Genomic DNA, 229,930 nt, shown 5'->3' with positions numbered 1-229,930 from the left:
AATTCCGGCATTCCCTATGTCTGGCGGTTCGACAGCGGCGCACCAGGGCCGAATGTGATGCTCAGCGCGATCGTTCATGGAAACGAACCCTGCGGTGCGATCGCACTAGACAGGTTGTTGAAAAATGACACCAGGCCAGAAAGTGGATCCCTGACGTTGGCGTTCATGAACATCGACGCTTACGATGCGTTTGATCCGCTTGACCCGAATGCGACGCGCTGGATCGATGAGGATTTCAACAGGGTATGGGACATCGCGACGCTTGAAGGGGAACGCGACAGCGTTGAACTGCGGCGCGCGCGAGAGGTTCGCCCAGCACTGGCCGAAATCGACTATCTCCTCGACATTCACAGCATGCAGCATCTGGCACCCCCGCTCATGATGTCGGGTCGACATGCTCGAGCCAAGGCGCTCGCGGCCGCCATTGGTGTGCCTGAACGCGTCGTCGGCGATGCCGGTCACGCCGCGGGACGGCGCATGCGGGACTATGGCCCATTTGATGATCCGCGTGAAAAGAACACCGCACTGCTGATCGAGTGCGGCCAACACTGGCAAGCTTCCGCCGGGGATCTGGCAGAAGAGGCAGCTATCCGGTTCCTGGTTGCGACCGGCGTGCTTTCAGCTGATGCACTGGATCGCTTCACCATCCCGCCGCCGCCTCAGTCCGCGTTTACCGTCGTCGAAGCCGTGACAATCCAAAATGAAGCATTCGTTTTTGCGCAAGACTTCTCCGGTGGTGAAATCATTGCCAAGAAAGGCACCCTGCTCGGCCACGACGGAGAAATTCCGGTTGTCACACCCGAGGATGATCTCATGCTGGTGATGCCGTCCAAACGCTTGTGGCGCGGACAAACAGCAGTGAGACTGGCTCGCCGAGACACCTGATCAGAACACAAACCAGAGGTATTCGACCATGACCACGCGCGAGGCCGCAATCGATGCGGTGTCCCGGTTTTTCAAAGACGGCGGATTTCAGGCCGAACTGGCGGACAGGATAGCTGTGAAAACGTCCAGCCGGGAAGACCAGCACAAGGATGAGCTGAGACGGTACCTGGACGAGTTGATGCGCCAGCGTTTCGAAACAATGGGCTTTTCGGTCGACATTCACCCCAACAAAATGCTTGAGCGCGCGCCATTCCTGGTGGCCAAGCGACAGGAGGATCCTGCCCTTCCGACCCTCTTTTGCTACGGGCATGGCGACACCGTGCCCGGCGAAGACGGACGATGGAGCGAGGGGCGCGACCCTTGGCAGCTGGTCGCAGCTCAAACGTCCTCAGGCGAGCGCTGGTACGGGCGCGGCACGGCGGACAACAAAGCACAGCACACAATTAACATGGAGGCTCTGCGCCATGTCATCGAAGCGCGCGGCAATCTTGGATACAATGTTACGTTCCTGATCGAAACGGCGGAGGAAATGGGCTCGCCCGGTCTTGCCGACTTCTGCCGGGACAATCGCGATATGCTGGCGGCCGATCTGCTGCTTGCGTCCGACGGTCCGCGCTTTTCAACGGATGGGCCCGACATCAAGCTCGGAACGCGCGGCGGGTTGAATATCCGTTTCAGGCTTGAGTATCGCGAAGGAGGCCATCATTCCGGCAACTGGGGCGGCCTTTTGGCCAATCCGGCAATCGTGCTGATGCATGCGCTTACGACCCTCGTGAGCCGCAATGGCGAGATCCTGCATCCCGGCCTGAAACCGGACAGCATCAAAAACTCGGTACGCGATGCGCTCGCCAAAGTGACCGTGACCTCAGGGCCCGGCGATCCGGACATTGATCCCTGGTGGGGTGAACAGGGTTTGAGCGGTGCTGAAAAAGTGTTCGGCTGGAACACTTTCGAAGTATTGTCATTCATAACAGGCGACCCCGACAAGCCGCAAAATGCAGTTCCACCCTTTGCCGAAGCCATCTGCCAGATCCGTTTCGTCGTGGACACGGATCCCGATACATTTCTGCCCCTGATACGCCAGCATCTCAAAGACGAAGGGTTTGAGGGCATCACCGTTGAACCTGCGCGCATGTCGATGCTGCGTGCGTCGCGGCTCGACCCGGATCATGCGGCCGTTGAATGGGCTGTCAGATCAATCGAAAGAACCACCGGCAAGAGCGTCACGGTCATCCCGAATGCAGGTGGTTCTCTGCCGAACGACGTGTTTCTAAGCATCATCGGCATGCCGACAATCTGGGTTCCGCACAGCTATACCGGGTGCTCCCAACACGCCCCGGACGAACATGTATTGCCTCACCTGATGAAAGAGGGTCTTGAGATGATGACCGGTCTCTTCTGGGACCTCGGAGAGGGTTTCCCGGGATGAGCAAATGATGCTTGTTGTCAATAAGTTACGAGGTTAGAAGGCGCTTTTGGGTTGAACATCAGTAAAGAATTGCGCCCGGATGCCGGCTTTACCCATGCGCGGCAAAACCATGAAGCATTCTCAAAAAACCTAAATCGATCTGGTCGCAAGACTCAAGCATTTGAGCATTCTGTCTCATACCAAACCGCGTTGAGGAAACCGACAAAACGCAGCGGAACTGGAATTGCAAAAACCTGCCTGAGAGACGAACAAATTGCGTGAGCCAAAATTGCCAGCGCGACACATTTGCAGCGACAAGTCGCGCCAGGACACAATCATACCGTTTTGACTTGGATAATGAAGCTCATCCAACGTCCCCCGGATAAACATTTCAAATACTGTTCTTGCTAACCGTCTCAACACAAAGTCCCAACACAACTGCCCCCTCACCAGCCTCACAAATGACCGAGCCACAAAATAGAGCCTGCCTAAAAAGCGGCCTGAAGTCCTGAGGGCCTGGTTTCGGAAAGCAGAATTCCGGGCAGCATCTTAAGAACGAGGAAAAAGAAGAAGTGAAACGGCGAAAAAGTGCGTCTTACCTGTTCTGGGCCTACCAGCTGTTCCTGTTCGCAGGTGTTGCGTTCATTTGGCTTATGACCTTCAACCTTCATATGGAAAGCGTGGTAACCCACCAGCAAAACCCGGGCGACTACACATTGCTGGACCGCCTCTTTCCCTGGTTCCTCGGCGTCATCGCAACTGCGCCCATTGGTTGGATGATTTATCGCGGGTTCCGGGAAAGAGCGGAGGAATTGGAACAGCTTCCCGACTTTGAAGAGCATCGGTTCGAACCGCCCAAAAGAGCCTCTGCGCAAGAATTGCGTAATATGCTGGACGAGTGGTTGCCACTTGCGCAAAGCGCGGAGCTTTTGCCGCACGATTTTGACATCAATAAATTTGAGGCATTTATCGCTGATGCCTTTCCGGCAGATTTTGACGTCCGATTTGTCGATTTCCTAAGTGCATTGAATGAATTCAGCTTGGACCGTATTGGCCTTACCACTTTCGAATTTGAAGCGCCCGGTCGCTTGCCACATCTTTTCTTCGACTATTGGAAGACCGAAGAGGAAGCAGCGCTGTACAGTTATCTTTTGAGGGAGGCAGACCGGATCAGCGATGGCGCGTTAGAACTCAAAGATGTGCGAGCCAGCGAGGAGATGGAAGAGAAATACGATCTAATTGATGTGAGGCTCGAGTTCGTATCGCGCGACCAGCGCTATGACTGGACAATTCATACCCTCGGAAAATGGATTGACCACTCTTTCATTGACCGTCTTTGCAGTCTCGTCAATCAGCATGCGGCCCAGAAAAGAATGTATTTGGCTGGTGATGAGGAACTGGTTCTAATTGTCCTCGATGACGAAATGGCCAGCCGGATCGCCCCTCATATGTCGCTTGAGTTGCCGTCAGTTTACGATCTCCATAGCCCCTTGGAGAACCGGCGCGGTTAATAGTGAGCTTTATAAACGCTTCAGGCAATTTCCGCTGACGACTGGGCGCGCCCAAACAGGTTTCGCGGATACTACCAGCTTAATGACACCAAATTGCCAGCTGCACAGCCTCTCTAAAGACCGTCCCAGTTCATTCGTCGTGAATATTGGCTCAAAATCCAGGCAGTCACTGGAACACCCGACCGCGACGGCATTCGAAGCATAGAAAATTCTCCAGACGGCGTCCCGTACCGCATAGACCCGGTTGACGGATCGAGCCACGACAAAAATCATTGATAAAAATGAGCAGGTTTTCGAAGCGAGATTTGATCAGGAGCAATACGCGCGCTCTGTCTTTCTGCTAATTTAAGCAACGAATTTGGGAGGGAGCAGATTCAGGCTGCTGAATCTGGACAAGATCAAGATGCCGAACGAACGCCGCAAGAAAATTGCGCAGAACTCGTTGTTGCTCAAGAGTTTTCCGCCAGATATCCAGGACATGGTTCTTAGCATGTCAAGCTGGCGCGAATATGATCGAGGTGAAACCTTGTTCCTGCAAGGCGAAACGGCGCATGCCATTCATATCGTGACCGAAGGCTGGGTGAAACTTTACAGGATCGCGCCGAACGGCGGCGAGGCTGTTGTGAACGTGTTTGCCAAGGGCGAGAGCTTTGGTGAGGCGGTCGCCTTCCGCGGTCACGCGTACCCTGTTTCTGCAGAAGCAGTAACGGCCTGCGAAGTCATGCGCATTCCAAGTTCCGCAATCTTAGAAGCCATGCGGAAGGATCCCGATATTGCGGTGTCCGTACTTGCCTCGACGTTTGCACACCTGCATTCTCTCGTCTCGCAGCTTGAGCAACTCAAAGCACAAACAGGACCACAACGTGTTGCAGAATTTTTGCTGGATCTGTGCGAAAAAGACGCTGGCGGGTGTGTCGTGACATTACCCTATGACAAATTCCTGATTGCGGGACGACTTGGAATGAAACCTGAGAGCCTGTCGCGCTCCTTTTCAAAGCTGAAAGGTGTCGGTGTCCAAATTAATCGCAATCATGCGGCAATTGACGACATAGAACATCTGCGTGAGTTCTCCGAAGTCGACCCCGTAGAAAGCTGGCATAAGTAAAAATGGTGCAACTCCAAAAAGCTCTTGATGCCATAGACGAAGCGAATACTGCCGATCCGACGCTCGAAAACGGGCAGCCCGCCGCTCTGCTCTATGGACAACGCATGAGTTCCGAATTGGGACGCCTTTACCCTGACGCTCCGGACGCCCTCAAAATAGCCGCACGTGGCCAGCATATCGAACGTTGGATCCTGCCGCGTGACACCTACCCGCAAGGTCGAACCGGCTACCACGCCTGGCGTCGCGACCTTGCCAAGCACCACGCCGAACGGGTTGGCACGATTATGGCCGAAGCGGGCTATGACAGCCCATCAATAGAAGCCGCCGAACGTATGCTGCGCAAGGAAGGTATCAAGCGCCATGAGGATGTCCAGGCGCTGGAAAACGTGATCTGCTTTGTGTTTCTCCGTTACTATTTCACGGCCTTCGCTGCCAAGCATCCCGAGGAGAAGGTGCTCGGTATCGTCCAGAAAACAGCGAAAAAGATGTCGGATGACGGTCGGTCCTGGGTCCTGAACGAGTTTGAACTTCCCGAACAACTCGCGGCGGCATTCAAGTCCTGATTTCCGGGATCAGAAACAGGCCCAACAAAAGTAGGCAGAACAGCCCGAGCGCCCAATTGAAGCCGGTTAGCCAGACCGGTGCCTGCCAGAGACCAAGGTAACGCGACAGCACAACGCGCGCCTTCATCCAGGCCAAGATCAGCACGAGTATCCCGGTCGCCGCTGCGTCGAGCGTTCCCGCTGCGCCTGAAGCGACAAGCACCGATGCACCGCTCAGAAGTAGCAAGTTGAACAAAGCTCGTGTCGTTGCGTTGAAGCTCATGTCGTTCTCACGCCAGCAGGTAGATCACCGGAAACAGCAGAACCCAGACAAGATCCACCATGTGCCAGAAGGTTGTTCCGACCTCGACATTGCGTATCGCCGTTTTCCAGATGACCAGAGCCAGGATGATCATGCCCGCCACCACGTGCAACGCGTGAAAGCCGGTCAAGAGGTAGTAGAAGGTGAAGAACGGGTGGGTTTCCGTCGAAATGCCCTGCCCTGCAACATCGGCGTATTCGTAGAATTTGATCGCCAGAAAGACTGACCCGAGCAGCATCGCGAAGAAAAGGTTCCACCGTGCCGGCGCTATTATGTTGTCCTTGACGAGATCAAGCGCACGGGCCGCGAAAAACCCGCTGGTGATCAGAACAATGGTGTTTACCCCGGCAAGGGTCGGATGAAGGTGAAGCCGAGCGGCTGCAAAGCCGGTCGGATCCGTGATCCTTACACCCAGAAACGCCGCCAGTCCGGCACCGAAAACCAGAAGTTCGCTGACGATCAGGACCCACATCATGAGATCGCCGGGAAGCTCATCGAGTGCGCTTGCGGGCGCGCTTTCTCCGGCAGACATTCGTTTATCCCCCGACAAGTTGACGGTAAATCTGCGGCAAGGCCTGGGTCAGTTTGTCGGGATGCGGGATCAGCGCGAAACCGCCCTGCCCGAACAGTCGCGGGAACCAGGATTTTGCCGACTTGTCGATGGTGACGCCAAATACGGCCTGCCCGGCGCGGCGCGCTTCCCGCACGGCCATTCGCGTGTCCTCAATTCCGTGCCTGCCTTCATAGTGATCCAGATCATTCGGCTTGCCGTCGGTGATCACGAGCAGGAGCTTGCGCTTGCGGGACTGGCTTTCCAACTCATGGGATGCATGGCGCATCGCCGCTCCAAGCCGCGTGTAGAAGCCTGGCTTCAATCCGCTGATGCGGTGCTCGACGACAAGAGACATCGGTTCGTCGAATTGCTTGCAGCTTTGCAGATAGACACGGTTTCTCTTGAGCGACGAAAACGCCGAGATGGCGAAGTCATCGCCGCAGGCATTCAAACCCCAAGCAAGAGCCGTGAGAGCCTCCCGCTCGATATCGATAACCGGGCGACCCGTGACTGCACTCTCCGTTGAGCGGGAGATGTCAAGCAGAATGGAAACCGCAAGGTCCCGTGCCTCCGGCCGAGTCTGCAGCCAGATCCGTTCGTTGCCGCTGCCACCGGCGATCCGATCGACTTCGGACCTAACGGCAGCATCCATATCCAGCGCATCGCCTTCAAGGTGTCCGCGCGTTGTGACCCGGCCCGGTCTCATTGCCTCGAACTGTCGCTTGACGGCCCGAATGCGCCGCGCGGCCTTGGGGTCCATTGCGATGATGTCCTGAGCGGGGTCAGCGTCTGCAACGCTGGTAAGCACGCACACATGATCAGGTAGATACTTGCCGGTGCGCGTGTCCCACTCCGGATAGAGGATCTTGCCGGAGAGGTTTTCCCTGTCGACATCCTCGGGCGCCAGGTCCAGATGCAATTTCAGTCGCGTCGCGGGCGCTTTGGAGATCTGCCCAAGACCGATTTCATCCTGGTCTTCTGCCGCTTTTTTGGCATTGTCGTTGTCGTCGTCATCAACCCTGCGGTTAAGATTAAGGAATTCGGTCCAGCTCAGGATCGCTTCGAACTTGTGCAGAATGAGGCTGTCCTTGCGTTCCGCCTGCTCGGCCTTACGCCGTCTTGCGCGAACCGTCTTCCCGGTCGCCTCTTCCGGTGTGCCATCCGTATCCCGGTTTTCGACCGCGTCTTCGCTCGAAAACACGACATCCCGCAGACGCGGCCAGACCGGAACAGGACGGAAGGGCTGATAGTTTCCAGGTGCGGCAAAAGACGACAAGTCATTGTTCCAAAGCGCTTCCTTGAGGTTTTCAACATCTGAAGAAAGATCTGCCGGGTCACCAAGCATGTGCCGGACCAGTTTTTCAACGCGGTCTTCAACTTTCGGCAAGGAAACCGTCTTTCGCTGCAGCAGTGCACCGCGGCGCAATTCGGAATAAAGGAGGCGAAGCCCCGGTGCTGCGTCCAAGGTGCGCTGAACGGTCCTGCCGACGTTCTGCAAGGCGCGCAGGTCTGCACGCAACTTGTCGTCTTCCCGGTGATGCTCAGGCGTGTGCGCTGCCATGGCCGTGAGCCAGACATAGAGTGCGGCATTGGCTTCCCGAAGCGGGAAAACGGCCAGTTTTTCCGGAAGCCGAAGCGTTTCTCCATCGAAACTCGCTTGCGGCACGTGTTCCGCTTCAGTGCCGAGCCGTCTCAAAAAACCGAGGCGGTGCCGGGAGACTTCTTCGGAGACCGGGCGAATGTCCACACTGTGGCATCCGCCCAGCCCCCGGAAAAGCACAGCAAGCCGCCCGCCGACCTCAGAAAGGCCGACCGCGGCTCCATGATGCACCTCGGGTGCATCCAGGCGGCTTGCAAATGCGTGCCACAGTTTCCCGACTGTTTCTTCGGGTTCCCATGGCTCGAAGTCGATCTTGCCCATCGGTCTGGCCTCACCCAAACACGACCGTGACAAGATCTTGGAGCCCGCGTTTGACGTCTTCGTCATCCGTCAGGGGTTCGATCATCGCGGCCAGAACGGCCCTTTCCACCGCCATGCCCTGCGCTACCAGCGTTGCGGCATAAACAACAAGGCGGGTCGAAACGCCTTCTTCCAAATCTTGTCCTTTGAGCGCTCTCAGTTTGCCTGCCAGGCGAACGAGTGCCAGCACGCGGTCACGATCGAGGCCACTCTCTTCAGCAACAATCTCAACCTCAAGATCAACAGAAGGAAAATCGAATTCAAGCGATACAAAGCGCTGGCGGGTAGATGGTTTCAGTGTCTTCAGGATGTTCTGGTATCCGGGATTATAGGAGGCAACCAGCATGAAGCCGGGGGCAGCTGCAAGCTCTTCCCCGGTTCGGTCAATGGGAAGCGTCCTGCGGTCGTCTGTCAGCGGGTGCAGGACCACCGTGACGTCCTTGCGCGCCTCAACAACCTCGTCGAGATAACAGATCGCTCCTTCCCGGACCGCCCGTGTGAGCGGACCGTCCACCCATACTGTTTCGCCGCCCTTCAGCAGATAGCGGCCGATCAGGTCCGCGGCGGACAGGTCGTCGTGGCAGGCAACGGTATAGAGCTTGCGCCCCAGGCTGGCAGACATATGGGCGACAAAGCGCGTCTTGCCGCAACCGGTCGGCCCTTTCAGAAGAACCGGCAATCCGTTCTTGTAGGCGGCATCGAACACCGTGCACTCATCACCCTGAGAGAGATAGAAAGGGGCGGCTGCCGCCCCTTTGTTCAAGGATATGGAACCTTCCATCATGTTCACTCCGCAGGAACGTTGGCGGCTTCACCGGGCTCGATGATTTCGCGTTTGGGCACCGCGACTGCGTAGATGAAGAGCAGCGCACCGATCACGAAGACCGCTCCAGCACCGAATCGCATCCAGTAGAACAGGGCGATCTGGTCCTGAACGTCCATGAAGTACTCGCCATTTACCCGTTGCAGGTGAGTTTGAATTGTTCCGGCAAAGGTCAGGACGAATGTCATGAAGGTCATTCCCCCCGCCATCAACCAGAACGATGCCATGTTGAGCACCTGATTGTAGGGATCACGTCCACGCAGGATCGGCAGGGCGTAGGTTATGATCGCAAGGTTCAGTGAAACATAGGCTCCGAAGAATGCCAGGTGGCCGTGCGCAGCGGTAATCTGGGTGCCGTGGGTGTAGTAGTTCACACCGTGCAGCGTGTGCAGGAAGCCCCAGACGCCTGCACCAAAGAAGGCGAGTGTCGCGCAGCCGAGTGACCACAGCAGGGCAGCCTTGTTCGGGTGATCCCGCCGGCCCTTCCAGACCATCACGAAGGCAAAGGCCATCATCGCGAAGAACGGAACAACCTCGAGCGCTGAGAATATCGAACCGATCCACTGCCAATAGCCGGGCGTGCCGATCCAGTAATAGTGGTGACCGGTTCCAAGGATGCCTGAAAACAGTGCGGCCGCCACGATGACATAAAGCCATTTCTCAACAACTTCTCGGTCGACGCCGGTGAGCTTCAGCATCAGGTAGGCCAGAATGGAGGCCATGATCAGTTCCCAGACGCCTTCAACCCATAGGTGAACGATGTACCACCAGTACTGTTTGTCGAGCGACAGGTTGCTCGGATTGTAGAAGCTGAAAAGAAACAGCAGTGCCAACCCCCACAGACCCAGCAAAAGAATGTTGGAGATTGCGGTTTTCTTGCCTTTCAGGACCGTCATTGTGACGTTGTAGAGGAACATCAATGCAGCCACGACAATGCCGGCCTTCACCCATTTGGGTTGCTCGATAAACTCCCTGCCTTCCTTGCCGAGCAGAAAATTGCCTTCAAAGAGGTTGAATACATAGGTGAGCACCGCGCCAAGCGTTCCCAAGACGAGAATCGCGAGTTGCAGGTAAGCCAGTTTCGGCGAATGAAGCTCACGTTCTGCTTCCTCGGGAATGAGGAAGAACGCGGCTCCGAAGAAGCCGAGCAGCAGCCACACGATCAGGCTGTTGGTGTGTAGCATGCGAATGATGTTGAAGGGCAAGAGCTCAGACAGGAAGTTCGGCTGGACATAGACATAGCCCGCAAGCAATCCGCCGAGTACCTGGATGGCAAAAAGAGCCAGGGCGACGGCGAAATACGCCATGGCGACCTTTTGAGATTCGTATTTCATTTTTCAATCCTCATGCTTTCGGATCAGCCGGCATCGTTCGGCGGCCAGTCCTGGGCGTCGATCTTGTCGGTCCAGATCAGGAAGTTCGCGAGGTCGCGGATTTCCTCGTCGGTCAAATTGAAGTTGGGCATCTGCCTGCGCCCTTCGATGCCGGTCGGCATGGATTCCATCCAGCCTTTCAGCGTTTCGAAAGCCGCGTCCGGATCGTCCAGCACGCCCCAGCGGGTCATCACATTGCCGACCTCAGGCGCAAAGTAAGCGCCCTCACCCAGGATCGTATGACAATTGATGCAGGCCTTGTCTTCCCAGACGCGTTTGCCCGCTGCCACGCTTTCGGTGATGCCCGCGTGATTTGTCGACGTCCCGGTAATGTAGAGGTGACTGTGGATCGACAGTCCCAGGAAGATGATGATGAAGAAGAGTGACCCGCCATAAAAAATGTTTCGGGCCATGCTTTTGGTCATGACTTCGCGCATTACGCGCTCCTTTCCCCGAGTTGATCGTCTTGTTGAAGGTGACAGCGCGCGGCCGTGTTTCCTTAACCAAAGTCAAGCTCGGGGCGGCGTGACAGGCGTTGTGCATTTCAAGGCGAAGTCTTCGGCTGTTCCCGCGTCTTCCTCTTAACGAAAGTCAAGGAACCTCAGTGGTCTTTGCGCAAACTCGCGAATGCCTCACCTGCATTTGGAGTTTGGAGAATGTCACATCCAAGGAAGAGAAAAGGGTCGGGTTACGCGTTAGCGACCTGTCTGACGCTGCTGTTGGGCAGCGTTACAGCGCCTGCCTTTGCTGAAGGTCCAACCTTGAGCGAGGAGGCCTTTGAAAGTTCCAAGCAGCTCTACTTCGAAAGATGCGCGGGGTGCCACGGTGTCCTGCGCAAAGGTGCGACCGGAAAGAATCTTGAGCCGGAATGGAAAAAGACAGCAGCTGACGGCACCGTCACTACTGGCGGCACGCTGCAACTTGGCCAGGAACGGCTTGAGAAGATCATCTCCTGGGGCACAGAAGGCGGTATGAACAACTTCTCGGACATCATGACCGAGCAAGAAATCAAGGACATGGCGACTTACATCATGATGGAAGCGCCGACACCCCCGGAGATGTCCCTGGCGCAGATGGAAGCGACCCGCAAGGTCTATGTCGAACGAGAAGACTATCCGACCGAGCCGCTGCACGGACGGAACTGGGAAAACTTCTTTGTCGTCATCGAACGTGACGTGGGCAAGGTTGCTGTTGTCGACGGTGACACCAAGGAAGTGCTGGCGCATATCCCAACCGGGTATGCTGTCCACGTGTTGAAGGCCTCCGAGCACCACTCGGTTACCGAACCCGAACACCCAGGCCGTTTCTGGTACACGATGGGCCGCGACGGCAAGATGACCAAGATTGACCTCTGGCAGAACCCGGAGAACATGCTGGTCGCTGAAGTGAAGATCGCCTACGACGCACGTGATGTTGCCGTTTCCGGTGACGGAAAATACGTCATTGGTGGCGGATACTGGCCGCCGCACTTCGCCATCGTTGATGCCGAAACGATGGAGCCGAAGAAGGTCGTTTCAACCCGCGGTGTAAATGTCGACGGTGAATACGTGGAAGAAAGCCGCGTGGCCGCCATCTATACGACGCCAAACGAGCCAACCTGGATCGTTGCGGTCAAGGAGCTCGGACAGCTCTGGCAGGTCGACTATACCGATCTCGAAAACCTTCGCATCGACAAGATCGACTCTGCAAAGTTCCTTCACGACGGTTTCTTTGATCCGACCGGCCGCTATTTCCAGATCGCCGCGAATGCATCGAACAAGATGGTTGTGGTCGATACGCAAACGCACAAACTGGAAGCGATGATCGATACGGCAGCACTGCCTCACCCCGGCCCGGGCGCAAACTGGGATGATCCCAATTGTGGTCCGGTCGGAGGTACGACACACCTTGGCGAAGGCACTGTGACGGTCTGGGGCAATGATCCGGAAGGACATCCCGATCAGGCGTGGAAAGTCTGCTACGAGGTTGAAACCGACGGTGCCGGCCTCTTCATCCGGACACACCCCAATTCGGACTATATCTGGGCCGACCAGACCAAGCATCCGGAACCGGAAGTCCAGCAATCCGTTCAGGTTATTTCGAAGGAAACAGGCGAGATCGTGGAAACGATCCAGATTACCGAAGAAGAAGGTAACGTCGCCGTCCATATCGAGTTCAACCAGGACGGATCTGAAGTCTGGGTGTCCAAGTGGAACCGGGCAACTTCGCTGGAACCGAATGGTGAAATCGTGATCTTTGATTCCAAAACGCTGGAAGAAAAGGCGCGGGTCAAAGGGCTCTACGCTCCGACCGGCAAATTCAACGTCTACAACCGTTCGAACCACGTCACCTGATGTGAAGACACAAGATGGAAGGGCGGGTAGAGCACCTGCCCTTCTCCTTTCCAGCGGCGTCGGGACTGCTTCGACGGGACGTTGCCCGGAACAGTGGAAACGCTCCCCTCATCCTGAATGCGATTGTCGGCGGATCAACCGGCAAGGGTCCGCAATATCATTAAATTTGGAGCCTGGACATGAGTGAGAGCAGCCAAGGTGACAAGAAAAAACCGATCTGGCGCAGATATTTTCTTTGGGGAATGCCCATTGGTGGCGCTGCAGCCGTGTTTGTTGCCGGCATCATCTTCTGGGGTGGTTTCAACACCGCAATGGAGGCCACCAACACCAAGCAATTCTGCATCTCCTGTCATGAGATGCGCGATTACGTCTATGAAGAATACAAAGGCACGATACACGACGTGAACCGCTCAGGTGTCGGTGCCACATGCTCCGACTGCCACGTGCCGAAAGACTGGACACACAAGATCATCCGCAAGGTCCAGGCAACCAAGGAACTTTACGGCAAGGTCGTCGGCACCATCAACACGCCGGAAAAATTCGAAGCAAAACGGCTTCAGCTCGCCATGAACGAATGGGAGCGCATGAAGGCCAACGATTCTCGCGAGTGCCGGAATTGTCACGATTTCGAATCCATGATGCCGGAGTTTCAGCAACCACGTGCGCGCCAACAGCATATGAACGCCATGTCCAGCGGTCAGACCTGTATCGACTGCCACAAGGGCATCGCGCACTCCGATCTGCGTGACCGGGCGGAAGAGGACTATCTGGAAGAGCTCGAAGCCCCGCATCCCGGTTTCATGCGTGAAATTCCTCAGGAATATCTTGCAAGCCTTGCCAGGGTGGAAGCCCTGGAAGCCGAACAATCTGCCGCTGCAAAGGCTGCCCAAAAATCGCAGCAAGAGGCTGTCCTGGCTCAGATTCAGGCAGCTGTGGAGAGTGCGCTTGCCGAAGAACGCGCAAAAGCCGACGGTTCTTCTGCCAGCGAACCGGCTGCCACCGGAGGTGCTGCTGGTGATGTTGCGTCCAACGTCGACTGGGCAGCGGTGCCTGTGACCGACCTCACGCTCTTTTATCCGGGACAGGCGTCCTTCGAATGGGTTCAGAACGGCAAAACCCACGGCGGTGCGCGTCCGCTCACCAAGGGAGGTGATGCCTGCACGACCTGTCACGCGAAGGAAGTGGAAACAATCGGCACCAAGATTGTGGCCGGTGGCGAGATCGAGCCGACACCGATACCCGGCAAACGCGGCACCATCGCCGCGAGCATCCAGGCGGCCCATGACGATGAAAATCTTCATGTGCGGATCCAGTGGCCTGATGCTGGTCACAATCCGGCACCGTTCGTCGACGGCGGCAAGATGGACCCGGACAACCAGATCAAGGTCGCCATGATGATAACCGGTACAGGCATCGAGATGGGTGAGACTACCGGATGCTGGTCCTCATGCCACGCAGACAATACCTACATGCCCTTCGACCCGGGAGCGGACGCTATTGCCGCAAACGCGGACGTTGCCAGCCAGCTCGAGGCCAAGGAAACGATCACAAAATATCTGACCGAAAGCCGGACCAAGGTTGAGGTCAAGGGCAGACGTGGCAAAGCTCAGGGTGGCTGGGACAAGTTGAAACCGGCTGAAGAGATAGACGAGCTTCTAGCAAACGGCACCTTCCTTGATCTGCTCAGGATCTATGCCGACGGGTCTGCCTCCAACGGATATCTGCTTGAGCGCAGGGTCGCAAATGGCGGTGATATCTCGGCTGAGGCCAACCTGTCGGGCGGTGTCTGGACGGTGGTTTTCTCAAGGCCGCTTGCTTCCGGCGCACCTGGAGATGTTCCGCTGGAGCCCGGCAAAACCTACACCGTGGGCTTTGCCATCCACGACGACTATGCCGCGGCACGGTTCCACCACGTGACGCTCGATACAAGTCTCGCGCTCGATGATGACGCGGCACAGATCAACGCAATCAAACAGTAGCAAGCAGGGCGGCCCGTAAAACGGCCGCCCTTTTCGATAACGAGGGAGAAATCGTATGTCTCTGAATTCGTTCTGTCTTTCTGCTGCCCTGCTTTCAATGGCAATCGCATGTTCCACAGTAGCAGCCGACGACGACACCGCTTTAATTTGCGCGGAAGCGGAGGAACGCTACGTCGACCTGTTTGGACAACCGTCGTCGGATGCGGAAGGCGTCACTGTCGTGACGATGTACAAGTACAAATTTTGTCCGGAAGACCTGAGCGTGCCGGTCGGCACGACTGTCCACTGGGTGAATGTGGACAAGCGAACCAGCCACAGCGTCGTGCTGAAAGACGAAGGCATTCCGGAATCGGACCGGCTCTTTCCTAAAGAACACTTCGAGTTCACGTTCCTCACTGCAGGTCCACCGCAGACCTATCTGTGCGGCCCTCATTGGGAAACGCAGGAAATGATCGGACGGGTGACCGTAACACCCTGACTTTCAATTGTTTTTTCGCACTCAAAAAGAAAAGTGACCCTTGACAATAGTCAAGCAGGGCGTGTGCGAAATAAGTGACCATAGGCCATCAAACTTCCGGGGAAACGAGGTCTTTCATGACGGGAAAAGTCTTTCTCATCGGAGCCGGGCCAGGCGATCCTGAACTGCTGACGCTCAAATCGGTACGCATGCTGCAGGCTGCAGATGTTGTGGTCTACGACCGTCTCGTATCTGCTGAAATTCTGGCTCTGGCGCCGGCCGGCGCGCAGTTGGTACCGGTAGGCAAGTCGCCGGAAAATCATCCGGTGCCGCAAGGCAAGATCAATGAAATCCTCCGCGCATTTGCTGAAGACGGCCTGACCGTCGCACGACTCAAAGGTGGCGATCCCCTCATTTTCGGCCGCGGATCGGAAGAGGCGGCTCATCTGACGGCGCACGGTATCGACGTAGAGTATGCGCCCGGCATCACGGCCGCACAGGGCGCTGCGTGCGTTAGTGGTGTTCCGCTGACACATCGCGGACTTGCAACCGGCGTGCGCTATGTCACCGGTCACCGTCAGGCCAATGGATCGCTCGACCTGGACTGGAAGAGCCTCGCCTGCGAACAGACAACGCTGGTCGTTTACATGGGCGTTGCGAGTATTGGCCAGATCGCCATGCGGCTGGTTGCCGAAGGCTTGAGTGACGACACGCCGGTCATGGCAATCGCCGAAGCAACCACTCCTCGGGAAACCAAACTGTTCTCAAAGCTGGGCCGCGTTGCGCTCGATATGCGCGATGCAGGTCTGAAGGCGCCCGTGCTCTTTGTCATAGGCAAGGTCGTAACGCTCAGTGCCGAGTGGTCTGTGTTCGGTTCGGACCAAATGGTTGTCACAGATCCATGCACAGCCAGGCAGCGAGCCCATGTTTAGGCTGCTTGCACTCTTACTGCTGTTTTGCTCGCCGGCGGTGGGCGAAGAATTGAGCCCTGTCGGGAAACTCATCAATCTCGTTCATCAGGACTGCGGGTCGTGTCATGGCCTCAACTTGAAAGGTGGCCTTGGTCCGGACATCACGCCGCACTCGCTCACCCAGTACGACATCGAAACTCTTTCCATTGTGGTTCTGGACGGCATTCCGGAGACGGCCATGCCGCCATGGCGTCCGATCATGAGTGAGAAAGACGCAAAACGAATAGCCGAATACCTGCTGAAAGGAGAATTGAAATGAACATTCTCAAGCATTTCTTTCTGGCTTTCGCCGTGACAAGTCTGGTGGTTGCCCCCACGCCTAAGGCAGAAACAATACACGCCACAGGTGACCTGGGTCTGGTGGTGGAGCGCGCAAGCGGGTCGCTTCTCCTCATCGACCAGTCCGAGCGTGCCGCACTCGCCAGGATCGAGGGTCTCGGTGACCTTTCCCACGCTAGTCTTGTTTACTCACCCGACCAGAGATTCGCCTACGTCTTCGGACGCGACGGCGGCCTCACGAAGGTCGACATCACAACACGGAAGATTGTCGGGCGTATTGTTCAGTCTGGCAATGCCATCGGCGGCGCCATCTCCGATGATGGACGTCTCGTTGCGGTTTCGAACTACGAACCGGGCGGCGTAAGGATCTTCGACGCCGACACGCTGGAGCTTGTCGCCGATATTCCGACGGGGTCAAAAACGATCGGTCTTGTGGACGCGCCTGGGCGAAAGTTCGTGTTCTCGCTTTGGGATGACGGCGCGACCTGGATCGCGGACCTTTCATCCAGAGATCCTATCGTCACCAGGATTGAAGACATCGGCACCAATCCTTACGACGCGCTGATCACCGATGACGGGCGTCTCTATATCACCGGCCTTTTCGGAGAGGATGGATTGACGGCGATTGATATGTGGGATCCGGAGCCGCGCCCGATCCGCGTCCTGCCTGAATATGGCCGCGGCCAGAAGGATTTGCCGGTCTACAAGATGCCCCATCTTGAGGGCTGGGCGCGCGCAGGCCGCGAATTCGTACTTCCTGCCGTTGGACACCACCAGGTCCTTTGGATCGACGCGCAGACCCTTTCCGAGACCGGACGAACCGATACTTACGGACAACCTGTTTTTGCGATGGCGCGCCCGGATGGTCGGCAGGTTTGGGTCAATTTTGCGCATCCGCTCAACGACACGATCCAGGTGATCGACACTGTGGGCAAGAACGTTGTTCACGAATTCAAACCGGGGAAGGCCGTCCTCCACATGGAGTTCACGCCGCGAGGTCACGAGGTCTGGGTGTCTGTACGCGATGCCGGAAAGGTTATCATTTACGACACGAGAACTTTTGAAAAACGGGGGGAGATCGACGCGGAAAGCCCATCCGGCATCTTTTTCACCTCACGTGCTCACAAGATGGGACTTTGAGCCATGGAATGGATCGGCAATCCCATCGATCTCAGACTGCTGGATAACTGGCAGCGTGATCTTCCCATCATACCGCGTCCCTTTGCCGAGATCGGCCGGGAGTTGTCTTGTGCAGAAGCCGAGATACTTGAGCGGCTCAGGAAACTGAGCGCGTCCGGCCGCATCACGCGCGTTGGTGCTACCTGTGCTCCCAACAGCGTATCGGCGAGCACTCTTGCTGCTCTTGCAGCACCCGCAGAGAGGCTAGAAAGCATTGCCGAACTTGTTGGTGCTCAGCCCGGTGTCAACCATTCCTATGAGCGGGAAAACCGCTGGAACCTGTGGTTCGTCGCAACGGGTCCCGACAGACAGCACGTCGACAAGGTTCTTGGAGACATCGAGAGACAGACCGGATTACGCGTACTCGATCTTCCCCTTGTCAGACCGTTCAATGTCGATCTGGGATTTCGACTGAACGGAGAGATGGACCGGCCACTCGCGCCCCGGCCGGTCCGGAAGGAGCTCCTGCAGGAGGGTGACAACGATCTCCTGCAGGCGCTCACTTCCGGCATGCCGTTGACCGAGCGACCCTACCTTGAGATCGCGGAAATGCTCAACTGGTCGGAAGAGCACGTTCTCGACCGCATTGCCGTGTTGCAAGACGCGGGTATCATTTCGCGGCTTGGGGTGATCGTGCGCCATCGCGCACTCGGCTGGCGCTCCAATGCAATGGTGGTCTGGGACATAACGTCCGAGCGGATAGACGAAGCCGGTCCGGCACTCGCTGCGCATCCGGGCGTGACCCTTTGTTACGAGCGCAGTCCCATCGAGCACGTCTGGCCCTACCGGCTCTATTGCATGATCCATGCGCAGACCCGGACAAAAGCCGTTGAGACGCTGACACAGGCATCACTCCTGCCTGAGCTGGCAGATGTTCCCTACAGGATTCTTTTTTCGAACCGCTGCTTCAAGCAGACCGGGGCGATGATTTCGAGACAGGGAGCAGCGGCATGAGCCAGGAACTTTCCGATCTGGACCGTAGATTGATAAACCGCCTGCAGGACGACCTGCCCCTCACCCAGCGGCCTTTCGCCAGTGTTGCCGAGGAGCTCGGTCTCACCGAACAGGAGGTCGTCGACAAGGTTCGACAGCTCAGGGACGACGGCCTGCTTACCCGGTTTGGCCCTTTCTTCGATGCCGAGGCGCTCGGCGGAGCTTTTTGTCTCTGCGCAATGTCGGTTCCTGAAGATCGTTTCGAAGACGTCTTAACCAAAGTCAATGCCCATGCGGAGGTCGCGCATAACTATCAACGGGATCACGCGCTCAACATGTGGTTCGTAATGGCAACAGAAACACGCGGCGACATCATCAGAACGGCCAGGGAAATCGAGCACGACACAGGCCTGGAAGTGCTGATGTTTCCAAAGAAGCGCGAGTTCTTCGTCGGCTTTCGGGTAAACGCATGACACTGGACCCAAAAGACAGGGCTATCATTGAAGCGACGCAGGCCGGTCTGCCGCTTGTGCTTCAGCCCTATACCGTTGTTGCCGAAACGCTCGGGATTGCTGAACCGGAGCTGCTGGAACGCCTGGAAAATTTCAAGAAAAACGGCGTCATCCGGCGCATCGGTGCGGCGCCCAATCACTACCGGCTTGGCATGACTGCCAACGGCATGACCGTTTGGGATGTCGACGACAGCCTGGTTGACGATCTTGGTGACAAAATCGGTGCCCTGCCCTTCGTGACGCACTGTTACCGGCGCCCTCGGGCTCTGCCGATGTGGCCCTACAATCTCTTCGCGATGGTCCACGGAGCCAGCCGTGACGAAGTTCACGCCAAAAGGGATCGTGTTGCCGAACTTCTCGGCGATGCTTGCCGGGCGAGCGACATCCTGTTCTCAACCCGCATCTTGAAGAAAACGGGCATGCGGCTGCGCGGTCAGAAAGGGTGAACCATGTTTCGGCTGACAGAATACATGAAACAGATCATCAACCCGACGGCTCCCAGAACACGCGGGCGCAGCAGCGCAGTGAAGCCCGTCGTGATCTGGAACCTGACTCGCCGATGCAACCTCAGATGCCGGCATTGCTATACGGTCTCCGCGGATGTGGATTTCCCGGGTGAACTCACCCACGCGCAGGCCATGGCAACACTTGAAGACCTTGGTGAGTTCGGGGTCCCGGCACTCATCCTGTCAGGCGGTGAACCGTTGGACCGGCGCGATCTCTTCGACATTGCCACACGCGCCCGCGATCTCGTGCGCATGCTCGCGCTCTCAACCAACGGCACGAAACTCTATGGTGAAATGGCTGACAAAGTCGCGGAAATCGGCTTCGACTATGTCGGCATCTCTATCGACGGCATTGGCGCGACCAACGACTGGTTCCGGGGCGTTGAAGGAGCTTACAAGCAAGCCCTGCGCGGTGTCAGAGAGTGCAAGGCACGGGGCATCAAGGTTGGGCTCCGTTTCACCCTGACCCAGGCAAACCACAAGCATCTGCCGGATCTTCTCAGACTGTGTGATGCCGAGGGCGTCGACAAGTTCTACCTCTCGCACCTCGTTTACGCAGGACGCGGCGACAAGAACCGCAGTGAGGACGCGGAACACAAACGCTCCCGTTGGGCTATGGATTTGCTTCTCGAACGCGCCTGGACCGGCGTAAGCGGCGGGCGCGAACTTGATATCGTAACCGGCAACAACGATGCAGATGCAGTCTATTTCCTGAACTGGTTGCGCCGGAGATTCGGCGATACCAAAGCGGAACACGTCCGCGAGCACCTTGTTGCCTGGGGCGGGAATTCATCGGGTCTTGGTGTTGCCAACATCGACACGCTCGGCAATGTGCACCCGGACACATATTGGTCGGATTACACGGTCGGCAGTGTGAAAACCGACGCTTTTTCCAAACTCTGGACAGGCGACGATCCGATCCTGGCGCAGCTCCGAACGCGTCCAAGACCTCTTAAGGGCCGTTGCGGCGCCTGTGCGCTGCAGGACGTTTGCGGCGGGAACACTCGTATTCGTGCGCTGCAACTGACCGGCGACCCCTGGGCGGAAGACCCGGCCTGTTATCTCGATGACAATGAAATCGGGCTCTCCGATGACGGCTATGAGCGTCTGACCGTGACCCCTTTCAGAGGAAAACGCCATGACCCGGCTCATCGTTTCGCTTAGCGCTCTCCTCGTGGCTGTCTCTGCACCGTTGGCGGACCCGGTGCGAGATTACGCGGATAACTGCCAGGAATGCCACGGCGTCAACCGACTGGGCGGGATCGGGCCGGCCCTTATCCCGCAAACGCTCGGCCGGATGCGTGGACCCAACCTGATGTCAGTTATCCGCGACGGCCGCGAGGCGACGCAAATGCCGGCTTTCGGCGAACAGATGAGCGAAGAGCAGATTGAAGCCCTTTCCGCTTTCCTGAAGGAGCCGCTTGCCGACGTCCCGCCCTGGGGTGCTGAAGAAATCATGGCAAGCCGGGAACTCAATGAGGACTACAAACCGGTGGAGGAGCCCGCTTGGTCATCCGATCCGCTGAACATCACACTCGTAGTCGAAACCGGTGACCACCACGTCAGCGTTCTGGACGGTGATACCTTCGAGACACTCGACCGTTTCCCGACGCCCTTTGCAGTCCATGGTGGACCGAAATTCAGTCCGAATGGACGATTTGTTTTCATCATGTCACGCGATGGCTGGGTGCAAAAATACGATCTCTATTCCTTGCAGGAAGTGGGTCGCATCCGTGCGGGCCTCAACAGCCGGAACATTGCGATGAGCCACGACGGCAACTGGATCGCTGTGGCTAACTATCTTCCGAACACGCTTACGATCCTTTCGACCGAAGACCTCAGCGTTTCGCAGGTCAAGCAAATCAAGGGCAAAGACGGAACCCCAAGCCGGATATCAGCGGTCTATCAGGCCCCACCGCGCGAAAGCTTCGTTCTGGCGCTCAAGGATGTTCCGGAGATCTGGGAAGTCTTCTACGGCGAAAACCCGCCGCACTACGGCTTCGCCCATGACTGGCGCATTGAAGGTCCCGCGCCCCACAGCGACCCGTTTCCCGTAAGAAAAATCACAACGCCGGACTATCTGGACGATTTTTTCTTTGATCAGAGTTACGAGTACATCATGGGCGCTTCGCGCAGCGGCGATGGTGGGCAGGTCATCGATCTGGTCATAGGTCAAAAGACGGCAGATCTTGATTTGCCCGGAATGCCGCATCTCGGCTCCGGGATCACCTGGAAACACGGCGACACGACGGTGATGGCGACCCCGCACCTTAAGGATGGCGCTGTATCCGTGATCGATATGAAGACTTGGAAAACAGTCAAACGGATCGAAACGCTTGGACCGGGTTTCTTCATGCGCAGTCACGAAAACTCGCCCTACGTCTGGGTCGATGTCTTTTTCGGACCGAACAAGGACGTCATGCATATCATCGACAAGGACAGCCTGGAGATCATCAAAACGCTCCGGGCCGAAGAAGGTGCGACCGTCGCCCATGTCGAGTTTACGCGTGACGGTCGGCACGCCCTCGTCTCCATCTGGGAGGAAGACGGTGCGGTGATCGTCTATGACGCGAAAACCTTGGAAGAAATACGGCGTCTGCCGATGCGAAAACCTTCAGGAAAATACAATGTCTGGAACAAGATCACCTTCTCTGAAGGTACCAGTCACTGAGGCCCTGATCGTCTCGCACGGTCAGCCCTCCAGCCCCGCGGCCGGAGAGTGGCAATTGCAGCAACTCGCTTCGAAAGTCGGCTCGCTTCTGCCAGGTTGGAAGATACGGTCTGCAACGCTTGCGGCCTCGGGAAACCTTGAACGGGAACTTGGTTCCTGCAATGCCGAGCCCTTTGTCTATCCTGTATTCATGGCCGACGGCTGGTTCACAAAACAAGCGCTGCCGGACCGGATTGGCGCGGTTAGGGTTCACCAACTCAAACCGCTTGGCCTTCACCCGGGACTTCCGCACCGAACACTGAAGATACTCAAGTGGGAAGCCGAACAGCGAGGCTGGTCGCTGAATTCCTGCAATATCATGATCGCGGCGCACGGCTCGGAGACGGGCTCAGCCGCATCAGACTGCGCCCTTTATTTCGCGAAGCGTTTGCGCGGCCTGATGCCTTTCAAGAAAAAGATCCACACGGGTTTCCTGGCTCAGGAGCCATCGCTGTCCCTCGTCGCGCGAGTGAGCACACCCAGAACGCTTTTATTGCCGTTTTTGGCAGGAACGGGATCCCATTTGACGGAAGACATTCCGAATGCCCTCGCCGAGGGCGGGTACAAAGGCGTTCTCCTGCCGGCTATCGGCGAAGCCGACTTCGTTGCGGAACTGATTGCCCATAGTCTGACAACCGCCCGCCTTGGGAGGGAAAATTTCGACCCGCTCAGTCTGCAGCATACCGCGTCAGATGGTTGTTCCGATGCGGTTGATGCTCCACAGGCATTCACGAAAATTCCTTGCGGTGAAACCTCAGGGCAATGCGAGTGCTCTCAACGACCCATATTTTCAGGTTTTAGCTTCGCCGCATCGCTTTTGGAAAAATTACAAACGCGCGTCTCGGGAAAAAAGAGACAAGCAGCATGACAGACATAGAGAACAACTGGTCCATACGAAAACTCGCTTTGCTGCTCTACCCATTCACGGCGGCGGCGGTGGCGATCAATCTGTTCCTGCTTGGTCTGATTGGCATTTCGCTTGGGTTGCCCGCGATTTTACCGGTTGCGGCTATCTGGTTCAGCATTCCTCTCGGAGTTCCTGCCGCTTGGTGGGCTGCCAGATGGGTGCGTGGATTGATGGATGAGGCTGACGGCAAATCGCATCCGGACTGACACTCGAAGTACCCAAAGGACTGAAGGCCATCCTGCAATAGCAAGGAGCTGATTATGGCTGCCAAAGAGGCGAAACGCTCGGTATCAGCACCCGTAGCCCTGTTCGCCATCGTCTTCGGCCTCTTGACGATCCTGTCAGGTGGACTTGTTCTTTTTGGCGGCCACGAGGTCAAGGAGGCGGCTGGAAACGTTGTTCATTTTGTACTCTGGTTTAATTTTCTGGCCGGTTTCTTTTACGTCGCTGCAGGATATGGGCTCCAGCGAAAACTCGCATGGGCGTATTGGTTATCGATCGCAATTTTTTCATGCACTGCGACTGTGATGGCCGGTCTCGTTTTGCACATCGTTATGGGTGGTGCCTACGAGTTCAGAACCGTCGTGGCGATGATGTTCAGAACGATTGTATGGGGCCTGATTGCGCAGGTCGCACGCAGTCGCGGAAAGCTTGAATAGACGTCGTCCAAACTGATGTTCATGAAGAGATAACCGACTGCAAAACGAGCCCCATGCCACTCGGCCCTATGCTGTCAGCCAGACCATGGACCTGTCTTCCCGCACGACGAAAGCGCGTGTCGTCTGAAAACCGTTCAACGCTCGCTGCAGTTGAGTTTCACCGCAAACCATTGCAGCCGTGGAGAGCCCGTCCGCCAATGCTGCGCTTGGGGCAACAACACTTGCTGCCACAAGGCCGGTGTCGACAGGACGTCCGGTTCTTGGATCCAGAATATGTGAACGCGATCCGCCTTGATCGAATGTCGTTCCCAGTCGCGCCGAACTTGCTACTGCAGCGTTGGAAAGATGCATTACGGCTTGCGCGTCAGTCAAAGACGGATCGGGACGAAGCGTTACCGGCCACCCCTTTTCATCCGAACTGGTTTCCTTGGAAGCACTCCCTCTGGCCGCCAATTCACCGATTTCCACGACCATGTCGACACAGTTCTCTCGTTCCAGAAGCGCCGTGATACGGTCAGTGATGAAACCCTGTGCGATGCCGTTAAACGTCATTGCCATCCCGGACTTCCTGAAGCGAATTTCGTCGGACTGGATCTGAACATGGTTGAATCCAACACGAGAAAAAACCGCCTCAAAGTCGCCAGTATTATTTCCTGTAGCTCGCCGCGCGTAGTAACTCCACAGCGGCTGAACTGTTGGATCGAAGGCACCTTCCGTCACGCGGTGCAGCCTCTGCGATAGGCTGAGAAGCTCCAGCATGTCGAAGGATGGGGTGACCAATTGCCCTTTGCTGTTCAGTCGGCTCAATTCGCTGTTCGCCTGATAAAGACTGAAAATGCCCTCCAAGCGCCTGATCTCTCCTTCGATCGCTGCAAAGAGCTCCTGCACTCTGCTGGCGTGGTTGTGCACCAGATTGATTTCCGCTTTCGCACCAAGCGCGATCCCGCGCCATGTGTGAAGCGCGGGTTCGGCACTCGCCTTATTTAGCGGAAGAACCGCACTGGCGGTTGCAACCGCGCTGATCGTGATGAAGCGGCGTCGGCTAAGCCGTAGAGGTCCAGAAACAGCCTGGTTCATTGCACCGCCTCGTCTGTATTGTCTTGCTTCAACTGCGAGGTTGACGAGAGCTCAACCGGTGCAAGAACATATTCAGCCGGGATATCATCGAGGCGAAGGACTCGCCCGCCTTGAGCTGCTGCGAATTTCTTTGCGCCTTCTTCAGTTCCGAACGGTATCGTCTCGGGCGCGCCCATCCCCCCGGCCTGTTTGCTGTCAACGACAAACCATGCTGCTTCCGCATCGATCCAGTTATCAAAACCCGGCTCCTTCCAATTGGCCGCAACGTCCATGTCGCTCACATAGATTGCAGCTATGTCTTTCGGCTCTTCCGGCGAATGCATGAAGGCGATCGCGTCCCTGACCTGGGTGAACCAGAAAGGAAACGGATTTCCGGAAAGATGGATCTGCGCCTTCGGACCTTCGTGTTCCAGGACGGTCATCTGGCAATAGTGTCCGGCAGCTTCTGCTGTCAGCGTGATGGCAGCCGGCTTGGCGACTTCCGGGGCCTCCTGGCAGCCGGCAAGAAGACCAAGGGCAAGAAGAAGAAAAAAACGTCGTTTCATGGCTTAATCCTTCGGATCAGAATGGCCGACGCGGTCAACACAAAGGCTGCGAACGCAAGCAGGGATATGAGCGCCAGAGCCGGATCGAATGGCAGTGTTTCCGAGACTCCCGACATGCCGCCCACGAGATCGCTCGCACCGAGCGCTGCAAGGTTGAACAGACGGAAGGCGTCGGCCGGGTTGAGCAAAATCGCGTAAGGGAACACCTGCGAGGCGAAAAAACCGCTCGGATTGGCGACAAGAGCGCCAAGAAGCGCAAGATCATAGAGCACGACAAAAAGTAGCCACGCGGCAATTGCCGCGGCCGCAGCCGTTCCCAATTGACGCGTGAGTGAGCTGAGCACGTAGCCGATTGCGAGGAAACAGACGCCAAGTAGAACCGATGTTGCGATCAGCCTTGCGAAATCAACAAGACCCGCCAGTGACCCGGTTCCCATTGTTAGTAACACCGCCGCCGTCAGGCCGTAGCCTGCCACCAGCGCAATCGTTAGCACGAGCATGTGACCAATGGTTTTGCCAAGCAAAAATTCGGTGCGTGAAATCGGGCAGGAGAAGGTCATGAGCAACGTGCCGCGCTCGATTTCACCGCACACAGCGTCAAACGCGAGCAACAGCGCGATCAATGGGACAAGATAAACGGAAAGGCTTGCAAGCGAAGCGACCGTTATCGTCAACCTGTCAACGCCCAGTGTTCCCGCAGGCGCCGAACCGAGCAGCGCCAAAGCGAGCGAGAAAAAAGCGAGGATCAGTGTCGCCAAAAGGATCCAGCGGTTCCGGATACCGATGCGCAACTCCTGTTGCACGATTGTCAGTATGCGCGAGACCATATCTCATGCCTCCTTCTGAACGGTGTTTGAGAAATGCCGGTAGACATCGTCCAGGCTCGGCGGGTGGACGTCGACATCTTCAATCAGGTTACCGAGTGCACTGATGGCCGAGAGCTTCCGAACCTTGTCGTCAGTCCCGCAGTCGAGTTCGACCGAGCGCCCGTTCATCCTGCCGGCACCGAGTTGCGCGGCCACTTCCGGTGCCGCGCCCGGCTTGGTCCAGACTTTCAAACGGATCGGCAATCCGGCCTGAGCCCGCAACTTGCCGAGTTCGTCATCGGCGACGAGTTGCCCTTTTGACAGGATCAGGATCCTGTCCGTTCTGGCCTCCAACTCGGTCAAGGCGTGAGAGGAGAGCAAAACGGTTGCCCCCTTTTGGGCAATCTCGCCGATCAGCTGATAGACGTTCTGGCGTGAAATCGGATCGAGGCCTGTGGTTGGTTCGTCCAGAAGAACCAACTTCGGATTGCCGATCAGTGCCTGCGCCAGCCCGAGGCGTTGGCGCATGCCCTTCGAATATGTTCCGACGCGCCGTTTGCTTGCCTCCGCAAGCCCGACCTGTTCCAGGAGTTCCAGGGAACGGGCTGAAGGCTCGCCCTTGAGGCGCGCATAGAAACGAATGACCTCCTCACCGGTAAGGGCATTCGAAAAGGCGACGGATTCTGGCAGATATGCGGTTCCCTGCCGGGCAGAATTGCTTCCGGCTGCACATCCCAGTACCGAAACGTCGCCACTGTCACGCCGCAGGAAGCCGAGGACCATTTTGAACAGGGTCGTCTTGCCGGCACCATTGTGCCCAAGCAGCGCGACACGCTCGCCGGGCTTCAGCTCAAACGACACCTGATCGACTGCCGTGTGACCCTTGAAACGCTTTGTGAGTGATTGAACGGAAAGCGTTGAATTTGTCATCCCTGTACTCCGGCATTTGGTTCACGGCGCATGGGCGGATGCATGAGTGGCGCGTTGTCGACGATCCCTCCGGGAAGGAGCGCCGGAAACTGGGACTGCGTCCAGCGCAGCAGCTGGACCGCCGGACTGCCGACCAGAAGCTTGGCGGAGGGCTGCGTCCACAGCACCTGATCCACCAAGTCGTTCGGGCGAAAGGCGGTATCGGCCAGACCGTCGCCATTCATGTCGAAGGCAGCGTGGTCACTCCAGTAGTTACCGCGCCCGTCCGTGCTCCAGTCGAGCATCCGGCTGCCGACATATTTCACCTGTGTCCTGTTACGGATGAATGCGTTGCCCTGGAAAGTGTTCCTGGCGGATCCGGCTGTGAAGTGAATGCCGATCGGGCAGCCTTCGAAACGGTTGTCTTTCACGATGTTTTTGTTGGCGTTGTACATGAACAGGCATTTTTCACCGCCGCCGGACACATGGTTGCCGCTAATCTTTGCGCGGTTCGCGTAGTTCAACATCAAACCGTGCTTCAGATCGCCGATCGACACGTTGTTGCGTATCGTGAGACGATCCGAAAACATCAGCGCGTAGCCGATGTCGTTGCCGATCGACACGTTGTTTTCCACCACACCGCTGTTGCCATGCATGTAATGAACTGCGAAGCGCAGACTTTCGAAGTGGTTGTTCCGGAACGTGTCCTTGTGGCTGGTGTTGACGAAGATCCCGTCACGGCCGTAACGGATCGTGTTGTATTCCGCCAAAAGGTCCGGCGCGTTCCAGACATAGATACCGTTGCCGCGCTCGTTTCTGCGCAGGTCACGCCGGCCTTCAATCAAGTTGTTCGAAACGGTGGCATTGCGCGCACCGTGGACATCGACGCCGGTCAGATTGTTGAGGATCTTGTTGTTCCGGACAATCGCCCGGTGGGCTTTTTTGGTTAGTTTCACGCCGGCATCAAGGGTTTCGTGGGAAAGGCCTGAGCCGGTCAGGATCAGGCCGTCCACCGTAACATCCGGCACGGTCACAGTAATCACACTGCCGTTTCCATTGCCTATGATCCGCGCTTTGCCACTGCCAACGAGTGTGATGGGTTTGTCCAGCGTTACCGGACCCTGATGATCCCCTGGCCCAAGCCGGAGAATGTCCCCGGCCTGGGCCTGTTCGATCACGACCTGCAACGCACCCTGCCCGGCCGGAACGGACCATTCCTCCCCACCAGCCGGTCCGCAAACCAACACGGTGGCGATGAGTAGGCCCAACTGTTCCGCCAGATTGCGCAGTGTGCGACGCATTGGTCAGGCTCCTCTTGGCTCAACAAACATCCGGCCACGCATTTCCATGTGGAGCGCGTGACAGAACCATTGGCAATAGAACCAGTGGACACCGGGACGTTCGGCAATGAACGTGACTGACGCGGTCGCCTGCGGCCCGACTTCCATCGCGACACCATAGTTTGCAAGACAGAAGCCGTGCGTCAGGTCATCGATGTCGTCGATATTGGTGACATAGACCGTCACCTCATCGCCCTGTTTCACCGTGAATTTCTCAAGGCTGAACGTCGGGGCGACGGAGTGCATGTAGACCCGAACCTTGTTGCCGTCGCGGATCACGTCGGCAGCATATTCAAGGTCGACACCATCAGCCTCGGCCTGCTTTATGGCATCTTCGAAGCTCGGATCGGAGCGATCCCAGACAATTGCCGGATTCACTTTCGAACGATGAACGATGATGCTGTCATGAGGCTCGGCAAATGTCGGTCCGTCATGAACCACCGTCATCTCATCGCCCGAAATATCGATAAGCTGCTCATTCTCCGGTTTCAGCGGACCGACATTCAGGAACCGGTCCTTGGAGAACTTGTTCATCGAAATCAGCCACTTGCCGTCCGCCTCCGCGGTTTCACCCATGGACGTGGAGTTGTGGCCTGGCTGATAATGCACATCGACTTTGGAAATGATCGGATCGACGTTTTCACCGGCATAAGCCTGGATCGCCTTGTCCATATTCCACTTCACGACCTGGCTGTCGAGGAACAGTGTCGTGAAACAATTGCCCTTGCCGTCGAATGCCGTGTGAAGTGGTCCAAGGCCAAGCTCCGGTTCGCCGACAATCGCCGAGCGTGGATCGGCGTTGTCGTCAAAGAGCGCATCAAGTTTCGTGACATCGATGATCGATACCGTCGGGGACAGTTTACCGTTGATGACGATATGTTTCTTGTCCGGTGCGGCATTGCAGCCGTGAGGGCTGTTCGGGATCGGGATGTACCGCGTGAACTGGGAGTTCGCCTCCTTGCGGCCATCGACAACCGGAACACCTTTCATTTCGGTGTAGTTGCCGGCAGCGACGGCCTCTTCAATCGCCTTGATGTTGAAGACAACGCAGTGGTCCAGCTCGTTTTCGGTCATCTCGGCAAGGTTCGTACCCATTTCCGAGTTGTAGCTTGTCGAAAACGCGTATTTTCCCTGGTAGTCGGCATCGGTGTTGTCGAGGTTGCCTGAGACAATCACCTGCCAGGCAACCTTCATCTCGTCGCCGTCAATGGCGGTGAAGATGCAGGCATACTGGTCCGGATCATCCAGGATCTTGCCGTCGTTGACGAGCGGGGCTTCATGCTCACCATTGGCGAAAATGTAACCGGTCCGGGGATACTTCTGCGGCCGCATGCCATGGATGTCGTGTGCGTTCGGGATCTCGATGATCTTGTCGCACTTCATCGTGGTGCAGTTGATGCGGGCAACACGCGTGTTCGCCTTGTCGTTTGCAAAGATATACCGGCCGTCATATGTGCCGTCAGTGAAAGACATATGCGGGTGGTGAAGGTCGCCGTTGTCGTAGGTCACCTTGCCTTGGGCCGCGAGATAAGCCTTGGTTTCCGGGAGCAGCCCTTCGGTCAGAACCTTCAGCGATTCATTCGTCTGCCCCCAACCGGTTGCCGAACACCGGTTGAATACCGGTATCCTCATGAGTTCACGCATGGAGGGAACGCCCAGAATGCGGACTTCACCCGTCTGTCCCGACGACCAGAAGCCGTAATATTCGTCGAGTTCACCTGGCGCCATCTCGAATTTCTGATGGCCGTCCTGTGCAAAAGCCGGGTTGGCTCCGCTTACAGCAACTGCGCCCATTCCGGCCACGACGGCCGTCTTTGCCGTCCCTCCCAAAAGGTCCCGGCGTGACACACCCATTTGGTTTTCTTTCTCCTTCATGGCTGATCTCCTTGTTTGCCCATTGAAGGTTAGGCAACCGGCTCAGGCGCCGCCGTCTTGGCTGTCGCCTCCGGTTTTCCAAGCCCGGTCTGCTTTTCAAAGCGGCGCCTTTTCGCGAGCTTCTTGATGCAAACGGGACATTTCTGATCGTGCTGGTAGAGAACCTGGCAGTGCAGGCAATTCAGGCACTCGTTGGGATTGATGTTGCCTTCCGGATGGATGGCCTGGACCATGCATTCCTTGGCGCAGCGGTGACACGGATTGCCGCACTCCCGGTAGCGTTTCAGCCAGTCGAACATTCTGAGCCTTGCCGGAATGGCCAACGCCGCCCCGAGGGGGCATAGATACCGGCAGTAGAACCGCTCGATGAAGAGGCCTGCGACCAAAAGAGCTACCGCGAACAGCACAAACGGCCACGCACGCTGGAACTTCAGGATGATCGCCGTCTTGAACGGTTCGACTTCCGCATAGTGTTCGGCAACATCCAGCGAATAGAGAGACAGGCCGAAAAGCCCCAGAAAGATCATGTATTTGAGCGGCCACAGGCGCTCATGCAGCCCCCAGGGCACTTCGAATTGCGGAATACGGACCAGTTTTGCCAAACGGTTCGTCAACTCCTGCAAGGCGCCGAAGGGGCAGAGCCAGCCGCAATAGGCCCCCCTTCCCCAGAAAAGCAGCGCGGCAGCAACCGAGAACCACAGAAGGAAGACCAGCGGATCCATCAGGAAGGCATCCCAGCTGAACTCGCTCGTGAGTGACGAGAAAAACGCCATAACATTGACGACAGAAAGCTGCGCGTTTTCGATCCACCCGAGCCAGACCAGCGTGAAGGTCAGAAATGCGATCCGGAACCAGAACGTGAAGCGTTCATTGCGGGTCACTTGCATCTGGAAAAAGAAAACAAGCGTCAGAAAAACGATGGCAGCGCCCAGCACGGCGATGTCGACCTGGCGATCCGTCCAGATCCGTTGCCAAAGGGCCCGTACCGCTTCCTCATCGGAGACAACTGAACCGGCACTGCCAGCCGCACTCGTTCCCGTTGCAGCCGCGGCGGAGGGTATCGTTTTCAGATAGTTGTCAGGCAACTCGTAGCCGAGGTCAAATGTCAGGAAGACTTTTTCAATCGGTCCAACGGCCCGTTGCACAAGGAGCTGCAATCGGAAGTCCTTCGCAGGGTCAAACCCGATATCTGCCGGAATGACGAAAAGATCCATTTCGACGAACGAGGGTGCGCCGTCGGCCTCGATCTCACCGACGCGTTTGTGCTGTTTGTCGAAAAACCGTGCGGAGACATCGTGCTGGATCATCTGGATCCGGTCGAAGATGCCACCGCGAACATATCCCGATCCCTTGAACGAATAGCGGCCGCGCCCCATCACAAGAAGGGCATGCTCACCTTCCTTCAAGCGTTTCTTGAGATTGGCGTACTCGTCTTCACCCAGCAAGGAGCGGCCAATCGTAGGCACGTCCGCGAGCGTCATGTAAAGGTCAATGAAAGTGTCGGTGTCCGGACCGGCTTCGGGACGCGCAATTGCGCGTGCATCACCCTGACGGGCAAAGGCATCGTTTACCTGCGCAATGTCCAGTGACATGCGGCGCACCGAGCCGTTGCCGAGCAAGGTCATCCAGTCGAGAACCTCCTGGCGGCCGAAGTCGATTTCCCTTTTCGGCCCCTGTTCGGAGATGTCGGGCGCTAATCCGCCCAGACCAAGCGCGCGGGCAACCTTGAGGCCGGAGCGCACGATGGAATCGTCGATGACCATGATCGTCACCGTCGCACCGGAAATGATATCTAGTTCGTGCGCGGAACCACCGCTTTCCGCTTCGGCTTTCAGGTCAAGACCGGCATATCCCTCCGTCACGGCTCGAACCTTGGACTCCGGTATGCCGATCAGCACGATCGGTTCTGAATGCTTGACCAGCCGGACACCGGTCACAACGGCGTCCTCATCGACACCGACCAGTGTGTGGATCGGTTTGCCGGAATATCCTGTGGTGGATACAAAGTCCGAGGTCAGGAAGACCCACCCAATGGTTTCGCCGCCATTAAGAGCGGGTATGACCGGAACATCTTCCCGAAGACTTCCGAAACCGTCTGCGCCGGGGACCAGCTCAGCCGGCTGAATCTTATCGAGAAATCGAGTGACTTCAGCACCGGCAGCGATGGCGACCGGGCTGACCGCGATGGAAAACATCAGACTGGCGGTCAGGCTGAGAAGACGGAAAATATGAAAGAAAGGACGCACCTTAAGCGCTCCGGCAAGTGTCATTCGCGACGTTGGAGCGATAATCCGTCTTCGTTTCGGGTAGTGTCTTGACGATAGTCAAGCAGAGAAAAATTTGACCACCAAACTCATGTTTCATTGAAGGACGGTGTCACTGCTGCAGCTGTTCCTGGTGCCGTAATGGCCTCGGGCGGGTCAGGATTGGAAAGTAGATCCAGACAAAGAGCATAAAGGCTCCTGTCCATACCATTCCGGATATCAGCATCACGGCAAAATAGTCGAAGGCAAGGTTTCCAAAGCTTCGGATCAGGGCCGCTGCGATCACCATTAGATAGGCAAGCACGATCGGCCGCTTCACGATCAATGGCTGTCCGCTATGGCCTAGCGACGCCCGGGTCATCATGGCCAGTGTCATGCTTCCGATGGCGCCCGTCGCAAGCAGATGCAGCGCCGCCGTTTCGCTCATATAGGCGAGGATCAGTGTGCTTCCGTAGACAAGATATCCTGCTGTCAGCAAAAGAAAGGCCAGATGCAGGATCCAGAGGATCGGACTGTTGCGGACGGCCCAACCATTCCACCCGGCCAGTCGCAAGAGGTTGGCTGCTCCAGCAGCAAATGCGATGCAGCCAAGAAAAAACACCGGCACAAACGGAAACGCCGCGAGTGTTGCCAGGAGGGCAGAAAGAACACCCAGTCTGTCCAGCCAGGCGTTTGATCGCGGCAGGGCTCCTTCGTACCCGTCCCTGTTGAGAGCATTCCGCGTAAATGCCGGCACGACCCGTCCGCCGACAATTGCGATCATCGCCGCGCTTGCGAACACGCCAACGCGGATGCCCGCCTCTGCTGTTCCGCTGCTCCAGCCGATCCAGTCCAGGTGCATCATCAGGTTACCAAGGAACAGAGCGCTGAGCAGAAACAGAAAGATCATGTTTCTGACCTGTGACTTCCGGGCCAGGCGCCCAAGAATTGCCGTCGACAGAACGGGAATGAAGGCCAGATCGACGATTGCGACCACTACCGGATCAAAGGCGCTCGAAAACCAGACACCTAGCCTTCCCAGCAGCCATATGAGGCCACTTGCCGCCACGAATTTGGCACCGGCCTCTTCCGTACCGGTCCAATTCGGCACTGCGGTAATGAAAAATCCCGCCATCACCGCGACCGCATAGCCGTAGACCATTTCATGTGCATGCCACAGATGCGGCGCCATGGACATGGGAACCGATACGAATGCGCCCCCGGCTGCGTGTACGCCCAGCCAGACTGTCCAGGCGAACATGGCAAAAACAGAAAACAGGCCGGCGGAAAGGAAATAGAACCGAAACCCCTTGGTCAGCACAACTGCGCAGAGGCGCAATTTGCTGCTGCTTTTAGAGTGAAGTATCGTGGCCATGACCATCTCTTCCGGGATACAAGCCTGTTGTAAAGTCACCGATACCGCGGCTGCGCAGCCACCGGCAGCTTTCTATCGTCACAGGGTTGGCAATGGCAGGTCTTGACTATCGTCAAGTCGACAGAAAACATGAACTTTAAATTCAGGAAAAATTCGCCACTCTCTGCTGCACATGCAACCCTGATGCTTGTGATGACCCGGAAATCAAATGATTGACGTTGCTTGGGGCAATTTTATTGCCGCGTTCGCTGCTTTCTTTGCATCTCATATGATCCTGATCAGACCGCCTGTGAAGCCGGTTATCGTGCGCGTCTTGACCCACCGGGGCTTTTCAGCGGCGTATTCGCTGTTGTCGATCCTGATCCTTTGGTGGCTTATCGACGCAGCCGGATCCGCGCCGTATGTCGAACTTTGGTCATGGGCGCCATGGCAGAACTGGATACCGCGGATCTCAATGTTGCCAGCGTGCCTGATCCTCACGCTCGGCGTCGCAACTCCGAACCCGTTTTCGTTTGGCGGCATGCATAACAGTTCGTTTGATCCGAAACATCCGGGGATCGTGAGATATGTCCGCCATCCGATTCTGCTTTCAGCAGCACTTTGGTCCGTCGCCCACATACCGCCGAACGGAAACCTGGCACATGTGGTGCTCTTCGGCACATTTGCGCTCTTTTCTCTCCTTGGCATGAAGCTGGTTGATAGGAGGAGGCGGCATGAAATGAATGAAGAGTGGCTCCGATTGCAACGTCTAGTGAAAGCAGCTCCTCACGGCATCGTCATGCGGTCGAATGCTTTTCAAATCAGAGTTCTTTGGGGATTCTTGCTCTACGGAGTTTTGGTGGGCCTGCATCCGGTTTTAACGGATATCGACCCGTTTGCCTAATCGCATTCATCGCATGAATTTCTTTCCAACCGCGTCGGGTCACACTTGATTTCGACGGGATCGAGCCGGAATAAACTGAGAAAATTCCCGCGGCTCAGTCTTCTCTTTGCCACGCCCAAACAGATCGTTGAATTGCTGATGATGTAAAGCCTTTTTGGCTCGGCCGGATTGCTAGGAGCGCAATAACTTGGATGGCAACCACATCCAATTCGCGCCTGATATCCGACAGGATGCCGTCGTGACGCGCGCTCTGGTCAACAGTCATGTCGGTTTTCAAAACAAAACATCAAGCAGATCCCTGACGGCATGATCTGCCTCGGTCTTGCGACGAGGACCAAGAGCGCGTTCAGTTCTACCAAACTTGGAAAAATGGTCGGGGCAGCAAGATTCGAACTTGCGACCCTCTGGTCCCAAACCAGATGCGCTACCAGGCTGCGCTATACCCCGATCCGTTGATTTGTGGGGATGTAACTGTGTTCGTGGTCGGCGTCAAGAGTGGAAAAACCTGAAGCCGGGAAGTTTGTGAACAGTCCCTTATGGGCTGCGTTTACCAGTCAATCCGCAGCCATCGAGGGACTGGAAACCTTGTCGCCGACATCAATCCCGAGTTTTGCCGCCGTTCCAGCATTCAGTTCCAGGACATATTGCGCAGGTGCACCAGAGGGTATGGTTTTTTCGGAAAACGGTGTGGTGTCCGCCGCAATGCTGACGATAGCGCCGTTTGCGGCGATATAGATGATGTCGAGCGGCAAAGGCGTGTTTTTCATCCAGAAGTATCGATCGCCTTCGCTCTCAAAGATGAAAAGCATGCCATGATCCGCGGCCATTTCTTCGCGAAACATCAGGCCGCGCGAACGCTGGCGGTCGGTGGCGGCGATTTCGACCTGGAAACGATGAGCCGTCTCGCCGGACTGCACATTCAGTTCTTCTTGCGGCAACTGGGGCTGTGCGTCCTGCGCGAATGCAGGAAAGGCGAAACCTGCGACGACGAAAACCAGAACGATGAGAGGCGCAGCAGCGCGGGAGACTTTAGACAGCATTTCGAACCCTGTGAAAAAACCTTAAGGCCAGTCAGACATCCGGACCTTAAGCGCACAAAGCGCCTGCCGGAAAGCTGTGAGGCGATTGTCGGGGATATATGCGGGCACCAGCTTCGGCAAACAAAAAGGCCGGATCAAGTCCGGCCGGCAGTCGAAACTCATCCAAGCAAAATTTGTCAGTGTGATGCAGGAATGTGGGTCCCTGCCCCAATCGGCCGGATTTCAGCGGCCATGCGCCCCTTTGGCCCCTGACCGAAACGCACAAGCACGTCCTGACCCGGCCGCAGTTCGGTAATGCCGAAGCGGCGCAACGTTTCCATGTGGATGAAGATGTCTTCGGTCCCCTCGCCCTGGGTCAGGAAGCCGAAGCCCTTAACCCGATTGAACCATTTGACGGTCGCCTTTTCGAACCCGCCTTCGGGAACGACCTGCACATGCGTTCTGGAGGGCGGCAGCTGCGAAGGATGTGTTGCCGTTGTCTCGTCCATCGACAGGATACGAAAGGCCTGCAGCCCGCGTGGCCTGTCGAGCACTTCGCAGACGACCCGCGCACCCTCATACGCCGTCTGGTAGCCGTCCCGCCTGAGACAGGTCACATGCAGAAGAATGTCACCGTCACCGCTGTCCGGTACGATAAAGCCATAGCCCTTGCCCACATCGAACCATTTTATTGTTCCGGCGATCTCGAATACATCGACGGCAACATCGTCTGCCACCGTATCGAGCGCGCGGGGTTCCCGTGCGGTTTTAACCCCCATAGCGATTTTGTCCCGTCTTTAGGTCCGCATCATTAGGCCGGAGGCAAATTACGACTCACCCAACGGCCGATTCCTAATAAAAGGATAACATTGCGACTTATAGCGAGAAGCGAAATTGTGGAACTAACCACAGACCATTTACGTGTTTTGATCAATTTCTTCGGAAAAATTTGCAAAAGTTTGCGCCAATGGTGTCCGAATGACAGTAGAAGCGAGTGAATCCAGTGGCGTTTCTTGTGAATTGAGAATCACCAGTTCGGCACGATACCGGACAGCCGCCACAGGCAATTGTGCAGCGGGATGGACCACAAGCGAAGATCCGAGAACCAGAAAAAGATCACAGTTCTGTGCCGCTTCAAATGCACGCTTCATTTCCATCTCCGGCATTTGCTGACCAAAATTGATGACAGCGGCCTTCAGCATGCCACCGCAAGACTCGCACCGGGGGCTGCTGCCCGAAGCAACCGCCGCGCGCTGTTCGTCAAGTTCGGCGCGCTGTCCGCAATCAAGACATGTCGCATATGTGGAATTGCCGTGGATCTCAATCAGCCTGTCTTCAGGAAATCCGGCTGCCTGGTGCAGTCCGTCGACATTCTGGGTGATCAGACACTCCAGTTGTCTCTTTTCGGCAAGCCGGGTCAGCGCCATATGCGCCGCGTTAGGCTTTGCCTTTGAAAAAACATCCGCCATTTCAAACCGATGGTCCCAATCCTTGAGACGGCTTTTTTCGGAAGAGACAAAATCCTGGTATTGAACCGGCTGGCGTCTGGACCATATCCCGCCCGGGGACCGGAAATCGGGAATGCCTGATTCCGTGGAAATGCCTGCACCGGTCAACGCCACAATCCTGAGGCTGTCATCTCCCTGAATTTGTGCAACAAAGTTTTGAGCATCGCTCAGGCTGGTGATAGATGTCATGAGCCGGTGGGTACCTTTCGCCAAACTCCCCCATATGAGGAAAAGGACAAGTTATGCGTTATCTGCACACGATGGTTCGCGTCACAAACATTGAAGAGTCTCTCGACTTTTATTGCAACAAAATGGGCATGACGGAAATTCGCCGCATCGAAAGCGAGAAAGGCCGCTTCACCTTGATCTTTCTCGCCGGGGCGGAAGACATCGACGCAGCAAAAGCCAGCAAGGCACCTTTGCTGGAGCTGACCTACAACTGGGATCCGGAAGAATATTCCGGTGGCCGCAACTTCGGCCATCTCGCCTTCGAGGTCGATGACATTTATGCATTCTGCGATAATCTTCAGAAGGTCGGCGTCACGATCAACCGCCCTCCGCGCGACGGGCACATGGCGTTCGTTCGTTCGCCGGACAACATTTCTTTTGAGCTGCTTCAAAAGGGCGAAGCCCTTGAAATCAAAGAGCCCTGGGCGTCGATGCCGAATACCGGCGAGTGGTGATTTTAAGAGCTTTTCAACATATGCAGGTCCGGAATACCGGGCCTGCAAAAAATTGTCGCAAAGGCTCTTGCGGGCAAGTCCATTCCCGCCTATAAGCCTCCCCACGACGCAGCCGCGTCGACCGCGCGCCCATCGTCTAGCGGTCTAGGACGCCGCCCTTTCACGGCGGAAACACGGGTTCGAGTCCCGTTGGGCGTGCCATTTCTTCTCTGAAAACCGCACATCAACTTTGTCAGGCATTGCGTCCCGCGCTAGCCGGATGCCGGCGATACGAACCGGCCTTCGATGTCCTGACCGGGATCATCCTTTCCGAAAAACGTTCTGCCGGGAAATTCGCGCTGGTAGAAAGCGTCAATATCCTGCGCTGACGGTCCGGCATAATCCACCCGTCCGTCCGGAAAAAAGACGTCAAGGTCATCATCTTCATGATCTGTCGCGTAGGTTTCCTGAGAGCCGTGCAGGATCATGTTCACACCGATCCTGTTGTTGACGAAATTCTGTACATCCATGAACTTGGGCGATCGGGCGTGTGTCTGCCCGAGACGTCTCTCCTTCACCCTCACGATCGTGTCGGGGGCGTCCATGTCGACAATGCCGTAAAGATCAAAGTCGCCGTGAATGCACTTGCCGGCGGTGATTAGCGAACTTGAGGTGAACTTGACGCAACCGAAATACGGGTCTTGCGGATTGCGCTCGACGAAATAGACACCGCCGGTTGGAATATAAGTGTTTGTCTTCTGCTGTTCGAAGCTGGCCATCTCAGGTTTCAGCTGACCTGCAAAGGATCGCCAGGCAGCCACAGCCTTGGCGTATTTTCCGTCCGTATAGGCTTTCTCGCCCACAAGCTCCGGATCAACCACCAGACCTGCAATCGACGGCCTCTGGACGTCCGGTACGGTGCATCCCCGTGGCGTAACGTCGAAGTCCGCTGTTTTTGCCTTGCAATCCAGTCTTTTGGGAACAGCGTAGCTTTCGCCAATATGCTGCAGCGATGCCGTGTTGGTTCGCCTTACCAGAATAGCCACGTTGTAGAGTTTTGCGGCAGAGCGAAAGATACCGATATGAGCCGCTTTCATATGATTGAGTATGTCAGAACGACCGGCCATTCGAACCGTCTCCCTGGAAAATGAGGATGACCAATCAGGGTTGGGCAGTTTCCCGTACATCTAGCAGACTTAACCCTGCGCGCGCGTGATGCAGGTCACTCATTTATGCCCCCGGACATTGCCACACAGATCCCTTTGTCATCAGGCGCAAATTTGCAGGACGCAAATGCGGTAACCTGCGTTTACGAAAAACACAAAATTGATACAAAAAACCCTGCGTTATTGCCGAGAATCGTGGAATTGGCGAAAAAGATTGGATATGATCGGTTCGTGAGAAAAATTTAAATGGAGTTTATAAAGCACGATTGATTGGCTTGTTTTTAAAATGAATTTCACCAAAACAATTAGTTGTGACACGTATTACAGAACATTTAATGCCGCAGGGGTAGGTCTGAAGACAAGAGGACACGAACCTCGGATCAAGATCGGATCAACCGACAGGCAAAATTGATCTACGAGAGGACAGGACATGTTCACACGATTGATCGCCGTGCTGGCAATACTTATTGCAGGGACCGCCCCAGCACTGGCAAAGCGCGTCGCCCTCGTTATCGGCAACGGCGCTTACGAGCATACAATTCCCCTTCCGAATCCGTCCAACGATGCCGAGCAAATGGCAGCCAAGCTGCGCAGCCTCGGGTTTGAAGTTGTTGCGGGCCAGGATCAGACCTACAACGACATGCGTCGTTCGGTGATGGATTTCGCGAAAAAGGCTTATGGTGCCGAAATCGCGCTTCTGTTCTATGCCGGGCATGGCATGCAGGTGGGAGGCAAGAACCTGCTGGTTCCCATCGACGCCCGGATCGAAGACGAAACATCACTCGATTTCGAGACGATCTCCGTTGATTTCATCATGCGTCAGATGTCCAAGGACGTGAAGGTCCAGATGGTTTTCCTGGATGCGTGCCGCGACAATCCGCTGGCCCGCACTCTTGCGCGCCGCATGGGACCGAGCCGTTCGGGCAGCCTCGGAGCCGGTCTTGCCGAAATCAAGGTTCAGGAAACAGGTGGTGAGGGTTCTGTGATCGCCTTCGCGACCAGCCCAGGCGACGTTGCCCTCGACGGTGAAGGCCAGAATTCTCCGTTCACTTCGGCTCTTATTCGTCACATCGACACGCCGAATGCTTCCATCCAGACGGTCATGACACGGGTCACCGGTGACGTTTACGATGCAACGGAAAAGCGCCAGCGTCCGTGGGTGAACGCATCCCTGATCGGCGAAGTGTTTCTGAACAAACAGGCCGCGAAGGAACCGGGCACTGAAGTTGCCGCGCTTGGCAACACTTCCACCTCTGTTCCGCAGACCGCCGTGAACAACGCAGCAACAGCTGCCGCAGCCACGGCCTCCCAGACAAACCTCGACTGGGAACGTGAGAAGCTGATCTGGGAAGCAGCGAAGTCAAGCGACACGGTAGCGGACTATGAATCCTATCTGTCTGCCTATCCGAACGGGACTTTCGCGGATTTCGCACGTAACTCGATCAAACGCCTGCAGGGCGGCGCGCAGGTTGCTGCCGTCAATCCGGCAGCCGGTTCGGCGACCAACGCGCAAGGCGCTGCGGGCGGTGCCGCTGTCACCTCCCTGCCCAACCCCCAGGCCGCCGTGCCCGGTACCGCGGAGACTGAAGCGGCACTTGGCTGGAACCGCAGCGCCAGACGGGAAATCCAGACCCGCCTGAACCTGACCGGAAACAATGTCGGCCGTCCTGATGGTGCCTTCGGTCCGAAGACGCGTGCCGGTATCATTGCCTGGCAGACCGCAAACGGCCTCGTTCCGTCCGGTTATTTCACAGCGTCGCAGCAGTTGCTGCTGACCAACCAGACGGCTGCGCAATACTCGGCCTACATCGCTGAAATCAAGCGCAAGCAGCAGGCCGCGTCGGCGTCGCGCAGCACGACAACCCGCCGGTCGAACACCACGACACAGCAACGGACGACAACAACACGTCGCACGAACAATGGCGGTGGCGTGAACCCGGCAGGTGCCGCATTCATCGGCGGCGTGGTCGGTGGAATTATCGGCGGAGCGATCGGCCGCTAGTTCTAGCTGAAACGAAAATCACGAAGCCCGGCGAAATCGCCGGGCTTTTTTCTGCCCCTGCACATCTCGAGATCCTTTTCCGGTGTCGTCGAAGATCAATCCAGTTTGAGGCTCACGCGCCCGATTTGGGAAGTTTTCGCTTCGTCGAGTACGCGAACAACCTGCTGGAAATCAGAATTCGCATCCGGGATCAAGACAGCGCTTGTTGCGCCTGCACCTGCGAGACGATCAAGCTCCTGCGCAAGGCTTTTGACGGGGATGCGCAAACCGTTGACGATCAGAACCGGGTTGGCCGGATCCGGCCCAGGCTTCAGCGTCACGAGAACCGCCAAGTTTGTCGAAGGCTCGGCGTTGTCTTCACCACCCGCAATCTCTTCGCCGCCCAAGGAGACATCAAGAGGACGCCAAATGCCGAAAGTCGAAGACAAAAGAAAGAACATCACCAGAATGAAAATCACGTCGATCAATGGCGTGAGCGGTATCCGCCGTTTTTTACCAACTGGAGTGTGAATGGAAATCATCCGTGTTTCTTTGTGTGCGACATAAGCTTTTTGAATGTCTCAATACACTCCCGCAGTTCTTGTTAAATCACAATGGCAAAAGGCAAATTGACCCCGGCGCGCCACTTGCTTAGCGTTGGGAAAGAACAGATTGTCGAGTCACGCGCATGATTGATGCCACCGGGATTTTATTTCCGAAGCGACACGAAGCTCGTTTTCTAGGGAAAACAGGCCTTTTGTGGCTGCCGCTCTTCCTGGGTATGACATTGCCACACACAGCAAATGCCGGACTTCGCGTCTGCAATGGCTCAGTGGACCTCGTAAATGTCGCGATCGGATACGACACCGAAGATGGTCTCAGGACAGAAGGCTGGTGGACGATTACCGCAAATGCGTGCAGTCAGGTCCTCCAGGATCCATTGAAAGCAAAAAACTACTATCTCCATGTCTCGGACGGATTTGGAGAAAGCCGTCTGGGCGGCGACGTGACGCTTTGCATCCGCCAGGAGAAGTTTGTTCTGTTCGACGGTGATCAGTGCTGGCAGCGTGGCCTGATTGAAGCCGATTTTTTCAAAATTGAAACCGAGGGTGCCGAAGACTGGACGGTCTTATTGTCATATGACTGATTTTTGTGTCTGATGGTGCAAAGGTTTAAGCGGCTATCTAGCCAGCAGAATTTGTTTTGGGGGACTGAAATGCGATTTTTTACGAAGCTGCTTTTGTTCGGATATTTCTGTGCCGCTATGAGCGCGCCTTCCCTCGCACAACAGCCAACGGGAAAGATTAGCCTGGAACTGAATCACGTTCAGGCGACGCAGGACGGCGGGTGCAGGCTATCGATCATCGCAACGAATGGCCTTGAGCGTCCGATGAACCAGCTCGGACTGGAGATCGTCGCATTCAACACCGATGGTCTTGTCGATCAGTTCCTCAGGCTTGATTTTTCGCGCATTTCGGCGGGCAAGACCAAGGTTCTTCAGTTCGACCTTGCAGGCAAGGCTTGTGACAGTCTCTCCAGACTGCATATCAACGACGTATTGAATTGCGTTCCGGCAAGCGTAACCGACGTCTACTGTCCGGATCTGCTCGACCTGCAAAATCGCACCTCCATCGAGTTCGGCGACTGACCCGACAAAACACTGTGCAGGGACATGCATCTGAATGGTAGAGTCATCTTCTTCGTGGCTTGAACTCGGCGGACCAGTCGTCCTCGTCCTGCTAGGGATATCGATCCTTGCGCTTGCGGTCATTCTTGCAAAGGCGTTCCAGTTTTCCAACGCCCGGGTTGGCCGGCATGTCCTTGTGCGCCAGGCGGTAACGATGTGGCGAACAGGTGATCGCGAAAAAGCAGCGCAGGTTCTTCTGAAAGACCGCTCATTGTCTGCAGGGCTGGTTCGCAGCGCAATGGACGCCATTCAAATGCTGGACAATCAGCCGCTCAGCTCACAGGAACGGGACATACGCGAAGAACGGCTTCGGGAAGAAATTTCGGCGCGCGCCGCCGACCGTCTCTTCGGGCTTGCCAGCTGGCTCAAAGCGCTTGATCTCGTGACTCAGATTGCCCCGTTGCTCGGTCTTTTCGGCACCGTTCTTGGAATGATCGAAACCTTTCAAACCCTGCAGGAGTCAGGGTCGTCTGCCAATCCGGGCACGTTGGCGGGCGGCATCTGGGTTGCCCTCCTGACGACGGCCTGCGGACTTGCCGTAGCCATCCCCGTTTCGGTTGCGGTGACCTGGTTCGAAACGAGGCTGGAGAAGGAGCGCGCCGCGCTGGAAATCCTGCTGACGGGTATTTTCACCGCAGGTGCTTCGACACAGCAACCGTCAACGTGAAACCTTGAATGCCGAAAGCGAAAAAACGCCCGGTTCAGCAAGCACGCCAGCGATCCGTTCTGCTGACAGCGTGCCGAACCTTGGAGGTTGACTTTCCTTCGGCCGGTTCCAAACGGCCAGCAAAAGCGCGGTCTCAGTCTGCCCGCCAGTAACCAGCGTAACCGGGATGGAAAAGCTCCAGCCCCCCACCCTCGTCGTGCTGTTCTGGACGCGGACAAATGCCCGGCCGTCGTGGATCTGTCCCGCGTCGTCGATCAGATAGAGCTCAGGCGGCCCCTTACCATTCAAGCGAAGCCCTGACTGTTCAGCCTGCGCGATGCGCCCGAGCGGCAGGTCGCGCTGGATAACGCCCGAAACCCGCGCACCGCTTGTCACCACTGTCCGGTCAAGCTCGACAAGACCCGGAGCCTCGACCCCCTTCGAAACGTCGAGTGCGTCAAGCACTTGGCACTGACGTCTTGTCACGAGCCGTACCTCAATGTCCGCCTCGTACCCCTGGTCGGCAGCAAAACGCTGGTCAAATTTGAAGAACGGATCGATCGCGGCGCCAAATGCGGTCACCTGTGCAGTATCGGTTCCTGCAGACATCACAGAAAGGTGGACACATTCACCGGCATCGTAGCTGGCGACATAGGCCGTTACATTTGCCAGGGGATCAATGGTGGCGACCTCGTCCGGCTGAACGCTTGGCGCTGGGTCGGATGATGTCGGGGCGGCGGGAACGCTGGACGTCTCGGGGTCACTCGGCCCCAGCGCCGGCGGGTTGATTTCTGAAGGTGCAAGGGATGCTATGACCTCCTCAACCGGTTCCACCGGCTGGACGGTTCCTGCTTCAACCTGAACTGCACTTGCAACCGGTTCCACAGCAGCCACCGTGCCGACCTGGCTCGCTGGCGTGTTGTTTGAAACGGCAACTGGAGCTGCAGTGCTCGACGACGAAACCACGGGCGCGACTGTTTCAACCGAAGAAACGACAGGAGTTGTCTGGCTCACGGATGAAACCGCCACCGCGTTGGGACTGGGCGAAATGGTTTGAGATGCGACGACGGTGGTGTTGGCTGCCGCGGGTGCTACTTGCACGGTCGCCACGGACGACTGAGGCCGTGTCTGCGAAACGCTCTCAACAGCCTGCGCCGAGACGACGCCGTTCGACGAAGAAATCTGCGGGACTTGCGTGACTTGAGGGGTCGTTGCTGCTTGCGGCACGCTTTCGGGATTTGCCTCTACAACGATCGGTGACGTCACTTCCGTAACGATAACCGTCGCTTGCGGCGGCGTTGCAACAACGGCATCAGATCCTGTGGTTTCGATCTTTTCAGGTACGGGCTCGATCACGGTTTCCACCGGAACGGAAGCAATCGCGACGGCTTCTGCCTGTGAAACCTGCTGTGGCGCTGCCGAGGTGGCCTGTTCCACCACCGCAAGGTCGATTGTTTCCGCCTGATTGGCCGGTTGCTGATCTGGTACAACGGAACTTATGTTTTCTGTTTCGGCGATTTGCGGCTGTATGGCTTCACTCGTGTCCGACTGGCTTTCGACAACGGAGGGCGCAACGGTGGGTGTCACTTCCGGTACCGGTTGAACCGGAGAAGCGTTCGGTGCCGCGGTATCCGCCACGACTGATGCTACCTGCTCGGCGGGTTCAAATATCAGGTCCTGGCTTTCGATAATGATTTTGGTTTCGGCCGGGGGAACCTGCGGCTCAACCTTCCATGTGAGCACCGGCACTCCAAAGATCAAAATGCCAATATGCGCAGCAACGGACACGCCGAGACCGGCGGTCCATATGGCAGCCGGAATGCGCGCCTTGTCATCCTTGTTGTAGATGGCCGCTGTCACGGCTGATCCATTTCAATTGTGATGAAGTTGAGCTGCCTGATACCGGCGGCGCGGAACCGTTCGGCATTTGCTGCAATCGCAGCCATTTTTGCGCGCCGATCCACCTGGACAGACAATTTGTCCGTTTGGGTGCTCAGGCGCTCGAGCAGTTCGTTAAGTTCCTGATCATCCAGTTCTGCACCTTCAAACCAGACAGTGCCTTCCTTGCTGACCGCGAGGCTGTTTTGTATGTCCCCCTTGCCCGACTGATCAATTGTTTCCGCCCACTCGAATTCCTCAGGCAAAGGCGGGCGCAACGTTCCGGAAACAAGCAGGAACAGCAACAACAGGAATACGACATTGATCAGCGCCAGCGAACTGTCCGCCTTGCGATCGGAAAGCGGCTTCGGCACATGAATCGGTTTCGTGTAGCGCTTCATTCCCGTTGCAGATCCATTCCCGATTTGACGCGATGCTTCAGGGTACCACTTTGACCGTGGTTGCCGTTGCCCGCAAGATCGGGAGGTCCTGCATCAATGCGTCAAAATATTTGTCGGCCTGCGTTTCCCTCCGCACGGCAAGATTCGAGACGAGATTTGTTCCAACCATGGAAATGATCAGGCCGGTCTCTTCAGATTGTGTTTTCAGGTTCAGCGGGACCACGAACCCTGCACCGCCGTCATCCGATTGCAGATACGGAGAGAGATTGCTGACTTTACCGTTGCTTGAGACAAACAAAAGTCCGAGTTCACCCGTCGATGGGTCGAAGCCGGAGATCCGGCCCGCCATGTTTTCTCCGTTGGGAACCACCGTTCTTTGCATGTCCAGCCGCAGTTCAGTCTTTTCATTTCCCTGGGGTGTCGCACGGAGAAAGGAGACGGCAGGACACTGTGCGTCAGAGACCAGGTTTGCCTGTATCTTCGCCTCGAAACCCTGCTGACGGGTGAAGTCACTGTCAAATGCGATAAAGGGTGGAGTGCGCGAGGCGAACCCCTCGATTTCTGCAGAGTTTGCGGCAACCTGAACGGGCTGCAGGTACATGCAATCTCCCGCCTTGTAGTTGCTTATGAAGTTCCGGACGCGATCCTCAGGCTTGAGCGTTGCCTGCTCAATTGGAGTGTTCGTCGATCCGTTGTCCGGGTTGTTGGACGGTGGAGGAGTGAGGTTGCCGCCACCATCTTGCGTGAAATCTGTCGTCTTGTCATCCGGGCCGTTCTGTTCAACTGGCTTAGGCGGTTGTCCCCCGTCATCAATCTGATTCGAAGTTCCACCGCCCTGATTGGAGGTCTGGATCGGTGGTTTGGGAGCGTTTTCGCGCGGCTGCGGAACAAGTACCGGTTTCTGATCGATCGTGGGAACGGTTCGCCCAACGAGAAAATAGACCCCACCTGCCCCGACACTGGCAAATCCGAGAAGTGATAGCGCCACGAGAATCCTGCGCCCCCAGCGAACAGGTGGCGGCGGCTGGTCAAGTGCGGACTGTTCAGGCGGTGGCGCAGAGGGCCTGATAATCGTTTTTTCCTCGACAGGCCGGTACATGGGTGCGCCAAGCGTCCACTCCGCAATTTCACCCATCGAGGACGGCCTGTTTGCGGGGTCGGGTTGAAGCATCGATTCAAGGAGAGGACGAAAGCGGTTATCGACCCCGTCAAGCGAGGGAACGATCCGGCGTTTCTCGATCATCTCAACCTGGGTACCGCCCATATCCGTCTGTCTGCCGGTGAGCGCCTCGTTGATGACCAGCCCCAGGGAATAGATATCGCTTCTTGCCGTGACCTTTCCGTCGAACAACCCGACCTGCTCCGGCGAAACGTAATTGACCTTGCCGGCAAAGCCGTCACCGATGATTGTCGGTCCGCCGGTATTCGCGCGCGATATTCCGAAATCGATGATCTTGGCCTGACCCACATCGCCGTTTTGCAGAATGATGTTGTCCGGCGACAGGTCGCGGTGAATAACCTCGCGGTCATGGACAGCCTGCAGAGCCGAGGCCACCCTAACGAGCAGCCTGTAGACCGCCTCCGGCTCCAGCGCACCGGCTTCCAGCCGCGATTTCAGAGAGGGCCCGCCCACGAACTCCATCGCGAGGTAATAGACGCCCAGGGTCGGTTCTTTGGTGAACACGTAATACTGCGTCAACGCATCGTGCTTGAGCTTCCGCAGAATTTTGGCTTCCCGCTTGAACAGATCAAGGATCATCGGATCCTTTGCAAAATTTGCCAGCAGCACCTTGATCGCGACCGGGTCGCCGCTTTCGATATCCCGTGCCCGGTAGACAATTCCGATACCGCCATCGGCGATATGCTCTTCAATTTCGTAAAGATTGTTGAGCCGCGTTCCTATCGGAAGAAGATGGTCATCCGGATTCATAAGCGGGCTTCTCCTTCACCCTAACCAATCTGATCAATATCAACTACCACAACGGTCACGTTGTCGGCCCCGCCCCGTTCCAGAGCCCCGTTCAACAATCCATGGGCAACCGACTTTTGTGCCCCGTCCAGAAGACAACTTGCAATTACCGCGTCCTCAAGATGCCCGGTCAATCCGTCGGAACAAAGCAAAAAGCGATCGCCTTGCTGCAAGTTTCCGGAGACCAGTTCGAGTTCCAGATCAACGCCCGACCCGATGGCTCTCGTAATGACATGCCGACGGGAAAAGTTTCTGGCTTCTTCTTCTGTAAGAACCTGTTGATCGACGAGTTCCTGTGCCTCGGTGTGATCTGTGGTCAATTGTTCCATTTGACCGTTTCTGAGCCGATAAACCCGGCTGTCACCAGCCCATAGGCAGGCAAAATTGACGCCGTAAGTCAAAAGGGCGGCAATGGTTGTTCCCATGGCAGCGCCGTTCGCCTTTGCGGACGCCTGCTCGATCTGCTCTTTGGCATCGATCACACGGCCCTCGAACTGATCCAGAAGATCAACAGCGCTCAGCGGCACCCTGATTGTCGTAAGTGCTTCTTTGACGAGATTTGACGCCATGGCGCCCCCGTTCAAACCGCCAGCACCATCCATAACGGCGAAAACGCCTTTTTTCTCATCACAGTAGAACGTGTCCTGATTTTCCTCACGAACACAACCGACATGGGTCAGGCCTATCGAAAATCCCCTCAGTTCCCTGGTTTCTGGCTGCATCATGTTTGGTGATCCTCCGAATGGAATCGCCCATGTTCTTGCCCTGCCACTTCGGACTTCATGTCTGTTGTTTCAAATACTTCAGGCAGGAGCAGCCATTGAAATGCTCCTTCCTCCGGCAATCCCGGACACCGGAAGACAAATGCCCCCTGCCCGGCACGGCACCAGAAGACCGTCTTGAGCCTTCCGGCCGTGCTGTCTCCGGCTTCCAGAAGGCGACCTTCGTCAGAGTGTGCCGGGTTCGGGCCGATTGACGGTTCGCCCAATCCGGCGACCGCAGCTTTGAAACCTTCAAGGTCGGCTTCATCGTCGAGTGCACTCAAAAGTGCGGCCTCGGTCGCATCGTACCAGGCCTCATCGGGCATCGCGGTTTCCGTCAAGCCACTTGCAGAGCCTGCAATCGTCAGCGGAAACTTGCGGCCAACCTTGTCGACGCTTGGCATGAAGGCACCGCAGACGGGTTCGGCAGTGTCGCCTTCTCCCGTTTCGGGCCTGATCAGGAACCGCCAGACCGGCATGGTCATATAGGCTTCTTCCCAGGCAGCGCCGAGGTCTTCTCGCGACTGCGCAAGGCCCCGCATCAGAAAGGGTTCCCAGATCCTCGAGAAGCCATTCGGGCATCGGCCGATTACAAAATCGGCACGGTCCGGCAGCTTTCCGAAATATCCGACCGTGTTCGTCATGACGCTCCGTTCAAAAACTTGTCGGACATTTGAAGTCGCCGACCGCAGACAGGAAGAACGGGTTCGGCTTTGTGCGTAGCGTCACCGTGAATGCAACCTGCCGTCCACCAAGCGTTTTCCTGACAACGAATTTGTTTTGTCCGGAGCTGACCCTGTTGGCTCTGACGAACCTGTAGAAAGCCCAGTCGCCATGGATCTCCTGACGCGATCTGTAGCCAGGAACCTCCGGCTGGATGACCAGAACCACGCGAGGCGTTGCCGTGTTACTTGGCCAGTCGAAACTGGCAGGAAGTGGCTCGATATCGGCATTGAAACCCGGTCCACGCGTAACCAGAACCAGATTGCCGTTGACCTCCAGGCTGGCCGCATCTGCCTGCTGGGACAGTGCACGCGGCACAACCTGCAGGCCAATGGACGGAAATGCGTTCCCGGTCGGGAAAAACGCCTGCTTAATCAGGTCAGCTCTTTCGAACTGGCGCAGTGTGGCATTCGACAGCCTGTCGGCCTGAGAGACCTCGGGCTTCCAGTTCCACGGTCGCGAAGAGGTGTCCACCAAGGCTTTCAGGTTCTGATCAAAGAACTGCTGCATGATGCCATTCGGCGAGAAAAGCTTGGCGAACTCGGTCATCGGCACTTCCGAGCGGCCGTTCGTGAACGGATAGTTTCGCGACACTGTGCGCTGACATGCCTCCACGACTTGGGACTTGAGCTTTTCATTCAGCTGCGTGATCGAAGTCTCCTTGAATTCCTCGTCGAACTCCTTGGCAGCTTGCAGAATGAGCTTGTCGAACGGCTGCGGGAAACGTGTGGCGTTACTTCGAAGAAGAGAAGCCTGAATCTGCACGTTCGAGTTTGCCGTCTCGCTCTGCAGCGGGTTGTTGGCAACGACGAGAAGATTGTCGAGAATGTTCTTGAAATTCAGCAAGAGCGCGTCGATCTTGCGACTGTTTTCACCTTCGACAAGCACATGATATGGGCGGAAATGATCTTCGATCGCCTTGCCCGGGATGATGGCAGGACCGTCATTTCCGGTGGCAGCGTCGAGGGCACTTGATACACCGCCCGGAGCCAGCGCCTTGATGCCGGCCTCCAGCCCAATGCGCTTCAGGCCACCGGCCCTGTCCAGAACGTAGTACTGGAAAACCTTCTGGGCTGCTTCCGATCCGGCGTCCTGAGCATTTCCGCCGCCAACGGCACCTGCAATGCCCTCCTGCGACAGGTCCTGGGTCAACAGCGTCTCGTTGCGGATGCTTTCAAGAAGCTGGACGACAGGCGACGTCGGTGCGGAAACGGCTTGCAACGTTGTATAAAGCGGCTTGTCGTTGCGCATGGACTTGAATTTCAGATTGCCAAGCGCTTCTTCCCAGGCCGCAATATAATCCTTCGTGTAAAGCGCAAGGATTTCGGCCGGCAGTGATTGATACTGGTCGGAAAACGCATCCGCTTCGCTGATATCGCCAAACACCCATTTATCCCGTTCCAGTTCCTCGCGGATACCCGCAAGGTTCGGCAGGACGGAAAGATGGAATCCGGGGTAGGTATAGAAACGGTCGACGATGACGGTATCGAGCGTATCGCCATTTTCCGTTTCGAACACCGTTTCCATATCCGGGCCGCCGCGCTGTTCCGCGATCCAGTCTTCACTCGTCAGACCCTTCGAGCGGGACTTCAGCAGAGCATAGCCACGTTCCGCGAGGCTGACCCGGGCCAGCTCTCTCTGGACTTCGGCGACAAGCACACCGTCGAGTTGATCGGTCAGGACGTTTCCGCCGAAATCAAGATCCAGCATCGCGGCAATATGGGAGTTGAGTTCATTGCGAAGGACTTCCCCCTGGCGTCCGGGGAAACTCTGCAGGAAGTCCGCCCTGAAGGAGTTCTTGATCTGATCCTTGTCGATCTCGGGCGCGTCACCCGCGACCATCCTGTAGAGCTTTGTCAGATTGTAGAGCGTATCGATATCCTGGCCGCCGGGACCCGTGCGGTTGTCGAGGACATCCGTCATCTGTTCTTCAATGCGCAACAGAAGACGGGGCCTGAGCAGTCGCTCCAGCCCGCTGCGATAGGACGTGATGCCCGCCGCCTCAAGGCGTTCCCGCTGACTCAATCCGAACTTTTCCAGAAAGGGTGTCGGATTGTCCTGGCTGTCGTAGCCGGCAGGCAGGCTGCGCAGCAAAGACAGGAGATAGGCGGAATCGCGCAAGCTGTCGTCGCGAACAACGCGTTGCTCAAGAACGCCTTCGCCTTCAGCCCGGACCGCAGCCACGGCTTTTGCCGTCTCGTCAATCAGGGCCTGGTTGTTCAGATAGCTCATCGTCCAGAGGCTTCCGAGACCGAGCGTCACAAGCACAATAGCGGTGTAGGCCGCGATCCGCGCTGCCGTGGCCATACGGACGGCCTGCCGGTTGTGCGTCACCCAACCAGCTTCGCCGATGATCACCTTGCTGAGCAGGTCTTTCAGGAAATAGCTTTTTCCCTGCCCGGATAAAGCTGCTGCCTGGTAGGAGGTTCCGAAGGCCTGACTCATGGAGCCGATGACACGGTCAATCGCCGTACCGGTCTGCGTGCCGGAGGTGAAATAAAACCCGCGCAGGACGGCATTCGGATAGTACCGACTTGGCTCGAATATGGCGTTCAGGAAGCCTGTAATCCTGTCTTTCAGCGCTGCAATTTGTGTCGGGAACCCGTAGAGCATCAAGCGCGCGCGCGGGTCGGGTTCTTCCTGAAGTCTGTCGGCGAGTTCCTCGTTAAGGCGTTCGATCAAGAGGTCAAACTCGGCCGGAGTTTCCCCGACCATGTTCTTGTTCTTCTCGCGGGTCTGGAATGTCGCCCCCCAAACCAGATTGCGCCGGCTTTCCGGATAAGAGCCGAAGAACTCCATGAAACCCGCAACCGTGTCCGCCTTGGTGAATATGACATAGACGGGAAAGTCGATCTTAAGAGTCTTGTAGAGTTCAATCAGGCGCGCCCTGATCGCATCTGTGTGTTCTTTCAGCTTCTCGTCGGAGAGCGTCATCAGGTCTTCCAGACTGATGGAGACCATGACACCGTTGACCGGCTGGCGCGGCCTTGCCTTGCGCAAGATGTTCAGGAAACCAATCCACGCCTCGCGATCGTGTTCCTCGTCCGAATCCTGCGTGGTGTAGCGACCGGCGGTATCGATCAGCACTGCATTTTCAGCAAACCACCAGTCACAGTATCGCGTGCCGCCGAGTCCCTTGATCTTCTGTTCTTCGCCCTTCCCGCGCTTGTTGGCAAATTTCAGTCCCGAATGGACAAGTGCAGTGGTTTTACCGGCGCCAGGAGGCCCGATCATCAGATACCAAGGCAGATCGTAAAGATACGTCCGCGTGTTTCCGCTCGCCGTCTTAAGAGTCTTCAACGCATCCTTCATGCGCTCCGAAAGGATCTGCAGATCCTCTTCACTCGCCTTGGGCTGAATGATTTCCTGCTCAAGAGCGCGATTGGCAGCGATGCGTTTGTAAATCCGGTAGACCGTCCAGCCACCAATCGTCAGCAGGATCAGAGCCGCCAGAAGAAGCCGGACCCATAGCGGCTCAAAAGGACGCACGCCTGCTATGGCAAGAAATGGTCCGCCGAACCAGATCAGGGCGATCAGCGCAATGATGCCGATCAGTATTGCCGTTATTCCGAGCCAGAATTTCATCGATAATGCCTTGTTTCTATCTTTGCCCCGGAGTTGACGTTCAATTCTCGATCACCAGTCCCTTTGAGGGAGGCTTTAAAAACACCTCCACCCGGCGATTGAGCGCTTTGCCCTGACTGCTGGTGTTGGGAGCGATCGGCTCTTCCGCACCGCGCCCTTCCACCTGGACCCTGTCGGACTTTTTCAAAATGGCCTGCATTACGTCGGCAACCGACTTCGCCCGTTCAACGGACAGATGCCAGTTGGTCGGAAAACGCGGATTGTTGCGGATCGGGTCGCTATCAGTATGACCAACAACAAGAATTTCCCCGTCCACCTCATTGAGCGTTTGACTGACCTGTTCAACAAGCAGCTGGAACTCGGGCCGCAGTGTCGCTGCTGCGACGTCGAACTGAGCGCGCATCCGAAGCATGATTGCCGGACCGGCCTGCTCGATCTCAAGACCGTCAATTCCCGCCAGTTGCGCCGACAAAGTGTCAATCGGCGCATTGGCCGGCGGTTCGAGCGCGGGCGGCGGTTTCGGCTGATAGCCCTCGCGCGCGAGTTCGACGGGGCCAGTCGGGTAAAGCGCACTTGCGCGGCTCGCGATGACCTCACTGCCGCTGGCAAGAAGCAGCATCAAGGTCACGTACCCGCCAAGCAGAAGCGCGCCTGCAACGGCTGCAACCGACCAGATCGGAACTGAAAAACCGGTCCGTCTCTGCAAAAGCTCCAGGCCGCGCCAGTGGGGGGACAAGTCATCACCCGGTCGTGGTCTGACACGACGCAGGATCTCATGGAGATCCCTGCGCTCCCGCTCAAGCCCCTGTTGTCCGCCCTGGATTGCGCGATACTTTCCGTAAAACCCGAGCGAGAGGCAGGAGTGCATAACCTCAAGGACGCCATAGTTGCGTCCCGGGTCCTGCTTTGCCTTTTCCAGAACCTGGAAAAATTCCACACCGCCGGTCGCCTGTCCAAAGAACTGGGTCAGCATCGAATACTGCGTCCATTGATGCCGCCCTGCCGAGGGAAGGTTCTGAACGATATCGTCTGAGGTCGCACAGAGCGCGTAGGCCGCCGACTGAATCTGGTCGTCGGTGATGCCGGCACTTCGCAGGTCTTTTTCGAAGGATTTGATTGCGTTGTAAACATCGCGCATCAACGCATCGAACTGTGCGTCGGTCATCGTCAGATGCAGTCGGCCAAGCAGAAGCAGCAGCGGCGCTGCGGCGCGCGAAATCGGATTCCGGTTTGCGACACGGATCTGATTGATATCGGGCGTTTGCGCCAACTGACCAGTCGTCTGGGCTCCGGGCGCAGCACCATGAGGCTGCGGTTGAGGTGGTGGCGGAGGCGCTGATGGCTGTTCAGGTGGTGGCGTCCTGATGTCCGGCGCTTTTTGCTGTCCATATTCGTATCCGGCCGGTGTCGGCGCATAAGGATCGGGGCCTGTGCCGCGCCCACCCTGCCAGGGGTCAGGTGCCCGCCCTGGTTGCTGGGGAGCCTGCGGTGTCGGCTGTGCGGACGGCGCCTGTGGCGGCGCGGATGGCTGCTGAGGCGCTTGTGGCGCTCCTGGCTGAGACGTTTCGCTCCACCGTCCTCCCGGATTTGGCCGGACGATCGTTTTACCCTTGCGTTTGGAAACGCCGAAGGGATCGTCGCTGTCCGACATTATCGTCCCTCCCGAATGGCATAAAATTCAAGCTGCAGATCGGGCCAGTTACCGGAGAACTGCAACCCGATCGCTGAATCCTGACTGAACTCGCGCCAGAGAGGTGTCGTCTTGTCGAGCCGGAAATAAACCCGATCCGTCAGCGCGCGGATCTGCGCGGGTGGAACAGGCATGTGGATCAACGGGATACCCGGCAGATTTGAATAGACGATCTGGCGCATCTGCCCGAACGGGCCAACCTTGAAGAGGCGCGGGAATTCGTTCTGAATCTCCGTCAGTGGACGACGTGCTGCAACTTCGATAACGAAACTTGCCTGGGAGAACAGGTTCCGGTCGACAATTGTCGACTTGAACGCGTTCGGCGCGAGTTGCTCCAAAGGAAGACGGATCGCCCTGCGGTCATAGCCTGCGGACAGGAAGGCCTGGATGTCGGACAAGACCGGTTTGAATATGTCATGCAAACGGTCATGATCGTAAACGGGGTAGTTCCGCGCCCGGCGTTCTTCGGTCGCAAATGTTGCGAGTTCTCCGGCCAACTGCAGAAATTCAGAATAGACGCGTTCGGGATGGACATAGGCTGATTTGCGCAAATGCATGAGTTGCGGATGAAGCCTGTTGAGCATCTGCAGTGTCAGATAGTCGAAGTTCTGCAAACCGCCGCCGGCTGATGTATCGGCAGCATAACGGGCCAATTCGCTCAGTTTCCTTTCAACCCAGCCAATGACAGAATCGATCCACCCGGTTACGACCGGATGCACATGGCACGCCAGGACAGGCGGGGCGAATGTGCTGTCGGTGATGACAATGCGGTCCTTGATTTCGGTGATACGTGCAACAGGCAGACAGACATGCCCGGGATGCGGGGTCGAGCGGATCGAATAGACCAATCGAGGATGGGCGACATCGATTTCTTCTTCCTGCCGGATCGCAGACGTGGAATCGATGATGGTCTCCCTGCCCTGAACATATCGTGTCGCGGCATCCTCGCGGCCATCTGCGACTTCGACCGCGTTTACGGTCGTTTCAGGAATGCCGAGCCAGACGATCTGTCCGGCGGAGTCTTCAGGAACGTCGATTGCCGGCGGCGGGGTGCCATCTGCCGGAAAGTTGAACACCGTGCCGTCAGGGAAAATACCGCGCCCGTATCTCAGGGCAAAGCGGCACTGCTGACCGACATCCTGATCGATCTCGATTTCCGAGAAACCCCAGGGATAGGGAGAGGCAAGTCTGACGCGCTCATCGAGCAGATGCTCCGCATAGCGGTCGCTCTGCTGCAGATGATGCGGCCTTAGAAACAGGCCTTCGGTCCATGCAACTTTGCTATACCACGACATTAAGGCACTGCTCCCTTATGCTTGAGGGCGCTTGCGCGCTCTTGTTCCTGCTAAATTTAAAATATGCATGCACGGATTTTCACTCCGGCTCGTCATTTGAAAATTCTTCATAGCTTTCCGTAAAGTATTGCGTGAAAACACCAACCAGACCATCGTCGTAAGCTCCGGAAAGCGAAGTCCAGCGTTCCTGCATCCGCTCCCAAAGTTTTGCCTTCTGGTTGCCGAAGGTACTCTTGGCGACCTGGCCCTCTTCCTCAATCGCTTTGGGCGACAGCGTTTCGTCAAAACGGGCCGCGGCCTTCTGCATGGCCGCGTAGGTCCACACATGATGCTTTTGAATGTCCTTGAACGCTGCGGTCATGGCTTTCGGCAAAGGCAGATAACCGGTCTCCTCGACATTTTGCGCAAGCATTGTCTGAAGCGCCGTTTGGGGCGTGGGCGAGAACTTGAGCGCATTGTTGCCGCTCCGGCTGATCAGCGTGCGATTTGCATTCCTGGTCATCGCCTTCACTTTGCTGCGCGCCTGCAAAAGTCCCATCAGGTCGCTTGTGATGCCTTGAAGGATTGAGCCCATTTCCCGCGCGAACTCTTCCGGATCCCGGTCCGCAAGCACAGATGCTGGAATACCAGCGCCTTCCGAAAACGCTTTCAGGAAATCGGTTCCGTTGTTCCCCGCTGCAGTCTCTTGTTTAGGCGTGCTTTCAACTGCTTGTGGTTTCGATGCTTCGCTGACTGCCTGAGGCGGTTGAACAGGAGCTTCCACTGCTGCTTGCGCTGGTTCCGCCGGAGATGTTTCAATTTTAGGCTCGACGTCTGCCGGCACGGACTCTCTTGCCGGGGCTTCCGGGAACGGCGAGGCTGCTGCTCCTGCATCAGTTTGTGCAACCGGTGCGCTGGATGTGTTCACCGCCTGCAATGCTCCCTCGTCCGTGCCAGCCGCTTCCTCTGCGGCCATATCCGGCATCTTGAACAGGGGCTCTGCCGCCTGATTTGAGGCCGCCTCCTGGTGACCACCCGGGAACGCTTGAGGTTGCGGGGGCGCAGGCTGTGGGGCTTGCGGGTACGCGATCTGCTGATCTTGCGGCTGAAGGTTGGGCTGCGGCGCAAGATGATCCAGAGGGTCGGCCTGAGCTGGTCTCGCTGCTTCAGCCTGCGGCGTGTTCGACTGCGGATCGTAAAGTGCCGGATCGGCGCTCCCCCAACCGTGCCCCTGCTGGCTCCAGACATCATCTGCAGGCGTCCCGATCCCGGGGGCCTGCGATGGTGGTGCATGCCGCCCTTCCATGCCTGTTGACGGCGTATTCCAGGGATTGTTTGCCTCTTCAACCGGATAGGCAGGCTGACCCGGTGTCGATGCCCCCGGCCACTGCGGCTCTTGGACCGGCGGCGCGGAAGGTTGCGGGCTTTGCCAGGGCGCGGGCTGCGCTTGCGGTTCGCCGGGAGATGCCCCGGAGAAACCGGCGCCCATGGCCTGCTCGGCGTCCAGCGTAACCTTGACGATGTAATCACCAATCATGATCCGATCACCGGATCGAAGCGCATGCGCCTTGTCCATACGGTTGGGGCTGCCGTTCAAAAACGTCCCATTTGTCGAAACGTCGTAGAGAACGAAGTTGCCACCTTCAAAGCGCACTTCGCAGTGTTTTCCCGAAACAACACGCTCCGGATCCGGCAAGCTCCAGTCAAGGTGCTCATGCCGGCCGATGTCGAACCCGCGGTCGGCACAGGAGTAAGACACCTGGCCACCCGTTTCGAGCCGATCCACATTTTCAATCTGGAGCGTAATGCGCATTCCCGAGAGGTCCCACTTACTTTCAGGTTACAGCCTGTTTTGTCACGCTCACGACCGGCATCACACCACCTTCGGCAAATGACAAACCAGATCTTATGCATAGTTTCGGCGCTTCGCCCCTTCCAGCGCGATCCTGGTTTGCAATAGCCAATTGCACCGCCGCGTTAACCCCCTTCGCCGTTAATGCCGGAGGTACGTCAACGCGAAAGTCCGGATTTGGAGACAACGATCCGCCAGACCAGGCGACGGCACGCCCGATCCAAACTGACGGGCTGTTGTTGTTGAAGTCTTCCGTCTCCGGCAGCACCGCAAGACGCGCCTCTTCGTCTCCTTCGCGTACCCAATTGGCGCAAAGATCCAGAACTTTCCGATCGTGTTCGCTCTTATTGGTGTCAAGTCCTTCGACGCATTTCAACCCCCACCAGACGGCCTCCGGCTTCGGTAATATGTAAGCGAAAAAGGTTATCGCCGTATGCGGATCGTCGCCCTCCAAAAGTGCCAACGTGTGGTCTTGCGGCGAGACATCGCCTTCTGCCGGTTGCACATCTTCGTGCAACTCGGCAAAGGCCTCGAACACCTGCGCCGCCTTTGTAAAACGGATCCGTGATCCCATTCAATTCACTCCATTTACAGACAGGCCGAATTCCAGCGAACCAGGTCAGTTGATCAGAACGACACCGCCTTGAACCATATGGTTCGCGGTTCCGTTGACCTGCGTCATGGTACCCTGAACTTGCATGGTCGTATCCGCTTTTACCTGTACCATCAGCGACTTAATCTGAATCATCGTGGGCGTCATGGTGATCGTGCTGTTACCGCATTTGAATTTTATCATCATTCCGGCTTCGACCGTCCACATCATTCCGATATCTTCGGTCACATTCACTCCGACTTCTTCTTCTCGATTCATGTCGACCTTGGTCGTGCGATTGTTCTTAACGTGCAGGTGATCGTTGTTCTCAATGACGGTTTCCATGTCCTTTTGACCATGAATACCAATCTTCTCCTGGCCTTTGGTATCATCGAGGACAAACTCGTTGTAGCCACCGCCACCGACTGTCGAATCGGTCTTGATGCCTGACTTGTTCTTTTCGCCGGGCAGCGGATATGGAGGCATGTTCTCGGCATTATACACTGTTCCGATAACGATCGGCTGGTCGGGGTCGCCTTCCAGGAATTGAATGATCACTTCCTGTCCGACACGCGGGATATACACACCACCCCAGTTCTTGCCGGAAACAACCTGTGCAACCCGGACGCGGCGCGATTGCGTCTTGTCACGGTCCCAGTGAAACTCGACCATGATCTGACCGTACTCGTCGACATCGATTTCGCCCTGGCCAACGACCTTCGCTGTCTGCGGTCCCGGTATACTTGGTTTAGGCGTGTTCGCGGGTGTTCGGAACGGAATATCCGCTGACAGAACTTCGTAAGTGCCGGTATACGCTTCGCCCTGCGACGCGGATTCGCCGGACCGGTAACTTTCCGTAATGATCTGATGACTCGCGCGAACGATCAGGTATTCCTTGTTTTGCGGACCATGCGGGTGCTCTTTCAGTGTGAAGAGACCGCCGGCATAAAACCGCGGCACTTCACCGGCTGTTTCAACACGGTTGTCGCCCGCCTGTTCAGCTTCAAGGCGAATGTTGCTGTATTTCGTGCCCTTGTCTTTCTCGGTGTAGCGTCCGGGGTAGTCGTATTTTTCAAGCGATCCGGCGCGGTAAGGTGATCCGGCATCCTTCTCCGCTTCGAGCGAGGCACTCGGTTTTTCGAAATCATAATCGTTGACCGCAAATTTGCCGGTTCTGAAGGTTCGCCCGCCAACCCAATCGTAGAGATGCTCCTCATCACGCTGGCTATCGCCGGCAAGTGGAATGAAGGGGATGTTCGGGTCACCTTCGATCTGACTGTAGGAGGATTTGGCGTCTGCCAGAATCATCATGTGTTTGCCGTCCTGATGCTCGAAGCAGTAGGATATGCCAAACTCCTCCATCAGCCGGCAGCAGAAATCGTAGTCCGACTCCCTGTACTGTACACAGTAATGGATTGGATCGTAGCTTTCGGTCAGCTTGTTTTGAAAATCGGCAAAATCATGCTCTCCGAGGACTTCAGCAATAATGTCGGGTGCTGATTTCTCCTTGAACATTCTGCAGTTTGAATTCTTGGTCAGCAGCCAGTACCAGGGGCGCAGCATCAGCTTGTACCGGTAGTAGCCGTCCTTGTGGCCGAGCCACTTGGCATCCGTCAGCAAACCGTCAAAATACCGGATGTCGCCGTTGTTGGTTTTGACTTTCACCGTCATGTGAGTCGCGAGCGCCTGGTTGAAATCCAGGTCTTCCTGCTGACTGACCACTTCCAGGCGAATCTCGAATTCCTCGCTCAATCCTTCGTCGCAATCAATGGTGACCAAAGAGAGCACATCATCGCCGAAGACTGATGTGAGTTCAGCCATGCGATCGGTTTGTCTGAGTTGTCCTGTGGCCACGGAGGTCTCCTTGAAAATACTTAAATTGCATTCGGCTGCTGGCGCAGGCGTCTGCTTCTTATTTAAGCCGTTTGCGACAAAATTGATGTGCTCGGGAACACAGTTGTTGCAAAAATTTAAACACCGAATCCGATTTTTACCAAGAGTTGTTTGGCAACTTACCCAACTGTCAAGAAATGCCTTAAAAACTCACATTAGATTCTTAACTAACTCACGAATATCTCACACCCTGGTCCTCTTGCTTATTCGTCACAAATTGACATACTGAATTCAAACCGCAGTTTAGTGACTTTCGCCACATTATTTTTTTCTGGTTTATGGCACATGTATTTCAATATCCATTGCGACACTGCTCGCCCAAACTCCAAAGGGAGGATTGAAATCGTGACCCATCGCCACTTCGTCTCCGGCACATCAACTCAGCGCGCCGAGAAGACTTTTTCGAAATTGAAATTTCTGACAATGAGCACCGCGCTGGCGCTCGCAGTTTCGATGAGCGCACTAGCGCCCGGGTCCGCGGTTGCGCAGGACGCGACTTTTTCAGCCGATGAAGTCAGCAAACACTTCAAGCAGCTGAAAACCCGTTCTCTGAAACCGACCGGCGCGACGCGTGCGCTCTGCATCGGAACGCGGGATGAGTGTAATCCCAACGGTGCAAAGCAGGAAGGCGGCCAGGTTGCCGTTACAGCCGAAAGCGATGCCACCGGCGACGAGGCGCAAACGGCCGAAACCCTTGTGGTGGATCCGGATACCAAGGCGATCGACGCAGGCTTCAATCTGCTCGTATCGTTCGAAAATGCCTCTGCACGCCTCAGCCCGGCTGCCCGCGCAAACCTGAAGGAATTCGCAAAAGGCATAGCCGATCCTGAACTTGCAAACGCAGTGTTCGTTATCGAAGGCCATACCGACGGCATCGGTTCGCTCAACTACAATCAGCGTCTCTCAGAAGACCGGGCACAGGCCGTATCCGAATATCTTGTTTCGCTCGGCGTAGAACGCAAACGACTGAAAACAGTCGCTTATGGCGAAACCCGCCCAAAGGTTGCCGATGTCAACGATCCGGCGAACAGGCGCGTCGAGAGCAAGCTGGTCTTGGAATAACACAACAATCCGGGCGACGCTTCTGCCGGAACCAACTCCGGCAGAAGCATTGAATTGGGGCAGGAAATCAAATGAACTTCGATCCGGACACATATGGCAGCGAAGTGTCCCCCGGTGCTGGATGCGGTCCTGATCTTTATGACACGGAACCCGCCTTTGCGGCACTGATGGATTCGTGTGAGGAAATGCTCCCAGAGCGTTTCAGCGACTTCGATAAATCGGAGATCGAATTCACGGATATTTTCAAGCAGATGGAGGGTTTTCTCAAGCAATCGAGAGATGTCCGCCTGCTGACGATGCTGGCCCAGTTCGCACTTTTGAATGGTCAGCTGCATCTGTTTGCGAATGTGATCAGGATCATCCGCAAGCTGCTGGAAAGCCATTGGGACACGGTACATCCGTCGGATGCGGATTTCGGGTTCATGGAGCGCATTGGCGCTCTCGAAGCGTTCAACAACAGACCGACGGTCAGGTTGCCACTCGAGGCGGCGCCTCTCCTCAAAACACGGCGCAGCGGCCCAATCAGCTATCGCGCGATCAAAATTGCCAATGGCGATGTGACGCCGCAACCGAACGAACACATCATTTCCCTCGGCGCGATCGAAGCGGCCCTGACATCGGGTGAGCTGGAACAGGATGCCATAGACGATGTCCTGCGCGACCTGAGCGAACTGCCCGCTGAATTGCAGGCAATCGCCGACGTATGCACCGAAAAACTGAAAGAGGCCGAAGCCAAGGCGACACCGCCTAACTACGAGAATCTGACGACGCTCCTGCAGGAAATGAACGCGGAGCTGAATGTCCGCCTGGGGCGCATGTCGCCGGAAGACGCGGAAGGTGCGGCAGATGATGAATCAGCCCAAACTTCTGAGGCGGGCACATCATCGACCGCAAACCTTGAAATCAAAAACGCCGCACAGGCCAAACTGATTCTTGACGCGGTAGAAGATTACTATTCGTTGCGCGAACCTTCGCACCCCTCCCTCTTCTTGGTGCGCGAAGCAAGAGGATTGGTCGGTAAGTCCTATCTGGACGCCCTCAAAATCCTGATGCCAAGAAGATTCGAAGAAGTTGCACTCATTCTGGGTGCCAGCGGACTTCAATTGTCGAACGACCGCCTGCTTGAGCTGAACGAAGGCGAAGAACGGGATCTCGGCGATATCGAAGAATTCTCAGTGATGGTCATCGAAAATCGCAACGATGCCATAAAAGGTATTTCTGCCGTGAAGGGGTACTACTCCGCAAACGAACCGACGAGCCCGATTCCCATGTTGCTGGAAGAGGCACAAAATATGAGTACAGGGTCGTTTACCGGACTGCTCAATCTCTTTTTGCGGCCCGAGGAAGAAGAGTAAGGCTGAATTTGTCATGACCCGTCGAAACGTCTTTGGTTCCCTAGAGTTCACATACTTCTCCTTGACTCACAGCCGCAACAGGTCCTCAATATTTGGGGGAAAATTTCAAAGCGACATACGTGTGACTGCCGTCACTACAAAAATCCGTCAATCGCTGTAAATACAAACTCATAGAACAAAACGCGGTACAAACAAATTCGAAACATTTGCACGTACCGCGAGAGTATTTGACTAAATTTGATCTAATTTTTCTCGGATCAAAAATATGAAAGGCAAGTACAATGGCATCAAGTAGCGGTCAAAGCTTCATTAAGCGCAACAGACCACCGCGGGTCCATATTTTTTATGAGGATCCCTTTGACGCGGAACAGAAGGTCGAGTTGCCCTTCGTGATGGGGGTCATGGCTGATCTGTCCGGTGACAATCCGGGCGCTGAAAAATCCGACATCGATGAACGCAAATTCCTCGACATCGACATGGACAACTTCTCGAAGCGCATGGAAGCCATCGAGCCAGGAACGTCCTTCACTGTGCAGGACAAACTGTCCGGCGAAGACGACTCCAAAATGAGCGTGCAACTTCGTTTCAAGAATATGGACGACTTCACACCTGGCAAAGTCGCCGAGCAGGTTCCGGCGCTAAAAAAGCTGCTCGATGCTCGCAACAGTCTTGCAGCCCTGCGCACGATGATGGACGGGCGCGTTCAGGCGATCAGCCAGCTGGAGGAGCTGACCCGCGATCCTGCGCTCATGCAGGCACTGGCACAGAAGATGGAGGCCGAAAGCGCTTCATCCAAAGGTGACGACGCTGCGGAAGGCGACAAAGAGGAGGCATAAATGAGCAACACCGATACGAGCGCTCAAAAAAGTGGGGCCGCAGCCGGCGAAGCTACGAGTGAACAAAGCCCGGAGGAATTCTCTTCCATTTTGAAGCAGAATTTCCGGATCAAAAGCGAAAACGAAACGGCCAACGAACTTGTCGATAATGCCATGTCGACGTTCCTGTCCGAAGCTTTGGGCGACCAGGCACTGATCAAGGATGATGTCTATGACACCATCGACGAGATGATCGCCAAGCTTGACGAAAAGCTGACGTCGCAGGTGAACGAAATCATTCACGCGCCGCAGTTCCAGAAACTCGAAAGCGCCTGGCGTGGCATCGACTACCTGGTTCACAATTCGGAGACAGATGCTTCGCTCAAGCTGCAGTTCCTGAATATCTCCAAAAAGGAGCTCGCGGGCGTCTTCAAGAGCTATCGTGGTGCCAAGTGGGATCAGAGCCCGTTGTTCAAGCAGATCTACGAAGCTGAATTCGGTCAGCTTGGCGGTCAGCCCTACGGCTGTCTCGTTGGCGACTACGAGTTCGGCTACGATCCGCAGGACATCACGGTGCTCCGCGGCATGGCGAAAATCGCCTCAGCTGCCCACGCACCGTTCCTCGCTGCAGCCGACCCTCAGCTTATGCAGATGGAAAGCTGGACGGAATTGCCGAGCAAACGTGACCTGTCAAAGGTTTTCGACACGGAAATTCATGCGCAATGGCGTACGTTGCGCGAGTCGGAAGACTCCCGCTATCTCGGTTTGTCGCTGCCACGTGTACTGGCGCGTCAGCCTTACGGGGCAAAATCCGATCCGGTCGAGGAGTTCGCCTTTGAGGAAGAGTTCGGGGACGAAAGCCACGACAACTACGCCTGGATGAACTCGGCCTATGCCATGGCCACGAACATCAACAAGGCCTACAAGGAGTTTGGCTGGACGGTCCGGATCCGCGGTGTTGAAAGCGGTGGCCTGGTTGAAGATCTGCCGACCCATGTCTTCGAAACAGACGATGGTGGTGTGGACCAGAAATGCCCGGCTGAAATCGCGATCTCAGACCGCCGCGAACATGAGATTTCGCGCCTCGGCCTGATCCCGTTGATCCACCGCAAGAACACCGACCAGGCTGCTTTCCTTGGCGCTCAGTCGGTCTTCAAACCGCGCCAGTTCTCCGGACCCGACGGCAAGGACGCCACAGCATCTGACAATTTGTCCGCACGGCTTCCTTACATGTTCGCGACCACACGTTTCGCCCATTACCTGAAAGTTATGGTGCGCAACAAGATCGGCTCAACCAAGGAGTCTGCTCAGCTGCAGCGTTGGTTGAACGACTGGATCATGGATTACGTCGATGGCGATCCGGACAACTCCACTGAGGAGACCAAGGCTCGCAAGCCACTTCGTGAAGCCAAGGTCACCATCATCGATGACGAGGAAAATCCCGGCTACTACAGAGCCCAGTTCTTCCTTCGTCCGCACTATCAGCTTGAGGGCATGGATATCGGCATGAGCCTGGCCTCAAGAATTCCGCAAGACGGAACCTGATTTCCAAACTTGTCATCCGGGCGGCGGCCCGTCCGGATGACACGCATCCCGCATGGATGCACTCCCGGTTTACCCGGGTGGAGGTGCAACGAGACGCAAACGCGCCTAGGGGTTTGGGCCAGAAGGCCCGAGGTAAATGTTAAACATTGGAAGAACGGTACCGGTCATTTGATACCGGACTGAACAAAAGAGGATTACATAAAATGGCTATTGACTCATTTATCAAGCTTGAAGGCATCAAGGGTGAAGCTCAGGACAAAACCCACAAGGACGAGATCGATGTTCTGTCCTGGTCCTGGGGAGCATCGCAGTCCGGTACGACCCACATGGGTTCGGGTTCCGGTTCGGGTAAAGCGCATTTCCAGGACCTCAGCCTGACGATCTATGTCGACAAGTCCGCACCTGCGCTTTTGAACCACCTTTCAACCGGTAAACACATCCCGAAAGGCATGTTCATTACCCGTAAGGCTGCTGGTGATACCCCGATTGAGTATCTCAAGCTCGAGATGAAAGACATCATTGTCACCAGCTACTCCACTGGCGGAAGTGGTTCTGCAGACCGTGTGACCGCAAACATGACGCTGAACTTCGGTGAATACAAAGTCATGTACACCGAACAGAAGCCGGACGGTTCCAAGGGTGCAGCACCCGAGTTCGCATTCGATATCGCTGCGAACGAAAAGAAGTAAGGCATTTGCCGAAGCGGCTGCCACCTACCCGGTGGCAGCCGTTCTTTTTCGAGGGGCACTTCTCATGATCTGGGCGTAATTGACGCGAGCGCCACCTGCCTCTCACAAGTCTTCGGAATTGGATTCGCGTGGGCGTTCCCGATGGCAAAATCGACAGTGAAAATGCATTCGCCGCTCATGTGGGCTTTCCGGGCTATGGACGATCCGGACTACAAAGCTGCACAGGAGCGCCAGAAAGAAAGTGCCAAGGGAAAGAACCTCAAGTCAGGACGCCGTCTTTCCCGCAGCTATGGCGTGACCGAACATACGCTGCTCGCTGAAGTACGGCGCGACCTCCAGGCATTGCTGAACACTGTGAACCTCAATTCCACGCAGGACCTCTCCGATTTTCCCGAGGTTGAACGATCGATCCTGAATTTCGGCCTGCCGGACCTGTCTGTCCATGTCGTGGACACGATCAGGATCGAAAGGTTGGCGGACGACATTCGAGAAGCTCTTATCCGGTTTGAACCACGCATGGACCCACGCACCCTGCAGGTGGTTCGGGACACTGAATTCGAAAGCGATACGTTCAAGGTACGCTTTCTGATCAAAGCTGAAATTCGATGCGATCCGGTACGCGTTGCAAGCGAGTTCGTCGCTGACGTCGACCCGGCCTTCGGCCGCATCAAGATTATCGGGGCGACCGCATGAACCGGGAATTTCTGGATCTTTACAATCAGGAACTCATCTATTTGCGTGAGCAAGGGGCCGCGTTCGCCGAATCCTATCCCACCGTGGCAGAACGGTTGGGTGGATTGCTGGAAGACCGCTCCGATCCGATGCTGTCGGGGTTGCTGGAGGGAACCGCGTTTCTCGCCGCCCGTGTTCAGCTTAAGATGAAACACGAGTTCTCCGAATTCACATCCAATCTCTTCGAACAACTTTATCCCTCCGCCCTTGCGCCGATCCCCTCCATGGTCCTGGCGCGCGTAACGCCCAAATACGGTGACGCAAACCTGAGAAACGGGATCAAGGTAAGCAGGCATTCCCCCATGGAAGCCGTTTTCCGGGAGCGGCAGGGCGAGGTTCGTTGCCGCTTTACACTGAGCTCTCCAATCGTGCTGACGCCTTTGGAATTGTCAGGTGCGAAGTATCTCAGTTCCGCCGCTCAGGTGTCCGGTCTCGGGGCCGCCATGGCCGAAGACCGACGTGTCCGCGCAGGTCTTGCGATCAAATTGACACACAGAATGGCCGAGGACCGGGAAAACGAGGTTTCGGACGACGAAGCGCTGAAAAAGCCGGAATACCAGGTTGCCGGGTGCCGGATAGACGAGCTGCCAATTCGGTTGGTTGGTCCGCTGGACCTGGCCGCAAAAGTCTACGAGCAGATCTTCGGACACACCATTGCCGTCTATATCAGAACTGAAGATGCTTATGGTCAGGCATCCCTTCAACGCTTTCCGGTCAACGCAGTCGAACAACTGGGTTTTGACGAGGATGACGCTCTGCTGCGCAACGACAGGCGCTTGTTCGTCGGCTTCGACTATCTGAGGGACTACTTCAATTTTCCGCGCAGCTTTCTCGGGTTCCGTCTGAGCGGTCTGCGCCGCTACCTTGATCGCGTCAACGCGAAGTCATTTGAAGTCGTCTTTGTGTTCGACGAAGCCGAGTCGCGCCTGTCCTCCCATGTCGAAGGCAAGATATTCGCTTTGCACACGGCCCCGGCCGTCAATCTATTCGAGCGTGCGACAGATCGTGTTCCCATCAAGAAGGGACAGCACGAGTTTGCCGTCATCACCGACAGGACAAGGCCTCTGGACTACGAAGTGCATTCTGTTACCGAGGTCAATGCCCATTTTTCCGGTGGCGAAAAGCGTTCCGTTGAGCCGCTTTACAGCGTGGCACCCGATACGGAAAAAGCCGGTCATGAATGGTTTTACACCATTCGCCGCCTCCCCCGCCGGCAGTCATCGAGTGAAGTGCGCAGAATGCAGCCGAGTTCCTATATAGGGACCGAAACCTTCATAACGATTTCCAGTGGCGCCCAGGCAGCCGCCCTGCTGCAGAGCGGCAACAAGCGCCTTGCCGAATTGTCGCTAAAAGTCATGGCGTCGAACCGAGCACTCGCCGCAGACCTGCCGGTTGGCGCAAATCCGGACAAGTCCGACATTGGCGATTTTCGTATCCTGGATGACATCAATCTGAAAGTGGACTGTGTCGCCGGTCCCACACATCCGCGCCCGCCGCTGATATCGTATAACGAAAGGCTGGGCGAAGAAGGACACGCGGGTGCGATTGCCTGGCGCCTTATCAATATTCTTGTACTCAACCATACAGGCCTCATACACGATGCGGCCGGTCAGGATGGTCGCTCCTTCAAGGATCTCTTAAGCCTGTTCGCGCCACTGTCCGACAATGCCGCCGATCGTCAGGCACAGTCTGTTCGCGCAGTTTCAACGCGCCCCGTGGTACGGCGGCTGCAGCAAAAATCAGGAATCGGGGTGGCACGCGGCCTGGAGATTACGATTACACTTGATGACAAGGCTTTCGAAGGCTCCAGCGCGTTCCTTCTGGGTGCGGTTCTCGACCGGTTCCTGGCCGAATATGCATCGATAAATCATTTCACCCAATGCGTAATCGCGACCACCGAACGCGGGGTGATCATGAGGTGGCCCCCACGGATCGGCGCGAAGGGGATCATATGAGCGACGGCTCCAACGATGATGGCACGACGAAAGTAAGGCCCAAAAGCGGTCCTGTTGCGGCCGACAAGACGATTGTCCAAATTGCAGGTTCGAAGTCTGCGTGGCCCGAGGCCGATGAAACACCTTCGCCAGTCGAACCAGAACCGGATGAGACGGTTGAGGCGCAAAGCACTGAATCTGAACCCGCCACAACTGACAGTTCCTTGAACACAGAAGTCGGCACAAACGGCTCTGTGTCTGACGCAGTCAAAGAGGCAGATCAGGCTTCTCCCGAGCTCTGGCCAGAGTCTGACGAACCGATCTTGTCGCCCGCGATAGAAACTGATGCGACACGATCAGATAATGAAGACCAGAGTTCCCCTGACGCGCTCACCGAAGATAATGCGATGCCTGTGGCGGGGCCGATGGAGCCCGAGCCAGAAGCCAGTTCATCTTCAGATGACACAGTTCAAGTATCTGAAGAAGCCGACGGAAATCATGCATCTTTAGAGCTTTGGCCCGAATCTGAAGAACCGACTTTATCGCCTGCGACAGAAGCGGAGGCGATACAACAAGCTGCTGAAAACCAGGATTCTTCTGAAACGTTCACCGCCGTGGATGAAGCTTCGGTGGCGCGCTCAGTGGATATCGGCTCCGACGGCACCTTGTCTTCGGCTGATGTCAGTCAGGCATCTGAAAATTCTGATGATAGCCAGCCACCGGCAGAGCTCTGGCCGGAACCTGGAGATCCGATTTCATCGGCTGCGATGGAAACGGATGCGACCCAAGCCGATGCGAATGACAAGGCTCCGGCAGACCCCGTTGCTGATGTGAATGACACTTCGGCCGAGGAGACAGAAACACCGGAATTCGAGGCCGCCTCCTTTAGCGTCGAAGCCGCTGATACGTCGAGCGACATTGAACCTCTTGCGACGAAAAGCGCTGCGGAAGATGACAGTCCGCCAGAACCTGACGAGAGCGAAAGTGCCTCGGCTGAAGCCAATGCACCGGAGGAAGTAGAGCCACCGGTCGAAAGCCGGATCGAAGTACCGGTGCAGCAACAATATGCATCGCTGCTTGCGGCGTTAAGCGAGCGAATTCAAAAGCACCCAGGTGGACACGACCTTCTCGCTGTTCTGCGCATGCTTGAAGGACAGACCGCTCCCGGCGCTGCGTCGACCGGTATGGGTCCAAAGAAGTCGGATGAACCAGCGCCACCGCGCGTTGGAAAAAGCCGTCGCCTGATGGAAGACATCGTGCGCTTTGGCCAGGATCCGTCCAGCGAATTCCCGACGTCCACGATCGAGCGTGCAACGCGCGATGCCGACAACGGCTTGATCCTTCTGGAACGCTTTCTCGGCATGCTCGGACCACAGGGAGCGTTGCCGTCGGCCTATACTGATGAAGCCATAATGCGCGGTCTTCAGGGAGAAGACAGCTTCCCGCGCTTCCTTGACCTGTTCAACAATCGCTTCGTTCAATTGTTCTTCCGGGCCTGGGCCGATGCGCGCCCGATCGTTCAGCATGATCGGCCTGATGATGACCGTTTCCTTGCCTATATCGGGTCCAGCATCGGGATCGGCAGCGAGGTCTACCAGAACCTTGATGGGATTGATGACCGGCTGAAGCTTCTATTTGCGGGCTTGACGTCGCCCAAGACCAAAAGCGCTGCGCGCCTGAAGTCCCTGATCACGGGCGTCTTCGGCGTTAATGTCGAGATCGATCAATGCGTCGGCACCTGGCTGCATCTCGAACCCGACGATCAGCTCAGCATTGGAGGACTGGGGCCGGGAGGCGCCGGACAGCTGGGTATGGACACGATTGTCGGCTCGAAGGTTTACAGCGTCAGCGAAAAAATTCGGATCCGCATCTTCACCAGTTCGCTTGAAGAGTATCGAAAATTTCTCCCGCCGACACGCGCCAAACCAAACCCGTGGACCGAAAAGCTCTTCGACCTGATCGATTTCTATCTGGGTCTGGAAATTGAATACGAAATCGAGCTTGCGCTTCCAAAACGGTGCGCTTCCGCTGTCCTGATGGACAGCAACAGCTCCGCCACGCTTGGTCACATCGGATGGCTCAAACCCATCGCAGCTGAACCTGCAGATGACGCCGATTTCGATGAAGACGAAGAGATGCTGACGGATACGCGCTTCAGACCCGTCCGCCGACATACAACCGTTTACCAATAGGTCTCAAATTTGAAAGGCCGATACCATGAGTGACATTCTTGTTGAAACAGTTGCCAATAAACTCACCACTATCAGTTATGACTGCCTGGAAAAGGCCATGCGGCTCACCAAGAGCTCGGGCCACCGACATTTGGAAATACTCCAATGGCTTTATTATCTCGCGCGCGATGAAAACACCGATTTCGTACACATCCTGCGCCACTTCGGGATTGATGTCGGCAGCGTGCATGGAGATTTGCAACAAGCCATAGCAGACCTGAAAATCAATCAGACGGAACTGCCGTCCATGGCAGCTCCCTTTCAGGAAGCACTCGAGCGTGCCTGGTTTGAAGGAACGCTTCGGTATGGCGACTACAAAATCCGATCCGCCTATGTATTGATCGCGGCAATGGGCGACAAATCGACCTGGCGCCAGTTCCGCAGCTATTCAGCTGCACTTGAAGGTATCAACCGGGACGTCCTTGTTCGCGACCTTGACAAGATTGCCGGTTCTTCCAGCGAAGTCGGTGCGAGGCCAATTGACGGATCAGGCCCGAAGGCGGCGGCCGCAGCACCAGGTGCAGATGGCGAAGAAGCGGCGCCCGGCAGCGGTGTCGGAGAAGATGCTCTCTCGCAGTTCACCGTCGATTTCACGGCCCGCGCACGTGCCGAAGAGTTTGATCCGATCGTTGGACGTGACGAGGAAATCCGGCAAGTCATCGATGTCCTGATGCGTCGCCGCCAGAACAACCCGATCCTGACGGGTGAAGCCGGTGTGGGCAAGACCGCTATTGTCGAAGGGTTCGCGCAGAAGATCGTCGCCGGTGATGTGCCGCCTGCCCTTCTGGGCACACGTTTGTGCGCGCTAGACCTCGGCCTTCTTCAAGCCGGAGCGTCAATGAAGGGCGAGTTTGAAAAGCGTCTGCGCGCAGTTATTGACGCCGTACACGCATCGATCGTTCCGACAATCCTTTTCATTGACGAAGCTCACACGCTCATCGGCGCAGGCGGCGCTGCCGGGACAGGAGATGCGGCAAACCTGCTCAAACCCGCACTTGCACGCGGTACGCTTCGCACTGTTGCCGCGACAACGTGGTCGGAATACCGGCAGCACTTTGAAAAGGACCCGGCTCTCACAAGGCGCTTCCAACCTGTCCAGGTCGACGAACCGGATGAGGAAAAGTGTTTTGCGATGGTGCGTGGTCTTCTCGGTCCGATGGAAGAACACCATCAGGTTCGCATTCTGGACAGCGCCGTCAAATCTGCCGTTTCGTTGTCGCACAGGTACATCCCGGCGCGCCAGTTGCCTGACAAGGCCGTCAGCGTCCTCGATACGGCCTCAGCCAGGGTGAATATTTCGCAAGCAGCGCAACCGGCGAAACTGTCCGATCTTATCGCCAGAAAGGGCTTTCTGGAGACCGAGAAACAGGCGCTGACAAACGATACCGAACTTGGCATGGAGCACCAGGAACATCTCGATGGTCTCAATGCAGCCATTGAGGAAACCGAACAGGACATTGAGAACGTCCGCGCTGAATGGGAGCGCGAGCGCAATCTGGTCGCCTCCATTCGCAGGCTGAATGCGGCCCTGACCCAGCTGAGGGGCGGCGAGCCGGCACCCCATCCGGAGAGCTCGGATATCGAAGACCCCGAGCATGAGGGGCCGGCAATCGTATCCATCGATGATATCGAGCTCGACCTGGATGTGGATCTGGAGGACGAAGAAGCCATTCGCGCAGCACTGCAAGAAAAGCGCGAGGAGCTCTCCAAAATTCCGGAAGACGATCGCATGGTCTATGCCTATGTCGATGACGAGGCGGTTTCCAGTATCATCTCCGACTGGACCGGAATTCCTGTCGGCCGCATGGTGCAGGACGAGATGGCCACCATTCTCAACCTCACCGACAGCCTCAACAAGCGGGTCATCGGCCAGGCGCATGGCTTGGCGATGATCGCCAAACGGATTGAGACCAGCCGGGCTCAGCTTGGAAATCCCGACAAGCCGATCGGTGTTTTCATGCTGTGCGGACCTTCCGGTGTCGGTAAGACGGAAACAGCACTTGCTCTTGCCGAAACGCTCTACGGGGGTGAAGACAGCCTGATCACCATCAACATGTCCGAATTCCAGGAAGCCCACTCGGTTTCCGGACTTAAGGGTGCGCCTCCCGGCTATGTCGGTTATGGCGAAGGTGGACGGCTTACGGAAGCTGTGCGCCGCAAACCGTACTCGGTGGTCCTGCTGGATGAGGTCGAGAAGGCTCACCCGGATGTTCACGAGATTTTCTTCCAGGTCTTTGACAAGGGCTGGATGGAAGACGGCATGGGCCGGAAAATCGATTTCCGCAACACGCTGATCCTGCTGACGTCGAATGTCGGTACGGACATCATCATGAATGCCGCAAGCCACATGCTCGATGCACCGGTTTCAAGCGATCCGGATCTCGCCGCCACCGATCCCAACGCACCGGATGCAGAGGCGCTGGCAGAAACACTCAGACCGGCGCTTCTCGACGTCTTCCCGCCGGCCCTTCTCGGACGGATAGTGACCATACCTTACTACCCGCTTTCGCCGTCCATGCTCGGATTTATCATTCGCCTGCAGCTTAACCGTATCGTGAAACGCGTGAAGGAAAACAGAGACGCAGAACTCACCTTCGGTGATGATGTCGTTTCGCATATCGTGTCGCTCTGCAGAGACCCTGACAGCGGCGGGCGGATGATCGACAACATCCTGACCAACGATCTCTTGCCTAAGCTCTCACGTGCCTTCCTCACCGCGCAGATGAACGGGGAAGAGCTGAAAACAGTGACGATTGCGGCTGGGGAAGACGGATTGGATATCAGCACGACCGACGGCGCCTGACCCAAACCTTCAGGTAAAGTGGTGGTGCCGCCCAAATGGCTCCACCACTTGGTGGCGCTGCACACCAGTTGATTGCAACAAGTTCATAAACTTCCGGCCAATAACAAATACGCTCCCACAGTTGCCTGTGGGAGCGTTCTGTTAAATGAATCCGGGACTGACGCTCCTTGCCGAGCGCCAGTCCCTCACGATCAGGTGTCGTGACTAGCGGGCTGGAAAAGAGATTGAACGGACGGTTTTAGGTCCGTCTTTCGAGTCCACGCCATTTCGTTCTGACCCGCGGAATTTGCCCTCAAGCGCCGGATCCATTTGCACGAGCACCGGTCCGCCCGACAGGGAGATCTGCCCTGCATGAACAGCGGAGAGGCACACATAGGCATTCAAGGGATAACTGTCCGTTCCATAAACCCGGCGACCGGCAATTTTCTCCGGAGCCGCCGGGCAATTGAATGCAAAGCGCTGACCTGTCAGACGAATGTTCGCAAGACCTGTTTGGGAAAACTTGTCTTTCCATTTCAATGTCGGGACAAGCTCGTTTTGCAGTGCGTCCAGTTTTTCACGGGTTTCATCCGTCAGGAACACGATACTCAAATCGGTTCCTGCGAAGTCTTCGGTGCTCACGCCGTTTCGAACGCTGCCTGTGTAAGCTGCCGATCCCGGATTGAGTTGCAGTGTCAGGTCACCGCCATCACTGCTGATTGCGCCTGCGTGTTGCGCAGCCAGGCAAATAGGAGTGGATGCGGGGTACTCGTCGGAACCGTAAACAGATACGGTTTGTTCAGCCAACGAGCCCGAAGGACAGGTGAACGCGAACCGCTGTCCGACGAACTTTTCATTGTCTACCTGGAAATGGTGAAGGGTCGTCTCCTGCTCCAACACTTGGCCAAAGTCTTCCGTCGTACCGGCAGCCGTCGCACCGCCCACACCGATTCCGGTCGTCAAGACAGCGATCGCAACTGCTGTCGCGAAGCTCCAAAAATTTTCATTGATCGTCGCTTCAAATTTTCTCATGGCTCTGCGCATTCCTTTTGAGTTTTTTGCCCAAGCCGCCTCAGGGTCAGTGCACCAAAGGCCTGAACCGCTTGACTGGCTCTGTACGCTGATGTCGATCGCACCCGTTCCGGAACAGCGGCTCCCTCGCCACATCCATTAATGAGAATGTGGACCGAGCGAAGGGTGGTATCATTTTGGTGAGCAGTTGCGCCGCGCCCGACGTCAATCACTTTCAGTTGCCGCTTCAACGCTTGATTGAGTGAAACGGCAGAAAATTACTTATAGACTATCCAGATCATGCATTGGTTTGAGTGATTTCTCCACCTCCTTCAAAAAACTGCGACACTATTCGGGGCCCGTTCTCTTGAGCTGCCCCCGCCTATGAGCCGCAATCTTCGATGATTTCAGAATGGCAGAAATGCTCGCAGTTCGCAGTGATCAGGATCACGAATACGTGCGCCGGGCTTCAAACACGAAAGTCTGGTTCAAGTGGAGCGGGCAGACCCGCTTTGAGAGGCAACTTTCCAGGGCTCGGACGCTCCCTTATTGGCCGGCAAGCACTTCTCCTATCACGCCCTGGTACGCCTTGAGGTCTTTGCTCGCGACGGATTGGGGCGCATCAGCGCCGGTCTCCATTTCGAAAGCGAGTGGATCAGTCGGTTCTCCTCTCTGTCTTATTTCGAAATGGAGATGAGGTCCGGTTGAAAGACCTGTCGTTCCGACATACCCGATGAGATCTCCTGCCTGAACCACCGACCCCATTTCGATGCCGTCGGCATATTCGTGCATGTGAGCGTACCGGGTCGTGATTCCATCCTTGTGGGTGAGCTCGATGAAGTTGCCGTACCCGCCACGAACGTCCTTGTAGGTCACCTTGCCGGAGAACGCGGCTCGAATAGGTGTGCCTGTCGGCGCGGCCCAGTCCACACCGGCATGAAGCCGCTCCGTCTTTTTGATCGGATGGAAACGCATACCGAATTTTGAAGTCAGAACCCCCTTTACGGGAACGAGCATCGCACCGGAGAGGCTGATCTTGCCCCCCTCGCTCACGCACGCAAACCCCCGGTTTCCAGGCGCTTTCAGGACGTAACAGCGCACAGACCAATCATCTCCCTTGCGCACTCCCGCAAAAAGAACTCTGCCCCCGCCCCGCTTCTCGTCGCGGGGCTGATCGGTAAAGACGAGCGTAAAGCGTTCGTCGGGTTTGATTGCTCTCTTCAAATCGGTCGAAGGTGCCAGATAGGCGATTGCTTCACCAACTATTGACGCCGGTACCGCATTGCGAACCGCTGTTGCATAAAGACCGTCAATCAGCCGATGGCTCTTTGGTGCGCTCGCGCTATTGTCGCGCACGACTTCCTCTTGGGCGATTTCCTTTCCGAACCAAGGATCCGCGCCGTGAACGTAAGCCTCGCCGTCACGCGTTGCGGAATAGGCAGCTGTTCCAAGATGCTTTCCATCTGCGGCGTAAAGCGACATCTGAACCGGCCGGTAATAGTCGCCGATACGTCCGAGACGGTTGGGCAGCCTTGCCCCCCTTACTGCGACCCTATCGCCCGCGATCAAATCGCTTCGCTTCAGTTCCTGTTTGGCAAAATCCAGCAGCGATTTGGAGGCGTCTTCGTCAAAACCGTTTTCCTTCAGGAAGGTCGCGAGCGAAACCTTTTTCTTGAGCGCCTCTCGTATTTCGATCCGGTTGGGGCCCTGTCCGATCGGACGTTCCGTCAGGTATAAATCGAGCGTGTCCGTCGGCGGTTTCAGAAAGACCGGCAGATCCGGCGCTTCGTCTGCATCCGCCCCACCCTCTTCCTCAACGATCAGACTGTCGGACTCCTCGCCCCCGCCGAAATTGCCGAACTGAAAGTCGGCTTCACTTCCCGGCGCCCGAATGACCAGATCTCCACTGTCGTTGAGCATCCGGCTGTCCAGCACAAAGGCGTTTGGGGTAGGCAAAGCCGTTGTTCCGGACGTATTGTCGCTTTCCGGAACCAGCCTTTCAGACAGCTCAATGCGTTGCGCAGAAGCCCCGTCATTCAACAGCACTGGATCACCGGCGAGAGGTATGACCGCCGACACTGCCATATCGAAAAACGGATCGGCCGGTACATCCAATTCATCGTCACCGTTGAGCGTGAGTTGCTGATGTGTCGTGCCGGCATCTGGCGTTTTGGTTTCGTCCGTTGAAATGACGGTTTTTTCATCCGGCGAGTCATTCGTGTCCGGGGTCTGCGGAGGTTGCTGTGTTTGCGCGCCCTGGTCGACACTTGCCGTTTTTGGCGACGAAACGGATATTGCACCTGAAGAAATCAGATGGGCGAGACCTCCAATGCCACCGCCGATCAAAAGAAAAGTAAGCGCAAGCGTGGCGTAGACCACAAGCGAGGATTTTCCCTTTCCGGGTTTCGTTGCTTCCGGTGGGCGTGCTTGCTGAACTGGATCAGGAACAGGCTGAGTTGCCGGCGAGTTACCCGCAGGACGGATCACCGTTCGGTCAAATTCGGGCCGGTGTGCACCTGAGTTGTTGTTGTTTGGCCATTGAACCATCAATGCACCTTAGTTGCAGCGGGTAAATCATCAAAAAGCGTTGCATTCGGGATCATGCCGGATGACTGCGCACGATGCAAAAAAGCCTTACTGTTTTGTTCGCGCCGCGCTCACTGTCGGGGAAATTCGACAAGATTTCCCGCACCTTGCGTTTCATCGTCTTCGTGCGGCTGCACAGTCTTTTCCATATAAATTTCAGGAGCATCCAACGTAAACACGGATATCTCCGTGCTCAGGCCGCGCAGTTGACCGGACCAGATCTCCGACAAGGGGTAGTCCCTTGGCAACCCGTTGGCCACGCTCTGGCTTAGCGCAAGGCGCACCTTCTTGTCCTTGGCGACCGATTCAACCCTGCTTGCCGTGTTCACCGTTGTTCCCATCACGGTGAAGGAACGGCGGTGCTCACCGCCAATATCCCCTACAAGCACAGGACCGGCATTCAAAGCAATTCGAAGATCCAGTTCATTTTGGGCGGTGATCTGGCGGATGTGATCCAGCTGATTGATAATCTCATGAGCTGCGTCGACAGACGCTTTTTCAGGATTGTCGACTGTATTCGGGGCGTTCCAGACAGCCATGATCGCATCACCGATGTATTTGTCGATGTAGCCCTGATGCTTGGTGATGGTCTGCCCGATTGCATCGAAACAGGCGTTCACAACGCGCACCACGTCCTGGTCAGCCAGTTTCTCAGACATCTTGGTGAACCCGACTATGTCGATAAACGCAACGACAACGTGACGTGTCTCGCCGCCAAGCGCCGGAAGTTCCTCAGACACCGCCATATGTTTGATGACGTCAGGGGCGAGATAATGCCCGAACAGGCGGACCAGAGACCGTTGCCGACGTTGCAGAATACTGACCTTTCCGACGGCTGCAGCCACCATCGCGCTGACGCAGCTGACCGGAGCTACACCAGGGGCAAGAAGAACACCGATCTCCAGCCCGGCAAGGGCGAGACTTAGGCCGGCAACAACCCCAAAGATCGCTACAACGGGCAGGACTATAAGAGGCAGGAACAGACCTGCAACGGCACCTATCACCGCAAAGAAGACGGACACGGCAGCAAGGACACCCTGCGGCGGTGCCACCGTTATCCGGTCAGACAAGGCTGAGCCGATCAAATCTGCGAGTATGAACACACCGGCGGTTTGCGGTTGAACTCGCGGTCTGCCACTCGGTCCTGTTTCCGCGGCTTCGGAATCCAGGTGCGGCAAAAAACGGTCTGAATAAAGATGTTCATCTTCAAAGGGCAGCAATCCTCCGAGCAGCACGATCCTGCCCTGGGCGAATTCTTCCAGTTTCTTTCGACCTTCTTCGCTCGTTTTGAGGTCGAGAACGTCAATCAGCGACATGTAGGGCAGTGACGTCGCCAATCGTGCTGTGGGAATAGAGGCGAAAGGCTCATCAATCTTGGCGCCGCCAACACCCAACAGAGCATCGATGAGGTGCGGAGACTCGCCCAAGGGGAGTTGTGGCGTGTGCTCGCGGACAATACCGTCATTGTCCGTTGAAACGATCACAGAACGCACGCCGCCGGATCCTATTGCGGCAGTGAAACTTCGATGAGGCACTCCAATTTCGGTGTGCGCAATGAAGACCTTACCGCGATTTCTGTAAACGAAACTCTGGAACGGCCGATCAAACCCGCTCAAGCGGGCTTCACCGGTACTTGGGTCGACGAACGAGTCAGCGCTATATGCGAAAACGAAATCGAACCCGAGCGCAACCGCGCCGGCATCCAGAACAGCCTGCCCAGCTTCGGCGAGAACCGGCGTCATCAGGACACGCGGGATACGGGTCAAGCGCTCAGAATCGAGTGATGTCTGATCCAACCCGACGACAGCTACAGGAGAAGGTGCGGGCCGCTGATCATTTTCGACAATCGCCCGGACCTGGAAAAGGCGGTCGACAACCCAGCCTTCCCAGATCGCTTTTTTAGCGGATAAGCCGATGACTATTCCCGCACTTATCGCTGCAAGGGCAATAAGACTAACAAGCTTCTTTCGGCCCAGGGCAGTGTCAGCAGCTTGGCCTTCAGACGTCATTTCACGAGGACGACCGCAGTCTTGCGTCCGACCTGGGCCGGATCAATCGTGATTTTCCTCATTTCGACACCAAAGTCCGGCGCTTTTCCTTGCAGGAATAGCTCTACTTCGACGGCCTCTTCCTCGCTTTCGCGGTCGGGCATTTCGGTGACGATGTTGTCAAGAACGTCAAATCGCTTCGGCTCACCGCCGCCAAACGATACGAAAACGGAGCCGTACTGATCCCGTGCCTTGTCGTCAAAACGCAGCATCAGCGAGGCAGCTTTCTTGTTTTCAAGTGTCAGCCCACGCAGGGTAACCGTCAGGCCCTTGTCCGCGGTCTGCGTGTTTGAGCCGCTGTCGGCCTGAAGGCAGTTCCCTGCCCGCACAAATTCTTCCTTGCCGCCATCGAGTTCCAGACCCGTTGCTGATACTTTGAGCGTCCCAGCCTTGATGCGGACTTCCTGGCAAGCGGAATAGTCGAGAAGGTCAACATGTCCCGCTTCGCCAAGGTCGATCACATCTCCCGGCATCAGTTCTGAGAACGCGGAGACATCCACGCCTTCAGACTTGTCAAGAACAAGCGCAATCGGGTCCGCAAAGGCCGAACCGCTTGCGGCAACACCCAACCCAACGATCGTCGCAAAAACTGACGACTTCAGACTTCGTGCTTCAAACAGATTGAACAAATTGTTTTTCATGACGGTCTCCAAACTCAATCATCTTGTTGCGCCAAGAAAGACTTTAAAGCATGGCGCTAATCCATGGCCAATTATAACCTGAAAATGGCGATTTGATTGTGGCCATGATCACAATAAGGCGCCTTGAAGGGCGTCAAAGACTGCCAAAGACGCCTCAGTCTAGCCGGCAGGTTCCGTATATACTCCGGTAATGCCAACGGCTTCAGCCGATTTCCCAATCAGGTTTAGGAGATTCGGTGCAAGCGAAGGGTCAAGCGGTCGCCCCTCCATCGCAGAGAGAACTCCCACCAGTTGAGGCATGGGCTTTTGTGAGCGGATGAGGACAATATGATCCGCACCGAAGGGTAGCGCTGCACGAAGGTTCAGGATGTAAGGCGCATTGGCCTCCATTTTTGTATCTTTACCAAGAGGATCAGCACGTTTGTCAGGCGCTAGCAGGCGTATGGTGCCATCCGCCTCCAACGCAAAGACCGCCATGTATCCACCCGCTTCGGACCTCAGCCCGACCTTCAGCGGAGACCCTTCGGGAATATGCCCGACAGAGGGCTTCAAGGTCCCTTCAACCGGCTGCCGGTCGCGTGAAATTGCGTACAGTTCGGACAGGAAAAGCCACTTGGAGACGACCTCCGCAAATCGATCCGCGTTTCCGGCCCGTTTCCTGAGCACGACATCGCCGAATTTTGTCAGAACGTCTCCCTCCTCAACGTCCCAGTAAAGATCGGCACTGCCATCGGTGACAACCTGAAGCGCCCCGTCATGACGTTCGGAAAGGCTGTTGAGAACAGGAAGAGCAATATCCGTGCTTGCAGCGATCGTCAGTGCCACACTTCCCCTGTCCAGGATGTTGTCTTGAACCCTTGGCAATACGGCTGCACGCGTCCCGCCGCCGACGGTCAGACTCGGCGTCTGGCGGCCCTCTGTCGCCACGCGAACGGTCTCTTTCAGGAAAAGGGTCAGCTCCTCCATCGAGATGCCGCCGTCCTTGTTGAGATCTGCGCGGCCTTCGACACCGCGCGCAAACGACCAGCTTAGGGCACCGCGAGGTTCACCCGCGATCATCAACTCAGGGATAACCTGACCGTCCACCGTTGCCCCGACATAAATGACGTTGGGCAGTTCCTGCAAATCACTGCCTTCAGACTGATTTTCCTTAAGGACCGGATGCAGAGGCTGACTGCGCAACAAATCGTTCTCGAATGGCGGCAGACCAATGAGGCGTGTTCCAAGTCTTGTGATCCGAGGATCTATCGACCTTGTCATTGTGCCTGAATGACAACTGTCGGCAATGACAAGAACGCTGCGTTTCCCCGCTGCGCGCAGCATGGCGGCAATATCGTCATCACGCAGGCGCTCGCCGTTCCCAGGCGCTGAAACATCAAAGCCGGCGAGAAGAAAGACTTCATCGTGGCCATCAACTTCCGAACCCGCAACCCATTCTTTCTCCTGGGCTCCGTGGCCTGCATAAGAAAGCACGAGCACGTCGTCTTCCGCGGAGCGCTCTATGAGCCCCTGCCAGGCCGATAGGATACGCGCACGCGTCGCCTCATCATCATAAAATGTTTGAAGATCCCGGACACCGGCCGCTTTCAGCGTCTTGGCAATGTCTTCAGCATCGTTCACGGCACCTTTCAGCGGAGATACATGCTGATAGGCGTCGATTCCAATAACCAAAGCGCGCCATTCCGCTGCAGAAGCGGCCAGCGGCGTGCCGATGAGGCACAGGAGGATCGTGTACAGCCGCACCAGTCGACTGCTACAAAAAAACATAAAAAATTCGGTCATCTACTGACTCAATTCCAGAAGAGTGGCTTAGCCCCAGGATCCGCCGCCGCCGCCGCCAGGTCCGCCACCACCGCCGCCGCCGCCGCCACCGCCTCCACTGCCTCCGCCGCCATTGTCATTGTCACGGCTGGCCGGGTCGTTGATCGGATCAACAACTGGTGCGACTGTTCTTGGTGCCGAGGAGGTCGTGGTGGCGACTGAAGGCGTTGTCTGCCCGGACGTCGCCCCCGTTGTTGTTGCTGGCTGTGTCGCACAACCAGCAAGAAACAACGCGAGTAACCCCGTCGAGGGAAGTACATAACGTAGATGCTTCATACTTATCTCCTTAATAAATCAGAACAAATCATAGCGGGGCCGGCTCTGTTCCCACTGATACTTGACGAGTGCGATCAGAGCGTCATCCCCCTGAACAGCGGAAAGCCCTGAACTTTCGAAGAACTTGTTCAAAGCGTCCCGGGTTTTACGGCCGGGTTGACCATCAACCGGACCGGGTTCGAAGCCAAGGTCGGTCAACGCCTGCTGCATCACCTTAGCTTTCAGGTTTTTGTTGGCTGATTTCAGATCTTCCCGGCCTTTTCCTGCTGCCGAGGAAGACGGATCGACTGTTGCTGCCATCGCAAGCATCCTGACCCTGTCACGGCCCGCCGCTTCACCCGACTGCTGTCCAAGCATCCAGGCAGTATTGTATGCTCCCCAGGCATCGCCACGTTCCGCGCTGGCACGGAACCACTTGGTTGCCTGCTCAGTGCTTTTTTCGACACCTTGACCATTGAAGTACAACAGTCCGATTGCCGTCCCGGCGGCCGGGTGCCCCCCTTCGTGAGCCTTGGTAAACCAACCGAGAGCTGCTTCAAAGTCCTGTGGGGTGCCCAGACCATCCCGATACAGGGTTCCCATATTCAGATACCCGTAGATATCTTCGCGAGATGCTGACCGGTTATAGTAGTAAACGGCCCGATCGACGTTCTCTTCTACGTGATCTCCACTTAGATAGAAGCCGCCGATGGCATTGAATGAGAAGGTGTGTCCTGCCTCAACGGACTGAAGCAATTTTTCAAGACCAGCCTCTTCGTTCTGCTCGGTGCCCTCGCCTTTAATCTCGGCCATGCCAAGCGAGTGGAGTGCATAGGCATCGCCGCGTTCAGCGGCCTTGCGATAAAGCTCGACCGCCTTGTTCTGGTCGCGATCAATGCCCGCACCAAGAAAATACATCCGACCAAGCACCTGACCGGCACGCACGTGCCCCATCTGGTAGGCCTGCTCGAAATAGTCGCTCGCCTGTTCCAGTTCACCTGCCGCAAAGGCGCCACGCCCGCGCTGGAACACAAACCGGCCGATTTCCGGATAGGCTTCCATGGCCTCTGCGCAGACTTTGTCGACCAGGCTCGAATCTATTTCGTTGGCCAAACGTCCTTCCGTGACCGCTTGCAAATCAAAAGGCTGGGTTGCCAGTTGATCGCATTGGGTCACCCGTGGCTGAACGATCTGCGTGACCGATTGCGCTGCAGCACCGCTTTCGCCGGGCAGCTCCAATGTGAAACGCCGTGACTCGGTCTCAGAACCGATCTGAGGCCGCACGGTGAGCGTTGAAAGACCGGACATCGGAAACCGGTCACCCGGGCGCAGCAAGCGCCCATCCGAGGCCAGTTGAAGATCGCTGTCCACGGAAACAACCTTGAGCCAGTCATCTGTTGCCGGAAGTCCTTCGACAGGTGCCTCCGGATAGATTTCCACCGGACCTACACCTATGTCGGCTTCGACCGCCGTTCCCTTAGACGTATCGGAGAGCCATGCGACAAGATCATCGAGCCGTTTCTTCCGCTCTTCTTCCAACTCCGTCTTGTCCGCGACCGGAGCGGCCTGAACAACAGTGATGGAGGCAATAGCAGAGGCGGAACCACCCCATTCGTCCTGTACTTCGTACCCGATCAGCTCGATATCGCCGGATCCGGATCCATCCGGAACGAATTCCAGGCTGGCAAGCTCGACGGCGCTCAGCGTGTCACCCTCGGCGATCGTCCGGCCTCCTGGCAGTCTCAGTTCTCCTTTTTCAGGAGACAGTGTGAGCGTTGCCTGAATTGCTCCACCTTCCGGCTGAACGGGCTCTGGAATTGCGAGCGGACTGCCGGCCGAACTGAGCGGGACACTTACCCGGTGATGGGCCGTTACAATCGGCTCAGGTTTTGGAGGAACAAAATAGAAATTGGTGACAAGCGTGGAGTCCTCATAGGGAATCTGCTGCCCGCCTGTCTTGCGCACGACCTCGTCGCGCACCTTCGTCATCAGATCCTTGATCTCAAGCGACGGATCAAGCGCGTTTCCGACAACGGACGATGTGAACGGGCTCAGCGGCCCCTCGCCGTCATAAGCGACCTGACCAGGTCTTGTGGCGTAGGAGATGAAACTGCCCAGTTTGTTTGGAATCCTGCGCAGGCCACGGGTCTTGCCCAGAGAATACTCCTCCTCGCCCCAAAACAGGCTTCCGATTTCAAAGGGATTGTCCCGGCATGCATCGAGCATCACGATCTGCATGCTTGACGCTGCTTTCATGTAGTCAAGAAGGTGCGAAACTTTGAGGCTTTCAAATTCAAGATCATATTCCGAAGCAAGTTTCGCATCGACGGGGAGGATGAAATTCGATTCGCCGACCTGAAGTGCATGACCTGAGTAGTAAAAGAGCGCGGTGTCGCCGTCATTCAGCTCTCTCAAAAAACGCCGAACAACCTTCTCGAGCTCCTTTTTGCCGAGATTCGTACCAACAGTAACATCGAAGTCGGCTTCCTGCAGAACCCGTGTGATTTCCTTGGTGTCGTTCAACGGGTTGAGTAGCGGCTCTACGTATTGGTAGTCCTGATTGCCAATCACAAGTGCCACCCGGCGCCCCGGATCTTCTGCGGTCGATCCAAATGCCTGAGTACCCATGACGAGCAAACCCAGAGGAAGACCAACAACGCCAATCCGTACGGCCCGCTTCAGGCTAGAGACCGGACCAGTTATCGTATCTTTCGCGGACTGCTTCAAAGCAGACAGATAGTTCCGTTTTTGCATGTCATCCTCAGCGCTTAATTAGGCACCGTAATATTGCATCGAAAATCCATGACAGCCTGTGACGAACCGCACAGCTGTGTCGATCCGTGTTCGGATCGGGTCAAATGAATAGTTTAAATAACCCTGAGTAAAGTGATGCACACTTGCGAAAAGTTCGCAAGCGTAGCGGAGGCATAAACGCAAGTCTTTTTACGACTTTTAGGCCTGTTCACCACCCAAACTCGCAAGATTTGATATTAAGCGCTTTGGTCTTACGATACGCGGACGCTCACAATATCTTTCAAGCCAGCGAAAGTTTCATGTCAGACAAACTCAGTATCCGACGCCTTACAGAAACCGAAATTCACATTCCGCTCGAAATGGCAAGGCAGGAAGGCTGGAACCCGGGCATCGAGGATGGCCCGCCGTTTTTTGCCGCCGATCCAAACGGTTTTCTCGCCGGAGAGATCGATGGTCAGCTGATTGCGGTTATCTCGGCGGTTCAATACGAAGATACCTACGGATTTATCGGGTTCTACATTTGCAAGCGCGAGTTCCGGACACAAGGTTACGGACACCAGATCTGGCACCACGCAATGTCGTACCTGGGCGCCAGACTGATTGGCCTGGATGCCGTCAACGAACAAACGGCGAGCTACGGCGAACACGGCTTCAAGTCCGTCTACCGGAACATCCGGCAGACAGGTATTTCAATGTGCGACGCACCAATGGACCCGCGTATTGCACCGATTGGCCAGGGTCTGTTTCCATCCATTCGGGACTATGACAGGCGTTTTTTTCCAGCCCCTCGCGAAGCGTTCCTGAAAGCCTGGACGGCACCCATGCTTGAAACACGAAAAGGCTTTGCTTTTGTTGAAAATGGCGAAGTCAAGGGATACGGCGTTGTTCGCAGATGCCACGAGGGCTACAAAATAGGACCACTCTTTGCAGACACGCCCGAAATCGCAGATACGCTATTTCGTACGCTTGCCGGACAGGTCAAAGGACAGTTCGTTGTTCTGGACACGCCCGAACCTAATGCCGCTGCACTTCTTCTGGCAGAAAAATACGACCTTTCGCCGGAGTTCGAGACATTTCGCATGTATCGGGGCAAGGTCCCTGATCTTCCTCTCGATCAGACCTTCGGAATCACATCCTTCGAACTGGGTTAGTGGGCGCGCCTTTTCAGTTCAGTGCTCCACGTTCTGATAGGCGAGCATGGCTCCCGCGAGATCTTCGAGAGCCGCCCCGACCGATTTGAACATCGTGACGGCGTCGTCCGATTCCCGGCCGGGATGGGTGCCGCGGCACAAGTCATAAAGGTCGGCGCGGATGTCGCCCTTGGAAATCAATCCCGACCGCAATGGCTGGACGATGTCTCCCCCTTCTGAAAGACATCCGTCGCGCGTGTCGACAAATATCTCGGCGCGCTTGATAAGGTCATCATCGCTTTCGCGCATCGAAGGCTTGAAGGCGCCGACAAGATCGACATGCGCACCGGGCTTCAGTAGCCCACCCCTGATGAGCGGTTCCGTCGACAGCGTGGCAGCGCTGACGATGTCCGCCTTGCCAAGCGCATCGCGCAGGTTTTCCGCCGCGGCAATGCGGATCGGGAATTGTGCGTTCAGTTCGTCAGCAAACCGGATTGTCTTTTCGCGTGACCGGCCCCAGATCGTTACCTCTTCAATAGACCGGATCGCCATGTGTGCAGCGACAAGATTAGGTGCCAGACGCCCTGTCCCCAGAACCAGAAGATGACGCGCGTCCGAGCGAGCCAGATAGCGTGCTGCAAGCGCCGATGCTGCAGCCGTGCGCCGGGCCGTCAGTTCGCCGCCGTCGATCATCGCAAGCATTTCCCCTGTCCGGGCATCAGAGAGCAAGTATTGACCGTGAACAGCCGGCAGGTTGCGTTCCGAATTCCCTGGGACGACATTGACCACTTTGACGCCGGCATATCCGCCAGGAACCCAGGCAGGCATCAATAGCATTGTTCCGTCAGGTTCACTCGGAATTTCGAAATCATGGTGGTGGCGCGTCGGCATAACGCATCCGGACTTGAACATTTCGGCGAGCGCGTCGATCAGATCCGGAAATGGAAGCGCTTCGCGCGTTTCGTCTTCAGTAAGCAATAGCATATTTGGTCATTCAGATTACGGTAAACACCGCCAGACCAAATCACATTAGGCGCGGACGACCAAGCTGTCTGTTCGAAAAGAAGTGCAATTTTACCTGTAATTTCATGATAAATCGAAAATCATCATCAAATAGGCGGCAAAAAGCGCCAGATGCACTGCACCTTGCAGATAGCTGGTCGTTCGGGTGCCGAACGTCAGCAGACTGACAAACAACGTCAGGACGAGCAGTATGATATCCGAATATTCAAGACCCAACTCCAGCGTATGACCGGTCACCCAGCTGACCACCAGCACGGCCGGCACCGTTAACCCGATCGTCGATACAGCGGCACCGAGGCAAATGTTGACGGCGCGTTGCAGCTTGTTCTCCAAGGCGGCTTGCAGCCCGCTCATGCCCTCGGGCATGAGGACGAGAGCCGCGACAATAAAACCGGTCAGGGCAACAGGAGCGCCAATGCCAACGATTCCGAACTCGACATAAAGCGCGAGCGTTTTGGAAAGGAGTATTATCGGCAAAAGAGCACCAAAAAGGCCGGCAACATGGAACGGGATGGATCTGACGGTGGCCGTATGGTGCTCTTCATCACCGTCCCCGGCGTCCGGCTGGCGAAAGATGTCACTATGGGTCACTGTCTGCATGGCCAGAAACACGCCATAGAGCGAAATCGACATCACTATTTCAAAAGCAGCCTGAAGCGTCGACAGCTCTCCGCCCGGAGCGGAATGCGTTACGCGGGGCAAGACCAGCGCAAAGATCGCCAGAGGAACAAGAACGGACAAAAACGCGTTCGCTCCCTGAAGATTGTATGTCTGGTTCCTGTGCTTCAGTCCACCGGCGAGAAGGCAAAGCCCAATCAGGCCGTTCAACACGATCATGATGACAGAGAACATGGTGTCGCGTGCCATGGCGGGTGCCGCTTCACCCGAAATCATGATCGCAACAATGAGCGCAACTTCAATTCCGACGACGGCCAGCGTCAGGATCAATGTGCCGAACGGTTCGCCCAGGATCGTAGCGAGACACTCTGCATGGCGCACGACGGCGAAAGCACACCACATTACGGTGAGAAAGAGGATCGCCAGGAAGCCGAGAGACGCCCAGAGACCGATCGCCTCTGGTTTGAACATGTCACCTGAAAAGGCAAATGCCGCAAAAACGGCAAAGCCCGTAAGGCTTGGAAGTTCGGATCTGAAAATGGACACTGGAAACCGCCATGGCGCGTTGAAAGCTGCGTGTATCTAGGACAATACGGGTCTCATTCAAGTTACAGCAAGATTAACGATTTGTATGGCCTGAACGCAAAAGGCCGGCGCAAAGCACCGGCCTGTCGGGATACGAACCGTAAAGCTGTCAGATCGCCAGATACTCCTGCCGCAACTCCGCATTGTCGAGGACATCCTGCGCGGTTCCGTCGAAAACAACTTCGCCCATGTCCAGGATGACGGCCCTGTCTGCAAGGTGCAGCGCCGCAATGGCATTCTGCTCAACAATGATTGTCGTAATACCGAGTTCCTTGACGCCTTCCAGGATGCGCTCGATCTCCTGCACGATCACCGGCGCAAGGCCTTCGTAAGGCTCATCGAGAAGAAGAAGCTTGATGTCCCGGGCCAGGATTCGGGCCACAGCCAGCATCTGCTGCTCGCCGCCGGACATCGTCACTGCATCCTGTGCGCGGCGTTCTGCCAATCTGGGAAAGTGATCGTAGATACGTTCGATCGACCACCCTTTCGGCTCGGCGATCTGCGACAACTCGAGATTCTCCTGGACCGTCAAGCCTGGAATGATCCTGCGGTCTTCAGGAACCAGACCCACGCCTACACGTGCCGCCTGAAAACTCTTCATGTCATGAAGCGGATTATGGTCGAGCCAGATTTCCCCATGCGTGAGATTGGGATCGTCCATGCGGGCAATCGTACGCAGCGTCGATGTTTTGCCTGCGCCATTCCTGCCGAGCAACGCCAGGATCTCGCCTTCGCGAACGTCAAAACTGATCCCCTGAACGATGTAGCTTTCACCATAATAGGAGTGCAGGTCCCATGCCGAGAAAAACGCAGGTGCGGTGCCGCGCGCCTTCTGAGGCTTCACTGCCGGCGCGGATTTACCGGCAAACTGATCTTCAAGAATTGTCAAAGGTGCGCTCCTCCGAGATAGGCTTCCTGCACACGCGGATCGCCCTTGATGTCTTCCGGTTTGCCTTCGGCAATGATCGCACCCTGTGCGAGCACGGTCACCTTGTCGGCAAGCGAGAACACCACATGCATGTCGTGTTCAATCACGACCTTCGTAATGCCGCGGTCGCCGATGCGCTTCAAAAGATCAATCGTATTGTTGGTATCCGCGCGCGACATGCCTGCCGTCGGCTCGTCCAACAACAAGAGCTTTGGATCCTGAGACAGGCACATGGCGAGTTCGAGCCGCCGCTTGTCGCCTCTCGAAAGCGATCCGGCGATATTGTCTTTCTTTTCGGCCAGACCGACATCCTCAAGCATGTGCAGCGCCTTGTCACGAATTTCCGTGTCCTTGCTGACATCCTTGAACGCGTGCAGGGTGAATTCACCATCCCGCTTTGCGATTGCCGGGATCATAATGTTTTCAAGCAGTGTCAGATCGCCGAAGATTTCAGGCGTTTGGAACACGCGCGAAACGCCGATCTGGTTGATTTCGTATGGCTTCATCCCCGTAAGCGAGACATCACCAAACATCACGCTGCCCGTGTCGGGGATCAGCCTGCCGATAAGGCAGTTCAAAAAGGTCGACTTTCCAGCCCCATTCGGCCCGATAATCGCGTGAACGGTTCCTTCTTGCACCGAGAAATTGACATTGTTGAGGGCTCTCAACCCGCCGAACGACTTGTTCACGCCCTCGACACGCAGAATTTCCATATCATTACACCCTATTCAGCCGGAGCGGCGGACGCGCGCGCCGAGGAATTCTTGTCCGAGGACGATTTGCGTTTGAATAGACGCCCGATACGTTCCACGCCTTCCATAATACCTCCCGGCAGGAAGATAACGATCAGCATGAACATAATACCAAGGGTCAGGTGCCAGCCTTTGCCGATAAAGGGATGGATGACGAAGACCAGGAAGTCGGCAACACCTTCCGGCAGGCCCGAGAACCAGCCGTAGAGAATGTTGTCGTTGATCTTGGAGAAAATGTTTTCGCAGTACTTGATGAAGCCTGCGCCAAGAACGGGACCGATCAAGGTTCCCGCGCCGCCAAGAATGGTCATCAACACGACTTCGCCTGACGCGGTCCACTGCATGCGCTCAGCGCCCGCCAGCGGGTCCATGGCAACCATAAGACCGCCTGCCAAACCGGCATACATCCCCGAGATCACAAACGCAGCCAATGTATAGGGTCTGCTGTTCAAGCCGGTGAAGTTCATACGTTGCTGGTTCGACTTGACCGCACGCAGCATCATACCGAACGGCGAACGGAAAATACGGATCGCAATGTAGAAGGCGATCATCATGAAGACAGCGCACAGATAGTATCCGGCATTGAACGTAAACAGCCAGCCGCCCGCGCTCATTTCGAAGCTCTCCCGCATCGGAATACCGAAGAAATTCGCGGGCGGAATCGCGCCGTTTTCGGAGCCGACGCCGAGAATACGCGGATCATCAAGTGCCAGCTGAAGACCCGTTTCGCCGTTCGTGATCGGCGTCAGAACCGAATATGCGAGGGAAAACGACATCTGCGCAAAGGCCAACGTCAGGATCGAGAAGTATATCCCGGACCGTCGCAGCGAGATGTAGCCCACCAACAGCGAGAACAAACCGGCGAAGACGACCGACATGAAAATCGCCGGAATGACGTTCATGGTCAGCAGCTTCATCATCCAGACACCGGCGTAGGAACCGACACCCAGAAAAGCGGCATGCCCGAAACTCAAGTACCCGGTCAATCCGAACAGGATGTTGAACCCAATCGCGAAGATACCGAAAATCAGGAACCTTTGCATCAGATCAGGATAGCCGGCATTGAACTGCGCAAGCTCCGAGCCTTCCGGAAACGGGTTGAGCAGGAACGGCGCGAACACCACAAGAAGCAGCACCAGGAAGAAGAGCGATGTGTCTTTTTTGTTGAGTCCAAACATGACTTAGCTCTCCATAACGCCCTTGCGGCCCATCAGACCCCGCGGACGGGTCAGGAGGATCACGATTGCAACGAGATAAATGATGATCTGGTTGATGCCGGGCAGCAACGCGACGACTTGCGCCATGGAGGCGAAACTCTCAAGAACTCCGAGAACGAAGCCAGCCAGGACAGCTCCCGGCAGCGAGCCCATTCCACCGACAACCACGACGACGAAGCTCAGCACGAGGAAATCCATACCCATATGGTAATTCGGGGAATTGATCGGTGCGTACATCACCCCGGCAAGCCCGGCGACCACAGCTGCAAGCGCGAACATGACCGTAAACCGCTTGTCGATGTTAATGCCGAGGAGCCCGACGGTCTGCCGGTCCGCCATGCCTGCTCGAACGACCATCCCAAAGGTCGTGAACTGCAGGAAGGCAAAGACGGCGCCGATAATTGCGGCGGCAAAGAGGAAGTACACGATCCGCCAGTACGGGTAGATGATGACATTGGGATCCATTCCCACCAGCACACCGAAATCCAGACTGCCGGAAAAAACATCCGGGGCCGGTGTCGGAATCGGGTTAGCGCCGAAGAAGTATTTGATGATCTCCTGAAGGACGATGGCGAGGCCGAAGGTCACAAGGATCTGATCCGCGTGGGGACGCTTGTAGAAATACTTGATGAGGCCCCTCTCCATGAACAGCCCGACGATGGCCATGATCGGTATGGAGAAAAGGATCGCGAGCGGAACAGCCCAGTCTATGATTGCTGATCCGGTTTGTTGCCCGAACCAGGCTTCCACATAGGGCGTTTCCACTTTCAGCGGATTTCCGAGAAAGTCCTTCTGTGTCTCGTCAATCGTCACAAAGGAAAGAGACAAAAGGCGGCTAAGCGTAACCGCACAGAAAGCCCCGATCATGAACAGCGCGCCGTGCGCGAAGTTCACCACGCCAAGCGTTCCGAAAATAAGGGTCAGGCCAAGGGCGATCAGCGCATATGCCGAGCCTTTGTCCAATCCGTTCAGAATTTGCAGAAGTATCGCGTCCATCGCTCTCAACTCGGATGATCTGCGCGCGTCGCGTTCCCCCAACCGCGCTTGAATTCATATAAACAGGACAGGGCGTTGACCGCCCTGCCCCTTCATTTCCTGTGGAATCAGGCGCCCGGGTTACAGGTACCCAACGCACCGCCCGCGAACTGCGGATGATCCGGCGGATAGGTGACCTGAGCTGCCGGCGTCACTTCGACGATTTCGAGAAGGTCGAAGGCCGAGCTCGGGTTTTCCTTACCCTTCACGACAAGAACGTCCTTGAAGCACTGGTGGTCCTCGGCGCGATACAAGGTCTTGCCGTTGCCAAGGCCATCGAACTCGAAGCCTTCAAGCGCTTCAACGACACCGCACGGATTGAACGTTCCGGCACGCTCACACGCATCGGCGTAGAGAAGCGCCTGAACGTAGGTGGTGTGCGCAGCCTGGCTGGGCGGGAAGCCGTATTTCTGACCGAAGGACTGAACGAATGCTTTGGAGCCCTCGTCCTGCAGCGACCAGTGCCAGTTGGTGGATCCGAAGATACCCTTGACGTTTTCACCTGCGCCCTTCGCCATCAGGCGTGAATACAGCGGAACGATGATCTCAAAGTTCTTGCCGTTCACCTGCTTGTCGCGAAGGCCGAATTGAACCGCATTGGTGAGTGAGTTCACCATGTTGCCGCCGTAGTGGTTCAGAACCAAAACGTCAGCGTCGGACTGAAGCACCGGCGTGATGTACGCGGAGAAGTCCGTTGCGGCCAGTGGCGTCTTGACAGTTTCGACAGTTTCCCACCCCAGAGCTTCCGTGGATTCACGGACAGCCTGCTCGGTGGTGTAACCCCAGTTGTAGTCCGCGGTCAGGTGATAGGCCTTGCGGTCATCGCCATACGCGTTCTTCAGAACCGGCGCCAGAGCAGCACCGGACATGTAGGAGTTGAAGAAGTGACGGAAGCCGTTGGCTTTCTTGTCTTTACCCGTCGTGTCGTTTGAGTGCGTCAGGCCAGCCATGAAGATCACGCCTGCCTCCTGGCAGAGCGCCTGCACGGCAACAGCCACACCGGAGGACGAGCCGCCGGTGATCATGATCGCACCGTCTTTTTCGATCATGGACTTGGCGGACGCGCGGGCCGCATCAGATTTGGTCTGCGTGTCGCCGGTAACAAACTCGACTTTCTTGCCGAGAATGCCGTTCCCCTTAAGTGCTTTTGACGAGAACGTGTTGAGCATGCCGCCGTCGCCTTCACCATTCAGGTGCTCGACAGCCAGCTGGTATGCACGCAGTTCATCTGCACCCTCATCGGCGTAGGGGCCAGTTTGTGGAACGTTGAACCCCAGTGTCACCGTCGAACCGGTTGGCTCGTTGAGATAACCAGCGGACCATGCACGGCTCGTGAAGATCGTGGGCATTGCAAGGGCAGTACCTCCCAATGCACCTGCGCGCAGGATGGAACGACGATTAAGGGGTTTACGAATTAAGCTCATACTTTCCTCCCAGAAAGGCACGGTGCGCCCCCGTCGGACGCACCTGCGTTCGCTGTACAGCGGCAAGCAATTCTGGACTGTTCCCCGACCGGGAGACCGGCTCCTCAACGCCAAAACCGCAAGCTCGGAGGACTGTAGAAAAAGTCATTACAAATCAGCAATACGACTATCGGATCGCCTCTACTTGCAACCACGTTAGACTTTCGCAGTATTCGTAGCCGGAATGCATATCGCGACAGCAAATTTTATTGCGTTGCAGCATATGTTTTTCTACTAACAAACAACACTTTAGCGTATGCTCTTTTGGCAACGCAATAATTCTGCGGCGAACCGTGAAATTTGCGGAATGTCTTCAGTCACTTAGACCAAAGTTGCACGTGTTTGCATCTCTAAGGTTGTGGTCAACCAAATTGACGCGTGCAAAAGCGCAAAGCTAATGTGCAATTGCCGAAAATTTCACCAATGGTTTCATCAGGATCCTTTACATGAACTTCATTGAGTCGCTTGAGCAATTGCACGAACAATATGGCGTTGTGGGCGAAGCCTCGCTCATCAAGGAAATCGATCACCTCAGCCCTTCCTACAGAAAAGTCGTCGAAACCTCTTCCTTTTGCGTCTTGTCGACCTGCGGACCCGAAGGTCTCGACTGTTCGCCGCGCGGCGATGACGGCTGCGTTGTGCGGATCAGGGATGACAGAACCTTGCTGCTGCCGGACAGGCGCGGCAACAACCGCATCGATTCGCTGCGCAACATCGTTCGTGACCCAAGAGTTGCGCTGATGTTCATGATCCCGGGCTGGAACAATGTGTTGCGTATAAACGGCGCTGCCGCGATTTCAATTGATCCTGAACTGCTCGCCTCGTTTGAGCGTGAGGGCAAATCTCCGCGTTCCGTAATCGTCGTCACCATTGAGACAGTCTATTTTCAGTGTGCGCGTGCGATCATGCGCGCAGGGTTGTGGCAATCGGACAAGCAGGTACCGAAGGCCGATCTCCCCTCGCCCGGAACGATCATGCAGGAAATCAAATCGAGCTTCGACGGAAAAACCTATGATGAGGATTGGCCGGGACGCGCGGCAAAAAGCATGTGGTAGGCGGTACGCCGCCCTGTCGGCAATCCTGCGCCTTGCAAGCTGATGTCTTGTCCTCAATCCCGTCTCAGGTTCAAACCAAGTGGCCGCGATTGCGATGCGCCTCGCGAGCGGGTCACAGGACGTCAAGAAGTTGTCGTTTTTTGGCCGGATCGCTTATTTGCTCTTGGCTGATATGAACGAGCTCTCCATATCTCCTCACAAACCAATCCCGAAGTCTGAGGATCTCCATGACAACCAATCCGCTGCTTGCCGAATGGACCACGCCTTTCGAGCTTCCACCTTTCGATAAGATCGAGCCGCATCACTTCGAAGTTGCGTTTCAAAACGCGATGTCGGAGGCGCGAGCTGAGAGCGATGAGATTGCGGAACAGTCCTCCGCGCCGACCTTTGAAAACACCATCACAGCTCTGGAAAAATCAGGCGATCAGCTGACGAAGGTTGCGCGGACGTTTTTCAATCTGACAAGCGCCGACACAAACGAAACGCTTCAGAAAATCGAGCGCGACGTCGCTCCGAAGCTTGCCAGACATTCCTCCGAGATGCTTCTGAATGAAAAGCTCTTCAGGCGCATTGCATCGCTCTGGGAGCAGCGTGACACGCTTGGCCTCAATGCGGAAGATGCCAAGGTTCTGGAACGGTACCACAAGATGTTTCAGCGCGCCGGCGCGGGCCTGGATGCCGCCGGAAAAGCACGGATGGCGGAAATCTCGCAGCGTCTGGCAACGCTTGGCACCCAGTTCTCCCAGAACATCCTGAAAGACGAATCCGACTATCAGCTGATCCTCGAAACGGAGGAAGACAGGGCGGGCCTTCCGGACTTTCTTCTGACGTCAGCCGCCGAAGCGGCGCGTGAGCGCGGTCATGACGGCAAGCATGTGATTACGCTTTCAAGATCCAGCATCGAACCTTTCCTGCAGTTCTCCACCAACCGCCGGCTGCGCGAGGAGGCGTTCAAGGCCTGGAGTGCGCGCGGTGAAGGCGCCGGTGAAACCAACAACGAAAAAATCATCACGGAGACGCTCGCTTTGCGCGCGGAAAAAGCAAAGCTGCTCGGCTATGAAAACTTCGCGGCCTTCAAACTTGAAGACACGATGGCCAAAACCCCGGACAGTGTCCGTGATTTGCTGACCAAAGTCTGGGAGCCGGCTGTCGCACAGGCGCGCGAGGAACAGACAAAACTCGCCGAAATGGCTGCAAGTGGAGGCGAAAACCACTCTATCGAGGCCTGGGACTGGCGCTATTACTCGGAGAAGGTCCGGAAGGCCGAACACGATCTCGACGAGGCCGAACTCAAACCTTATCTGCAGCTTGAGAATATGATCCAGGCGGCTTTCGACACGGCAACCCGGCTTTTCGGCGTGACCTTCAAGGAACTTCACGGCATTCCCGTCTACCACCCGGATGTGCGCGTCTTTGAAGTTTTCGACTCATCAGGCAAGCATGTGGGCCTGTTTCTTGGTGACTATTTCGCAAGACCATCCAAGCGATCCGGTGCCTGGATGACTGCGTTCCGGTCACAGCACAAGCTTGACGGCGAGATTGCCCCCATCATCGTGAACGTCATGAATTTCTCAAAGGGTGCGCCGGGAGAAGCGACGCTCCTGACCTTCGATGATGCCCGCACGCTGTTTCATGAATTTGGTCACGGATTGCATGGCCTTCTTTCCAACGTCACTTATCCGATGATTTCCGGTACAAGTGTGGTTCGCGATTTTGTCGAACTGCCGTCGCAGCTCTACGAACACTGGCTTTCCGAGCCGGACGTGCTTTCCAGGTTCGCAACGCACTACAAGACGGGCGAAGCGATGCCACCGGAGCTCCTCAAAAAGCTTCTTGCCGCAACGAATTTCAACCAGGGCTTTGCGACGGTCGAATACACCGCATCGGCCTTGATGGACCTGGAACTGCACCTCCTCGATGCTCCCGGTGATCTCGACATAGCGTCCTTTGAGGAAGTGGAACTCGACAAGATCGGGATGCCCGACGCAATCAAGATGCGTCACCGCATTCCGCATTTTCAGCATGTCTTTTCGGGAGACGGTTATTCGGCCGGCTATTACAGCTATATGTGGTCCGAGGTCATGGACGCTGACGCGTTCGGGGCCTTCAAGGAAGCCAAAGATATCTTCGATCCTGGCGTCGCCGAAAAACTGCACGACCATATCTACTCCGCCGGCGGCCTTCCTGATCCTGAAGAGACCTACATCGCCTTCAGGGGCCGGCCTCCGCAAATCGATGCCCTCTTGAAAAAACGTGGGTTTGCGTCCTGAATGTCGGCCGGCCGGATCATTTCCGGCCGGTTTTGAACTTTCAGGGACGAATTATGATCAAACCGATGGCGCCGCCACCAGCACCGACTGCTAGACTCCTGCGGTTCTGTCTTGCCATTAGCGGTCTTACCGGGGCGATTGGTATCTTGTCGCTCGCACTTGCGGCACATGCAGGCGATTCCAACACACTTGGAACAGCAGCGCGCATGTTGATGTTCCACGCACCCGTGTTTCTGGGGATCGGAATTCTGGCGCAGTCGCGCAGAGTGCTTTTGCTTCCCTTCACAGCGCTGTGCCTTGCCTGCGGGCTTATTCTGTTTTGCGGAGACCTCTTCAGCCGCGCCTTTCTGGAAAGCAGGCTGTTCCCCATGGCAGCTCCGATAGGCGGCATGCTGTTGATTGTCGGCTGGCTCGCGCTCGCACTCGGCGCTTTCAGGATTTCGCCGCGAGACGCCTGACGCCTGACGCCGTGTAGGCACTTACCCCTTCAGCCGTTCCGCATGCCAGGCGACGTGATCGCGGGCAAAGGTCGCAACGAAGTAATAGGAGTGGTCGTAGCCTTCCTGCAGCCGGTAGCAATGTGCGGTTTTCGTTTCGATAAGAGCGTCGGATAGTGCACCCGGCCTCAAAAGATCGAAGAATTGGTCATCAGCCCCCTGATCAACGAGTACGTCGCCTACCCAGCCCTTTTCTCGCAAGAGCAACGACGCATCATGACCGCGCCAGAGGCTCTCATCGGGCCCCAGATAAGCGCCAAGCTGTTTTTGGCCCCAGTCGGATGCTGAAGGATTGGAGATCGGAGCAAAAGCGGACAGGGATTGGTACTGCCCGGGATATTTCATGGCCAGTGTTATCGCTCCGTGCCCGCCCATGGAATGACCGGTGATGCCGTGGTGGACTGAAACCGCGAAATTTTCAGTTACGAGATCGCGTAGTTCATTCGCAATGTAGGCCTCCATCTGAAAATGCGGTGCCCAGGGTTCCTCGGTCGCATTCACATAGAAACCGGCCCCCTGGCCGAGATCATAGGCTTCGTCATTGGCGATCGCCTCGCCGCGCGGACTGGTGTCCGGAAACACGACAGCCAAACCGAATTCCGCAGCATGGGCCTGGAGCCCAGCCTTGGTCATCGCATTTTCATGGGTACAGGTCAGGCCCGACAGATACCAAAGGCATGGAACCGGGCCCTCCTGTGCCTGCGGCGGCAGGTAAACGGCAAACGTCATCTCGCAACCGCACGCTTCGGATGCATGGCTGTAAACACCCTGGACGCCGCCGAAAGCTTTGTTTTCGGAGATGGTTTTCATGACGTTCCTATCGACTTGAGAAGTTTTAAAAACGACGGCATCTGGTTCTGGCGACCTGCGCAGCACCAGATGCGACCTCTTGCACTATCCGGCCCTTGAAGCCGGATTGGAGATGACAGCCCCACGGACAAGGCCAGGGGATATCCCTGCTTGCCAAAATCAGTAAAGCACGACCGAGCGGATAGATTCGCCGGCATGCATCAGATCGAAGCCCTTGTTGATGTCTTCAAGCGGCATTGTATGGGTGATCATCGGATCAATCTCGATCTTGCCGTCCATGTACCAGTCAACAATCTTTGGCACGTCCGTGCGTCCGCGTGCACCGCCGAAGGCCGTTCCACGCCAGGACCGGCCCGTCACCAGCTGAAACGGACGGGTTGCGATTTCCGCACCTGCAGGTGCCACACCGATGATGATGCTTTCACCCCAGCCCTTGTGGGCTGATTCCAGAGCTGCCCGCATCACAGAGACGTTGCCCGTTGCGTCAAACGTATAGTCCGCGCCACCCTTGGTCAGATCCACCAGATAGGGCACCAGATCTCCCTCGACTTCGGTCGGGTTGACGAAATCGGTCATGCCGAAACGCGTCGCCATTTCGACCTTCGCCGGGTTGAGATCAACACCAACGATCTGGTCAGCCCCGGCAAGACGCAGGCCCTGGATAACGTTCAGGCCGATGCCGCCAAGCCCGAAGACGATCGCGCGCGAACCTTCTTCCACCTTGGCCGTGTTGATGACCGCGCCAATGCCGGTGGTTACGCCGCAACCGATGTAGCAAACCTTGTCAAATGGCGCATCCGGCCGGATTTTCGCCAAGGCGATTTCCGGAACAACGGTGTAGTTGGCAAATGTCGAGGTGCCCATGTAATGGAGAATCGGATCGCCATCGAGCGTAGTGAAGCGGGAGGACCCGTCCGGCATCAACCCCTGCCCCTGTGTTGAACGGATTGCCTGACACAGGTTTGTCTTCGGGTTGAGGCAATATTCGCAATTGCGGCACTCGGGCGTATAGAGCGGAATGACATGGTCGCCCGGTTTGAGCGTCGTGACACCCAGACCGACTTCGACAACCACACCTGCTCCCTCGTGCCCCAGGATCGCCGGAAACAGTCCTTCCGGGTCGGCACCGGAGAGCGTAAACTCGTCCGTGTGGCAAATTCCGGTGGCTTTCACCTCGACCAGAACCTCGAACGCGCGTGGGCCTTCGAGATTTACCTTGGTGACTTCTAGCGGTTTTCCGGCACCCACTGCTACAGCTGCACGAACTTCCATGGATGAACCTCCCTGATTTGTCTTCTCCGGAGAGTTACCGGCCCATGATTGAATTGCAAGATCCGAAACGACGTCAGTTGTTTGGATTGCGCGCTTGGAGAATAAAAACCTCCGTTTGTCGTCCTTTCAAGGCGTTGAAAAGCGATGACGTAAACCGTTACAGGCACCCTCTGCTTCGAATGGCCGCGCGGAGTACGACACCCATGTCGTTTTCTGACAATGAGGCGACCGAAACCTGATACGCATCGGCAGGTGCAATCGTGATTATGCCCGGCAATGGACGGACCCGGACCGCGTCGGTATGGTCGCGCCCTGAATATTCAACAAGTCATGCCGTTTTCCGCATCGGAAAGCGGCATGAACCGTGCGGAGCCGCTGCTTTATGAAGCGTTATTCCTTTCTGGAATTGGCGAAGAACGCCTTTTCCGCGCACCAGAACTGGGGACGCCAATGGCGTTCGCCCGAGCCCAAGACCGAGTACGACGTTGTCATCGTTGGCGCAGGCGGTCACGGGCTCGCAACTGCCTACTATCTTGCAAAGGAACACGGCGTTCGAAACGTGGCGGTGATCGAAAAAGGCTGGCTCGGTGGCGGAAACACAGGCCGGAACACAACCATTGTTCGTTCGAACTATCTCTGGGAAGAAAGCGCCGCGCTCTACAATCATGCGATTGGTCTCTGGCATGGCCTTTCGCAGGAATTGAATTACAACGTCATGTATTCGGCGCGCGGTGTCATGATGCTTGCGCATACGGTGCATGACATTCAGGTCGCACAGCGGCACATCCACGCAAATCGATTGGCAGGCGTTCAGAACGAATGGTTGACGCCCGAGCAGGCCAAGGAATATTGCCCGCCTCTCAACATCTCAAAGAATATCCGCTACCCAGTCATGGGGGCAGCCCTTCAGCGCGTCGGCGGCACGGCAAGACACGATGCCGTGGCCTGGGGTTATGCACGCGGCGCAGATGACATGGGGGTCGATATCATCCAGAACTGCGCCGTCACAGGCATCCGGCGCGGTCAGGACGGTGCCGTCGAAGGCGTTGAAACGTCGAAGGGCTTCATTAAAGCCAAAAAAATCGGTGTCGTCGCAGCCGGGCACACCTCGACCGTGATGGACATGGCCGGCGTTCGCATGCCGCTGGAATCGTTCCCGCTCCAGGCGCTGGTGTCGGAACCTGTAAAGCCCGCATTTCCATGCGTTGTCATGTCCAACACGATCCACGCCTACATCTCGCAATCCGACAAGGGTGAACTGGTGATCGGCGCCGGCACGGATCAGTTCATTTCCTATTCGCAGACAGGCGGTATCCACATTACCAATCACACCATCGACGCAATCTGTGAGCTCTTCCCGCACTTCCGGCGGATGCGGATGTTGCGGAACTGGGGCGGTATCGTCGACGTGACACCCGATCGCTCGCCTATCCTTTCGAAGACCCCTGTACAGGGCCTTTACGTCAATTGCGGCTGGGGCACGGGCGGTTTCAAAGCCACTCCCGGATCCGGTCATGTCTTTGCGCACACCATTGCAAAGGACGAGCCGCACCCCATCAACGCACCTTTCACCATCGACCGCTTCCGCACAGGACGCCTGATCGACGAAGCGGCCGCCGCCGCCGTCGCTCACTAGGGGAGATTTCATCAGATGCTGCTGGTTTACTGCCCCTATTGCGGCGTTTCGCGTCCGGAGACGGAGTTCTCCTGCCGCGGCGAAGCGCATATCGCACGCCCCGCCGACCCGGCGCAAACAAGCGACGAGGATTGGGTCAACTTCCTCTATATGCGCAGCAACACCAAGGGTGTCTATGTCGAGCGCTGGCGCCACATTCATGGCTGCGGCCGCTTTTTCAACGCTGTCCGGCACACCGTCAGCGACGATTTCCTTAAATTCTACAAGGCTGGCGAACCGATGCCGGATCTTGAAGAGCTTGCCAAGGAGGCCGGCAAATGAGCCAGCCGTTCCGTACAGAAAAAGGCGGCCGTATCGAGCGGTCCGAGCAGCTCACCTTCACCTTCGACGGCGAGGAGATGCAGGGTCACAAGGGTGACACGCTGGCGTCGGCACTGCTTGCAAACGGAATTCATCTGGTTGGCCGGTCTTTCAAATACCACCGTCCACGCGGGATCGTTACAGCCGGTTCGGAGGAGCCTAATGCGCTTGTGGGGGTCTATCGCAACGGCGACCAGACGCCGAACCTGCGCGCGACCCAGGTCGAACTTTACCAGGGTCTGGAAGCGATCTCGCAAAACCGGTTCCCCTCGCTTGGCTTCGACGTTGGTGCGATTAACGATCGCCTCTCCATGTTCTTTCCGGCGGGTTTTTATTACAAGACCTTCATGTGGCCGAAGTCCTTTTGGGACAAGGTGTATGAGCCCGTCATCCGTGCGGCTGCGGGCCTCGGCAAGCCTCCGAAAAATCCTGATCAGGACACCTACGGCAATCTTTACGCCCATTGCGATGTATTGATTGCCGGATCTGGACCGGCGGGCCTCGCAGCGGCTGTTGCGGCCGCTGAAAGCGGTGCGAAAGTTATCCTTTGCGATGAGCAGTCGGAATTCGGCGGGTCGCTACTCACCGAGGCCAACGCGAGTATTGACGGGATGGCCCCGGCGGATTGGGTGGCCGAAACAATCGCCAAGCTCGGCGCGATGGACAATGTCACGCTCTTGCCGCGCACGACGGCCTTCGGCTACTTCGCACACAATTACATCGCGCTTGCGGAAAGGGTGACTGAACACCTGGCGAACCCGGATCCAAAACTGCCGCGTGAACGCCTGTGGCAGGTGCGGGCAAAGGAAGTCGTGATTGCCTCCGGGGCGATCGAACGCCCCATGGTCTTCCCCGAGAATGACCGGCCGGGCATCCTGCTCGCCGAGGCAGGCCGGACCTATCTGAACCGCTACGGCGTCAAGGTCGGCCACAAAGTGGTGGTCGCAACCGCCTGTGACACCGCATGGCAGGCCGCATTCGACCTCGTCGATCATGGTGTCGAAATCGCAGCGATCATAGAAATGCGTGAGACACCTCCCGAAAGCCTCCTCGCCATTGCCAAGGCGCGCGGCATTCGTGTGGAAGCCGGATGCGTGATCACCGGCACACTTGGCAGGAAGCGCATCAAGACAGCCCTTCTCGGGCGTTTGATGACTTCCGGACAGGTTGCGTCGGGCGGCCAGGTTGAGTGTGATGCGCTGTTGATGTCCGGTGGTTGGACGCCGACTGTCAGCCTTTACTCGCAATCCCGCGGCAAGGTCGTCTGGGATGCGGACAAAGGCGCCTATGTTCCCGGAAAATCCATCCAGAAAGAACGCTCTGTCGGTGGCGCCAAGGGCCTTTACGGCTTGCAGGCGACGCTTGAGGACGGCTATGCGGCCGGCGAAGAGGCAGCGAAGGCTGCGATCGGAACATCCAAGAAAGTCACCTATTCCGCCGCGAGCGGTGGTGAAGCCGGTGAAGGTGGTACGCTCGGTGCCCTTCCCCACGACCGCAACGCGTCAAAGGTCAAGGCATTCGTGGACTACCAGAACGACGTTACCGCAAAAGACGTCAAACTGGCAGTGCGCGAGGGCATGCAGTCGATCGAACACATCAAACGCTACACCACGACCGGCATGGCGACCGACCAGGGCCGTCTGTCGAATATGAATGCGCTTCAGATCGCTTCAGGAGCATTGGAAAGACCGGTGACGGACGTCGGTCTGACAACGTTCCGTCTCCCCTACACGCCGACGACTTTCGGGCTTTTTGCAGGCGTTGCTCGCGGAGACTTCTTCGATCCGGTTCGCAGGACACCATCGCATGACTGGGTTGTCGACAATGGCGGCGTGTTCGAAGATGTCGGCCAGTGGAAGAGAACATGGTACTTCCCGAGGAATGATGAAGATATGCACGCGGCCGTTGCACGCGAATGCAAGACGGTGCGTGAAAGCGTCGGTCTCTTCGATGCGTCAACGCTTGGAAAGATCGAGGTCGTCGGCCCCGATGCTGCTGAATTCCTGGAGAGGATGTATACCAATCCATGGAAGAAACTTGCGTCCGGCCGTTGTCGCTACGGCCTGCTTTTGAATGATGCCGGTTTCATAACAGATGACGGCGTTATCGGTCGTCTGGCTGAAGACCGTTTCCACGTGACGACCACGACCGGTGGCGCACCGAGCGTCTTTGCGACAATGGAAGACTACCTCCAGACCGAATGGCCGGAGCTCAACGTCTGGATCACGTCAACGACCGAACAATATGCCGTCGCGGCGGTTCAAGGACCGAAGGCGCGCGAGGTGATTGCCCCGTTTATCGAAGGCATTGATCTTTCCAACGAAGCCTTCCCGCATATGAGCGTCAAGGAAGCCACTTTCTGTGGCGTCCCCTGCCGGTTGTTCAGGATCTCCTTCACGGGCGAACTCGGTTTTGAGATCAACGTGCCCCGCCGGCACGGCAAAATGATGTGGGAGACGCTTGCAAAGGAAATCGAGAAGCATGCCGGCACCACTTACGGCACGGAGACAATGCACGTGCTTCGTGCCGAAAAGGGCTACATCATTGTCGGGCAAGACACCGATGGCACCGTGACGCCTCAGGACGCCGGAATGACCTGGGCGATCGGCAAGAAGAAACACGACTTCGTCGGTAAGCGCGGGCTCGAGCGTCCGGACCTTGTGGCAGAAAACCGCAAGCAGTTCGTGGGGCTGTTGACCAAGGATCCCAAGGTGAAGCTGGAAGAAGGCGCGCAGATCACAACCGCTGAAAACCCGGCGACGGGAACACCTGCGGAAGGTCACGTGACATCGTCCTATTTCAGCCCTGCCCTTGACCGCACGATCGCTCTGGCGGTGGTGAAAAACGGACACGCGCTCAATGGCAAAACACTTTATGTGCCAATGCCGGACGGGAGCATTTCCGTGGAGGTTACGGGTCCTGTTTTCTATGACAAGGAAGGAGCGCGGATAAATGTCTGACGTTCTGGCAAATGATCTGATTGCGCCCGATGCCGGCGTCAGCCCTCTTCTGAACCAATCCGGTGTGTCCATCTTGAAAGCTGCTCCCATTGCCCGGCTTTCGTTCCGGGCACGGGAAGCTGCGCTGGCGAATGCCGGAACAGCCTTTGGCGTGCCGCTTCCCACGCAACCATTGTCCAGCGAAGTCGGCGCCAAGCGTGCGGCGCTCTGGATGGGTCCCGACGAATGGACCCTGCTTGCGCCTGAAGAGGATCTGGAAACGCTCTTTGCGACGATCGAAAACGCGCTTGGTGAACAGCCCCATGCGCTTGTCGATATTTCGGAAAGATCCGAGGCAATCATCGTCAGCGGGGAAAAAGCGGCATGGCTGCTGAACACAGGGATCTTTATCGATTTTTCGATTGAGGAGTTTCCCGTCGGCACGGTCTCCAGAACGATCTTTCACAAGTCGCCGGTGATGATCTGGCGCACCGGAGCCGACACGTTTGTGGTCGAGGCCTGGGTCTCTTTCATGGAATACGTGTCGGGCCTGCTTGTTCAATCCGCTCAGGAGCTGAGCGCAGCCTAACTGCCCTGCACTGTGGATTTTCCAGGAACCCTCGCGACCTTGCTCACGAGGGTTCTTTTTTCATCTTTGTCTGGTATTCACAGCGCTGCCCTTGATTTTGGCCCCAAAGCGAATCTGTCAAAGCGTTTACTTGCAAATTAGATACAAAATCCGCCACTCTGCCCGCCATGCTCAAAATCGGTTCCTACAACATTCAAAAAGCCATCGGACTGGACGCGCGCCGCAAGCCGGAGCGAACTCTGAAGGTAATTCAGGAGCTGAATTGCGACATTCTTGCCTTGCAGGAAGCCGACAAGCGATTCGGGCCACGCGAAAGCACATTGAACAGGGATCATATTCTCGAACAGACCGACTACCATCCCGTTCCGTTTTCAAAAGGGTCGAGCAGCCTGGGCTGGCACGGCAACGCAATCCTGTTACGCAAAAAGATCGGCATTCTGGATTTTCGCAAGATCGAGCTTCCGACACTTGAGCCACGCGGCGCGGTTGCTGTGGATCTCGACATTGACGGAACTCCCATTCGCGTTGCCGCCATGCACCTGAGCCTTGTCGGTCACTTTCGAAAGAAACAGATCACCTCATTGATGCACCAGTTGCACGAGAATCTGGATTATCTTCCGACCGTCCTCATCGGGGATCTGAATGAATGGCGCGATTCGGCGCGAAGCCTGAAGCTGTTCGAAGAACGCTACGAAGTCACGACACCCGGGCGCAGTTTCCCGAGCCCGATGCCGGTAGGCAGTCTTGACCGGATTATCACAAGCCCGGAATTCAAAGTCCGCAAGGCCGGGGTTCACAAATCCAAAACTGCCCGGATCGCGTCGGACCACCTGCCTGTCTGGGCGCATCTGGAACTCGAGCAATCCAGTCAGTTGGCCGCCCAGGCGGGTAGTCGTTAGGTAAAACCCAACGCTCGATGAATGCTTCAATCAATAGACGCGGCTTCGGTTTCCTGGAATCAAATGAGGCGTTCTGGTGCGCAGGTGAGATGAGCAAGTCCCGAACATCCGGCAACGGTGCAAAGGTCAGGCAATTTCCATGCGGTGCCGACGCAAAAACCGCTTGAGTGCTGGTTCGTCGGCCAGCTCAATGCCTTTCGAAAACGGAACCCAATGGCATTCTCTTTGCCCGATTTCGGGAAACTTCTTGAGTTGCTTTTCGAACTGCAATTTGAACACCATGACCTTGGTGCGAATTTTCGAACCGTTTCCGAGCCCTTTATACGACCGGAAGGTGCCTAACGGACGCGTTTCGGCTCGTCCGAGAACCCCGGCTTCCTCATAGGCTTCTGTTGAGGCGGTTTCGTATGCCTGCTGATGCGGCTCCGGCCAGCCCTTGGGCAAGATAAGCCGGCCTGTGTCGCGTGTCGAAACCAAGAGAATTTCGTTTTCCGTTTCGCCGGGACGCACGCACAGGGCTGCAATCTGCAAGCGGGCCGGTTTGAAAAACAAACCGACAAAGCTTTGCAGCCAGGTTGCATCCCCTGCTGTATACGACTTTGCGAGACTCATGTCCGGTCCTTTACTGGATTGGCTGCGGTATAATGATTTTTGCGTAGCCCGTCCAGTCAAAAGCGCACTTTGTGCACTAGAAATTCAGGCTTTCGAACGAATTTCCGGTAAATCATCGGTGTAAATCGAGACGTGGCCCGCGCTCCATGCTCCTGGCCAGACCTCTGCTTTCCCCTCCCTTAACCGGCGCAATTGTGCGACTGGCACCATACAGACGAGGTAAGGTTCCTCGCGATCCAGTCCGTCAGTTGACGAAATCTCCGCCGCAACACCGTTGAAACCGAATTCTTCTTCACAGGGTAGATAGAGCGCGGCTCCGGAGACATTCGTTTCGTTCTGCGTCGTTCCCTCTGACCTGCCGACGACGCCACAGACAGCAACCGCGCACATGAGTTCCACGGCCCGCGCCTTGGCGCATCCGTAAACGCGATGGTAGCCGGACAGCTTTTCAGTCATGGATGGGACCAGCAAAAGGTCGGGTTGTTCTTTTGCAAGCAGCGAGCTGAGCGCCGGCATTTCGATATCAAGGCAGATCAGGATCGCCATCCTGATGCCGTCGAGCTCAAAAACACAAAGTCGATTGCCCGGGGTCAGGAACCAGGTTTCCGGGTCCTGCTCGAAAGGTGTCAGGCATAACTTGTCCTGTCGGATGATCCGACCGTCATTGGCAAGCAAGTAAGCTGTGTTGGTTATCTGGTCACCTGTTTTGACAGGCATTGATCCCGCCAGAAGCGAGACACCGTATTTCGACGGGAGGGGCTTTAGCAGGTTCAAAAGCACCTGACCGGTTTCAGCAAGGAAAGCCATTTCCTGATCCGGACGCAAACCCTCCGGTTTGAAGGCCAGACAGCTTTCGACAAAGTATTCGGGAAGCATCAGCAGCTTTGCGCCCTCTTCGGACGCCTTCGCAAGTCCCTGTTCCAACTCCTTTGCAAGTGCGGCAACGCTGGCCGGTGCGCGGCTCAGGTTGTAAGACCATAGCGATATTGAGTAATCCGTCATGAAATCAATACTCTCCGGCGACTGTCACGCCAGACTTAAGGCAGAGCTCCGAGCATATTCAAGCGCGAATTATCGTGCGAATTCAATCGAGGAAAAAGCCGACAAAGGTTGCGCAGACGACAAGGAACGCTGTCCCGGGGGCAAAGCCTTTCGGGTCCGCAGGCAAGGCCTTGAGTTTCGCAGAGCGCCGCACCTCACGGATGCCACGAAGCGCATTGTCCGTCCGCTTGTCTATCTCTGCAAAATAGGGCGAAAGCTCATTCTGAGCACGCATGCCTGTTCCTCACGATTCCTTCGTGAGAGAACGCTAAGTCAGGACCCTTAGAGTTTGGTTAATGGTTCTTTTCCGACGGGGATCAATGCCTGACTTTCTGAGGATCAGCGACGTCCAGAATTCTCAGCTGAACTTTTGGCGTACCCTGCCAGGTGTCGATGGAAAGTGTGCCAGCGACATGAAGGTTTCGTCCCCGCCCTTCCAGAAGCATCTTGCCGTGAGGTTTGTCGTCCGCTTTGAAGCAGATGGCCTTTAGCGGCGATCCGTCGCCTGAGTTCAGTGTTGCGCGAACATGACCTTTTCCAACCACGTCAGCGAAAGAGACGCGATGGGCGGGAAAGGCAAAGACCGGTTCGGAATGGCCCGCACCATAGGGTCCGGCCTTTTCCAGAAGCTCAAGCAAATCAAGACTGGCACCAGTCGCAGTCAGGGCTGCGTCAATCTTGATTTCTCTATTTTTTGTAGCTTCTTCAACGTCTTTTTTAAGAGATTCATTGAAGAAACTTTCAAGGTCATCGGTGTTAGCGCGGTGCACAGTGAGCCCTGCGGCCATTGTGTGACCTCCGCCTTTCTCCAGAAGACCGTTTTCAACCGCTTCACGGACCGTGCGGCCCAAATCCACCCCCGGTATGGACCGCCCGGAACCCGTTCCCTTCCCGCTCGCATCGTAAGCAATTGCAAAGGCGGGCCTTCGATGCGCTTCCTTCAGGCGGGCCGCGATCAGTCCCACGATGCCCGGATGCCAATCGTCTGATCCCGTCAACAGCACAGCTGGATCGCGCGAGTCGATCATCAAGCTCGCCTGGGCACCAGCCTCTTCCAGCATCTGTGCTTCCATTGCCTGACGCTCGCTGTTCAGAAGGTCGAGTCTTTCAGCGATTGATCGCGCTTCATGCGGATCTTCAGTGGTCAGCAGCCTGGCTCCAAGTGCTGCATCTCCGATGCGTCCGCCGGCATTGATCCTTGGGCCGATCAGAAATCCCAGGTGATAAGGAACCGGTTTGCCGTTGACGCGAGCTACATCGGCAAGCGCTGTCAGACCGTAATTCCGGCGCTGGTGCATAACTGTCAGTCCGCGCGTGACATAGGCACGGTTCAGTCCCTGGAGCGGAACGACGTCACACACGGTTCCAAGCGCGACAAGATCCAGAAGCGCCATCAGATCCGGTTGTTGCCGGCCGTCAAAGGCGCCTCGCCTGCGCAACTCCCTGTTCAGTCCGACAAGAAAAAGGAACGTGACGCCCACTGCCGCGAGATGTCCCTGTCCGGAAAGGTCGTCCTGCCGGTTCGGGTTCACCAGCGCAATCACGTCGGGCAGATCTTCGCCAACCTGGTGATGATCGATCACAACGACATCAAGGTTCAGTTTTCGAGCGGTCTCGAAGGCTTCGAAGGAGGTGCTGCCGCAATCAAGCGTCACCAGGAGCTCGGCCCCACTTTGTCGCAAGTGTTCGATTGCCGGCCCATTGGGGCCGTACCCTTCGATAATCCTGTCCGGAATGTGAATGACGGGATCTTGCCCCAACCATTGCAGATATTTGGCCAGGACGGCCGATGACGTCGCGCCATCGACATCATAATCGCCGAAAATCGCGACCTTTTTGCCCGCCTGAAGCGCATCGGCAAGTCTTGTCACGGCCGCATCCATATCCTTGAGGCTGGACGGGTCCGGCATAAGAGACTTGAGAGAAGGCTCAAGGAACTCGGGAGCATCATCCTGGCTTACGCCACGTGCTGCAAGAACGCGGGCGAGTACATCCGGCAATCCGTGCAGCTGCGCGATGGCCATCGCGCTGCGGGACTCGGCGGCGCTGAGCCTCTCGCGCCAGGAATTGTCATTTGCCGAGCGGGCGACCCCGAGAACGAGTCGCCTGCCCTCTTCGTCAGAATTTTCGAGCATTCGGTAGCCGCTCTATCCGCACCTCAGTCCAGGTGAAACTTTTCCAGATCCGTGCTTTGCGCCTTGATGTAGCGGACGGTACCGGTCGAAGAACGCATTACGACCGTATGCGTTGTGATATGCTCGCGGCCAAAGCGGACGCCTTGCAGGAAATTGCCATCGGTAACGCCCGTTGCGGCGAAGAGCACATCCGGGCCTGCCATTTCTTCCAGCGTATACTTTTTCTTGATGTCTTCGATCCCCATCCGGTGTGCCCGCTCAACCTGTTCATCGCGTGTGATGACCAGGCGCGACTGCATCTGCCCGCCAATGCACCGAAGCGCCGCCGCCGCCAGAACCCCTTCAGGAGCGCCGCCGATTCCGGCATAAATATCGATACCTGTCTCGTCCGAGTCGGTCGTGTGAATGACGCCGGCAACGTCTCCATCGCCGATCAGGCGAATGGCCGCCCCGGTTGCGCGAATGTCCTCGATCAGACGCGCGTGTCTCGGACGATCAAGCACACACGCCGTGACTTCGTGAACTGCGACACCTTTTTCCTTCGCAACTGCTGCGATGTTGTCGGCGACCGGTGCGTCAAGATCAATGAGGTTTTCAGGATAGCCCGGTCCAATTGCAATCTTGTCCATATAGCTGTCAGGCGCATTTAGCAGATCGCCAGCGGGAGCCAGTGCGATAACCGCCAACGAATTCGGCAGGTTCTTGGCGCAGATCGTCGTTCCTTCCAGCGGATCGAGAGCAATGTCCACTTTAGGGCCCTGCTTCGTCCCGACGTTTTCACCGATATAGAGCATCGGCGCTTCGTCGCGCTCACCCTCACCAATCACCACCGTGCCGTCGATCGGGAGACGGTTCAATTCCCGGCGCATTGCATCCACTGCTGCCTGATCAGCCGCCATTTCGTCGCCATGACCGCGCAATCGTGCGGCAGATACGGCCGCTCTTTCGCTGACCCTTGCCAGCTCCAGGGTCAAAATCCGGTCCAGTCCACTCGATGGCTGATTTTCGGTATCGGACATCAATATCTCCAGTCTTTCGTCCTTGCGATGCGGGGACGAGTCTTAACTTGTCAATTCAACTTCTCAATTCGGATCATGTGCGGTTGTTCTGCGACAACACCCTTGGACATAATCACGTCCAAGGCTTCCTTGATCGCGACTTCGGTTGTTTCATACGTGATCAAGATGACAGGTTGAGGCAGGTCAGCATCAAATGTTGCCGGTGTGTCTTCCGAAGCGTTCCGCTTCTGAACGATGGACTCCAGGGAGATCCCGGCCTCGCCCATGCAGCGCGCAATTTCGCCGAACGCGCCAGGACGGTCGTAAACGGACAAGCGGATGTAATAGCCGCCTTCGTGCAGGCGCATCCTTGCGCGTTCATATTCCTTCAAGTCGGTGGCGGGCATGCCGAGTACGTGCGTTTCGTCACCGCGCGCGATGTCGGTGATATCGGCAACAACCGACGAGGCCGTGGCATTGCCGCCTGCGCCCGGGCCGACCAGGACAACTTCGCCAACATAGTCTCCGTCGACCGCAACGGCGTTCAACACGCCGTCGATCCTGGCAATCGCAGAGGACTTCGGCACCATGGTCGGATGGACACGCTGTTCAATTCCGGTATCCGTGCGCTGAGCGACACCCAGAAGCTTGATCCGAAATCCGAGTTCATCGGCAGCCTGAATGTCCGCCGTTGTGATCGCGGTAATGCCTTCCATGAAAATGTTGTCGCTGGAGATCTTTGTCCCAAACGCGAGGCTGGTCAGGATCGCCAGCTTGTGTGCCGTGTCATTGCCCTCGATGTCAAAAGTCGGATCTGCTTCGGCGTATCCCAGCCGCTGCGCATCGGCGAGACAGTCCTCGAAGCTGATCCCTTCCGCTTCCATCCGGGTAAGGATGTAGTTGCAGGTGCCGTTCAGGATCCCGTAGACGCGGCTTATGTCGTTACCGGTCATGGATTCACGCAAGGTCTTGACGATCGGGATCCCGCCTGCGACAGCCGCCTCGTAGTTCAGACTAGCCTTGTTCGCATCCGCTACTTCCGCGAGATCCACACCATGCCGTGCGAGCAGTGCCTTGTTCGCTGTCACGACATGAATTCCGCGTTTGAGCGCGGCTCTGACGCTGTCTTCCGCAGGCCCTTCGTCGCCGCCTATCAATTCAACGAATATATCGAGATCCGCGGTCTCAGCCATCTCCACCGGATCGGAAAACCATTGACGGGACGATATGTCGATGCCGCGATCTCTGGACCGGTCACGCGCACTGACCGCTGTCACCAGAATGTCCCGTCCCGTTTTGCGGGTGATCTGTGCACTGTGTTTTTCAAGAAGTTGCACGACAGATGCGCCCACCGTGCCAAGGCCTGCTACGCCAACTTTCAATGCTTCGGCCATTGAATTTTATGTCCAGTTCAGTTCGATTCAGCCGGAGGTTTCCAGCGGGATGACGTTGTGCAGCTTTTGGTCTGCTGTTTCAAGGAAGCGCCGGACATTTCTAGCCGCCTGACGCAGGCGCTGTTCATTTTCCACCAGTCCGATTCGCACATACTCGTCGCCGTGCTCGCCGAAGCCGATACCCGGTGCGACGGCCACGTCCGCGTGCTCCAGCAACAACTTGGAGTATTCGAGACTTCCCATGGCTTTGAACTTTTCCGGAATGGGAGCCCAGCAGAACATGCTCGCTTCGGGCGCCGGCACATCCCAACCAGCGCGACCGAAGCTGTCGACGACAACATCGCGCCGCTTCTTGTAGACCGCACGTGTCTCGGCAATGCACTCTTCCGGACCGTTCAGGGCCGCTGTTGCCGCGACCTGGATCGGGGTGAACGCGCCATAGTCAAGATAGGACTTCACCCGTGCCAACGCGGACACAAGACGTTCATTGCCAACGGCAAATCCCATGCGCCAGCCCGGCATGGAAAAGGTCTTGGAGAGCGATGTGAACTCAACAGTTACGTCCATGGCTCCGGGCACCTGCAGCACGGAAGGCGGCGGCGTTGAGCCAAAATAGACTTCCGAATACGCCAGATCAGACAGAATGAAGATGTCATGCTTGCGCGCGAAAGCGACGACATCCCTGTAGAAGTCGAGATCAGCGCAGTAAGCGGTCGGATTTGCCGGGTAGCACAAAATGATCGCTATGGGTTTGGGCACCGAATGAATAACCGCCCGCTCCAAGGCATCGAAGAATGACGGGCCCGGTTCGGCCGGGATGTTCCTGATCGATGCACCGGCCATCAGGAAGCCGAAGGTGTGGATCGGATAGCTCGGATTTGGACTGAGAATTACGTCGCCAGGTGCTGAGATGGCCTGCGCCATGTTGGCGAACCCTTCCTTGGACCCAAGCGTTGCGATCACCTGGGTGTCGGGATCGAGTTTTACGTCAAAACGGCGGGCATAGTAGGCCGCCTGGGCCTTGCGCAAACCCTGGATCCCCTTGGAAGCGGAGTATCTGTGTGTTCTCGGGTCCTGGACAACTTCCGTCAGTTTCTCAACGATGTGCGAAGGTGTTGGAAGATCCGGGTTCCCCATACCGAGATCGATAATATCCGCACCAGCCGCACGCGCCTTCGCCTTGAGCCGATTGACCTGTTCAAAGACATACGGCGGAAGCCGTTTGATCTTATGGAATTCCTCCATGGTGCGGATCCTTGCGAGTTGACGATTGGGCAGCCTGAACCGGCGCATCGAGCATTTGGCGGGGCTCTTTTAGCAGTCTCAAACTGATTTCGCATCCGTCTTTGCGAAACTAGCCACCTAAATTTGGAATGTTTTTTGAAAAGCGATTCCGCTGGTTTCAGGGACCTTGCCGGTTAAACCGATTTAGGTCCACTGCAGGCCTGCCGCACCTTAGTGAGCGAATTTGGCCGCGCGTTTTGCACGCGTTAACATCTCATTCGCAGCGCTCATCACTACAGTCCGCGGAGGGCAACGCGCTATTGCCTTGGAGCAAGCGTTTCCAGGTAGGCCTCGGTTTCTTTTCTGTCTTTCGGATTGATGAGACCACTGGAATTTCCCGTGCTTACCGGCGGGCCATAGCCTTTCGGCTTCGGAACGTTTCCGGTCAATTGCGACTGATCGCGCTTCAGCGCGACAATAAGTGGTGTACCCGGCCCCATACCGCAGGCAGAAAGCGCAAATGACAGAACGGAAACGCACAGGACGGCCCGGGTCCTAGACATATCGAAAGCTCAACTCCCTTGATCGAACCGCAAAAGGCAAGAACGGATTCTTTGGCAACAAAGCTAACAGATCGCTTGCCGTCGCGGCGACGGTATCTACGGTTTTCCCGCGATTTGAGCAAAATCATGACATTGCTGAAAAATAGAAAGTACACGTGAGTGTCACAATTCTCTTCTAGCCAGAGGAAGATGCATCACCCCCAATAGCAATCGACGCCGCCAATTCCATGTGTCATAAATAGCCTGCAGGCAAAAATACCGACGAAAAAATAACGAGATAGCGTACCCATAAAAGCTCTCTGACGTTGCGACCGCCAAGTGAGCAAAAAACACCGGAGGAACCCACACCTATGTCTGACGACCGCCCGCATCCGATGTTGCAATACATCATCAACAATCCGGAGGCGTTCGCTCAAAACCTGGCAAAAACACTGGAACAGGCAGGCAAAGCGCTTGCTGCCTATCTGGAGCCGCGTGAAAAGGGCGAAATCAAGCACGAGTCGACGGACGAACTCACGGGTGTCGTCAAAACCCTTGCCCAGGTTGGCGAGTATTGGGTGTCTGACCCGCAGCGGGCGATCGAGGCACAGTCGCGGCTCTGGAGCGGGTATATCGACCTCTGGAACTCATCACTCAAGAGGATGATGGGCGAAGCTTCCGAGCCGGCCGTTGCAACACCGCCGCGCGACAAGCGTTTCGCCGACCCGGACTGGGAAAACAACCAGTTCTTCGATTTCATCAAACAGCTCTATCTCATCACGAGCAAATGGGCCGAGGACATGGTCCACGACGCACAGGGTCTCGACGAACATACACGGCACAAAGCGGAATTTTACGTCACCCAGATCGCCAACGCGGTGTCACCGTCGAATTTTGTCCTGACAAACCCGGAATTGTTGCGCCTCACCATGGAAAGCAACGGCGAAAACCTGGTTAAGGGCATGCAGCATCTGGTGGAGGACCTCAAGTCCGGACACGGTGAACTGAAGATCCGGCAGACCGATCCGTCGAAATTCAAGCTCGGCGACAATATGGGCAATACGCCGGGCAAGGTGATTGCGCAAAATGACGTTTGTCAGGTGATCCAATACACCCCGTCGACGACGGAAGTCCTGAAGCGCCCGCTTTTGATCGTACCGCCCTGGATCAACAAGTTCTATATTCTCGACCTCAATCCCGACAAATCGTTCATCAAGTGGGCGGTCGACCAGGGTCACACCGTGTTTGTCATTTCCTGGGTGAACCCGGATGAGCGCCAGGCTCAGAAAAGCTTCGAACACTACATGAAGGAAGGCATCCTCAATACGCTTGACGTCATCAAGCGCGCCACGCGGCAGGAAGAGGTGAATGCCATCGGGTATTGCGTCGGAGGCACGCTGCTTGCGGTGACACTCGCTTACATGGCCCAGACCGGGGATGAACGAATAAAAACCGCGACATTCTTTACAACACAGGTTGATTTCACGTTTGCAGGCGATCTGAAGGTGTTCGTCGATGAAGAGCAGATATCGGTTCTGGAAAAGCGGATGGCGGAACAAGGCTATCTCGACGGGTCGAAAATGGCGTCCGCATTCAACATGCTGCGGTCAAACGATCTGATCTGGTCGTACGTGGTCAACAACTATCTGAAGGGCCAGGAGCCCTTCCCGTTCGACCTGCTTTACTGGAATTCCGATTCCACCCGCATGCCTGCTGCAAACCATTCTTTTTATCTCCGCAATTGCTACCTGGAGAATAAACTCTCCAAGGGTGAGATGGTTGTTGGCGGTGAAACGCTCGACCTGTCCAGTGTAACGATCCCGATCTTCAATCTCGCGACACGCGAGGATCACATTGCACCTCCCAAGTCCGTCTTCCTGGGATCAGGCTGTTTCGGCGGACCGGTCAACTACGTGCTGGCCGGCTCCGGTCATATTGCCGGCGTCGTCAATCCACCGGCCAAAAAGAAATACCAGTTCTGGACGGGTGGAGAGGCAAAAGGGACGCTTGAGAACTGGCTCAAGAAAGCGAAAGAACATCCTGGCTCGTGGTGGCCTTACTGGGATGAATGGATCCGGGAAAACGACCCGGCTGTCGTCAAGGCTCGCAAACCGGGCGCAAACCGGGTGAAGGTCCTGGAAGACGCACCCGGCTCCTACGTCATGCAGAAGGTGTAGTCACAAAAACAACCTATTTGAGGTTTTAGTCTGGATTGCATCATTAGGTATTTTGATGCGAGGCAAATTGTTGTGTTGAAAGTGTTTTTTCGATTTACGCGCGACACAGGACGCTTTCTTTTCGCGATGCTGGTTCTTATGAGCCAGTCAGCATTTGCTTGCCAGCACGCCCGGGCGGTCGATCTCGCCGATACCTTGAACTCTGGTGGGGTGTTTATTGGTGAAATAATTGCACAGTCCAGCAATCAAGTCGGCGAAAACAAGTCTTTCGGTCATAGGGTGCACTTTGACATCAAGGAGACACTCCACAGTCACACGCCTCTCCCGCAGAGCATTATTCTGAGCTACTACAGCAGGAATGAACGCGAAGCGCTGAGACGTAATGTGAGATATGTTTATGTCGCGTGGCTGCTTGACGTTGACTATCGCGTAGACAGAAGAAACACGACCAACATTCTTATGACAGCGATGTGCGGCGGACATGTTCCCTACATTTTCGAGGAGGAAAGTGATGCGGGGCGCGCAATCAAACAGATATTCGCCGATGACGGTTTCGATCGAGAAACCAAGGCAAAGATACTTTCAAGATTTGTTGGTCTCTACGGCCAGGGTTTTTGATGGTGCTACAAAAAAGGCGGCACCACCCCTATCCGAACTGCGCGCTGATCGGTTCAAGGGACATGCCCAATAGCTTGCCGAGCCTGTCTGCAGACATCGGCCTGCCAAAATGAAAGCCTTGCACGGTTTCGCACTTGCAGCTCGCCAGGAAAGCCTGCTGTTTTGCCGTTTCGACGCCTTCGGCGACCACATTCAAACCCAGATCCCGACCCAGAGATATGATGGCTCGGGTGATGTTACGGCCGTTTTCATCTGTTTCCAGATCCCGGATGAAACTCTGATCGATCTTTAGCCGGGTGAGTGGAAAGTTTTTCAGCGCAACAAGGCTCGAATACCCTGTCCCGAAATCATCGATTGCCAGTTTCAGGCCAATCTTCCGAAAGTCTTCCATAAGCCGGACGGCCTGCTCGGCATTTTTCATCAGAAGCGTTTCAGTCACTTCCAATTCGAGAAAACCAGCCGAAAGTCCGGTGGTCTCGAGGGTCCGACGAACATCACTCACCAGCGCTGCATCACGAAACTGGCGAGGCGACACATTTACGCCGATGGTTATTGCAGGCAGACCGCTCAATTGCCATTCCCGGTTCTGTCGGCAGGCTTCGTAGAGGACCTTTCGTCCCAGCGGAACGATCAGACCGCTTTCTTCGGCAAGCGGAATGAAATCCTCGGGCATCAACCAACCCAGTGCCGGGTGGTTCCATCGGGCAAGCGCTTCCGCGCCAACAATCCTCCCGCTGAAAAGGTCTATTTGGGGCTGGTACTGGAGATGAAACTCTCCTTTTTCAATGCCCCCGCGCATCTCCTCCAGCAATGTCAGCCTGTTGATCGATTTCTCAGGTCTTGAGTGCTCATAGATCTTGAAACCGTCACGCCCCTGGGACTTGGCTTCAAACATCGCCTTGTCTGCGTTCCTGAGAAGTTCTTCCGCATTCTCTGCGTCAAGGGGATAACGGGCCGCACCGATGCTGCACGTAACATGGAAGGACAATTCACCAATGGAAATGGTGCGGGTGATCTCATCCCTCAGCTTTGCCATAAGGTCGACAAGTGCATGCGTTTGAGCGTGCAAGCCCTCGACAATAAGAACGAATTCATCGCCTCCAAACCGGATAGACTCGTGCTTGCCGTCATGGACCGCCAAAATCCGTTCCGCGACGATCATCAGAACCTGGTCGCCTATCGCGTGGCCGAAGCTGTCGTTGACGACTTTGAAGTTATCAAGGTCAACGAAAAGGACGGCGACAGGCGCGCCCGTAACCCCGCTTGCTTCGAGCTTTTCACTCAGTTTGGCCTTGAATTCCTGCCGGTTCGGTAGTCCGGTGAGGACGTCATGATTGGCCAGATACCGGATCTCGGTTTCCGCCCGTTCGCGTTCCACGGCAATGGAAGCCAGACGAGCCGCCTCCACCGCAAGTCGTTGTTCATGTTCTGTCGGGCTACGCACTTCGTTGGAATAAAGGCCGAATGTGCCGAGGACCTTGGAGTCCTTTCCAAAAAACGGAACAGACCAGCACGAGCGCAGATTGAACGGGCGAATGAGCTCCGTGAAATCCTGCCAAAGCTCGTGTTCCATAATGTTGTCGACAAATACGCTTTCTCGCCGGAAAACTGCCGTCCCGCACGAACCGACCTTCGGGCCAATCGCTATGCCGTCACAGAGCGCGATGTAGTCCTTTGGAAGATGGGGCGCGACCCCTGCCACAAGATTTTCACCGTTATCGCTGACCAGCATGACAGATCCCATCACGCCGTCCATCTGACTTTCGATTGTCAGAACCAGGGTCTCAAGCACTTTGTTGAGCGACCTTGCAGTGGCGATGTCCTGTAGAACCTTGTTCTGGCCCTGCTGCAGCAGATCAGCCTTCTTGCGTTCGGTTATGTCGCGCGAGATCCCGACCAGTCCGACCACTTCATCTTTCTCATTCAACACCGGAAACTTGGAAGTGGACAGCCAGCGGCGCTTGCCATTTGCCAGGATCGATAGTTCTTCGTAGTCGATCCTCGCCTGTCGCGTTTCCATAATCTCGGCCTCTACGGCCGCAAACAGGGTCCCTGTCTCCTCAGGATGCAGTTCGAGGTCGGTTTTACCGATGACCTGTGACGGATCTTCCAGACCAAGGTCGATAGCTACCTGCCGGTTGGCCATAACAAACCTGTGGCCCCGGTCCTTGGCAAAAACATAGTCGGAGACATTGTTCAAAAGTGTCTGAACCCAGTCACCGCTCAAATGCAGCTGATCCTCTTTTTCAAGATGGTCGAGCCGATTGATGCGGTCCAGTTCCTCAGCCAGTGTTTTCCCGCTTGTAAGCAAGCTTCCCTGACCGTCCGCAAGGTTCTTCACGTGCGTCATAGAGCCGCCCGGTTAACGTGATTGGATCGTCACTTTAGCCAGACATATTATGTATTTTCGGGCTAATAAATAATTAAACAGACTGCCAATTAGAGAAATGCACAGGTTGTTTACGTAATGAAATGAAAGTGAAACTCCGGATTGAACCAATTGTAACACTAACGTCACAATTAAATCATTAGTCCGGCTCACACGGCGCAAACTGGTCGCTTATGCGTCAGGGTTCGAGATCACAAGCCGGCTACCGACGCAGTTATGATTGCCAAGTGTGAGGCACAGGGGGTATGGTTCTGCCTGATCCGTTAGTGCAGCGTTATCCATGCAGTCGAAGCAGCGTTCTCAGTTTCCCAGCGTCCAGCCGGCCCGGTTCAGTTCTTACCCGGCAAGCTCGGCTATGCTGCATCTGCACCCGGTTGGGAGGCCGCCAAACGGAGCGCTCGCCACTTACCTTAAAATCATCTCACCGGGCATTCTTGTTGCTGCTCTTTGGTCGCACATCTGGCTGGGTCTGATGACAGCGGCTCTCTTGGCGATCGGCTTAAGCTTCGTTCTTGTTGCTTTCCAAAGATTGCGGTTTGAGCGTTATGGGAACCTCACCTGGGCAAAGTCGGTTGGTTTTGGGGAAAGGATCTGGCTCAACAGGCTTTTCGTGCCGGTGCCGGAGCAGTTGGGCGCAAGGATCACGACGCTTTACGTCGTTTTCTGGCTTGGCGCGTCAATCGCGCTTTTGGGCGGTTCGACGGCTTCCTGGGTACTGACGTCAAGCGGGCTGGTCGTTGCCTATTGCGCCCAGTTCGTCTGCTTCCGGAAACTGATTGAACTCTACCACCAGATGAAAAGCAAAGCGCCTCTTTACGATTTCTGGGCAACCGTTCCGGTAAATGACAACACGAAAGCAAAGCGGACAACGATTACGCCTTCCTGATCCGGCGCAAGATGTTTTCGGCGATCGATCAGGCTGACATCGTCTTACGCAGATCCTTGTTTCCGTTTCGCCGCAAGAAGACCGATATAGGTCAAGGCAACGCTTGCGCCTGCAATGGATGTGATATCAGCGTGATCGTATGCCGGTGCGACCTCAACGACATCGCCGCCGACAAAATTCAAGTCTCCAAGCCCCTTCAGGATCGACAGCGCTTCTCGAGACGACAGTCCGCCAGAAACCGGTGTTCCGGTGCCTGGCGCAAACGCGGGGTCCAGACAGTCAATGTCGAAAGTCATATAGGCAGGGCCGGATCCAACCCGGGCCCGTATGCGCTCGACCACACCGGAAATCCCGATCTCGTCCAGTTCGTGACCAAAGATAATTTCTAGACCACAAGTTTCCGGAGCGTGCGTCCGAATGCCGATCTGGATGGATTTTTCCGGATCTATCAGCCCTTCCCTGACCGCCCGTCCGGTGAACGTGCCGTGGTCGATCCTGTCGCCTTCATCGGGCCACGTGTCCTGGTGCGCATCGAATTGGACCAGCGCAAGCGGCCCGTGCCGTTCCGCATGGGCGCGGAGCAACGGGTATGTGACGAAATGATCACCACCAATGGAAAAGAGATGCGTTCCGCTTTCCAGAATACCGGCGGCCTGCGCCTCGATATGCCCCGGAATGTCCGCTGTGCGGCCGTAGTCGAAAACACAGTCTCCATAGTCCACGCAGGCAAGGTGTTCGAACGGATCCATGTGGAAAGGATATTGCGGGTCACCATCGAAAATTGCCGATGCCCGCCGAACACCCTGGGGACCGAAGCGCGCCCCGGGTCGATTGGAAACGGAAGCGTCAAACGGAATGCCCCAGACTGCCAGATCGACGCCGCTCAGATCACGGCTGTAGCGCCTGCGCATGAAAGACAATGCGCCGGCGTAAGTCGGTTCGTGAGAACCGCCCTTCATCGAGGAGCCGAGAAAGGCATTGTCTGTCGGGCGGGGCAAATCTGCGGACATTTGTCATTCCCTGGATCCGGTGACATTTAAAAGTGCATAAGGCTTCGCGCCGGTCTTTGATGCCACAACCGTTGTTGGAAAGTTCGCCCGGTCTTATCAGAGGTCCTCCGTCGCTGTCACCTGAAACGAACCCGGGACAATCGCGAGCGGCGGGCGCGCTGAGCGCGCAATTGAGAACCTCTCAAAATTCAACAGGCGGCATACAAACCGTTGTTTCGAACGGTTTGCAGGATTAAGACTGCACTGCCTCTCAACAGTAAACTCGCGAACCGATCAAGGATCTCAGGCGTGGCGGACACAACAACAAGAATCCTGCGCGGCAGACTGCTGACCTTTCATGGAGCCCCATCGGGTCCGGATGACGGTGACGCCTACAGCTATATTGAAGATGGCGCTCTCTTGCTTCAAAACGGTCTCATTGCGGCCAGGGGCGCATTTTCAGAGGTAGAAGCACAGGCCCCAGCCTCAACTCTGGTCACGGACCACCGCCCTCACCTGATCCTGCCTGGTTTCATAGACACGCATATTCACTTTCCCCAGGCGCAGGTGATCGCGTCGTGGGCGGACCAGCTTCTGGACTGGTTGAACGACTACACGTTCCCGGCGGAACTGAAATTCGCAGACAAGGCGCATGCCGACCGCATTGCCAAGGGGTTTTACGACGCGCTTCTCGCGCATGGCACGACAACGGCGGTTGCCTATTGCTCCAGCCATCCCAACTCAGTAGACGCCTATTTCGAGGAGGCGGAGCGCCGAGGGATGATGATGCTCGGCGGCAAGACGATGATGGACCGCAACGCGCCTGAGGCCCTGTGTGATACCGCGCAAAGTTCCTACGGTGATAGCAAGGCACTCTTGTCCAAATGGCATAAGAATGGACGCGCGCGATACGTCATCACACCGCGCTTTGCGATCACATCAACACCAGAACAGCTTGAGGCTGCCGGGAGCCTCCTGAAGGAATTTCCGGAATGCCATCTGCAGACCCACATCAACGAAAACCACAATGAAATCGCGTATACACGCGAGCTCTATCCGGATGCCGCGCACTATCTCGGGGTCTATGAAAGCTTTGATCTGCTTGGACCAAGGACATTGCTCGGCCACTGCATTCACATGACCGGACACGAGCTCCAGGTCATGCGCGAAACCGGCTCTGTTGCCGTCTTCTGCCCGACGTCCAATCTCTTCCTCGGCAGTGGTCTTTTCGACAAGTCAGGCCTTGAAAGCGCAGGCATTCGCACGGCAATCGCCACGGATGTCGGCGGTGGAACAAACTACTCCATGCTGCGCACGCTCGACGAGGGCTACAAGATCCTGCAGCTTCAGCGTCAACGCATGCATCCGCTCACGAGTTTTTACTGGATCACCCGGGGCAATGCTGAAGCGCTGCAACTGGCAGACAGGATCGGCACGCTCGAAGCGGGAACCGATGCAGATATTGTGGTGCTCGACGCAAACGCAACGCCGGCAAAGGCGCTGCGCATGGAAACGGTCGAAACGCTCTCGGAAGAACTGTTCCTGCTGCAAACGCTCGGAGATGACCGCTGTGTCGTGGAAACCTACGTTGCGGGCACGCCTCAGAAAGACAGGATTTCCTCCGTTGGCAGCTGATCGAGTCAGGCCTCCGCATTCCTGGAGGAACTGAAAAGCATTACGGCAAACGCTCCCAGGGCCAAGACTGAAAACATACCTGCCGCTGCCAGAAAGACAGGTCTAAACCCAGATTGTTGCAGCCAGGCGGTGAAAAGCAACGGCGAGATAACCTGACCGGCAAACATGGCTGTCGTTACCAGTCCCGAAACGCTGCCTCTGCGATTGCCCGGTGCAACTTTCAAAGCCAACACGAAAAACCCGGGCTGTACGAAAGAATAGCCGGCACCGATCAATGCAGCGCCGGGCAGAATAAGTGTCCAGACCGGGTAGGAAACGATGACCGCGAACCCGGCCGCCATCGTCGCGAAGCCGGCTGCAAAGACTGCGGCAAGACCGAACAATTCACTTGCACGTTTGAACAGCATTGCAGTTGTGCCACCGGAAAGCATCAGGATGCCCAGGGTGACGGCTGTTCCCGATGCGGGGTCGAAACCACTTTCCAACAGATAGAACGGTATCTGGCTCGGCATCAGGAAGAACAGCATGACGGTGCTCATCGTCAGCCCGCAAATGGCGGCTGCCGAACCGAACCAAGATCTTGAAGCGCTTTTCTCATGGCCGCGTATCTTTTCACTCTCTGCCGCCACGACCTTACGCTCTTGCTGGCGTATTCTTGCCAGGAACGGCAGCAGCAAGACCGGCAACAGATAAACGAGAAACGGGAGCCTCGGCGATACGCCCGCGAGTATCCCGGCCAAGCCAATGAATATCAATCCGCTGAAGTTGATCGCAACTGTCTGCCATCCAAGGAAAGCGTTGCGCCGTGGACCATCGAACAAGTCGCCCACCAGAGCGACCTGAGCCGTCATTGTCAGTGCGACAGCCGCACCGAGGGCGAACCGGCTTATCAGAATGGACTGCAGATCAGGCAGGTATGCACCCGCGCTTCCAGCCAGGACGAACAGAACGACACCGCTGATCAAGAGCCCCCCTTTTCCAACGCGGTCTGCAAGCAGGCCAGCTATCGGCGCAACGAGGATGACGGTCAGCGACGGTGCGGCGACCAGGAAGCGTGTGAGATATGCAGCGTTGGGAACGCCGGAAAAACTCTCCTCCAGCGCCGGCAGCGCAGGACTGATCGTTGCGTTCGCCATGATTTTCAAGGTGGCGGTCAGAAGAAGGCCGATCGCCGCGACATTCAGCCAGGTCAACCTGTGAGGAGTTTCGTAAAAGTGACGCATTGGTTTTCCTTGCAATTCGAACAGGATCGCGCCACGCTAGCAATTCAAGTTGACTTGAGGTCAAGGCATGAAATTACTGGATATTTCAGAAGTCTCCTGTCAAACCGGCATTGCTGCTTCGGCGATACGTCACTACGAGGAAAAGGGTCTTCTGACCTCCGTGGGCCGGAGGGGCTTGAAACGTCTTTTCGGACCCGAAGTGCTCGATCAGCTTGCCCTCATAACGCTCGGGAAAACCGCCGGATTTTCACTCGATGAGATCAAGTCCATGTTCAGGCCCGACGGTCGCCCCGATATATCGCGCGAAAAACTGACCGAAAAGGCGGAGGAACTGGACGAACAGATCCGGCACCTTGCAAGCCTTAGAGACATGATCCGTCATGTCGCTGTGTGTTCCGCTCCGTCTCACATGGAATGCCCGCGTTTCAGGAAGTTGTTGCGCGTGGGAGGCAAACGACAACCTGCTGGCGTAAGAAAGAACACGCGGTTTGGCAGTCTTTAAATCAAGGGTTGAGTCACCTATGTCGGGTCAGCGTGCGCTGCGGGGGAATTGAGCCGATAAGTTCTTGTTTGCCACTCATGAGTTCGCGAATGTGCGCATGAAAGGGTACGGCAAGAGGCGACACATCAATCTGTCGGCTTTATGTGGGAGCAAGAGTTGAAGGTACCACAAATCCATCCTCGAAGTGGACTGCCGCCTATATTCCTGAAAGAGGTTGATCTGCACCAGTATCCCAATCTGGCAGAAACTGTTCTGGGTCGAAGTTTTCTGAATTCGGAGACAGCCGAGGTAGAAGAGCATTTGCGTTTCTGGTTTGCCAATTGTGTCGGATTAAAGCCAATCGACGTCTCTAAAGCTGAAGAAGAAAAGGGTTGGCATTTTTCTTTCCAATTGACGAAGGTTCACAAGGCGGCGTCGAGCGGAGTGGAAGATTTTAGTATGCCAAACATTTTGCTGTCATTGTTGCTCTCAGCCTTTCTTCCCGCTTCTGTCACAGTAAAAGGTCGCCTTGTCGAGGCGTCCTCCGGAAGGACACTTGCAGAAAAGAAACTGTCAAACACCATAACCCCGAAGCACTACCGTAGCTCTGACGGCCCTCCGGCTCTTCCACTCGTCGAACACGCAGTGCTCAGATTGCTGGATGATCTGGAGAAAAAGGCAATTAGGGCGCGCGGACTTGCGTGAAACCTGAATTTTCATGTCCATATTGAGCTGGCTCTTACGCCGTCAAAAAATTCCGAAAGTCTACCTTGGCGATGTTCAGATGCATCTGGACTGGAACATCGTCAGTTCCTTTTGTGAGATGTTCGGGACGACGGTTGGCCAGCAACCCGATCCAGAAGACTTGAGGCGCTACTTCGCGTCCGCGCTTAGCCTGGAAGCGTATACCCCGGATAACCCTGAGACGTCCGGCGGTCATCTGTTCCATCTGGCGATCACGGACTTACGATACGGCTATTTCGGTCCGTTCGGGGCAAAAGACTATTGGGTTCCGCTTGTCTTGAGGCCATCGATCACCGTGAAAGGATTTCTGGTCGATATCGATACTGGGGACGTCATTGCGGAACGGCAATTGACACAAAAAACACCCTGGATCAGATACAAGAACCCCGTATTTCTTGCCTGGAGCTATTTTCTGGGCACCACCGATCCGGATGCGGCACAGCCCATGGGTGACATGGCCGCGATCAGGATGTTGAAGCAACTGAAAACGCTTGCGAAAAAGCAGGCAAATGTTGATCATCTTCTTGAAAAGAACAGGATCACCTGACGCGCCTGGCGCTGGAAGATACCAGGGCCCTTCGGCTGAACCGGGTGTTCTTCAACGTCCCTGACCACCTGCCGCACCAGAACGAGCGCGAGCAGCCCGAAGACGATGCCACCGGTCGCCTGACCGATGAGAACGCCGGGCGCGCCGAGATATGTGCCACCGAGCCAGACAAACGGAATGGTGCCGAGCGTATGACGGCCCCAATTCATCCAGGTGGAAAGAAACGGTCGTCCGAGATTGTTGAAGAAGGCATTCGACACGAAGAGGATGCCATTGAAGAAGAACACCAGCGCGAGCGGACCGCAAAAGAGATAGATCAGCGTGAGCGCCATACCGTCCGCATCGAACAGCCGTACGATCGGTTCGCGCAGCATAAATAGCGTCAACGCGGCAACGCCGACAACAAGCGCGGTGAACAACAGCGCATCGCGCAGGGTTTCGCGCACGCGGTCGAACCGTCCTGCGCCGTAGTTCTGACCGGCAATCGGGCCTACGGCACCGGAAAGCGCGAAAATGGTTGCAAACGCCAGCGGTGTCATGCGTCCGATGACGGCCATTCCGGCAACAGCGTCCTCACCGAATTCGGCCATGGACCGCGTCACCCAGGCCTGGCCGACCGGGGTCGCCAACTGGGTCAGGATGGCCGGAAACGCAATGGCCGAAACAGGCGGCAGGTCCTTGAACAGCTGAAGTGGCCGCGGCAGGCTGAGGCCGCCGTGATAGCGCAGGATCGGCGCGAGCGCGAAGACCGCGATTGCAACGCGCGATATGGCGCTGGCAAGAGCCGCTCCGGTCAGTTCCAGGTCCAGGCCGAAGATCAGGATCGGATCGAGAACAGCATTGACGATGCCGCCGATGATGGTCGACATCATGGCGCGCCGCGCATCGCCATGTGCACGCAGGATGGCGCCGCCTGCCATCCCGAGCAGCAAGATAGGTAACGTTGGAACGATGATCGCGAGATAAAGGACCGCCAGTTCGTGCGTGACGCCACTCGCCCCGATCAGGGTGACAAGTTCGTCCAGTGCGAGCCAGACACCGAGTGCGAACACGGCAGCGAACAGGAAGCCTGCCACCAGCGCGTTCGACGCCCGCTGGCGCGCCCGTTCCTTATCCCCTGCCCCAAGCGCCTGCGCAACAAGCGCACCGGCAGCAATGGCAACGCCGATATTGAAGGACGTGGTGAAGAAAAGGATCGCGCCCGCGTAGCCGATCGCTGCCGCCAATTCGTCCTTGCCGAGCATCGAGATGAAGATCATGTCGACAAAATCGACCGCAAAGATCGCCATAAGGCCGATGGATGACGTCAGCGACATCACCGTGACGTGGCGAAACAGATTGCCTTCGAGAAATCGTGCCTGGGACATTAAGACCTGATCGGTGCCAGAGCCCTGATCCGACCGAGACCAGCAGCAATGAACGAATGAATTTCAGCTGAAACCAGCACTAGCTGAATTCTTCAAAAGACTGAAGCCACAGCTGTCACGGCCCACTTTCAAATCCAAACAAAAAACCCGCCGGATTTCTCCAGCGGGTTCTTCATGTCTTGGTGACCAGTTTGTCCGGCGATTAACGCTTGGAGAACTGGAACGACCGACGGGCCTTGCGCTTACCGAACTTCTTACGCTCAACGACGCGGGCGTCGCGGGTGAGGAAGCCGTTTTTCTTCAGGATGCCGCGCAGTTCAGGCTCGTAATGCGTCAGGGCCTTGGAGAGGCCGTGGCGCACAGCGCCGGCCTGACCGGACAGACCACCACCGGTGACGGTGGCAATGACGTCATACTGGCCGTCACGGTCGGTCAGCATGATCGGCTGACGCAGGATCATCTGCAGGACAGGACGTGCGAAATATTCGGTGAAGTCCTTGCCGTTGACGGAGATCTTGCCGGTGCCCGGCTTGATCCAGACGCGGGCAATCGCGTCTTTACGCTTGCCGGTTGCGTATGCGCGGCCCTGTGCGTCCAGTTTCTGAACGTGGACAGGTGCTTCGGGGGCTGCGGTTTCGACCGCACCGCCCAGTTCTTCCAGGGATTGCAGCTCAGCCATTGTTAAGCCCTCTTGCCGTCATTCTTTGCGTTGAGGCCCTTCACGTCGACCAATTCCGGCGACTGAGCTTCATGCGGGTGGTTCGGACCAGCGTAGACCTTGAGGTTCTTCAGCTGCTTGTTGGAAAGCGGACCGCCCGGCATCATGCGCTGAACGGCTTTTTCCAGAACGCGCTCCGGAAAACGGCCTTCCAGGATACCGCGTGCGGTGCGCTCCTTGATGCCGCCCGGGTGACCGGTGTGCCAGTAGTATTTCTTGTTGTCATACTTGCGGCCGGTGAGAACCACCTTGTCGGCATTGATGACGACGATGTTGTCACCGGTGTCGACATGCGGCGTGTAGGTCGGCAGATGCTTGCCGCGCAGGTGATTGGCAATGTAGGCGGCGAGACGGCCGACAACCATGCCTTCTGCGTCGATCAAGATCCACTTTTTCTCGACCTCAGCCGGCTTGGCAGAGAAGGTCTTCATGTGATTGATCCAACTTGGTCGGTTAAAGAAAGGGCCCGCGCGGCATCAAATGAGCCAGCGAACGGACCCTGAATTCGTTCGAGGCAGCTTATACGCCGGTGCAACAGGACCGTCAAGACCGAATTTACGCAAGTCACGCTGATTTAATTATTGGATTCAATGCGTTATAAAAACGGTATTATATTACCGTATTATATCGCCACTTTTTTCGTTCTATCCCAGGCGCGGCTCCTTCATCAGCGCGGCGGAACGGAATAAGTTGCCGTTGCATGGGCAACCAGATCCTCTTCCCCTTCCCCAGCGATGCCGCACTCAACAACGGCCAACCGCTTGCCGAGCTTCAGGAGACGGCACGTGCCGAGCAGGTCGCCCTGTGCGGGCTTGCGCAGAAAATTGATGTTGAAATTGGTCGTGACTGCGAGCGCAACCGGACCAATATGGGCAAGGATCACCACATAGGCCGCCAGATCCGCGAGCGCCATCATGGAAGGCCCGGATATCGTGCCGCCCGGACGAAGATGCCGGTCGGTTGCCGTTAGCCGCATGACGGCCTCGCCCGGAGAAACGCTTTCGATGGAATAGGCGCGCCCGCCGGCGTGGATCTGCGGAAACTCCTTATCAAGAAATCCGACGATCTCCTGAGCTGACATAACCGGCTGCATCGGCTCCCCCTACTTCGTTCAAAAAACGCCGCTTCCTCGACTTGCTTTTACGTAAACGTCAAAACAAGCTGAAAGCAAGTGCCGCTTTTGGGGAACTGGTCATTGGGCTCGCTCTCCAGATTGCATTTTTGTTTCTTTGCGCCAAAGCTCGCCGTTCAACGCATACACTCCTCCCGCGACGATGAGCAAGCTGCCAGCAATTGTGAGCCCTCCGGGTATCGCCCCCCAGAAGAGCCATCCCCAGAAGACCGCATAAGGCAGTGAACTGTATTCAAACGGCGCGACGAGACTCGCCTTCCCGAGCCGGTATGCCTGACTGATACAAAGAAACCCGATCGTGCCAATGATCCCCAGCAATCCGATCAGAAATACCTGCTCCGGCGTCGGAAGCGTCCAGGCGCGAAAAAGGTACTGGAAACTGGGATGATCGAATTGGTCAAGGCCGCCCGCACCAAAGACAAGCGCGGTGGTTCCACTCAGCAAGACGAAGGCGACTTGCGAATAGAAGGTCATCGTCAACGCGCTTTCCGTTGCACCGAGTTTGCGGGCTAAAAGACTTTGCGCGCTGTAAGATATCGCCGCGACAAGCGCCAGAAACATGGCGGGTTCAACGCCCCGAAGGCTGGGTCTTGCAACCAGGATCACGCCCGCGAAACCAACCAGAATCGCAATCAAGCTCTTGATTCCAACGCGTTCGCCTAAGAATGGTGCGGCAAGCAAAACAACGAACAAAGGGCTGGTGTAGTAAAGCGGCATGGCGTCCGCGAGAGGCAGAACGGCCAAGGCCATCGAAAACGTCGTGAAGCAAAGAAATCCGGCTAGCCCGCGGAAAAGGCACAAGAACAACCTTTGTGTGACAAAAGCTCGGCGACCACCGTTTTGGTAAATCAGCACGCCGATGATCGCCAGCATCAGCACACCGCGCAAGAAGATAACCTCCTGCAGAGCGATCGAGCTGCTGAACAGTTTCATGATCACATCCTGCAAGGAAAATACAGCGAGACCGAGAACCAGGAACGCAATCCCTTGAACGGTCTTTGGTGTCAACGCGCCTGAGGCTTCGTTCATTGACGTTTCCGCATCAACAGTGTGGCCGCCGGGTTTGGTGATCGCCTCAGGCTGCCAGAACCCATCTTTTCCAGTTGACAGTCTATGGACTGGAAGATCCTTTGACTCACGCGAGTGCGACCTTCACTGTCCTATCAAAGTCACGAGCCCAAACTCCCAGTCGAAACGACCGGTTTGCAAACCTACCGGCCAAGTGACCGACCGCAGCATGTTCTAAACGGAGAGACTGATGCCACGGTGGCCCTATTCCAAACTCACGACCCCGGCGCTTGCTCTCGTATTACTTTGTGCCGTTTCAGGTTCATCTGCATCGCAACAGTGGACCTATATGGATGACCGGTCCACACCGCAGAAGCTGATCGAGAGCTACTATTACGCAATCAACAACCGGTACTACGTCCAGGCTTACGGTTACTTCAAACAAGGCTCAGCGCCCCAGGACTTTGATGAATGGGCCAAAGGGTATGCCGATACCAAGTCCGTTTCGGTGAAATTCGGTTCGACAGCACCCGATCCGGGCGCCGGTCAAATCTATTGGGCGCTGCCTGTGGTTATCGAGGCGGTTCAGACCGACGGAAAATCCAAGGTCTATACCGGGTGTTACAAAATCCACATGACCAATCTCGGCATGCAGACAGACCCGCCCTATGAGCCCATGGGGATCGTCTCGGCGTCGCTGAAAGAAACGAGCAGTTCTTTTGACGACACGAAAGCCGGAAATTGTTGAGCCGGAACCGGATCCTGTTCTGGAAACAAAAAAGCGCCCGCGAGCGGGCGCCTTTTGGGACTTATGCGCAGCGTCAAGCGCGTCTGCGGCCGCGACGCCGACCGGACGTCGGCGAAGCTTCACTTTCGGCGCGGGCGGCATCGGCGGCCTTGTTCGGCGGAGATACCAGAGGCCCGATATCGTTCAGCACCTCTTCCAGTGTCGGGCGGTCTCCGGCGGTGTGCGTGTCGATCGCGTTGCGCATCGCCGCCAGATGAGCTGCCGATGTGCCGCAGCATCCGCCAATGATCCGGGCACCTGCGTTCAGCGCCTTGTGGGTGTATTTCGCCATCAGTTCCGGTGTGCCGGTATAGACGACCTCGTCGCCCTGGATCTGTGGGATGCCGCAGTTGGCCTTCGCAACAACAACGGCATTCGGATAGGCTTCGGTTATCTCCATGATCGCTGCCAGAAGATCCGACGCGCCGACGCCGCAATTGGAGCCGATAGCAACCGGTGTGCAGGCAAATTGCGACTGCAGATCCCCAAGCCCCTTGGGCGCCAGACCCATCATGGTCTTGCCTGCAGTATCGAAGCTCGCCGTGATCACGAGCGGGAGGTCGAAATCCTTGGCCGCCTCGGCAACCGCTTTCATCTCCTCAACGGCTGACATCGTCTCCGCCCAGAGGACGTCGGCACCGCCTTCCAGGAGACCGTCGATCTGTTCCCGGAATGCTTCAACGCCGTCTTCGTAGCTGAGCGCGCCAAGAGGCTGGAAGAGTTCACCGGTCGGGCCGATCGACCCTCCAATCAAAACCTCACGCTCAACAGTCGCTGCAACTTCTCGCGCAAGCTGTACGCCGGCGATGTTGAGTTCCTTCACCCTGCCCTCGGCATTGTGAAGCTTGAGACGGTGCCTGTTGCAGCCGAATGTATTCGTCAGGATGATGTCAGCGCCAGCGTCAACGAATGACTGATGCAGTGCCCGGATCTTGTCGGGCTCGTCCGTATTCCAGAGCTCAGGCGCGTCTCCGGAAACAAGACCCATATCGAAGAGGTTCGTGCCCGTTGCACCATCGGCAAGGAGCGCACCCTTGCTGGCCAAGAGGTCTTCCAGTTTAGACATGTGGCAGTCTTTCAGTCTAAGGCTTGTGCCTGAAATGGCAGAACCCGCGTGGACGTCCACGCGGGCTTGTTATCTTTGAATCCGGTGATCCCTTTAAGCCGAGTTTGGAGAACACGCAAGCATGATGAGGATCGTGTCTTGTCAGCTTCTCGGTTTCAGGTTCTCCGGGTCATAAAGTGGCTGGTAACCGACGCCCGCGACTTCGACCGGATAGGTCTCCGACATGTATTCGACGTTCAGTTTCCGTCCGACCTGGCAATAGTCCTCGGGCAGATAGGCCAACGCGATATTCTTGCCGATCGTCGGACCGTAAGCGACCGAAGTCGTGTAGGAAATGCGTCCGAGACCGTCGACAAGCGTCTTGCCGGTATCAGGGTCCATGACGGGCATCGCGCCAACCGGATACCGCTTGACCCCGTTGGCATCGGTGTTTTCCGTCATGACCAGCGTGCAGAGTGCAGCAAGCTGCTTGTCCCGTGCGCGGTACTCCAGATGCTTTGCCTTGCCCCGGAAATCGGCCTCCTTGACCTTCGGACGGGCTAGATCCGACTCATAGAGATTATATTGGGTCAGGAGGTCCGCGTTCTGCAGGCGCAGGCTCTTTTCCATGCGGCGCGAGTTGGCATAGGTCTCGACACCGACCGCCATGATGCCTTCTGCGCGCAAGGCGTCCCACACAGCGAGACCATCCTCGTATTTCATGTGCAGTTCCCACCCCTGCTCGCCAACATAGGAAAGACGCAGCGCTGAGACCGGCTTGCCGGCGATTTCAATCTGCCGGATTGCGGCAAAGGGGAAGTTCTCCGGATCAAGCGATGCAGGATCGGAAACGACCTTCTTCAAGTTGTCGCGCGCGTTGGGGCCCCAGATGCCAATCGTGGTAAACTGCTCGCTCACGTCCGTCACGGTGACGTCGTAACCCTTATCCTCGGCGACGCGTTTAACGTAGTGATAGTCACGCGGCCCGGCATCGGCGCCATCGACGATACGGCAGCGGTCTTCCATGCGGAAAACGGTGAGATCGGCGCGCACATTGCCTTCGTCGTCCAGGAAGTGGGTGTAGATCCCCTTACCGATATTCTTGTCACCTCCGATTCTCGCGGCGCACAGCCACTCCATCAGGTCAACGTGATCCGGTCCCTCAACGTCGAACATGTAGAAATGCGACAGGTTGATGATGCCGCAGTCATCGCTCATGGCCAGCTGTTCGGCGTTTGAAACGCGCCAGAAATGGCGATTGTCCCATTCGGCCTCGCGCACCGGGACCCTGTTGCCGTATTTTTCCAGAAGGTGCTCGTTTGCGGCGTAGCCGTGCGCTCGCTCCCAGCCTCCAAGCTCCATGAAATGGCCGCCAAGTTCCACTTCCCGCTCATAGAACGGAGAGCGTTTGACGCCCCTGCCGCTCGCATAGGGTTCGCGCGGATGGATCGCCGGGAAGTAAATCTTCTGCGCGGCCTCGTAGCAGCGACCGGCGATGAACTCTTCGGTCATTTGGTGCGCATAGAAGCGCGAGTAGTCGATCGTTGCGTGGTCGATCTCGGTGCGCCCGTCGGTAAGCCAGTCGGCGATGAGTTTGCCGTAGCCCGGGCCATCCTTGACCCAGATGGCAACGCAGTACCACAGTCCGCGCACTTTCTGGCTTTCACCGCAAGACGGACCACCGGCGGCAGACACCTGCAACAGGCCGTTGTAGGAATGCCCCTCATTGTATCCCAGCTCGCCAAGGATCGGCGTCAATTCCATGGCACGCTCGAGCGGCTCAATCACCTGCTCCATCTCAAGGTCGCGCTGTGAGGGTGACAAGCGGGCCTGGTCCTTCTCCAGAAGGTCACGCGGATGGCACATGCGCGGCTCGTTCGTCTCGTAGTAACCCCACTCGATCTGACCGCCCTCTGAGGTCTTCGGATCGCCGGTATCACGCATATAGGCGGAATTCCCCTGATCGCGCAGGAGCGGATACCCGATGTCTTTGCCGGTCCCTTCGAATTCGTTGTAGGGACCGAAAAAAGTCAGTGGGTGGTCGACCGGCATGACCGGGAGATCCTCGCCAACCATCTCGGCAATCTGGCGGCCCCACAAACCCGCACATACGATGACATGATCGGCCATGATGGTACCGCGATGGGTAACGACGCCCTTGATCCGGCCATCCTCAACGATGAGCGATTTCGCCGGCGTGTTGGCAAACGCCTTTAGCTTGCCGGTCTGTTCCGCCATGTCGACGAGTTTTCCGGCGACGGTTTGTGATCGCGGGATAACCAGGCCCGCATCGGGATCGAACATTCCGCCCTGAACCATGTCTTCTTCTATAAGCGGAAACAGTTCCTTGATCTCAGACGGGTTCACAAGGCGCACGTTCGTTCCAAACGCCTTGCCGGAGGTCACCTTGCGCTTGATTTCCTCCATCCAGGTGTCGTCACCCGTGCGCGCAACTTCCAAACCGCCGACACGGGCGTAATGGCCCATTTTGTCAAAGAATTCGATGGAATATTGTGTCGTCCAGACGGACAGGTAATCGTGGCTCGTCGTGTAACAGAAGTCAGACGCATGGGCTGTTGATCCTATGTCGGTCGGTATGCCGGACTTGTCGATGCCCACAACATCGTCCCAACCGCGCTCCAGGAGGTGATGCGCGACCGATGCACCAACGATCCCACCCAAACCGACGATGACGACCTTTGCCCTGTCAGGAAACGCTGACATGTCCCATTCCTTTTCAAAAACGTGCAAGCGGCAAGCAGCTTGCCGCGTGCGCAAGCCTGAAGCCCACGCAACGGATTGTAGTGACAGACATACGGCCTTTTGTGCCAACAGGCACGTGCCGATTTCCGATCTTCGGCTGGCAGTATCGCGACAGATCGACACCTGAAATAGCTTGATTGCGTCACGGCGGCATTATCCCAACGACACGGCAGGCGTAATTCCAATCAAGCGTTTGTCGAAATTGATGCTTGTTGTGAGCGTGTGACCTCAAAATCAGGGGCGTTCCGTCGTGGTCGCTCCGCTTGATCCAGACTGGATGACCGAAAAGCGGTATAAACGGGTTCGGGAATTCATTTTTGAAGCGAAAGGACTTGCGGGATAAACTCCATCAAGTAAGTGACATGACGTATTTATAGCAAAGTGCGACGTATCTGGAGCCGGGTTGATTGAGAGCCTGAGAAAGACTACGCCAAACTTAAAAACCACCTTTGGAGCTGAATAAATGTCAGACGCTGCCACGTCAGGCCGTCGAGGTCGATCCGCCCGCCGCGAACGCAGGCAAGCGGGTCCCGCGGGCCAGGCCGTCCCCTACATTTCCAGAAAATTGCCCGTTTATGACGTTCTCAGCGAGGAAGGCGTCGAGAAGATTGAAGCCAACGCCGACCGGATTCTGGCGGAAATCGGGCTTGAGTTCAGGGAAGATCCGGAAGTCCTCAGCATCTGGAAAAAGGCCGGTGCAGAAGTTGATGGCGAGCGCGTGCGTTTTCCAAAAGGAATGCTGCGCGAGATTCTGAAAACGGCGCCGTCGCAATTCACCCAACATGCGCGCAACTCGGCGCGAAATGTCGAGATCGGTGGCAACAATCTGGTGTTCGCTCCGGTTTACGGCCCCCCTTTCGTCACCGACCTTGACCAGGGGCGCCGCTACGGCACGATTGAGGACTTCCGAAACTTCGTCAAATTGGCCTACATGTCTCCGTGGATGCATCACTCGGGGGGCACTGTCTGCGAGCCGGTCGATCTGCCGGTAAACAAGCGTCACTTCGATATGGTCTATTCCCATATCAAATACAGCGACAAGCCGTTCATGGGCTCGGTGACCGCACCAGAGCGCGCGGAAGATTCGGTCAAGATGGCGCAGATCGCCTTTGGTGAGGATTTCGTCGACCGGAACTGCGTCATGATCCAGCTGATCAACGCCAATTCCCCACTGGTCTTCGATGCGACAATGCTTGGTGCGCTAAAGGTTTACGCGCGAAACAATCAGGCTTGCATCGTGTCGCCGTTCATTCTTGCTGGTGCCATGAGCCCCGTCACCGTCGCCGGTACGCTGTCACAGGTCCTTTGCGAAGCCATGGCCGGTTGCGCGCTGACACAGTTGATCCGCCCTGGTGCACCGGTCGTTTTCGGCGCTTTCGTGAGCTCCATCTCCATGCAATCCGGTGCCCCTACATTCGGCAGCCCTGAAGGGTCCCTGCTTCTGAACGGCGCCGCCAAACTCGCCCGCCGTCTCAACTTGCCGTTCCGGTCGGGCGGCTCGTTCACCGCGTCCAAACTGCCGGACGCGCAATCGGCGCAGGAATCGGCGCAAACGATCCTGGCGACACTCCAGTCAGGAGTGAATTTCGCGCTCCACTCTGCAGGCTGGCTGGAGGGCGGTCTGTGCTCGTCTTACGAGAAATTCGTCATGGATGCAGACCAGCTCGGCATGATGCATGTGCTGGCAAAAGGTATCGACGTGACGGACGAAACACTTGCGATGGATGCGTTGCAGGAAGTCGGGCCGGGCGGCCACTTTCTTGGCGCAGCACACACGCAGCGCAACTTTGAAAGCGCGTTCTATCGCTCCGCGATCGCCGACAACAATTCCTACGAGCAATGGCTTGCCGACGGCGAACTGGATGCGGCCTGGCGGGCGAATTCCAAGTGGAAGGAAATGCTCAGGTCCTACACCGGACCGGAACTTGACCCGGCAATTGACGAGGCCCTCTTGGCCTATATTGCCGAACGCAAGGCATCGTTCCCGGACAGCAACGTCTAGGCGACAAGATCAAGGTGCTTCGGTATTCCCGAAGCACCGCTCAGCCGATTTCCGTTTCGGTTTCTTTACCCGTCTCGCCCCACTGCACTGCAGCAAGGATTTTTCCGGTCATCGTTTCCCTTCTTTGACGATAAGAGTCCCTCTTAGCGGCAATTGCCGTTAGAACGGCTTGGTGTCGGCGGCACCGATTCGACCCGTACCGTCCTCCCCCCTGGCAATGAGGAACTCGATGGTAGATCCGCATCAAATCACCTACCCGGAAGTTTTGCGCTCGCTGTCAAGCGAATTGTCCCAATGGCTGACTGACGACGCGCTGCCACTTTGGCAGACGCATGGTGTGGATATGGCCAAGGGCGAATGTTTCGAAGCGATCGATCTTGTCGACATAACCGCTGTAAACTCCGCGCGTCGCGCACGGGTGGTCCCCCGGCAGATCTATTCGTTTCTGGAAGGTGCAAAGCTTGGCTGGCAGGGGCCTGCACGAGAGATTGCGACCGGACTTTTCGACTGGTTCCTGAGAGCCTATCTGACGAAGCAGGGCTATGCAGCGGCGGCTGTCGATCTGAAAAACGAGGTCGTGGACGAGGCATTCGATCTCTACAATCAGGCATTCGCGCTTTTTGCATTTGCTCAAGTTTCTGCCGAAGTCCCGGACAGGAGAACCGAAGCCGCCGAGAGCGCCGCCAATCTGCTGAACTACCTTCTGGAGAACTACAAACATCCTGAAGCAGGTTTCCGGGAAGCCAATCCGGATAAGCGTCCCCTCTGCTCAAACCCGCATATGCACCTCTTCGAGGCCTGTCTTGCGTGGGAAGACGTGTCCGACGACCCTGCGTGGTCGGATCTGGCAGACGAGATCGCCGAACTCGCACTGAACAGGTTCATCGACCCGGTATCTGGTGGGCTGAGAGAGTTCTTCGACCTCGACTGGACGCCTCTTCCCGGGGACAAGGGCCGTATCATGGAGCCCGGACATCAATTCGAGTGGGCATGGCTGCTTTGCCGCTGGGGCCGGTTACGCGGAGATGCCGGTGCCCTGATTGCCGCCCGGCGGCTTTATGATATCGGCTGGACCTATGGCATCGACGAGAATCGAGGCGTCACTTTCATGGCGCTTAACGACGATTTCACGGTTCAAAATCCTGTTGCGCGTCTTTGGGGACAGACCGAGTGGATCAAGGCGGCGATTGCCCTTTCTGAGATATCAACCGGTGCGGAACGGGAAGCCTATTTCACAGATATACCGGCAGCCGTGGCGGCACTGCGCGTTTACTTCAAGGATGCGCCAGACGGTCTTTATCTCGACAAACTGGATCCGGACGGTTCGTTTGCCGACGAACCTGCACCGGCCAGCTCTCTTTATCACATCGTTTGCGCGATTTCGGAGTTGGACAGGTTCGTCAGATCCGGTTGAGCATCGAGTTCTCGTGCAATCCTTCAATGGCGAAACCAGAGAAGGAAACGACGCAATCTGCCTTATAGAATTCTGCGCATCACTCTATAGCTTGTCGCCGGATTCGATGGAAACACCCCAATCAGCGACAAGGAGGCTGAATGCCCCAGGCTCAAATTATTGATGGCAAAGCCATTGCAGAATCTGTTCGTGACGAGATCACTCGCCGTGCAGCGGCCCTGCTTGACGAGAGTGGCAAGCGCCCAGGGCTTGCCGTTGTGCTTGTCGGCGAAGACCCTGCAAGTCAGGTCTATGTGCGAAACAAGGACCGTGCGGCGGAGGCCTGCGGGTTTCATTCCGTCAAGCACACGCTTTCAGCTGATGCCAGCGAGGCGGACGTACTTGCGCTCGTCGAACAATTGAACAACGATCCCGAAATTCACGGGATCCTTGTCCAGCTTCCCCTTCCAGGCCATATCGACGAAAGCAAGGTTCTTCGTCTGATCCGACCGGAAAAAGATGTCGACGGGTTTCATCCGGTAAATGTGGGTCTGCTCACGGCGGGCGAACGCGACAGCGCGCTCGTTCCCTGTACGCCGGCCGGCAGCCTCGTGCTTCTGAAGCGTACGCTTGGCGACACGCTCTCCGGAAAATCAGCAGTGGTCGTCGGGCGGTCCAACATTGTCGGTAAACCGATGGCCAGCCTGCTGCTCCAGGAAAGCTGCACCGTCACGATCGCGCATAGCCGCACCCGGGATCTTCCCGACGTGGTTCGTGCTGCCGATATCGTCGTCGCGGCGGTCGGACGTCCGGAGATGGTCAAGGGCGACTGGATCAAGGACGGTGCAACGGTGATCGATGTCGGCATCAACCGGATTCCGGCACCTGAACGCGGGGAAGGCAAATCACGCCTCGTCGGTGATGTGGCCTTTGACGAAGCCGTTGGCCACGCCGGGGCGATCACACCGGTACCGGGTGGGGTCGGGCCTATGACAATTGCCATGCTGATGGTCAATACGCTTACTGCGGCACGGCGTCTTATGGGTCTTCCGGAAGAAGAACCGCTCTTTTGAGCCGCATTCATGGGTCTCATGAACGTTACGCGCCGGCATTTGCCGGCGCGTTTGTTTTGAGGCCAGTAATTTTACGTTTAAACGCCAGTTCTTCCCTCTCAACAGTTTCCGGCAAACCATTGACCTCTCTTGGCTCTTGCTTTCAACTGGGGAGCATGGTCTATCGAGATTCAACAAGATTTAACCATGACAAACTAGTTTGTCTTACGTAGGGGCTTTCGAGCAGTCGGGCTGATGCGCAATTCAACGTCTTGACGCGCGGGCCGGGCCAACCCGTCAGGCGGCAGTAAGTGAAGGGTCTACCGTCTTGCTTCTCCGGCGTTTGCCGGAGCGCGGGTCGTACCGCAAGTGAAAGGCTGGCTGCTTTGAAAGTGGCCGGCCCTTTGGGTGTTTTAAGGCCCGCTATTGTTGCTTGCCTAGTCCTTGTCCCCATTTTAACCGCAGTGATTCCAGCAAACGCCTTTGAGATTTTCGGCTGGAAGCCCTTCGGCGGATCCGAGGAAGAACAAGGCGAAGCGGTTCCGGATCCTCTGCCCTACGAAGCGGAAATTGCAGTCTCAACGGGTGACGAAGAGCTTACGAAGGACCTTAAGAGCGCGTCCCTGCTGATCCAGCAACAGGACAAACCGCCCTCAGGCGAAGCCGGATTGATTTCGCGGGCCCTGTCGGATCGAGAAAGGCTTGTTGCAAAGCTTTACGCAGATGGCCGCTATGGAGGCACGGTATCCATAACGCTCGCTGGAATTCCTCTGGAGACTGCCCTGGAACTCAGCGACTTGCCGGACTCCCGGCCGGTCAAGGTCGCCATCCTGATCAATCCCGGACCGGTTTTCACTTTCGGAGATGTCTCGGTCTCGTCCACCGGCGGTGACCTTTCGACAGATCCGTCCTTCTGGGGACTTGCGCCGGGTGACGTTGCCGGATCAGGCAAAATTCTTGCCGCCGAAGGCCGCATTGTTTCCGTCCTTCGCGGACGCGGCTACCCGAAGGCGAGGATCGCCGAGCGGCGCATCACGGCTGACCACAGCACGAACACGCTGGATGTCGGTCTTGTTGCCGACGCAGGGCCAAGGGCGCGATTTGGAAACGTTTCCGTCAATGGCACTGAAGTAACGGATCCCGACTTCGTTAAACAACAGGCCATGTTGCCCGAAGGCGGCATCTATTCGCCTGAAGATATCGCGCGTGCCAGAAAGCGTCTGAACGATCTGGGGATCTTTTCATCCATACGGTTTGTCGAGGGCGACATTGCAGGCCCCGACGGGAGCTTGCCGATCACTATCGAGGTGAGCGAAAGAAAGCGTCACGTGATCGGTGCTGGTGCGTCCTGGTCCAGCACGGAAGGCTTCGGCGTTGAAGCCTATTGGAGACGCCGGAACCTTTTCGGGCGCGGCGAGTTGCTTTCGGTCGAGGGGTCCATTGGCAGGATCGGAACCGAGAGCTTTGAGAATCAGGAATACTCCGCGAGGATCGCCTTTGAAAAGCCTGGCGTTTTCGGTCCGTTGACGAGTTTTTCAACCAGTCTGGAAGCCAGACAGGAAAACCCGGACGCCTATAAAAGCCGAACCGTCACCTACAACGCTTTCCTGAACCGTGAGTTCTCGGAGAAACTGAAAGGCAGGGCCGGCGCCGAGGTTTTCTTTGCTGATGAAGAAGATGCCTTCGGTGACGACCAATACCTGCTTGTCGGTCTCCCGGCAGATCTTGTGTTCGACAACAGAGACGACAAGCTCAATCCGTCGAAAGGCGTGTTTGCCGCAGTATTCGCAGAGCCTGCTTATGACACGCTCAATTCAAATGCGATGGGCTTCGTCAAAGGTACTGTTTCCAGCTACTACGCGCTTGATCAGGCGAAGCGTTTCATTCTCGCCGGAAGGGTTTCGGTCGGATCAATCTTTGCCCCTTCAGTCGAAGCCGTCCCGGCAAGCCGCCGCTTCATCGCAGGAGGCGGCGGATCAATCCGGGGCTATGCTTACCGCAATGTCGGTCCCAGGGTGGATGGTGAGGTTGTCGGGGGCCGTTCACTCGTTGAGTTGTCCGGCGAAGTCCGCGTGCGGGTGACGGAGACAATTGGTATTGTCGGATTTGTCGACGCCGGTAATGCCTACGAAGACAGTGTTCCGGATTTCTCCGAAGAACTGAAGGTCGGCGTTGGCGCGGGCCTTCGCTATTTTACGCCGATCGGACCGCTGCGCATCGACGCTGCAATCCCGCTCGACCCCGGCAGGGACGATCCGGATTTTGCGCTTTATGTAGGCTTGAGCCAGGCGTTTTAGACGCCTTTCAGTCGTGCGGTCATAATCAGAGGCACTTCACTCAGGGCGTCCAACTGGTGCCCAAATGCCCTGTTAAAAACGCTGAAACTCATCAGTTTTTTGTTGCATGCTACCCGGTGACAGACAGACGTTTATCCAGATGCGTTTTTTGAGCCTTACATTGCGGATTCTTGGATTTCTGGTTGTGATTGCGATCGCAATACCAGTTCTTGTGATTGCAACGCTTCAGGTTCCTGCGGGCCGAAACCTCGTTTCCAACGTTGTGAGCTCACTTGCCTCAAGTGACAATCAGACAGTCAAGGTTGAGGGCCTATACCTGAGTTTCGGACTGAATGCGGCTCTGGACATGGTCACGCTCGCCGATACGGAAGGGGTGTGGTTTGAGGCTTCAAAGGTAGAACTGGACTGGAAACCGCTGCATCTGTTTTCAGGAGATCTCGACATTGTCTCGGTCGAAGCAAAGCAGATCGACCTGAACCGCCTTCCAGCGAGCGAGCCTGCCACACAGTCCGAGACTTCAGAAGAAGAGCCAACAGAAACCGGCACAGTCTCTCTCCCCGTGAATATTTCCTTGCAGAACCTTGCGCTTTCGGAAGTCAATCTTGGTCACGAGCTGCTCGGAGAACCCATCTCCCTTTCAGTTTCAGGATCAGGTGCATTCGCGTTGGATCCGGCACTTGTCACCGCAGCTTTGGATGTTCATCGCGTGGACGGTGTTGATGCGCGACTGACAGCCAATGGTGAATTCGAGCCTTCGGCCGAAACGCTCACATTCGACCTGGTTTTGTCAGAGCCACGCGGCGGGTTGGCCGCACGTGTTCTGGAAATACCGGATCTTCCTGCCATCAGGCTTGACCTTGCCGGAAATGGTCCGCTGACGGACTGGGGCGCCAAACTTGACGTTGCGCTGGATGGCCGCTCGACCGTTACGGGGTCGGCAAAGCTCAAGGAAGAACCCGGAGAGCGTCAGCTGGTGTTCGACCTTGACGGTGATCTGGAACCGCTGGCCCCGCCGCTTGCAAAGTCGTTTTTTCTGGGAACGACAAAAGCATCCGGCAATGCCCGCTTCACAAAAGACTTTGCGCCGAAAGCAGCTGATATCGTCCTGAACACGCAAACCGTTTCGGTTAAGGCAAACGCGACACTTGAAAACGGGCCTATCAGCGCTGCCGGAACGGTGTCCGTCAATGCAGGCGGAGGCGCGCTGGTCGCACTTGATCTAGGGGAGCGAAGGGTTGCGTTTGGACCGCTTTATGCCGACTTCGCCCTAAGCGGCGACCAGAGCGCTGCCGATTGGTCGGCGAGCCTCGACCTTGACGCGCTCCAGACCACCGAAGCCCGAACAGGGAAAATTCTTCTAACAGCCACCGGCAAAGGCGCAAATCTTAAACCCGGCGTCCTGACAACACCCTTCGACCTGTCGCTTTCGGTCGCAGGGCTTGACGGCCTGACAGCGCAGACCGAACCGCTGTCGGGAAACATTTCTCTCAAGGCCGCGGGTGACGTTAACGGCGCTGAACAGTCGGCGGCGCTTTCAGACCTCGCGCTCACGTCCGAAGCTGCCGCCCTGACACTGACAGATACGCTCGCGTCTGCAAGCAACATTTCCGGTCAGGGACGACTTTCGGTTCAAGATCTCGGCGCATTCTCAAAACTTGCCAACCGGACGCTCGGCGGCAGTGCTTCCACGTCATTTTCGATCGATCTCGATCCCTCTGACCTTTCCGGCTCGGCGACACTTGCCGCTGCGACGCAAGATCTTGAAACCGGCATCACCCAAGCAGACGCCCTTATGGCAGGCGATACCCAAATCGATGCGGTCGTGGAGCTGGCGGGCGCCAACGACATCACGCTCAAGAGCATTTCACTGAAAAACGCTGCGATGCAGTTTGGCGGTGAAGCGCATTACGCGGATGCGGCCCTTGCGTCAGACTTTTCAGCCAGTCTTGCCGATCTCGGCAAGCTCGACCCTCAGCTTTCGGGAGCGCTGGAACTGAAGGCCAAAACATCCGGCCCGATTGATGCACTGGAAGTCGAAGCTGATGCGACGTCCAATCAGATCATGCTTGCGGGCACACCGCTCGATGATCTCATTTTTTCCGCCAACGCGACAGCCGACATGGAAGCTCCAAGCGCGACTGTAACAACGTCAGCGCAACTGAACGGGCAGCCGATAGCTGTCGATATCGAACTCAAAAGCACTGATGGCGGCGCTGACATCAACCCGCTCTCAGTTAAGCTTGCGGGCAATACCGTTACAGGCTCTCTTGCGGTAGCTGATCTTCAAAAACCGGTCGAAACCCTCCGCGGCGATCTGAAAATCAACGCTCCGGATCTCGCTTCGCTCTCGCCGCTCCTTCTCACGGAAATCGGTGGTCAGCTTCAGGGCAGCGTTCTGGCAGATCCGGACAACAAACAGCTCGCCGTCGATTTGACCGGTTCTGACATCGATGTGCCCTCCCTCAGCATCGGTCAGGTCAAGTTGAAGGCCAACATCGCAGCGCCTTATTCACCACAATCTGCGTCGGCGGACATTGAACTTTCCGACCTGATCACGGACGCTACACCCGTACACGCCGTGTCAATCCTGGCAACGCCGGACAATGGCGGCACTTCGGTCAAGATTGAAGCAAAGATCGACCAGGGAAGTGAAGACGGCCTCTCCTTTGACGGCCATGTGTCGCAACCATCGGCCAATGCCTATGACGTTGCTCTTCAAGAGCTCTCGATGCGTTATCAGGGGCTCTCAAGCCGCCTTCTGCAGCCGACGAAAATTTCATATGCCGATGGGAATGCCGACATACAGCCCCTTGAGCTCAAACTCGGCAACGGGTCGCTTGCGGTCTCCGGCAAGGCGGGGCAAACGCTTGATCTTGCCGCAGAACTGAAATCTGTTCCGCTCAGTCTTGCCAATGCCTTCGTGCCCTCTCTTGGCCTTGGCGGAACCCTGTCCGGGACTGTACAAGCGCAAGGAAGTTCGTCTTCTCCTGAGGCCAATTGGTCAATTTCGGGAGCAGGTCTCACTGCAGCGGAGCTGAAAAACAACGGCCTTGCCGCGCTTAATCTGCAAACGTCAGGGAGTTTGAAGGACAATCAGGTCACTCAGAAAACTACCGCAAGCGATCCTAACGGCTTGACTTTGACCGCATCGGGAAGCGTTGGGTTGTCGCAGCCCAATCCGCTGGCAATCTCGCTCGACGGTACAATTCCAGTGGCCGCGCTGAAACGACCCTTGCTGGAAGCAGGCATTCGCGGTGAAGGGGCAATTTCGCTCAAAGGCAATGTCGGCGGATCCGCCGCTTCTCCGACCTATCAGATCACAGCGACGCCGGCCGGACTGAAGGTTACCAGCCTGTCGACCGGGCTTACGGTGCAGAACATCGGGGGCAGCGCTTCCGTCACACAGGATCAGGCAGCGCTCAATGCGATCACCGGAGAAGTTGCCACCGGCGGCACGCTGTCTGCATCAGGGACCGTTGGAATGAATGACGGTTTTCCCGCGAATCTCGCACTGAAGCTGGACCGCGGACGCTACGTGGACCCGGGATTGGTCACCGCGGAAGTCGACGCGGATATCAAGATCACGGGACCGCTCGCATCCCCATCGAGCTCGGCCCTGATCGGGGGCACCGTCACGATCAACAAGGCAGATGTTTCCATTCCCGAATACCTTCCCGGCGCGATTCCGCCTGTTGAGGTGAGGCATGTGAATGCGCCCCAGGCCATCCGGCAACAGGTTGCGGAACTCGGCGGTGAACCGAAACAGTCGCAAGCGCAGCAGAAGTCGGTCCCACCGCGCCTTGATATCACCCTCTCCGCGCCCGGCCGGATATTCATTCGCGGACGAGGCCTCGATACCGAATTGCAGGGCAACCTGAAAATCGTCGGCACCACTGCCGATCCTCAGGCGATCGGCGCTTTCTCTCTCAAGCGTGGCCAGCTGGACATTCTGACTCGGCGGTTGACCTTCTCGCGCGGCAGCGCAACCTTTGACGGATCCCTGACACCGCTTATCGATTTTGCTGCGACGACGTCGGTGAACAGCACAACAATCACCGTCACGGTGAGCGGTCAGGCGGACGATCCGGAGATCGCTTTCTCCTCTTCTCCAGAACTTCCTCAGGACGAAGTGCTGGCCTTGCTCCTGTTCGGCAAAAGCGTCGGCAACCTTTCAGCAACTCAGATCGCAAGCCTTGCGGCAGCCCTGGCGACACTGACTGGCGGCAGCGACAGCGGTCCTCTTGCAACGATCCGAAAATCCCTGGGCCTGGACGCAATCGACATCAACACCGATGGAGACGAAGGACCATCAGTTGCGGTCGGCAAATACATCAACGACAACATCTATCTAGGTGTTGAACAGGGGACCGGCTCCGGCTCAAGCCGGGTCAAGGTCGATATCGATCTCGATCGGGGATTGAAGGTGCGCGGCGAGGTCGGCGCCGACGGCTCTTCTAAGGCCGGAATCTTCTTCGAGCGCGAATACTGAGCCGTCTATGCAGACCGTTATTTTTACCAAGTGTTCTGTCCAAACCCGCCCTCGCCCACTCTCAATGCGACAAATCGGCGGGCAGCTGTTGCACTGCACAGGCGGTTCATGCAAGTGTGCGCGCCATGACCCATCCATACAGAAAAAATGTTCCGTTCCTGCCGGACGCAACCGTTCACTTGGTAACGGATTCAGCCGGGCGCGACGGGAGTTCAATAATGTCGACACGTAGCAGCGAATACACTCTGGGCGAGCGTATCTGCAAGGCGCGCGATGCTTCCGGCCTGTCGACTGCACAGCTTGCACGGCGCCTGGGGATCAAGACCGCGACGATGCAGAGCTGGGAGAGCGATCGCTCTGAACCGCGTTCCAACAAGCTTGTTCTCCTTGCCGGAGTACTCAATGTCAGCCCGACGTGGCTGCTCGTTGGCCGCGGGACACCTCCCTTTGCGGAGGAAAATGATGCTGCGGACCTCGACAGCATGAAAGTTGCCCTTGATCGCGTTCAGCGGCAGGCACAGGCGCTTGCAGACGAAATCGCCACGCTTCAGGAGCGGCTCGGCGGCTCGTAAAGCCCTCCTCTTGCCCCGTTTCAGGGAGCGCAAACTCAGCTTTCAGTTTCGAGCAGATACAGCTTTTTGCGGCTCCGGTTCAGGAGCCGCCTCGCGTTTCCCATTGCCGTGCACACCTCCGTCACTTTACGAGTACCGCTTTGACTTCAAAAGCGCTTGCCAGACGGTTGCGAGGGGCACTATCTGTTTGTGAGCCGGTTCAAAGGATGATTTGACGGCCGTTTTTGTCCCACATGCCAGAGGGTATTTTCATGTCCTTGAACACCGCGCTTCTCAAGCAACAGGTTTACATCAACGGTGCCTGGACCGACGCCGACAGCGGCCAGACAATTTCGGTGGTCAATCCCGCAAATGGCGAGAGCATCGGTGCGATCCCCTACTGCGGCCGGTCCGAGACCGCCAGGGCAATCGAAGCAGCCCAGGCGGCCCTGCCATCCTGGAAAGCTCTGACTGCTGATGCGCGCGCGGACTATATGCACAAACTGTGCGATGCGATCATGGAGCAAGTCGACGATCTTGCAGTCCTTCTGACGAGCGAAATGGGCAAGCCGCTTGCCGAAGCCAAGGGCGAGATCACGCTCGGCGTGAAATACATCCGGTTCTTTGCGGAAGAAGGCAAGCGCATTTACGGCGACACCATTCCGTCTCCATGGCCGGATCGCCGCATATTGGTGACGAAGGAACCGGTCGGGGTGGTCGCATCGATAACTCCCTGGAACTTTCCGAATTCCATGATTGCGCGAAAACTCGGAGCTGCCCTGGCGTCCGGGTGCACGATGGTTATGAAACCGGCTGAATTCACCCCCTATTCCGCGCTGATTTATGGGGTCATGGCGGACAAGGTCGGCCTGCCCGCCGGTGTCGTCAACATCGTGACCGGCGATGCTCCGGCGATTGGCGAAGAAATGTGCGAAAACCCGCACGTGCGCAAGATTACCTTCACCGGCTCCACGCGGGTTGGGAAACTGCTCGCGGCCAATGCCGGCAAGAACATGAAGAAGATCTCCATGGAGCTTGGCGGCAATGCGCCGTTTATCGTGTTCGATGATGCTGATCTCGACAAGGCCGTGTCCGGCGCCATTGCAAGCAAGTTCCGGAATTCCGGCCAGACCTGCGTCTGCGCCAACCGGATCTATGTGCAGGCCGGTGTCTACGATGCTTTTGCCGAAAAGCTCAAGACTGCGATGTCCGAGCAATTGAAGATGGGCGACGGGCTTCAGTCCGGCGTTACGCAAGGTCCGCTCATCAACGATGCCGCCGTTGATAAAGTTGCAGCGCACGTCCAGGACGCGCTGAACAAGGGCGGCACCCTTGTCACGGGTGGTCAGCGCGGGGAAGGTGCGGGAACCTTTTTCGAACCTACACTTATCACAGGCGCAACAATTGAGATGAAGGTCGCGCACGAGGAAACGTTCGGCCCGCTTGCAGCGCTGTTTCGTTTCGACAGCGAAGCCGACGCAATCAATCTTGCCAACGACACGGAGTACGGTCTCGCCTGCTATTTCTATTCGCAGGATCTCGGGCGCTGCTTCCGGGTCATGGAAGCCCTTCAGTACGGTCTCGTCGGCGTCAATGAGGGGGTTATCACCACCGAAGTTGCACCCTTTGGCGGTTTCAAGGAAAGCGGCATCGGCAACGAGGGCTCCAAATACGGTCTCGATGACTATCTGAATATCAAATACAGCTGTCTCGGAGGCCTCGGCCTCTGAGACGTCGCTGTCTGGGGTGAAAAACTTCCTGCGCGGGACCTTCTCTTTTTTGCCTGATCCTTACAATCACCCCTGCCTCGCTGTAACGCGAAAGGCAAACAGCGGGAGCAGGCCCATAAGCAGGGCAAGGGCGAGGAAAGCCGCCTGAAGGCTTGTCAGGTCGGCAAGAAATCCGATCGCTGCGGGTCCGAGCAGGATGCCTCCGTACCCTGCCGTTGCCACAGCCGCCACGGCCTGTCCGCGCGGCATTTGGGTCTGCGATCCGGCGAGGCTGAACAGGACCGGCACAATGTTTGAGGCACCCAAACCAATCGCCAGGAATCCGGCGGCCGAAACGGCAATATGCGGCGCAACGGTGGCCAACAGCAGGCCAACAATTGTGAGCGCGCCTCCCCAGACAAGTGATTGTCTGCTGCCGACCGCGGCGACAAACCTGTCACCAAACAGTCTCCCGACCGTCATGGCAACCGAAAACAACATGTAGCCGTAGCCACCCATGGCGATTTCAACGAGACCCTGACCGGTGACCAGCAACGCACCCCAATCGAGAATTGCCCCCTCAACCAAGAAAGTGGACGCCGCCAACACGGCGATAAGAAGCACGATGCCCTTCGGCAACACGATCCCGCCGGCATCCGCTCCACTTTCGTCTTTCAAGAGGAATGGCCAGGCAACAAGAACCGCAATCATGCCAAGCAGAGCACAGGCCGAAGCCGAGTGAACCGGTGTTGCGCCAAGTGTCAGCAACAGGGTCGCACCACCTGCACCGGCAAATCCTCCAACGCTGAAAAGCGCATGAAACCCGGACATGAGCGGTGTTGGCGAACCACGCTCCACTTCGACGGCGTGCGAGTTCATGCCGACTTCCAGGAGACCGAGAAAGGCGCCGACCCACACCACAACGCCGACCATAAGCCACACCGAACCGGCAAGAGCGACCGCAGGAAACATCGCCGTCAGACCGAGACCTCCCCAAACGATGACCTTGCGTGTGCCAAAACGCGAACACGCAACACCTGCCAACGGCATGGTCACGACCGATCCTATACCCAGGCACAAGAGCAGGAGGCCCAGACCGGCGTCATCCAAAAAGAGCCTTTGTTTGACGTAAGGTATAAGCGGCGACCAGCATCCCAAAACAAATCCGGCGACGAAAAACACCAGCCGTGTTGCATGGCGGGTTGCCGGCCGGTTGCTGGCAGGCGGGGCGTCCAATTCGTTCATGACGTCCCTGCTGCCTGTGGCCGGTTTTCGCCTGCAGCAATGACTTCGTTCGTATCCGTCTTGTAATCGCGCAGGTTCTGTTTGCCGGCGTTGTCTTCGAAGATCAAAAAATCGATCTGATCAAAGGGGAGCACTTTGTGAGGCTGTTGCGTGCCGAGTTTCTCCTCTGCGATGAGTACGGCGACCTTTTTGCTCCCTTTTGCCGCCGCGCGCTTTACTTCCGCATCTTCGCCGTCAAATGCACTGACGCCGTTTTCGCGGCTTAATGCACACGTCCCGAGAAAGGTCAGATCAAAGTGGTAGTTCTGAATGTCTGCCACCGTTCTGGCACCGGTCACGCCGCCAACCTGGGAATTGACCGGACCGCCCAGCATGAAGAGTTTCAATCCAGGGCGTCCCATGAGGGCCATCCCCACCGGGAGCGAGTTGGTAACGATCGTCAGTTCCAGATCTGTGGGAAGCAGCTCGGCCAATGCCACATTCGTGCTACCCACGTCCAAAAACACGCAGTCGCGCGGCTTCAGCAGTGACAGCGCACTTCGGGCCAGCGCTTCCTTACGATCACACCCCTCCCCGGCTCGGACGGAAAAGGGCTTTGCAGCCGACACAGGCGGCAGGGCACCGCCGTAAACCTTCTCGCACAACCCTTCGGCCGCAAGTCGGCGCAGGTCCCGCCGGATTGCGTCTTCGGAAACTGAAAACTGAGCTGCCAGTTTCGTTGCCGACACCGCCTCACCGCGGGCAAGCATTGCCAGAATTGCAGTGCGTCTTTCATCGGGTAAATAGGCAATATTAGACATAAATGTGCAATATCATGCGATACTGCGTATAATCAAGGGTAAATACGTATCATCGTGCACAACTGTGTAGAACACGTCGTGCCGATTTCACGAGAACGGTATCTGTGGTGCCGAAGATGTTCGCAGTTGGTCAGGCTGCTGCCACGAGGAGCTCAGCAATACCGGCCACATTTGCCGGACGGCCAAAGTAGTATCCCTGACCAAACCGGCATCCGAGTTCCTGGAGCCTGTGTGATTGTTCGAAGGTTTCGATCCCCTCCACAATCACCGACATCCCGTAGCCTTCTGCCAGGAGAAGCACCGCCTCGATAACCGCTGTGTCTTGCTGCTGGTCAATGGTTTCGCGCACGAATGACCGGTCGAGTTTGATCTTGGAAAAAGGAAACTTGGTGATGTAGCCGAGCGAAGAGTACCCGGTTCCAAAATCGTCCATCGAGAAACTGCAACCGATGGCTTTCAGGTCTTCCATATTGCGTTTCAAGTCAGGACTGTCCTCGATGAAGAGGGATTCAGTGACTTCCAGATCCAGACGCTCGGCGGGAAACCTCGAACGCTCCAGGGCTTCAGTCACCGTTTCTACCAGATTGCCTCGAAAGAACTGAACGGGAGACACATTGATTGACACGCGCAGCGGCACCGGCAAGGTCAGAATTTCCTTCATACCGCGGTTCAACGCCCAGGAACCCAGTTCCTGTATGTAGCCGTTTTCCTCCGCGATCGGAATGAATTCCCCAGGAGACACCGCGCCGAATTCCCGGCTGTCCCATCGCAGAAGAGCCTCAACACCGAAGAGAGATCCATCCTTCAGATTTACCAGCGGCTGATAATCCAGGCGCAATTCGTCTCGAATAATCGCCTTGAACAGTTCCGTTTCAAGCTTTCTTCGTCTTTGGAGCGCCGTATCCATCTCGGATTCGAAGCGGACAATTTGGTTCTGACTATCCCTGCGCGCCTTAGACAAGGCATTGCCCGCACGTTTCAGGATCGTATCCGCATCCGTTTCGCCTTCGGAAACCACGTAGCCGAATTTCAACTGAACGGAGATGCGTGCGCCGTCGATCGAGTAGTCCTCGCCAATGATGCGCTGGATGTCATCGACAATCTGTACGTCCCGGCCACTTCCAAACTTCAAAATCGAAATCCCGGCGAACACATCCGCCGTAACGGCCGACCAGGTTATGCCCTGTGCCAGATGACTTTTGAGGCGAGACGCGATCGACTGCCGTACCCGATCACCATAGCTGAAGCCTAGCGTTGCAACGATCTGGTCCATGTTCGTGACCGCAAACTGAAACACGCAGACGGCTTCGCTTTTGGTGCAGGCGTTTTTCGTCTGGCGGTACAGTTCCCTCTCAAACCCGCTGCGATTCAACAAGTCGGTGATCGGATCGAAGCGCGCCAGATACTCCAGCCTTGCGGCCGACTCCCGCTCATCGGTCACATCCCGGCAGGTCAGACAGGCCAAGGCACGGGTCTCAGTCTTGTTGGCATTCGTGCCGTAGGCCAGCGTCTTTTCGGCCTTCGTCACGACGTATTCGATAAACCGCCGCTTAGCGCCTTCCTGAGCCAGCACGAGTATCTGCGGAATCGGCTCTCTTCCTTCAGAAACCTGCAGAACGGCAATCGCCTCTTCAACCAATGCACTGGGAAGAACAGAGCGCGCTGAACTGCCCGCGAGTGTTTCAGTCGAAAACAGCTTTCGCGCAGTCTGATTGGCTGCCGTTATCCGGCAGTCCGCGTCTATGACGATGATTGCATCAAAACTATCATCGAAGACCTGGCCAAGCATACGGTCGCTGTTTCGCTGCTTGACGTCGGCGATGTGAGCCAAGACTTTGTGCAACCCAAGTTCGCGCAAAACGATAATGGCCGCCGCAAGAATAAACAGGAGATAGGCGCTCGCAGTCGGAACAAGGACCGGCATCGTTTTTTGAACGCTCACGGCAACGACTTCAATCGCAAAAACAGACAGCAGAAGAATGCCGAGCTTTACCGACCACCCTTCGATCTTCGTCATCAGCAACAACAGAAAAATGAGCGCAGCGAAGGTCAGGGCGTAGTTTTCGCCACCCGGTATCAGCGCCCGATCCTGCAACAGTGTTTCAGCGCCCAATGCCTGGATCATTGCTCCGGGAAGGATGCCGTGCACCGGCACGGCAAACAGGTCCCTAAGCTCAAGGGCACTTGCTCCAACAATGACCTTTTTGCCTGTAAATTCGCTGAGATCGGCTGTTCCATTCAATACATCGATGAGTGCCGTTCTTTTGATGTCATTGATTGAAATGCCATAGTCCAGAAAGAAGGCCCCCGATGCATCGCCTGTATGCTCACCCAAAAAAGCGGATGCGGATACTTCGGTGGTTCCGTCGATCTCAAATCCGTAGAGGTTTCGCCAGATACGGCTGTCGCCTTCCATCGGTACCATGACGACAACAGGCCATGCATGCTCGAGGAAAGGCTCAATCGGAAGATTGACGATCACTTCGCCTTCAGAATTGGCCGAAGCAGCCTGTCGGAAGGCTGCAAGGCTGACATTTCCAGCTTTCTCAAGCGCGCTAGCGAAAATGGCGTCATCTTCGGGATTGGATGTGGCGCTGAAATCGATATCGAACACAATGTCCTGTGCGCCAGCACCGGCAAGTTTTTCCGTAAGGTCAGCATAGATACGGCGCGGGAACGGCCAGACCCCTATTTCATCGAGGGTCCTGGCATCAACATCCACAAAAAGAATGTCTCCAGAAACCGGACGTTCGTCGTAGCCGTACCTTGTTTCCCAGACGAACCTGTCAAGTGAAGTGGCAATGCCGGATGCACGCAGACCGAAGACAACCGCGACCGAGAGGATCGCGATGACCACCAAACCGGGCAACCTATGCCATCTGTTCGTCTGCCAAGCTTGCAAAGCACCAAACCGAAGTCGTTAGAGTCCAGCAGTTGCGACGATGATGCAGAACGGCTGCGCTCGCATACAAATTCGAAAATCAGTCATCATCGTCGTCATCACCGTCATCATCATCCCCGTCGTCGTCATCGCCGCCACCCCAGCCACCACCTGATCCGGGTTCTGAGCCGCCACCGCCGCTGCCTGAGCCGCCACCAGCGCCACCGCCACTGCCGCCGGAGCCACCGCTGCCACCAGAACCGCCGGATCCGCCTGAGTTACCAGCACCACCGCCGGATCCACCAGAGTTTCCGCCACCACCGTTGGCTGCGCCTGAACTGTCGCTGCGATTTGAATTGTCTCGGTTATCCCAACCGCCATTGTTGCTGACGTTCGAAGCCCCGTTGCCGCTGAACAGCCCCCCAAAGAGCCCTCGCCCTTTTCGGCTTGCCGCGTTCGGTGCTGCTGCTCCCTGCGTTTGAGGCGCATCAACTGCTGCAACGGATAAACCGGGTTGCGGTGCTCTTTTGCGCCCCTTTTGGACAGCAGGTCTTGTCCGGCCACCTACGTTCAAACCTGGCGATCCGGAGCGGCTGCTCGACGCGTTCTGCCCCCGTGTGAGATCAGCTCTGTCTCCGGAAGAGAAATCCTGAACCTCAACAACGCCACGCTCAACTGTAACGCGGGTCCTGCTTTTATCCACGGACACGTCGAACCGCGTTCCTTTCACGACAGCAGCCAGAAAAGGTGTTTCGACAAAGAAATGCGGACGGCCCCGCTTCGACACGTCCACGGTGACGTTGCCCTTGCGCTGAAGCAACGTCGTTTTGGCCCCATTGCTCTGATACTTCGAGATGGCGAATGTCGTATTCGGTCCAACGGAAATCGTCTCGTTGCCTCGCGCGACCAACGCGCGGCTGCCGGATCTGGTGGCTATTGTGTAGCCTTTTTGAAAAACCATGCCCTTCTTCACGCGATAGGCTTCGACACCAGGGGCGACGAAATAAACGACCCCCGAAACGCGCTTGACCAGCCACTCTGCTGCGATAGCCGTTGTGCCGGACTGCGTGAGTAGAAGCGGAACCAGAAGTAGAACGGCGAGAAATTGGTATTTTGTTTTTTCTGACAAGTTGCCAGCCACAAAAATCGCCAACGAAAAGATCAAACTGAAACTGCGCTTCAAATAACTGTAGGTCATCGCCAAATCATCCGGATGGCATCATTCGTGGGCAGTCTAGCTGGGCGTCGCTTAACTCCAGGTATAATCAGCAATTTCGTGTCAATTTTTACTAGTCAGGGTTTCCAACAAGTAAAGGTCACTCAATGTAGTCGGTGAAGTATCGAAAGACCTTGTCGAGGCTGATGGATTGCACGGCTCTCAAAAAGGGCGCTTGACGCAGACGCACGACCAGCCCCTGTTTTGGTGATCTGCCGGGCGTCCTGCAGGCCCGGTTTCAGCAGGCGGCCACAAAACTTTGCGAACTATAACCTGCAAATTTCCTTTGCACAGGCGACATCAGGCTTGTTGGCCTCTCGCAAAATGAAGCTCACTCGGAAGCTGCCTGAGGTTCATTTGCCGCTGTTGCCGTTAGAGTTTCCGTTGCCATTGCCATTCGAATTGCCGTTGCTGTTGCCGTTCGAGTTCCCGTTGCCGTTCCCATTCGAATTGCCGTTGCTGTTGCCGTTCGAGTTCCCGTTGCCGTTCCCATTCGAATTGCCGTTGCTGTTGCCGTTCGAATTCCCGTTGCCGTTCCCATTCGAATTACCGTTGCTGTTGCCGTTTGAATTCCCGTTGCCATTGCCATTCGAATTGCCGTTGCCGTTCGAGTTGCCATTGCCGTTGCCAAACAGCCCGCCGAAAAATCCGCCTCGGTTTTTAACCGCTTTTTGCTGCGTCTGAGGCGAAGCAGCGACATTCGGCAATCCAACTTTGGGGGCGCGTTTTGGCCCTTTGCGCACGGTTGGCTTGGTGCGACCGCCCACACTCAGACCTCCGTCGCCGGACCTCGTGCTTGTCGCGTTCTGTCCTGCGCCCAGATCGGAGCGGTCTCCGGACTTGAAGTCTTGTACACCGACAACGCCGCGTTCCACGGAAACTCGGGTCTGACGGTTGGTTACAGACACGTCAAATCGTGTGCCTTTCACAACCGCGGCCAAAAATGGGGTTTCGACGAAAAAATGAGGACGTGCGCGTTTCTTAACGTCGACCGTTATGTTGCCCTTACGCTGCAGCAAAGTCGTTTTGCTTCGGTTGCTCTGGTATTTGGAAATTGCGAACGTCGTGTTGGGACCGACCGAAATTGTCTCTTCCCCGCGTACGAGCATGACCCGACCACCTGGTCTTGTGCCAATCGTATACCCCTTATTGAAGACCATTCCCTTCTTAACGCGAAAGGCTTCAACACCCGGAGCTACAAAGTACACTATTCCGGATACACGTTTCACAACCCACTCGGTCGCCAGTGCACCAGACGCGGTCTGTGTGAGTAGAAATGGCGCTAGAAACAAAACAACGACGAGCCCAGTCACCTTAGCCGGGGTCCGTATGTTGAAAGGCAGATACGCGGCCTTGCGCAGCCTCTCAAAGTTGCAATAAAGTATTTCAGCAACCATAACCAAATCACCTGAGTGGTATAATCCGATCTAATTCTAGTCAGAACCTGATTAACTCAAGATGAAGTTGGTAATTTCCAAGAAATTTCCGCCGAATACGGTTTCCAATACGTAAACACCAAGGATCGGCAAATCGGATCGGCTGTTAAGCAGCAGGTGAAAGGATGTCCTGCTCAACCCGGCGGAACAATTCCATATCATCGATGTTCATCTGTTCAACACCGCACCGGACCGCGTTTTCGAACACTTTGCGATCACTTCCAGCGTAAAACAATTGTGTGATGAGGTTTGCCGCCATTGCTTCCCGGACAAGTTGATCATGCAGGTTTTCTTCGTGAAACTCGAGAATATGCGCATCCTGCGCAACGGCACGCTCGACCGATCCGACATGGGTGTAGAGCACCATGCGCTTAAGATCAGGCACCTTTGCGCGCGCCTCGGCGCGAATGGCCTGATCGAACGAGAAGGTCCACGCATCATTGAGCATGCCACGTACGGCGAGCATGTCGCGTATTTCAGCCGGATCACCTTCCTTGATCTCGACATATGTTCTGATACGGCCGCGGCAGGCATCGAGGAAGGCGTCCAGACGGGGGACCCGCTCTCCGGAAAACTCGGACGCGAACCAGGCTCCTGCGTCGAGGTGGTCGATGTCTATAGACATCATTTCGGACAAGCGTCCCGCACCATTTGTCGTTCGGTCGACAGTAGCGTCGTGCAGCACGTAGAGCACGCCATCCTTGGAGGGCCTGACGTCGAGTTCCACAACATCCGCACCAAGTTCAATCGCCTTCTCAAGCGAAGCGAACGTGTTTTCCGGAGCATGTCTACACGCACCGCGATGGGACACAATGACCGCTTGTCTCACGTTAAAACTCCTCTGTCTCCAGAACCAATGCCTGAAGTCCTCCGGGCTTCCGTTACGCCCCGACCTGATGGAAGTTCATAAATGCCTGCCCGATTTTCTTGATGTATTGATGACAGTAGAATTTAGTGAATGGTTTCAGAGTCTTGTGTGGCAAGCTGCGTTCGGGAAGACTTTAAAAACGCACAGTTTGCACCCTGTTTCCAAGGTCGATTCGACAAAATTCGGGAATCAATTCACGGACGTGGCCATCTGCCGTAACAAAGACAATATTGTTCATTCAATTCGAACGGTCAGTCAAATTGCACTGCGGCATTTCTTCCCTATCTTCCACCGTGCAGCGTTCATGAGCGAACGCTCTTCGACCAATCGACACGAGGTTTGATCATGATCCGTTTTGCCACTTCCGCCCTGGCCCTGTCTCTTCTGGCCGCCCCCGCACTCGCGGAACCCGTCGCCTATGATTTCGACAAATCGCACGCGAATCTCTCCTTCACGTATAATCACCTGGGTTACTCCACCACCGACGGCCGCTTCGGCGACTGGGACGGAAAACTGCTCATCGATGAGAGCACGCCTGCGAACTCCTCTGTTGAGTTCACGATCAATATCGACAGCCTCGATACCTTCTGGGCAGATCGCGACACGCATCTGAAAAGCCCCGACTTTTTTGACGCCGCCAAATATCCTCAGGCAACGTTCAAGAGCACCAAGGTCGAACAAACCGGCGAAAAACAATTGGAAGTGACCGGCGATTTCACGCTCAGGGGCATCACCAAGCCCGTGACACTCACTGTGGACGTCACTGCACTCGGTGAGCACCCAATGGCCAAAAAACCTGCTGCGGGATTTGCCGTCACGACTGTGCTCAAGCGCTCCGACTTTGGCATGGACAAGTTCGTGCCCTATGTCGGTGATGAAGTCACCGTTACTTTCCATGCTGAAACGTTGAAGTCCGAAGCGACCAACTGATGCAATTCACAAGAGGCCGGTTGAACCGGCCTCTTTCTCCAAGGAGCCGGACATGCTGCGCAACACTTCGACGGGATACGGGCGCGTCGCAATCGCTTTCCACTGGACGATGGCCATTCTGATCATCGGAATGCTGGCATTCGGGCTCTACATGACAACACTGCCACCGACGGACCCCGCGACCTTCCAGCTCTTTCAGCTGCACAAGTCCATCGGTTTTATCGTGCTGACCCTTGCGATCCTGCGCCTCGTCTGGCGGCTGTTGAATCCCTCTCCGAAACTTCCCGAGGGAATGCACCCGCTCGAGAAGCTTGCAGCTCATCTGGGTCATATAGGGCTTTACGCACTCATATTCGCCATGCCGATTACTGGATGGTTCATGGTTTCCGCCTCCCCATGGGGCATTCCGACTGTTCTCTTCAACATCCAGCCCATACCGCACCTGCCGGTCCCCGAAGCTTTGGGGACAAAGGAACAGGCGGAAGCCTTCTTCAAGCTGCTTCATGAATATGGCGCTTATCTTCTCATTGCCCTCGTCGTCGTTCACGTTGCTGCGGCCATGAAGCATCACTTCATCGCGCGGGACGACACGCTCAAGCGGATGGTTTCGACAAAACCGGCCAGATCCGAATCTTAACTTCCCACATCAGGATTTCAGCATATGCCTATGAAAAGCCTAGCAACTGCGTTTACGTGTGCACTCCTGCTTACTGCAGTCGCGCCTGCCAGCGCCGATACGTGGACCGTCGACCCGGAAGCGAGCAAACTGTCGTTTGAGGTCCAGCAGGGCGAAGGAACCCTGAACGGCGAGTTTCAATCCTGGCAGGCGAGCATCGATTTTGACGTCGAAGCTCCCGGATCTGCTAAAATTTCCGCCGTGATCAATCCCGCCAGTGCCGCCACGGGCAACCCGCAATTCGACACGACCCTGCCTGCAAAGGACTGGTTCGACACCGAGGGCTTTCCGGATGCGGAGTTCGCCGCGGAAGGCGCTTCATTGGTTGAAGGCAACAGTTACAAGGCCGATGGCACGCTTACAATCAAGGGCGTTTCGCATCCGGTCGTGCTCGAATTCACGCTTGAAATTGAAGGCGACACGGCAAAAGCACAAGGTACAGCCACGCTGAACAGGCTTGAGTATGCAATCGGTGCCGGCGTCGGCACGGACACGGTCGGCGATGTTGTAACGGTAACCCTCGATCTGACCGCAACCCGTTGAACCCTGCCTCTGCGCAGCGCCCAAATTAGCAAGCCGCGGGACTTGGCGTCCGCGGCTTTTTTGCCGTAAGAGAACACCTTGAAAGTTCCAGCGCATCCGGCATTCGACAGCCGAGACAGCCAGATCAGGAAAGATGCCCCATGAACGCACCCGTCACGCCTCCCGAGTACCATCACAGCGCACTGTTCCCGCAAGGCGAAGACACGACACCGTTCCGAAAGCTGAGCTCCGACTTTGTCAGCACCGCCGAGTTCAACGGCGAGGAAGTCCTCATGGTCGAACCCGAAGGACTGCGTCTTCTTGCAGAAGAAGCTTTCAAGGACATCAACCACTATCTGCGCCCGGGCCACCTGGAACAGCTCAAGAAAATCCTGGACGACCCGGAAGCTACCGAAAACGACAAATTCGTCGCCTTCGATCTGCTCAAGAACGCCAATATTGCCTCGCACGGTGTCTTGCCGATGTGCCAGGACACAGGCACGGCGATCATCATGGGCAAGAAGGGCCGTCGGATCTGGACGGATGGCAGCGATGAGGCGGCACTCGGCGAAGGAGCCCGGGACGCTTATTTCAAAAAGAACCTGCGCTATTCGCAGTTGGCACCGATCTCCATGTTCGAGGAGACGAACACCAAGAGCAATATGCCTGCTCAGATCGAGCTTTATGCAGAAGGCGAAGATGCCTACAAGTTTCTCTTCATGGCCAAAGGTGGCGGTTCGGCCAACAAAACCTTCCTGTTTCAGGGAACCCCCTCCCTTCTGACCCATGACCGCATGATCGACTTCCTGAAGGAAAAGATCCTTACCCTGGGAACGGCCGCGTGCCCGCCTTACCACCTGGCGATCGTCATCGGTGGAACATCGGCGGAGATGAACCTGAAGACCGCCAAGCTTGCCTCAGCACGCTATCTGGACGGTCTGCCGAGCGAAGGATCGGAGAGCGGACACGCGTTCCGGGATTTGGCTATGGAAGAAGAGATCCACAAACTGACCCAGGCAACCGGTGTCGGAGCTCAGTTTGGCGGCAAATATTTCTGTCACGACGTGCGCGTCATCCGCCTGCCGCGCCATGGCGCTTCGCTTCCAATCGGTCTTGCAGTGTCTTGTTCCGCCGACCGGCAGGCAGTCGGCAAGATCACGAAAGACGGTATTTTCCTGGAGCAACTTGAGACACAGCCGGAAAAATATCTGCCGGAAGTCACCGACGAAGCCCTTTCGGATAATGTGGTCAAGATCGATCTCACCCGTCCGATGCCGGAAATCCTCGGTGAACTCAGCAAGCACCCGATCAAGACCCGGCTTTCACTGACCGGCCCACTGATCGTTGCGCGGGATCTTGCGCATTCCAAGCTGAGGGACCGCCTGGAAAGCGGAGAGCCCCTGCCCGACTATTTCAAGAACCACCCGATCTACTATGCAGGTCCGGCAAAGACACCCGACGGCATGCCGTCCGGATCGTTCGGGCCGACCACCGCGGGACGCATGGACGCCTATGTTGATCAGTTTCAGGCCGCAGGCGGTTCAATGGTCATGCTGGCAAAGGGCAATCGTTCTGCGCAGGTGCGCCGCGCGTGCCAGGCGCATGGCGGATTTTATCTCGGCTCCATCGGGGGACCCGCGGCACGCCTTGCCCAGGATTGCATAAAGAAAGTGGAAGTCGTCGAATTTGAAGAACTCGGCATGGAGGCGATCTGGAAAATCGAGGTTGAAGACTTTCCGGCATTTATTGTCATAGATGACAAGGGAAATGACTTCTTCAAGGAGCTCAATTTGAGCTAAGTTTCTATATGCAGGAAATAAAAAGGCGGCGATTGCCGCCTTTTTTGTGTCTGGCAGTTTGTATTTGCCTGAAAAACTTTACCTGATCTTTATCCCATGCAGGCAAACAATGTGACCGGCAACTCAACGTCACAGATGTCTTTATGGTCAAATTCGCCCTTTACCTGCTCGTACTCGTGATTTTTGCGTATAGCAGTCTGAAACTCGGCCTGCCCAAGCTTCATTTTCTGTTCCTGGTTGCGATTCTGGGAAGCGTTGCATGCATGGTGCTCTGGCCACTTTTCCGGCCGGTCTTCAGCTCAATCGGCTCATTTTTGCCGACGAGCGCAAACAGAAACCAGGATGCCGAACCGCAGGATATCAACGATGGCAGATTTCAACAGGTCCTGACCAAAGAGGTAAAAAAGGCACCGGAGCCGCGCGTAGAGCCGAAGGCAAAACCCGAAACAGCTCCGGTTTCGAAAGTGGAGGCCGTGCCGGAAGTCCCAAGCGGGCCGACACCCGGGATGGATTCTTCCTTTGAGGCTCTTCGGTCAGAGTTTGCACGCAGCGCCGTTTACGCTTTCAGGCCCTATCCGCCGCACCGGACTCAAAATGGCCGGAGCAAAGTTGGCGGTCTGCCCGACCTGCCAAAGGGCGTTGCCTGGCCGACCGCACCGGGACACGGTGATCAGATCAAGCCGGATTTGCCGCTGCATTTCCTCGCTCAAATCGACCTTGCCGACTTGCCATGGCGCCCGAAGGACATTCCGGATGCCGGGATGCTGCTCTTTTTCGGACGTTTCGATGAAAGCCTTTCCTGGGCAGAAACCGATGTTGCGCCTGAAAACGACATACGGGTCCTCTTCGATCCTGACTATACGGGAACCGAGACACCGTTCCCGAAAAACCTGCCGCCAATCCGGGACGGCAACTACCATTTCGACCTGCTGTTCGGTCTGCCTGGCGATGAAAAGACACGCATCTTTCCGGAGTGGCCGCTTGCCTTTGTGACTGCTGAAACGATGCCACAAAGCAGCGCCCTGCCGTTCGCCGCACCAGAGGGCTATGACGCTGCCCATAAGCACCTCCTCATGGAGCAGCTGAAGGCGGCATTCGGCACGCTTGAAACCGACAATGTCGAACATCGGGAATTCCATCTGTTTCAGCCGAGGACCGAGCAGGAGCGCGCCGAAGGAAAGCCCATTGTCGTGCGGCCGCATTCAGAAACCGGGTTTCCGTTTGCGCCGAGGGGTATTGCCCTTATCTGCCGGATCCTGCGCAACCGGCACGCGGCCAAACTTGAGGAAACGAGCTTCGATACCTGCTTTGAAGATTGGCAGGGGCAGGCCGAGGGGTCTAATGCAAGGGGCATAGACCAGCGTATGGTCAATGCCTTTATCGAGGACCTGAACGACTTCCTCTCGCAGGCTGCGGACAAGAATTACGGAACCTATCTGAAAGCCGACATTGAACGTGCTCTGCACCGCCTTGTGACAGAGGCAGGCGCCAATCCGGATCTTGCAAAGCATCTTCCCGAAGCGCTTTACGTTGCCGCGGCGGACCGGCATCCGGTGTTTTTGAAAGATGCCAGCAACATCAAATGTCCGGACTATCCGGTGGCAAGGACCAGCAACAGCTATCACCAGCTGTTCGGACACCCTTCATCTGCACAGCTCAATCTGTCGCCGAACGGACCGGATCAGCTTCTGTTCCAGCTTTTCAGTGACTGGGGTGCAGAAATGAGCATGGGTGACGGAGGCGAATTCCATTTCATGATCAACGAAAGTGATCTCACCGCGCAGGCATTCGAAAATGTCCAGGCAGCTCATTGTGCGAGATAGCATCGCGCCGGCTTGAGCCCCTCGCTCGCTTCTTCATGCGACGCTTCAGTGTTGATTCCGCAGATCTCACTGTTTCTTCCACGTAGAAAATAACAACCGATCCCTTCCAAAAAGAGCGATAATAACTACAATTTAGAGACGAAATTTCGCCTATTCACCCTCATAGGCGTTATTCCTCGTTGCAATTACAGCACAATTGATCGAAGTCACGCCTGCTCACATCATCGTGAGATTCCCTTTCCTCCAAAATTAGGCCATGATTGTTAAGAGTGCGGCAAGGAGATTTTCCTAACGTAACCTTCGAAATGAAGCGCCGTGAGATGGGCAGGCGCTGAAGGGGGATAGAGATGAAGAGATATTTTTACGCAGTGATTGCAATTGTGGCAGGATCGTTCCTGCTGCCGGCTGAAGTCTCAGCGCGTGCTGGCTACTTCGACCACAGCACCAACACCTGGGTGACCCCGAAATATCACCCTGGCGGCAAGTCTCCGGTGAGACGCAAAAAAGTCAGCTATGATGGACCGTACTCTCCGGGCACCATCGTTATCGATACGTCTGAGCGCCGTCTTTATCATGTTCTGCCGAACGGCAAGGCCATGAAGTACGGTGTGGGCGTCGGTAAAGAAGGATTCCAGTGGGCTGGTACGCACCGTGTTACCCGCAAGGCCGAATGGCCGAGCTGGACACCTCCTGCGCAGATGCGTGCCCGCGAGCGTCGGAAAGGCCGGATCCTGCCGACCTATATGCCAGGCGGCCCGAACAACCCGATGGGTGCTCGCGCACTTTACATCGGCTCCACCCTTTACCGCATTCATGGCACCACTGAGCCGTGGACAATCGGTTCTGAGGTTTCTTCCGGTTGCATCCGTATGGCAAACGAAGACGTCATCCACCTCTATAAGAGCGTAAGTGTTGGCGCCAAGATTGTCGTAAAGCGCTAAGCGAATAGCAAATCAAACAAGAAGGCCGGACCTGAGCGTCCGGCCTTTTTTGTTTCCATACCGGCCTTTGTCAGCCCAGTCCGTAAAGAGACCTACGTCGCTGTTTCGGCAGCGATCAGACACTCGGCAGCGGTTCTTGCCGCCCCTGCTGGGTCCGGATCGAAGCCCATATGTGCTGCCACGATCGCACCTTCCTTCAGGATCAGCAATTGTCTGGCGAGTTGGCAGGGGTCGCGCACCTGCGCTTCTTTGCACAGTCTGGTTAGTGCCGTCAGTAGAAGACGTTTGTGCTCTGCCGACTGTACAAAGGCAGGATGTTCCGGATCCTGGAACTCGGCCGACGCCTTGATGAACATGCAGCCTCTGAAATCCGGCTCCGAAAACCACTCTTTCAAGGCATCAAACAGGACAAGCAAACGCTCACGCGCCGGCAATCCGCTTTCGTCCAACCTGCGAAACAACCAATTCCGGAAAATCTCATCGCGGTGGCGCAGCACCGCCAGGATCAAGTCGTCCTTTGTCCGGAAATGCTTGAACATGGTTGTCTTGGAAATGCCAGTCTCTGAAACCAGGGCATCCATTCCCGTGGCATGAAAGCCATCGCGGTAAAAGACCGGAAGAACCTTTCTGACCAGTTCGTCACGTTTGCTTGGGCGCATACTGCTTCTTTCTGTACTGATCTGTAGGTATTTCATTCCAATGGATTTCACAAGTTTTTTGACTGTCTTGGCTTAAAAAGGCTTGATTATCTGTACCGATCTGTACATCTTAAAAATCATAACTGAACAGATCGGTACAGTTAGAAAGCTGAGGTTCAAGATGAAGAGATTGAAACCCGCATATCCGAATAGTTTCTACGTAGTCGGTGCCTTTGCGTTTGTGACCCTCATGCTGGTAGCTCTCGTCCAACCGGCACCGGAAAGCACGCAGCTCGACACTGTATCGATCCAGACGTCATCTCCCCAAATTCTTGCCATGGATCTCACGCAATGACCGAACAACGACCACCGCTGCCGCCTTTCACCCGCGAAACCGCTATCCAGAAGGTCCGGGCAGCCGAAGACGGATGGAATGGCCAGAACCCTGAAAAAGTCGCCTTGGCCTATACGCCCGACACGATTTGGCGCAATCGCTCTGAGTTTCCGGTGGGCCGCGAACAGGTCGTCGATTTCCTGACCCGCAAGTGGAAACGGGAGCTCGACTACCGTCTGATCAAAGAGCTTTGGACCTTTGAGGACACCAGAATTGCCGTTCGCTTCGCCTATGAGTGGCACAATGGCGATGGCCAATGGTTTCGCTCATACGGCAATGAAAACTGGGAGTTTGCCCCGAACGGGCTGATGCATCGCCGGTTCGCGAGCATAAACGACCTTGCGATCGCCGAGAGTGATCGCAAATTTCACTGGACCAGCGGCCCCCGTCCGCTTGATCATCCAGGTCTCAGCGATCTGGGACTTTAGGGTACGGACTTATAAATGGAGCTGGTTTGGCGGCAGAAATGGTGAATTCTCGCGAGGAAACGTGCGAAGAGCGGGCTTTGTGCCCGGTCAAGCACGTTGACGCTGCGAGGTAAGGCCATTTTGCCGTCCTTCGGATTTGGCCTTTTGGCCACCTGCCGTGTTGCGAAAGGCTCGAAAATGAACCAAATTTCCTGCGCTTTCGCTCCTTTCATCTGGCCAAAACGATTCAAACCAAATCAACTTCATTTATGAGTCCGTACCCTAGACCGTTTGACCGGAGAACCGAATGGCCCGCGCATTTTCGGAAATCGCATTCACCCAAACCGTCCGCGACCGACAGTCAGACCTAGGGTCGCGGGACGGCTATGCCGCTCTGGACTCAGATGACATCGATCGAGGCGACCGGCTGGGGCCGAGCGAAATCGGCTTTATCCAGGCGCGGGACGGTTTCTATCAGGCAACCGTTTCCGAAACGGGCTGGCCCTATGTCCAGTTTCGGGGCGGACCAGCCGGTTTCCTCAAGGTTCTCGATGAAACGACGCTGGCCTATGCGGACTTTCGGGGCAACAGGCAGTATATAAGTCATGGAAATCTTGAGACAAATGAGAAAGTGTCCCTGATCCTGATGGACTATCCGAACAGAACCCGTCTCAAGGTATGGGCGCTGGCGCAGCAACTGAACTTGCAGGGGAATGAGGCGCTGGCCGAAGCGGTCTCCCTCCCCGGCTACCGGGCTCTGCCGGAAAGGATCATCAAGCTCTCTGTTAAGGCCTTTGACTGGAACTGCCCGCAACACATCCCGCAAAGGTTCTCTTTGGCAGAGCTCGCGCCGGACCTGAACAGACTTCAAAAGCGCATTCAGGACCTGGAAGCAGAAAATGCGGAATTGAAAGCCTTTCTGGGAACGGACAGCCGGCGCTAGTGGAATTGCCGGTCCAACGAGGCACAGGCCGACATCTCTTTCGAACTCATTCAGTTCGTTGTGATGACCATCTCGCCTTCGTGAAGAAAACAGCCCTTGTCGAACAAAGACAGGTCCAGCGGGTTTGGAAGGCGAATGTCTGACCAGTCCGGCACATCCTTGACGGCCGGGTCAAACGAGCGATGTATCTGCGACAAGAACACCAGACGGACCCTTCGCGTCTGCGCAAATCGTTTCAGCGTCTGAATCTGAGCCGACAGTTCCGGTGCGGTACGCATTTGATCAAGGATCTGGAGGTAGTCGATGACGCCAAGGGCTCCCTCCGAGGCCTCCGAAAGGACTTTGACCACCGCATCAGCATTCAGCGAATCCGTCAAAACGGTTTCAAACCCTTCAGATTTCTCTTTGGTTCGTCCCCCCAATGCCAATGCCGATCTGACCTCCTGCGCAGAACATTCAGACGATAGAAAGAACGACCGGCCTCCCCGCTTGGCGGCATCAAAACCCAACTGCAGCCCCAGGACAGTCTTTCCTTGGCCAGGCCTTGCAGCCAGAAGGAGCATCTGGCCGGGTTGAAGCTCACGAAGAAGAGCGTCTTCGGGACCACTTCGACGATAGGAACTTGCAAGCTGGCCCCAATTGGCAAAGCCTTCTGAGCACGCGATACGGTCCAGCGCAGCATTCAACGGAATATTCTCTTGCCTGGCGATTGCCTTGGCTTTGCGTTTCAAACGGAAAATCGGGGCAGACAGTCTCATCGCGACCTCCAGAGCCAGGTGCGAAAATCGCAATCCCTCCTTATGCGAGCGCACATGAAGCCAATGCAGTCACGATTGGCCCTGCAGGTCTGCTGCTGCTCCGATCGGAGGGGGAAGGCGCGGGTCACGCCCTTTCGAGACACTAACAGATTCGACGGACACCCCTCCAGCCGGTTCAATCCTCAAAGGTCGCGGCTCAGGCCCTTCTCCTCAAGTTCGCGCAGATAGACTTCCCAGTGCTGCTCGGGGTTCTCACCGAGATCAAGAAAATACCGCCAGGAGTATATTCCCGAGTTATGCATGTCGTCGAAATGAATCCGGACTGCGTAATTGCCAACCGGTTCAACTTTTATGATTTCGACATTGCGCTTTCCGGGAACGGTTTTTTTCTGGGAGGGTGCATGTCCCTTGACTTCTGCCGAGGGCGAACAGACACGCAGATACTCGGCCGCGAGGTCATGTTTCGCGCCATTGTTGAAGGCGACCGTCAGCGTTTTCCTGTCACTGGAAACGCGCAGTTCGGTTGGCCAAGGGTCTGAGTTTGCGGTCATTTAAAGTTTTGCCTGCCAGATTTCATCAACTTGGTGCGGACGATACCGTGCAGCGTGCCACGGTCAAGCGGCGTTTTGACCCGCCAGTTTGACGGCTTCGTATCCCGCCAGAGCCGCTTGCCGCGCAGCCGCGTGCTCGACAATCGGCAAAGGATAAGAGACACCCAAAACAACACCGGCACGCTCCAAGGCCGCTTCCGGCGCGTTGAACGGTTCGAACAGATAGGCGGTCTCAAGATCACGCAACTCCGGAACCCAGCGGCGCACGTAAGCCCCCTCCGGATCGAATTTCTGCCCTTGGGTGATCGGATTGAAAATGCGGAAGTAAGGCGCGGCGTCAGCGCCAGACCCCGCCACCCACTGCCAGCTTGCGGAATTGTTTGCAAGGTCGGCATCCAGAAGCGTGTCGCGGAACCAGGCTTCGCCGTGGTGCCAGTGCAGGCGCAGGTGCTTGACCAGGAAGCTTGCGACGATCATGCGAACACGGTTGTGCATGTATCCGGTCTGCCAGAGTTCGCGCATGCCTGCGTCGACGATCGGATATCCCGTTTGCCCTTTTTGCCAACGCTCCAGATCCTCCGGTGCCTCCCGCCAAGGATAAGCGTCGAAGGTTGGGCGCCAATTCGATTTCGGCAACTCGGGGAAGTGATAAAGGAGGTGGTAAGAGAACTCCCGCCAGGCAATTTCTGACAGGAATTTTTGGCCATCATTGCCCAGGTCTGGCTCCTGGTTCATTGTCTTTTGTGTCTCAAACCAGATTTGCCGCGGAGAAATATCTCCAAAATGCAAATGCGGAGACAGTCTGGACACGTTTGGAAGATCCGGCCGATTGCGAAGGGTTCCGTATCCTTTGAGATCTGCATGCAAAAACGCTTCAAGGCGCTGCTTTGCCCCCCGTTCACCCGGCGACCACAGATCGTCCCAGCCGTCCGCCCAGTTTGGATTTTGCGGCAGAAGTCCAAGGCTATCCAGCCGCTCCCCGTCCGGGTACTCGATGAACTCGATTTTTTCGGGCGCCGGAAGCGGTGCTTTCACGTCCTGTTGCTGCGCTGTTTTCCAGAACGGCGAATACACCTTGAAGGAGCCGCCGGTCTTGTTGGTAAGCTCCCAAGGTTCGTGCAAAAGCGAAGCCTTGAAGCTTTCCACGTTGAACCCGTCGGCTCTCAACAGGGCCTTGATTTCTGTGTCCCGTTCGATTGCATGCGGCTCGTAGCAGCGGTTCCAGCAGACGTTGCTGACCTCAGCCTGCCTTGCAATTTGCGGCACGAGAAAACGCGCATCTCCTTTGAGGATCACAAGGCCCGGGAGCGTTTGCTTCAGGGCCGACAGGCTGTGATGAAGCCACCACTTGCTTGCCCCTCCAAGGGGATGGAGCTCTCCGGTCTGGTGCGGGTCTTCGTGGATGAAAACCGGTAAAACCGGCCCATTCTTGGCGGCCTCGAACAATGCGGGATTGTCCACCGTTCTCAAGTCTTGCCGGAACCAAACGAGTGTCGACATGCTGCCTCTTTAAAACACGTGTTATGGAATACGTCAGAGACGGCAAATGGATCAGTCTCTTGGCCGGCGAACATGACCGCCGACCACTGTGTTTCGTGGACGCCCAGTCAGGCTGGTTCGAGCGCTTTTGCCACCTCCCGCAGCCGCCCGAAATGTGCGTCCCAGCCGGCATCGAGGGCGCTCAGCATCTGGAATGCCGCCTGCCCTGCAGCCTCTTCAATCCCTTCGTGCGAGAGCGACAAACGCGTTCCGCCGGCAGCATTTTCCAAGGACCAGCGCACGGTTGTCATCGCTCCGTTCAAGGGCTTCACTGTGAAGGTGTAGACGAGGCTTTCATGCGGCCGCATTTCGAGCACCTTGCCCCAACAGATTTTCTGCATGTCACCGTGCTGATCCAAAAGAGTGAAGTCCTCGCCCTCCTTCAAATCCTCCTGCGCCGGATGAAACCAGCGTGCCAGCTTGTCCTTTTCCGTTAGAAACGACCACACGACGTCGCGCGGTGCATTCAGGAACACTGTCTTCGTAATGGTTGTCGCACTCATTTTTTCCGTCCTTTCTCTTCCTGCATCTCCTTGGCAATTTCCTTCTGCAGATCAGAAAGTTTGCCATCCCAGAACTGATCGAAATATCCAAGCCACTCGAATGCGGATTTTAAAGGCCCAGGTTCAAGGCTGCTCCGCCGCTCACGACCGATGACTTCACGTTTGATGAGGCCGCCCTCTTCAAGGATCGCCAGATGTTTGTTGATTGCCGTGCGCGTGATATCGAAACGCGACGCGATGTCGGCTATTGCCAGGCTCTCATTCGAGAGGTGAACCAGGATTTCGCGCCGCGTCGGGTCGGCCAAAGCGCGAAAAACGCCCTGAGGACCGGTGTTCATGGATGCTTCTCCTCAACCGGAAAAAAGTCGAATGAACCGTCCTGGTAGAGAAATGTGACGCAGTCCGTTTGCGAGACGCACTTGCTTAAATGCACCAGACCGGCCGGGATTTCGTAAAAGTCGCCTGCTTTCAAAACGGTCTCTTCGCCAACCACCGCCTCGTCGGGCAAGTGAACCATTTCACCCTCAATAACGATGCCGTACATGCCCGCGCTCTTCGCATGGACAGGACTGACGAGCCCGGCAGGCAAGCGAACCATCGCCATATAACTCTCTTCAAACCGCGCTCCTTTCAGAGCTGCAAAAGCAACACCTTCACTCGTTACTTCCCAAGACAAATCTGACTGCGTTGCCAGCCTGATTTCAGCCGTTTCGGCTTTGACAGCCGTCAAAAACCCGATGGTCACAGCAGCAACCGTTCCCAAACACTTCGCAATCCGCATACCACTCTCCTCGCGACACCTTTAGGTGTTATATTAAATGACACCTTTTGGTTTCGTTTCAAGTCCCGCCTGAAAATTTTTCCCTATCTCAGAGCACATATTGATTTTAGTACGAATTCGCACTACTTAGTTCGATATCGCACTAATGGAGTTTCAAATGACTTTGACGCGCAGAAAAACACTGGCAATCCTCGGTGGAGGCTTCGTCGTAGCAGCAGGAGCTGTGACCGGCACCTTCTTGGCAACAAGAACCCCTTCAAGTGCGCTTGCGCCGTGGGACAAAGCAGGCGCGTATGAAGATCCGCGCCTGTTTGCCCTTTCCTACGCGCTGCTGGCTCCCAACCCGCACAACAGGCAGCCATGGCTTGTGGAACTCGACACGGCCGACGGTTTCCTGCTTCACAGGGATATTGAAAGAGATCTGCCTCATACAGATCCCAACCAAAGGCAGATATTTGTCGGCCTCGGATGTTTTCTGGAATTGATGGCGATTGCGTCGACCCTGAAAGACAGGCGCGCCGAGATAGAGCTGTTTCCAGATGGCACCAACGGCCCTGTCGCAAGCGTCCGCTTGAAGGATGGCGGCAAGGCCGACCGCCTGGCGGAACATATCCTCGCCCGCAGGACCTGCAAGGAACCTTTTGAAGACCGCCCCGTGCCGAAAGAGAGCATCGCCCAACTGACGCAATACGGCGTAATCATTACGGATCCTGCTGAAGTGATGCGCGTCAAAAAGCTCACATGGGACGCCTGGATGACGGAAACGAACACCCATCGCACGCTAAAAGAGAGCGTGGATCTGATGCGGTTCGGTAAGTCCGAGATCAACGCAAACCCGGATGGTATCGATCTGGGTGGCCCCTTTCTGGAGAGCCTTATGCTGGCCGGTATTCTCACGCGAGAAAATCAGCTCGACCCGGAATCGGCAGGCTTTCAGGAAGGCATAAAGATCTACCGCGACATGCTGGAAGCGACACCGGCCTACATTGTTTTGACAACGTCCCAAAACGCCCGGCAAAACCAGATCGAAGCGGGGCGCCGCTGGCTGCGCCTGAACCTGGAGACGACGCGGCTTGGTCTGGCGCTGCACCCTGTCAGCCAGGCGTTGCAGGAATTCAAGGAGATGGAACCTCACTACAAGCAGGCCCACCAGCTACTTGCCAAACCCGGAGAAACCGTTCAGATGCTTGGGCGACTGGGATATGGCCCGACTGTGCCGCCCTCGCCCCGCTGGCCGCTCGAGACACGGATCATGAATGGATAACGATACCCGGACGCTCTTCTTCTCTTTCTTCAACGAAATCGGGATCATTGCGCAACTCAGCCGCACCGCTCTTGAGGCGCGGCTGCCGAAGGGACTGACGTTGCCCCATTTCAGCGTCGTGAACCACCTGATCCGCGTGAAGGACGGTCAGACGCCGTTGGCGCTGGCAAATGCATTCCAGGTTCCCAAGACGACAATGACGCATACGCTCGGCGGGCTGACGGTGCACGGGTTTGTTGAGATTCGCCCCAACCCCGAAGACGGACGCAGCAAAACCGTCTGGCTGACAGATGCTGGTCGACGCTTTCGCGAGGATGCGATCCGCTCGATCGATCCGGACATCGAAGTCTTCAAATCACAGTATCCGGAACACAAAATTCGCGAGATCGTTCCGGAGCTTGCAGCTATTCGCGCCCTCCTAGACGCAGCCCGCGACTAGGCCCGTTTAAGCCACGATTGACAAAACTACACCGGCAAGTTTACCTATTGGCGCAATCAGTACAATCATCGTCCGGTTTCGATTGATATTGCCTTCAAGCGCGCCATATGATGAGGCCAAGAACAAAGAAGTTTTGGGAGAGCAGAGCGTGACAGACGGAAAGATAGTCGTTCCATCGAAACATTCGGACGGTCCTGACGTCCCCTCCCCGATGATCGACCCGTTCGGGCGTGCAGTCACGTATCTAAGGGTGTCTGTTACCGACCGCTGTGATTTCCGCTGCGTTTATTGCATGGCGGAAGACATGACCTTCCTGCCAAAGCGCGAAGTCCTGAGCCTGGAAGAACTGGACCGTTTGTGCACCGCTTTCATTGAAAAAGGAGTGCGAAAGCTTCGCCTGACCGGTGGTGAGCCGCTTGTACGCAAGAACATCATGAGCCTTATCCGAGGCCTCGGACGTCATCTTGACAGTGGTGCGCTAGAAGAACTGACGATCACCACGAACGGCTCGCAACTGTCGCGCTTTGCGCACGAACTTCATGACTGCGGCGTCCGGCGCATCAATGTGTCGATCGATACGCTGGATACTCAGAAATTCAAGGCAATCACGCGCTGGGGAGATCTCGGCAAAGTCATGGATGGGATACGGGCCGCGACCGAAGCAGGCCTGAAAATCAAGGTCAACATGGTCGCACTCAAAGAAGTGAACGAACATGAAATCGTCTCGATGATGGAGTGGTGCCACGATCAGGGCCACGATCTGACGTTGATCGAGACAATGCCGCTTGGCGAAATCGACGGTGATCGCACCGACCAGTATTTGCCGCTGTCGAAGGTGCGTGCAAGCCTCTCAGAACAGTTCACACTCACGGACATTCCTTATAAAACCGGTGGCCCTGCACGATACGTCACGATTGAAGAGACAGGTGGACGTCTCGGGTTCATCACGCCCTTGACCCATAACTTCTGCGAAAGCTGCAATCGTGTACGCGTTACCTGCACCGGCCAGCTCTACATGTGCCTTGGCCAGGACGACATGGCGGACCTGAGAGCGCCGCTTCGGGCGTCAGAAGGCAACGATCTCCTGAATGATGCGATTGACGAGGCGATCGGGCGCAAGCCGAAGGGTCATGATTTTGTAATCGACCGGAAGTCAAGACAGCCAGCCGTCTCGCGCCACATGAGCGTCACCGGCGGCTGACGCACACAGCACGACTAAAAGGCGCAAGCCTCAATCAGGACTTTTAAGCTCATTCTGCGGGCATCAGATCATGAGCCCCTTCGGCGCGCTTGATCGATAGCGCGGCGAACAGGCTGACCACGATACCTATGGCCATGATCAGGATCATGCTCCAAGGCGAGCCCGCAAGGAAACTTTCGGCGAACAGCCATGCCACAAGCGAGCCGGCGAATGCGCCCATGCCGACCTGCATTGATGCGACAAGTCCGGATGCGGCACCTGCAAGCTTGGGGCGCACGCTGACAGCGCCCGAGATAGCACTCGGGAGACACACACCATTTCCCAGTCCGAGAACGAACATCGGCAAAAACAGGCTTGCTGCCGTTACGCTGCCGAAATAGGCAAAGCCGCCTATCAAGCCGACCGAGAACACACTTATGAGCGTGCCCGTCAATATCATCGGATAAAGGCCGATCCGCGCCGCAAACCGGCCGGATATGTAGTTTCCGACAATGTATCCGAGGGCAACGAACATGAAGTAGAAGCCCATCTCCGCTGCACTTAGAGACAGAAGTTGCGCGGCAATGAAAGGGGCGCCGCCGAGATAGGCAAAATAGGTCAGCGCCGAGAATGCAGCCGTTAATGCATAGCTCCAGAAGAGACGCTCTTTCATCAGAATACCGTAGGAACGAAGAACCTGACCCGGTCCGACGCGACTGCGATGATGGTTTGTTTCCGGCAACAGGAACATGCTGGCCGCCAAGACAGCCAATCCGATCAGCAACAAGAGAAAGAAGCCGCCCTGCCACCCATAAAACTGGTCGAGAAGCCCCCCGACCGCCGGCGCGATTGTGGGCATTACCGCCATGCCCATCGTTACATAGCCGATCATGCTTGCCGACTGCCTTGGACCGTAAATGTCGCGGACGATGGCACGGCCGAGCACCATACCGGTGCATCCCCCCGCAGCCTGAATAACGCGTGCAGCAATGAGCGCTTCGATTGTCGGTGCAACCAGACACAGAATGCTGCCGAGCACGAACAAAACCATGCCGACCACAATCACCGGACGGCGGCCAAACTGGTCTGACAACGGACCCCAGAAGAGTTGCGAGACTGCCACTGCAATGAAATAGGCCGACATGGAAAGTTGGATTTCACTCGCAGATGCCGAGAAAACCACCATCATCCCGGCCAGCGAGGGCAAATAAATCTGCATAGCCAAGGGGCTGACCGTTGAAATTGCGATCAGCACGCCGAGGGAAGGAACACCTTCATTTTGCACTGGTTTTGAATGGCGAAGTGCCATGCCCGCTGATGCACCTTCTACATAGAATTGAAGAGTCGGATGACTCAACGAGGGGTACTCTAGTCAGGCGGCGTGATCCGTGCGTGAAACACGAAATAACGCTAGGTCAACCTGTTAACAACCGACGCGAAAAGAGACGCGACCACCCGATGCAGCGCGCAGCACCTTCAGCATAGCGCTCGGCTACCGATCAGGACAGAAACCGTGGCGCGCCTGCAATCGCAAATGAGGTCAATTACCGTTTTGACCGGCGCTGGCTCCGGTCAAAACGGGTTTTTCATCACCTTATTCGAACACGATTTTCGGTGCGCTGCGATCTGCAGAAGCGGCCGGGTCCTCAATCGCTGAAACAACCTGCGCCGCAATCTGCTTGTAGATTGCCGCAACCGGCCCCTCAGGATCGGAAACGACAATGGGAGTTCCAGCGTCAGACGTTTCCCGAATTTTCATGGTCAACGGAATCTCACCCAGGAATGGTACAGCGAGCCGGGTCGCTTCGGCGCGCGCGCCGCCATGACCGAAAATATCATGCCGGCTGCCACAATCCGGGCATAGGAAATAACTCATGTTTTCGATAATGCCGAGGACGGGAACGTCGACGCGCTTGAACATGTTGAGGCCCTTGCGTGCATCGATCAGGGCCAGATCCTGCGGCGTGGACACGATCACGGCGCCTGCAAGGGGCACCTGTTGCGCCATTGTCAGCTGGGCATCACCCGTGCCCGGAGGCATGTCGACAACCAGAACGTCGAGATCTCCCCAGGCGACTTCGCGCAACATCTGAGTAAGCGCCGATATAACCATCGGCCCGCGCCAGATCATCGGGGTTTCCTCTTCCACCATGAACCCCATCGACATCACCTTGATGCCATAACCTTCAAGCGGTTTCAGAACCCGTCCGGAGACGGACTCGGGCCTCCCGGACACATTGAACAATCTTGGTACTGACGGACCATAAATGTCCGCGTCCAGAACACCGACCTTGAGGCCGTTGGCAGCCATACCGAGCGCCAGGTTCGCGGTCGTGGTCGATTTGCCAACGCCGCCCTTTCCGGACGCAACGGCGATAATGTGCCGGATCCCCGGGACGCCGGGCTTTGGCGCTGCCTGTTCTTCCGCGTTCCTTTGAGGCTGGCGTGGTGCCGGTTTGGGCGCCGCCGTGTTTCGTGCGCCACCCGGCGCGCGCTCTGCCGTCAGGGCCACCATTGCATTTTCTACGCCTTCGACTTCACGGACCACTTTTTCTGCCGCCTGGCGCAGCGGCTCCAGTTCCTGCGCCCTTTCTGCAGGCACAGTTATGGAGAAAGCGACACGGCCGTCAGATACGAAAACGTCGGAGACAAGACCGAGTGAGATGATATCTCCCTCCAGATCCGGGCCCTTGATTTGCCGCAGCTTTTCAATAACGGCATTCTTGATTGTTTCGCTCATAGACAGGTCCTGTTGTTTCACCGGCAATAAAGCAAGTGAGCCGGTGCTTTGCACCGAAACTTAATTTCCGCGGCGACAAAAACAACCTGCCAAATTGCTGCATTTGCGTGAAAGAGAAACTGACGGTCATTAGTTGCCGCCGCAATGCCGACGAAAAAACAAAAGCAGGTTGCGTGCGAGAGCACCGAAGATAATGTGTGTGACCAATTCGTAGCGCTCCGGTTCTCAACTTTCAGGAAGATCAATGCCCACATGCCTTATCACCGCAACCAATCGCGGGATTGGTTTCGAGCTTGCTCGCGCCGCACTTTCTGATGGCTGGAAAGTGTTTGGTTCGGTTAGGTCACAGGACGCCGCCCGCAAGAGTTTGGAGCAACTTGGTGAGGGCTACACACCGCTGGTTTTCGATGTGACCGATCGTGTGACAATGGCCGCCGTTGCGCAGGAAATGACGGATCGACTGGACCTTCTCATCAACAATGCGGGTGTCCTGTCACGGGAGCGGCAATCGCCGCTGGACATGGACTTCGAAGTCTTCCTGAAAACGCTGGAGATCAATACGCTCGCCCCCCTGGCGGTTTCCCAAACGTTTCTGCCCCACCTTCGCAAATCGGACAGCGCGAAGATCCTCACGATCTCAAGCCAGATGTCGTGGATGGGGTATCGCAAATCGGACGCGCTTTCCTATCGCGTCTCAAAAGCAGCGGTGAACAAGGTCATGCAAGGACTGTCGACTGAACTTGAGCCAGAAGGCATTCCAGTCGCCCTGATCGATCCGGGCTGGGTGCGGACGGACATGGGTGGACCCGGCGCTGACAATGATGCTGCTGTTGTTGCAAAGGGGATACTGAACGTTGCTTCCTCGCTGCAGCTCACCGACACAGGCAAGTTTTTCAAATGGAGCGGTGAAGAACGGCCGTTCTAACGCAATCTGCGCCCTATTCATGTTGGAGTTTCTGAATGAGTTGGCCTCCTGCCATTACCCTTAGCGGCACACACGCGACGCTTGTACCGCTTTCGCAGGCACATGCGGACGATCTGTCTGAAGCTTGTGCGGAGGCTGATCTCTGGAAGGCCTGGTATACGTCCATCCCCGCTCCGGACCAGGTGTCACACGAAATCGAGCGGCGCCTTGCACTTCACAAGACAGGGTCCATGCTGCCGTTCGCGGTGCTGACGCCCGATGGCAAGGCCGTCGGAATGACCACGTACATGAATATCGACACTGAACACAAGAGAGTGGAAATCGGTTCAACCTGGTATCGCAAGTCCGTTCAGCGCACGCCGCTCAATACGGAATGCAAGCGCATGCTGCTCACCCACGCCTTTGAAGACCTGAACTGCATTGCAGTGGAGTTCCGCACACATTTCATGAACAGGCAAAGCCGCACAGCGATCGAACGCCTCGGCGCGAAGCTTGATGGGGTGCTCAGATCCCATCAGCGTACAGCAGACGGTTCGCTCCGAGATACCGCCGTCTATTCGGTTCTCGCGCACGAATGGCCAGCGGTTAAAAATGGGTTGGACTACAAGCTCGCCGAGCGTCGCTGAGCCGGATTTTCCACACAAAGATCAGGAACGGTTGTTTTACACAGCTTTCTTTAACCAAGAACGCATCCGTGAAGCACATGTTTTCGCAGAACCTTGGTGTATTCGTGTTGTTTTCCACGCTCTTCTTTGAATTTGACTAAGATTTTAAGCAATTGTGAGGAATTGAAGCGCAGGCTGGTTCTATCGGCAAAAACGATTGGACACGCAATGGAGCTATACCGCGCTTGCTATCGCAGCAAAATCAAATGGGGAAACATGCGTTTACCCCTTCCCGACGAAATTGACAGGACCTTGCTTCGGATCCGCCGGATCAACCGGAAGGCCGGTGTGACGGGTGCACTTTTGCTTGTGGACCAGCACATCATTCAGGTGCTCGAAGGTCAGACGGGACAGGTCCTGGATACTGTCTACTGTGTGATGAACGACCCACGGCTGAACGACATCGAAGGCATCATTCACGAGCCGGTCGACTTTCGTCTGTTTCCGAATTCGCTGATGTTCTTCCGCGATCTGACCGACGGCGTCGCTGCTTCACAATACCCCGTGCTGCGTCCGCTGCTGGATCATCCTGCAGAGGTGACGCGCGACGAAGCCTACCTGGCGTTCAGTCATTTTGCTTCGGAACTGCAGGCGGGCAGACTGACCAACGACATGCTGATGATCTGAGCGAGTAATTTGATCGGTCTGCTGCGGAACCGCCCACGTCCGGTTATCCGCGTATGGAAGGCAATCCCGGGATCAGGGTGAATTTCGGCTCCATGCTGTCCAGTGCCCACCCTGTTCCTTTGGGGTCTCCCAATGACTGACGCTGTCGGTCGAATGGGTTACAAGCCTCTCTTTTGCAAAGTAAGTTCTTGCCCTTCCCCTTTTGCGTCCCATAGTGTTTCGGAAACGTACACATGTGGAGTCGCGCGCCTTTGCCAGGCCCTTACCTTCTGAAACCCGATCCTCTTGATTCCAAGCTTTCGACGTCCGTTAGTGGCACAGACCAGAACGGCGAAACGGTTGAAACGCGGGTCGTTACCGAGAAGCCCCTGACGCTTTACCTGAATTCTCAGGAGGTCGTCACAATGATGACGATTGGCGATCATCCTGACTTGCTCGCGGTCGGCTATCTGAAAAACCAGAACATGCTGGCGGACGATGACGTCATCATAGAGATCGATTTCGACGAAGATCTCGACGTCGTCGTGGTTCGCACAGAGCGCGAAACGAATTTTGAGGAAAAGCTCAAGAAGAAAGTCCGAACCTCAGGCTGTGCCCAGGGCACGGTCTTTGGGGATGTCATGGAAGGATTTGAAACGGTGTCACTGGCGCCGGACGCCACGCTCAGGACATCCTGGCTCTACGGGCTTACAAAAACCATCAACACGACACCATCGCTTTACCTGGAAGCAGGTGCGATCCATGGCTGCGTCCTGTGTCAGGAAGACCGGCCACTGGTCTATATGGAAGATGTCGGCAGGCACAATGCGGTCGACAAGATTGCAGGCTGGATGGTGTTGAATGAAGTGCCAGCGGAAGACAAGATCTTTTACACCACCGGCAGACTTACGTCCGAAATGGTCATCAAGACTGTCATGATGGGAATTCCCATCCTCGTTTCACGGTCAGGTTTCACGGCCTGGGGTGTCGAGTTGGCGCGGCAGGCAGGTCTAACCCTGATCGGCCGCGCCCGAGGGAAGCGCTTTGTTGCACTGTCAGGAGCCGAACGCATCGATTTCGATATGGATCCGGGCAATGCGGATGATGAACCTGAGAAAGCGAAACGAAAAGGGAGTTTGGCGGTAAAATGATGGCGAAGCGCAAAGCTTTGACCGCGGATAAAGTGCTCGGCTGCGTTTTGGCCGGCGGGCAATCGAGGCGCATGGGCGGAGGCGACAAAAGCCTTCTGGACCTCGGCGGAAAGTCCATGCTGGACATCATCCTTGCAAGGCTGACGCCTCAAGTTCCGCAAATCATCCTGAATGCCAATGGCGATCCCCAACGGTTCGCTCACTATGAGTTGCCCGTGGTTGCCGATCCGGTTGGCGAATTTGCCGGACCGCTCGCAGGTGTTCTTGCAGGGCTGACCTACGCGGCAGAAAGTTGTCCGGGCGTCAGTCACGTGGTCTCTGTTGCCGGCGATACGCCGTTTTTTCCAACCGTGCTCGTTGAACGCCTGATAGGTTCGGTTCCAGCGGACGAACCGGTGATCGCGCTTGCGTCCTCATCCAGCAAACTTCATCCTGTCTTCGGGCTTTGGCCCGTCAGTCTGTTGGACGATCTTCAGACCTGGCTTCGGACCGGGCAGAGCGGGAAGGTTCTCGCATTTGTTGACCGGCACGACAGTATCGAAGTCTCGTTTGACCTTGATCCGGCGACCGGTCTCGATCCTTTCTTTAACGCAAACCGGCCAGACGATCTGGTCACCGTGCGCAAAACCCTGAGTGCCAACTTCACATGACACATAGTCCCGTCTTCGGTATCACGGGCTGGAAAAATTCCGGCAAGACGCAGCTCGTGACCCGTCTGGTTGCTGAATTCACGAGCCGCGGGTTCAAGGTATCTACGGTCAAGCACGCGCACCACAATTTTGATATCGACCGGCCGGGTGCCGACAGTTACAGACACAGGGAAGCCGGCGCGAGCGAAGTCGCGCTCGTTTCAGGGCGGCGGTGGGCCCTCATGCACGAACTTCGAGATGAAGAAGAACCCCCACTTGAAGACATCCTCGCCCGCCTGGCTCCGTGCGACCTCATTCTGATTGAAGGCTACAAGCGGGAGAACCACCCGAAGATCGAGGCGCGCCGAACCGAAACCATCGACCGGGGACCTCTTGCGCCGAAGGATCCAAGTATCCTGGCTATTGCGGCCGATCATCCCCTGCCGGACGAAGAGCTGACGGTTTTTGATCTCGATGACGTCCCTTCCATGGCAGATTTCATACAAAATCATCTCGAATTCGGCGAGCCGGCACGATGACAGGAAAACCTCTGCTGGATGATTGCTTCCTGCATGACAAGGATCGGCTTAAACACACTGAAGCCCTCGATATCCTCAAGAGCAGACTTTCCTCGATCGCAGATATTGAAACGGTCAGGCTGGAAGATGCTCTGGAACGCATCCTGGCAAAAGACGTCACCGCCCCGCGTAACGTTCCCCTTGCGGATAACTCAGCCGTTGACGGGTACGCCTTCCGGCATTCCGATTTCGATGAGGCAGGCGGCTTCTTCCGGCTGCAGCAACGCGTTGCCGCGGGACATGCAAGCGACACCATGCTTGGACCATGGGCGGCGGCACGCATATTCACCGGCGCTGTCATGCCTCCCGGGTCCGACACCGTTGCAATGCAGGAAGACTGTGAAACGCATGACCAGGACGGTGAGAATTTCGTCATCGTGCCGCAAGGCCTGAAAAAAGGCGCAAACTGCCGGAAGGCTGGCGAAGATGTCGCGGAAGGCGCATCCATCCTGCAGGCCGGACAAAGACTGCGCCCGCAGGATCTTGCAGCAATTGCGTCAACCGGACGACCAGAAGTCGAGGCCTACAGAAAGCTGAAAGTTGCCCTCATATCGACCGGAGATGAACTGCGTCGCCCAGGAGAGCTGATCACGATTGGAGACGTTTACGATGCCAATCATTTCCTGTTGCGGGGTCTGTCCGAAACGGTGCCTGTCGAAGTTGAAGATCTCGGGATCCTGAAAGACGATGCAGACGAGGTTGAGGCAACACTCCGCGACGCGGCTTCGAAGTACGATGTGATCCTCACGACTGGTGGCGCAAGCCGCGGAGAAGAAGACCATGTGCTGCACGCCCTGGACAGGCTCGGCAACAGGCACATGTGGCAACTGGCCATCAAGCCGGGCCGGCCGATGATGTTCGGAAACATCGGCTCGTGTGTTTTCCTCGGTTTGCCGGGCAATCCGGTCGCGGCGATGGTGTGCTTTCTTCTTTACGCACGCCCGGTGATCAGCGTTCTAGCGGGCGGCCCGTTCCTTGAGCCGCAGGCGTTTCCGCTACCGGCGGCGTTTGAAATACCGAAAAAAAAGCCCGACAGGCGCGAATTCTACAGAGGCTATTTGCAGGCGGACGAACAGGGCAGACCCCAAGCGCAAAAGTTCATGCGCGACGGTTCGGGGCTGATCACAGGGCTGCGCGAGGCAGACGGTCTTATCGAAATCCCGGAAGATGTCACGCACATCAATAAGGGCGACAGCGTGACTTTCCTTCCCTTTTCCGGGTTTGGCATCAGGTGAGCCCGGCGGATCCCCGCCGGGCGCAATAACTGCAGCTTATCAATAGGTGTAGGGCCAGTTGGCCGGCACAAAGCGATAGGCATCCCCGGCTTTCACGACACGTCCCATACCCGGGAAGGGAATGTGCGCACCAGCGAAGAACAATTTGTCGCTTGCTGCCTGGTCAAAGAACTTCTGGCGTGTTTGAGCCGCCTGTGCGGAATCAATATCGAACCCGATACCCCAGTCCGGCCTATCGAACTGGTAGACCGTCATGTGAATGATGTCGCCGGCGACGACAAGGGTTTCTCCATTGCTGTCAAAGACATATCCGGTATGGCCCGGCGTATGACCCGGCAGGGCCATCGAACGAACGCCCGGCATCAGTTCCTTGTCGCCCGAGAAGAGCGTCTGATTGCCCTTGTACGCATCAGCCGCGCGGCGAGCCCCGAGGAAGAAGGCTTTGAACTGTTCCGGCGCACCGTTCATTGCCGCGTCGTCAAACCAGAAAGCATTGTCGACTTCCGGAAGAATGAGCTCGGCATTGGCGAACACCCTGTTGCCGTCCGCATCCACAGCACCGAACAAATGATCCGGATGCATGTGCGTGATCATGATGGCATCAATCTGGTCGGCTGAGACTCCTGCGGCTTCAAGCGCAGACGGCAAACGTCCCATTGTCGGGCCAAGTGCGTCGGACGTACCTGCATCAACGAGCACCAGGCGCTCGCCCGTGTTGACAAGATACGCGTTAACCGGGATACGCAGAGCCTCACCTTCTATGAGTGCCGCTTCGCGCAACCGCGCACCTTCGTCCGCTTCGTAACCGACGACGACCTCCGGTGTGACATCGAGATAACCGTCCAGCAGTGCGGTGACTTCCATGTCACCTACCTTGTAGCGCAATGCGCCGGCCATTGGCTCGCCCGCCTTTGGTGCTGCCGCGCTCGCTGTGCCCGGCACAAAAGTGACACCGCCAGCAGTTGCGAGCGCGCCCGCCCCGGCCGCTGCGCCCAGAAGAGATCGTCTGGAGAGAGAAAGATTGGATTGGGTCATGTAGTGCCTCCCGGCTTGACCTGAAGAAGATGCTTTTGAGGAACCCCGGCCGTGACACCGACGGGGTTCTCTAGAAATTGTTTCATTCGCCGCGGTTTAGAAGAGCGGCAAACCTTATAAAACTCATAAGCAAGGGTTATATATCGATTAGATGCTCGCAACTTTTACATGAGAGGTTCGATGGACAAGCTCAGCGCGCTTTCCGGTTTTGTTCAGTCTGTGAACCTTGGAAGTTTTTCGGCTGCCGCCAAACATCTCGGTGTGTCTCAGCCAGCGATCAGCCAGCAGGTCAGAAGCCTGGAGGACCAACTCGGCACGCGACTGCTAAACCGCACGACCCGGCAGTTACGCCTGACTGAAGCGGGTGAGCGGTACTACGCTTATGCGCGCGACATCCTGGAGCGGCTCGTGGAAGCCGACCGTGCGGTCCAAAGTGATGAAACGCAGATGTCCGGACCGCTCTCCATCGGACTGCCGCTCGGCTTTGCCGAGAGCGTCCTGTCTGATTTCCTGATCCGCTTCAAGAAGGACCACCCCTGCCTTGTCCTTGACGTCTCGATGTCCGATCAGTTCGTTGATGTCATCCAGGAGCGTCTCGACCTTTCCATACGCATGGGCGAAATCAAGGACGAACGGCTGATCGTCAGACGGTTGGGTGTCGCACAACGATGCCTGGTTGCTTCTCCCGACTATCTGGAGAGGAAGGGCCGTCCGCGCCATCCGGCGGAGCTGCCGGATCACGACTACCTGCTTTACAAGAATATTTCGACCGGCGACCGCGTGCCCTTCATAAGCACGCTCGGCGAAAAGCTGTCGATCAAGATCAACCCGACAATGATCGTCAACAACTCTGCCACGCTGCGCCAGGCAGCGCTTGCTGGGCTCGGCATTTCCATCGCGAACCGCTGGCTGATCGAGCCTTTTCTGTCATCAGGTGAGCTGGAACTGGTGTTGCCGGAGTGGCGCTACCCGCCTCACCCGATTCATGCCGTTTATCCTTCCAACCGGTTCATTCCGATCAAGGTTCGCCGGTTCGTTGATCAGCTACAGGCGTATTTCAGGGAAAAGGGTGCCCTGGACGAGACGTTCCAGGGCAAGACACAATAATACGGTTTGCTCAGACCTCATCCACGGCAACGTACCAGGTTTCTTTCAACGCTTCGGCTTCCCACTCTTGCCAGGCATCCGTACCCGTCAGTGCCGCGTGATATTGCTGATAAACCGAAGCCTCTGTCAGCGTATAAGTCGCAAACCGGCTGACAACGGGTGCATACATGGCATCCGCGATGGTAAAATCGCCAAAAAGGAACGGGCCGCCGGATTTCTCCAGGCATTCATTCCATATGTCGAGAATGCGCTCGATATCCGCAGTAACAGCCACGTCCACGGACATAACTTCCACCGGTCGGCGCATGTTCATCGGACACGCGTTGCGCAAAGCAGAAAAGCCGGAATGCATCTCGGCAGATATCGCACGAGCTGTTGCGCGTGCGCTCTTGTCGTCCGGCCAGAGACCCTTTTCCGGATAGCAGTCAGCAGCGTATTCGAGAATTGCAAGACTGTCCCAGACCGTCAGTTCGCCGTCTTTGAGCACGGGGACCTTCATGCTTGGAGAAAACGCTCGGAATTCGGGATTTCCGTTCTCAAAATCAAAGGGAACTAGGTTCTCCTTGAATGGGATTTCCTTGTGCCGCAGCGCTATCCACGGTCTCAGCGACCATGAGGAATAGTTCTTGTTGCCGATGAAGAGTTCGAAAGATGCCATCCTGCGCTCCTGTTTTGCGGCTGACCGGACTTCCGCAAACCGGGCGAACCGGGCTTGCGTTCGACCATTGCTAGTGCGTTGAAGCTACGAGGACCAATTCAACTGTTTCATGGTTTGATGAACAAGTTTGATCCGTTGCATCTTCCAGACGCGTGTGGTGCGGCGGATCTGAGCCCCTCGCCCAGACTCCCGACAGGGGGCCGGACCGGGCCAACAGCTCACAGCCTTAACGATGCCTTCCCTATGGGCACACACGCGCAAGGCGCGAAAAACTCAAAATTGCACTGTGTTTTTTTCGTAGGCATGCTTGAAATTTAGTCGGAAGTGTATGGAATAGGGCGATCGGGCAAAAAGGCGGGAGGAACCCGCTTGCGCCGCGAAAAAGATATTAGGGGAATTGAAAATGCGTGTTTTGCGTATGGCTGCAGCCGCTGTTGCTGTTCTGGCTGCCGTTGGCGGCGCTCAGGCGAAAGACTGGTCAAAGGTCCGTATCGGAACTGAAGGCGCCTACCCTCCATTCAACTCACTCACTTCTGACGGCCAGTTGGTCGGTTTCGACGTCGACATCGCCAAAGCCCTGTGTGAAGAAATGAAAGTGGAATGCGAGTTCATTACTTCGGACTGGGACGGCATCATTCCTGGTCTACAGGCCGGCAAATACGACGCAATCATCGCGTCCATGTCGATCACCGATGAGCGTAAGCAGAAAGTCGACTTCACGAACAAGTATTACAACACGCCTCCGGCAATCGCCGTTCCGAAGGATTCAACCATTGCCGGGACAACTGATGCGGACCTGAGCGGTATTGCGCTCGGTGCACAGTCGTCCACGACACATTCCAACTACGCCGAAGAAAAGCTGGGATCCGCAGACCTGAAACTCTATCCGACACCGGACGAGTACAAGCTCGACATCGCAAGTGGCCGCATTGATGCCGTGATCGACGACGTCGTTGTTCTTTCAGACTGGCTTGAAACCGAAGACGGCGCCTGCTGCAAGATCCTTGGCACGCTGACGCCGGACCCGGTTATCAACGGTGAAGGTGCAGGCATCGCGATCCGTAAGGATGATGTTGAACTCAAAGACAAGTTCAATGCGGCACTCGAAGCCATCCTCGCGAACGGCAAATACAAGGAAATCAACGACAAGTATTTCACGTTCGACGTTTATGGCGGCTGATTTGAAGGCCCTTTGACGACAACCGGAGCGCGGCGCGAAACAAGCGCCGCGCTTTCGTTTGCGATGGGAATCGCAACGCCGGCCAGAGGGGTGGCCGGGCCAGCAACAACAAGAAAAGAAAGAAGCGCCGGCTTATGGAAGAAGCTTTGACGCTGCTGTCCTTTGGGGAAGATGGCTGGGGCGACACGATTGCCAAGGGTGTGCTGATCACCGTCTCGCTTTCACTTGCCACTCTGCCCTTTGGATTGATAATCGGTTTCCTGATTGCACTCGCAAAGAATTCCAGTGAGCCGAGCCTCAAACTGGCTGCCAACATCTACACCACGATATTTCGCGGTCTACCGGAGCTTCTGACGCTTTTCCTCGTCTTTTTCGGCGTTCAGATCGGATTACAGCAGCTTATGAAGGTGATGGGCTTCGACGTTTACATCGAAGTGAATTCCTTCGTTGCAGGCATGATCGCGCTGTCGCTTGTTTTCTCATCCTTCGCCTCCGAAGCTTTTCTTTCCGCCTTCAGGGGTATTCCACAGGGGCAGTATGAGGGTGGCTATGCGTTGGGTTTGTCGCGCTTCAAGACGATGACGCTGATCATCCTGCCGCAACTCATCCGGCTGGCGCTGCCGGCGCTCGGTAATCTCTGGCTTATTCTTTTAAAGGACACTGCCCTCGTTTCAACGATCGGTCTTTCTGACCTCTTGCGCGAAACCAGCATCGCGGCGCGTGTCACCAAGGAGCCGTTTCTCTTCTTCGGGCTCGCCTGTGTCATCTACCTTGTCTTGGCGATGATTTCATCGTCAGCCTTTACGCGCATTGAACGCTGGTCCAAACGTGGTGAGGTGCAGCGATGATCGCACCGAACCCAACGACGGGACTTAAACCACCTCCAACCCCGTCGCGCCCCTGGACCAATACACGGATTGCCGGTCACGTCCTTATGGCGCTCTGGATCATCGCAGGCATCTCGCTTGTCGCTTATCTGCTCGGCAATCTCGAAAAACCGATCCTGGAAGCTCTTCGTCCCTACCTTCCTACCGACTGGGCAACCTGGGCGGATGCGCGTCTCGAAACCCATGAAATCGACAGCTTTCTGGAACGCTTCGGCGCAAAGTATGTGGAAGGCTTTCTGGTTACGCTCCAGATCGTGGGCCTGTCGCTCCTTTTCGGCGCCCTGCTCTCCATTCCCATCGCACTGGCACGGTCGTCTACATTGTGGATCTTCTCCGCACCGGCCTATGCCTATGTCTACTTCTTCCGTGGCACGCCACTGCTGGCGCAGACATTTCTTATCTATTACGGATTCGGGTCTTTCCGCCCCGAACTGCAATCCGTCGGTCTTTGGTGGTTCTTCCGCGATGCGTTTTACTGCGTCGTCTTTGCGTTTTCGCTGAACACAGCAGCATACCAGGCGGAAATCCTGCGCGGTGCGATCCAGAACATTGCGCAAGGACAATGGGAAGGCGCGGCCGCGCTGGGTCTTACAAAGCCCGTCACGTTCTTCAAGGTTATTCTGCCGCAAGCGCTGATGGTCGCGCTACGTCCCTATGGCAACGAAATCATTCTCATGATTAAAGGGTCGGCCATTGCAGCCATCATCACGATCTACGACATCATGGGAGAAACGAGGCGCGCCTATTCCCGCACCTTTGACTTTCAGGCCTATATCTGGGCGGCGGTGATCTATCTTATGATCGTGGAAACGCTTCGCAGGGTCTGGGACAAGATCGAAGCGCGCCTCACCCGTCACCTGAAACGCTGATTTCGGCTGTTTCTCAAGCCGCATCACAATCTGTCAAGGTCACATGTCAAAGTCACTACGTCCGAATGCCGGACTTCATCCAGACAGTCTCCTCGCGCATGCCGGTGGCGGGTTCGACCCGGCGACTGGCGCTGTTGTGCCGCCGATACAGACGGCCACGACCTTCGTGCGTGATGAAGACTACGAGCCGATTCTTGCCGGTCACATATACAGCCGCGACAGCAACACGCTTTACCAGAAGACGGAAAAACTGATCGCCACGCTCGAAGAGGGCGAACAGAGCCGCCTGTTTGCATCAGGCATGGCGGCGATTGCGGCGATCATTCGCAGCGTCAAGCCGGGTGGCACGCTGCTGGCACAGTCGGGGATCTATTGGGGCACCACTCTTTTTCTTCGCAAACACTGTGCACGCAACAATATCGCGCTCGTGGAAGCCGATGCGAGCGATCTGGAAGCTTTCCGTGACGAGTTCTCGATCACACAGCCCGACATGGTCTGGCTTGAAGTTCCGAGCAACCCCTTTTTGAAAGTTGCGGACATTCCGGAGATCTCAAAGCTCTGCAAGCGTCGCAATGCGGTGCTCACAGTAGACGCAACCGCAGCGACACCGCTGATCCTGAAACCACTTGCTCTGGGCGCAGATCTTGTCGTGCATGCAGCCACGAAAGCGCTCAACGGGCATTCGGACCTGCTTGGCGGCGTTGTAACGACGGCAGACCCGTCCAGCGAAAGCTGGACATTCATTTGTGACGAGCGAACGAACGCCGGGGCGGTTCTGGGCTCGTTTGAAACCTGGCTGCTGCTCCGCGGACTACGGACCCTTGCCCTTCGTGTGGAGAGAATGAATGCCAATGCGCTCCATCTGGCAAACTTTCTCGAAACACATTCAAACGTTGAGACGGTGCTTTATCCCGGTCTTGCGGGTCACCCACAGCACGACCTGGCCAAATCCCAGATGACTGGCGGCTATGGCTCGCTGATGTCCGTGCTCGTCAAGGGTAGCAAAGGGTCTGCGTTGAAGGTCGCCGGAAATCTGGATGTCTTCCAGCGTGCCACGTCTCTTGGCGGGACGGAAAGCCTCGTGGAACACCGATACACAATCGAGGGCGAAGGTTCCGGGATCCCGGAAAACCTCTTGCGCCTTTCAATCGGGATCGAACACGGGCCGGATCTCGTTGCGGACATGGATCAGGCGCTGACTTCGCTTTAGGTGCTTTACTGCAAAGTCCCTTCGATCCCACGCGCTGCGCAACGTTGAAGGCTAAAAAGTCGAGCAGCCGCGCCATAGCCGTTTGAAATTCATGCCATCAGTCGCGTGACAGGATCAGCCAGGCGTCCCGCGCCGCCTAAACGGGCCGGACAATCGTCACCCTCTCAGCATCAGCATAGCGGCGCTGTGTGAGTGCACTGTCCCATTTCCCCTGCAACAGTCCCTCAAAGGCGGCAACCGTTGACGCCACCTCGATGACATCTTCGAACTCTGATAGCGGTGTGTAAGGACGTGTCGCAGGATGGAGCGCGATTGTTCGCATTGAATTCGCATCTGACCGGCGCAGCACTGCCAAAGGTTCACTTGTGGCTATGAAGGTATCGGTCAAAAGGATCCCGTGGCTGTATTGGGCGAGCGCAACCGTCTCAGATGCGGCCGGATGCGCGGCGCATATCATCAAATGAGTGGCATCGCGCTGGACGCAACGTTCCAACATGCCTGCCGCGTCCTGTGAATAGATTATCCGTGCCCTGCACTTCCGGTCTCGCAGATATTTCCGCAATACGAAATCATGATTTGTGCCTTCGGGCCCCAAGGTAACGAAAACCCTTTCATCTCCCGATAGTGCCTGTCTCAACTCGTTCGCCCCTGATGTCCGGCTTTGGCGAAGAACCATGTCTCGGAAATGGATCTTCTTGGCCGGTTCGTATTCATTGTGAACACTTCTCGGCGACCTTACTCCGTCGTTCCCGCAAGCATCGTGTCCAGGCGCCCACTTTTCGCAAGCGCAACCAATTCATCGCCGCCGCCAATGTGCGTTGAGCCCAAAAATATCTGCGGAACCGTGCGGCGGCCATTGCTGCGCGCGACCATGACATTTGCCGCTTCCGGATCGCGTTCAACGTCAACCTCGACAAAAGACAGCCCTTTTTGTTCCAGAAGCGCCTTGGCAGCGCGGCAATGGGGACAATCGGACGTCGTGTAAATCAGAACGCCGGGTCCGTGCGCATCCGCCGCATTCTCCTGGAGCCATGCGATAACCTCGGCTGCCGACCTGTTGGGCGGGAAGACAGGGTAAAACACATGCTCGATGGCGCCATTCTTGATAACGAGAGTAAGTCGCTTGATGAGCCGCATCCCCTCCACCACCATGGTGGGCAGGCGCATCGCGTCGGTGAGTTCGAAATCAGCGTCGCTCAGGATCGGGAAGGACAGATCCAGACGATCAGACAGCTCCTTCTGATAGGCTTCGGTTTGGGTGCTCAAACCGAACACCGTTACACCGAAAGCTGCGAATGCGTCTTTCTCTGCCTGAAACGAAAGTGTCTGTGGTGTGCAGCCGCGTGCGCCGGGAATGTCGTTCCAGCCGGGCGGCAATTCGACACCGGGAACACCCGTCATCGGATAGGCATAGATGATCACTCGACCCGGCAATTTGGACAGATCCACCCAGTCTCCGGACGTTGCGCGCAATCGAACAGCGGGCATTTTCATGCCCGTCAGATGATCCGCTCCGCCATCATCGACCGGGCGCGGGAGGTCATCAGGAAGGATCAAGGGATTGGTTGTGTTGTGCGCATCCGCCATGAATTGTGTTCTCCGATTACTCTCGCTTTCATGCCTCAAAAGAGGCCGATCGGATAGATCCAGTTTATGCTTTTAGTCTGTTCTGGTTGGGTCAAAGTGCTCCTGAAAAATGTGGGATTATTGGGTGATCCCCTGCAACTGAAGCACGGATGCGTCCACTTCACCTGGCGAATTACAGCGCTTACGACGGCTGTCATAACCGGCAAGAAAGCAAAGGCTGCCTTTGTGGGTCTTTTTCCGGATTGGCCAAAACTGTGACGCCGAATTCGCCCTGTGTTTCATCCAAACGCATTCGCGTGACAACAGTCACAGACAAAATCCGCTTCAACGAATAGCGTCCTTTCTGAAGGCCAAGGCCTGTTTTCTAAGAAAGGATTTTCGTAATGCCACATTTCAAAAGTTGGAATGATTATGGTGAATTCGGTTCATCCGATACTGACACTTTCGAATTTGTCGTAAACGTAAAGGAAAAGACCGGACAGGATACATCTGCCACCGAGCTCACCGAATTCGACGATGGTCAGCAAACCGCGTCTGATGGCCACGTTCCGACAGAACGCCTCTCCCTGAATTTTGAAGAAATCAAGGTCACCATTTCAGACGCTGCGGTTCTCGATTTCGAATTGACAGGAGACCCTGCGTTTTCTCCAGGTATCATTGACGATTTTACATTCTAAACCGACGAACAACGGATAGGGCATAGGCCGGACACTCGAAAAGACAAACTCTATTTGTCGAAATCCCGGCCATGCGCCCTGTTCGCATCTTCCCCGATCATGGTGCGCAGCCATGTCATCAGCTTCTTCAACGGCGGACGCTTTACGCCCTGCCGCGTCAACATGTGATAGCCGGTTCCAGGGTCTTCATCATCCTCGAACAGCACCTTGAGGCTGCCGGCGTCGATGTCGGGCTTGATGAACGCCTTTGCGGTTGCTGACACACCCTCGCCGCGCCGCAACCCCTCAAGGAGCATGTAACCAGGCAGATGGATGATATTCAGTTTCTCGCAGGGCACAACACCCTGATTTTCCATCCAGATCGCGAGTTCGTTGGTGCCGTATTCCTGTAACCAGGGAAAACCCAGAATGTCCTCCGGGCTGCCGATTACCTTGTCGCCGATCAGACATCTCGCCGCGACAACGGCGAAGTTCGTGGGCAAAAGCAGTTCTGAATCCAGACCGGGCCAATCTCCCTTGCCGAAGCGGATCGCCATGTCCGTGCCACCGGGTGTCAGCTCAATAACCTCCGCCGTTGGATTGAGCATCAGCTCAATGTCCGGGTGCTTCAGCCGGAAATCATTGATGCGCGGCATCAGCCAGCTGACCGCGAATGTGGGGGTCATTGTGATGTTCAACGGCCTTGCCTGATCGTCCTTGAGGAGTGCGTCGACGGATTCCCGAATGGCCTCGAACCCGCCTTTCAGACCGCTGAACAGCTGTTCTCCCTCCGCCGTCAGGGCGACACCCCGGCCCTCCCGTTCGATTAGCTTCAGTCCCATGAAACTCTCAAGGCTGCGCACCTGTTGGCTGACAGCAGCGTGTGTAACGTTCAATTCGCGGCCCGCGGCCGAAAGGCTTTTGGTTTCCGCAACAACAGCAAACACCTTGAGACTGTTGAGCGGAGGCAGTGCACGCCAATCCATATGTAACTCTTCCTTACATATTCAAAATCTTGCTGACTCGCGCTACCGGCGACTTATCGCCATATTTTCTACAGCAACGACGTGAGGAGTGTAAGTCAATGTTAGATATTTATGCACGCAGCCTTCTGGAAGCAACCCGTGTCGGTAACACTGACCGGCAAGATCCGGAGACAAAAAAGCGTTTGGCGAAAGAAGCGGCTCAGGAAGCAATTCTCGAGCGCATATGGCGCCGCAGGCCTTACTGGCTTTAAACAAAGCACCTTTGCCGCCCAGCAATGCTGACAGACGCCGGCAAATATCCTAAAACGCAGACGAAGAATTCAATAGAAGGCCCGGTTTCCAGACCGGGCCTTGTTCTGCGAAGGGAGCATGTCATGGCAAAGGTTGCATTCATCGGTCTGGGTGTCATGGGATATCCGATGGCCGGCTACCTTAAAACCAAGGGCGGTCATGATGTGACAGTCTATAACCGCACAACGGCAAAGGCCGAAAAATGGGCCGCAGACTATGGCGGCGCATTTGCCAAGACACCGAAAGAAGCTGCAGACGGCTGCGATTTCGTGTTTGCCTGTGTCGGCAACGACGACGACCTGCGCTCGGTCACGACGGGCGAGAACGGTGCATTCCATTCACTTAAGGAAGGCGCCATCTTTGTCGACAATACGACAGCCTCCGCAGACGTTGCGCGTGAACTCCATGCGGCTGCCAAAGCAAAGGGATGCGGCTTTATTGACGCGCCGGTATCGGGCGGCCAGGCCGGAGCGGAAAACGGCGCCCTCACCGTCATGTGCGGCGGTGACGCAACGGATTTCGAAGCGGCCAAGCCGGTGATTGAGTGCTTTGCCAAATTTGTTGGCCTGATGGGCGAAAGCGGCGCCGGACAGCTGACCAAAATGGTCAATCAAATCTGTATTGCAGGGCTCGTTCAGGGTCTTTCCGAAGCAATTCACTTTGCTAAAAAAGCTGATCTGGACGTTGAAAAGGTTATTTCCGCCATTCGAGGCGGCGCGGCTCAGTCCTGGCAGATGGAAAATCGCTGGGAAACGATGCGTGACGGCAAGTTCGACTTCGGCTTCGCTGTCGATTGGATGCGCAAGGACCTCGGTATCTGTCTGCAAACCGCCAAGGAAACCGGCGCAAGGCTGCCCGTTACCGCCGTTGTCGATCAGTTTTACGGTGAGGTTCAGGCGATGGGTGGACAGCGCTGGGATACATCGAGCCTGATCGCGCGCCTGGAATACGCAGAAAAGAAATAGTCCCGCGGTCATGGCATCAACCCCAGCATCGGACTGGACCATTGCCGCGGTTCTTGAAAAGCTCAAGGACTTGGGAACCGATGAAAACCGGGCCGGTATGGCCCGGTTCGGCATTGACGCAAGCAGTGCCTTCGGTGTTCCGCTTTCCATTCTGCGCCCCCTCGCCAAGGAGATCGGGAAATCCGCTCCAAAGGCTTCCGAACTATGGGCGTCGGGCTTCCACGAAGCCCGTCTGCTTGCAATCCTGCTAACAAAGCCCAGGGACATGACCCCAGAGCTTGCGAGGAGATGGCTTGAGGATATCCAGTCGTGGGATCTGTGTGACCAGCTCACCAATGTTCTGGCAAGACGCAAAGACTCCGATGAACTCGTCGAGAATCTCGTCGGCGAAGAACGGGAGTTCGTCAAACGTGCCGGGTTTGCGCTTATCGCCTGGCGCGCGGTTCACGCAAAATCATCGCCGGACAGCGAGTTCATCGCTTATCTCGACCTGATCCGGCAAGCATCGACTGACGAGCGCAACTTTGTCTGGAAGGCTGTCCACTGGGCTCTGCGCCAGATCGGCAAGCGGTCCGCCCAATTGCACGGTCCGGCCCTCGCCCTTGGCAAAGAACTTGCCGCTTCGAGCGATAAAACAGCCCGCAAGATTGGCCGCGAAACTGTCAAAGAGCTTTCTTCCGAAAAGGTACGGGCACGCCTGTCACTGAGCTAGTTCAGCGTTAAACCTCAACTTCGACTGTTCCAATGGGGTTGGAGCAACAGGCAAGAATGTAACCCGCCTCGATATCGTCTTCACTGATGCCGCCGGAATGGACCATGTGAACCTCACCGTCGAGCTTCCTCACCTTGCACGTGCCGCAGACCCCGAAAGTGCAGCCGGACGGTATGTTGAGGCCTGCATCCTTTGCGACCGCCAGCACCGTGTCCGTTTCCGAGCACCATGCCGAGACACCGGAATTGGCAAAAACGATTTGCGCCTGACTGTCTTCCTGGGGGACAATGTCGTCGAATTCAGTGAGTTCCGCCTTGGTTTCTGCCGGCGCCTGAAAACTCTCCTGATGATAGCGGTCCATGTCATAGCCGAGAGCGTTTAGAATTTCGCGCACCGCGTCCATGAAGCCTTCCGGACCGCAGCAAAAAACATCCCTGTCGAGATAGTCATTGCACATAAGCCCGAGCATCAACTGGTTGAAATGCCCCCGATACCCCGTCCAGACCTCGTACGGATCGCTCTGGTTTACGACGAAATGGAGCTGCAGCCCGGTGACCCTGCTCGCCATGTATTCCAGTTTCTGACGGAAAATCAGTTCAACGGGCCGGTTGGCGCACTGAATGAAGCAGATGTCGGGATCTTCACCGCGCTCAAACAGCGTCTGCGCCATCGACATCATCGGCGTCACACCTGAGCCGGCTGAAATGAACAGGAACTTGCCGTCAGGGTTCGGAGGAAGGTGAAAAAGACCCGCGGGTCCAAACGCCTTGAGCCGCATGCCGGGTTTCAGGTTGTCCAGCATCCAGCGTGATCCGCTGCTGTCAGGCTGCGCCTTCACGGTGACGGATACATAGGCATTTGACACTGGCGAGGAGGACAGCGTGTAGGTCCGTTGAACGTTGCCACCGGGCACCGGCAGGTCCAGCGTAATAAACTGCCCGGCCCTGTAGACAAACGTTGCGCCGGAGGGCGGGCGAAACGAAAAGGTCTTCACGTTGGGGGCTTCGGGAACCACCATCACGCATTCAAGCAGCTCGCTGTCATTCCAGACAGGCGTTTCGCGGCCAGGCATCGGGATCATGTTTCTACTCCGCAGCCACACGGAAACGGCCGATCAGAGCCCTTTCAAGCGCTTGCGCATACCAGTCGACAAACTGGATGACACCGCTTTCCTGAACCGGTGAATACGGTCCCGGCTCATAGGCCGGAGACGTGATCCCAATCTGATTTTCTTCGACAATCCGGCGATCTTCGTCATTCGTGTGGGTCCAGACCTCAGTCAACCGGCCAAGGTCATAGTCGACCCCTTCCTGTGCGTCCTTGTGCACAAGCCAGGTGGTGGTGACCTCCGACTCCATCGGACCGATCGGCAGAACCCTGAAGGTCAGAACCTGGTCGGAGAGGAAATGGTTCCATGTGTTGGGATAGTTGAAGAACAGGCACGTTCCCGCATTGTCAAAGGGAACCGACCCGACGCGCCGAGATACGGCCGCTTTGCCGTCCATGGTGTAGCTGACGGCTTCGCCGAGAAACGGGATGCGGACAAAACGCCATTGCTCGTTCGCGGAAATCAGATATTTCGCGGGCAACCCGGCGTTTTCGCAACGCTCCACATGGGCTTTCCCCGCATTGGACGTTGACGAATCATCAGCTCCTACAAGGTTCGGATCATCGGGAAACGTCCGGCACAGGGAAGGATGCGAACCGGAACAATGGTAGCACTCCCTATTGTTTTCCAGAACCAGCTTCCAATTCCCCTTCTCGGTGATTGTCGATTGGTGCGCGACTTTCAGATTGCCCAGATCATGAGGGCCAAGATACCGCTTTGCCTCGCGTTGCAGGTTCGAGATATCAGGGGCAATCTCGGCGAGACAGATGAACACCATCCCCGACACATCTGCGCAGTGAACCGTTTTCAGACCATGCTCACCAGGCTTGAAGTCCGGTCCCATTTCCCGCGCCCAGAGCAAAGAGCCGTCCAGCTCGTAAGTCCACTGATGATAAGGGCAAACGAGCTTAGGCGCGGACCCCTTTGCGGCAGCACAGATGCGGCTGCCGCGGTGGCGGCAGGAGTTGTGAAACGCCCGGACAACGCCGTCAGTACCGCGAACCACGATCACCGAATACGCACCGATCTGGAGCGTTATGAAATTGCCGGTCTTCGGGATCTCCGACGAAACTGCGGCGAATACCCAGTCTTTCTGCCATATATGCTTCAAGTCGGCTTGAAAGACGGTTTCGTCCGTGTAGAAGGCCTGCGGTAGTGAATAGCCGCCCCGCCGGCTCATCAATAACGATAGAATGTCCGCGTCGCTGTACATGGTTCGGTCCTGATTCTACCGGGTCCACCGGTGCTTTTTGCGCTGCGAAAAATAGGCTCGCCGCTGTCTTGCGTCGTAGCGCAAAAACGGCATTCACTTATCCAAGTGAGACGCTGCTCAAAAAAAGCGCAGAGCAGACTTTGTCAGATGTCTTTTACAAGCCGAAGCGCGTCGTAAATGGCTGCATGGGTATTTCGTGCTGCGACCGCATCGCCAATGCGGAACAAGGCAAATTCGCCTTGCGGATTGGCATCCAATGGCTGTGGCTGGCCGAAGATCAAAGCTTCCTGCTTTACAGCACCAAGGTTCTTTGAGCGCGGTTTGAGTTCGAAATAGAGTTCGTCCATCGGCACTGTGCCGTGATTGACGACAATCTGATCGAATTCTCTTTCTTCGATATGGTTTGAATAGTCCGTACCAATCACTGCCGTGATCATATTGCCGGACCGACGGGCAGCTTTCAGACGGTAGGTCACCGTAAAGCGCACATCCTTGTCCTGAAGTGCGCGCATGTAAGGCACCAGGTTCATTGCCATGACATCGGGTGCGAACGATCTGTCCGGTGTCATGATCTCGACATGCGCACCGGAGGCTGCGATGATTTCAGCAGCTTGCAAAGCGGCATGATCACCCGCGTCGTCGTAGACAAGAACCCGCCTGCCCGGCTTCACGTCACCTGCAATGATATCCCACGAAGACACAACGAGATCGCCGCCTTCCGACAGAACTTCGGTGTGGGGTAATCCGCCCGTGGCAATGATCACCACATCCGGCTTGTCGGTTTCGATGTCCGCGGCTTCTGCAAAGGTATTGAAGTTGAAGCGGACACCTCGCGCCATGCACTGATCAAGTCGCCATTCGATGATCGAAATCATCTCGCGCCGCCGCTCGGACTGCGCGGTCAGGCGGATCTGGCCACCGGCGTCCGGGGCGGCTTCGTAGACAGTTACGTCATGACCGCGTTCTGCGGCAACCCTTGCTGCTTCCATGCCCGCAGGTCCGGCCCCAACCACAACCACTCTCTTCTTCTCGTCTGCCCCACGGATTTCGTGGGGCATGGTCAGTTCCCGGCCTGTCGCCGGGTTGTGGATGCAAAGAGCGTCGCCCGCCTGGTAGATCCGGTCGAGACAGTATGTTGCGCCCACACAGGGACGAATATCTTCCTCCCGTTTTTCGGCAATCTTCCTGACGATGAGTGGATCCGCCATATGGGCGCGCGTCATACCGACCATATCCAGGAGCCCTTCCGCGATCGCGTGGCGGGCCGTTGCGACGTCGGGTATCTTCGCCGCGTGAAAGGTCGGCAGCCCGATTTCCCTGCGGACCTTTCCGGCAAAGTCCAGATGCGGCGCGTTGCGCATGCCCTGAACCGGAATCACGTCGGTCAGGCCCGGATCGGTATCGATGTGGCCGCGGATGACATTTAAAAAATCAATCTGACCCGTCTGCTGGAGGGTTCGTGCGATTTCCAGGCCGTCTTCTTCGGTCAGTCCGCCTTCCATGTCCTCATCCGCCGTGAACCGGATCCCGACGATAAAGTCCTCTCCGACCCTTTTGCGCACAGCGTCGATGACCTCAAGAGAAAAGCGCATCCGGTTTTGCAGTGAACCGCCATAAGGGCCCTCGAGCGTGTTCGTCGCAGGAGACCAGAACTGATCCATCAGATGACCGTATGCCTGAAGCTCAATACCGTCCATCCCGCCTTCCTTCATGCGCTCGGCGGCATCTGCATAGTCAGAAATGATCCGATCGATATCCCAATCTTCGAGCTGCTTCGGGAATGCCCTGTGCGCCGCCTCGCGCTCGTGGCTCGGTGCGACGGCCGGAAGCCAGTCGCCTTTGTTCCAATGGGTGCGCCGCCCAAGATGCGTGAGCTGGATCATCACCGCGCAACCGTGATCATGGCAGGCGTCGGTCAAGCGCCTGACCCAGGGAACAACCTCGTCCTTGTATGCCAGAATATTGTTGAAGACCGGCGGAGAATTCCTTGAAACTGCAGCCGAACCGGCTGTCATCGTCATGGCAACACCAGCCCTGGCGCGCACTTCGTGATAGGCCCTGTAACGGTCCTTCGGCATTCCGTCCTCGGGATAGGCAGGTTCATGCGACGTGATCATGATCCTGTTTTTCAGAGTAAGGTTCTTCAGCTGGTATGGTTGCAGCAACGGATCCTTGGACATGCGCTTCCCTCACTTCGCAGCCGGTCGTGGTATTCCCGACCGCGGATGACATTAGTTTGTGCTGTGCGTCGTTGGAAAGTCTCAAAAACGACATCTATGTCGCTTTTCATGACACTTATGTCAATTTCCATTGAAAGAGCGATTGACGGCTGCTAACCAAGGCCCATGAACGACCTTTTGATCGAAAAGACCAGTGGCTGGCGCGGCACGCGTGATGTCTGGATACAGGCCGCCTACGCGACCTTGCTGGAAAGCGGGATCGACGCGGTCAAGGTCATGCCACTCTCCGAACGGCTTGGGCTTTCACGCACAAGTTTCTACGGTCATTTCACAGATCGCAACGACCTTCTCGGCGCGCTGATTTCGCTCTGGCAGTCCAAAAATACGGGCAACCTGATCAAACGGTCGGAGGATTATGCGGACTCAATCACCGAAGCGATCCTGAATGTATTTGATCTCTGGCTGTTGCCGGACCTGTTCGATTCCCGCCTGGAATTTGCCGTCCGCAATTGGGCGCACTCAGACATGCGTCTGGCGGACAAGCTTGAAGACGCCGACAGGCTTCGAGTCTCAGCACTCCAGGCCATGTTCGAACGCTTCGGCTTTGACACGCTGCACGCAAATGTGAGGGCCAATACCGTCTACCAGACCCAGATCGGCTACATCTCAATGAAAAAGGACGGACCAACGGACCCGCTCGAGCCCCGGCTCAAGCGAATGCGCTACTATGCGGAGATCTTCGCTGGCCAACCGGTCAGCGACGCGGAAGCAGCGCGGTTCTTCTCCCGGCATCCGGTCGACACCGCGTAACCACGACACCCGAGAAATTTCCCAGGTTCAAGATGCGGTTCTCACATATGGTTCGTCACCCTGACCGAGTTCTGATGGCTGACGGGTCTCTCTGCTGAGGAGCATCCAGACCTGACACAAGACAATGAAGGCAATCAGGGGCACCAGGCTTGAGTATATCATTGACGTCAACCAGTCACGGGCAGACAGGACGTCGTGGATTGTCGGTGAGATCCACAGCAGAGCAGCGGTCGCCTGTAGTGTCAGCGGCCACCTTGGCACTTCCTTCAGGACAATCATCAAAGCGATCGAGTAAAACAGCCAGTCGTAATACATGAAGGATGGTGCCGCCAATGTGACGGCGAGCATCGAGACCGCAACGGCGCGCATTCTGGATAGCCGCCGCGCCGCAAACCAGACCACAACGGCGGCAAAGGCAATCGACATAAGCTGCGTCCCAAGGCGCATCTCCGGCGACACCCCCCATTTACCAAATGAGCTGCCAACCGTCGACATCATGCCGTGATTGGCAGAGAACTGAAACGAATGCGCTCCGCTTTGCATCGATGTCAGGAACGTTTCCCAGAGTCCCACGCCATAGATGGCAACAGACAGAGCGAGCAGGCCGATCGTACCGATCGCGGCATAAACGAAGGTGCGCCAGTCCCGCATGGCGACAAGAAACACAGGCAGCAGCAACCCGTATTGCGGCTTGATTGTAACGAGTGCGAGCGCCATGCCGCTCAAAAACGGCTTGTCTCGGCTGTTCATCATCGCAAACAGCAACAGAAACGTCATCAAGGGCGAGAGCTGTAGAAGCTGGAATGCGTAGAACGCGCCCGGTGACAGAAGCATGAAGAGGTATGGCCATGCGGCAAGATTGGGCCGGATCATGTAGATCATGCCGAAGAAGCTTGCGAAAAAGACCGTCATCCCGATCAGCTTTGCAGCCGGATAGGAGAACAGCGCGAGAGGCTCAAAAAAGAGCAGCGCATGTGGCGGGTTCAGGAAGAGTAGGTTTTCGTTCTTTTCGGAAAACGGCTCGCTGAACAGCACCGGGTCGTAAGCTTCGGCGGCCCGGCCCTGAAGAGCCATTTCGCCGGCCCTGTAAAACGCAACGAAGTCTTCCCGCTGAACGTCAGACAAGTTTTTGTGGAAGTCGAAAAGACCGCCCCAGTCGTTCTGGTACCATGAGGATCCCAGAAAAATAGACACAGCGATCAAGACAAAGACGAAAACCGGTCCGCCAAATCTCTCGTTCAGATCGTCGGCTTTGAGAAGATCAAGCACGTTTGCCCGGGCCTTCAAAAGGCCGGAACAGACTGACGATATCGTATTCAAGGCTGCAGAAACCAATTCCCGTCTCGCGGTTCTGAAAACACGTTTAATCCAAGTTACTTGGCCGACATGAAATTGCAGTTAACCGGAGTGCTTAACGCGATGTTTATGCTGGGGCATCTGGTTCGACGATTGCGAAAAGCCATGCTGTCAGCGCGCGTTCATTGCCTTTCGGGCATCTATTCGGTTTCAAGACTCAGCGCGCGACTTTTCAGGCATGACATAGGACAGAGGCAGCGCCGTCGTATTTTTGATCTGCTCCATGGCGAATGTCGTTGAGACGTCTGAAATGTCGATTTTGGCTATAAGCTTCTTGTAAAAGGTATCATAGGCCTCAATGTCGGGAACCGCGACCCGCAACAGGTAGTCCACCTGCCCCGCCATTCGATAAAACTCGACCACTTCCGGAAACTCCTGAATGACATCGGCGAATTTCTTGAGCCAGTCCTCGGAATGCTGGTTCGTGGTGATCGCAACGAACGCAGTCACCTTCGCGTTCACCTTGGCCGGGTCGAGCAACGCGACACGTCCTGTAATGACGCCATCTTCTTCCATTTTCTGGATCCGTCGCCAGCAGGGTGTCGTCGATAGACCAACCCGCCGTCCGATTTCTGCGACAGGCACGGTGCAGTCTTCCTGCAGGATGGACAGAATGCGGCGATCGATGCGGTCAATCATTCAGGCGGCCTCCGGTTCGGTGGCATGTTTCGAAAGGCGAGCGCTCCAATTGCAGCAAATTTTTCTGCGATGAAAGCGCAACACGTATCCTCTTTTTCGCAACACCTGTCAATTCTCGAGTTTTTTAGGATTTTTTTGCAAAAGAGCGTCCCGCACGGCCTAAATCAGTCGCGCCACTTCCTTACGCAGGACCGGAAGCAATTCGCTTTCAAACCAGGGATTTTTCTTGAGCCAAGCATTGTTGCGCCATGAGGGATGCGGCAAGGGGATTACGTTCGGCTTTCCCGGTTCGGGCGCTGCCTCGAAATAGGTTTTCCAGGTCGCGACGGTTTCTGTCAGGCTCTTCTTGCGGGTTGGACCCAGGTGATAGGCCTGTGCGTATTGTCCGATCACCAGGATCAACTCGAGTTGCCCCATCTGCGCAAACAAGTCGTCATGCCAAAGACTGCGGCATTCCTTTCGAGGCGGAAGGTCGCCGCCCTTTGAATCCAGGCCAGGAAAACAGAACCCCATGGGAATGATCGCCAGACGTGCCGGGTCGTAGAAAGCCTTCTCATCAATATCCATCCAATTCCTGAGCCTGTCACCGGACGGGTCGGTAAACGGTTTTCCGCTCTGATGGACACGTGTTCCCGGCGCCTGGCCAGAAATGCACAATCTTGCCGTGGGAGAGATCTGAAGCACCGGACGAGGTTCGTGTTGCAAGGGTTTTCCGTCCGGATTCTCCACACACTTCCGGCAGGCCCGGATACGCTCGGAGGTTCCTTTGAGCATTGAGGAATTCGGTTTGAAAGACAACGAGTTGCACCTTGATACAGCTGATTAAGACAATCCTTACCACGATCTTGAGGACGATCTTAAGGAATGGTGAGTCAGTGTGGCGAAACACGCAGTATCACAATAACGAAATCAACACCGTCCGGGCGGCCGATGAAGTCCCACGCGTCAGAAACCGAAAGCGATATTCTCGCTATCAACAAACAACGTGCGCTCCGGCGCCGGGAAATGGCGCGTTCGGTCCGCGACATCCGCAGCCGTCTTGGGGCTTCTGATACGCGGCAATCGACTTTTGAGCACGAGCGTCAGCATCTTTTTGCCGACACCCGCATCAACGCGGCCTTCGCCGCACCACTGCTGGCCCTCATCGTCGCAGCAATTTCTTCTCTGTGGGTGAGCCCGCAATTCATGGGTGCGTGGTTCCTGGTAACGATCTGCACGCATTTTCTGATGGTTGTCATCAGCCATTCCTACGAAAAGGCTCCCTCTGATCAGAAAGTCCGCATCATCTGGCGCCGGCGTTTCGTGATCGGCGATTTCATCTATGGATGCAGCTGGGCCATGTTCTTCCTGATGCCGGAAGCCATCGGATCCGGCGACGGTTTGGTCATCTTTCATTTCGCCACGCTGCTGATTGTCATCGCGATGAACACGATGCAGTCCGCCAACCTGCCAAAGTGCCTGCTGGCAAGCACGTTGCCGATCACGTTCGTCGTGACTTTCAGCTTCCTGCAACAGTCCAGCGCTGTTCACTATACGCTTGCGGCTATGGCAATCGGTGCACAGGGCTTCTTCCTCATTTTGGGGAACCAGCTGCTCAAAAATGCCAACACGATGCTGGAGTATCGCGCCGAGAAGGACCATCTCATCGCGGAGCTGGAGACAGCAAATTCCGTCTCCGACGAAGCACGCCGCCGGGCCGAGGCTGCAAATCTGGCCAAGTCCCGTTTTCTGGCCACAATGAGCCACGAGTTGCGCACGCCTTTGAACGCCATTCTTGGTTTTTCGGAGATTATGAAGGACGAAGTTCTCGGTCCGATGGAAAACAAGAACTACCGTTCCTATGCAGAGGACATCCACGGTTCTGGCGACCATCTCCTCAATCTGATCAATGAGATTCTCGATCTGTCGCGGATCGAAGCCGGACGGCACGAGCTGCACGAAGAGCCGATCCTTTTGGAGGATGTCGTCGCGGAGTGCGGAACCATGATGAAGGTACGCGCAAAAGCCAAGTCAATTGCGCTGCATCACTCTCATCAGGCCGACCTGCCCCGCGTTTGGGCCGACGAACGTGCTCTCAGGCAAGTCATTTTGAACCTTATGTCAAATGCGGTGAAATTCACGCCGGTCGGCGGAGAAGTCCGCATAAACCTCGGGCCGACGACCGACGGTGGCCAGTATGTCTCCATCCGCGACAATGGACCCGGCATTCCGGAAGAGGAAATTCCAACCGTTCTTGAAGCATTTGGCCAGGGCTCGCACGCCATCAAGAGTGCCGAACAGGGCACCGGGCTCGGGCTTTCGATCGTTCAGGCGCTTGTCAGCATGCATGACGGCAAGTTTTCTATCCGCTCGCGGCTGAGAGAAGGCACCGAAGTTACCGTCAGCCTGCCTCCGTCCCGGAACATGAGCTATGCGGAAGACACCAAAACCTCTGCCGCCGAAGCTTTTGACCCGCGTAACAGAAAAGCCCGCTCCGCCTGACTTCAGGACTTTTCGGACACCCCGGCGTCAGCGAAAGTTGCCATTCCGGAATGGGTTTCCGCAGCAACCTTGACGAAACCTGCCGCGAGAGCTGCGCCCGACCCTTCACCCAAACGCATGCCGAAGTCGAACAAGGCATCCTTGCCCATGTGTTCCAGAACCCTGGCATGGGCGTGCTCAGCCGAAACATGAGCGAAAAGACAGTGATCCAGGCCTGCCGGATCCATTGCATAGACAACAGCGGCTGCGGCGGTCGTCACGAAGCCGTCGACAATCACAGGAACCCGCTGGAGGCGGGCTGCGATGATCAGGCCCGCCATTGCGGCAATCTCACGCCCACCAGTCCGGCGCAGAATTTCCAGCGGATCCTTTTCGCCGTTCAGTCGTGCAACAGCCTTTTCGACAGCTGCGCGCTTTCTCTCAAGACCCTCATCATCAACACCGGTTCCCCGGCCGATCCAGTCAGCCGCGTTTCCACCGAACAACCCGTGGAACACAGCCGCAGCGACCGTCGTATTGCCGATGCCCATCTCGCCGAGGCAAATAAGATCAATCCCGCCGGCGAGCGCTTCCATTCCATAAGCCATTGTCGCCGCGCAGTTGGCTTCATCCATGGCATCCTCGCGCGTGATGCTTGGCGTCGGCATGTCGACAGCAAGGTCAAAAACTTTCAGGCCGATGTCATTCACGCGGCAAATCTGATTGATCGCGGCACCGCCGGCCGCGAAATTTTCGACCATCTGCTTGTTCACAGCGCTCGGAAATGCGGAAACACCTTCCTCGGCCACACCGTGCGCTGAAGCGAAGATGGCAACCATCGGTCTGGTAATCACCGGTGGGGCTTTGCCAGACCAGGCCGCCAACCATTCCGCGATCTCCTCAAGCCGCCCGAGGGATCCGCCAGGTTTAGTCAGCTGGCTGTCCCGCTCCCTGACTTTCGCCAACGCTTCCTCATCCGGACCGGGCATCGATTTTACGAGGTTCCGGATATCATCGAAGGGAAGCGCGGTTTCGGAAAGGGACATATTCTTTTTCCCGGTCTGTTTTTGGTTGCGAGCCGACATTTGGTCCTGCTAGGCGGCTGATCTATAACCGCGCCTTGGAAAAACTCAAGCACAGGACCGGCCTGATGAGCCCCGAAACCGACCAATACCCAGTTTCCAGGCGTGAACCGAGTCCCAAGGCAGCAAAACCAGGATCCGGAGACGCTTCAGACCGTGTCAGGCTATTTGCTGCCGATGCTGCAGCCTGGATCCGGTTTTTCTCGCGCTTGCCTCTGCCACGAGTGAACCCGCTGGACGATCCCGCAGCGGCACCGCAATTCGAAAGATCTGCCCGCGCAGCTCCCTTCGCGGGATTTGTTGTTGCATTGCCGGCAGCGGGTCTGGGCATGCTGCTCGCTTATACAAGCCTCCCCACACTTGCCGTTGCCGCCTTTGCCGTCGCCCTGCTCGCAGCGACGACCGGTGCACTTCATGAAGACGGGCTGAGTGATGTTGCCGATGGATTTTTTGGAGGAGCAACGCGTGACAGGCGTCTGGAAATCATGAAAGACAGCCGGATCGGTTCCTTCGGTGCCCTGGCGCTTGCTTTGTCGGTCCTGTTGCGTGTCGTCCTGCTGGCCGCGTTGTGGCAACGGTTCGACCCGGCGGACGCCGCGCTCTTGTTTTTAGCAACCGAGAGCATTAGCCGGACGCTCTTGGTATGGCAGTGGTATCAACACCCCCTCGCCCGCCCGCAAGGACTGGCCGCCCGGTTCGGCAAACCTGACGGCAATGCCCTGAAACAAGCCGTTCTGGTGAGCGTCCCGCTACTGGCACCTGCGGTACTGCTTCTTTCCATTCCGGCACTCTTCCTTGCGCTTGTGCTCGCAATCGGGGCGGCATTTTTTGTGGGGTACATTGCAGAGAAAAAAATCGGTGGCGTTACCGGCGATGTTCTCGGGGCGATTCAGCAAATCTGCGGGCTTGGATTTTTGACGGGTATGCTTATGGTGCCTTGAGAAGGCGCAGCGCGGACAGCTATTCATCATGACACCAAGACCCATTGCAACGGCATCAAAATCCAGCTTCCGGCCTTACAGGGACCTGGTGTTGCTGATGTCTTTGATTTTTCTGGCCGCGTGCGGCAGCCGGCCTGAGGTCGGCGCACTGGCGCTGAATGCAGTTCCGGCACAAGGAGCTGAATCGCATGACATTCTCGTTGTGACGACACGGGAACGCGACAGCCGGCCCGACACCTATTTCAATGGAGAGCGCGGCCAGCAGGTCAGCTATGCACAGGCAACCATTTCTGTTCCGCCAAGCCACGAAATCAGCCAGGTGGAGTGGCCGGACACTCTGCCGGGAAACCCGGAAACGGATTTTGTTGCGCGCAGCGCCAGCTACATTGCCGACAAGAGCGCCTTTACCCGGCAGCTCAATGCCAGGCTTGCAAAAAAGCCAAAAGGCAAGCGGGAGGTTTTCCTCTTCATCCACGGGTACAACACCCTCTTCCCGGAAGCGCTCTATCGTTTCGTGCAGGTTGTGCATGACGGCGACATCGAAGCTGTACCTGTTCTTTTCACCTGGGCTTCGCGTGGACGGCTTCAGGACTACGTCTATGACCTGAACAGCGCTGGCATCGCGCGGCAGGCTCTGGCGGAGACGATGCTCCAGCTGGCGCAATCGAACGCAGAAAAGATCACCATTCTCGCGCACTCCATGGGGAACTGGCTGCTGATGGAGACAGCGATACAGGCATCGCCTGCGCAACGAAGAGCCCTGGAAGGTAAAGTCGAAGTCGCCATTCTAGCTGCGCCGGACATCGACATCGACCTGTTCAAGGCACAATTGAGGAAGCTCGGAACGCCCGCCAACCCTTATGTTGTGGTTGTCTCACGCGATGACAGGGCTTTGCGAATATCCAGAGCGATCGCGGGCGGCAAGGAACGCGTCGGTGCTTACTCCAATGACGCGGAACTCGCCGAGCTCGGCGCTATCGTCATTGATGTCACCGAACTCGATTCCCTTGACGCGGCCAATCACTCCAAGTTTGCCCAGCTCGCGCAGCTCAGCCCGGAATTCCGCAAGACACTTGGACAGTCCGGGCTACGGTCTGCGTCAGACGCGGCCAGGGGCGCGAAACTCGGCGACAGCCTCGGCACATTCGTTGGAAACACGGTTGCTTTGCCGGTCAACATCATAACCGCGCCATTTACGTATTCAGGCGGTGGCTGAGGACGTATTTTGACCCCCGCCAGCCGCTTTTAAGTCTTGGCAAAGACATAATCTGTGTCCATATCCGCCATATGAACTCGCCATGCATACAACACTGCCAGATTGACGAGACAACCGGCCTGTGCGCCGGCTGTTTTCGCACGCTCGATGAAATTGCAGGCTGGAGCGGCTTCAGTGAAGAACGCCGCTCGCAGATCATGACTGATCTTTCAAGCCGACGCCTCCTTGAAAGCGAAGAAAGCCTCGATTAATGGGCGGGCCCAAGCAGATTCGCGGCTTTGTCATTGCCGCCCTCGTGATCATTATGGGCGTCATGGTGTTCTTTTACTTTTTTGGCGACCCGACAGACCCCGAGAACATCAACTTTGACGACTCCGGCCCACGCCTCGTCGCACTGTCCGCGCTTGCTTTCGTGTTTCTCGCAAGCTTTGTGTTCGGCCAACCAAAAGTGCGCGAAATTGTCCAGGGAACGCTGTTCTGGGGCGGGCTCTGCGCACTTCTTGTTGTCGGCTATACCTACCGTACCGACCTGGTTCAGGCTGGATACCGTGTTCTTGGTGCCCTTGCGCCCGGTCTTGCCGTCACCCAACCAGACGGCTCCATTCTGATTGTTCGGGATGCAACCGGCCATTTCGTCGTGGATGGGCGTGTCAATGGATCACGGACCAGCTTTCTTCTCGATACCGGCGCGAGCGCGGTTGTGCTGACGTTTGACGATGCCAAGCGCGCGGGTTTCGATCCAGACGAGCTTTCCTTCACGGTACCTGTCTCAACGGCCAATGGCCGCGCGATGGTGGCTCCAATTCAGATCGAAACCATTGCGGTTGGCGATTACACACTTAAAAACGTCAGAGGCTTTGTCGCACGCGAGGGATCGCTTGGAGGCAGCCTTTTTGGCCTCACGGCGCTTGATCGGCTCAGAAGCTGGCGCATTGAGGGTGATCGTCTCATCATGAACCCATGAATTTGCCGGATACTATTCAGCGGCTTCCGCGGAGGGAATTTCCGGTGACACAGCTGCCAGCGCACGTTCGACGACCTCCAGTCCGGCACCTGGCTTGATTGCGTCGACTGTGAGGATCCGTCGCCAGCTTCGAGCACCGGGGCGACCATGAAACAGGCCCAGCATATGACGGGTCATGTGTGCGAGCTTGACGCCCCTCCCGAGTTGTTCTTCCAGGTAGCCCATATGCGTTCTGACGGCATGCCATGGGGAGACGTCGTTCGCTTCAATACCGTAAATCCGGCGGTCAACCTGTCCGAGGAGCTGGGGCATCTGGTAGGCGGTTCGACCGAACATCAGTCCATCGAGCGTATCCAGATACGGCTCTGCCGTGTCGAGTGTCTGAAGTCCGCCATTCAGCCCAATGAACTTATCCGGAAAACGACTTTTGAGCCGCACCACCCGATCATAGTCCAAAGGTGGAATGTCCCGGTTCTCTTTCGGACTGAGCCCCTTGAGCCACGCCTTGCGCGCGTGCACCCACAAGGCATCCGAGCCTGCGCCAAAAACGGCATCGGCCATCCGGTCGAGAGCCTCTTCCGGGTCCTGATCATCCACGCCTATCCGGCATTTGACGGTAACTGGAATGTCGACGACATCCTTCATGGCGGAAACGCAAGTGGCGACAAGCTCCGGCTCCTGCATCAGGCAGGCTCCGAAACGGCCTGACTGCACACGATCGGATGGACACCCGACATTTATATTGACTTCGTCATAGCCAAAGTCAGCCACAATCCTTGCAGACGCTGCCATGTCCTTGGGGTCCGAACCGCCAAGCTGGCAGGCAACCGGATGCTCCAATTCCGAAAATCCGAGCAGATGATCCCTGTCACCGTGGATAACGGCCCCGGTGGTCACCATCTCGGTGTACAAAAGCGCACGACTGGTCAGTTGCCGGTGAAACGCCCGGCAGTGCCTGTCTGTCCACTCCATCATGGGAGCGACGGCAAACTTATGCTCTTGATATTTATTCATTTTTTGTCTTGCTCAAGGACTATCGGCCAAGATGCGCGTTTCAAATCTGACGCAAGCACACATGTTTGACGCCCGTTCAATCATCCGCTCACATAGGGTGCAAAAACGGGATATCAAAAACCCGGCTTGCTTACAAAGGCTTACATTCGATTTTCTTGCCCAGTTCCATCCAACACGCCGACTTGTATTCCGTTCACCGCGTACGGAGATACCCATCGACTACGATTGAACGCAGGCATTGAAAGGTCGTCTCGATGAGTCTTTTCTGACCGGCGCGCAATAGTCGCCGTTCCAGTCGCGACTTGCGGCAACCAGTCTTTCTAGTGCGCCGATCGCATTTTTCCGCTCGTTTGCACGAGTTCAGGGTCAACGATCTCAATTGGGGGGCGAGTTCAAACACGGCGCTTGCGTGAGGGGCCGTGGTCATTTCACATGACAATGGTGCTGGCACCTTCGTGGCATCTTTCTGCGCAGTTTGATGCTTGCTCAGGAGGTAAACATGGATCCGAGCCTTGTTCTTGCTGGCCTTTTGCTGTCTCGAAATTACAAAACACGTGCCACATCAGCCGCGGTCGATCGGTTCTACAACGAAAACGGACACGTGTTCGGCGCAACAATTTTGAAAATCCCGATGGTAGCGGTGACTGCACTTTCCAAGTTATTTTACAAAGGCACAGCTCTGTTACGGTTTTCGACGCGCAAACACGTTGGTTGGGTGAACACTCATGAAGCACAACACCAGAATTCTTCCAGCTGACAAAGCGATAACGCAGCAGGAAAAGGCAATTGTCGCTGCGGTACGCGCCGAAACCGATGCTTTTCTGGATCAGGACTTTGAAGCCTGGTCTGCATGTTGGGTGCAGGAAGCCCGGACGCAAGCCGTCTACGTTTCAAGTGTCGCCGGTCTGAGCGTCTTTGACGGCTGGTCGCAGGTGGCCGCCCATATGCGACATGTTTTTGAAAGCGGACTGGCCTGCCAGAAGAAACAAATCTGGCAGAAGGACCATCGTATCAGCATTGCCGGCAGAACCGCCTGGGTCGTTTTCGATGAGCTCTCAGAACAGCAGTCAGGCATCATTCATCAAAATCATGAAACGCGGTATCTGGAGCTGGAAGCCGATGGCTGGAAGGTTGTCTATTCTTCGGTGATTGAACGCCGGCAATCCAATATCCATACGCATGAGATTGCAGTCGGCAAAGACGGACACGTGATTTGGGCGAGCCCAGAGTGCCTGAGTTCCCTCAAGCAACATCCTTTTCTCACAGTCTCGTACGGACGCATCCGCGCGCGCCGGCCTGATTGGGACAAGGTGTTGCAACGAGAGTTCAAGAAGGCTGGCAACTTTCATGGTTTTTTCGAACTTCACCGCTTTGCAAGCGAGACCGGTGGTCCGCTGCAATATCCGGTAATTCTCGGGAATACGGATACGGGAAGAATTGCCGTTGTTCACATATCCGTCCGCGACTGCATGACTTATCTCAGACTGGACGGTGACGGTTTGATTGAGCACCGGCTCGCGGTCGCACGTGCAGTTTTTGGTCTTTCGGAAGGGCAAATCAAAATTGCCGGCCTGATTGCGTCAGGTAAAAACCTCTCCGAGATTGCCACCAGCCAGAATATCAGCGTCAATACCGCACGAACTCATTTGTCGCGACTTTATGAGAAGACGGGCGTCAATTCCCAGACCGCCTTGGTTCGCCTGCTTTTGAGTGTTGGTTAGCGACACCCCATGGAGGTTCTTACCTCCATGGGGCAATCCGGTGGTTCACACCCTTTGCGTGAAGGTCGCAGCTTTGACCTCGATTGCGTAGTCTTTGGCAAGCGTCAGAAAAGCGTCATAGCTTTTCTGAACCTCGGCGAATGTCGGGTTAGCTTCGGCGTTTTCCGTCATGACCTCGGCAACCGCGGTTTTCAGGGCTGCGAGAACATCGTCCGGGAACGCAGCAAATGTGACGCCGTCCGCCTTCAGTTTCTGCATTGCGACGGCATTGAAATAGTCGAACTGTGCGGTGGTTTCGACGGATGTCGCTTCCGCCGCATTTGCGATCACGGCCTGCAAGTGCGCCGGCAGTCCCTCAAACGCGTCTTTGTTCACAACGATCTCAAGCGCTGCTGAGGGTTCGTGGAAGGCAGGTACGTAGCAGAACTTGGCGACCTTTTGCAGACCGAAGGCCATGTCCAGCATCGGCCCGACCCATTCGGCCGCGTCGATCGCGCCGGATTGGAAGGACGGAAAGATTTCCGGAGGCGGCAGAAGGACCGCGTTGACACCGAGTTTGCGCATGGCTTCGCCACCAAGTCCGGCAATCCGCATATTGAGACCGGCAAGGTCGTTCAGGCTTTCAATTGGTTTTTTGAACCAGCCGGCGGACTGGCCCCCGGAACTCCCGGAGTAGAACGGCTTCAGGCCGCGTTCGGCATAGATTCCGTCCCAGAGTTCCTGACCGCCCCCGTAACGAAGCCACGCCGTCGTTTCGACTGCCGTCATGCCGAACGGCACGGCGGAGAAAAAGTGAAGCGCTGAGTTTTTAGACGCGGCGTAGTAAGGCGTCGAATGGCCGATTTCAGCCGTTCCCTGTTCCACCGCGTCTTCCACGCCAAAGGGCGGCACCAGTTCCCCGCCTGAAAAGACCTTGAGCGTCAGCTGTCCGTCGGACATGGCCGCGACACGCTCGGCAAACGAGGTCACATTGGTGCCGACACCAGGAGCCTTGGCTGGAAAAGATGTCGGCAGTTTCCATTCAACCTTACCCTGCGCAATCGCAGGTGCTGCCAAAACCGTTGCCGGCGCAGCAACCGCCCCAGCCTTCAGGAAATCCCGTCTCTTCATGTCAAAGCTCCTCTGATCAAAACAAAACCCCGGGCAGCCAGGTCGCAAGGGCCGGAACCAATGCGACCAGGCCAAGCGCCAGCAACTGGATTACCACGAAGGGTATCACGGCGACGTAGATCTGTGACGTTGCAATCTCTTGCGGGGCCACGGACCGGAAGTAAAAAAGCGCAAATCCGAAAGGCGGGGTCAGGAACGACGTCTGGAGGTTCAGGGCGATCAGAACGGCAAACCAGACCGGACTGATGTCTGTCTGCAAAATGATCGGCCCGACAATCGGCACCACGATAAAGATGATCTCGACGAATTCGAGAATGAACCCGAGCAGAAAAATAACCAGCATTGTCAGCAGCAGCATGCCATAGGCTCCGCCCGGGAGGGACTGGAGCAGATCAGCAACATGTTCGTCGCCGTCAAAACCCCGAAAGACAAGCGACAATATGCTGGCGGCAATCACAATGCCGAAGATCATACCGGTGATCGTTACCGTTTCGCGCAACGCTGCTGCGAGGACACCGCTTCGAACAAGCGATGCGGACACCACGAGCATCAAGACCAGCGTTCCGGCAGTTGCAGCAAAGGAAATCGCAGACTTAGCCGTCCAGCTGATCCGTCCTTCCTCGAAATCGAGGCCAAGAATACCTGCCTGACGCAGGATCAGGAGAACAACGGCCAACGCAGCGCAGACAAGCGCCGGGCGGGCAATGCTTTGTCCCTGGCCTGCGGCGGCAATCAGCAAGGCCCCCGCAACACCAACGCTCGCAGCTTCTGTCGGGGTTGCCACGCCGATCAGTATGCTTCCAAGGACGGCGACGATCAGGCCGAGCGTTGGCGCGATGGCGCCAGCCAATTGCCGGGCCGTGACGATTTCCCGATCCGTTGTCTGCTCTGCACCCTCCCCGCTACGGCTAAGCCTGAAAATGACGAAGCCAGCATAGAGTGCGACCAGCAAAAGCCCGGGAAGCAACGCTCCGGCAAAAAGATCACCGACCGTTACCGGATCCGGCGCAAAATTTCCGGCCTCCTGTTGTGCTTCGAAATAGGCGTTGGAGATCTGATCCCCCAGCAGGATCAGAACAATCGAAGGGGGTATGATCTGCCCGAGCGTCCCGCTTGCACAGATCAACCCGCTGCTCATGTGCTTGTCGACACCCGCTTTCAGAAGTGCTGGAAGCATGATCGTTCCCAACATGACGATCGTTGCGCCGATAATACCAGTCGATGCGGCGATCAGGGCACTCACAAGAACGACGGAAAGCGCAAGCGCCGACTGGTTTCCGCCCAGCGCAGCACTCAAGCTCTTGAGCATCCGCTCCGCCTGCTGAGACTTTTCCAGAAGCAACCCCATCAGCACAAACAGGGGAACTGCCAGCAGGAGCGGGTTCGTCATTATGCCGAATATCCGTTGAGGAACGGCCTGGAAGAAAACGAGGTCAAAATCGCCAAAGAACGCTGCCAGGAGTGCAACGAGCGTCGGCGCTCCCGCGATGGCCAACAGTACAGGGACGCCGGACAAGATGCAGGCGAAGACAGCGAGGGCCATCACGAGAAGCCAGGCGATTTCCATGCTCATGAAGCTGTCCGCCGAAAAAATCCAACCACCCTCGCGAGGGTCAGCCAGACGACCAGCCCCGGCAGGATCAGAAGACAGGTTTTGACGAGGAAAAGGCCCGGCAAACCACCGGTTTCCGGAGACCCTTCCAGGATCACCCAGGAACCGCGCACCAGTGGATAAGCCATCCACAACATGATGACAAAGACCGGCAGCGCCAAGGCCATGTCGCCCAGCCAGTCAACTCTGCGATTGGTCCGATCAGAAAGTCTCTGCCGGAATACATCGACCCGTACATGCTTGTCGGCCTCGAACGACACGGCGACAGAAAGCGCGACAAGTGAGGCGAACGCATAGTTGACCGCGTCCTGTATTTCCAGAAATCCGAAACCCAGAAGGTAGCGCATCAAGACCATGGAGAGCTGGCCGAGAAACACAATTACCGCGAGGACCATGCAGACCCGTCTTACGCCTGAAAACACCGCTCGTATCAAAAGCACTCTTCCCGCCAAACGCCATTCTTCGAGCAGCATTGTTCTTGCACTCACCCTGCCGGGCGGCACCAACTTATTCAGCGCCCGGCGCTTTGTATACAGACAACTGACGCGTTCCACCCCGTGGAACAGAAAGTGATCTGCAAGTTGACCATCCCCCGCTTTCGCAGCACGATATCCGGGCGCCCGACACCTAGTTTCTTGTCGTGAGGGAGACCTGCTATGTGGATCGGCATCAAAGCCTTCGTTCTTGCGTGTTTTGCCTGCGGAACCGCGCTTGCCGAAAGCGAGCCAGCCCCGTTCGCGGCGTTCGACAAGGCAGGACCGGAAGTGCTGAACGATCCACATGACCTTGCATTTGGACCAGATGGACGCCTTTACGTCGCCGACAAGTTCGGAAACAGGATCGCCGTCGTCGACCCGGAAACGCTCGACATCGTGGAAAGCCTGAGCGCAGGAAAACTCCCCGGTGCACATGACATCTCTTTTGGCCCCGGCGGCGAGGTTGCTGTCGCCGTGACGGGATTTGGCAGCGTGTTTGTCTTCAGCAGTATCGAGACACTGGGTGTCGCGCCATATGTCACTTTGCCCGCCCCCCGAACCGAAGGTGCCCTCGCCCACAGCAATGGCCGCATCTACGCGATGGCGGGCGGTACAGGCGTTCTGATCGCCTATGAAAACGGAGAAGCAATTGCAAGCGTCGGCTCGCACCCTGGCGCACACGATGTCGCGGAAAGTCCTGACGGGTCCATCTGGGTTGCCGACAATTTCAACCGCCGCCTCGTGCGCTATTCACCGGCCCTGGAAAAGCTGCAAACGGTCGAGGGTCCGCAATTCGGCTTCTACGGTCCCCGTTATCTGGACATCGACAATTTCGGCAGACTGGTTGTTGCAGATCAGGACGCGCATCGCATCCTCCTGATTGACCCGGACGGTGCGGAAGGTGCAGTTCTCCTCGGTGTCCTGGGCTCCGGACAGCCAGGCAAAGGTCCCAATCTCTTCGATGATCCCGAGGGCGTGGCCATCCGTGGCAACGAGTATTATTTCTCGGACAGCGACAACAACAGGATTGTCCGCTACACGGTTGCGATCAACTGAGCCGTCAATATACGACAGGGGAATCCGCCCCGGCCTAAAACTCAATCAGCTTCGATGAATGCGTTGCCGTTCGTTGCGCTCGTCGTCTGAGCGCAATTCGAGCCACATGGCGTTCAGGATCGCGAGGCAACACGCCAAGGGCATTCCGAGGATCCAGGCAAAGTACCACATGCAATCGTCTCCTCAGTAGGCCGTATGGTTGTCGCGTTCGATGGTCTCTTCGTCAACCTTGCCCCAAAGCACCCTGTAGACCCAGGCGGTGTAGACCAGAATGATCGGCAGAAAGATCACGGTCGCCACAAGCATATTGAACAATGTGCGGTGGGTGGACGACGCATCCCAAACGGTCAGGCTTGCTTCAGGCTGAACCGAAGACGGCAGGATGAAGGGAAACATCGAAATGCCGACAGTTGCGATTATTCCGACAATCGCCGATTTGGAGAATACGAAGACCAGCATCTCCAAGCGGGTCTGAAGCAATAGGAGCGTTCCCAACATGCCTAGGAAACCCAGGCCGGGCACGATCCAAAGAAGCGGGTAAGCCGCATAGTTCGCCATCCATGCGCCATCTTCGATGACTGCGTCCTTGGCAAGCGGGTTTGCCTGCATGTTGGGATCGATCTCATTGGTAATCCGGAAACCGTCGACATACCCGCTGGCCACCAGGTACCCCCCGAGCGCAAAGAGAACTATGCCAAGCAATGCGGCAAAGGTTCCGAACCTGCGTGCTCTGCGCGCGATGTCTCCCGATGCGCGCATGACAAGCCAGACACTACCATGCATGACGAGCATTGCGACGGAAAGCAGTCCACACAGCAAAGAGAACGGTGAGAACAATCCGAAGAATGAACCCTCATAGGTCATGCGCAGATCGTTATCGAGAGAATAAGGCACTCCGAGGAGAACATTGCCGACCGCAACGCCGAACACCAATGCGGGCACGAATGAGCCGACGAACAGGGCCCAGTCCCAGCTGCTCCGCCAGGACGGATCCGGCCTTTTTGACCTGTACTTGAAGGCAACCGGTCGCAGGATCATCGCCGCGAGCACAACGAACATCGCCAGGTAAAATCCGGAGAAGCTGATCGCATAGAGTGGCGGCCAAGCCGCGAAGATGGCGCCGCCACCCAGGATGAACCACACTTGATTGCCTTCCCAGGTCGGACCGATGGTGTTGATCACGATCCGCCGCTCAATATCCGTTTCGGCAATGAAGGGCAGCAATGCCCCTACCCCCATGTCGAAGCCGTCCGTCACGGCGAAGCCGATAAGAAGCACACCAAGCAGCACCCACCAGATCACCTTCAGCGTCGAGTAGTCCATCATTTCATAAAGGATCATGGCCGGTTACTCCGCAGGAACAGGGGCTGCGCCGGAAACCGGCTGTGCGCTCACCGGCGGTGGCAGGGTCTCCGCCGGTTCGCCATCGTCCGGACCGATCCGGATGTACTTGATCATCAGCGCAATCTCGATCACCAGCAGTGTGCTGTACAGGATCACGAATCCTGCCAGGGTCAGCAGAACCTCTGTTACCGACAGGCTGGACACTGCGGCCGATGTCGGCAGCATGCTCTCGATGATCCAGGGCTGACGTCCGTACTCAGCGACGAACCATCCCATTTCGCAGGCTATCCACGGCAGCGGGATCGACCAAACGGCGACATGAAGCAGCCAACGGCGTTTTTCGCGCAGCTCATCCAGTTTGCCCGCCGACGAGTAGTAGAAGAACACTGTCGTCAGAAGGATGAAAAAGAAGCCGCACGCCACCATGATCCGGAATGCATAGAACATCGGCCAAACGTTCGGGACGGTCGACCAGGCCGCCTCCTCGATTTGCTCCGTTGTCGCCTCCAGAGGATTGTCGGTATAGGGCAGCAGAAGGTACGCATAGCCAAGTGAGCTGGCATTATAGCTGAAGGTTTCACGGACCTCCTCAGACACCGTGTCCGGGTTCTCCCTGATCTTCTGCAAGGCATCCCAGGCGATAGCTCCTTGACGGATGCGGTCCTTGGAGCGGTCCACAAGTTCATTGATACCGGGGATCACCGTGTCCAGAGACCGGGTTGCGATCAGGCCCATGACGTAAGGCACCTCAATCGCAAAGATATTCTCCCGTTTATCCATGTCCGGCCAGGCGACGACATTGAAAGCTGCGGGTGCAGGTTCGGTCTCCCACATGGCTTCAATTGTTGCGAGTTTCATCTTCTGGTTCAGGTTGGCCTCGTACCCGCTTTCGTCACCGAGAACGACAACGGAAAGCGCTGAGGCAAAGCCAAAGGCGGATGCGATCGCCATGGACCGCTTGGCGATCTGAAGATGCCTGCCCTGAAGCATGTACCAGGCGGAAATGCCCAGCATGAAGAGCGCGGCAGTGACGTAGCCCGCCGATACCGTGTGTACGAATTTGGCCTGCGCAACCGGGTTGAACAGCACCTCGAAGAAACTGGTGACCTCCATGCGCATGGTGTCCGGATTGAACTCCGAGCCGACCGGGTTTTGCATCCAGCCATTTGCAATCAGGATCCAGAGAGCGGAGAAATTCGTACCGAGCGCCAGTGCCCATGTGGCCGCCAGGTGCTGGCGCTTGGACAGTTTGTCCCAACCGAAGAAGAAGAGCCCGACGAAGGTCGCCTCGAGAAAGAACGCCATAAGGCCTTCAATTGCAAGCGGCGCGCCGAATACATCGCCGACATACTGGCTGAAATACGCCCAGTTCATGCCAAACTGGAATTCCATCGTCAGTCCCGTTGCGACGCCGAGGACGAAGTTGATACCGAACAACGTGCCCCAGAACTTGACCATGCGCTTCCAGATCTCGCGCCCGGTCATCACATAGACCGTCTCCATCGTCGCGAGCAAAATGGACAAGCCAATGGTCAAGGGCACAAACAGGAAATGGTAGAGCGCTGTCATGGCAAATTGCAGCCGGGACAGGTCAACGACGCTTAGTTCCATCGTATTCCCCCTTTTCAAGCCGGCATTGGCTTGAGCATATGGTCAGGGCGATCTTCGAACCTCTTCACATCAGCCGGATAACTGCGCTACGCGTCAGGCTGCGTGGATTGTTCCCGTCAAAACAGCGGTTCAAAGCAACACGCTAACGAGTCAGGATGGTGACGCAGCCCGGCAGGCAGGTCAATGCGACAGATCGTATTCGACAACCAGAAATCGCAAAAAAGAGAGCACTCATCTTTTTGACAAGCCAAATGAATCAATGTGCAATCGGTGTCAGTCACCGGACATATTGTCCAGATTGACAACCCGGTCCGCCGCATCGATTTCGCGCTGTTTGTGAGCGATCATCAGAACAGAGGCCGTTCCTCTGAACTTGAAAAAGCGATCCAGGACTTCGCTCGCCGTCTCTTGGTCGAGGCCTTCCGTCATTTCGTCCAGAATGAACAGGCTCGGGCGCGTTAGAAATGCCCTTGCGAGTGCGAGCCGGCGTAACTCACCGCCCGACAGCCCAAGTCCGCCCTCTCCCAGCACACAATTCAGACCGTCTCCGTCCGACGCGATTCGATCCATGAGCACGGATTGCTCCAGAGCCTTCCACATGTCCTGCTCACTGGCTGAGGGATTCGCCACACGCAAATTGGCAGCAATCGTGTCGTTGAAGAAATAGGGGCGCTGACCCAGGACCGTGACAGCATCGCTCAGGTCAGTATCCCGGAAGGTTTCAATGTTCCTTCCGTTCAGCAGGATGCAACCTGAGTCGGCATTCCGCAGTCGTGCTGCCAGGGTGGCAATCGTGCTCTTGCCACATCCGCTTCGTCCGGCAAGGGCAACAATCTCGCCGGGTTTGACATCGAATGACAGCCTGTCGAGAACCGGTTCCGTTGCTCCGGGGTATGTGAAAGATACAGCTTGGAAGCTCAGAACATAGTCTGGCCGCTTGGTGGAAACTGGCTGATCGCCTTTCCGCCGGGCTCCGGTTTTTGCCTCGAGGATTTGCAGCCCCGTGGAGACCGTGCGCTTAGCAGCCAATTCGGATCGTGGCAGGTTCGTCAGCCCGAGCAAAACAGCGGACACCAGCTCCGGAAGAGCGATGACCGCCAGCACCAGACCGACAGCAAGGGGAACGCCAAATGTTCCGTCCACGACATTCCAGACGCACACAAGCAGCATAGCGGCGAGAAATGTCTGGCCGACAAATCCAGAAACCGCACCGTACCCCGCTGCGCGCTTTTCGCGCCAATCTTCAGAATTCTGCAGGAGGCGTTCAGCGGTAAAAATGCGGTCGGCCGCGTTTTCGAGACCTCCATAGACCGCAAGGTCCCGTCTTCCTGCAGCAAGATCCGTCGTTCGAAGGCGCATTGCTTCGGATGCCGCGTCCGCCCGCCGAGCCATTTGCCGGTCCGACCTTGTTAAAACCTTTTGGGCGAGAAAAGCCCAGACAGCCATGAAAGACAGCCCGGTCAAAAACACAGAAGCTGAGACTGTCCACCAGATGATCAGCAAAGAAACGGCAATGATGATCGCCAGTGAGATGGGCACCAACAGACGGAGATAAACAGTGTCCAGCGCTGCGACATCGGCTGTCAAACGGTTCAGGACCAGACCAGACCGGCGCCCTGCCGACACTTTTTCAGCGTTGCTCGCAAACAGACGATTTCGCAAATCCCCCAGGAAACGGAAGGTCGCGTCGTGTGTCAGAACGCGTTCGCCATAGCGACCCGCGGTTCGAATGATGGCAAGTGCTCTGATAATTGCGCTCGGAGCAAATATGTTCAGAAAGGCGCCACTTAAACCGGCAAGGGCCGCTGCGGTAATGAACCAACCGGAAACCCCAAGCAACAAAAGGCCCGCCGCTGCCGGCAGCACAGCGACAAAGATCCCGATACAGAAATGAAAGCGATCATGCCGAAATTGGCTTTTGGCAACCTGCCAGATCGGGTTCATCAAACAGGCTCCAATCCAGCTTCGACACGTGTATTCAGATCTACACGCCGCCCGGACATCTGCAGGACTGCCGGATCATGCGTTGCGATGAGCGTGGTTCGGTTCTTCGCGAGCTGTGTCAATCCACTGATAACGTCTCTTGCCGTTTCCGGATCGAGTCCCGCGGTCGGTTCATCTGCGATCAGGATTGTCGAATGAATGCGCATCGCGGCGCGCGCCAGCGCCACCCGACGAATTTCACCAACCGACAAACCAAATCCGTCTTCCCCGAGCTGCGTTGCAAGCCCCTGTGGCAAGCGGCGGACAAGACGTTCAGCACCAGCGAGACGCAATGCCTTCCAGATGTCTTCTTCGGTCACCGGCGCAGGATCAGAAACTCCTTTGAGCAAATTGGCCTTCACGCTTCCATGAAAAAGCGTCGGTGCCTGGCCCAGCCACATAACCTGCTGACGCAATTCACCGGCAACCAGGTCAATGTCGATGCCATTTAGCCGAACAGACCCGCTATCAGGTTGACGGTAGCCAAGCACGAGGTCCAGGAGGCTTGTTTTTCCCGAGCCGCTTGCACCAGATAAATGTGTGGTTTCGCCTACGGCCACGTTCAGTGAAAACCTGCTGAGTATCCGCCGTCCACTTGCCGTGAGAGACACCTCTTCGAAGGAAACGCGCACGGGCTCCAATCTCCCGTTCGAGACAATTGAAGCCTTCGGTGCCGTTGCTTCGACAGGACCGGATGCAATTGCGGATCTGTCAGTTTCTATTTCCGCCAAAAGCGCAGAAAGCTTTTGCCTGGCTGCGATACCCGCTGCACGATCATGGTAGGCGGTTGAAAATGCACGTAGCGGCGCAAAGAATTCAGGGGCGAGCAAAAGGATAAACAGACCTTGTGAAAACCCGAACGGAGTTCCCCAGGCGCCGACATTGAGATCTCCCAACAGGGAAAATCCGACGTATACCGCTGAAAACGCAATGCCAAGCGCCGAAAAGAGTTCCAGCACAGTCGTCGACAGGAAAGCGACCTTCAGAACCTTCATCGTCCCGATCCTGAAACGCTCACCAGCCTCGTGGATTTCGGCCTTGGTCCTCTCCAGAGCGCCGAAGAGCTTCAGCGTCTCCAGTCCCCTGATCCGGTCGAGCAACATGCCGCTCAGACGTGTGAGCTCTTCCTGCTGGCTCGCGCTGGCCGCCTTGGCGCGTGAGCCGATCAGTGCCATGAACACCGGTATCAAAGGACCGCTAACCAGCAAAATCAACGCAGCGAGCCAGCTGAACCATGCTGTCACAGCGACGATTGCAAGCGGCACCAGCCTTAAACGCATGAGCTGGGGAATGAAGTTCCGGTAATAGGGACCAAGCAGATCGACCTGATCTACAACGTGGGCGGAAAATGCGCCGGCAGACGGGAAACTGTCGGAGGGAGACCTTCGGGTTGCCGCTCGCAGCAGCCTGCATCTCGCCTGGCTTTGAATGCTCCGGGCAGCCGTCAGACTTTTGGTCTGTGCGAAGCGCACAAGCGTTACGCGTGCACCGGCAATCAGGACGACGGCTGCTGCGGCCCATAGAAGTTGAGGTGACACATCGGAAACGAGGAATGATTGCTCCGAGGTGGCGGCGCCAGACAAAACGATCCCCAGGGCCCATGCCAGAAAACCGGCCTGGGGGATCCACAGAAGATCGGAAACCGCCAGAGAAACACCCGCGCGCTTCAGGGTTTTCGTTTCAGAAACACCAGGATCTCCTATTGAAAGAGCGCAGTCAGCGTCTTTTCCAATCCCTTTCCTTGCGTCCAAAAATCGAACCTTTCAGGTTGTTATCCTGAGCTCCGTTGGTAACGACTTAAATCGAGCAAGTTCGATGTTCAAACGGAGCCTCTCCCAGGTTTTTTTTACAGCGTGCGGATCGATTTCTCTACAATGGAGGGAATTAAAAGCGTGCGGCATTTTATTGGCCGGCGCTTGATTGAATGGCTGCGCGGCCAATCGTCCTGACAGGAGGTTGTCAGGAACGGTGTGCGATGTTCGGTGTCTTGATTCAATTCAACACCTGGAGATTGTAATGAAAGAGCCATGTCTCGAATTGGTTGTGTTCAAGGTCAAGGACACCGCCAACGCGCGCCGGGCACGCCACGCTGCACAAGACACCGTCAGGAATTACGAAGGTTTCATTGCCTGGACCGCATATGAGGCGGTCGAAGACGAAGGCCTGTTTGCCGATATGGTTCTTTGGCGGGACCTTGAGTGCGCAAAACAGGCCTCGGAGAAGATAATGAAGGATCCTGCCTTCGCGGCCATTCTTGCCGAAATCGAGGGGGTCTTGACGATTTCTCATTACACCGCAGACCGCGTGGTTGAAGCACAGGTGGCAGCGGCCTGAAAAACAAAGAGCGGCGTCCAAGGGCGCCGCTCTCAACCTTCGTTTAGCGATCGTTCCTTATTTCATCGTGGGGATGACGAATTCAGCACCGTCCTTCAATCCGGATGGCCAGCGTGTGGTAACCGTTTTGGTGCGCGTGTAGAACTTGAAGCCATCCGGTCCATGCTGGTTCAGGTCGCCGAAACCGGACTTTTTCCAACCGCCGAACGTGTGATAGGCAAGCGGCACGGGGATCGGAACATTGATGCCGACCATGCCGATGTTGATCCTGGATGCGAAGTCTCTCGCGGTGTCGCCGTCGCGCGTGAAAATCGCGGTGCCGTTGCCGTACTCATGGCTGAGTGGCAGGTCCAGCGCTTCTTCGTAGCTTTCGGCGCGAACGACCGACAAAACAGGGCCAAAGATCTCGGTTTTGTAGATATCCATGTCCTTGGTGACGTTGTCGAAAAGACAGCCGCCCATGAAAAAGCCGTCCTCATAACCCTGCATGGAAAAGTCCCGCCCGTCGACGACAAGCCTGGCCCCTTCCTTGACGCCCTGGTCGACGAGACCTCTCACCCGGCCAAGGGCTTCCTTGGTCACAAGCGGTCCGAAATCAACATCGTCGCCGGCCGTATACGGACCGATCTTCAAAGCTTCGACTTTCGGTGCCAGCTTTTCGATCAACGCGTTTGCCGTGGTTTCGCCGACCGGGACGGCGACGGAAACCGCCATGCAACGTTCACCCGCGGCACCGTAACCCGCCCCGACTAGCGCGTCAGCGGCCTGATCCAGATCGGCATCCGGCATAATGATCATGTGGTTTTTCGCGCCACCGAAGCACTGGGCACGTTTGCCAGCCGCCGTTGCGCGGGAATAGACATACTGCGCGATCGGTGTTGATCCGACAAAGCCGACAGCCTGGATGGTCTCGTCATCGCAGATGGCATCAACAGCGCTCTTGTCGCCATTAACGACGTTCAGAACGCCAGCGGGAAGACCTGCTTCCATCATCAGCTCCGCAAGCATGATCGGCACGGAGGGATCGCGTTCGGACGGTTTCAGGATAAACGCATTGCCGCACGCAATCGCCGGACAGAATTTCCACATCGGGATCATTGCCGGGAAGTTGAACGGCGTGATGCCCGCAACGACGCCAAGTGGCTGACGCATGGAGTACATGTCGATGCCCGGACCCGCTCCTTCGGTGAATTCGCCTTTCAGAAGATGTGGCGCGCCGATGCAGAATTCCGCGACCTCAAGTCCTCTGATGACGTCGCCTTTGGCATCCGGCAGGGTCTTGCCGTGCTCTCGCGACAATGCTTCGGCGAGCTTGTCCATATCACGGTTCAGGAGGTCGACGAATTTCATCATCACACGAGCGCGGCGCTGCGGGTTGGTGGCGGCCCATCCGACCTGCGCGGCAGCTGCATTTGCGACGGCAGCATCAATTTCCGCCTGGCTCGCGAGCGCGACTTGTGCCTGAACCTCTCCGGTCGCAGGGTTGTAAACGTCGGCAAAGCGGCCAGACGTACCCTCGACGTGCTTTCCATCAACAAAGTGACCGATCATTTGCATCTGCGTTTCTCCCATCAAGCCCGGGAACCGCCGAAAACGCGGCAGCGTTCCATTTTATGTCTGCATCTTTGTCGCTTTTATTTTTGTTGCATACAAGATCCAGATTTCCGGATCTGTTGTGCATTTTTTGAAGTTATGTCATGTGTCTGCCTGAGCTTCGCAGACGTTTCGGCGCTTGTCATCTCTGATGCGAAAGGGATCGGACGACGGGCCGGTTCTACTTTTAAAGTTCCGAGCGGCTGAAGCGTCTCGAGAGAGAAACTTGCGAGGAATATCCTTTCGGAAGGAAATAGCCAGGAAGCGCGATGAACTGGGACGACATTCGAATTTTCCTTTCGATTGCCCGCACGGGCCAAATCCTTGCAGCTGCAAAGAGGTTGGGTGTCAATCACGCAACCGTTGCCAGACGCCTGACTTCTCTTGAGGACAGCCTTGGGACCCGTCTCTTCGATCGGTCAACATCCGGATGCGTGCTGACAGACGCCGGAAGCCGTTTCTTCGAGCGCGCAGAGCGGATGGAAGCCGAAGCCGTCGCGGCGGAAGCGGATCTGGGAGGAGACACGCCTGAAATTGCCGGAACGGTGCGCATAGGCGCACCTGACGGGTTTGGCGTAGCTTATCTTGCGCCAAGGCTCGGCAAGCTGACCGACAAGCATCCGGGCTTGACCGTGCAGCTTGTTCCTGTGGCGCGGTCATTCTCCCTGTCACGCCGCGAGGCCGATATTGCAGTTACCATCGACCGTCCGGAAACCGGACGTTTGGTTGCCGGAAAGCTGGTGGATTACGCACTCGGCCTTTATGCCTCCAGGGCCTATTTGCAGGAACGCGGCACCCCAACTTCCGCAACCGATCTTAGCGCGCACGATCTTATCGGCTATGTGGAGGATCTGCTTTATTCGCCGCAGCTCAACTATGGAACCGAGTTCACCAAGGACTGGACGGCGCGTTTCGAGATTGCCTCCGCCCTGGGCCAGACTGAGGCTGTCCGTGGTGGCGCGGGCATTGGCATCCTGCACGATTTTATCGCGCGCGAAGATAATGATTTCGTTGCTGTTTTGCCAGTTTTAAAACTCCATCGGTCGTATTGGATGGTGACGCACGAAAGCTCACGTCCGCTTCGTCATGTCGCCGCCGTTCAAAACTTCCTGCGCGATCAGGTCGCACGCGATAAAGTCATGTTTGCCTAGTTCGTGGATTACCGTCGCCAGTCTTGCGTTGCTTTTATCCAGTCAGCGGCTCGCCGCTCAGGGTCTTTATGGCCTGTCACGTCACTGATCACGGCAATGCTGTCGGCACCGCTTTGCAGGACGTCCCTGCTCCGTTCCAGCGTAATGCCCCCGATCGCCACAAGCGGCAGGTCACCAATCTGACGCTTCCAGCCGCCAATTTTCTCAAGACCTTGAGGAGCCCACGTCAGAGATTTCGAACGGGTCGGAAAAACAGGTCCCAGAGCGATATAGTCGGGGTCGACCGAAAGCGCCGTGTCGAGTTCATCTCCGTCGTGTGTGGAAACGCCCAAACGCAAGCCCGCCCGTCGGATTGCTTCCAGATCGGCATCTGCAAGGTCTTCCTGGCCTAGATGAAGAAAATCGCACTCCGTTTCTATTGCCAATTTCCAGTGGTCGTTGACGATGAGCTGACACCCGTACCGGTCGCAAATAGCCTTGGAGGCTGATATCTCGTTGCGAAGCTCTGGTTCGGGCATGTCCTTGATGCGCAGCTGAAGCAATTTGACGCCCGAGGGCACCAGACGGCCAACCCATTCGGCGCTGTCGACCAGTGGATAGAAAGGATCGAGTTTCATTCCTGCGCCTTCTTTGACCTCATGATTTGACTTCTCGATATCAGGTCCCGTTTTGAACCGCTTCTAAAAACGCATTGTATTCCGTCTTCGTCCTCAATCTGACGACCTTCAGGCGTTCGTGGGGCGCCTCATAAATCGCAACAAGCTTGGCACGTGCGGTGTGGCGGGTGCGCCAGATAAAACTCAAGAACTCAACCGTTTGCCAGTTGAACTGTTCCGGGCAACCCTCAGCCAGATCAGGCCGGGTCTGTCCGTGGTGCATGGCCGAGCGTTTCAAGACCCGAAATATCCTCAGCCAGACAGGGACATCCAGCCAAATGAATGTATCGGCCCGCGCGACGCGCTCTGCATAGGTGGCTGAATGCCCGCCCTCGAAGATCCATTCGTCCTTCATGTGGACCTCGTGGGTCATCCGGCTCTTTTCTTCACGTGCTCTTTCAACCCAGCCTGAGCACCAATGAATCTGGTCCATGTGATAAACCGGAAGCCCCGTAACTTCTCCCAAGCGCGTGGCAAGCGTGCTTTTTCCAGAACCTGGACCGCCAACGATCATCACGCGTTTCATGGGAGCACCTCGTAAGAGCTTGCGGGGTCGCCGTTATACACGCTCCCGATTGCCTGGGAAGATGGAAACGGACTGTTCAATGGACACTTTCGCAGTGCCGGCCCTATCTAGGGGACCAGACACGCGTTTTGAGGCAAGGAGAGGCCCATGAGCTGGTTGAACAGTCCTGACCCAGTACCTGGCGACGCAGCAAGCTGCGATCCCATCGATACAATCATCGTTCCGCGCACCTCCGACCTCGGCGGTTTTTCAGTGCGCCGTGCGTTGCCGTCCGCGAAGCGACGCATGGTCGGCCCCTTCATATTCTTCGACCAGATGGGGCCCGCTGAGCTTCTGGTCGGCGGCGGCATTGACGTGCGCCCTCACCCGCATATCGGATTGGCGACCGTCACCTATCTTTTCGAAGGCGAGATGTACCACCGCGACAGCCTTGGAACGGAAATCGCGATCGCACCGGGTGCGCTCAACTGGATGAGCGCCGGCAAAGGCATCGTTCATTCCGAGCGAGAAAGGCCCGAACGCCTGCAGGCAAAGCGCCCCTTGTTCGGACTGCAAAGCTGGGTCGCCCTGCCAAAACATCTTGAGGAAGGCGATCCGACCTTTCAGCACCACGGGACGGCGGAGCAGCCGGAGTTTGCCGACAATGGCGCTTCGGTCAAGCTGATCGCCGGCAGCCTTTATGGTCACACGGCTCCGGTCAAAACCGCATCGGACATGTTCTACGCCGACATAGCCCTGGAACCGGGCGCGAAGGTGCCGCTTGACGCAGGATGGGAAGAGCGCGGGCTCTACACCGTTTCCGGGCAGATCACCATCGCCGGACAGACGTTCGATCCGGCGCAGCTGCTCGTGTTCAAACCCGGTGACAATCTCGTTGTTGAAAACAATTCTCCGGAACCGGCCCGCTTTGTGGTTCTGGGCGGCGAACCGATGGACGGTGACAGGTATATCTGGTGGAATTTCGTCTCGTCTTCCAAGGAACGCATTGAACAGGCCAAGGAAGACTGGAAACTCGGCCGTTTCGACACGGTCCCGGGTGACGCGGAAGAGTTCATACCCCTGCCAGACCGTCCCGGACCGTAAAGCGCCAGGACGCACGTGCCCAATCAACACCTTGCGCGGGAAAGCCGGAACAGTCCGCTTCCCCGCGCTTTCGTGTCGATGTTCATCGCAAGCCACTCCAATCCCCTACCGCAGGTTTCGCGCGGTTTCGGATGCCAGGCACTTGCAATTACGTTCCGTTCTCTGCCAATAAGGTGCCCGATCTGAGGACGTTCCGGCGTCTCTTGCCTTATTCACTGAGAGAACCGTGATGCCGAAAAAGTCTTCTTTCCCGGGCGACAGCAAGAAACTGCGCCGCGAGATCATCGAAACGGCGCGATCCCTCCCCCGTCTCGGCCTGACAAAAGGAACGTCGGGCAACGTCAGTGCGCGCGTGAAATCCGGATTTTTGATAACGCCTTCAGGGACCCCTTATGAAGAGCTGAGCGAAGACATGATCGTCGCGCTGGACCTGAAAGGCCGTTATCGCGGAGATATCCTGCCGTCTTCCGAGTGGCGCATGCATCTGGATTTCTATCTTGCCAAACCGAAATGCGGCGCGGTTGTTCATTGCCACAGCCCCAGGGCAACAGCACTGTCCTGCCATCGGCGGGGTATCCCGGCATTCCACTACATGATTGCAATGGCCGGTGGCGATCGTGTCGAGTGCTCGGATTATGAAAGCTTCGGTACGCGTGCTCTGTCAGAAGCCATGATCACTGCGCTCGGCGAGCGCAACGCCTGTCTTCTGGCCAATCACGGTCAGATTGCCGGAGGGCCGAACCTGAAAAAGGCACTGGCGCTGGCCGAGGGCCTCGAGGACCTTGCAGACCAGTATCTTTCTGCTCTGGTTCTCGGCGAGCCCGCGACTTTGGACGCGCAGGAGATGGCCGACATTCTGGTAAAATTCAAAAGCTACGGCAAACAGACCGGTGAACTGTCCAAGGGACAGCACGCGGCCTTCGAACTGCCGAAAAGGTTGGACTGACATGCGCTTGGGTATTGACTGGGGCGGAACCAAAATCGAGATCATTGCCTTGTCGCAGGATGGAGCTGAGATGTTCCGCCAGCGGGTCGATACGCCGCGCGACGACTATGTCGGCTGTCTTCAGGCCGTCAAGTTTCTGGTTGGCGCTGCCGAAACGGCGACAGGCGAAACAGGTACGCTTGGTCTCGGTATTCCGGGCTCGTTGTCGCCCAAGTCCGGACTGGTCAAAAACGCAAACTCGACATGGATGAACGGAAAGCCGCTCGACAAGGATCTTGAGTCGGTTCTTGGGCGCCCTGTGCGCATTCAAAACGATGCAAATTGTCTTGCCGTCTCCGAGGCGACCGACGGTGCAGGTGCTGGCGCTCACGTGGTACATGCGATCATCATCGGGACGGGCAGCGGTTCCGGCATCGCTATTGACGCCAAGGCCCATCTTGGCGCCAACGGGATTGGCGGTGAATGGGGCGCAATCACTGTGCCGTGGTTGAAATCTGATGAATTTCCGGGCCCCGACAGTTGGATCGGTCACAAGGGGGTCATCGATCGCTGGTGTTCGGGTACCGGTTTTCAGCTCGACTACAAGGAAAAGACCGGCAATTTGCTGAAAGGTCATGAAATTATGGCCCTAAAGCGGTCAGGTGATCCCGTCGCGAGCGAGATCTACGCGCGCTATGTTAGCCGCCTCGCCCGCTCTCTTGCCATGTCGGCCAACCTGCTTGATCCGGATGTTTTCGTTCTCGGCGGCGGCATGTCCAATATTGACGAGCTCTACCAGGACCTGCCTCCCGCGATGGCGCCCTACATCTTTTCCGACACGTTCGATACGCCAATCCGCAGGGCAGTTCATGGAGACAGCTCCGGTGTCCGCGGCGCTGCCTGGCTCTGGAACTGACCTCTCAAGCCTTCGCACTCAAGAGACGACGCTGTCCGATGGTAACCAGAACGATACCGATGCCGACAAAGGCAACCGCGGCTATTTTCGCGGCGTTTGGAACTTCGTTGAAGACGAAGTAGCCCAGGACGAGCCCGACCACGGCGGCAACCGATCCTATCTGGCTGAGATAGACGGGACCCGCCGTTTGCTGGAGCCGGAAGTAAAGACCGTATTGCAGCGCGAAAATCGCCGTTTGAGCTGCCAGCAGCGTGACAGCTTCTCCGGTCCATGCCGTTGGAATGATCGGGATGCCCCAGGTGGCGGTAAAGACGGCCAGAGCAACAAATCCGATCGCCATCATTCCAAGAGCCAGATCTACAGGTTTGGCCCCGTCCGGCCATTTAAGCGTCCGGTAGATGTTCCCTGCGGCAAGGAAAAACGGGATTGATAGCGCAAGTGCCGACCAGAAAGAGGCTTCGGCGGAAAGTTGCGCGCCCGAAATGGCGAGAAGGACACCACCGGCAACGCCTGACAAAACGCCACCAGCCATAAGAACCTGGAAGCGTTGCAGACGTAAGAGGACTGCAAACGCGTAGGTCAGGACAAGCGGAAACGCGTAGCAAAGCGCGACAAAACCGGCACCCGCCTTTGGCGCTGCGGCGACTGCGATCATGTTGGGCAATATGAACAAGATGCCGGTTATGAAGACATAGACGAGCAATTGCCTAAGCGGCGCTTTGTCCTGTCTGCTCTGACTGCGTCTGGACTTTGTACCCGCCAATCTGGTTGCGGTGAACAGCCCAATAGCTCCGCCGAGTATCGACCATTGCAGGAGCGCGACAGGATGCCAGCCAATTTCCGGCGCAGCCTTTGCGAACAAGGTCGAAATGCCGAGAAAAGCACCCACGATCAGCAACAGCACCAAAGGAATTTCAAGCAGGTTCCGATTGCCTTCTGGCTTAGCCTGCTGCTTTCCGCTTTGCTCCTGCTCTGCCTGCGACTTCTGTCTTGCCATGACTGTCATTGGACCTTTTCCCTCAAGCGGCTTGGCAAACCATCTGCCAAATTCAGCATCATAGATAAAGATTTTTATCTTGATATCAAGATACTTAATTTAAAGATTCTTGATACTCATTGACACTGCGTTGCCGAAAGTGAAACTTTCGAGGCACCAAACTGCATGGAGACACACGCGTTTCCCGCTCTTGTCGGCTGAACTTTGCCCGATCGGCAAATACCCTTTGTGGGAACCTGGAGATTGAGAAATGACCAAAGCCTCAAAAAGGGCGCCAGACGGTTCCAAACACCTTTTCGGTGACCCGGCAGACCTGATGATGGATCGTGCGGAACGGGCTAGCCTGCAGTGGCAGAAGGAAGTGCCTGAAGTTGCCGACAAGCTGCAGCCGATGGTTCTGCTCGGACGCCTCAATGAAGCGGCGCAACTGATGAACCGGGACTACCTGGTTCCGGCCTACGCGGACATCGGTTTGAAACTTGGTGAGTTCGACGTCCTGGCGACGCTTGTCAGGTCCGGCGCTCCCTACAAGCTCACGCCGACCGAACTTTACAGGTCAACCATGATGAGTTCGGGCGGTATGACGGCGCGGGTGGACAAACTGGAAAGAGCCGGGCTCGTGGAGCGATGTCCGCACCCAGAGGATCGGCGCGCGCTGACTGTCTGCGTCACACCCAAAGGCCTCAAGCTGGTCAAGGACATGATCCCGGATTACGTTGAGACACAGCAAAAGGCGGTCAACGGGCTGACCGAAGACGAACAGGCCCAGCTCTCAACGCTCCTGGAAAAGCTGATCAAGACCGCCAACGACCCGGTTCCGGGAAAATGAACTGATTGCAGCACCTCAAAATACCAGGGCCCGGAACATGTCTTAAGAGGCCTTGTCAGCCACCTATTGTGAACCGGGAGGTTTTCTGACGGATAATTTCGCCGTTACGCACCAGGCTCACGGTGCCGGTGTAGTCTCCGTCCGGCCAGGCCGATGACCTGAGTTTGCGGCCCGCAAATGAAACCCATTGCGCCTTCTGCCTATCGAGTGGTTTGCCTTCCGATTCCGCAAGAGTACCCTCCGGACCATCAACTTTGAGCGCGACCCGGTCGCCCTCTTGCAGG

General features: G+C 56.4%; 207 protein-coding genes, 2 tRNA genes and 1 pseudogene (2 of these 210 only partly in view). 103 read left to right on the top strand and 107 right to left on the bottom strand.

Annotated elements, in window-relative coordinates:
* The 5 genes from ABVF61_RS24265 to ABVF61_RS24245 all read left to right on the top strand — a co-directional run.
* Positions 1-885, top strand: partial view of a M14 family metallopeptidase gene (locus ABVF61_RS24265; RefSeq protein ID WP_353996099.1) — the 3' portion only. It extends 75 nt beyond the left edge of the window; only the last 885 of its 960 coding nucleotides appear in the window; the start codon falls outside the window, past its left edge; it ends in the stop codon at positions 883-885.
* Positions 886-913: 28 nt separating this feature from the next.
* Positions 914-2,314, top strand: coding sequence for a M20 family metallopeptidase (locus tag ABVF61_RS24260; protein ID WP_353996098.1), 1,401 nt, complete (start codon positions 914-916; stop codon positions 2,312-2,314).
* 632 nt (positions 2,315-2,946) lie between these two features.
* Positions 2,947-3,804, top strand: coding sequence for a hypothetical protein (locus ABVF61_RS24255; protein ID WP_353996097.1), 858 nt, complete (start codon positions 2,947-2,949; stop codon positions 3,802-3,804).
* A 403-nt stretch (positions 3,805-4,207) separates the two neighbouring features.
* Positions 4,208-4,909 carry a Crp/Fnr family transcriptional regulator gene (locus ABVF61_RS24250; protein ID WP_353996096.1) on the top strand — a complete coding sequence of 234 codons (702 nt, stop codon included), beginning with the start codon at positions 4,208-4,210 and terminating at the stop codon, positions 4,907-4,909.
* Positions 4,910-4,911: 2 nt separating this feature from the next.
* Positions 4,912-5,472 (top strand): DUF4202 domain-containing protein, encoded by a 561-nt coding sequence (locus ABVF61_RS24245; protein WP_353996095.1) that lies wholly within the window; start codon positions 4,912-4,914, stop codon positions 5,470-5,472.
* Here ABVF61_RS24245 and ABVF61_RS24240 read toward each other — a convergent pair.
* From ABVF61_RS24240 to ABVF61_RS24215, 6 genes are read right to left on the bottom strand one after another with little or no spacing between them, the layout of a single operon-like run.
* Positions 5,462-5,734: a hypothetical protein gene (locus ABVF61_RS24240; protein ID WP_353996094.1), complete on the bottom strand. Its 273-nt coding sequence runs from the start codon at positions 5,732-5,734 to the stop codon at positions 5,462-5,464. The two genes, ABVF61_RS24245 and ABVF61_RS24240, sit on opposite strands and share 11 nt — an antisense overlap.
* 7 nt (positions 5,735-5,741) lie before the next feature.
* Positions 5,742-6,305, bottom strand: coding sequence for a cytochrome c oxidase subunit 3 (locus ABVF61_RS24235; protein WP_353996093.1), 564 nt, complete (start codon positions 6,303-6,305; stop codon positions 5,742-5,744).
* Positions 6,306-6,309: 4 nt separating this feature from the next.
* Positions 6,310-8,247 (bottom strand): nitric oxide reductase activation protein NorD, encoded by a 1,938-nt coding sequence (locus tag ABVF61_RS24230; RefSeq protein ID WP_353996092.1) that lies wholly within the window; start codon positions 8,245-8,247, stop codon positions 6,310-6,312.
* 10 nt (positions 8,248-8,257) lie between these two features.
* Positions 8,258-9,067 carry a CbbQ/NirQ/NorQ/GpvN family protein gene (locus ABVF61_RS24225; RefSeq protein WP_502950015.1) on the bottom strand — a complete coding sequence of 270 codons (810 nt, stop codon included), beginning with the start codon at positions 9,065-9,067 and terminating at the stop codon, positions 8,258-8,260.
* A gap of 5 nt (positions 9,068-9,072) precedes the next feature.
* On the bottom strand, positions 9,073-10,443 hold the full coding sequence (locus ABVF61_RS24220; protein WP_353996090.1) for a cbb3-type cytochrome c oxidase subunit I: 1,371 nt from the start codon (positions 10,441-10,443) through the stop codon (positions 9,073-9,075).
* Positions 10,444-10,466: 23 nt separating this feature from the next.
* Positions 10,467-10,919 carry a c-type cytochrome gene (locus ABVF61_RS24215; protein ID WP_353996089.1) on the bottom strand — a complete coding sequence of 151 codons (453 nt, stop codon included), beginning with the start codon at positions 10,917-10,919 and terminating at the stop codon, positions 10,467-10,469.
* 219 nt (positions 10,920-11,138) lie between these two features.
* Between ABVF61_RS24215 and ABVF61_RS24210 the strand changes: the two genes are divergently transcribed.
* The 15 genes and pseudogenes from ABVF61_RS24210 (at position 11,139) to ABVF61_RS24140 (ending at position 23,907) form a co-directional block, all read left to right on the top strand.
* Complete coding sequence (locus ABVF61_RS24210; protein ID WP_353996088.1) at positions 11,139-12,815, top strand: cytochrome D1 domain-containing protein; 1,677 nt, start codon at positions 11,139-11,141, stop codon at positions 12,813-12,815.
* 242 nt (positions 12,816-13,057) lie between these two features.
* A pseudogene (locus ABVF61_RS24205) lies at positions 13,058-13,549 on the top strand (NapC/NirT family cytochrome c); the annotation flags it as partial.
* Between the two features lie 66 nt (positions 13,550-13,615).
* The gene (locus ABVF61_RS24200; RefSeq protein ID WP_353996487.1) at positions 13,616-14,794 is read left to right on the top strand and encodes an ethylbenzene dehydrogenase-related protein; all 1,179 of its coding nucleotides are present in this window, start codon (positions 13,616-13,618) and stop codon (positions 14,792-14,794) included.
* A 55-nt stretch (positions 14,795-14,849) separates the two neighbouring features.
* A complete protein-coding gene (locus tag ABVF61_RS24195; protein ID WP_353996087.1) occupies positions 14,850-15,272 on the top strand; it encodes a cupredoxin domain-containing protein in 423 nt (140 codons plus the stop codon).
* A gap of 116 nt (positions 15,273-15,388) precedes the next feature.
* A complete protein-coding gene (gene cobA, locus ABVF61_RS24190; RefSeq protein ID WP_353996086.1) occupies positions 15,389-16,183 on the top strand; it encodes a uroporphyrinogen-III C-methyltransferase in 795 nt (264 codons plus the stop codon).
* Positions 16,176-16,481, top strand: coding sequence for a c-type cytochrome (locus ABVF61_RS24185; RefSeq protein WP_353996085.1), 306 nt, complete (start codon positions 16,176-16,178; stop codon positions 16,479-16,481). The genes cobA and ABVF61_RS24185 overlap by 8 nt, the downstream gene beginning before the upstream one ends.
* The gene (locus ABVF61_RS24180) at positions 16,478-17,641 is read left to right on the top strand and encodes a cytochrome D1 domain-containing protein (RefSeq protein ID WP_353996084.1); all 1,164 of its coding nucleotides are present in this window, start codon (positions 16,478-16,480) and stop codon (positions 17,639-17,641) included. Before ABVF61_RS24185 ends, ABVF61_RS24180 begins: the two co-directional genes overlap by 4 nt.
* A 3-nt stretch (positions 17,642-17,644) precedes the next feature.
* Positions 17,645-18,634 carry a siroheme decarboxylase subunit beta gene (gene ahbB, locus ABVF61_RS24175; protein WP_353996083.1) on the top strand — a complete coding sequence of 330 codons (990 nt, stop codon included), beginning with the start codon at positions 17,645-17,647 and terminating at the stop codon, positions 18,632-18,634.
* Positions 18,631-19,086, top strand: coding sequence for an Lrp/AsnC family transcriptional regulator (locus tag ABVF61_RS24170; protein WP_353996082.1), 456 nt, complete (start codon positions 18,631-18,633; stop codon positions 19,084-19,086). Before ahbB (ABVF61_RS24175) ends, ABVF61_RS24170 begins: the two co-directional genes overlap by 4 nt.
* Positions 19,083-19,571 carry a siroheme decarboxylase subunit beta gene (gene ahbB, locus ABVF61_RS24165; protein ID WP_353996081.1) on the top strand — a complete coding sequence of 163 codons (489 nt, stop codon included), beginning with the start codon at positions 19,083-19,085 and terminating at the stop codon, positions 19,569-19,571. Before ABVF61_RS24170 ends, ahbB (ABVF61_RS24165) begins: the two co-directional genes overlap by 4 nt.
* Positions 19,572-19,574: 3 nt before the next feature.
* The gene (nirJ, locus tag ABVF61_RS24160; protein WP_353996080.1) at positions 19,575-20,795 is read left to right on the top strand and encodes a heme d1 biosynthesis radical SAM protein NirJ; all 1,221 of its coding nucleotides are present in this window, start codon (positions 19,575-19,577) and stop codon (positions 20,793-20,795) included.
* Positions 20,770-22,302, top strand: coding sequence for a cytochrome D1 domain-containing protein (locus ABVF61_RS24155; protein WP_353996079.1), 1,533 nt, complete (start codon positions 20,770-20,772; stop codon positions 22,300-22,302). The genes nirJ and ABVF61_RS24155 overlap by 26 nt, the downstream gene beginning before the upstream one ends.
* Entirely contained in the window at positions 22,259-23,209 is a 951-nt protein-coding gene (locus ABVF61_RS24150) for a sirohydrochlorin chelatase (RefSeq protein WP_353996078.1), read from the top strand. The genes ABVF61_RS24155 and ABVF61_RS24150 overlap by 44 nt, the downstream gene beginning before the upstream one ends.
* The gene (locus ABVF61_RS24145) at positions 23,206-23,454 is read left to right on the top strand and encodes a hypothetical protein (RefSeq protein ID WP_353996077.1); all 249 of its coding nucleotides are present in this window, start codon (positions 23,206-23,208) and stop codon (positions 23,452-23,454) included. Before ABVF61_RS24150 ends, ABVF61_RS24145 begins: the two co-directional genes overlap by 4 nt.
* A gap of 54 nt (positions 23,455-23,508) precedes the next feature.
* A complete protein-coding gene (locus ABVF61_RS24140) occupies positions 23,509-23,907 on the top strand; it encodes a hypothetical protein (protein ID WP_353996076.1) in 399 nt (132 codons plus the stop codon).
* 66 nt (positions 23,908-23,973) lie between these two features.
* On the opposite strand, the gene ABVF61_RS24135 is transcribed toward ABVF61_RS24140, so the two are convergent.
* From ABVF61_RS24135 to ABVF61_RS24100, 8 genes are all read right to left on the bottom strand, one after another.
* Positions 23,974-24,984: an FAD:protein FMN transferase gene (locus ABVF61_RS24135; protein ID WP_353996075.1), complete on the bottom strand. Its 1,011-nt coding sequence runs from the start codon at positions 24,982-24,984 to the stop codon at positions 23,974-23,976.
* Positions 24,981-25,529: a nitrous oxide reductase accessory protein NosL gene (locus ABVF61_RS24130; RefSeq protein ID WP_353996074.1), complete on the bottom strand. Its 549-nt coding sequence runs from the start codon at positions 25,527-25,529 to the stop codon at positions 24,981-24,983. The genes ABVF61_RS24135 and ABVF61_RS24130 overlap by 4 nt, the downstream gene beginning before the upstream one ends.
* On the bottom strand, positions 25,526-26,356 hold the full coding sequence (locus tag ABVF61_RS24125) for an ABC transporter permease (RefSeq protein WP_353996073.1): 831 nt from the start codon (positions 26,354-26,356) through the stop codon (positions 25,526-25,528). Before ABVF61_RS24125 ends, ABVF61_RS24130 begins: the two co-directional genes overlap by 4 nt.
* A 3-nt stretch (positions 26,357-26,359) precedes the next feature.
* Positions 26,360-27,265, bottom strand: coding sequence for an ABC transporter ATP-binding protein (locus tag ABVF61_RS24120; RefSeq protein WP_353996072.1), 906 nt, complete (start codon positions 27,263-27,265; stop codon positions 26,360-26,362).
* Positions 27,262-28,545 (bottom strand): nitrous oxide reductase family maturation protein NosD, encoded by a 1,284-nt coding sequence (locus ABVF61_RS24115; RefSeq protein ID WP_353996071.1) that lies wholly within the window; start codon positions 28,543-28,545, stop codon positions 27,262-27,264. Before ABVF61_RS24115 ends, ABVF61_RS24120 begins: the two co-directional genes overlap by 4 nt.
* A gap of 3 nt (positions 28,546-28,548) precedes the next feature.
* Entirely contained in the window at positions 28,549-30,459 is a 1,911-nt protein-coding gene (gene nosZ / locus ABVF61_RS24110) for a TAT-dependent nitrous-oxide reductase (protein WP_353996070.1), read from the bottom strand.
* 29 nt (positions 30,460-30,488) lie between these two features.
* Positions 30,489-32,729, bottom strand: a complete 2,241-nt coding sequence (locus tag ABVF61_RS24105; RefSeq protein WP_353996069.1) for a 4Fe-4S binding protein — start codon at positions 32,727-32,729, stop codon at positions 30,489-30,491.
* Between the two features lie 106 nt (positions 32,730-32,835).
* Positions 32,836-34,077, bottom strand: coding sequence for an NnrS family protein (locus ABVF61_RS24100; RefSeq protein ID WP_353996068.1), 1,242 nt, complete (start codon positions 34,075-34,077; stop codon positions 32,836-32,838).
* A gap of 208 nt (positions 34,078-34,285) precedes the next feature.
* Between ABVF61_RS24100 and ABVF61_RS24095 the strand changes: the two genes are divergently transcribed.
* A complete protein-coding gene (locus ABVF61_RS24095) occupies positions 34,286-34,960 on the top strand; it encodes an NnrU family protein (RefSeq protein WP_353996067.1) in 675 nt (224 codons plus the stop codon).
* Between the two features lie 94 nt (positions 34,961-35,054).
* Here ABVF61_RS24095 and ABVF61_RS24090 read toward each other — a convergent pair whose 3' ends face one another.
* From ABVF61_RS24090 to ABVF61_RS24070, 5 genes are all read right to left on the bottom strand, one after another.
* Positions 35,055-35,225 (bottom strand): hypothetical protein, encoded by a 171-nt coding sequence (locus ABVF61_RS24090; protein ID WP_353996066.1) that lies wholly within the window; start codon positions 35,223-35,225, stop codon positions 35,055-35,057.
* Between the two features lie 105 nt (positions 35,226-35,330).
* Positions 35,331-35,407 (bottom strand) — tRNA-Pro (locus ABVF61_RS24085).
* Positions 35,408-35,514: 107 nt separating this feature from the next.
* Complete coding sequence (locus tag ABVF61_RS24080; RefSeq protein WP_353996065.1) at positions 35,515-36,000, bottom strand: DUF192 domain-containing protein; 486 nt, start codon at positions 35,998-36,000, stop codon at positions 35,515-35,517.
* Positions 36,001-36,176: 176 nt separating this feature from the next.
* Positions 36,177-36,758 carry a cold-shock protein gene (locus ABVF61_RS24075; RefSeq protein ID WP_353996064.1) on the bottom strand — a complete coding sequence of 194 codons (582 nt, stop codon included), beginning with the start codon at positions 36,756-36,758 and terminating at the stop codon, positions 36,177-36,179.
* Positions 36,759-36,896: 138 nt separating this feature from the next.
* Positions 36,897-37,676, bottom strand: coding sequence for an SIR2 family NAD-dependent protein deacylase (locus ABVF61_RS24070; protein ID WP_353996063.1), 780 nt, complete (start codon positions 37,674-37,676; stop codon positions 36,897-36,899).
* 53 nt (positions 37,677-37,729) lie between these two features.
* On the opposite strand from ABVF61_RS24070, the gene ABVF61_RS24065 reads away from it, so the two are divergent.
* Positions 37,730-38,170, top strand: a complete 441-nt coding sequence (locus ABVF61_RS24065) for a VOC family protein (RefSeq protein ID WP_353996062.1) — start codon at positions 37,730-37,732, stop codon at positions 38,168-38,170.
* A gap of 125 nt (positions 38,171-38,295) precedes the next feature.
* Positions 38,296-38,371, top strand: a tRNA-Glu gene (locus ABVF61_RS24060).
* A gap of 50 nt (positions 38,372-38,421) precedes the next feature.
* Here the strand turns inward: ABVF61_RS24060 and ABVF61_RS24055 are convergent.
* Positions 38,422-39,276: a hypothetical protein gene (locus tag ABVF61_RS24055; RefSeq protein WP_353996061.1), complete on the bottom strand. Its 855-nt coding sequence runs from the start codon at positions 39,274-39,276 to the stop codon at positions 38,422-38,424.
* 469 nt (positions 39,277-39,745) lie between these two features.
* On the opposite strand from ABVF61_RS24055, the gene ABVF61_RS24050 reads away from it, so the two are divergent.
* Positions 39,746-41,317 (top strand): caspase family protein, encoded by a 1,572-nt coding sequence (locus ABVF61_RS24050; RefSeq protein WP_353996060.1) that lies wholly within the window; start codon positions 39,746-39,748, stop codon positions 41,315-41,317.
* 95 nt (positions 41,318-41,412) lie between these two features.
* Here ABVF61_RS24050 and ABVF61_RS24045 read toward each other — a convergent pair whose 3' ends face one another.
* Positions 41,413-41,838 carry an ExbD/TolR family protein gene (locus ABVF61_RS24045; protein ID WP_353996059.1) on the bottom strand — a complete coding sequence of 142 codons (426 nt, stop codon included), beginning with the start codon at positions 41,836-41,838 and terminating at the stop codon, positions 41,413-41,415.
* Between the two features lie 245 nt (positions 41,839-42,083).
* Here ABVF61_RS24045 and ABVF61_RS24040 point away from each other — a divergent pair, with 245 nt between their 5' ends.
* The 3 genes from ABVF61_RS24040 (at position 42,084) to ABVF61_RS24030 (ending at position 43,650) form a co-directional block, all read left to right on the top strand.
* The gene (locus tag ABVF61_RS24040; protein WP_353996058.1) at positions 42,084-42,443 is read left to right on the top strand and encodes a DUF1036 domain-containing protein; all 360 of its coding nucleotides are present in this window, start codon (positions 42,084-42,086) and stop codon (positions 42,441-42,443) included.
* A 69-nt stretch (positions 42,444-42,512) separates the two neighbouring features.
* The gene (locus ABVF61_RS24035) at positions 42,513-42,944 is read left to right on the top strand and encodes a hypothetical protein (protein WP_353996057.1); all 432 of its coding nucleotides are present in this window, start codon (positions 42,513-42,515) and stop codon (positions 42,942-42,944) included.
* 34 nt (positions 42,945-42,978) lie between these two features.
* Positions 42,979-43,650: a MotA/TolQ/ExbB proton channel family protein gene (locus ABVF61_RS24030; protein ID WP_353996056.1), complete on the top strand. Its 672-nt coding sequence runs from the start codon at positions 42,979-42,981 to the stop codon at positions 43,648-43,650.
* Here ABVF61_RS24030 and ABVF61_RS24025 read toward each other — a convergent pair.
* The 11 genes from ABVF61_RS24025 to ABVF61_RS23975 form a co-directional block, all read right to left on the bottom strand.
* The gene (locus ABVF61_RS24025; RefSeq protein ID WP_353996055.1) at positions 43,642-45,489 is read right to left on the bottom strand and encodes a hypothetical protein; all 1,848 of its coding nucleotides are present in this window, start codon (positions 45,487-45,489) and stop codon (positions 43,642-43,644) included. The two genes, ABVF61_RS24030 and ABVF61_RS24025, sit on opposite strands and share 9 nt — an antisense overlap.
* A complete protein-coding gene (locus ABVF61_RS24020) occupies positions 45,486-45,908 on the bottom strand; it encodes a biopolymer transporter ExbD (protein WP_353996054.1) in 423 nt (140 codons plus the stop codon). Before ABVF61_RS24020 ends, ABVF61_RS24025 begins: the two co-directional genes overlap by 4 nt.
* 37 nt (positions 45,909-45,945) lie before the next feature.
* Positions 45,946-47,838, bottom strand: coding sequence for a serine/threonine protein kinase (locus tag ABVF61_RS24015; protein ID WP_353996053.1), 1,893 nt, complete (start codon positions 47,836-47,838; stop codon positions 45,946-45,948).
* 20 nt (positions 47,839-47,858) lie between these two features.
* Positions 47,859-48,602 carry a PP2C family protein-serine/threonine phosphatase gene (locus ABVF61_RS24010; RefSeq protein ID WP_353996052.1) on the bottom strand — a complete coding sequence of 248 codons (744 nt, stop codon included), beginning with the start codon at positions 48,600-48,602 and terminating at the stop codon, positions 47,859-47,861.
* A complete protein-coding gene (gene tagF / locus ABVF61_RS24005) occupies positions 48,599-49,282 on the bottom strand; it encodes a type VI secretion system-associated protein TagF (protein ID WP_353996051.1) in 684 nt (227 codons plus the stop codon). Before tagF ends, ABVF61_RS24010 begins: the two co-directional genes overlap by 4 nt.
* Before the next feature lie 10 nt (positions 49,283-49,292).
* Positions 49,293-52,946, bottom strand: a complete 3,654-nt coding sequence (gene tssM / locus ABVF61_RS24000; RefSeq protein WP_353996050.1) for a type VI secretion system membrane subunit TssM — start codon at positions 52,944-52,946, stop codon at positions 49,293-49,295.
* Positions 52,947-52,986: 40 nt separating this feature from the next.
* A complete protein-coding gene (gene icmH, locus ABVF61_RS23995; protein WP_353996049.1) occupies positions 52,987-54,597 on the bottom strand; it encodes a type IVB secretion system protein IcmH/DotU in 1,611 nt (536 codons plus the stop codon).
* Complete coding sequence (gene tssK / locus ABVF61_RS23990) at positions 54,597-55,931, bottom strand: type VI secretion system baseplate subunit TssK (RefSeq protein ID WP_353996048.1); 1,335 nt, start codon at positions 55,929-55,931, stop codon at positions 54,597-54,599. Before tssK ends, icmH begins: the two co-directional genes overlap by 1 nt.
* Before the next feature lie 79 nt (positions 55,932-56,010).
* Entirely contained in the window at positions 56,011-57,723 is a 1,713-nt protein-coding gene (gene tagH / locus ABVF61_RS23985) for a type VI secretion system-associated FHA domain protein TagH (protein ID WP_353996047.1), read from the bottom strand.
* A gap of 22 nt (positions 57,724-57,745) precedes the next feature.
* Positions 57,746-58,336 carry a DUF6931 family protein gene (locus tag ABVF61_RS23980; protein WP_353996046.1) on the bottom strand — a complete coding sequence of 197 codons (591 nt, stop codon included), beginning with the start codon at positions 58,334-58,336 and terminating at the stop codon, positions 57,746-57,748.
* 45 nt (positions 58,337-58,381) lie between these two features.
* Positions 58,382-60,208: a type VI secretion system Vgr family protein gene (locus ABVF61_RS23975; RefSeq protein WP_353996045.1), complete on the bottom strand. Its 1,827-nt coding sequence runs from the start codon at positions 60,206-60,208 to the stop codon at positions 58,382-58,384.
* A gap of 384 nt (positions 60,209-60,592) precedes the next feature.
* On the opposite strand from ABVF61_RS23975, the gene ABVF61_RS23970 reads away from it, so the two are divergent.
* From ABVF61_RS23970 to tssH, 9 genes are all read left to right on the top strand, one after another.
* Positions 60,593-61,309, top strand: coding sequence for an OmpA family protein (locus ABVF61_RS23970; protein WP_353996044.1), 717 nt, complete (start codon positions 60,593-60,595; stop codon positions 61,307-61,309).
* A 71-nt stretch (positions 61,310-61,380) separates the two neighbouring features.
* Entirely contained in the window at positions 61,381-62,664 is a 1,284-nt protein-coding gene (locus tag ABVF61_RS23965; RefSeq protein ID WP_353996043.1) for a type VI secretion system protein TssA, read from the top strand.
* Between the two features lie 281 nt (positions 62,665-62,945).
* On the top strand, positions 62,946-63,500 hold the full coding sequence (gene tssB / locus ABVF61_RS23960; protein WP_353996042.1) for a type VI secretion system contractile sheath small subunit: 555 nt from the start codon (positions 62,946-62,948) through the stop codon (positions 63,498-63,500).
* Positions 63,501-65,024 carry a type VI secretion system contractile sheath large subunit gene (gene tssC, locus ABVF61_RS23955; protein ID WP_353996041.1) on the top strand — a complete coding sequence of 508 codons (1,524 nt, stop codon included), beginning with the start codon at positions 63,501-63,503 and terminating at the stop codon, positions 65,022-65,024.
* Positions 65,025-65,227: 203 nt separating this feature from the next.
* Positions 65,228-65,713, top strand: a complete 486-nt coding sequence (locus ABVF61_RS23950; protein ID WP_353996040.1) for an Hcp family type VI secretion system effector — start codon at positions 65,228-65,230, stop codon at positions 65,711-65,713.
* Between the two features lie 141 nt (positions 65,714-65,854).
* Positions 65,855-66,406 (top strand): type VI secretion system baseplate subunit TssE, encoded by a 552-nt coding sequence (gene tssE, locus ABVF61_RS23945; RefSeq protein WP_353996039.1) that lies wholly within the window; start codon positions 65,855-65,857, stop codon positions 66,404-66,406.
* Positions 66,403-68,400, top strand: a complete 1,998-nt coding sequence (gene tssF, locus ABVF61_RS23940) for a type VI secretion system baseplate subunit TssF (protein ID WP_353996038.1) — start codon at positions 66,403-66,405, stop codon at positions 68,398-68,400. The genes tssE and tssF overlap by 4 nt, the downstream gene beginning before the upstream one ends.
* Positions 68,397-70,571: a type VI secretion system baseplate subunit TssG gene (gene tssG / locus ABVF61_RS23935; protein WP_353996037.1), complete on the top strand. Its 2,175-nt coding sequence runs from the start codon at positions 68,397-68,399 to the stop codon at positions 70,569-70,571. Before tssF ends, tssG begins: the two co-directional genes overlap by 4 nt.
* Before the next feature lie 25 nt (positions 70,572-70,596).
* Positions 70,597-73,413 carry a type VI secretion system ATPase TssH gene (gene tssH, locus ABVF61_RS23930; protein WP_353996036.1) on the top strand — a complete coding sequence of 939 codons (2,817 nt, stop codon included), beginning with the start codon at positions 70,597-70,599 and terminating at the stop codon, positions 73,411-73,413.
* Between the two features lie 204 nt (positions 73,414-73,617).
* Here the strand turns inward: tssH and ABVF61_RS23925 are convergent, their stop codons facing one another.
* The 7 genes from ABVF61_RS23925 to ABVF61_RS23895 form a co-directional block, all read right to left on the bottom strand.
* A complete protein-coding gene (locus ABVF61_RS23925) occupies positions 73,618-74,424 on the bottom strand; it encodes an LCCL domain-containing protein (RefSeq protein ID WP_353996035.1) in 807 nt (268 codons plus the stop codon).
* Between the two features lie 525 nt (positions 74,425-74,949).
* Entirely contained in the window at positions 74,950-76,950 is a 2,001-nt protein-coding gene (locus ABVF61_RS23920; protein WP_353996034.1) for a M23 family metallopeptidase, read from the bottom strand.
* A gap of 110 nt (positions 76,951-77,060) precedes the next feature.
* Complete coding sequence (locus tag ABVF61_RS23915) at positions 77,061-78,998, bottom strand: adenylate/guanylate cyclase domain-containing protein (protein ID WP_353996033.1); 1,938 nt, start codon at positions 78,996-78,998, stop codon at positions 77,061-77,063.
* Positions 78,995-79,678: a hypothetical protein gene (locus ABVF61_RS23910; RefSeq protein WP_353996032.1), complete on the bottom strand. Its 684-nt coding sequence runs from the start codon at positions 79,676-79,678 to the stop codon at positions 78,995-78,997. Before ABVF61_RS23910 ends, ABVF61_RS23915 begins: the two co-directional genes overlap by 4 nt.
* Before the next feature lie 159 nt (positions 79,679-79,837).
* Positions 79,838-81,460 (bottom strand): caspase family protein, encoded by a 1,623-nt coding sequence (locus ABVF61_RS23905; protein WP_353996031.1) that lies wholly within the window; start codon positions 81,458-81,460, stop codon positions 79,838-79,840.
* 27 nt (positions 81,461-81,487) lie between these two features.
* Positions 81,488-81,775, bottom strand: a complete 288-nt coding sequence (locus ABVF61_RS23900) for a hypothetical protein (RefSeq protein WP_353996030.1) — start codon at positions 81,773-81,775, stop codon at positions 81,488-81,490.
* A gap of 18 nt (positions 81,776-81,793) precedes the next feature.
* On the bottom strand, positions 81,794-84,508 hold the full coding sequence (locus ABVF61_RS23895; protein ID WP_353996029.1) for a caspase family protein: 2,715 nt from the start codon (positions 84,506-84,508) through the stop codon (positions 81,794-81,796).
* Positions 84,509-84,807: 299 nt separating this feature from the next.
* Between ABVF61_RS23895 and ABVF61_RS23890 the strand changes: the two genes are divergently transcribed.
* Positions 84,808-85,659, top strand: coding sequence for a GNAT family N-acetyltransferase (locus tag ABVF61_RS23890; RefSeq protein ID WP_353996028.1), 852 nt, complete (start codon positions 84,808-84,810; stop codon positions 85,657-85,659).
* Positions 85,660-85,677: 18 nt separating this feature from the next.
* Here ABVF61_RS23890 and lhpI read toward each other — a convergent pair whose 3' ends face one another.
* The 7 genes from lhpI to ABVF61_RS23855 form a co-directional block, all read right to left on the bottom strand.
* Complete coding sequence (lhpI, locus tag ABVF61_RS23885) at positions 85,678-86,622, bottom strand: bifunctional Delta(1)-pyrroline-2-carboxylate/Delta(1)-piperideine-2-carboxylate reductase (protein WP_353996027.1); 945 nt, start codon at positions 86,620-86,622, stop codon at positions 85,678-85,680.
* A gap of 102 nt (positions 86,623-86,724) precedes the next feature.
* Complete coding sequence (locus ABVF61_RS23880; RefSeq protein WP_353996026.1) at positions 86,725-87,825, bottom strand: calcium:cation antiporter; 1,101 nt, start codon at positions 87,823-87,825, stop codon at positions 86,725-86,727.
* 148 nt (positions 87,826-87,973) lie between these two features.
* Complete coding sequence (locus tag ABVF61_RS23875) at positions 87,974-88,753, bottom strand: ABC transporter ATP-binding protein (RefSeq protein ID WP_353996025.1); 780 nt, start codon at positions 88,751-88,753, stop codon at positions 87,974-87,976.
* Entirely contained in the window at positions 88,750-89,505 is a 756-nt protein-coding gene (locus ABVF61_RS23870) for an ABC transporter ATP-binding protein (protein ID WP_353996024.1), read from the bottom strand. The genes ABVF61_RS23875 and ABVF61_RS23870 overlap by 4 nt, the downstream gene beginning before the upstream one ends.
* Before the next feature lie 11 nt (positions 89,506-89,516).
* A complete protein-coding gene (locus tag ABVF61_RS23865) occupies positions 89,517-90,722 on the bottom strand; it encodes a branched-chain amino acid ABC transporter permease (RefSeq protein ID WP_353996023.1) in 1,206 nt (401 codons plus the stop codon).
* Positions 90,723-90,725: 3 nt separating this feature from the next.
* A complete protein-coding gene (locus ABVF61_RS23860) occupies positions 90,726-91,757 on the bottom strand; it encodes a branched-chain amino acid ABC transporter permease (protein WP_353996022.1) in 1,032 nt (343 codons plus the stop codon).
* A 107-nt stretch (positions 91,758-91,864) separates the two neighbouring features.
* Positions 91,865-93,220 carry a substrate-binding protein gene (locus ABVF61_RS23855; protein ID WP_299471035.1) on the bottom strand — a complete coding sequence of 452 codons (1,356 nt, stop codon included), beginning with the start codon at positions 93,218-93,220 and terminating at the stop codon, positions 91,865-91,867.
* A 485-nt stretch (positions 93,221-93,705) separates the two neighbouring features.
* On the opposite strand from ABVF61_RS23855, the gene ABVF61_RS23850 reads away from it, so the two are divergent.
* The 3 genes from ABVF61_RS23850 (at position 93,706) to ABVF61_RS23840 (ending at position 97,042) form a co-directional block, all read left to right on the top strand.
* Positions 93,706-94,314 (top strand): pyridoxamine 5'-phosphate oxidase family protein, encoded by a 609-nt coding sequence (locus ABVF61_RS23850; RefSeq protein WP_353996021.1) that lies wholly within the window; start codon positions 93,706-93,708, stop codon positions 94,312-94,314.
* A gap of 227 nt (positions 94,315-94,541) precedes the next feature.
* The gene (locus ABVF61_RS23845) at positions 94,542-96,584 is read left to right on the top strand and encodes a M3 family metallopeptidase (RefSeq protein ID WP_353996020.1); all 2,043 of its coding nucleotides are present in this window, start codon (positions 94,542-94,544) and stop codon (positions 96,582-96,584) included.
* A 53-nt stretch (positions 96,585-96,637) separates the two neighbouring features.
* Positions 96,638-97,042: a DUF423 domain-containing protein gene (locus ABVF61_RS23840; protein ID WP_353996019.1), complete on the top strand. Its 405-nt coding sequence runs from the start codon at positions 96,638-96,640 to the stop codon at positions 97,040-97,042.
* Between the two features lie 21 nt (positions 97,043-97,063).
* Here ABVF61_RS23840 and fghA read toward each other — a convergent pair whose 3' ends face one another.
* Both fghA and ABVF61_RS23830 read right to left on the bottom strand, forming a co-directional pair.
* Entirely contained in the window at positions 97,064-97,891 is an 828-nt protein-coding gene (gene fghA, locus ABVF61_RS23835; RefSeq protein ID WP_353996018.1) for an S-formylglutathione hydrolase, read from the bottom strand.
* A gap of 159 nt (positions 97,892-98,050) precedes the next feature.
* Positions 98,051-99,163, bottom strand: a complete 1,113-nt coding sequence (locus ABVF61_RS23830; protein WP_353996017.1) for an S-(hydroxymethyl)glutathione dehydrogenase/class III alcohol dehydrogenase — start codon at positions 99,161-99,163, stop codon at positions 98,051-98,053.
* A gap of 382 nt (positions 99,164-99,545) precedes the next feature.
* Between ABVF61_RS23830 and ABVF61_RS23825 the strand changes: the two genes are divergently transcribed.
* The 5 genes from ABVF61_RS23825 to ABVF61_RS23805 all read left to right on the top strand — a co-directional run bounded on the left by ABVF61_RS23825 (position 99,546) and on the right by ABVF61_RS23805 (position 105,586).
* Complete coding sequence (locus ABVF61_RS23825) at positions 99,546-100,799, top strand: sarcosine oxidase subunit beta family protein (protein WP_353996016.1); 1,254 nt, start codon at positions 99,546-99,548, stop codon at positions 100,797-100,799.
* 15 nt (positions 100,800-100,814) lie between these two features.
* A complete protein-coding gene (locus ABVF61_RS23820; protein WP_353996015.1) occupies positions 100,815-101,120 on the top strand; it encodes a sarcosine oxidase subunit delta in 306 nt (101 codons plus the stop codon).
* The gene (locus tag ABVF61_RS23815) at positions 101,117-104,119 is read left to right on the top strand and encodes a sarcosine oxidase subunit alpha family protein (RefSeq protein WP_353996014.1); all 3,003 of its coding nucleotides are present in this window, start codon (positions 101,117-101,119) and stop codon (positions 104,117-104,119) included. Before ABVF61_RS23820 ends, ABVF61_RS23815 begins: the two co-directional genes overlap by 4 nt.
* A complete protein-coding gene (locus tag ABVF61_RS23810; RefSeq protein WP_353996013.1) occupies positions 104,112-104,687 on the top strand; it encodes a sarcosine oxidase subunit gamma in 576 nt (191 codons plus the stop codon). Before ABVF61_RS23815 ends, ABVF61_RS23810 begins: the two co-directional genes overlap by 8 nt.
* Positions 104,688-104,854: 167 nt before the next feature.
* The gene (locus tag ABVF61_RS23805) at positions 104,855-105,586 is read left to right on the top strand and encodes an endonuclease/exonuclease/phosphatase family protein (RefSeq protein WP_353996012.1); all 732 of its coding nucleotides are present in this window, start codon (positions 104,855-104,857) and stop codon (positions 105,584-105,586) included.
* A gap of 126 nt (positions 105,587-105,712) precedes the next feature.
* On the opposite strand, the gene ABVF61_RS23800 is transcribed toward ABVF61_RS23805, so the two are convergent.
* The 8 genes from ABVF61_RS23800 to ABVF61_RS23765 form a co-directional block, all read right to left on the bottom strand.
* On the bottom strand, positions 105,713-106,198 hold the full coding sequence (locus tag ABVF61_RS23800; protein ID WP_353996011.1) for an NUDIX hydrolase: 486 nt from the start codon (positions 106,196-106,198) through the stop codon (positions 105,713-105,715).
* An 84-nt stretch (positions 106,199-106,282) separates the two neighbouring features.
* A complete protein-coding gene (locus ABVF61_RS23795) occupies positions 106,283-107,200 on the bottom strand; it encodes a nitrilase-related carbon-nitrogen hydrolase (RefSeq protein ID WP_353996010.1) in 918 nt (305 codons plus the stop codon).
* 82 nt (positions 107,201-107,282) lie between these two features.
* Positions 107,283-107,474 (bottom strand): hypothetical protein, encoded by a 192-nt coding sequence (locus ABVF61_RS23790; RefSeq protein WP_353996009.1) that lies wholly within the window; start codon positions 107,472-107,474, stop codon positions 107,283-107,285.
* Positions 107,475-107,556: 82 nt separating this feature from the next.
* Positions 107,557-109,374 (bottom strand): single-stranded-DNA-specific exonuclease RecJ, encoded by a 1,818-nt coding sequence (recJ, locus tag ABVF61_RS23785; protein ID WP_353996008.1) that lies wholly within the window; start codon positions 109,372-109,374, stop codon positions 107,557-107,559.
* A 23-nt stretch (positions 109,375-109,397) separates the two neighbouring features.
* Entirely contained in the window at positions 109,398-110,393 is a 996-nt protein-coding gene (glpX, locus tag ABVF61_RS23780; protein WP_353996007.1) for a class II fructose-bisphosphatase, read from the bottom strand.
* A 50-nt stretch (positions 110,394-110,443) separates the two neighbouring features.
* Positions 110,444-111,766, bottom strand: coding sequence for a homoserine dehydrogenase (locus ABVF61_RS23775; protein ID WP_353996006.1), 1,323 nt, complete (start codon positions 111,764-111,766; stop codon positions 110,444-110,446).
* Positions 111,767-111,793: 27 nt separating this feature from the next.
* Positions 111,794-113,011: an LL-diaminopimelate aminotransferase gene (locus ABVF61_RS23770; protein ID WP_353996005.1), complete on the bottom strand. Its 1,218-nt coding sequence runs from the start codon at positions 113,009-113,011 to the stop codon at positions 111,794-111,796.
* 296 nt (positions 113,012-113,307) lie between these two features.
* Positions 113,308-113,553 (bottom strand): hypothetical protein, encoded by a 246-nt coding sequence (locus ABVF61_RS23765; protein ID WP_353996004.1) that lies wholly within the window; start codon positions 113,551-113,553, stop codon positions 113,308-113,310.
* A 350-nt stretch (positions 113,554-113,903) separates the two neighbouring features.
* Between ABVF61_RS23765 and ABVF61_RS23760 the strand changes: the two genes are divergently transcribed.
* Together ABVF61_RS23760 and ABVF61_RS23755 are read left to right on the top strand one after the other, a co-directional pair.
* Positions 113,904-115,709 (top strand): PHA/PHB synthase family protein, encoded by a 1,806-nt coding sequence (locus tag ABVF61_RS23760; protein WP_353996003.1) that lies wholly within the window; start codon positions 113,904-113,906, stop codon positions 115,707-115,709.
* A 72-nt stretch (positions 115,710-115,781) separates the two neighbouring features.
* A complete protein-coding gene (locus tag ABVF61_RS23755; RefSeq protein ID WP_353996002.1) occupies positions 115,782-116,327 on the top strand; it encodes a hypothetical protein in 546 nt (181 codons plus the stop codon).
* A 28-nt stretch (positions 116,328-116,355) separates the two neighbouring features.
* On the opposite strand, the gene ABVF61_RS23750 is transcribed toward ABVF61_RS23755, so the two are convergent.
* Complete coding sequence (locus ABVF61_RS23750; protein WP_353996001.1) at positions 116,356-118,677, bottom strand: sensor domain-containing protein; 2,322 nt, start codon at positions 118,675-118,677, stop codon at positions 116,356-116,358.
* A 394-nt stretch (positions 118,678-119,071) separates the two neighbouring features.
* Between ABVF61_RS23750 and ABVF61_RS23745 the strand changes: the two genes are divergently transcribed.
* Positions 119,072-119,602: a DUF6653 family protein gene (locus ABVF61_RS23745; RefSeq protein WP_353996000.1), complete on the top strand. Its 531-nt coding sequence runs from the start codon at positions 119,072-119,074 to the stop codon at positions 119,600-119,602.
* A 44-nt stretch (positions 119,603-119,646) separates the two neighbouring features.
* Here the strand turns inward: ABVF61_RS23745 and speB are convergent, their stop codons facing one another.
* Positions 119,647-120,612 (bottom strand): agmatinase, encoded by a 966-nt coding sequence (gene speB, locus ABVF61_RS23740; RefSeq protein WP_353995999.1) that lies wholly within the window; start codon positions 120,610-120,612, stop codon positions 119,647-119,649.
* Between the two features lie 288 nt (positions 120,613-120,900).
* Here speB and guaD point away from each other — a divergent pair, with 288 nt between their 5' ends.
* Positions 120,901-122,226, top strand: coding sequence for a guanine deaminase (gene guaD / locus ABVF61_RS23735; protein ID WP_353995998.1), 1,326 nt, complete (start codon positions 120,901-120,903; stop codon positions 122,224-122,226).
* 5 nt (positions 122,227-122,231) lie between these two features.
* Here guaD and ABVF61_RS23730 read toward each other — a convergent pair whose 3' ends face one another.
* The gene (locus ABVF61_RS23730) at positions 122,232-123,449 is read right to left on the bottom strand and encodes an MFS transporter (protein WP_353995997.1); all 1,218 of its coding nucleotides are present in this window, start codon (positions 123,447-123,449) and stop codon (positions 122,232-122,234) included.
* A 67-nt stretch (positions 123,450-123,516) separates the two neighbouring features.
* Between ABVF61_RS23730 and ABVF61_RS23725 the strand changes: the two genes are divergently transcribed.
* The 3 genes from ABVF61_RS23725 (at position 123,517) to ABVF61_RS23715 (ending at position 125,221) form a co-directional block, all read left to right on the top strand.
* Positions 123,517-123,951: a helix-turn-helix domain-containing protein gene (locus ABVF61_RS23725; protein ID WP_353995996.1), complete on the top strand. Its 435-nt coding sequence runs from the start codon at positions 123,517-123,519 to the stop codon at positions 123,949-123,951.
* 156 nt (positions 123,952-124,107) lie between these two features.
* Positions 124,108-124,635: a hypothetical protein gene (locus tag ABVF61_RS23720; RefSeq protein WP_353995995.1), complete on the top strand. Its 528-nt coding sequence runs from the start codon at positions 124,108-124,110 to the stop codon at positions 124,633-124,635.
* A gap of 13 nt (positions 124,636-124,648) precedes the next feature.
* Complete coding sequence (locus ABVF61_RS23715) at positions 124,649-125,221, top strand: hypothetical protein (protein ID WP_353995994.1); 573 nt, start codon at positions 124,649-124,651, stop codon at positions 125,219-125,221.
* Here the strand turns inward: ABVF61_RS23715 and ABVF61_RS23710 are convergent.
* The 5 genes from ABVF61_RS23710 to ABVF61_RS23690 all read right to left on the bottom strand — a co-directional run bounded on the left by ABVF61_RS23710 (position 125,191) and on the right by ABVF61_RS23690 (position 129,467).
* Entirely contained in the window at positions 125,191-126,588 is a 1,398-nt protein-coding gene (locus tag ABVF61_RS23710) for an MATE family efflux transporter (protein WP_353995993.1), read from the bottom strand. The genes ABVF61_RS23715 and ABVF61_RS23710 overlap by 31 nt on opposite strands.
* A 202-nt stretch (positions 126,589-126,790) precedes the next feature.
* Positions 126,791-127,267, bottom strand: a complete 477-nt coding sequence (rpsI, locus tag ABVF61_RS23705; RefSeq protein WP_299471093.1) for a 30S ribosomal protein S9 — start codon at positions 127,265-127,267, stop codon at positions 126,791-126,793.
* Positions 127,268-127,269: 2 nt separating this feature from the next.
* On the bottom strand, positions 127,270-127,737 hold the full coding sequence (rplM, locus tag ABVF61_RS23700; protein WP_353995992.1) for a 50S ribosomal protein L13: 468 nt from the start codon (positions 127,735-127,737) through the stop codon (positions 127,270-127,272).
* 236 nt (positions 127,738-127,973) lie between these two features.
* Positions 127,974-128,399, bottom strand: coding sequence for a PaaI family thioesterase (locus ABVF61_RS23695; RefSeq protein WP_353995991.1), 426 nt, complete (start codon positions 128,397-128,399; stop codon positions 127,974-127,976).
* Between the two features lie 99 nt (positions 128,400-128,498).
* Positions 128,499-129,467 carry a DMT family transporter gene (locus tag ABVF61_RS23690; RefSeq protein ID WP_353995990.1) on the bottom strand — a complete coding sequence of 323 codons (969 nt, stop codon included), beginning with the start codon at positions 129,465-129,467 and terminating at the stop codon, positions 128,499-128,501.
* A gap of 229 nt (positions 129,468-129,696) precedes the next feature.
* Between ABVF61_RS23690 and ABVF61_RS23685 the strand changes: the two genes are divergently transcribed.
* Positions 129,697-130,194, top strand: coding sequence for a hypothetical protein (locus ABVF61_RS23685; RefSeq protein WP_353995989.1), 498 nt, complete (start codon positions 129,697-129,699; stop codon positions 130,192-130,194).
* A gap of 73 nt (positions 130,195-130,267) precedes the next feature.
* Here ABVF61_RS23685 and bmt read toward each other — a convergent pair whose 3' ends face one another.
* Positions 130,268-131,299, bottom strand: a complete 1,032-nt coding sequence (gene bmt / locus ABVF61_RS23680) for a betaine--homocysteine S-methyltransferase (RefSeq protein WP_353995988.1) — start codon at positions 131,297-131,299, stop codon at positions 130,268-130,270.
* Positions 131,300-131,440: 141 nt separating this feature from the next.
* Complete coding sequence (locus ABVF61_RS23675; protein WP_353995987.1) at positions 131,441-134,002, bottom strand: GcvT family protein; 2,562 nt, start codon at positions 134,000-134,002, stop codon at positions 131,441-131,443.
* A 502-nt stretch (positions 134,003-134,504) separates the two neighbouring features.
* On the opposite strand from ABVF61_RS23675, the gene ABVF61_RS23670 reads away from it, so the two are divergent.
* From ABVF61_RS23670 to ABVF61_RS23640, 7 genes are all read left to right on the top strand, one after another.
* The gene (locus ABVF61_RS23670; RefSeq protein WP_353995986.1) at positions 134,505-136,043 is read left to right on the top strand and encodes a trimethylamine methyltransferase family protein; all 1,539 of its coding nucleotides are present in this window, start codon (positions 134,505-134,507) and stop codon (positions 136,041-136,043) included.
* A gap of 229 nt (positions 136,044-136,272) precedes the next feature.
* Positions 136,273-137,457, top strand: coding sequence for an AGE family epimerase/isomerase (locus ABVF61_RS23665; protein ID WP_353995985.1), 1,185 nt, complete (start codon positions 136,273-136,275; stop codon positions 137,455-137,457).
* Between the two features lie 140 nt (positions 137,458-137,597).
* A complete protein-coding gene (gene folD, locus ABVF61_RS23660; protein WP_353995984.1) occupies positions 137,598-138,509 on the top strand; it encodes a bifunctional methylenetetrahydrofolate dehydrogenase/methenyltetrahydrofolate cyclohydrolase FolD in 912 nt (303 codons plus the stop codon).
* A gap of 443 nt (positions 138,510-138,952) precedes the next feature.
* Positions 138,953-140,785: an autotransporter assembly complex protein TamA gene (locus ABVF61_RS23655; RefSeq protein ID WP_353995983.1), complete on the top strand. Its 1,833-nt coding sequence runs from the start codon at positions 138,953-138,955 to the stop codon at positions 140,783-140,785.
* Positions 140,786-140,945: 160 nt separating this feature from the next.
* Positions 140,946-145,274: a translocation/assembly module TamB domain-containing protein gene (locus ABVF61_RS23650; protein ID WP_353995982.1), complete on the top strand. Its 4,329-nt coding sequence runs from the start codon at positions 140,946-140,948 to the stop codon at positions 145,272-145,274.
* 218 nt (positions 145,275-145,492) lie between these two features.
* Positions 145,493-145,846, top strand: a complete 354-nt coding sequence (locus ABVF61_RS23645) for a helix-turn-helix domain-containing protein (protein ID WP_353995981.1) — start codon at positions 145,493-145,495, stop codon at positions 145,844-145,846.
* A 251-nt stretch (positions 145,847-146,097) separates the two neighbouring features.
* Positions 146,098-147,555: an NAD-dependent succinate-semialdehyde dehydrogenase gene (locus ABVF61_RS23640; RefSeq protein ID WP_353995980.1), complete on the top strand. Its 1,458-nt coding sequence runs from the start codon at positions 146,098-146,100 to the stop codon at positions 147,553-147,555.
* A 66-nt stretch (positions 147,556-147,621) separates the two neighbouring features.
* Here ABVF61_RS23640 and ABVF61_RS23635 read toward each other — a convergent pair whose 3' ends face one another.
* From ABVF61_RS23635 to ABVF61_RS23610, 6 genes are all read right to left on the bottom strand, one after another.
* On the bottom strand, positions 147,622-148,779 hold the full coding sequence (locus tag ABVF61_RS23635; protein WP_353995979.1) for an MFS transporter: 1,158 nt from the start codon (positions 148,777-148,779) through the stop codon (positions 147,622-147,624).
* Entirely contained in the window at positions 148,776-149,579 is an 804-nt protein-coding gene (locus ABVF61_RS23630) for a DeoR/GlpR family DNA-binding transcription regulator (protein WP_353995978.1), read from the bottom strand. The genes ABVF61_RS23635 and ABVF61_RS23630 overlap by 4 nt, the downstream gene beginning before the upstream one ends.
* Before the next feature lie 130 nt (positions 149,580-149,709).
* Positions 149,710-152,448, bottom strand: a complete 2,739-nt coding sequence (locus tag ABVF61_RS23625; RefSeq protein WP_353995977.1) for an EAL domain-containing protein — start codon at positions 152,446-152,448, stop codon at positions 149,710-149,712.
* A gap of 112 nt (positions 152,449-152,560) precedes the next feature.
* Positions 152,561-153,589 (bottom strand): FecR family protein, encoded by a 1,029-nt coding sequence (locus tag ABVF61_RS23620; protein ID WP_353995976.1) that lies wholly within the window; start codon positions 153,587-153,589, stop codon positions 152,561-152,563.
* 440 nt (positions 153,590-154,029) lie between these two features.
* Positions 154,030-155,073, bottom strand: coding sequence for a FecR family protein (locus ABVF61_RS23615; RefSeq protein WP_353995975.1), 1,044 nt, complete (start codon positions 155,071-155,073; stop codon positions 154,030-154,032).
* A gap of 145 nt (positions 155,074-155,218) precedes the next feature.
* Positions 155,219-155,941 carry a glycerophosphodiester phosphodiesterase gene (locus tag ABVF61_RS23610; RefSeq protein WP_353995974.1) on the bottom strand — a complete coding sequence of 241 codons (723 nt, stop codon included), beginning with the start codon at positions 155,939-155,941 and terminating at the stop codon, positions 155,219-155,221.
* Between the two features lie 384 nt (positions 155,942-156,325).
* Here ABVF61_RS23610 and ABVF61_RS23605 point away from each other — a divergent pair, with 384 nt between their 5' ends.
* From ABVF61_RS23605 to ABVF61_RS23580, 6 genes are all read left to right on the top strand, one after another.
* Complete coding sequence (locus ABVF61_RS23605; protein WP_353995973.1) at positions 156,326-156,910, top strand: YceI family protein; 585 nt, start codon at positions 156,326-156,328, stop codon at positions 156,908-156,910.
* Between the two features lie 52 nt (positions 156,911-156,962).
* Entirely contained in the window at positions 156,963-157,547 is a 585-nt protein-coding gene (locus ABVF61_RS23600; protein ID WP_353995972.1) for a cytochrome b, read from the top strand.
* Between the two features lie 30 nt (positions 157,548-157,577).
* Positions 157,578-158,129 carry a YceI family protein gene (locus ABVF61_RS23595; protein ID WP_353995971.1) on the top strand — a complete coding sequence of 184 codons (552 nt, stop codon included), beginning with the start codon at positions 157,578-157,580 and terminating at the stop codon, positions 158,127-158,129.
* 140 nt (positions 158,130-158,269) lie between these two features.
* Positions 158,270-159,907: a fumarate hydratase gene (locus tag ABVF61_RS23590; RefSeq protein WP_353995970.1), complete on the top strand. Its 1,638-nt coding sequence runs from the start codon at positions 158,270-158,272 to the stop codon at positions 159,905-159,907.
* Between the two features lie 143 nt (positions 159,908-160,050).
* A complete protein-coding gene (locus ABVF61_RS23585) occupies positions 160,051-161,730 on the top strand; it encodes a DUF1963 domain-containing protein (protein ID WP_353995969.1) in 1,680 nt (559 codons plus the stop codon).
* Positions 161,731-162,077: 347 nt separating this feature from the next.
* Positions 162,078-162,671 (top strand): L,D-transpeptidase, encoded by a 594-nt coding sequence (locus tag ABVF61_RS23580; RefSeq protein WP_353995968.1) that lies wholly within the window; start codon positions 162,078-162,080, stop codon positions 162,669-162,671.
* Positions 162,672-162,763: 92 nt separating this feature from the next.
* On the opposite strand, the gene ABVF61_RS23575 is transcribed toward ABVF61_RS23580, so the two are convergent.
* Entirely contained in the window at positions 162,764-163,330 is a 567-nt protein-coding gene (locus ABVF61_RS23575) for a TetR/AcrR family transcriptional regulator (RefSeq protein ID WP_353995967.1), read from the bottom strand.
* Positions 163,331-163,490: 160 nt separating this feature from the next.
* On the opposite strand from ABVF61_RS23575, the gene ABVF61_RS23570 reads away from it, so the two are divergent.
* From ABVF61_RS23570 to ABVF61_RS23560, 3 genes are all read left to right on the top strand, one after another.
* The gene (locus ABVF61_RS23570) at positions 163,491-163,664 is read left to right on the top strand and encodes a hypothetical protein (protein ID WP_353995966.1); all 174 of its coding nucleotides are present in this window, start codon (positions 163,491-163,493) and stop codon (positions 163,662-163,664) included.
* Positions 163,661-164,131, top strand: a complete 471-nt coding sequence (locus ABVF61_RS23565) for a nuclear transport factor 2 family protein (RefSeq protein WP_353995965.1) — start codon at positions 163,661-163,663, stop codon at positions 164,129-164,131. The genes ABVF61_RS23570 and ABVF61_RS23565 overlap by 4 nt, the downstream gene beginning before the upstream one ends.
* A gap of 286 nt (positions 164,132-164,417) precedes the next feature.
* Positions 164,418-165,053: a pyridoxamine 5'-phosphate oxidase family protein gene (locus ABVF61_RS23560; RefSeq protein WP_353995964.1), complete on the top strand. Its 636-nt coding sequence runs from the start codon at positions 164,418-164,420 to the stop codon at positions 165,051-165,053.
* A gap of 50 nt (positions 165,054-165,103) precedes the next feature.
* Here the strand turns inward: ABVF61_RS23560 and ABVF61_RS23555 are convergent, their stop codons facing one another.
* The 6 genes from ABVF61_RS23555 to ABVF61_RS23530 all read right to left on the bottom strand — a co-directional run bounded on the left by ABVF61_RS23555 (position 165,104) and on the right by ABVF61_RS23530 (position 169,185).
* A complete protein-coding gene (locus ABVF61_RS23555) occupies positions 165,104-165,811 on the bottom strand; it encodes a DNA helicase (RefSeq protein ID WP_353995963.1) in 708 nt (235 codons plus the stop codon).
* Between the two features lie 182 nt (positions 165,812-165,993).
* Complete coding sequence (locus tag ABVF61_RS23550; protein ID WP_353995962.1) at positions 165,994-166,362, bottom strand: gamma-butyrobetaine hydroxylase family protein; 369 nt, start codon at positions 166,360-166,362, stop codon at positions 165,994-165,996.
* 63 nt (positions 166,363-166,425) lie between these two features.
* On the bottom strand, positions 166,426-167,862 hold the full coding sequence (locus tag ABVF61_RS23545; protein WP_353995961.1) for a cryptochrome/photolyase family protein: 1,437 nt from the start codon (positions 167,860-167,862) through the stop codon (positions 166,426-166,428).
* A 107-nt stretch (positions 167,863-167,969) separates the two neighbouring features.
* On the bottom strand, positions 167,970-168,404 hold the full coding sequence (locus ABVF61_RS23540; protein ID WP_353995960.1) for an SRPBCC family protein: 435 nt from the start codon (positions 168,402-168,404) through the stop codon (positions 167,970-167,972).
* Complete coding sequence (locus ABVF61_RS23535) at positions 168,401-168,742, bottom strand: ArsR/SmtB family transcription factor (RefSeq protein WP_353995959.1); 342 nt, start codon at positions 168,740-168,742, stop codon at positions 168,401-168,403. Before ABVF61_RS23535 ends, ABVF61_RS23540 begins: the two co-directional genes overlap by 4 nt.
* Positions 168,739-169,185, bottom strand: coding sequence for a cupin domain-containing protein (locus ABVF61_RS23530; RefSeq protein ID WP_353995958.1), 447 nt, complete (start codon positions 169,183-169,185; stop codon positions 168,739-168,741). Before ABVF61_RS23530 ends, ABVF61_RS23535 begins: the two co-directional genes overlap by 4 nt.
* Positions 169,186-169,342: 157 nt before the next feature.
* On the opposite strand from ABVF61_RS23530, the gene ABVF61_RS23525 reads away from it, so the two are divergent.
* From ABVF61_RS23525 to moaA, 3 genes are all read left to right on the top strand, one after another.
* Complete coding sequence (locus ABVF61_RS23525; RefSeq protein WP_353995957.1) at positions 169,343-170,449, top strand: Acg family FMN-binding oxidoreductase; 1,107 nt, start codon at positions 169,343-169,345, stop codon at positions 170,447-170,449.
* The gene (locus ABVF61_RS23520) at positions 170,442-170,888 is read left to right on the top strand and encodes a MarR family winged helix-turn-helix transcriptional regulator (protein WP_353995956.1); all 447 of its coding nucleotides are present in this window, start codon (positions 170,442-170,444) and stop codon (positions 170,886-170,888) included. The genes ABVF61_RS23525 and ABVF61_RS23520 overlap by 8 nt, the downstream gene beginning before the upstream one ends.
* 211 nt (positions 170,889-171,099) lie before the next feature.
* Positions 171,100-172,089: a GTP 3',8-cyclase MoaA gene (gene moaA / locus ABVF61_RS23515; RefSeq protein WP_353996486.1), complete on the top strand. Its 990-nt coding sequence runs from the start codon at positions 171,100-171,102 to the stop codon at positions 172,087-172,089.
* Positions 172,090-172,138: 49 nt separating this feature from the next.
* On the opposite strand, the gene ABVF61_RS23510 is transcribed toward moaA, so the two are convergent.
* Together ABVF61_RS23510 and ABVF61_RS23505 are read right to left on the bottom strand one after the other, a co-directional pair.
* Positions 172,139-173,377, bottom strand: a complete 1,239-nt coding sequence (locus ABVF61_RS23510; RefSeq protein WP_353995955.1) for a multidrug effflux MFS transporter — start codon at positions 173,375-173,377, stop codon at positions 172,139-172,141.
* A 285-nt stretch (positions 173,378-173,662) separates the two neighbouring features.
* Positions 173,663-174,808 carry an Mrp/NBP35 family ATP-binding protein gene (locus ABVF61_RS23505; protein ID WP_353995954.1) on the bottom strand — a complete coding sequence of 382 codons (1,146 nt, stop codon included), beginning with the start codon at positions 174,806-174,808 and terminating at the stop codon, positions 173,663-173,665.
* Positions 174,809-175,052: 244 nt separating this feature from the next.
* Between ABVF61_RS23505 and ABVF61_RS23500 the strand changes: the two genes are divergently transcribed.
* From ABVF61_RS23500 to ABVF61_RS23470, 7 genes are all read left to right on the top strand, one after another.
* Positions 175,053-175,733 (top strand): SDR family oxidoreductase, encoded by a 681-nt coding sequence (locus ABVF61_RS23500; protein ID WP_353995953.1) that lies wholly within the window; start codon positions 175,053-175,055, stop codon positions 175,731-175,733.
* A gap of 35 nt (positions 175,734-175,768) precedes the next feature.
* Positions 175,769-176,359, top strand: coding sequence for a GNAT family N-acetyltransferase (locus tag ABVF61_RS23495; protein ID WP_353995952.1), 591 nt, complete (start codon positions 175,769-175,771; stop codon positions 176,357-176,359).
* A gap of 207 nt (positions 176,360-176,566) precedes the next feature.
* Positions 176,567-177,025, top strand: a complete 459-nt coding sequence (locus ABVF61_RS23490) for a BLUF domain-containing protein (RefSeq protein WP_299471168.1) — start codon at positions 176,567-176,569, stop codon at positions 177,023-177,025.
* Positions 177,026-177,258: 233 nt separating this feature from the next.
* The gene (gene fdhD / locus ABVF61_RS23485) at positions 177,259-178,155 is read left to right on the top strand and encodes a formate dehydrogenase accessory sulfurtransferase FdhD (RefSeq protein WP_353995951.1); all 897 of its coding nucleotides are present in this window, start codon (positions 177,259-177,261) and stop codon (positions 178,153-178,155) included.
* On the top strand, positions 178,155-178,805 hold the full coding sequence (gene mobA / locus ABVF61_RS23480; RefSeq protein ID WP_353995950.1) for a molybdenum cofactor guanylyltransferase MobA: 651 nt from the start codon (positions 178,155-178,157) through the stop codon (positions 178,803-178,805). Before fdhD ends, mobA begins: the two co-directional genes overlap by 1 nt.
* A complete protein-coding gene (gene mobB, locus ABVF61_RS23475) occupies positions 178,802-179,323 on the top strand; it encodes a molybdopterin-guanine dinucleotide biosynthesis protein B (RefSeq protein ID WP_353995949.1) in 522 nt (173 codons plus the stop codon). The genes mobA and mobB overlap by 4 nt, the downstream gene beginning before the upstream one ends.
* On the top strand, positions 179,320-180,597 hold the full coding sequence (locus ABVF61_RS23470) for a molybdopterin molybdotransferase MoeA (protein WP_353995948.1): 1,278 nt from the start codon (positions 179,320-179,322) through the stop codon (positions 180,595-180,597). Before mobB ends, ABVF61_RS23470 begins: the two co-directional genes overlap by 4 nt.
* Positions 180,598-180,636: 39 nt before the next feature.
* On the opposite strand, the gene ABVF61_RS23465 is transcribed toward ABVF61_RS23470, so the two are convergent.
* Positions 180,637-181,632 carry an MBL fold metallo-hydrolase gene (locus tag ABVF61_RS23465; RefSeq protein ID WP_353995947.1) on the bottom strand — a complete coding sequence of 332 codons (996 nt, stop codon included), beginning with the start codon at positions 181,630-181,632 and terminating at the stop codon, positions 180,637-180,639.
* 180 nt (positions 181,633-181,812) lie between these two features.
* On the opposite strand from ABVF61_RS23465, the gene ABVF61_RS23460 reads away from it, so the two are divergent.
* Positions 181,813-182,739 carry a LysR family transcriptional regulator gene (locus ABVF61_RS23460; RefSeq protein ID WP_353995946.1) on the top strand — a complete coding sequence of 309 codons (927 nt, stop codon included), beginning with the start codon at positions 181,813-181,815 and terminating at the stop codon, positions 182,737-182,739.
* Positions 182,740-182,749: 10 nt separating this feature from the next.
* Here ABVF61_RS23460 and ABVF61_RS23455 read toward each other — a convergent pair whose 3' ends face one another.
* Positions 182,750-183,397, bottom strand: a complete 648-nt coding sequence (locus tag ABVF61_RS23455; protein ID WP_353995945.1) for a glutathione S-transferase family protein — start codon at positions 183,395-183,397, stop codon at positions 182,750-182,752.
* 403 nt (positions 183,398-183,800) lie between these two features.
* Between ABVF61_RS23455 and ABVF61_RS23450 the strand changes: the two genes are divergently transcribed.
* The 4 genes from ABVF61_RS23450 (at position 183,801) to ABVF61_RS23435 (ending at position 187,543) form a co-directional block, all read left to right on the top strand.
* Positions 183,801-184,577 carry an ABC transporter substrate-binding protein gene (locus ABVF61_RS23450; RefSeq protein ID WP_353995944.1) on the top strand — a complete coding sequence of 259 codons (777 nt, stop codon included), beginning with the start codon at positions 183,801-183,803 and terminating at the stop codon, positions 184,575-184,577.
* Positions 184,578-184,711: 134 nt separating this feature from the next.
* Positions 184,712-185,425 (top strand): ABC transporter permease, encoded by a 714-nt coding sequence (locus ABVF61_RS23445; RefSeq protein WP_353995943.1) that lies wholly within the window; start codon positions 184,712-184,714, stop codon positions 185,423-185,425.
* Positions 185,422-186,333 carry an ABC transporter permease gene (locus ABVF61_RS23440; protein WP_353995942.1) on the top strand — a complete coding sequence of 304 codons (912 nt, stop codon included), beginning with the start codon at positions 185,422-185,424 and terminating at the stop codon, positions 186,331-186,333. Before ABVF61_RS23445 ends, ABVF61_RS23440 begins: the two co-directional genes overlap by 4 nt.
* Positions 186,334-186,376: 43 nt before the next feature.
* On the top strand, positions 186,377-187,543 hold the full coding sequence (locus ABVF61_RS23435; protein ID WP_353995941.1) for a trans-sulfuration enzyme family protein: 1,167 nt from the start codon (positions 186,377-186,379) through the stop codon (positions 187,541-187,543).
* Positions 187,544-187,679: 136 nt separating this feature from the next.
* Here ABVF61_RS23435 and ABVF61_RS23430 read toward each other — a convergent pair whose 3' ends face one another.
* On the bottom strand, positions 187,680-188,039 hold the full coding sequence (locus tag ABVF61_RS23430) for a hypothetical protein (RefSeq protein WP_353995940.1): 360 nt from the start codon (positions 188,037-188,039) through the stop codon (positions 187,680-187,682).
* Positions 188,040-188,278: 239 nt separating this feature from the next.
* Positions 188,279-189,130, bottom strand: coding sequence for a glutaredoxin 3 (grxC, locus tag ABVF61_RS23425; RefSeq protein ID WP_353995939.1), 852 nt, complete (start codon positions 189,128-189,130; stop codon positions 188,279-188,281).
* A 383-nt stretch (positions 189,131-189,513) separates the two neighbouring features.
* Here grxC and ABVF61_RS23420 point away from each other — a divergent pair, with 383 nt between their 5' ends.
* Positions 189,514-189,807 (top strand): hypothetical protein, encoded by a 294-nt coding sequence (locus ABVF61_RS23420; RefSeq protein ID WP_353995938.1) that lies wholly within the window; start codon positions 189,514-189,516, stop codon positions 189,805-189,807.
* Between the two features lie 50 nt (positions 189,808-189,857).
* On the opposite strand, the gene ABVF61_RS23415 is transcribed toward ABVF61_RS23420, so the two are convergent.
* Positions 189,858-190,772 (bottom strand): LysR family transcriptional regulator, encoded by a 915-nt coding sequence (locus ABVF61_RS23415; RefSeq protein ID WP_353995937.1) that lies wholly within the window; start codon positions 190,770-190,772, stop codon positions 189,858-189,860.
* A gap of 98 nt (positions 190,773-190,870) precedes the next feature.
* Here ABVF61_RS23415 and ABVF61_RS23410 point away from each other — a divergent pair, with 98 nt between their 5' ends.
* The 3 genes from ABVF61_RS23410 (at position 190,871) to ABVF61_RS23400 (ending at position 192,740) form a co-directional block, all read left to right on the top strand.
* Positions 190,871-191,023 (top strand): hypothetical protein, encoded by a 153-nt coding sequence (locus ABVF61_RS23410; protein WP_353995936.1) that lies wholly within the window; start codon positions 190,871-190,873, stop codon positions 191,021-191,023.
* Between the two features lie 123 nt (positions 191,024-191,146).
* Entirely contained in the window at positions 191,147-192,028 is an 882-nt protein-coding gene (locus ABVF61_RS23405) for an NAD(P)-dependent oxidoreductase (RefSeq protein WP_353995935.1), read from the top strand.
* A 10-nt stretch (positions 192,029-192,038) separates the two neighbouring features.
* On the top strand, positions 192,039-192,740 hold the full coding sequence (locus tag ABVF61_RS23400; protein WP_353995934.1) for a DNA alkylation repair protein: 702 nt from the start codon (positions 192,039-192,041) through the stop codon (positions 192,738-192,740).
* Between the two features lie 7 nt (positions 192,741-192,747).
* On the opposite strand, the gene ABVF61_RS23395 is transcribed toward ABVF61_RS23400, so the two are convergent.
* From ABVF61_RS23395 to ABVF61_RS23385, 3 genes are all read right to left on the bottom strand, one after another.
* Complete coding sequence (locus ABVF61_RS23395) at positions 192,748-193,821, bottom strand: FAD-binding oxidoreductase (protein ID WP_353995933.1); 1,074 nt, start codon at positions 193,819-193,821, stop codon at positions 192,748-192,750.
* Positions 193,822-193,825: 4 nt separating this feature from the next.
* Positions 193,826-195,061, bottom strand: coding sequence for an aromatic ring-hydroxylating oxygenase subunit alpha (locus ABVF61_RS23390; RefSeq protein ID WP_353995932.1), 1,236 nt, complete (start codon positions 195,059-195,061; stop codon positions 193,826-193,828).
* 143 nt (positions 195,062-195,204) lie between these two features.
* Positions 195,205-197,241, bottom strand: a complete 2,037-nt coding sequence (locus tag ABVF61_RS23385) for an oxidoreductase (RefSeq protein WP_353995931.1) — start codon at positions 197,239-197,241, stop codon at positions 195,205-195,207.
* A gap of 165 nt (positions 197,242-197,406) precedes the next feature.
* Here ABVF61_RS23385 and ABVF61_RS23380 point away from each other — a divergent pair, with 165 nt between their 5' ends.
* Entirely contained in the window at positions 197,407-198,051 is a 645-nt protein-coding gene (locus tag ABVF61_RS23380) for a TetR/AcrR family transcriptional regulator (RefSeq protein WP_353995930.1), read from the top strand.
* A 27-nt stretch (positions 198,052-198,078) separates the two neighbouring features.
* Here the strand turns inward: ABVF61_RS23380 and ABVF61_RS23375 are convergent, their stop codons facing one another.
* The 3 genes from ABVF61_RS23375 to ABVF61_RS23365 all read right to left on the bottom strand — a co-directional run bounded on the left by ABVF61_RS23375 (position 198,079) and on the right by ABVF61_RS23365 (position 200,820).
* Entirely contained in the window at positions 198,079-199,386 is a 1,308-nt protein-coding gene (locus ABVF61_RS23375) for a glycosyltransferase family 87 protein (protein WP_353995929.1), read from the bottom strand.
* Positions 199,387-199,557: 171 nt separating this feature from the next.
* Positions 199,558-200,043, bottom strand: coding sequence for an Lrp/AsnC family transcriptional regulator (locus ABVF61_RS23370; protein ID WP_502950014.1), 486 nt, complete (start codon positions 200,041-200,043; stop codon positions 199,558-199,560).
* Positions 200,044-200,205: 162 nt separating this feature from the next.
* Positions 200,206-200,820, bottom strand: coding sequence for a uracil-DNA glycosylase family protein (locus ABVF61_RS23365; RefSeq protein WP_353995927.1), 615 nt, complete (start codon positions 200,818-200,820; stop codon positions 200,206-200,208).
* A 156-nt stretch (positions 200,821-200,976) separates the two neighbouring features.
* On the opposite strand from ABVF61_RS23365, the gene ABVF61_RS23360 reads away from it, so the two are divergent.
* Positions 200,977-202,527, top strand: a complete 1,551-nt coding sequence (locus ABVF61_RS23360; protein WP_353995926.1) for a sensor histidine kinase — start codon at positions 200,977-200,979, stop codon at positions 202,525-202,527.
* A 2-nt stretch (positions 202,528-202,529) separates the two neighbouring features.
* On the opposite strand, the gene cobT is transcribed toward ABVF61_RS23360, so the two are convergent.
* Positions 202,530-203,552: a nicotinate-nucleotide--dimethylbenzimidazole phosphoribosyltransferase gene (cobT, locus tag ABVF61_RS23355; protein WP_353995925.1), complete on the bottom strand. Its 1,023-nt coding sequence runs from the start codon at positions 203,550-203,552 to the stop codon at positions 202,530-202,532.
* Between the two features lie 104 nt (positions 203,553-203,656).
* On the opposite strand from cobT, the gene cobS reads away from it, so the two are divergent.
* The 4 genes from cobS (at position 203,657) to ABVF61_RS23335 (ending at position 206,709) form a co-directional block, all read left to right on the top strand.
* Positions 203,657-204,529, top strand: a complete 873-nt coding sequence (gene cobS, locus ABVF61_RS23350; protein ID WP_353995924.1) for an adenosylcobinamide-GDP ribazoletransferase — start codon at positions 203,657-203,659, stop codon at positions 204,527-204,529.
* Positions 204,530-204,557: 28 nt separating this feature from the next.
* Positions 204,558-205,745, top strand: a complete 1,188-nt coding sequence (locus tag ABVF61_RS23345; protein ID WP_353995923.1) for an alpha/beta hydrolase — start codon at positions 204,558-204,560, stop codon at positions 205,743-205,745.
* A gap of 71 nt (positions 205,746-205,816) precedes the next feature.
* The gene (locus tag ABVF61_RS23340; RefSeq protein ID WP_353995922.1) at positions 205,817-205,996 is read left to right on the top strand and encodes a DUF1289 domain-containing protein; all 180 of its coding nucleotides are present in this window, start codon (positions 205,817-205,819) and stop codon (positions 205,994-205,996) included.
* On the top strand, positions 205,996-206,709 hold the full coding sequence (locus ABVF61_RS23335; protein ID WP_353995921.1) for a retropepsin-like aspartic protease family protein: 714 nt from the start codon (positions 205,996-205,998) through the stop codon (positions 206,707-206,709). Before ABVF61_RS23340 ends, ABVF61_RS23335 begins: the two co-directional genes overlap by 1 nt.
* 12 nt (positions 206,710-206,721) lie before the next feature.
* On the opposite strand, the gene dusA is transcribed toward ABVF61_RS23335, so the two are convergent.
* Positions 206,722-207,723, bottom strand: a complete 1,002-nt coding sequence (gene dusA / locus ABVF61_RS23330) for a tRNA dihydrouridine(20/20a) synthase DusA (RefSeq protein ID WP_353995920.1) — start codon at positions 207,721-207,723, stop codon at positions 206,722-206,724.
* Positions 207,724-208,222: 499 nt separating this feature from the next.
* Here dusA and ABVF61_RS23325 point away from each other — a divergent pair, with 499 nt between their 5' ends.
* Together ABVF61_RS23325 and ABVF61_RS23320 are read left to right on the top strand one after the other, a co-directional pair.
* A complete protein-coding gene (locus ABVF61_RS23325; protein WP_353995919.1) occupies positions 208,223-208,480 on the top strand; it encodes a hypothetical protein in 258 nt (85 codons plus the stop codon).
* On the top strand, positions 208,449-209,444 hold the full coding sequence (locus ABVF61_RS23320; RefSeq protein WP_353995918.1) for a LuxR C-terminal-related transcriptional regulator: 996 nt from the start codon (positions 208,449-208,451) through the stop codon (positions 209,442-209,444). Before ABVF61_RS23325 ends, ABVF61_RS23320 begins: the two co-directional genes overlap by 32 nt.
* A 45-nt stretch (positions 209,445-209,489) precedes the next feature.
* Here the strand turns inward: ABVF61_RS23320 and ABVF61_RS23315 are convergent, their stop codons facing one another.
* The 3 genes from ABVF61_RS23315 to ABVF61_RS23305 are packed head-to-tail and all read right to left on the bottom strand — an operon-like array spanning position 209,490 to position 212,639.
* Complete coding sequence (locus ABVF61_RS23315) at positions 209,490-210,554, bottom strand: TRAP transporter substrate-binding protein (RefSeq protein WP_353995917.1); 1,065 nt, start codon at positions 210,552-210,554, stop codon at positions 209,490-209,492.
* A gap of 16 nt (positions 210,555-210,570) precedes the next feature.
* Entirely contained in the window at positions 210,571-212,127 is a 1,557-nt protein-coding gene (locus ABVF61_RS23310; protein ID WP_353995916.1) for a TRAP transporter large permease, read from the bottom strand.
* Positions 212,124-212,639, bottom strand: coding sequence for a TRAP transporter small permease subunit (locus ABVF61_RS23305; RefSeq protein ID WP_353995915.1), 516 nt, complete (start codon positions 212,637-212,639; stop codon positions 212,124-212,126). Before ABVF61_RS23305 ends, ABVF61_RS23310 begins: the two co-directional genes overlap by 4 nt.
* A gap of 183 nt (positions 212,640-212,822) precedes the next feature.
* Here ABVF61_RS23305 and ABVF61_RS23300 point away from each other — a divergent pair, with 183 nt between their 5' ends.
* Entirely contained in the window at positions 212,823-213,698 is an 876-nt protein-coding gene (locus ABVF61_RS23300; RefSeq protein WP_353995914.1) for a Vgb family protein, read from the top strand.
* Positions 213,699-213,743: 45 nt separating this feature from the next.
* Here ABVF61_RS23300 and cydX read toward each other — a convergent pair whose 3' ends face one another.
* The 5 genes from cydX to cydD form a co-directional block, all read right to left on the bottom strand.
* The gene (gene cydX / locus ABVF61_RS23295; protein WP_353995913.1) at positions 213,744-213,869 is read right to left on the bottom strand and encodes a cytochrome bd-I oxidase subunit CydX; all 126 of its coding nucleotides are present in this window, start codon (positions 213,867-213,869) and stop codon (positions 213,744-213,746) included.
* Positions 213,870-213,881: 12 nt separating this feature from the next.
* Entirely contained in the window at positions 213,882-215,039 is a 1,158-nt protein-coding gene (gene cydB, locus ABVF61_RS23290; RefSeq protein ID WP_353995912.1) for a cytochrome d ubiquinol oxidase subunit II, read from the bottom strand.
* 6 nt (positions 215,040-215,045) lie between these two features.
* The gene (locus tag ABVF61_RS23285; RefSeq protein ID WP_353995911.1) at positions 215,046-216,653 is read right to left on the bottom strand and encodes a cytochrome ubiquinol oxidase subunit I; all 1,608 of its coding nucleotides are present in this window, start codon (positions 216,651-216,653) and stop codon (positions 215,046-215,048) included.
* 273 nt (positions 216,654-216,926) lie between these two features.
* A complete protein-coding gene (gene cydC / locus ABVF61_RS23280; RefSeq protein ID WP_353995910.1) occupies positions 216,927-218,597 on the bottom strand; it encodes a thiol reductant ABC exporter subunit CydC in 1,671 nt (556 codons plus the stop codon).
* A complete protein-coding gene (cydD, locus tag ABVF61_RS23275; protein ID WP_353995909.1) occupies positions 218,597-220,387 on the bottom strand; it encodes a thiol reductant ABC exporter subunit CydD in 1,791 nt (596 codons plus the stop codon). The genes cydC and cydD overlap by 1 nt, the downstream gene beginning before the upstream one ends.
* A gap of 265 nt (positions 220,388-220,652) precedes the next feature.
* Here cydD and ABVF61_RS23270 point away from each other — a divergent pair, with 265 nt between their 5' ends.
* On the top strand, positions 220,653-220,970 hold the full coding sequence (locus ABVF61_RS23270) for a hypothetical protein (RefSeq protein ID WP_353995908.1): 318 nt from the start codon (positions 220,653-220,655) through the stop codon (positions 220,968-220,970).
* Positions 220,971-221,027: 57 nt separating this feature from the next.
* Here ABVF61_RS23270 and ABVF61_RS23265 read toward each other — a convergent pair whose 3' ends face one another.
* The gene (locus ABVF61_RS23265) at positions 221,028-222,527 is read right to left on the bottom strand and encodes a CoA-acylating methylmalonate-semialdehyde dehydrogenase (protein WP_353995907.1); all 1,500 of its coding nucleotides are present in this window, start codon (positions 222,525-222,527) and stop codon (positions 221,028-221,030) included.
* 305 nt (positions 222,528-222,832) lie between these two features.
* Between ABVF61_RS23265 and ABVF61_RS23260 the strand changes: the two genes are divergently transcribed.
* Positions 222,833-223,714: a LysR family transcriptional regulator gene (locus tag ABVF61_RS23260; protein ID WP_353995906.1), complete on the top strand. Its 882-nt coding sequence runs from the start codon at positions 222,833-222,835 to the stop codon at positions 223,712-223,714.
* Positions 223,715-223,722: 8 nt separating this feature from the next.
* Here ABVF61_RS23260 and ABVF61_RS23255 read toward each other — a convergent pair whose 3' ends face one another.
* Both ABVF61_RS23255 and ABVF61_RS23250 read right to left on the bottom strand, forming a co-directional pair.
* Positions 223,723-224,331: a thiamine phosphate synthase gene (locus ABVF61_RS23255; protein ID WP_353995905.1), complete on the bottom strand. Its 609-nt coding sequence runs from the start codon at positions 224,329-224,331 to the stop codon at positions 223,723-223,725.
* A gap of 40 nt (positions 224,332-224,371) precedes the next feature.
* Positions 224,372-224,896: a P-loop NTPase family protein gene (locus ABVF61_RS23250; protein WP_353995904.1), complete on the bottom strand. Its 525-nt coding sequence runs from the start codon at positions 224,894-224,896 to the stop codon at positions 224,372-224,374.
* 147 nt (positions 224,897-225,043) lie between these two features.
* On the opposite strand from ABVF61_RS23250, the gene ABVF61_RS23245 reads away from it, so the two are divergent.
* The 3 genes from ABVF61_RS23245 to ABVF61_RS23235 all read left to right on the top strand — a co-directional run bounded on the left by ABVF61_RS23245 (position 225,044) and on the right by ABVF61_RS23235 (position 227,820).
* Positions 225,044-225,979 carry a pirin family protein gene (locus ABVF61_RS23245; protein WP_353995903.1) on the top strand — a complete coding sequence of 312 codons (936 nt, stop codon included), beginning with the start codon at positions 225,044-225,046 and terminating at the stop codon, positions 225,977-225,979.
* Positions 225,980-226,208: 229 nt separating this feature from the next.
* On the top strand, positions 226,209-226,925 hold the full coding sequence (locus tag ABVF61_RS23240) for a class II aldolase/adducin family protein (RefSeq protein ID WP_353995902.1): 717 nt from the start codon (positions 226,209-226,211) through the stop codon (positions 226,923-226,925).
* A gap of 1 nt (position 226,926) precedes the next feature.
* Positions 226,927-227,820, top strand: a complete 894-nt coding sequence (locus ABVF61_RS23235) for an ROK family protein (RefSeq protein ID WP_353995901.1) — start codon at positions 226,927-226,929, stop codon at positions 227,818-227,820.
* 4 nt (positions 227,821-227,824) lie between these two features.
* Here the strand turns inward: ABVF61_RS23235 and ABVF61_RS23230 are convergent, their stop codons facing one another.
* Positions 227,825-228,826: a DMT family transporter gene (locus ABVF61_RS23230; protein WP_353995900.1), complete on the bottom strand. Its 1,002-nt coding sequence runs from the start codon at positions 228,824-228,826 to the stop codon at positions 227,825-227,827.
* A 310-nt stretch (positions 228,827-229,136) separates the two neighbouring features.
* On the opposite strand from ABVF61_RS23230, the gene ABVF61_RS23225 reads away from it, so the two are divergent.
* Entirely contained in the window at positions 229,137-229,646 is a 510-nt protein-coding gene (locus tag ABVF61_RS23225) for a MarR family winged helix-turn-helix transcriptional regulator (protein ID WP_353996485.1), read from the top strand.
* A gap of 55 nt (positions 229,647-229,701) precedes the next feature.
* On the opposite strand, the gene ABVF61_RS23220 is transcribed toward ABVF61_RS23225, so the two are convergent.
* Positions 229,702-229,930, bottom strand: the 3' end of a protein-coding gene (locus ABVF61_RS23220; protein ID WP_353995899.1) for a M23 family metallopeptidase. It continues 809 nt past the right edge of the window; 229 of the gene's 1,038 nt are visible here — the last part of the coding sequence; its start codon lies beyond the right edge, outside the window; its stop codon occupies positions 229,702-229,704.

This window comes from Roseibium sp. HPY-6 (assembly GCF_040530035.1).
Taxonomy (GTDB): Bacteria; Pseudomonadota; Alphaproteobacteria; order Rhizobiales; family Stappiaceae; genus Roseibium.
This window is presented reverse-complemented; position numbering and strand designations above follow the sequence as displayed.

What these genes read in the sequence shown, in the direction of transcription:
- ABVF61_RS23710 (WP_353995993.1), bottom strand. Translation starts at nt 126,588, where the DNA reads ATGTCCCAGGCACGATTTCTCGAAGGCAATCTGTTTCGCCACGTCACG.
- tssB (WP_353996042.1), top strand. Translation starts at nt 62,946, where the DNA reads ATGGCATCAAGTAGCGGTCAAAGCTTCATTAAGCGCAACAGACCACCG.
- ABVF61_RS23565 (WP_353995965.1), top strand. Translation starts at nt 163,661, where the DNA reads ATGACCGAACAACGACCACCGCTGCCGCCTTTCACCCGCGAAACCGCT.
- ABVF61_RS23695 (WP_353995991.1), bottom strand. Translation starts at nt 128,399, where the DNA reads ATGCAGCCGGTTATGTCAGCTCAGGAGATCGTCGGATTTCTTGATAAG.
- ABVF61_RS23270 (WP_353995908.1), top strand. Translation starts at nt 220,653, where the DNA reads ATGAAAGAGCCATGTCTCGAATTGGTTGTGTTCAAGGTCAAGGACACC.
- ABVF61_RS23800 (WP_353996011.1), bottom strand. Translation starts at nt 106,198, where the DNA reads ATGAGTCTCGCAAAGTCGTATACAGCAGGGGATGCAACCTGGCTGCAA.
- ABVF61_RS23445 (WP_353995943.1), top strand. Translation starts at nt 184,712, where the DNA reads ATGGAAGAAGCTTTGACGCTGCTGTCCTTTGGGGAAGATGGCTGGGGC.
- ABVF61_RS23285 (WP_353995911.1), bottom strand. Translation starts at nt 216,653, where the DNA reads ATGGAACTAAGCGTCGTTGACCTGTCCCGGCTGCAATTTGCCATGACA.
- ABVF61_RS23765 (WP_353996004.1), bottom strand. Translation starts at nt 113,553, where the DNA reads ATGTCTAGGACCCGGGCCGTCCTGTGCGTTTCCGTTCTGTCATTTGCG.
- ABVF61_RS23905 (WP_353996031.1), bottom strand. Translation starts at nt 81,460, where the DNA reads ATGACCGAATTTTTTATGTTTTTTTGTAGCAGTCGACTGGTGCGGCTG.
- ABVF61_RS23665 (WP_353995985.1), top strand. Translation starts at nt 136,273, where the DNA reads ATGGTAGATCCGCATCAAATCACCTACCCGGAAGTTTTGCGCTCGCTG.
- ABVF61_RS23310 (WP_353995916.1), bottom strand. Translation starts at nt 212,127, where the DNA reads ATGAGCATGGAAATCGCCTGGCTTCTCGTGATGGCCCTCGCTGTCTTC.
- ahbB (WP_353996083.1), top strand. Translation starts at nt 17,645, where the DNA reads ATGGAATGGATCGGCAATCCCATCGATCTCAGACTGCTGGATAACTGG.
- ABVF61_RS23860 (WP_353996022.1), bottom strand. Translation starts at nt 91,757, where the DNA reads ATGGACGCGATACTTCTGCAAATTCTGAACGGATTGGACAAAGGCTCG.
- ABVF61_RS23465 (WP_353995947.1), bottom strand. Translation starts at nt 181,632, where the DNA reads ATGACCCAATCCAATCTTTCTCTCTCCAGACGATCTCTTCTGGGCGCA.
- folD (WP_353995984.1), top strand. Translation starts at nt 137,598, where the DNA reads ATGCCCCAGGCTCAAATTATTGATGGCAAAGCCATTGCAGAATCTGTT.
- recJ (WP_353996008.1), bottom strand. Translation starts at nt 109,374, where the DNA reads ATGCTCGAAAATTCTGACGAAGAGGGCAGGCGACTCGTTCTCGGGGTC.
- ABVF61_RS23385 (WP_353995931.1), bottom strand. Translation starts at nt 197,241, where the DNA reads ATGTCCAAGGATCCGTTGCTGCAACCATACCAGCTGAAGAACCTTACT.
- ABVF61_RS23585 (WP_353995969.1), top strand. Translation starts at nt 160,051, where the DNA reads ATGGTCAAATTCGCCCTTTACCTGCTCGTACTCGTGATTTTTGCGTAT.
- tssC (WP_353996041.1), top strand. Translation starts at nt 63,501, where the DNA reads ATGAGCAACACCGATACGAGCGCTCAAAAAAGTGGGGCCGCAGCCGGC.
- nosZ (WP_353996070.1), bottom strand. Translation starts at nt 30,459, where the DNA reads ATGAAGGAGAAAGAAAACCAAATGGGTGTGTCACGCCGGGACCTTTTG.
- ABVF61_RS24140 (WP_353996076.1), top strand. Translation starts at nt 23,509, where the DNA reads ATGGCTGCCAAAGAGGCGAAACGCTCGGTATCAGCACCCGTAGCCCTG.
- ABVF61_RS23915 (WP_353996033.1), bottom strand. Translation starts at nt 78,998, where the DNA reads ATGACGTCTGAAGGCCAAGCTGCTGACACTGCCCTGGGCCGAAAGAAG.
- ABVF61_RS23750 (WP_353996001.1), bottom strand. Translation starts at nt 118,677, where the DNA reads ATGACGCACGTGAAGAACCTTGCGGACGGTCAGGGAAGCTTGCTTACA.
- ABVF61_RS24095 (WP_353996067.1), top strand. Translation starts at nt 34,286, where the DNA reads ATGATTGACGTTGCTTGGGGCAATTTTATTGCCGCGTTCGCTGCTTTC.
- ABVF61_RS23760 (WP_353996003.1), top strand. Translation starts at nt 113,904, where the DNA reads ATGTCTGACGACCGCCCGCATCCGATGTTGCAATACATCATCAACAAT.
- ABVF61_RS23605 (WP_353995973.1), top strand. Translation starts at nt 156,326, where the DNA reads ATGATCCGTTTTGCCACTTCCGCCCTGGCCCTGTCTCTTCTGGCCGCC.
- dusA (WP_353995920.1), bottom strand. Translation starts at nt 207,723, where the DNA reads ATGAATAAATATCAAGAGCATAAGTTTGCCGTCGCTCCCATGATGGAG.
- ABVF61_RS23840 (WP_353996019.1), top strand. Translation starts at nt 96,638, where the DNA reads ATGATCAAACCGATGGCGCCGCCACCAGCACCGACTGCTAGACTCCTG.
- ABVF61_RS23820 (WP_353996015.1), top strand. Translation starts at nt 100,815, where the DNA reads ATGCTGCTGGTTTACTGCCCCTATTGCGGCGTTTCGCGTCCGGAGACG.
- ABVF61_RS23555 (WP_353995963.1), bottom strand. Translation starts at nt 165,811, where the DNA reads ATGAGACTGTCTGCCCCGATTTTCCGTTTGAAACGCAAAGCCAAGGCA.
- ABVF61_RS23540 (WP_353995960.1), bottom strand. Translation starts at nt 168,404, where the DNA reads ATGAGTGCGACAACCATTACGAAGACAGTGTTCCTGAATGCACCGCGC.
- ABVF61_RS24255 (WP_353996097.1), top strand. Translation starts at nt 2,947, where the DNA reads ATGACCTTCAACCTTCATATGGAAAGCGTGGTAACCCACCAGCAAAAC.
- ABVF61_RS23260 (WP_353995906.1), top strand. Translation starts at nt 222,833, where the DNA reads ATGAACTGGGACGACATTCGAATTTTCCTTTCGATTGCCCGCACGGGC.
- ABVF61_RS23460 (WP_353995946.1), top strand. Translation starts at nt 181,813, where the DNA reads ATGGACAAGCTCAGCGCGCTTTCCGGTTTTGTTCAGTCTGTGAACCTT.
- ABVF61_RS23400 (WP_353995934.1), top strand. Translation starts at nt 192,039, where the DNA reads ATGGCATCAACCCCAGCATCGGACTGGACCATTGCCGCGGTTCTTGAA.
- ABVF61_RS23580 (WP_353995968.1), top strand. Translation starts at nt 162,078, where the DNA reads ATGAAGAGATATTTTTACGCAGTGATTGCAATTGTGGCAGGATCGTTC.
- ABVF61_RS23410 (WP_353995936.1), top strand. Translation starts at nt 190,871, where the DNA reads ATGTTAGATATTTATGCACGCAGCCTTCTGGAAGCAACCCGTGTCGGT.
- ABVF61_RS23830 (WP_353996017.1), bottom strand. Translation starts at nt 99,163, where the DNA reads ATGGAAGTTCGTGCAGCTGTAGCAGTGGGTGCCGGAAAACCGCTAGAA.
- ABVF61_RS23395 (WP_353995933.1), bottom strand. Translation starts at nt 193,821, where the DNA reads ATGATCCCGATGCCTGGCCGCGAAACGCCTGTCTGGAATGACAGCGAG.
- nirJ (WP_353996080.1), top strand. Translation starts at nt 19,575, where the DNA reads ATGTTTCGGCTGACAGAATACATGAAACAGATCATCAACCCGACGGCT.
- ahbB (WP_353996081.1), top strand. Translation starts at nt 19,083, where the DNA reads ATGACACTGGACCCAAAAGACAGGGCTATCATTGAAGCGACGCAGGCC.
- ABVF61_RS23430 (WP_353995940.1), bottom strand. Translation starts at nt 188,039, where the DNA reads ATGTTGGAACGTTGCGTCCAGCGCGATGCCACTCATTTGATGATATGC.
- ABVF61_RS23805 (WP_353996012.1), top strand. Translation starts at nt 104,855, where the DNA reads ATGCTCAAAATCGGTTCCTACAACATTCAAAAAGCCATCGGACTGGAC.
- ABVF61_RS24250 (WP_353996096.1), top strand. Translation starts at nt 4,208, where the DNA reads ATGCCGAACGAACGCCGCAAGAAAATTGCGCAGAACTCGTTGTTGCTC.
- ABVF61_RS24170 (WP_353996082.1), top strand. Translation starts at nt 18,631, where the DNA reads ATGAGCCAGGAACTTTCCGATCTGGACCGTAGATTGATAAACCGCCTG.
- ABVF61_RS23775 (WP_353996006.1), bottom strand. Translation starts at nt 111,766, where the DNA reads ATGGCCGAAGCATTGAAAGTTGGCGTAGCAGGCCTTGGCACGGTGGGC.
- ABVF61_RS23245 (WP_353995903.1), top strand. Translation starts at nt 225,044, where the DNA reads ATGAGCTGGTTGAACAGTCCTGACCCAGTACCTGGCGACGCAGCAAGC.
- ABVF61_RS23675 (WP_353995987.1), bottom strand. Translation starts at nt 134,002, where the DNA reads ATGTCAGCGTTTCCTGACAGGGCAAAGGTCGTCATCGTCGGTTTGGGT.
- grxC (WP_353995939.1), bottom strand. Translation starts at nt 189,130, where the DNA reads ATGGCGGATGCGCACAACACAACCAATCCCTTGATCCTTCCTGATGAC.
- ABVF61_RS23870 (WP_353996024.1), bottom strand. Translation starts at nt 89,505, where the DNA reads ATGGAAATTCTGCGTGTCGAGGGCGTGAACAAGTCGTTCGGCGGGTTG.
- tssH (WP_353996036.1), top strand. Translation starts at nt 70,597, where the DNA reads ATGAGTGACATTCTTGTTGAAACAGTTGCCAATAAACTCACCACTATC.
- ABVF61_RS23340 (WP_353995922.1), top strand. Translation starts at nt 205,817, where the DNA reads ATGAACTCGCCATGCATACAACACTGCCAGATTGACGAGACAACCGGC.
- ABVF61_RS24070 (WP_353996063.1), bottom strand. Translation starts at nt 37,676, where the DNA reads ATGACATCTATCACCAGCCTGAGCGATGCTCAAAACTTTGTTGCACAA.
- ABVF61_RS23360 (WP_353995926.1), top strand. Translation starts at nt 200,977, where the DNA reads ATGAAGTCCCACGCGTCAGAAACCGAAAGCGATATTCTCGCTATCAAC.
- ABVF61_RS23405 (WP_353995935.1), top strand. Translation starts at nt 191,147, where the DNA reads ATGGCAAAGGTTGCATTCATCGGTCTGGGTGTCATGGGATATCCGATG.
- ABVF61_RS23630 (WP_353995978.1), bottom strand. Translation starts at nt 149,579, where the DNA reads ATGTCTAATATTGCCTATTTACCCGATGAAAGACGCACTGCAATTCTG.
- ABVF61_RS23635 (WP_353995979.1), bottom strand. Translation starts at nt 148,779, where the DNA reads ATGAACGAATTGGACGCCCCGCCTGCCAGCAACCGGCCGGCAACCCGC.
- tssE (WP_353996039.1), top strand. Translation starts at nt 65,855, where the DNA reads ATGGCAAAATCGACAGTGAAAATGCATTCGCCGCTCATGTGGGCTTTC.
- ABVF61_RS23450 (WP_353995944.1), top strand. Translation starts at nt 183,801, where the DNA reads ATGCGTGTTTTGCGTATGGCTGCAGCCGCTGTTGCTGTTCTGGCTGCC.
- ABVF61_RS23490 (WP_299471168.1), top strand. Translation starts at nt 176,567, where the DNA reads ATGGAGCTATACCGCGCTTGCTATCGCAGCAAAATCAAATGGGGAAAC.
- rpsI (WP_299471093.1), bottom strand. Translation starts at nt 127,267, where the DNA reads ATGGCTGAGCTGCAATCCCTGGAAGAACTGGGCGGTGCGGTCGAAACC.
- moaA (WP_353996486.1), top strand. Translation starts at nt 171,100, where the DNA reads ATGATCGACCCGTTCGGGCGTGCAGTCACGTATCTAAGGGTGTCTGTT.
- ABVF61_RS24115 (WP_353996071.1), bottom strand. Translation starts at nt 28,545, where the DNA reads ATGCGTCGCACACTGCGCAATCTGGCGGAACAGTTGGGCCTACTCATC.
- ABVF61_RS23895 (WP_353996029.1), bottom strand. Translation starts at nt 84,508, where the DNA reads ATGCAAAAACGGAACTATCTGTCTGCTTTGAAGCAGTCCGCGAAAGAT.
- tssG (WP_353996037.1), top strand. Translation starts at nt 68,397, where the DNA reads ATGAGCGACGGCTCCAACGATGATGGCACGACGAAAGTAAGGCCCAAA.
- ABVF61_RS23440 (WP_353995942.1), top strand. Translation starts at nt 185,422, where the DNA reads ATGATCGCACCGAACCCAACGACGGGACTTAAACCACCTCCAACCCCG.
- ABVF61_RS23790 (WP_353996009.1), bottom strand. Translation starts at nt 107,474, where the DNA reads ATGCGTGCTCAGAATGAGCTTTCGCCCTATTTTGCAGAGATAGACAAG.
- ABVF61_RS23510 (WP_353995955.1), bottom strand. Translation starts at nt 173,377, where the DNA reads ATGGCACTTCGCCATTCAAAACCAGTGCAAAATGAAGGTGTTCCTTCC.
- ABVF61_RS23325 (WP_353995919.1), top strand. Translation starts at nt 208,223, where the DNA reads ATGGATCCGAGCCTTGTTCTTGCTGGCCTTTTGCTGTCTCGAAATTAC.
- ABVF61_RS23810 (WP_353996013.1), top strand. Translation starts at nt 104,112, where the DNA reads ATGTCTGACGTTCTGGCAAATGATCTGATTGCGCCCGATGCCGGCGTC.
- ABVF61_RS23725 (WP_353995996.1), top strand. Translation starts at nt 123,517, where the DNA reads ATGAAATTACTGGATATTTCAGAAGTCTCCTGTCAAACCGGCATTGCT.
- speB (WP_353995999.1), bottom strand. Translation starts at nt 120,612, where the DNA reads ATGTCCGCAGATTTGCCCCGCCCGACAGACAATGCCTTTCTCGGCTCC.
- ABVF61_RS24075 (WP_353996064.1), bottom strand. Translation starts at nt 36,758, where the DNA reads ATGGGGGTTAAAACCGCACGGGAACCCCGCGCGCTCGATACGGTGGCA.
- ABVF61_RS23615 (WP_353995975.1), bottom strand. Translation starts at nt 155,073, where the DNA reads ATGGTTGCTGAAATACTTTATTGCAACTTTGAGAGGCTGCGCAAGGCC.
- ABVF61_RS23640 (WP_353995980.1), top strand. Translation starts at nt 146,098, where the DNA reads ATGTCCTTGAACACCGCGCTTCTCAAGCAACAGGTTTACATCAACGGT.
- ABVF61_RS23560 (WP_353995964.1), top strand. Translation starts at nt 164,418, where the DNA reads ATGGCCCGCGCATTTTCGGAAATCGCATTCACCCAAACCGTCCGCGAC.
- ABVF61_RS24020 (WP_353996054.1), bottom strand. Translation starts at nt 45,908, where the DNA reads ATGAAGCGCTACACGAAACCGATTCATGTGCCGAAGCCGCTTTCCGAT.
- tagH (WP_353996047.1), bottom strand. Translation starts at nt 57,723, where the DNA reads ATGCGCATTACGCTCCAGATTGAAAATGTGGATCGGCTCGAAACGGGT.
- ABVF61_RS24220 (WP_353996090.1), bottom strand. Translation starts at nt 10,443, where the DNA reads ATGAAATACGAATCTCAAAAGGTCGCCATGGCGTATTTCGCCGTCGCC.
- ABVF61_RS24135 (WP_353996075.1), bottom strand. Translation starts at nt 24,984, where the DNA reads ATGAACCAGGCTGTTTCTGGACCTCTACGGCTTAGCCGACGCCGCTTC.
- ABVF61_RS23520 (WP_353995956.1), top strand. Translation starts at nt 170,442, where the DNA reads ATGGATAACGATACCCGGACGCTCTTCTTCTCTTTCTTCAACGAAATC.
- ABVF61_RS23235 (WP_353995901.1), top strand. Translation starts at nt 226,927, where the DNA reads ATGCGCTTGGGTATTGACTGGGGCGGAACCAAAATCGAGATCATTGCC.
- ABVF61_RS23525 (WP_353995957.1), top strand. Translation starts at nt 169,343, where the DNA reads ATGACTTTGACGCGCAGAAAAACACTGGCAATCCTCGGTGGAGGCTTC.
- ABVF61_RS23225 (WP_353996485.1), top strand. Translation starts at nt 229,137, where the DNA reads ATGGATCGTGCGGAACGGGCTAGCCTGCAGTGGCAGAAGGAAGTGCCT.
- ABVF61_RS24150 (WP_353996078.1), top strand. Translation starts at nt 22,259, where the DNA reads ATGTCTGGAACAAGATCACCTTCTCTGAAGGTACCAGTCACTGAGGCC.
- ABVF61_RS24010 (WP_353996052.1), bottom strand. Translation starts at nt 48,602, where the DNA reads ATGATGCAGCCAGAAACCAGGGAACTGAGGGGATTTTCGATAGGCCTG.
- ABVF61_RS23255 (WP_353995905.1), bottom strand. Translation starts at nt 224,331, where the DNA reads ATGAAACTCGATCCTTTCTATCCACTGGTCGACAGCGCCGAATGGGTT.
- ABVF61_RS23575 (WP_353995967.1), bottom strand. Translation starts at nt 163,330, where the DNA reads ATGCGCCCAAGCAAACGTGACGAACTGGTCAGAAAGGTTCTTCCGGTC.
- ABVF61_RS23670 (WP_353995986.1), top strand. Translation starts at nt 134,505, where the DNA reads ATGTCAGACGCTGCCACGTCAGGCCGTCGAGGTCGATCCGCCCGCCGC.
- glpX (WP_353996007.1), bottom strand. Translation starts at nt 110,393, where the DNA reads ATGTCCGATACCGAAAATCAGCCATCGAGTGGACTGGACCGGATTTTG.
- tagF (WP_353996051.1), bottom strand. Translation starts at nt 49,282, where the DNA reads ATGACGAACACGGTCGGATATTTCGGAAAGCTGCCGGACCGTGCCGAT.
- ABVF61_RS24100 (WP_353996068.1), bottom strand. Translation starts at nt 34,077, where the DNA reads ATGGCCACGATACTTCACTCTAAAAGCAGCAGCAAATTGCGCCTCTGC.
- ABVF61_RS23600 (WP_353995972.1), top strand. Translation starts at nt 156,963, where the DNA reads ATGCTGCGCAACACTTCGACGGGATACGGGCGCGTCGCAATCGCTTTC.
- ABVF61_RS23265 (WP_353995907.1), bottom strand. Translation starts at nt 222,527, where the DNA reads ATGCAAATGATCGGTCACTTTGTTGATGGAAAGCACGTCGAGGGTACG.
- ABVF61_RS23795 (WP_353996010.1), bottom strand. Translation starts at nt 107,200, where the DNA reads ATGACGGATTACTCAATATCGCTATGGTCTTACAACCTGAGCCGCGCA.
- ABVF61_RS24035 (WP_353996057.1), top strand. Translation starts at nt 42,513, where the DNA reads ATGCGATTTTTTACGAAGCTGCTTTTGTTCGGATATTTCTGTGCCGCT.
- ABVF61_RS23910 (WP_353996032.1), bottom strand. Translation starts at nt 79,678, where the DNA reads ATGAAAAACAATTTGTTCAATCTGTTTGAAGCACGAAGTCTGAAGTCG.
- ABVF61_RS24155 (WP_353996079.1), top strand. Translation starts at nt 20,770, where the DNA reads ATGACCCGGCTCATCGTTTCGCTTAGCGCTCTCCTCGTGGCTGTCTCT.
- cobA (WP_353996086.1), top strand. Translation starts at nt 15,389, where the DNA reads ATGACGGGAAAAGTCTTTCTCATCGGAGCCGGGCCAGGCGATCCTGAA.
- ABVF61_RS24185 (WP_353996085.1), top strand. Translation starts at nt 16,176, where the DNA reads ATGTTTAGGCTGCTTGCACTCTTACTGCTGTTTTGCTCGCCGGCGGTG.
- ABVF61_RS23550 (WP_353995962.1), bottom strand. Translation starts at nt 166,362, where the DNA reads ATGACCGCAAACTCAGACCCTTGGCCAACCGAACTGCGCGTTTCCAGT.
- ABVF61_RS23685 (WP_353995989.1), top strand. Translation starts at nt 129,697, where the DNA reads ATGCCACGGTGGCCCTATTCCAAACTCACGACCCCGGCGCTTGCTCTC.
- cydC (WP_353995910.1), bottom strand. Translation starts at nt 218,597, where the DNA reads ATGAACCCGATCTGGCAGGTTGCCAAAAGCCAATTTCGGCATGATCGC.
- ABVF61_RS23690 (WP_353995990.1), bottom strand. Translation starts at nt 129,467, where the DNA reads ATGAACGAAGCCTCAGGCGCGTTGACACCAAAGACCGTTCAAGGGATT.
- cydX (WP_353995913.1), bottom strand. Translation starts at nt 213,869, where the DNA reads ATGTGGTACTTTGCCTGGATCCTCGGAATGCCCTTGGCGTGTTGCCTC.
- fghA (WP_353996018.1), bottom strand. Translation starts at nt 97,891, where the DNA reads ATGAAAACCATCTCCGAAAACAAAGCTTTCGGCGGCGTCCAGGGTGTT.
- ABVF61_RS23925 (WP_353996035.1), bottom strand. Translation starts at nt 74,424, where the DNA reads ATGAGAAAATTTGAAGCGACGATCAATGAAAATTTTTGGAGCTTCGCG.
- fdhD (WP_353995951.1), top strand. Translation starts at nt 177,259, where the DNA reads ATGTGGAGTCGCGCGCCTTTGCCAGGCCCTTACCTTCTGAAACCCGAT.
- tssM (WP_353996050.1), bottom strand. Translation starts at nt 52,946, where the DNA reads ATGAAATTCTGGCTCGGAATAACGGCAATACTGATCGGCATCATTGCG.
- ABVF61_RS24245 (WP_353996095.1), top strand. Translation starts at nt 4,912, where the DNA reads ATGGTGCAACTCCAAAAAGCTCTTGATGCCATAGACGAAGCGAATACT.
- ABVF61_RS23300 (WP_353995914.1), top strand. Translation starts at nt 212,823, where the DNA reads ATGTGGATCGGCATCAAAGCCTTCGTTCTTGCGTGTTTTGCCTGCGGA.
- ABVF61_RS23365 (WP_353995927.1), bottom strand. Translation starts at nt 200,820, where the DNA reads ATGCTCAAAGGAACCTCCGAGCGTATCCGGGCCTGCCGGAAGTGTGTG.
- ABVF61_RS23980 (WP_353996046.1), bottom strand. Translation starts at nt 58,336, where the DNA reads ATGGGATCACGGATCCGTTTTACAAAGGCGGCGCAGGTGTTCGAGGCC.
- ABVF61_RS23240 (WP_353995902.1), top strand. Translation starts at nt 226,209, where the DNA reads ATGCCGAAAAAGTCTTCTTTCCCGGGCGACAGCAAGAAACTGCGCCGC.
- ABVF61_RS24225 (WP_502950015.1), bottom strand. Translation starts at nt 9,067, where the DNA reads ATGGAAGGTTCCATATCCTTGAACAAAGGGGCGGCAGCCGCCCCTTTC.
- icmH (WP_353996049.1), bottom strand. Translation starts at nt 54,597, where the DNA reads ATGTCGGACAGCGACGATCCCTTCGGCGTTTCCAAACGCAAGGGTAAA.
- ABVF61_RS24045 (WP_353996059.1), bottom strand. Translation starts at nt 41,838, where the DNA reads ATGATTTCCATTCACACTCCAGTTGGTAAAAAACGGCGGATACCGCTC.
- ABVF61_RS23420 (WP_353995938.1), top strand. Translation starts at nt 189,514, where the DNA reads ATGCCACATTTCAAAAGTTGGAATGATTATGGTGAATTCGGTTCATCC.
- ABVF61_RS23900 (WP_353996030.1), bottom strand. Translation starts at nt 81,775, where the DNA reads ATGAAGCATCTACGTTATGTACTTCCCTCGACGGGGTTACTCGCGTTG.
- ABVF61_RS23315 (WP_353995917.1), bottom strand. Translation starts at nt 210,554, where the DNA reads ATGAAGAGACGGGATTTCCTGAAGGCTGGGGCGGTTGCTGCGCCGGCA.
- tssK (WP_353996048.1), bottom strand. Translation starts at nt 55,931, where the DNA reads ATGTCGTGGTATAGCAAAGTTGCATGGACCGAAGGCCTGTTTCTAAGG.
- ABVF61_RS23745 (WP_353996000.1), top strand. Translation starts at nt 119,072, where the DNA reads ATGCTGCATCTGCACCCGGTTGGGAGGCCGCCAAACGGAGCGCTCGCC.
- ABVF61_RS23505 (WP_353995954.1), bottom strand. Translation starts at nt 174,808, where the DNA reads ATGAGCGAAACAATCAAGAATGCCGTTATTGAAAAGCTGCGGCAAATC.
- mobA (WP_353995950.1), top strand. Translation starts at nt 178,155, where the DNA reads ATGGCGAAGCGCAAAGCTTTGACCGCGGATAAAGTGCTCGGCTGCGTT.
- ABVF61_RS24200 (WP_353996487.1), top strand. Translation starts at nt 13,616, where the DNA reads ATGCGTGAAATTCCTCAGGAATATCTTGCAAGCCTTGCCAGGGTGGAA.
- ABVF61_RS23335 (WP_353995921.1), top strand. Translation starts at nt 205,996, where the DNA reads ATGGGCGGGCCCAAGCAGATTCGCGGCTTTGTCATTGCCGCCCTCGTG.
- ABVF61_RS24090 (WP_353996066.1), bottom strand. Translation starts at nt 35,225, where the DNA reads ATGACTGTTGACCAGAGCGCGCGTCACGACGGCATCCTGTCGGATATC.
- ABVF61_RS23845 (WP_353996020.1), top strand. Translation starts at nt 94,542, where the DNA reads ATGACAACCAATCCGCTGCTTGCCGAATGGACCACGCCTTTCGAGCTT.
- ABVF61_RS23595 (WP_353995971.1), top strand. Translation starts at nt 157,578, where the DNA reads ATGAAAAGCCTAGCAACTGCGTTTACGTGTGCACTCCTGCTTACTGCA.
- ABVF61_RS24055 (WP_353996061.1), bottom strand. Translation starts at nt 39,276, where the DNA reads ATGGCCGGTCGTTCTGACATACTCAATCATATGAAAGCGGCTCATATC.
- ABVF61_RS24180 (WP_353996084.1), top strand. Translation starts at nt 16,478, where the DNA reads ATGAACATTCTCAAGCATTTCTTTCTGGCTTTCGCCGTGACAAGTCTG.
- ABVF61_RS23495 (WP_353995952.1), top strand. Translation starts at nt 175,769, where the DNA reads ATGAGTTGGCCTCCTGCCATTACCCTTAGCGGCACACACGCGACGCTT.
- ABVF61_RS23855 (WP_299471035.1), bottom strand. Translation starts at nt 93,220, where the DNA reads ATGAGCTTAATTCGTAAACCCCTTAATCGTCGTTCCATCCTGCGCGCA.
- ABVF61_RS23380 (WP_353995930.1), top strand. Translation starts at nt 197,407, where the DNA reads ATGAACGACCTTTTGATCGAAAAGACCAGTGGCTGGCGCGGCACGCGT.
- ABVF61_RS23645 (WP_353995981.1), top strand. Translation starts at nt 145,493, where the DNA reads ATGTCGACACGTAGCAGCGAATACACTCTGGGCGAGCGTATCTGCAAG.
- rplM (WP_353995992.1), bottom strand. Translation starts at nt 127,737, where the DNA reads ATGAAGACCTTCTCTGCCAAGCCGGCTGAGGTCGAGAAAAAGTGGATC.
- mobB (WP_353995949.1), top strand. Translation starts at nt 178,802, where the DNA reads ATGACACATAGTCCCGTCTTCGGTATCACGGGCTGGAAAAATTCCGGC.
- ABVF61_RS24120 (WP_353996072.1), bottom strand. Translation starts at nt 27,265, where the DNA reads ATGACAAATTCAACGCTTTCCGTTCAATCACTCACAAAGCGTTTCAAG.
- ABVF61_RS23435 (WP_353995941.1), top strand. Translation starts at nt 186,377, where the DNA reads ATGTCAAAGTCACTACGTCCGAATGCCGGACTTCATCCAGACAGTCTC.
- ABVF61_RS24210 (WP_353996088.1), top strand. Translation starts at nt 11,139, where the DNA reads ATGTCACATCCAAGGAAGAGAAAAGGGTCGGGTTACGCGTTAGCGACC.
- ABVF61_RS23770 (WP_353996005.1), bottom strand. Translation starts at nt 113,011, where the DNA reads ATGGAGGAATTCCATAAGATCAAACGGCTTCCGCCGTATGTCTTTGAA.
- ABVF61_RS23535 (WP_353995959.1), bottom strand. Translation starts at nt 168,742, where the DNA reads ATGAACACCGGTCCTCAGGGCGTTTTTCGCGCTTTGGCCGACCCGACG.
- ABVF61_RS23590 (WP_353995970.1), top strand. Translation starts at nt 158,270, where the DNA reads ATGAACGCACCCGTCACGCCTCCCGAGTACCATCACAGCGCACTGTTC.
- ABVF61_RS23530 (WP_353995958.1), bottom strand. Translation starts at nt 169,185, where the DNA reads ATGCGGATTGCGAAGTGTTTGGGAACGGTTGCTGCTGTGACCATCGGG.
- ABVF61_RS24030 (WP_353996056.1), top strand. Translation starts at nt 42,979, where the DNA reads ATGGTAGAGTCATCTTCTTCGTGGCTTGAACTCGGCGGACCAGTCGTC.
- ABVF61_RS23320 (WP_353995918.1), top strand. Translation starts at nt 208,449, where the DNA reads ATGAAGCACAACACCAGAATTCTTCCAGCTGACAAAGCGATAACGCAG.
- ABVF61_RS24215 (WP_353996089.1), bottom strand. Translation starts at nt 10,919, where the DNA reads ATGCGCGAAGTCATGACCAAAAGCATGGCCCGAAACATTTTTTATGGC.
- ABVF61_RS23305 (WP_353995915.1), bottom strand. Translation starts at nt 212,639, where the DNA reads ATGCTGCTCGAAGAATGGCGTTTGGCGGGAAGAGTGCTTTTGATACGA.
- ABVF61_RS23865 (WP_353996023.1), bottom strand. Translation starts at nt 90,722, where the DNA reads ATGTTTGGACTCAACAAAAAAGACACATCGCTCTTCTTCCTGGTGCTG.
- ABVF61_RS23390 (WP_353995932.1), bottom strand. Translation starts at nt 195,061, where the DNA reads ATGTACAGCGACGCGGACATTCTATCGTTATTGATGAGCCGGCGGGGC.
- ABVF61_RS23500 (WP_353995953.1), top strand. Translation starts at nt 175,053, where the DNA reads ATGCCCACATGCCTTATCACCGCAACCAATCGCGGGATTGGTTTCGAG.
- ABVF61_RS24105 (WP_353996069.1), bottom strand. Translation starts at nt 32,729, where the DNA reads ATGACACTTGCCGGAGCGCTTAAGGTGCGTCCTTTCTTTCATATTTTC.
- lhpI (WP_353996027.1), bottom strand. Translation starts at nt 86,622, where the DNA reads ATGCTATTGCTTACTGAAGACGAAACGCGCGAAGCGCTTCCATTTCCG.
- ABVF61_RS24230 (WP_353996092.1), bottom strand. Translation starts at nt 8,247, where the DNA reads ATGGGCAAGATCGACTTCGAGCCATGGGAACCCGAAGAAACAGTCGGG.
- ABVF61_RS23825 (WP_353996016.1), top strand. Translation starts at nt 99,546, where the DNA reads ATGAAGCGTTATTCCTTTCTGGAATTGGCGAAGAACGCCTTTTCCGCG.
- ABVF61_RS23715 (WP_353995994.1), top strand. Translation starts at nt 124,649, where the DNA reads ATGTCCATATTGAGCTGGCTCTTACGCCGTCAAAAAATTCCGAAAGTC.
- tssF (WP_353996038.1), top strand. Translation starts at nt 66,403, where the DNA reads ATGAACCGGGAATTTCTGGATCTTTACAATCAGGAACTCATCTATTTG.
- ABVF61_RS23345 (WP_353995923.1), top strand. Translation starts at nt 204,558, where the DNA reads ATGACACCAAGACCCATTGCAACGGCATCAAAATCCAGCTTCCGGCCT.
- ABVF61_RS24050 (WP_353996060.1), top strand. Translation starts at nt 39,746, where the DNA reads ATGTTCACACGATTGATCGCCGTGCTGGCAATACTTATTGCAGGGACC.
- ABVF61_RS23965 (WP_353996043.1), top strand. Translation starts at nt 61,381, where the DNA reads ATGAACTTCGATCCGGACACATATGGCAGCGAAGTGTCCCCCGGTGCT.
- ABVF61_RS23920 (WP_353996034.1), bottom strand. Translation starts at nt 76,950, where the DNA reads ATGGTTCAATGGCCAAACAACAACAACTCAGGTGCACACCGGCCCGAA.
- ABVF61_RS24065 (WP_353996062.1), top strand. Translation starts at nt 37,730, where the DNA reads ATGCGTTATCTGCACACGATGGTTCGCGTCACAAACATTGAAGAGTCT.
- ABVF61_RS23815 (WP_353996014.1), top strand. Translation starts at nt 101,117, where the DNA reads ATGAGCCAGCCGTTCCGTACAGAAAAAGGCGGCCGTATCGAGCGGTCC.
- ABVF61_RS23890 (WP_353996028.1), top strand. Translation starts at nt 84,808, where the DNA reads ATGTCAGACAAACTCAGTATCCGACGCCTTACAGAAACCGAAATTCAC.
- ABVF61_RS24080 (WP_353996065.1), bottom strand. Translation starts at nt 36,000, where the DNA reads ATGCTGTCTAAAGTCTCCCGCGCTGCTGCGCCTCTCATCGTTCTGGTT.
- ABVF61_RS23455 (WP_353995945.1), bottom strand. Translation starts at nt 183,397, where the DNA reads ATGGCATCTTTCGAACTCTTCATCGGCAACAAGAACTATTCCTCATGG.
- ABVF61_RS24240 (WP_353996094.1), bottom strand. Translation starts at nt 5,734, where the DNA reads ATGAGCTTCAACGCAACGACACGAGCTTTGTTCAACTTGCTACTTCTG.
- cobT (WP_353995925.1), bottom strand. Translation starts at nt 203,552, where the DNA reads ATGTCCCTTTCCGAAACCGCGCTTCCCTTCGATGATATCCGGAACCTC.
- cydB (WP_353995912.1), bottom strand. Translation starts at nt 215,039, where the DNA reads ATGATCCTTTATGAAATGATGGACTACTCGACGCTGAAGGTGATCTGG.
- ABVF61_RS23545 (WP_353995961.1), bottom strand. Translation starts at nt 167,862, where the DNA reads ATGTCGACACTCGTTTGGTTCCGGCAAGACTTGAGAACGGTGGACAAT.
- ABVF61_RS23415 (WP_353995937.1), bottom strand. Translation starts at nt 190,772, where the DNA reads ATGGATTGGCGTGCACTGCCTCCGCTCAACAGTCTCAAGGTGTTTGCT.
- ABVF61_RS23230 (WP_353995900.1), bottom strand. Translation starts at nt 228,826, where the DNA reads ATGACAGTCATGGCAAGACAGAAGTCGCAGGCAGAGCAGGAGCAAAGC.
- ABVF61_RS23470 (WP_353995948.1), top strand. Translation starts at nt 179,320, where the DNA reads ATGACAGGAAAACCTCTGCTGGATGATTGCTTCCTGCATGACAAGGAT.
- ABVF61_RS23250 (WP_353995904.1), bottom strand. Translation starts at nt 224,896, where the DNA reads ATGAAACGCGTGATGATCGTTGGCGGTCCAGGTTCTGGAAAAAGCACG.
- ABVF61_RS24125 (WP_353996073.1), bottom strand. Translation starts at nt 26,356, where the DNA reads ATGGTCTCGCGCATACTGACAATCGTGCAACAGGAGTTGCGCATCGGT.
- ABVF61_RS24195 (WP_353996087.1), top strand. Translation starts at nt 14,850, where the DNA reads ATGTCTCTGAATTCGTTCTGTCTTTCTGCTGCCCTGCTTTCAATGGCA.
- ABVF61_RS24235 (WP_353996093.1), bottom strand. Translation starts at nt 6,305, where the DNA reads ATGTCTGCCGGAGAAAGCGCGCCCGCAAGCGCACTCGATGAGCTTCCC.
- ABVF61_RS23730 (WP_353995997.1), bottom strand. Translation starts at nt 123,449, where the DNA reads ATGCGTCACTTTTACGAAACTCCTCACAGGTTGACCTGGCTGAATGTC.
- ABVF61_RS24145 (WP_353996077.1), top strand. Translation starts at nt 23,206, where the DNA reads ATGACAGACATAGAGAACAACTGGTCCATACGAAAACTCGCTTTGCTG.
- bmt (WP_353995988.1), bottom strand. Translation starts at nt 131,299, where the DNA reads ATGTCTAAACTGGAAGACCTCTTGGCCAGCAAGGGTGCGCTCCTTGCC.
- ABVF61_RS23950 (WP_353996040.1), top strand. Translation starts at nt 65,228, where the DNA reads ATGGCTATTGACTCATTTATCAAGCTTGAAGGCATCAAGGGTGAAGCT.
- ABVF61_RS23850 (WP_353996021.1), top strand. Translation starts at nt 93,706, where the DNA reads ATGAACTTCATTGAGTCGCTTGAGCAATTGCACGAACAATATGGCGTT.
- ABVF61_RS23570 (WP_353995966.1), top strand. Translation starts at nt 163,491, where the DNA reads ATGAAGAGATTGAAACCCGCATATCCGAATAGTTTCTACGTAGTCGGT.
- cobS (WP_353995924.1), top strand. Translation starts at nt 203,657, where the DNA reads ATGAGCCCCGAAACCGACCAATACCCAGTTTCCAGGCGTGAACCGAGT.
- ABVF61_RS24015 (WP_353996053.1), bottom strand. Translation starts at nt 47,838, where the DNA reads ATGAATCCGGATGACCATCTTCTTCCGATAGGAACGCGGCTCAACAAT.
- ABVF61_RS24130 (WP_353996074.1), bottom strand. Translation starts at nt 25,529, where the DNA reads ATGAAACGACGTTTTTTTCTTCTTCTTGCCCTTGGTCTTCTTGCCGGC.
- ABVF61_RS24260 (WP_353996098.1), top strand. Translation starts at nt 914, where the DNA reads ATGACCACGCGCGAGGCCGCAATCGATGCGGTGTCCCGGTTTTTCAAA.